Origin of the sequence: Paenibacillus sp. EKM10P (assembly GCF_011800655.1) — a bacterium.
Lineage (GTDB): Bacteria > Bacillota > Bacilli > Paenibacillales > Paenibacillaceae > Paenibacillus > Paenibacillus polymyxa.
In genome coordinates this window covers 396,620-627,305 of record NZ_JAALET010000002.1, presented here as the reverse complement: position 1 = coordinate 627,305, position 230,686 = coordinate 396,620, and the positions used below count along the sequence as shown (strand labels likewise).

Annotated in this window: 218 protein-coding genes and 1 pseudogene (1 of these 219 only partly in view); 142 read left to right on the top strand and 77 right to left on the bottom strand. The window is 43.7% G+C overall.

The features are described from left to right. The 18 genes from ypeB to HFE01_RS08200 form a co-directional block, all read left to right on the top strand. Positions 1-1,002, top strand: partial view of a germination protein YpeB gene (ypeB, locus tag HFE01_RS08280; RefSeq protein ID WP_107733419.1) — the 3' portion only. 384 nt of this gene lie to the left of the window's left edge; only the last 1,002 of its 1,386 coding nucleotides appear in the window; its start codon lies off the left edge, out of view; its stop codon occupies positions 1,000-1,002. 164 nt (positions 1,003-1,166) lie between these two features. Next, positions 1,167-1,826 (top strand): flagellar brake protein, encoded by a 660-nt coding sequence (locus tag HFE01_RS08275; protein ID WP_016822226.1) that lies wholly within the window; start codon positions 1,167-1,169, stop codon positions 1,824-1,826. A gap of 129 nt (positions 1,827-1,955) precedes the next feature. Continuing rightward, positions 1,956-2,663 (top strand): (d)CMP kinase, encoded by a 708-nt coding sequence (gene cmk, locus HFE01_RS08270; RefSeq protein ID WP_017427536.1) that lies wholly within the window; start codon positions 1,956-1,958, stop codon positions 2,661-2,663. After that, positions 2,660-3,253: a lysophospholipid acyltransferase family protein gene (locus tag HFE01_RS08265; protein WP_107733420.1), complete on the top strand. Its 594-nt coding sequence runs from the start codon at positions 2,660-2,662 to the stop codon at positions 3,251-3,253. Before cmk ends, HFE01_RS08265 begins: the two co-directional genes overlap by 4 nt. Before the next feature lie 119 nt (positions 3,254-3,372). Further along, complete coding sequence (gene rpsA, locus HFE01_RS08260) at positions 3,373-4,599, top strand: 30S ribosomal protein S1 (protein WP_013371699.1); 1,227 nt, start codon at positions 3,373-3,375, stop codon at positions 4,597-4,599. Between the two features lie 147 nt (positions 4,600-4,746). Further along, positions 4,747-6,069, top strand: a complete 1,323-nt coding sequence (der, locus tag HFE01_RS08255) for a ribosome biogenesis GTPase Der (RefSeq protein WP_013371698.1) — start codon at positions 4,747-4,749, stop codon at positions 6,067-6,069. Positions 6,070-6,080: 11 nt separating this feature from the next. Beyond that, entirely contained in the window at positions 6,081-6,689 is a 609-nt protein-coding gene (gene plsY / locus HFE01_RS08250; RefSeq protein ID WP_016822223.1) for a glycerol-3-phosphate 1-O-acyltransferase PlsY, read from the top strand. After that, a complete protein-coding gene (locus HFE01_RS08245) occupies positions 6,682-7,722 on the top strand; it encodes an NAD(P)H-dependent glycerol-3-phosphate dehydrogenase (protein WP_013371696.1) in 1,041 nt (346 codons plus the stop codon). Before plsY ends, HFE01_RS08245 begins: the two co-directional genes overlap by 8 nt. Before the next feature lie 166 nt (positions 7,723-7,888). Then, positions 7,889-8,164, top strand: coding sequence for a stage VI sporulation protein F (locus HFE01_RS08240; RefSeq protein WP_016822222.1), 276 nt, complete (start codon positions 7,889-7,891; stop codon positions 8,162-8,164). Between the two features lie 178 nt (positions 8,165-8,342). Next, positions 8,343-8,993 carry a hypothetical protein gene (locus HFE01_RS08235; protein WP_151255666.1) on the top strand — a complete coding sequence of 217 codons (651 nt, stop codon included), beginning with the start codon at positions 8,343-8,345 and terminating at the stop codon, positions 8,991-8,993. 42 nt (positions 8,994-9,035) lie between these two features. Continuing rightward, positions 9,036-9,386 carry a 2Fe-2S iron-sulfur cluster-binding protein gene (locus tag HFE01_RS08230; protein ID WP_107733421.1) on the top strand — a complete coding sequence of 117 codons (351 nt, stop codon included), beginning with the start codon at positions 9,036-9,038 and terminating at the stop codon, positions 9,384-9,386. 248 nt (positions 9,387-9,634) lie between these two features. Beyond that, a complete protein-coding gene (locus tag HFE01_RS08225; protein ID WP_013371690.1) occupies positions 9,635-9,772 on the top strand; it encodes a hypothetical protein in 138 nt (45 codons plus the stop codon). A gap of 38 nt (positions 9,773-9,810) precedes the next feature. Continuing rightward, positions 9,811-11,289 carry a stage IV sporulation protein A gene (spoIVA, locus tag HFE01_RS08220; protein WP_017427540.1) on the top strand — a complete coding sequence of 493 codons (1,479 nt, stop codon included), beginning with the start codon at positions 9,811-9,813 and terminating at the stop codon, positions 11,287-11,289. Positions 11,290-11,455: 166 nt separating this feature from the next. After that, positions 11,456-12,571, top strand: a complete 1,116-nt coding sequence (locus HFE01_RS08215) for a sugar ABC transporter substrate-binding protein (protein ID WP_019687870.1) — start codon at positions 11,456-11,458, stop codon at positions 12,569-12,571. 73 nt (positions 12,572-12,644) lie between these two features. Further along, positions 12,645-14,162 carry a sugar ABC transporter ATP-binding protein gene (locus HFE01_RS08210; RefSeq protein ID WP_107733422.1) on the top strand — a complete coding sequence of 506 codons (1,518 nt, stop codon included), beginning with the start codon at positions 12,645-12,647 and terminating at the stop codon, positions 14,160-14,162. After that, entirely contained in the window at positions 14,159-15,145 is a 987-nt protein-coding gene (locus tag HFE01_RS08205) for an ABC transporter permease (protein ID WP_016822216.1), read from the top strand. Before HFE01_RS08210 ends, HFE01_RS08205 begins: the two co-directional genes overlap by 4 nt. A 76-nt stretch (positions 15,146-15,221) precedes the next feature. Next, positions 15,222-15,353, top strand: a complete 132-nt coding sequence (locus HFE01_RS27580; protein WP_258013985.1) for a hypothetical protein — start codon at positions 15,222-15,224, stop codon at positions 15,351-15,353. Between the two features lie 40 nt (positions 15,354-15,393). Then, positions 15,394-15,666: an HU family DNA-binding protein gene (locus tag HFE01_RS08200; protein ID WP_014599981.1), complete on the top strand. Its 273-nt coding sequence runs from the start codon at positions 15,394-15,396 to the stop codon at positions 15,664-15,666. Positions 15,667-15,737: 71 nt separating this feature from the next. Here HFE01_RS08200 and HFE01_RS08195 read toward each other — a convergent pair whose 3' ends face one another. Beyond that, on the bottom strand, positions 15,738-16,013 hold the full coding sequence (locus HFE01_RS08195; RefSeq protein ID WP_107733423.1) for a hypothetical protein: 276 nt from the start codon (positions 16,011-16,013) through the stop codon (positions 15,738-15,740). A gap of 53 nt (positions 16,014-16,066) precedes the next feature. Between HFE01_RS08195 and mtrB the strand changes: the two genes are divergently transcribed. The 30 genes from mtrB to HFE01_RS08040 all read left to right on the top strand — a co-directional run bounded on the left by mtrB (position 16,067) and on the right by HFE01_RS08040 (position 42,192). Further along, complete coding sequence (gene mtrB, locus HFE01_RS08190; RefSeq protein WP_025365133.1) at positions 16,067-16,297, top strand: trp RNA-binding attenuation protein MtrB; 231 nt, start codon at positions 16,067-16,069, stop codon at positions 16,295-16,297. Between the two features lie 98 nt (positions 16,298-16,395). Beyond that, the gene (locus tag HFE01_RS08185; RefSeq protein WP_017427544.1) at positions 16,396-16,947 is read left to right on the top strand and encodes a hypothetical protein; all 552 of its coding nucleotides are present in this window, start codon (positions 16,396-16,398) and stop codon (positions 16,945-16,947) included. Positions 16,948-17,063: 116 nt separating this feature from the next. Continuing rightward, entirely contained in the window at positions 17,064-17,933 is an 870-nt protein-coding gene (locus HFE01_RS08180; RefSeq protein WP_025365132.1) for a heptaprenyl diphosphate synthase component 1, read from the top strand. Between the two features lie 9 nt (positions 17,934-17,942). Further along, complete coding sequence (locus tag HFE01_RS08175) at positions 17,943-18,671, top strand: demethylmenaquinone methyltransferase (protein ID WP_017427546.1); 729 nt, start codon at positions 17,943-17,945, stop codon at positions 18,669-18,671. Next, positions 18,664-19,536: a UbiA-like polyprenyltransferase gene (locus tag HFE01_RS08170; protein WP_016822211.1), complete on the top strand. Its 873-nt coding sequence runs from the start codon at positions 18,664-18,666 to the stop codon at positions 19,534-19,536. Before HFE01_RS08175 ends, HFE01_RS08170 begins: the two co-directional genes overlap by 8 nt. Continuing rightward, entirely contained in the window at positions 19,536-20,195 is a 660-nt protein-coding gene (locus HFE01_RS08165) for a UbiX family flavin prenyltransferase (protein ID WP_016822210.1), read from the top strand. The genes HFE01_RS08170 and HFE01_RS08165 overlap by 1 nt, the downstream gene beginning before the upstream one ends. Then, entirely contained in the window at positions 20,152-21,018 is an 867-nt protein-coding gene (locus HFE01_RS08160) for a menaquinone biosynthetic enzyme MqnA/MqnD family protein (RefSeq protein ID WP_025365131.1), read from the top strand. The genes HFE01_RS08165 and HFE01_RS08160 overlap by 44 nt, the downstream gene beginning before the upstream one ends. After that, positions 21,015-21,989: a polyprenyl synthetase family protein gene (locus tag HFE01_RS08155; RefSeq protein ID WP_016822208.1), complete on the top strand. Its 975-nt coding sequence runs from the start codon at positions 21,015-21,017 to the stop codon at positions 21,987-21,989. Before HFE01_RS08160 ends, HFE01_RS08155 begins: the two co-directional genes overlap by 4 nt. Before the next feature lie 110 nt (positions 21,990-22,099). Next, a complete protein-coding gene (gene ndk / locus HFE01_RS08150; protein ID WP_013371674.1) occupies positions 22,100-22,543 on the top strand; it encodes a nucleoside-diphosphate kinase in 444 nt (147 codons plus the stop codon). A 30-nt stretch (positions 22,544-22,573) separates the two neighbouring features. Next, entirely contained in the window at positions 22,574-23,374 is an 801-nt protein-coding gene (locus tag HFE01_RS08145; protein ID WP_013371673.1) for a CheR family methyltransferase, read from the top strand. 232 nt (positions 23,375-23,606) lie between these two features. Beyond that, complete coding sequence (gene aroC, locus HFE01_RS08140; RefSeq protein ID WP_017427548.1) at positions 23,607-24,776, top strand: chorismate synthase; 1,170 nt, start codon at positions 23,607-23,609, stop codon at positions 24,774-24,776. A 1-nt stretch (position 24,777) separates the two neighbouring features. Next, on the top strand, positions 24,778-25,872 hold the full coding sequence (aroB, locus tag HFE01_RS08135) for a 3-dehydroquinate synthase (protein ID WP_019687863.1): 1,095 nt from the start codon (positions 24,778-24,780) through the stop codon (positions 25,870-25,872). Positions 25,873-25,874: 2 nt separating this feature from the next. Next, on the top strand, positions 25,875-26,249 hold the full coding sequence (gene aroH / locus HFE01_RS08130; RefSeq protein WP_016822205.1) for a chorismate mutase: 375 nt from the start codon (positions 25,875-25,877) through the stop codon (positions 26,247-26,249). Positions 26,250-26,632: 383 nt separating this feature from the next. Next, a complete protein-coding gene (gene trpE / locus HFE01_RS08125) occupies positions 26,633-28,183 on the top strand; it encodes an anthranilate synthase component I (RefSeq protein WP_016822204.1) in 1,551 nt (516 codons plus the stop codon). 34 nt (positions 28,184-28,217) lie between these two features. Then, the gene (gene trpD, locus HFE01_RS08120; RefSeq protein WP_019687862.1) at positions 28,218-29,264 is read left to right on the top strand and encodes an anthranilate phosphoribosyltransferase; all 1,047 of its coding nucleotides are present in this window, start codon (positions 28,218-28,220) and stop codon (positions 29,262-29,264) included. Then, complete coding sequence (gene trpC / locus HFE01_RS08115; RefSeq protein WP_019687861.1) at positions 29,254-30,048, top strand: indole-3-glycerol phosphate synthase TrpC; 795 nt, start codon at positions 29,254-29,256, stop codon at positions 30,046-30,048. The genes trpD and trpC overlap by 11 nt, the downstream gene beginning before the upstream one ends. Further along, positions 30,045-30,731, top strand: a complete 687-nt coding sequence (locus HFE01_RS08110; protein ID WP_107733429.1) for a phosphoribosylanthranilate isomerase — start codon at positions 30,045-30,047, stop codon at positions 30,729-30,731. Before trpC ends, HFE01_RS08110 begins: the two co-directional genes overlap by 4 nt. Next, positions 30,728-31,924: a tryptophan synthase subunit beta gene (trpB, locus tag HFE01_RS08105; RefSeq protein WP_107733430.1), complete on the top strand. Its 1,197-nt coding sequence runs from the start codon at positions 30,728-30,730 to the stop codon at positions 31,922-31,924. The genes HFE01_RS08110 and trpB overlap by 4 nt, the downstream gene beginning before the upstream one ends. Further along, a complete protein-coding gene (gene trpA, locus HFE01_RS08100; protein WP_107733431.1) occupies positions 31,921-32,727 on the top strand; it encodes a tryptophan synthase subunit alpha in 807 nt (268 codons plus the stop codon). Before trpB ends, trpA begins: the two co-directional genes overlap by 4 nt. Before the next feature lie 57 nt (positions 32,728-32,784). Beyond that, the gene (gene hisC, locus HFE01_RS08095) at positions 32,785-33,888 is read left to right on the top strand and encodes a histidinol-phosphate transaminase (protein WP_017427553.1); all 1,104 of its coding nucleotides are present in this window, start codon (positions 32,785-32,787) and stop codon (positions 33,886-33,888) included. 26 nt (positions 33,889-33,914) lie between these two features. Further along, positions 33,915-35,003, top strand: coding sequence for a prephenate dehydrogenase (locus HFE01_RS08090; protein ID WP_107733432.1), 1,089 nt, complete (start codon positions 33,915-33,917; stop codon positions 35,001-35,003). A gap of 835 nt (positions 35,004-35,838) precedes the next feature. Then, a complete protein-coding gene (locus tag HFE01_RS08085; protein WP_013310707.1) occupies positions 35,839-36,435 on the top strand; it encodes an RNA polymerase sigma factor in 597 nt (198 codons plus the stop codon). After that, a complete protein-coding gene (locus HFE01_RS08080) occupies positions 36,432-37,058 on the top strand; it encodes a hypothetical protein (protein WP_013371659.1) in 627 nt (208 codons plus the stop codon). Before HFE01_RS08085 ends, HFE01_RS08080 begins: the two co-directional genes overlap by 4 nt. A 67-nt stretch (positions 37,059-37,125) precedes the next feature. Then, entirely contained in the window at positions 37,126-37,710 is a 585-nt protein-coding gene (locus tag HFE01_RS08075) for a histidine phosphatase family protein (RefSeq protein WP_025365124.1), read from the top strand. Positions 37,711-37,893: 183 nt separating this feature from the next. Further along, positions 37,894-39,003: a hypothetical protein gene (locus tag HFE01_RS08070; RefSeq protein WP_107733433.1), complete on the top strand. Its 1,110-nt coding sequence runs from the start codon at positions 37,894-37,896 to the stop codon at positions 39,001-39,003. A gap of 54 nt (positions 39,004-39,057) precedes the next feature. Then, positions 39,058-39,564 (top strand): gamma carbonic anhydrase family protein, encoded by a 507-nt coding sequence (locus tag HFE01_RS08065; RefSeq protein ID WP_016822194.1) that lies wholly within the window; start codon positions 39,058-39,060, stop codon positions 39,562-39,564. A 22-nt stretch (positions 39,565-39,586) separates the two neighbouring features. Next, complete coding sequence (locus tag HFE01_RS08060; RefSeq protein WP_013371655.1) at positions 39,587-39,766, top strand: IDEAL domain-containing protein; 180 nt, start codon at positions 39,587-39,589, stop codon at positions 39,764-39,766. Between the two features lie 173 nt (positions 39,767-39,939). Further along, entirely contained in the window at positions 39,940-40,590 is a 651-nt protein-coding gene (locus HFE01_RS08055; RefSeq protein WP_025365122.1) for a DUF1405 domain-containing protein, read from the top strand. A 123-nt stretch (positions 40,591-40,713) separates the two neighbouring features. Further along, the gene (locus HFE01_RS08045) at positions 40,714-41,268 is read left to right on the top strand and encodes a GNAT family N-acetyltransferase (RefSeq protein WP_243208160.1); all 555 of its coding nucleotides are present in this window, start codon (positions 40,714-40,716) and stop codon (positions 41,266-41,268) included. 78 nt (positions 41,269-41,346) lie between these two features. Then, complete coding sequence (locus tag HFE01_RS08040; protein WP_107733436.1) at positions 41,347-42,192, top strand: sporulation protein YpjB; 846 nt, start codon at positions 41,347-41,349, stop codon at positions 42,190-42,192. 76 nt (positions 42,193-42,268) lie between these two features. On the opposite strand, the gene HFE01_RS08035 is transcribed toward HFE01_RS08040, so the two are convergent. Beyond that, entirely contained in the window at positions 42,269-43,138 is an 870-nt protein-coding gene (locus HFE01_RS08035; protein WP_016822189.1) for a YitT family protein, read from the bottom strand. A gap of 213 nt (positions 43,139-43,351) precedes the next feature. Here HFE01_RS08035 and HFE01_RS08030 point away from each other — a divergent pair, with 213 nt between their 5' ends. The 27 genes from HFE01_RS08030 (at position 43,352) to HFE01_RS07900 (ending at position 69,735) form a co-directional block, all read left to right on the top strand. Further along, positions 43,352-43,681, top strand: coding sequence for a nucleotide pyrophosphohydrolase (locus HFE01_RS08030; RefSeq protein WP_007430805.1), 330 nt, complete (start codon positions 43,352-43,354; stop codon positions 43,679-43,681). Positions 43,682-43,731: 50 nt separating this feature from the next. Next, positions 43,732-44,250, top strand: a complete 519-nt coding sequence (locus HFE01_RS08025) for a tetratricopeptide repeat protein (protein WP_016822188.1) — start codon at positions 43,732-43,734, stop codon at positions 44,248-44,250. A 31-nt stretch (positions 44,251-44,281) separates the two neighbouring features. Continuing rightward, on the top strand, positions 44,282-45,085 hold the full coding sequence (dapB, locus tag HFE01_RS08020) for a 4-hydroxy-tetrahydrodipicolinate reductase (protein ID WP_025365116.1): 804 nt from the start codon (positions 44,282-44,284) through the stop codon (positions 45,083-45,085). Positions 45,086-45,141: 56 nt separating this feature from the next. Next, positions 45,142-45,579 (top strand): methylglyoxal synthase, encoded by a 438-nt coding sequence (mgsA, locus tag HFE01_RS08015; RefSeq protein ID WP_013371648.1) that lies wholly within the window; start codon positions 45,142-45,144, stop codon positions 45,577-45,579. After that, a complete protein-coding gene (gene bshB1 / locus HFE01_RS08010; RefSeq protein WP_044785198.1) occupies positions 45,576-46,268 on the top strand; it encodes a bacillithiol biosynthesis deacetylase BshB1 in 693 nt (230 codons plus the stop codon). The genes mgsA and bshB1 overlap by 4 nt, the downstream gene beginning before the upstream one ends. 85 nt (positions 46,269-46,353) lie before the next feature. Then, positions 46,354-47,517, top strand: a complete 1,164-nt coding sequence (gene bshA / locus HFE01_RS08005) for an N-acetyl-alpha-D-glucosaminyl L-malate synthase BshA (protein ID WP_016822185.1) — start codon at positions 46,354-46,356, stop codon at positions 47,515-47,517. Positions 47,518-47,571: 54 nt separating this feature from the next. Continuing rightward, the gene (locus HFE01_RS08000) at positions 47,572-48,894 is read left to right on the top strand and encodes a CCA tRNA nucleotidyltransferase (RefSeq protein WP_107733437.1); all 1,323 of its coding nucleotides are present in this window, start codon (positions 47,572-47,574) and stop codon (positions 48,892-48,894) included. Continuing rightward, complete coding sequence (locus HFE01_RS07995) at positions 48,887-49,861, top strand: biotin--[acetyl-CoA-carboxylase] ligase (RefSeq protein WP_019687847.1); 975 nt, start codon at positions 48,887-48,889, stop codon at positions 49,859-49,861. Before HFE01_RS08000 ends, HFE01_RS07995 begins: the two co-directional genes overlap by 8 nt. A 345-nt stretch (positions 49,862-50,206) precedes the next feature. Continuing rightward, the gene (gene panB, locus HFE01_RS07990) at positions 50,207-51,115 is read left to right on the top strand and encodes a 3-methyl-2-oxobutanoate hydroxymethyltransferase (RefSeq protein WP_044785196.1); all 909 of its coding nucleotides are present in this window, start codon (positions 50,207-50,209) and stop codon (positions 51,113-51,115) included. After that, positions 51,112-52,050 carry a pantoate--beta-alanine ligase gene (gene panC, locus HFE01_RS07985; protein WP_044785195.1) on the top strand — a complete coding sequence of 313 codons (939 nt, stop codon included), beginning with the start codon at positions 51,112-51,114 and terminating at the stop codon, positions 52,048-52,050. Before panB ends, panC begins: the two co-directional genes overlap by 4 nt. Continuing rightward, positions 52,043-52,426, top strand: a complete 384-nt coding sequence (gene panD, locus HFE01_RS07980) for an aspartate 1-decarboxylase (RefSeq protein WP_013371641.1) — start codon at positions 52,043-52,045, stop codon at positions 52,424-52,426. Before panC ends, panD begins: the two co-directional genes overlap by 8 nt. An 82-nt stretch (positions 52,427-52,508) precedes the next feature. Beyond that, a complete protein-coding gene (locus tag HFE01_RS07975; protein ID WP_016822180.1) occupies positions 52,509-53,141 on the top strand; it encodes a tetratricopeptide repeat protein in 633 nt (210 codons plus the stop codon). A gap of 157 nt (positions 53,142-53,298) precedes the next feature. Beyond that, positions 53,299-56,181 (top strand): ATP-dependent DNA helicase DinG, encoded by a 2,883-nt coding sequence (gene dinG / locus HFE01_RS07970; protein WP_044785193.1) that lies wholly within the window; start codon positions 53,299-53,301, stop codon positions 56,179-56,181. A gap of 27 nt (positions 56,182-56,208) precedes the next feature. After that, positions 56,209-56,862 carry a redox-sensing transcriptional repressor Rex gene (locus HFE01_RS07965; RefSeq protein WP_016822178.1) on the top strand — a complete coding sequence of 218 codons (654 nt, stop codon included), beginning with the start codon at positions 56,209-56,211 and terminating at the stop codon, positions 56,860-56,862. Then, a complete protein-coding gene (locus HFE01_RS07960) occupies positions 56,849-58,150 on the top strand; it encodes an amidohydrolase (RefSeq protein ID WP_016822177.1) in 1,302 nt (433 codons plus the stop codon). Before HFE01_RS07965 ends, HFE01_RS07960 begins: the two co-directional genes overlap by 14 nt. Before the next feature lie 37 nt (positions 58,151-58,187). Further along, entirely contained in the window at positions 58,188-58,712 is a 525-nt protein-coding gene (locus tag HFE01_RS07955; RefSeq protein ID WP_031461655.1) for a cell wall elongation regulator TseB-like domain-containing protein, read from the top strand. Between the two features lie 472 nt (positions 58,713-59,184). After that, the gene (locus tag HFE01_RS07950) at positions 59,185-59,718 is read left to right on the top strand and encodes a hypothetical protein (protein WP_016822175.1); all 534 of its coding nucleotides are present in this window, start codon (positions 59,185-59,187) and stop codon (positions 59,716-59,718) included. Next, positions 59,711-61,213: an AAA family ATPase gene (locus HFE01_RS07945; protein WP_016822174.1), complete on the top strand. Its 1,503-nt coding sequence runs from the start codon at positions 59,711-59,713 to the stop codon at positions 61,211-61,213. The genes HFE01_RS07950 and HFE01_RS07945 overlap by 8 nt, the downstream gene beginning before the upstream one ends. Before the next feature lie 136 nt (positions 61,214-61,349). Further along, a complete protein-coding gene (locus HFE01_RS07940; RefSeq protein WP_013371631.1) occupies positions 61,350-62,222 on the top strand; it encodes a 3-hydroxyacyl-CoA dehydrogenase family protein in 873 nt (290 codons plus the stop codon). Further along, a complete protein-coding gene (locus HFE01_RS07935) occupies positions 62,219-63,415 on the top strand; it encodes an acetate/propionate family kinase (protein WP_013371630.1) in 1,197 nt (398 codons plus the stop codon). Before HFE01_RS07940 ends, HFE01_RS07935 begins: the two co-directional genes overlap by 4 nt. Before the next feature lie 119 nt (positions 63,416-63,534). Then, complete coding sequence (gene asnS / locus HFE01_RS07930) at positions 63,535-64,830, top strand: asparagine--tRNA ligase (RefSeq protein WP_016822173.1); 1,296 nt, start codon at positions 63,535-63,537, stop codon at positions 64,828-64,830. 3 nt (positions 64,831-64,833) lie between these two features. Continuing rightward, positions 64,834-65,562 (top strand): DnaD domain-containing protein, encoded by a 729-nt coding sequence (locus HFE01_RS07925; protein ID WP_107733438.1) that lies wholly within the window; start codon positions 64,834-64,836, stop codon positions 65,560-65,562. Between the two features lie 194 nt (positions 65,563-65,756). Continuing rightward, the gene (locus tag HFE01_RS07920) at positions 65,757-66,362 is read left to right on the top strand and encodes an RNA polymerase sigma factor (protein ID WP_107733439.1); all 606 of its coding nucleotides are present in this window, start codon (positions 65,757-65,759) and stop codon (positions 66,360-66,362) included. Continuing rightward, positions 66,359-66,829, top strand: a complete 471-nt coding sequence (locus HFE01_RS07915) for a hypothetical protein (RefSeq protein WP_031461652.1) — start codon at positions 66,359-66,361, stop codon at positions 66,827-66,829. Before HFE01_RS07920 ends, HFE01_RS07915 begins: the two co-directional genes overlap by 4 nt. Positions 66,830-66,917: 88 nt before the next feature. Next, positions 66,918-68,177: a multi-tm2 domain protein gene (locus HFE01_RS07910; protein WP_107733440.1), complete on the top strand. Its 1,260-nt coding sequence runs from the start codon at positions 66,918-66,920 to the stop codon at positions 68,175-68,177. Position 68,178: 1 nt separating this feature from the next. Beyond that, positions 68,179-68,961 (top strand): hypothetical protein, encoded by a 783-nt coding sequence (locus HFE01_RS07905; RefSeq protein ID WP_107733441.1) that lies wholly within the window; start codon positions 68,179-68,181, stop codon positions 68,959-68,961. A 162-nt stretch (positions 68,962-69,123) separates the two neighbouring features. Next, a complete protein-coding gene (locus HFE01_RS07900) occupies positions 69,124-69,735 on the top strand; it encodes a flavin reductase family protein (RefSeq protein WP_025365106.1) in 612 nt (203 codons plus the stop codon). Positions 69,736-69,752: 17 nt separating this feature from the next. Here the strand turns inward: HFE01_RS07900 and HFE01_RS07895 are convergent, their stop codons facing one another. The 8 genes from HFE01_RS07895 to HFE01_RS07860 all read right to left on the bottom strand — a co-directional run bounded on the left by HFE01_RS07895 (position 69,753) and on the right by HFE01_RS07860 (position 77,681). Then, on the bottom strand, positions 69,753-70,082 hold the full coding sequence (locus tag HFE01_RS07895) for a nuclear transport factor 2 family protein (protein ID WP_107733442.1): 330 nt from the start codon (positions 70,080-70,082) through the stop codon (positions 69,753-69,755). Between the two features lie 222 nt (positions 70,083-70,304). Continuing rightward, positions 70,305-70,961, bottom strand: a complete 657-nt coding sequence (locus HFE01_RS07890) for a methylthioribulose 1-phosphate dehydratase (protein ID WP_016822165.1) — start codon at positions 70,959-70,961, stop codon at positions 70,305-70,307. Then, positions 70,961-71,638 carry a 2-hydroxy-3-keto-5-methylthiopentenyl-1-phosphate phosphatase gene (locus HFE01_RS07885; protein WP_107733443.1) on the bottom strand — a complete coding sequence of 226 codons (678 nt, stop codon included), beginning with the start codon at positions 71,636-71,638 and terminating at the stop codon, positions 70,961-70,963. Before HFE01_RS07885 ends, HFE01_RS07890 begins: the two co-directional genes overlap by 1 nt. Beyond that, positions 71,635-72,846: a 2,3-diketo-5-methylthiopentyl-1-phosphate enolase gene (locus HFE01_RS07880; protein WP_107733444.1), complete on the bottom strand. Its 1,212-nt coding sequence runs from the start codon at positions 72,844-72,846 to the stop codon at positions 71,635-71,637. Before HFE01_RS07880 ends, HFE01_RS07885 begins: the two co-directional genes overlap by 4 nt. After that, positions 72,843-73,709 carry a pyrroline-5-carboxylate reductase gene (gene proC, locus HFE01_RS07875; protein ID WP_107733445.1) on the bottom strand — a complete coding sequence of 289 codons (867 nt, stop codon included), beginning with the start codon at positions 73,707-73,709 and terminating at the stop codon, positions 72,843-72,845. Before proC ends, HFE01_RS07880 begins: the two co-directional genes overlap by 4 nt. A gap of 38 nt (positions 73,710-73,747) precedes the next feature. Next, a complete protein-coding gene (locus tag HFE01_RS07870; protein ID WP_107733446.1) occupies positions 73,748-75,040 on the bottom strand; it encodes a glutamate-5-semialdehyde dehydrogenase in 1,293 nt (430 codons plus the stop codon). Between the two features lie 12 nt (positions 75,041-75,052). Then, complete coding sequence (gene proB, locus HFE01_RS07865) at positions 75,053-76,258, bottom strand: glutamate 5-kinase (protein ID WP_016822160.1); 1,206 nt, start codon at positions 76,256-76,258, stop codon at positions 75,053-75,055. A gap of 241 nt (positions 76,259-76,499) precedes the next feature. Further along, positions 76,500-77,681 (bottom strand): pyridoxal phosphate-dependent aminotransferase, encoded by a 1,182-nt coding sequence (locus tag HFE01_RS07860; RefSeq protein WP_107733447.1) that lies wholly within the window; start codon positions 77,679-77,681, stop codon positions 76,500-76,502. A 176-nt stretch (positions 77,682-77,857) separates the two neighbouring features. Here HFE01_RS07860 and HFE01_RS07855 point away from each other — a divergent pair, with 176 nt between their 5' ends. The 5 genes from HFE01_RS07855 (at position 77,858) to HFE01_RS07835 (ending at position 81,726) form a co-directional block, all read left to right on the top strand. After that, the gene (locus tag HFE01_RS07855) at positions 77,858-78,676 is read left to right on the top strand and encodes a carbon-nitrogen family hydrolase (protein ID WP_016822157.1); all 819 of its coding nucleotides are present in this window, start codon (positions 77,858-77,860) and stop codon (positions 78,674-78,676) included. Between the two features lie 21 nt (positions 78,677-78,697). After that, entirely contained in the window at positions 78,698-79,978 is a 1,281-nt protein-coding gene (locus HFE01_RS07850) for a helix-turn-helix domain-containing protein (protein WP_107733448.1), read from the top strand. Between the two features lie 235 nt (positions 79,979-80,213). Then, positions 80,214-80,633 (top strand): hypothetical protein, encoded by a 420-nt coding sequence (locus HFE01_RS07845; protein WP_016822155.1) that lies wholly within the window; start codon positions 80,214-80,216, stop codon positions 80,631-80,633. A gap of 74 nt (positions 80,634-80,707) precedes the next feature. Further along, on the top strand, positions 80,708-81,505 hold the full coding sequence (locus HFE01_RS07840; RefSeq protein WP_107733449.1) for a hypothetical protein: 798 nt from the start codon (positions 80,708-80,710) through the stop codon (positions 81,503-81,505). A gap of 80 nt (positions 81,506-81,585) precedes the next feature. Then, positions 81,586-81,726, top strand: coding sequence for a hypothetical protein (locus tag HFE01_RS07835; RefSeq protein ID WP_016822153.1), 141 nt, complete (start codon positions 81,586-81,588; stop codon positions 81,724-81,726). Between the two features lie 336 nt (positions 81,727-82,062). On the opposite strand, the gene HFE01_RS07830 is transcribed toward HFE01_RS07835, so the two are convergent. After that, entirely contained in the window at positions 82,063-82,980 is a 918-nt protein-coding gene (locus HFE01_RS07830) for a LysR family transcriptional regulator (protein ID WP_017427573.1), read from the bottom strand. 240 nt (positions 82,981-83,220) lie between these two features. Here HFE01_RS07830 and HFE01_RS07825 point away from each other — a divergent pair, with 240 nt between their 5' ends. The 3 genes from HFE01_RS07825 (at position 83,221) to hydG (ending at position 87,606) form a co-directional block, all read left to right on the top strand. Continuing rightward, positions 83,221-84,837 (top strand): alkaline phosphatase, encoded by a 1,617-nt coding sequence (locus tag HFE01_RS07825; RefSeq protein WP_107733450.1) that lies wholly within the window; start codon positions 83,221-83,223, stop codon positions 84,835-84,837. 254 nt (positions 84,838-85,091) lie between these two features. Then, positions 85,092-86,144, top strand: a complete 1,053-nt coding sequence (hydE, locus tag HFE01_RS07820; protein WP_258196268.1) for a [FeFe] hydrogenase H-cluster radical SAM maturase HydE — start codon at positions 85,092-85,094, stop codon at positions 86,142-86,144. Between the two features lie 49 nt (positions 86,145-86,193). Continuing rightward, the gene (gene hydG, locus HFE01_RS07815; protein ID WP_016822149.1) at positions 86,194-87,606 is read left to right on the top strand and encodes a [FeFe] hydrogenase H-cluster radical SAM maturase HydG; all 1,413 of its coding nucleotides are present in this window, start codon (positions 86,194-86,196) and stop codon (positions 87,604-87,606) included. 99 nt (positions 87,607-87,705) lie between these two features. Here hydG and hydF read toward each other — a convergent pair whose 3' ends face one another. The 7 genes from hydF to HFE01_RS07780 all read right to left on the bottom strand — a co-directional run bounded on the left by hydF (position 87,706) and on the right by HFE01_RS07780 (position 96,000). Further along, on the bottom strand, positions 87,706-88,959 hold the full coding sequence (gene hydF, locus HFE01_RS07810) for a [FeFe] hydrogenase H-cluster maturation GTPase HydF (RefSeq protein ID WP_107733452.1): 1,254 nt from the start codon (positions 88,957-88,959) through the stop codon (positions 87,706-87,708). After that, complete coding sequence (locus HFE01_RS07805; protein ID WP_107733453.1) at positions 88,946-90,394, bottom strand: aspartate ammonia-lyase; 1,449 nt, start codon at positions 90,392-90,394, stop codon at positions 88,946-88,948. Before HFE01_RS07805 ends, hydF begins: the two co-directional genes overlap by 14 nt. 1 nt (position 90,395) lies before the next feature. Further along, positions 90,396-90,986: a 4Fe-4S dicluster domain-containing protein gene (locus tag HFE01_RS07800; RefSeq protein ID WP_167437959.1), complete on the bottom strand. Its 591-nt coding sequence runs from the start codon at positions 90,984-90,986 to the stop codon at positions 90,396-90,398. Positions 90,987-91,055: 69 nt separating this feature from the next. Then, positions 91,056-92,522 carry a [FeFe] hydrogenase, group A gene (locus HFE01_RS07795; protein WP_167438156.1) on the bottom strand — a complete coding sequence of 489 codons (1,467 nt, stop codon included), beginning with the start codon at positions 92,520-92,522 and terminating at the stop codon, positions 91,056-91,058. 68 nt (positions 92,523-92,590) lie between these two features. Continuing rightward, the gene (locus HFE01_RS27575) at positions 92,591-93,178 is read right to left on the bottom strand and encodes a 4Fe-4S dicluster domain-containing protein (RefSeq protein WP_256620844.1); all 588 of its coding nucleotides are present in this window, start codon (positions 93,176-93,178) and stop codon (positions 92,591-92,593) included. A 38-nt stretch (positions 93,179-93,216) separates the two neighbouring features. Beyond that, positions 93,217-95,379, bottom strand: a complete 2,163-nt coding sequence (gene fdhF / locus HFE01_RS07785) for a formate dehydrogenase subunit alpha (protein ID WP_016822143.1) — start codon at positions 95,377-95,379, stop codon at positions 93,217-93,219. Between the two features lie 129 nt (positions 95,380-95,508). Then, positions 95,509-96,000, bottom strand: a complete 492-nt coding sequence (locus tag HFE01_RS07780; RefSeq protein ID WP_235209013.1) for a DUF2294 domain-containing protein — start codon at positions 95,998-96,000, stop codon at positions 95,509-95,511. Between the two features lie 382 nt (positions 96,001-96,382). Here HFE01_RS07780 and HFE01_RS07775 point away from each other — a divergent pair, with 382 nt between their 5' ends. From HFE01_RS07775 to HFE01_RS07660, 24 genes are all read left to right on the top strand, one after another. After that, positions 96,383-99,232, top strand: coding sequence for an alpha-amylase family glycosyl hydrolase (locus HFE01_RS07775; protein ID WP_167437960.1), 2,850 nt, complete (start codon positions 96,383-96,385; stop codon positions 99,230-99,232). A gap of 382 nt (positions 99,233-99,614) precedes the next feature. After that, positions 99,615-101,039 (top strand): 3-isopropylmalate dehydratase large subunit, encoded by a 1,425-nt coding sequence (gene leuC, locus HFE01_RS07770; protein WP_167437961.1) that lies wholly within the window; start codon positions 99,615-99,617, stop codon positions 101,037-101,039. 21 nt (positions 101,040-101,060) lie between these two features. Further along, positions 101,061-101,663, top strand: a complete 603-nt coding sequence (leuD, locus tag HFE01_RS07765) for a 3-isopropylmalate dehydratase small subunit (RefSeq protein WP_016822140.1) — start codon at positions 101,061-101,063, stop codon at positions 101,661-101,663. A gap of 231 nt (positions 101,664-101,894) precedes the next feature. Beyond that, entirely contained in the window at positions 101,895-103,469 is a 1,575-nt protein-coding gene (locus HFE01_RS07760) for an N-acetylmuramoyl-L-alanine amidase family protein (RefSeq protein ID WP_016822139.1), read from the top strand. A gap of 294 nt (positions 103,470-103,763) precedes the next feature. Further along, positions 103,764-105,263 carry an N-acetylmuramoyl-L-alanine amidase family protein gene (locus HFE01_RS07755; RefSeq protein WP_017427585.1) on the top strand — a complete coding sequence of 500 codons (1,500 nt, stop codon included), beginning with the start codon at positions 103,764-103,766 and terminating at the stop codon, positions 105,261-105,263. Positions 105,264-105,312: 49 nt separating this feature from the next. Next, positions 105,313-105,963 carry a GerMN domain-containing protein gene (locus HFE01_RS07750; RefSeq protein ID WP_025365091.1) on the top strand — a complete coding sequence of 217 codons (651 nt, stop codon included), beginning with the start codon at positions 105,313-105,315 and terminating at the stop codon, positions 105,961-105,963. A gap of 213 nt (positions 105,964-106,176) precedes the next feature. After that, entirely contained in the window at positions 106,177-106,851 is a 675-nt protein-coding gene (nth, locus tag HFE01_RS07745) for an endonuclease III (RefSeq protein WP_025365090.1), read from the top strand. Positions 106,852-106,918: 67 nt separating this feature from the next. Further along, a complete protein-coding gene (locus HFE01_RS07740; protein ID WP_013310628.1) occupies positions 106,919-107,191 on the top strand; it encodes a hypothetical protein in 273 nt (90 codons plus the stop codon). A gap of 177 nt (positions 107,192-107,368) precedes the next feature. Next, a complete protein-coding gene (locus HFE01_RS07735) occupies positions 107,369-107,914 on the top strand; it encodes a glutathione peroxidase (protein ID WP_167437962.1) in 546 nt (181 codons plus the stop codon). A gap of 184 nt (positions 107,915-108,098) precedes the next feature. Continuing rightward, the gene (locus tag HFE01_RS07730; RefSeq protein WP_167437963.1) at positions 108,099-111,767 is read left to right on the top strand and encodes a dynamin family protein; all 3,669 of its coding nucleotides are present in this window, start codon (positions 108,099-108,101) and stop codon (positions 111,765-111,767) included. Positions 111,768-112,026: 259 nt separating this feature from the next. Next, positions 112,027-113,802: an ABC transporter ATP-binding protein gene (locus tag HFE01_RS07725; protein WP_117289612.1), complete on the top strand. Its 1,776-nt coding sequence runs from the start codon at positions 112,027-112,029 to the stop codon at positions 113,800-113,802. After that, positions 113,799-115,637 carry an ABC transporter ATP-binding protein gene (locus HFE01_RS07720; protein WP_019687816.1) on the top strand — a complete coding sequence of 613 codons (1,839 nt, stop codon included), beginning with the start codon at positions 113,799-113,801 and terminating at the stop codon, positions 115,635-115,637. The genes HFE01_RS07725 and HFE01_RS07720 overlap by 4 nt, the downstream gene beginning before the upstream one ends. Positions 115,638-115,766: 129 nt before the next feature. Beyond that, on the top strand, positions 115,767-116,951 hold the full coding sequence (purT, locus tag HFE01_RS07715; protein ID WP_019687815.1) for a formate-dependent phosphoribosylglycinamide formyltransferase: 1,185 nt from the start codon (positions 115,767-115,769) through the stop codon (positions 116,949-116,951). Beyond that, positions 116,944-117,405, top strand: a complete 462-nt coding sequence (locus HFE01_RS07710; RefSeq protein ID WP_016822130.1) for a GNAT family N-acetyltransferase — start codon at positions 116,944-116,946, stop codon at positions 117,403-117,405. Before purT ends, HFE01_RS07710 begins: the two co-directional genes overlap by 8 nt. Before the next feature lie 205 nt (positions 117,406-117,610). Further along, complete coding sequence (locus tag HFE01_RS07705; protein ID WP_167437964.1) at positions 117,611-118,348, top strand: CAP domain-containing protein; 738 nt, start codon at positions 117,611-117,613, stop codon at positions 118,346-118,348. 226 nt (positions 118,349-118,574) lie between these two features. Continuing rightward, positions 118,575-119,255, top strand: coding sequence for a TIGR00266 family protein (locus tag HFE01_RS07700; RefSeq protein ID WP_016822128.1), 681 nt, complete (start codon positions 118,575-118,577; stop codon positions 119,253-119,255). 174 nt (positions 119,256-119,429) lie between these two features. Beyond that, the gene (locus tag HFE01_RS07695) at positions 119,430-120,377 is read left to right on the top strand and encodes a GDSL-type esterase/lipase family protein (RefSeq protein ID WP_167437965.1); all 948 of its coding nucleotides are present in this window, start codon (positions 119,430-119,432) and stop codon (positions 120,375-120,377) included. After that, positions 120,377-121,453, top strand: a complete 1,077-nt coding sequence (locus tag HFE01_RS07690; protein WP_016822126.1) for an ABC transporter ATP-binding protein — start codon at positions 120,377-120,379, stop codon at positions 121,451-121,453. Before HFE01_RS07695 ends, HFE01_RS07690 begins: the two co-directional genes overlap by 1 nt. Continuing rightward, on the top strand, positions 121,446-122,435 hold the full coding sequence (locus HFE01_RS07685) for an ABC transporter permease (RefSeq protein ID WP_107733462.1): 990 nt from the start codon (positions 121,446-121,448) through the stop codon (positions 122,433-122,435). The genes HFE01_RS07690 and HFE01_RS07685 overlap by 8 nt, the downstream gene beginning before the upstream one ends. 98 nt (positions 122,436-122,533) lie before the next feature. Then, on the top strand, positions 122,534-124,513 hold the full coding sequence (gene parE / locus HFE01_RS07680; RefSeq protein ID WP_013371580.1) for a DNA topoisomerase IV subunit B: 1,980 nt from the start codon (positions 122,534-122,536) through the stop codon (positions 124,511-124,513). A gap of 22 nt (positions 124,514-124,535) precedes the next feature. After that, complete coding sequence (gyrA, locus tag HFE01_RS07675) at positions 124,536-126,998, top strand: DNA gyrase subunit A (protein WP_017427593.1); 2,463 nt, start codon at positions 124,536-124,538, stop codon at positions 126,996-126,998. 275 nt (positions 126,999-127,273) lie between these two features. Then, on the top strand, positions 127,274-127,744 hold the full coding sequence (locus HFE01_RS07670) for a MarR family winged helix-turn-helix transcriptional regulator (protein ID WP_016822123.1): 471 nt from the start codon (positions 127,274-127,276) through the stop codon (positions 127,742-127,744). A 260-nt stretch (positions 127,745-128,004) separates the two neighbouring features. Beyond that, on the top strand, positions 128,005-128,490 hold the full coding sequence (locus tag HFE01_RS07665) for a MarR family winged helix-turn-helix transcriptional regulator (protein WP_016822122.1): 486 nt from the start codon (positions 128,005-128,007) through the stop codon (positions 128,488-128,490). Further along, the gene (locus tag HFE01_RS07660; protein ID WP_107733463.1) at positions 128,474-129,976 is read left to right on the top strand and encodes a DHA2 family efflux MFS transporter permease subunit; all 1,503 of its coding nucleotides are present in this window, start codon (positions 128,474-128,476) and stop codon (positions 129,974-129,976) included. Before HFE01_RS07665 ends, HFE01_RS07660 begins: the two co-directional genes overlap by 17 nt. 94 nt (positions 129,977-130,070) lie before the next feature. On the opposite strand, the gene HFE01_RS07655 is transcribed toward HFE01_RS07660, so the two are convergent. Then, positions 130,071-130,817, bottom strand: coding sequence for an RluA family pseudouridine synthase (locus HFE01_RS07655; protein WP_107733464.1), 747 nt, complete (start codon positions 130,815-130,817; stop codon positions 130,071-130,073). 8 nt (positions 130,818-130,825) lie between these two features. Beyond that, complete coding sequence (locus tag HFE01_RS07650; RefSeq protein WP_013371574.1) at positions 130,826-131,689, bottom strand: class I SAM-dependent methyltransferase; 864 nt, start codon at positions 131,687-131,689, stop codon at positions 130,826-130,828. A gap of 449 nt (positions 131,690-132,138) precedes the next feature. Between HFE01_RS07650 and HFE01_RS07645 the strand changes: the two genes are divergently transcribed. The 10 genes from HFE01_RS07645 to HFE01_RS07600 all read left to right on the top strand — a co-directional run bounded on the left by HFE01_RS07645 (position 132,139) and on the right by HFE01_RS07600 (position 143,126). After that, on the top strand, positions 132,139-132,597 hold the full coding sequence (locus HFE01_RS07645; protein ID WP_016822119.1) for a flavodoxin: 459 nt from the start codon (positions 132,139-132,141) through the stop codon (positions 132,595-132,597). A 20-nt stretch (positions 132,598-132,617) separates the two neighbouring features. Continuing rightward, positions 132,618-133,430, top strand: a complete 813-nt coding sequence (locus HFE01_RS07640; RefSeq protein WP_107733465.1) for a hypothetical protein — start codon at positions 132,618-132,620, stop codon at positions 133,428-133,430. A gap of 358 nt (positions 133,431-133,788) precedes the next feature. After that, a complete protein-coding gene (locus HFE01_RS07635; protein WP_107733466.1) occupies positions 133,789-134,442 on the top strand; it encodes an HlyD family secretion protein in 654 nt (217 codons plus the stop codon). A 15-nt stretch (positions 134,443-134,457) separates the two neighbouring features. After that, positions 134,458-135,975, top strand: a complete 1,518-nt coding sequence (locus tag HFE01_RS07630; protein ID WP_016822117.1) for a DHA2 family efflux MFS transporter permease subunit — start codon at positions 134,458-134,460, stop codon at positions 135,973-135,975. A 71-nt stretch (positions 135,976-136,046) separates the two neighbouring features. Continuing rightward, entirely contained in the window at positions 136,047-137,513 is a 1,467-nt protein-coding gene (locus HFE01_RS07625; protein WP_107733467.1) for an efflux RND transporter periplasmic adaptor subunit, read from the top strand. A 223-nt stretch (positions 137,514-137,736) separates the two neighbouring features. Continuing rightward, the gene (locus HFE01_RS07620) at positions 137,737-138,579 is read left to right on the top strand and encodes an STM4015 family protein (protein ID WP_107733468.1); all 843 of its coding nucleotides are present in this window, start codon (positions 137,737-137,739) and stop codon (positions 138,577-138,579) included. A gap of 67 nt (positions 138,580-138,646) precedes the next feature. Then, complete coding sequence (locus tag HFE01_RS07615) at positions 138,647-139,981, top strand: STM4014 family protein (RefSeq protein ID WP_107733469.1); 1,335 nt, start codon at positions 138,647-138,649, stop codon at positions 139,979-139,981. Continuing rightward, positions 139,981-140,763 (top strand): STM4013/SEN3800 family hydrolase, encoded by a 783-nt coding sequence (locus tag HFE01_RS07610; RefSeq protein ID WP_017427603.1) that lies wholly within the window; start codon positions 139,981-139,983, stop codon positions 140,761-140,763. Before HFE01_RS07615 ends, HFE01_RS07610 begins: the two co-directional genes overlap by 1 nt. Positions 140,764-140,832: 69 nt before the next feature. Next, positions 140,833-142,260, top strand: a complete 1,428-nt coding sequence (locus HFE01_RS07605) for an STM4012 family radical SAM protein (RefSeq protein WP_107733470.1) — start codon at positions 140,833-140,835, stop codon at positions 142,258-142,260. Continuing rightward, complete coding sequence (locus tag HFE01_RS07600; protein ID WP_107733471.1) at positions 142,257-143,126, top strand: STM4011 family radical SAM protein; 870 nt, start codon at positions 142,257-142,259, stop codon at positions 143,124-143,126. The genes HFE01_RS07605 and HFE01_RS07600 overlap by 4 nt, the downstream gene beginning before the upstream one ends. A gap of 95 nt (positions 143,127-143,221) precedes the next feature. Here the strand turns inward: HFE01_RS07600 and HFE01_RS07595 are convergent, their stop codons facing one another. The 4 genes from HFE01_RS07595 to HFE01_RS07580 all read right to left on the bottom strand — a co-directional run bounded on the left by HFE01_RS07595 (position 143,222) and on the right by HFE01_RS07580 (position 145,492). Continuing rightward, positions 143,222-143,500 (bottom strand): YxcD family protein, encoded by a 279-nt coding sequence (locus HFE01_RS07595; RefSeq protein WP_017427605.1) that lies wholly within the window; start codon positions 143,498-143,500, stop codon positions 143,222-143,224. Between the two features lie 3 nt (positions 143,501-143,503). Beyond that, positions 143,504-143,959 carry a hypothetical protein gene (locus HFE01_RS07590; protein ID WP_107733472.1) on the bottom strand — a complete coding sequence of 152 codons (456 nt, stop codon included), beginning with the start codon at positions 143,957-143,959 and terminating at the stop codon, positions 143,504-143,506. A 160-nt stretch (positions 143,960-144,119) separates the two neighbouring features. Further along, on the bottom strand, positions 144,120-144,686 hold the full coding sequence (locus HFE01_RS07585) for a PadR family transcriptional regulator (RefSeq protein ID WP_167437966.1): 567 nt from the start codon (positions 144,684-144,686) through the stop codon (positions 144,120-144,122). Positions 144,687-144,928: 242 nt separating this feature from the next. Continuing rightward, positions 144,929-145,492, bottom strand: coding sequence for a beta-class carbonic anhydrase (locus tag HFE01_RS07580; protein WP_016822107.1), 564 nt, complete (start codon positions 145,490-145,492; stop codon positions 144,929-144,931). A 173-nt stretch (positions 145,493-145,665) separates the two neighbouring features. On the opposite strand from HFE01_RS07580, the gene HFE01_RS07575 reads away from it, so the two are divergent. From HFE01_RS07575 to HFE01_RS07555, 5 genes are all read left to right on the top strand, one after another. After that, on the top strand, positions 145,666-147,183 hold the full coding sequence (locus HFE01_RS07575; protein ID WP_107733473.1) for a carboxypeptidase M32: 1,518 nt from the start codon (positions 145,666-145,668) through the stop codon (positions 147,181-147,183). Positions 147,184-147,326: 143 nt separating this feature from the next. After that, a complete protein-coding gene (locus HFE01_RS07570) occupies positions 147,327-148,412 on the top strand; it encodes an ABC transporter substrate-binding protein (protein ID WP_107733474.1) in 1,086 nt (361 codons plus the stop codon). Beyond that, positions 148,409-149,221: an ABC transporter ATP-binding protein gene (locus HFE01_RS07565; RefSeq protein WP_016822104.1), complete on the top strand. Its 813-nt coding sequence runs from the start codon at positions 148,409-148,411 to the stop codon at positions 149,219-149,221. Before HFE01_RS07570 ends, HFE01_RS07565 begins: the two co-directional genes overlap by 4 nt. Before the next feature lie 8 nt (positions 149,222-149,229). Continuing rightward, positions 149,230-150,063, top strand: a complete 834-nt coding sequence (locus HFE01_RS07560; protein WP_016822103.1) for an ABC transporter permease — start codon at positions 149,230-149,232, stop codon at positions 150,061-150,063. Positions 150,064-150,180: 117 nt separating this feature from the next. Next, positions 150,181-151,137 carry an aromatic acid exporter family protein gene (locus HFE01_RS07555; RefSeq protein ID WP_013371555.1) on the top strand — a complete coding sequence of 319 codons (957 nt, stop codon included), beginning with the start codon at positions 150,181-150,183 and terminating at the stop codon, positions 151,135-151,137. Positions 151,138-151,157: 20 nt separating this feature from the next. On the opposite strand, the gene HFE01_RS07550 is transcribed toward HFE01_RS07555, so the two are convergent. Further along, entirely contained in the window at positions 151,158-152,474 is a 1,317-nt protein-coding gene (locus HFE01_RS07550) for an amino acid permease (RefSeq protein ID WP_025365076.1), read from the bottom strand. 115 nt (positions 152,475-152,589) lie between these two features. Between HFE01_RS07550 and HFE01_RS07545 the strand changes: the two genes are divergently transcribed. The 13 genes and pseudogenes from HFE01_RS07545 (at position 152,590) to HFE01_RS07485 (ending at position 168,891) form a co-directional block, all read left to right on the top strand. Next, a complete protein-coding gene (locus HFE01_RS07545; protein ID WP_025365075.1) occupies positions 152,590-153,486 on the top strand; it encodes a LysR family transcriptional regulator in 897 nt (298 codons plus the stop codon). A 126-nt stretch (positions 153,487-153,612) separates the two neighbouring features. After that, on the top strand, positions 153,613-154,170 hold the full coding sequence (locus HFE01_RS07540) for an outer spore coat protein CotE (protein ID WP_013371552.1): 558 nt from the start codon (positions 153,613-153,615) through the stop codon (positions 154,168-154,170). Between the two features lie 123 nt (positions 154,171-154,293). Next, positions 154,294-155,529 carry a putative amidoligase domain-containing protein gene (locus HFE01_RS07535; RefSeq protein WP_107733475.1) on the top strand — a complete coding sequence of 412 codons (1,236 nt, stop codon included), beginning with the start codon at positions 154,294-154,296 and terminating at the stop codon, positions 155,527-155,529. A 109-nt stretch (positions 155,530-155,638) separates the two neighbouring features. Then, positions 155,639-158,458, top strand: coding sequence for a DNA mismatch repair protein MutS (mutS, locus tag HFE01_RS07530; RefSeq protein ID WP_167437967.1), 2,820 nt, complete (start codon positions 155,639-155,641; stop codon positions 158,456-158,458). Positions 158,459-158,528: 70 nt separating this feature from the next. Beyond that, positions 158,529-160,697 carry a DNA mismatch repair endonuclease MutL gene (gene mutL / locus HFE01_RS07525; protein ID WP_167437968.1) on the top strand — a complete coding sequence of 723 codons (2,169 nt, stop codon included), beginning with the start codon at positions 158,529-158,531 and terminating at the stop codon, positions 160,695-160,697. A 12-nt stretch (positions 160,698-160,709) separates the two neighbouring features. Continuing rightward, positions 160,710-161,561 (top strand): class I SAM-dependent methyltransferase, encoded by an 852-nt coding sequence (locus HFE01_RS07520; RefSeq protein WP_019687796.1) that lies wholly within the window; start codon positions 160,710-160,712, stop codon positions 161,559-161,561. Then, complete coding sequence (gene miaA / locus HFE01_RS07515) at positions 161,545-162,525, top strand: tRNA (adenosine(37)-N6)-dimethylallyltransferase MiaA (RefSeq protein ID WP_016822097.1); 981 nt, start codon at positions 161,545-161,547, stop codon at positions 162,523-162,525. Before HFE01_RS07520 ends, miaA begins: the two co-directional genes overlap by 17 nt. A gap of 20 nt (positions 162,526-162,545) precedes the next feature. Then, complete coding sequence (gene hfq / locus HFE01_RS07510) at positions 162,546-162,788, top strand: RNA chaperone Hfq (protein WP_013371546.1); 243 nt, start codon at positions 162,546-162,548, stop codon at positions 162,786-162,788. 190 nt (positions 162,789-162,978) lie between these two features. Then, positions 162,979-165,639 carry a PBP1A family penicillin-binding protein gene (locus HFE01_RS07505; RefSeq protein ID WP_019687795.1) on the top strand — a complete coding sequence of 887 codons (2,661 nt, stop codon included), beginning with the start codon at positions 162,979-162,981 and terminating at the stop codon, positions 165,637-165,639. Between the two features lie 165 nt (positions 165,640-165,804). After that, a complete protein-coding gene (locus HFE01_RS07500; RefSeq protein WP_013371544.1) occupies positions 165,805-166,362 on the top strand; it encodes a ribonuclease FAU-1 family protein in 558 nt (185 codons plus the stop codon). Then, the gene (locus HFE01_RS07495) at positions 166,359-167,054 is read left to right on the top strand and encodes a YdcF family protein (protein WP_019687794.1); all 696 of its coding nucleotides are present in this window, start codon (positions 166,359-166,361) and stop codon (positions 167,052-167,054) included. Before HFE01_RS07500 ends, HFE01_RS07495 begins: the two co-directional genes overlap by 4 nt. 114 nt (positions 167,055-167,168) lie before the next feature. After that, positions 167,169-167,750: pseudogene (locus HFE01_RS07490) on the top strand (AAA family ATPase); the annotation flags it as partial. A gap of 727 nt (positions 167,751-168,477) precedes the next feature. After that, positions 168,478-168,891, top strand: a complete 414-nt coding sequence (locus tag HFE01_RS07485; protein WP_167437969.1) for a hypothetical protein — start codon at positions 168,478-168,480, stop codon at positions 168,889-168,891. A 16-nt stretch (positions 168,892-168,907) separates the two neighbouring features. On the opposite strand, the gene HFE01_RS07480 is transcribed toward HFE01_RS07485, so the two are convergent. Beyond that, entirely contained in the window at positions 168,908-169,279 is a 372-nt protein-coding gene (locus tag HFE01_RS07480; RefSeq protein ID WP_167437970.1) for a helix-turn-helix domain-containing protein, read from the bottom strand. Positions 169,280-169,749: 470 nt separating this feature from the next. Here HFE01_RS07480 and HFE01_RS07475 point away from each other — a divergent pair, with 470 nt between their 5' ends. From HFE01_RS07475 to HFE01_RS07460, 4 genes are all read left to right on the top strand, one after another. Continuing rightward, complete coding sequence (locus tag HFE01_RS07475) at positions 169,750-170,217, top strand: hypothetical protein (protein ID WP_243208156.1); 468 nt, start codon at positions 169,750-169,752, stop codon at positions 170,215-170,217. Positions 170,218-170,598: 381 nt separating this feature from the next. Continuing rightward, entirely contained in the window at positions 170,599-171,150 is a 552-nt protein-coding gene (locus HFE01_RS07470; RefSeq protein ID WP_167437971.1) for a hypothetical protein, read from the top strand. A gap of 18 nt (positions 171,151-171,168) precedes the next feature. Beyond that, a complete protein-coding gene (locus HFE01_RS07465; RefSeq protein ID WP_243208155.1) occupies positions 171,169-171,510 on the top strand; it encodes a hypothetical protein in 342 nt (113 codons plus the stop codon). A 348-nt stretch (positions 171,511-171,858) separates the two neighbouring features. Next, a complete protein-coding gene (locus HFE01_RS07460) occupies positions 171,859-173,274 on the top strand; it encodes a helix-turn-helix transcriptional regulator (protein ID WP_167437972.1) in 1,416 nt (471 codons plus the stop codon). Positions 173,275-173,646: 372 nt separating this feature from the next. Here HFE01_RS07460 and HFE01_RS07455 read toward each other — a convergent pair whose 3' ends face one another. The 21 genes from HFE01_RS07455 to HFE01_RS07360 all read right to left on the bottom strand — a co-directional run bounded on the left by HFE01_RS07455 (position 173,647) and on the right by HFE01_RS07360 (position 191,667). Then, the gene (locus HFE01_RS07455; protein WP_167437973.1) at positions 173,647-174,060 is read right to left on the bottom strand and encodes a hypothetical protein; all 414 of its coding nucleotides are present in this window, start codon (positions 174,058-174,060) and stop codon (positions 173,647-173,649) included. Positions 174,061-174,092: 32 nt separating this feature from the next. Further along, positions 174,093-174,962, bottom strand: coding sequence for a peptidoglycan recognition protein family protein (locus tag HFE01_RS07450; protein ID WP_167437974.1), 870 nt, complete (start codon positions 174,960-174,962; stop codon positions 174,093-174,095). Positions 174,963-174,968: 6 nt separating this feature from the next. Next, complete coding sequence (locus tag HFE01_RS07445; RefSeq protein WP_167438158.1) at positions 174,969-175,382, bottom strand: phage holin family protein; 414 nt, start codon at positions 175,380-175,382, stop codon at positions 174,969-174,971. 92 nt (positions 175,383-175,474) lie between these two features. Further along, positions 175,475-177,292 (bottom strand): DNRLRE domain-containing protein, encoded by a 1,818-nt coding sequence (locus HFE01_RS07440; RefSeq protein WP_167437975.1) that lies wholly within the window; start codon positions 177,290-177,292, stop codon positions 175,475-175,477. 33 nt (positions 177,293-177,325) lie between these two features. Further along, positions 177,326-179,377 (bottom strand): discoidin domain-containing protein, encoded by a 2,052-nt coding sequence (locus tag HFE01_RS07435; protein WP_167437976.1) that lies wholly within the window; start codon positions 179,375-179,377, stop codon positions 177,326-177,328. A 28-nt stretch (positions 179,378-179,405) separates the two neighbouring features. Next, complete coding sequence (locus tag HFE01_RS07430) at positions 179,406-180,581, bottom strand: hypothetical protein (protein WP_167437977.1); 1,176 nt, start codon at positions 180,579-180,581, stop codon at positions 179,406-179,408. A gap of 15 nt (positions 180,582-180,596) precedes the next feature. After that, the gene (locus tag HFE01_RS07425) at positions 180,597-182,045 is read right to left on the bottom strand and encodes a DUF1565 domain-containing protein (protein ID WP_167437978.1); all 1,449 of its coding nucleotides are present in this window, start codon (positions 182,043-182,045) and stop codon (positions 180,597-180,599) included. A 29-nt stretch (positions 182,046-182,074) separates the two neighbouring features. Continuing rightward, entirely contained in the window at positions 182,075-182,332 is a 258-nt protein-coding gene (locus HFE01_RS07420; protein ID WP_167437979.1) for a hypothetical protein, read from the bottom strand. A gap of 14 nt (positions 182,333-182,346) precedes the next feature. After that, a complete protein-coding gene (locus tag HFE01_RS07415) occupies positions 182,347-182,925 on the bottom strand; it encodes a hypothetical protein (RefSeq protein ID WP_167437980.1) in 579 nt (192 codons plus the stop codon). Continuing rightward, positions 182,926-183,540, bottom strand: a complete 615-nt coding sequence (locus tag HFE01_RS07410; protein WP_167437981.1) for a hypothetical protein — start codon at positions 183,538-183,540, stop codon at positions 182,926-182,928. Between the two features lie 404 nt (positions 183,541-183,944). Beyond that, a complete protein-coding gene (locus tag HFE01_RS07405) occupies positions 183,945-184,493 on the bottom strand; it encodes a hypothetical protein (RefSeq protein ID WP_167437982.1) in 549 nt (182 codons plus the stop codon). A 12-nt stretch (positions 184,494-184,505) separates the two neighbouring features. Continuing rightward, complete coding sequence (locus HFE01_RS07400; RefSeq protein WP_167437983.1) at positions 184,506-185,657, bottom strand: hypothetical protein; 1,152 nt, start codon at positions 185,655-185,657, stop codon at positions 184,506-184,508. Between the two features lie 11 nt (positions 185,658-185,668). Continuing rightward, positions 185,669-186,121: a PAAR domain-containing protein gene (locus HFE01_RS07395; protein WP_167437984.1), complete on the bottom strand. Its 453-nt coding sequence runs from the start codon at positions 186,119-186,121 to the stop codon at positions 185,669-185,671. A gap of 11 nt (positions 186,122-186,132) precedes the next feature. After that, complete coding sequence (locus tag HFE01_RS07390; RefSeq protein ID WP_167437985.1) at positions 186,133-186,771, bottom strand: phage tail family protein; 639 nt, start codon at positions 186,769-186,771, stop codon at positions 186,133-186,135. A gap of 2 nt (positions 186,772-186,773) precedes the next feature. Beyond that, positions 186,774-187,412, bottom strand: a complete 639-nt coding sequence (locus HFE01_RS07385; protein ID WP_167437986.1) for a hypothetical protein — start codon at positions 187,410-187,412, stop codon at positions 186,774-186,776. Between the two features lie 19 nt (positions 187,413-187,431). Beyond that, the gene (locus HFE01_RS07380; RefSeq protein WP_243208154.1) at positions 187,432-188,037 is read right to left on the bottom strand and encodes a distal tail protein Dit; all 606 of its coding nucleotides are present in this window, start codon (positions 188,035-188,037) and stop codon (positions 187,432-187,434) included. Positions 188,038-188,179: 142 nt separating this feature from the next. Then, a complete protein-coding gene (locus tag HFE01_RS07375) occupies positions 188,180-188,449 on the bottom strand; it encodes a hypothetical protein (protein ID WP_181955924.1) in 270 nt (89 codons plus the stop codon). 235 nt (positions 188,450-188,684) lie between these two features. Then, a complete protein-coding gene (locus HFE01_RS27755) occupies positions 188,685-188,774 on the bottom strand; it encodes a putative holin-like toxin (RefSeq protein ID WP_221414862.1) in 90 nt (29 codons plus the stop codon). Positions 188,775-188,883: 109 nt separating this feature from the next. After that, on the bottom strand, positions 188,884-189,576 hold the full coding sequence (locus HFE01_RS07370) for a zinc ribbon domain-containing protein (RefSeq protein ID WP_167437988.1): 693 nt from the start codon (positions 189,574-189,576) through the stop codon (positions 188,884-188,886). A 90-nt stretch (positions 189,577-189,666) separates the two neighbouring features. After that, entirely contained in the window at positions 189,667-190,101 is a 435-nt protein-coding gene (locus HFE01_RS07365) for a hypothetical protein (protein WP_167437989.1), read from the bottom strand. A 24-nt stretch (positions 190,102-190,125) separates the two neighbouring features. Beyond that, positions 190,126-191,667, bottom strand: coding sequence for a DUF2726 domain-containing protein (locus tag HFE01_RS07360; RefSeq protein WP_167437990.1), 1,542 nt, complete (start codon positions 191,665-191,667; stop codon positions 190,126-190,128). 143 nt (positions 191,668-191,810) lie between these two features. On the opposite strand from HFE01_RS07360, the gene HFE01_RS07355 reads away from it, so the two are divergent. Beyond that, the gene (locus tag HFE01_RS07355; protein ID WP_167437991.1) at positions 191,811-192,035 is read left to right on the top strand and encodes a helix-turn-helix domain-containing protein; all 225 of its coding nucleotides are present in this window, start codon (positions 191,811-191,813) and stop codon (positions 192,033-192,035) included. Between the two features lie 119 nt (positions 192,036-192,154). Here the strand turns inward: HFE01_RS07355 and HFE01_RS07350 are convergent, their stop codons facing one another. From HFE01_RS07350 to HFE01_RS07205, 30 genes are all read right to left on the bottom strand, one after another. Next, positions 192,155-192,889, bottom strand: coding sequence for a stalk domain-containing protein (locus tag HFE01_RS07350; protein WP_167437992.1), 735 nt, complete (start codon positions 192,887-192,889; stop codon positions 192,155-192,157). A 308-nt stretch (positions 192,890-193,197) separates the two neighbouring features. Next, the gene (locus HFE01_RS07345; protein ID WP_243208164.1) at positions 193,198-194,055 is read right to left on the bottom strand and encodes an NYN domain-containing protein; all 858 of its coding nucleotides are present in this window, start codon (positions 194,053-194,055) and stop codon (positions 193,198-193,200) included. 130 nt (positions 194,056-194,185) lie between these two features. Next, positions 194,186-197,641 carry a phage tail spike protein gene (locus HFE01_RS07340; protein ID WP_167437994.1) on the bottom strand — a complete coding sequence of 1,152 codons (3,456 nt, stop codon included), beginning with the start codon at positions 197,639-197,641 and terminating at the stop codon, positions 194,186-194,188. A 48-nt stretch (positions 197,642-197,689) separates the two neighbouring features. Then, on the bottom strand, positions 197,690-204,778 hold the full coding sequence (locus tag HFE01_RS07335; protein WP_167437995.1) for an NlpC/P60 family protein: 7,089 nt from the start codon (positions 204,776-204,778) through the stop codon (positions 197,690-197,692). Between the two features lie 67 nt (positions 204,779-204,845). Continuing rightward, the gene (locus tag HFE01_RS07330; protein ID WP_167437996.1) at positions 204,846-205,268 is read right to left on the bottom strand and encodes a DUF1617 family protein; all 423 of its coding nucleotides are present in this window, start codon (positions 205,266-205,268) and stop codon (positions 204,846-204,848) included. 65 nt (positions 205,269-205,333) lie between these two features. Further along, positions 205,334-206,335 carry a tyrosine-type recombinase/integrase gene (locus tag HFE01_RS07325; protein WP_167437997.1) on the bottom strand — a complete coding sequence of 334 codons (1,002 nt, stop codon included), beginning with the start codon at positions 206,333-206,335 and terminating at the stop codon, positions 205,334-205,336. Positions 206,336-206,471: 136 nt separating this feature from the next. Continuing rightward, positions 206,472-206,906 carry a hypothetical protein gene (locus tag HFE01_RS07320; RefSeq protein WP_167437998.1) on the bottom strand — a complete coding sequence of 145 codons (435 nt, stop codon included), beginning with the start codon at positions 206,904-206,906 and terminating at the stop codon, positions 206,472-206,474. Beyond that, positions 206,890-207,369 carry a hypothetical protein gene (locus HFE01_RS07315; protein WP_167437999.1) on the bottom strand — a complete coding sequence of 160 codons (480 nt, stop codon included), beginning with the start codon at positions 207,367-207,369 and terminating at the stop codon, positions 206,890-206,892. Before HFE01_RS07315 ends, HFE01_RS07320 begins: the two co-directional genes overlap by 17 nt. Before the next feature lie 15 nt (positions 207,370-207,384). Beyond that, entirely contained in the window at positions 207,385-208,479 is a 1,095-nt protein-coding gene (locus HFE01_RS07310) for a glycosyltransferase family 4 protein (protein WP_167438000.1), read from the bottom strand. Then, positions 208,442-209,476, bottom strand: coding sequence for a glycosyltransferase (locus tag HFE01_RS07305; protein ID WP_167438001.1), 1,035 nt, complete (start codon positions 209,474-209,476; stop codon positions 208,442-208,444). The genes HFE01_RS07310 and HFE01_RS07305 overlap by 38 nt, the downstream gene beginning before the upstream one ends. Before the next feature lie 10 nt (positions 209,477-209,486). Continuing rightward, entirely contained in the window at positions 209,487-210,233 is a 747-nt protein-coding gene (locus HFE01_RS07300; RefSeq protein WP_167438002.1) for a glycosyltransferase family 2 protein, read from the bottom strand. 60 nt (positions 210,234-210,293) lie between these two features. Beyond that, a complete protein-coding gene (locus tag HFE01_RS07295) occupies positions 210,294-211,070 on the bottom strand; it encodes a hypothetical protein (protein ID WP_167438003.1) in 777 nt (258 codons plus the stop codon). A gap of 25 nt (positions 211,071-211,095) precedes the next feature. Then, complete coding sequence (locus HFE01_RS07290) at positions 211,096-211,821, bottom strand: hypothetical protein (RefSeq protein ID WP_167438004.1); 726 nt, start codon at positions 211,819-211,821, stop codon at positions 211,096-211,098. A gap of 9 nt (positions 211,822-211,830) precedes the next feature. Beyond that, the gene (locus HFE01_RS07285) at positions 211,831-212,304 is read right to left on the bottom strand and encodes a hypothetical protein (RefSeq protein ID WP_167438005.1); all 474 of its coding nucleotides are present in this window, start codon (positions 212,302-212,304) and stop codon (positions 211,831-211,833) included. Between the two features lies 1 nt (position 212,305). Next, positions 212,306-212,815, bottom strand: coding sequence for a hypothetical protein (locus HFE01_RS07280; protein WP_167438006.1), 510 nt, complete (start codon positions 212,813-212,815; stop codon positions 212,306-212,308). Between the two features lie 11 nt (positions 212,816-212,826). After that, on the bottom strand, positions 212,827-213,939 hold the full coding sequence (locus HFE01_RS07275) for an Ig-like domain-containing protein (RefSeq protein WP_167438007.1): 1,113 nt from the start codon (positions 213,937-213,939) through the stop codon (positions 212,827-212,829). Between the two features lie 85 nt (positions 213,940-214,024). Next, positions 214,025-214,450, bottom strand: coding sequence for a hypothetical protein (locus HFE01_RS07270; RefSeq protein WP_167438008.1), 426 nt, complete (start codon positions 214,448-214,450; stop codon positions 214,025-214,027). A 14-nt stretch (positions 214,451-214,464) separates the two neighbouring features. After that, positions 214,465-215,163 carry a hypothetical protein gene (locus tag HFE01_RS07265; protein WP_167438009.1) on the bottom strand — a complete coding sequence of 233 codons (699 nt, stop codon included), beginning with the start codon at positions 215,161-215,163 and terminating at the stop codon, positions 214,465-214,467. Between the two features lie 68 nt (positions 215,164-215,231). Continuing rightward, positions 215,232-216,341, bottom strand: a complete 1,110-nt coding sequence (locus tag HFE01_RS07260) for a hypothetical protein (protein WP_165081103.1) — start codon at positions 216,339-216,341, stop codon at positions 215,232-215,234. A 29-nt stretch (positions 216,342-216,370) separates the two neighbouring features. Beyond that, complete coding sequence (locus HFE01_RS07255) at positions 216,371-216,877, bottom strand: hypothetical protein (RefSeq protein ID WP_063213332.1); 507 nt, start codon at positions 216,875-216,877, stop codon at positions 216,371-216,373. An 18-nt stretch (positions 216,878-216,895) separates the two neighbouring features. Further along, positions 216,896-218,416 carry a coiled-coil domain-containing protein gene (locus tag HFE01_RS07250; protein WP_167438010.1) on the bottom strand — a complete coding sequence of 507 codons (1,521 nt, stop codon included), beginning with the start codon at positions 218,414-218,416 and terminating at the stop codon, positions 216,896-216,898. A gap of 14 nt (positions 218,417-218,430) precedes the next feature. Beyond that, positions 218,431-219,978 (bottom strand): hypothetical protein, encoded by a 1,548-nt coding sequence (locus HFE01_RS07245; protein WP_063213330.1) that lies wholly within the window; start codon positions 219,976-219,978, stop codon positions 218,431-218,433. A 24-nt stretch (positions 219,979-220,002) separates the two neighbouring features. Continuing rightward, on the bottom strand, positions 220,003-221,760 hold the full coding sequence (locus HFE01_RS27060; protein WP_207714768.1) for a hypothetical protein: 1,758 nt from the start codon (positions 221,758-221,760) through the stop codon (positions 220,003-220,005). Beyond that, the gene (locus HFE01_RS07235) at positions 221,753-222,673 is read right to left on the bottom strand and encodes a hypothetical protein (protein ID WP_167438011.1); all 921 of its coding nucleotides are present in this window, start codon (positions 222,671-222,673) and stop codon (positions 221,753-221,755) included. The genes HFE01_RS27060 and HFE01_RS07235 overlap by 8 nt, the downstream gene beginning before the upstream one ends. Before the next feature lie 173 nt (positions 222,674-222,846). After that, positions 222,847-223,104 carry a hypothetical protein gene (locus HFE01_RS07230; RefSeq protein WP_167438012.1) on the bottom strand — a complete coding sequence of 86 codons (258 nt, stop codon included), beginning with the start codon at positions 223,102-223,104 and terminating at the stop codon, positions 222,847-222,849. Between the two features lie 32 nt (positions 223,105-223,136). Further along, positions 223,137-224,243 carry a hypothetical protein gene (locus HFE01_RS07225; RefSeq protein WP_156497390.1) on the bottom strand — a complete coding sequence of 369 codons (1,107 nt, stop codon included), beginning with the start codon at positions 224,241-224,243 and terminating at the stop codon, positions 223,137-223,139. 92 nt (positions 224,244-224,335) lie between these two features. Then, positions 224,336-224,530 (bottom strand): YonK family protein, encoded by a 195-nt coding sequence (locus tag HFE01_RS07220; protein ID WP_063213327.1) that lies wholly within the window; start codon positions 224,528-224,530, stop codon positions 224,336-224,338. 432 nt (positions 224,531-224,962) lie between these two features. Next, positions 224,963-225,286 (bottom strand): HU family DNA-binding protein, encoded by a 324-nt coding sequence (locus HFE01_RS07215; RefSeq protein ID WP_167438013.1) that lies wholly within the window; start codon positions 225,284-225,286, stop codon positions 224,963-224,965. Between the two features lie 196 nt (positions 225,287-225,482). After that, on the bottom strand, positions 225,483-228,044 hold the full coding sequence (locus tag HFE01_RS07210) for a hypothetical protein (protein WP_167438014.1): 2,562 nt from the start codon (positions 228,042-228,044) through the stop codon (positions 225,483-225,485). A gap of 50 nt (positions 228,045-228,094) precedes the next feature. Continuing rightward, on the bottom strand, positions 228,095-228,337 hold the full coding sequence (locus HFE01_RS07205) for a hypothetical protein (protein WP_167438015.1): 243 nt from the start codon (positions 228,335-228,337) through the stop codon (positions 228,095-228,097). A 172-nt stretch (positions 228,338-228,509) separates the two neighbouring features. Here HFE01_RS07205 and HFE01_RS07200 point away from each other — a divergent pair, with 172 nt between their 5' ends. Both HFE01_RS07200 and HFE01_RS07195 read left to right on the top strand, forming a co-directional pair. After that, positions 228,510-229,559 (top strand): tyrosine-type recombinase/integrase, encoded by a 1,050-nt coding sequence (locus HFE01_RS07200; protein WP_167438016.1) that lies wholly within the window; start codon positions 228,510-228,512, stop codon positions 229,557-229,559. Positions 229,560-229,568: 9 nt separating this feature from the next. Continuing rightward, the gene (locus HFE01_RS07195; RefSeq protein WP_167442856.1) at positions 229,569-230,270 is read left to right on the top strand and encodes a hypothetical protein; all 702 of its coding nucleotides are present in this window, start codon (positions 229,569-229,571) and stop codon (positions 230,268-230,270) included. The last annotated feature ends 416 nt before the right edge of the window (positions 230,271-230,686 follow it).

Sequence of the window (230,686 nt, the reverse complement as noted above, 5' to 3'; positions counted from 1 at the left end):
CGTGATCTGGATCACGAGCCTTTAAACGAGAAAGAAATTTCGAATCTAAAAACGTTATATAACAATTCCAAGGAAATTTCGAAAAACATGCATGAGGTGCAGCAAAAGGTCATTAGCAAAAACTTGCGCTGGATGGATGTTGATATGGCGGCCGGTTCTCAAACTGGACCGAAGGACAACACCATTATTGATGGCTTCAAAACCGTGGACAAAAAAGTAGAGAACTACAAAGAACTGGATTGGGGACCGTCTGTTGCGAGCATTTATGATAAGCGCTCAGTGAAAAAGTTGAGTCTCCCGGCGGTGGATGCTGGACAAATTAAGCGTAACGCCGCTGAATTTACAGGAAAACCAGAAAGTCAGATTCGTGTGAACGAAAATGGCAAAGGAACAGAATGGGCGTCTTATACGGCTACGCTGTTAAATAAGCAACAGCCTGTAGCCACGATGGATTTTACGAAAAAGGGCGGCAAACTCATTTCTTATCATGACATGAGAACAGTAGGTCCTAAAAAAGCAACTCGTAATGAAGCGGTTCGCTATGCAAGTGAGTATCTTGAACAAAAGGGCTACAAAGGAATGAAGCCCGTAGCATATGATGAAAGCGGGAATTTAGCCAACATTACATTTGCAAGCCAACAAGGGGATGTGATTATCTATCCAGAAAAAATCACAGTCAGATCAGGCTTGGATAACGGACAAGTGATTGGTTTCCAATGCAGCGATTATGTCTATGAGCACAGTCACCTCCGTCGCATTCCTCAGGCAAAACTGAATTTGAATGAAGCACGAACGAAGTTGAATCCTGAGTTTCGCGAAACTTACCACCGCAAAGCACTAATTGAAAATGAACTGTCAAATGAAGTTCTGTGCTATGAATTTGGCGGTAAAATCAACGGTTCCATTTATCGAATTTACATTAACGCGAACACGGGAATGGAAGAAACGATTGAACAGGTAAAAGATTCAGATGAACCACAAGTTACGGCAAGTAATGCCTAGTTGATTACACTAAAATGAATCTATAGTCACTCTAAACCTCCTTTATTAAGGAGGTTTTTGTGCTTTAGTCATGGTTCTAGCAAATATAATGCTTAATATAGGCACAAAGTCGTGGTATTATATACCTTAATTATAGTTTTGAATGGACAAGGATGGTGAATCGTTTGTTTCCGAAAATTAACGATGTGTTATACATACAAGTTGCCGGTACCGATCAGAAGGAGGAATCTTTTGAATATAAGTCACGTATTGCGGAAGAGGACCCACAGAACTTTCTAATCGAAATTCCCATGTCACAAACAAGCGGGCATTTGAAAAAGCTGTTTCTTGGGGAAGAACTGTCTATATTTTTTATGAGCGAGGGTGGGATTAAAAACTATTTTAATACCCACGTTACAGGCTTTAAAGAAGACGTCCTCCGGATGATTCGCATTCACAAGCCTGCTCCCGACAGCATCAGCAAAATTCAGCGTCGAAACTTTCTCAGGGTAAAGGCCAACTTGGAAATTGCGGTTAAACATGGTGCAAACGAATCTAGATTTGTAGCAGAGACGCATGATGTAGGAGGTGGAGGCGTATCTTTTCAGACTCAGGGTTCACATCATCTTGAAGAAGGAGAATCATTGTCTTGCTGGATTTTGGTTCCATATAAAAACGGCACTCAAGAACATGTTCCGTTCCAATCCGAAATTGTACGCATTCAGCAGATGGAAAATGGCCGCAAACTCATTATGTTGAAATATGAGAAAATCGCTGACCAGGAGCGCCAAAAACTGATTAAATATTGTTTTGAAAGACAGTTGGAGTTCCGGGGGAAATCGTAATCATCCGAAGCTTTTCTTTTTTAGTAAACCTGTCGCTTATTTTGCATCGCCTATAAATGTGTGGTATAATTTTCACGTCGCAGGCAATGCCTGCTTTTTTCTTGAGGTTAGGTTAGGAGGAATTCCCTGTTGGCAAGGCAACATGCATCTTCAATTAACAAAATAAATGTAGCCATTGATGGACCTGCTGGCGCAGGGAAAAGTACAGTGGCCCGCTTGGTGGCGAAAGCACTTTCCTATGTATATGTAGATACCGGAGCCATGTATCGAGCAGCAACATGGTACATGATGTGCAAAGAAATTCCTGCAGAAAATGTACAAAAAGTGCTTCAGCATGTACCTGAGCTGGTGATTGAATTAGTACCGGACCCCACAGGCCAAAAGGTTTATTGTAACGGGGAAGATGTAACCACTGTGATTCGTTCGATGGAAGTGACTAGCAATGTGTCACAGTATTCGAGTATTGCTGGTTTACGTACACGCTTGACCGAATACCAGCGTGAAATGGCTGCGCGTAAAGGTGTCGTCATGGACGGACGCGATATTGGAACAACTGTGCTTCCCGATGCGGAAGTCAAAGTGTTCATGACCGCAAGTGTTCAGGAACGTGCCTCACGTCGTTTTAAAGAACTGAGCGAAACTGATGATATCACTCTGGAACAGCTTGAACGTGACATTGCGGCACGTGATAAGTTTGATGAGGAGAGGGAGGTATCCCCGCTTCGTTGCAGTGAGGACGCCATCGTGCTTGATACGACTCATATGGGCATCCAGGATGTCGTAGATACGATCGTATCTTATTGCTTAACGGAGAAGGATGGAGAGATCAGCCAATGATATATACTGTATGCGCCAGTATTTTGCGTCTCATTTACCGCGTTCTGTTCAGGCTTGAGGCGGTAGGCAGGGAAAATGTTCCTGCTGAGGGTGGAGTGCTGTTGTGTTCTAATCATATTAGTAATCTTGACCCTCCTACAGTTGGCATTTTGCTGAAGCGCAAGGTTCACTTTATGGCCAAAGCAGAGCTGTTTAATGTTCCTGTACTGGGACCACTGATCGACAAACTGGGAGCTTTTCCAGTCAAACGTGGTGGTGTGAGTAAGGAATCCATTAAGCTGGCATTGAACATTTTGCGTGAAGGTAAGGTTATGGGGATTTTTCCCGAAGGCTCCAGAGGAGCTGGGGGAATTGGTAAAAAGGGTGCTGCCAGTTTTGCACTGCGTAGTGGAGCGGCTGCCGTTCCGGTCGCCATTATTGGTGATTACAAGCTTTTCCGTAAAACGAAAGTGATATACGGTAAACCTGTTAATTTGGACGCTTACCAAAAGGGTACCGATGTCGAAGGAGATCCTCTTGAACTGGCAACAGAAGCTATTATGTCACGTATTTGCACAATGAAGGAAACGGGTAAGCCTACCAATGATTGAACGGCTTGCATGAATTGTGTCTAAGCTTGGAAAACTAGAACAAAAATGTATTTTGTTTTGAACTCTGCTATGCGCAGGTTTAAATAAATGGTTTTTTTTGAATTGAGGAGGGTATTGACATGTCGGAAGAAATTAAAAATCAAGAAGCTGCTGAAGCGGCAAATCAAGACGAGCTCGATCAAATCGTTTCCCTGAAAAAAGGTGACACCGTTAAGGGTACAATTGTGAAATTGGAAGATAACCAAGCGGTAGTAAGCATTGGATATAAATACGATGGAGTTATTCCAATTCGCGAATTGTCTTCTGGTCTGGACAATGCAGAAGAAGCAGTACAAGTAGGCCAAGAAGTTGAAGCTAGAATCATCAGCATCGATGACGGCAAGGAAAAACTTGTTCTGTCCAAACGTGCAATCGACAGTGAAAATGCTTGGGAAAAGTTGGAGCAACTGTTCGAAAGCAAAGAAGTATTTGAAGTTGTTGTGAATGATGTTGTTAAAGGCGGCATCGTAGTAGACGTGGGTCTGCGCGGATTCATCCCTGCATCCATGGTAGAACGCCATTTTGTTGAAGATTTCAGTGATTACAAAGGCCGCACATTGCGTGTTGTTGTAAAAGAACTGGATCGTGAAAACAACAAAGTGATCCTTTCCCAAAAAGACGTTCTGGAAGCAGAATTTGAAGCTAACAAGCTTAAAGTAATGGCTGAGCTGAAAGAAGGACAAGAAATCGTTGGTACGGTTCAACGTCTTACTCAGTTTGGTGCTTTCGTAGATGTTGGCGGAGTAGATGGTCTGGTTCACGTATCTGAAATTGCTTGGACTCATGTTGATAAGCCCTCTGATGCTGTTTCCGAAGGAGATCAAGTGAAAGTGAAAGTCTTGAAAGTAGATCCTGAAAAAGGAAAAATCAGCCTGAGCATGAAAGCTGCACAGCCTGGTCCTTGGGAATCGGCTGCTGGACAATTCAATAACAATGACATCGTAACTGGTGTTGTTAAACGTCTGGTTAACTTCGGCGCATTCGTTGAAATCGCTCCTGGTGTGGAAGGTTTGGTTCATATTTCTCAAATTTCCCACAAACACATTGGAACTCCACAAGAAGTTCTGGAAGAAGGACAAGAAGTTAAAGTTAAAATTCTTGAAATGAATCCTTCCGAAAAACGTGTTAGTCTGAGCATTAAAGAAACTGAGGAAGCTCCGGAAGCTGCTCCAAAAGCAGAAAGAGCACCACGTGCATCTCGCGCACCTCGTGAGGAACTGAATAATCCTAACGTTTCCCTCAACAACTCCGGACTGAGCATTACGCTTGGCGAGCGTTTTGGTGATAAGCTGAACAAATTTAAATGAGTTTAAATCAATACATTTTATAATAAGCATAACGTACACCATCGGCGGACCCAGAGGGTTCGCCGATTGTTGTTACGTCACTATATCGCCAATAGGTATGTTTTTTGCTATGATGATAGCGGAAGAATTGACAGGAGGAGTGAATTTATGGCAAGACCCGTTGTGGCTATCGTTGGTCGTCCGAATGTGGGTAAGTCCACGATTTTTAATCGGATTATCGGGGATCGTCTGTCCATCGTGGAAGATAAACCGGGAATCACTCGTGACCGTATTTACGGTATATCGGAGTGGAATGGTAAATCCTTCAGTATTATTGACACCGGCGGCATTGAGATTGATGGTGAGGATGTTATTTTGAAGTCCATCCGTATGCAGGCCGAACTTGCAATAGAAGAAGCAGATGTTATTGTATTCATGAGCGATGCAAAAGCAGGAATAACGCAAGCGGATGAAGAGGTAGCTCAAATGCTGTATCGTTCGGGTAAACCGATCATCGTAGCAGTAAACAAGGTGGACAACCTCAGTCGCGCTGATCTGATCTATGAGTTTTATTCTTATGGATTTGGTGATCCAATTGCTGTTTCTGGTAGTCATGGTACAGGGATCGGTGATCTGTTGGATGCAATTACGTCCAATTTACCTGAACTAGAAGAAGATCATTATGATGAAGACGTTATACGTGTCGCTTTGATCGGACGTCCGAATGTAGGTAAATCTTCACTCGTTAATGCCATTCTAGGAGAAGAACGGGTTATCGTTAGTGACATTGCTGGTACAACGCGTGATGCAATTGACACGCCTTTTGAAAAAGACGGTCAAAAGTATGTACTGATTGATACGGCAGGTATGCGTAAACGTGGTAAAGTATACGAAACGACAGAAAAATATAGTGTAATGCGTGCGATGCGTGCGATTGAGCGTGCAGATGTTGTACTGGTCGTTATTAACGGCGAGGAAGGCATTATTGAGCAGGATAAACACATTGCTGGCTATGCTTATGAAGCGGGTAAAGCCTCGTTGTTTGTCGTTAATAAATGGGATGTCGTAGATAAAGACGATAAGACGATGCATCAGTTTGAGACTAAAATCCGTGACCACTTTCTGTTCATGACCTATGCTCCGATTGTGTTCTTGTCTGCAAAGACAAAGCAACGTCTGCAAAAGTTGCTTCCAGTTGTACAGCATGTGGCACAGCAGCATGTCATGCGTATTCAGACACATCTGCTGAACGATGTCATTTCCGATGCGGTTGCCATCAATCCACCGCCAACAGACAAGGGCCGTCGTCTGCGTATTAACTATGTGACTCAGGTTGCTGTTAAACCGCCTACGATGGTTGTATTCGTAAATGATCCAGAGATAATGCACTTCTCTTATGAGCGTTATCTGGAGAACAAAATTCGCGCCGCCTTTAATTTTGAAGGAACTCCAATTCGAATATTTACACGGCGCAAGTCTGACGAAAGTTAGGAGCGAATAGGTTGATTTTACAGATCGTTGCCATCGTACTCAGTTACTTGCTTGGCTCTGTCAGCTTTAGTTTGCTGTATGGAAAATTAAAAGGAATCGACATTCGCCAGCATGGAAGCGGCAATGCCGGTGCGACGAATACGCTGCGCGTGCTTGGAAAAGGCCCAGCTATTCTGGTACTGCTGCTGGACGTACTCAAAGGGGTTATTGCGGTGCTGATAGGGCACTGGTTGGGTGGAGAATCATCCTGGTTACCGGGTTTGTGTGGCATTGCGGCGATTGCGGGCCATAACTGGCCGGTATATTTTCACTTTCGCGGAGGCAAAGGGATTGCGACTGCCATTGGTGTATTGGCATCTCTTGCCTTGCTGCCGGCATTATATGCCGGAATCATTGCGATACTTGCCATCGTAATAACGCGTTATGTATCCCTGGGATCACTAATTTTTGTCATTTTGACCCCTTGGATATTACTTGTACTTGGTTTTGCTTGGCCGTTATTTTGGACGGCTCTAATCATTTGCCTGTTCGCTGTGTGGAGACACCGTACTAACATAGTCAAGTTGGCACGGGGAAATGAGAATAAGCTTGGCTCCAAAGGAGGAGATCGTCTTGTCTGAGAAAATAGCTGTGCTGGTGGCAGGGAGTTGGGGAACAGCCTTAGCTTCCGTACTTGCGACCAATAACAACGATGTCTCTGTCTGGACGAGAAGCGAACAACAAGCTGCTGAGATCAATGAGAAGCATACGAATGAGCATTATTTACCAGGCTCTATTTTGTCTGATCGCATTTCAGCTACAACGGATATGCAGACTGCGGTATCTGGAGCTAAAGCGGTGATCATCGTATCTCCTTCGTCTGCCGCTCGGCAGGTTGCACGTAGTCTGAAGGCTCATTTCACCAAGGATATGCTGGTAGTACATGCCATTAAGGGTTTTGAAACAGAGACACTCAAGCGTATGTCCACGGTGATCTCGGAAGAACTGGAAATCGCGGAGGATGATATTGCCGTGCTGTCAGGCCCGAGTCATGCGGAGGAAGTGGTGAAGAAATGTCCTACAACGGTTGTTGTAGCTTCTTCCAATGAGAAGGCTGCTCAGGCTGCCCAGGGGCTGTTCATGAACTCTTATTTCCGCGTCTATACAAACCGTGATTTACTCGGTGTAGAACTGTCCGGTGCTTTAAAAAATATTATTGCACTGGGCGCGGGAATGTCGGATGGACTTGGCTTCGGTGATAATGCCAAAGCGGCTTTGTTGACCCGTGGATTGGCTGAGATTACCCGTGCCGGAGTTGAGATGGGGGCTAATCCATTAACCTTTGCCGGACTCGCTGGTATAGGCGATTTAGTTGTGACTGCAACGAGTCGTCACAGCCGCAACTGGCGTGCAGGTTCATTATTGGGACAGGGCCAACAGCTTGATGCCGTACTGGAATCTATGGGAATGGTCGTAGAGGGGATTCGTACGACAAAAGCAGCATACGCTATCTCACAAAAATTGGGTGTGCAAATGCCTATTACAGAGGTGTTGTATGGAGTGCTGTTTGAAGGACGTGACGTCCGCAAAGCCGTTGAGGCATTAATGGGTCGCGATCCGAAAACCGAGATGGAAGTCATGCCGCTTCAAACTTGGGAGCAATGGCATTCATAAGAGTACAGAGGAGCTTCTAAAGTATAAAGGTTGTCTCATGAGTAGATCTTTCTACGATGAGATAGCCTTTTTTAGTTAGGCGTTTGGCATGTCTTTTGTATGCTTAATCACCTTTTGTCTCCGTCACTCATAGACTGAGTTGAGCAATGGCGGAGGAGGGGAGATTGTGAGTAAAAACTTTCCGAAAGATGCATTGAAGGCCATTAACAAAAAAGGCGGCAAAAACATATCCGAAAATGCAGTGAAAAAGCTGGCAGGCACGGTAAAGCCGGACACGCTTCAAAGTGAAGCGCAGTTGCGTCAGCTTATAAAACAGGTGTCTGCGATGGCTAACATTCCGGTATCGGAAGATACAGTCAGGGATATTGTCGGAGCCGTCAAAAAGAGTGGAATGAATCCTTCCAATATGGAAGCGTTAATGAAAATGATGATGAAAAAATAAAACACTGGCCGTACGATGGTTCGTTTTATTCACCGTGAACCGGGAAGGTTCGCGGTTTTTTTTATATTTTGAGGCAGTAAAGTGCTTTTTCAGTACACAAAATGTCGAACTGCCATGTCGAACATGTTATAATGATGCCCATCAGGAAACGGGAGGAAAGATAGCAAAGGAGGAAACGATGTTGAAGGAGGCAATATCATCAGTGTTAGTGGACAGGCTTCCTCACGATCTGGCAGTTGCGCTGGGTAGCTTGACTGAGAGCTGGTCAGCGGTGTCGGTTCCGTGGATGCTGGGGGGGAGCTGTGCACTACTTGTGCAAGAAGTTGAACTGGATCGTCTGCCTCGGGACATTGATATTTATGCGGATATTCATGCAGCAAAGCTGTTACACGCGCGCTCGCCGGGTGTAAGTATAGACCCACAGCAGGTTGACCGTAGCGGATCTTACGTTTCTTTGCTAAGCCACTATGAACTGGAGGGATTTCCAGTCGAATTGGTGGGAGGATTTGAGGTTTTATGTGATGGAGCTTTATATCGCTTAGAGGTCGAGCGGCTACTCTGGTCGGCTGGGATTCAGCTTGATCTGGAAAATACCTCATTGCGTTTGATGCCTCTCAGTCACGAGTTGCTATTCAATCTGTTGCGAAATCGTCCTGACCGCTATCAAGCGATTGCAGATGTCATGAAGCGAGACCCACAACAACACATAGGGATACTAACACAGCTATTGGTCCGTAACATTTGGAATAAGGAGCAGTTGGGCAAGCTTATAGAGCTTCTCCCTTGGCCAGAACTTCACTCCATAATCGGGATGAGTAATGAAATATAGGTTGCGTGCGTATTAAGAGGAAAGGTGAATGGAGGACCGTTCATGAATGTGCAGATTACGTTCAAGCCGTCAGGCAAGCGCGTACAAGTCGGTCAGGGCACGTCATTGCTCCAGGCTGCCCGTAAAGCAGGTGTGTACATTCCCACACGTTGTGATGGAAAAGCAGCCTGTCTGATGTGTAAAGTGCAGATAGCACCGGAACGGGCTGAGCTCGCAGGTCACCCTAATGATGCAGAACAGCGTAAGCTGGGACCTTTACTGAATGAAGGAATACGTTTATCCTGTCAGGCCCGCGCTCAAGGTGATGTAGAGGTAACCATACCGGAGGATAGACTTAAGGCAGCTATTAGGCGGCAACTGGAGCGTCAGGCACTGGATGACGAACTGTGGTAATATCAATTTTAATAATTAGAACAAAAAACAAAGGATATTTCTCAACGGCTAGAACCGGTCAGAGACATATCCTTTTTTTATTTAAGTCTAGCAACAAAGTCATGGGGAAATCTTGCTGTGCATATATTAGGTGAGTGGACCCAAACGTAAAATATCGTTCCTGCAATGATCACGGTGACGTAATCTATTTTTAAAAAACTAAACATATTTTACGGAGGGGATACATATGATGGTATCAGTCCAAATGCATGTACGAGTTTACGCCGTTTCGCCGATTCCATCAGTCTCCTGAATCTCGGCGGCGGACGACTTCCGGGCATTTTAAAGGCTGTTCTGCCGCATCTGGGATCAAGCAGTTGGTTGAACACGAAGCGGATGCTCTTTAAGCATTTTTCCTTCGGAGACTTTTGAGGAGGGGATTTCATTGGAGAAAGTGGACATTTTTAAAGACATTGCCGAACGCACCGGAGGAGACATCTATCTTGGGGTCGTCGGCGCAGTCCGAACAGGAAAATCAACATTTATCAAGCGGTTTATGGAAACGATTGTACTGCCCAACATTACGAGTGAGGCGGACCGTGCCCGCGCCGTAGACGAGTTGCCGCAAAGTGCGGCAGGGAAGACGATCATGACGACGGAACCTAAATTCGTACCGAATAATGCCGTCCAGATCAAAGTAACGGAAGGACTGGACGTGAATGTACGTCTGGTTGACTGTGTGGGATATGCAGTAGAAGGTGCAAAAGGCTACGAGGATGAAAATGGTCCAAGGATGATCTCTACACCATGGTTTGAAGAACCCATTCCTTTTCAGGAAGCGGCAGAAATCGGTACACGTAAGGTTATTCAAGAACATTCGACACTCGGTGTGGTAGTCACCACAGACGGCACCATTGCTGAAATCCCGCGTAGCTCTTATGTAGAGTCGGAGGAACGCGTCATTGAAGAGTTGAAGGAAGTTGGCAAGCCATTTGTTCTGGTTATCAACTCCACGCATCCACGCAGTGATGAAACACTCCAACTTCGCAGTGAACTGGCTGCCAAGTATGATATTCCAGTCATGACACTCAGCGCGGCGACCATGACGGAAGATGATGTTACGGGTGTACTTCGTGAAGTATTGTATGAATTCCCGGTGCATGAGGTGAATGTGAACCTGCCGAGCTGGGTTATGGTATTGAACGAAAATCACTGGCTGCGTAGCAACTATGAAAATTCCGTTCGTGATACGGTTAAAGATATTCGACGCCTGCGTGATGTAGATCGGGTGGTCAGCCAGTTTATGGAGTATGAGTTCATCGATAGAGCCGGATTAAGCGGTATGAATATGGGGCAGGGCGTAGCGGAAATTGATTTGTATGCGCCTGATGAGCTGTATGACCAGATTTTGGTTGAAGTCGTTGGGGTAGAGATTCGTGGCAAGGATCATTTGCTACAAATGATGCAGGATTTTGCCCACGCTAAACGTGAATATGACCGCTTTGCCGAGGCTCTGGAAATGGTCAAGACAACAGGTTATGGTATTGCAGCTCCGTCACTGGCCGAGATGGCACTGGACGAACCGCAGTTGATTCGACAAGGTACAAGATTTGGCGTGAGGCTTAAAGCGACAGCCCCTTCCATTCACATGATTCGTGTCGATGTGGAATCGGAATTTGCTCCGATTATCGGAACAGAGAAGCAAAGTGAGGAGCTCGTACGCTACCTGATGCAAGATTTTGAGAATGATCCAATCAAAATCTGGGAATCTGACATTTTCGGACGTTCGCTGCATTCTATTGTGCGTGAAGGTATTCAAGGCAAGATTGCCATGATGCCGGACAATGCACGCTACAAGCTTCAAGAAACGCTGGGTCGCATTATTAACGAAGGTTCTGGTGGTCTTATTGCTATCATTCTTTAAGGCTAAGCCATAACCAAAATATGTAAGGGGAATACCGTAGAGAGCTGACTGCTCTTTGCGGTATTTTTTATATTTAATAAAACCTATTTACATACTTGGTTTAACGCGATATATTAAGTATCAAATTTGAAACATATTAGTGGATCGAACGAGGGGGAAACAAATCATGTATATCCAAAAAGGGCTCCAAAAAAACAAGAAGCTAGGGCTCGGAGCCATCATGCTACTGGTGCTGATTATACTGGTCACAGCATGTGGCGCGCCGAAAACAGAGAACGGCGCTCAAGGGACAAGCACTGCAGGAACGAGTACAGGAGACGGAAAAACAGATAGTTCGAATCTAAAGGGTAAACGGGTTGCTTTGATCATGGAGTTTAATACAGGTACGTTTTCGCAGCAGTATGTTCAAGGTGTGGAAGATGAGGTTAAGAAATTTGGCGGTACGCTGACCAAGTTTGTTGCAAATAACGATAAGGCTAAAATGGCTTCTTTGCTAGATAGTGCGATTAACCAGCAGTTTGATGTTATTTTGACTGACCACGGTGACGCATTGCTGGAGCCAGGACTTAAAAAAGCAATTTCCCGCAATATTCCGGTTATCGTGTTCGATGCCGCGGTCAATGTTCCGGGTGCGGTAGTGCTCTCACAGGATGACCAAAGCATGGCGGAGCTGACGCTTGAGCAAATGAAAAAGGACATCGGTGGCAAAGGAAACATTGTGAAGGTATGGGTTGCTGGGTTTGCGCCAATGGAGCGCCGCCAGGTTGCTTATGACGCATTTTTGAAAGCCAATCCAGATATTAAAGAGATTGCAACTTTTGGTTCGGCTCAGAATCCTGCTTTGGATACGCAAGCCAAAATGGAAGCAGTGCTAAAGCAATATCCTAAGGGTGAAATTACAGCAGTGTGGGCGGCTTGGGATGAATTTGCCAAAGGTGCAGCTCGTGCGATACAACAAGCTGGGCGTACGGAAATTAAAGTTTATGGGATTGATATGAGTGATGAAGATTTGCAAATGATTCAGGACCCGAAAAACCCGTGGGTGGCTTCAGCAGCCGTAGATCCAACAGATATCGGGCGCGTACAAGTGCGCTATGCATACCAGAAGTTGCATGGGGATAACCCTGAGGAGAAAGTTGTGCTGAAGGCAGTATATGTACAGCGTGAAGAGTTGCCAGATAAGCAAATTTCCACATCCGAGTTGTCTCAATTTGTGAAAGGATGGGGCAAGAGTGAGCAGGGCTACAAGGATTGGATGAAGGAATATGAAACGTCCAAATAAAATGGATGCATAACGCAAATGCAAAGGCGCGCTTCGGCGCGCTTTTATCATAAGCGGGAGTGAGGGGACATTCATGAGTACACAAGTATATACATTGGAGATGAAGAAGATCAGCAAACGGTTTGCTGGTGTAGATGCGCTGAGAGCCGTGGATTTTACGGTGCAGGGTGGCGAAATTCACGCTCTGCTAGGTGCCAACGGGGCAGGGAAGAGCACATTAATGAAAATCTTGTCAGGTGCGTATCGTTTCGATCAGGGAGCGATCGTTGTGGATGGCAAGGAGCTGATTATTCGTTCACCGTGGGAAGCCAAAAGAGCCGGAATTCACTGCGTGTATCAAGAAGTCGATTCGGCACTTGTGCCTCAGTTAACCGTCGCTGAAAATATTGTAATGGACGATTTGTCTGCACCTGATGGTCGATGGTGGGCTGCACCAGCGTCCATGCGTAGGCGAGCACGTGAGGCATTAGTGCGTCTGGAGGTTGATATAGATGTACGACGATACGTGTCAGAATTGACGTTGGCAGAAAAGCAACTTGTACTCATCGCACGGATTTTGACACAGCGGGCGAATACTATCATTTTTGACGAGCCAACGGCACCGCTGAGCGAGGAAGAAACGAGGCGTTTGTTCCGCACCATTCATACCCTCAAGGATGAGGGAGTAGCATGTATTCTCATCACGCACCGATTGCCGGAGGTCATCGCGCACAGTGACCGTATTACGGTGATGCGTGATGGTGAGCGCGTGTTCTCGGGACCTGCTTCTGATTTAAATGTAGGCGACATTATCACGTATATGCTTGGGAAAACATTTGATGAGGAATTTCCGAAAACAGAGGTACCTATTGGTGAAACGGTATTGGAAGCAAGAGGACTCCGTAAAGGATTGCGAGTTCACGGCGTTGATTTGTACGTCAGACGCGGTGAAATTCTGTCTATTGTGGGTTTGGTCGGTGCGGGCAAGACGGAGTTGTCACGACTACTTACAGGGGCAGACAAGCCCGATGAGGGGGAGCTGACCTTCAAGGGGCGCTTCATTCGTATGCGTGAGCCAGCGGACGCGGTAGCTCAAGGAATTGTGTCCATACCCGAGGAGCGGCGTAAGCAGGGGGTCTTGATTGAGGAGAGCGTGGAACGAAACCTTAGTCTTCCGCTCTTGGGCAAGCTGAGTGTCCTGGGTTTCATCAGTCGGCATAAAGAACGTAATAACGGTAATGGGGTTGTCGCCTCTCTTGGTATTAAGACGCCTTCACTGCGCCAGAATGTTAAGTATTTGAGCGGTGGGAATCAGCAAAAGGTTGCGATAGGAAAATGGCTTCATTCCGGTGCGGATGTATTCGTTTTTGACGAGCCAACCAAGGGTGTGGATATAGGGGCAAAAAGCGATATTTTCCGTATCATCGGAGAATTGGCTGCACAAGGAAAAGCAATCATTTATCTTACCTGTGAATTCGCGGAAGGTATAGGCATTGGTGATCGGATAGCAGTCATGTATGACGGTAAAATAATAAGGGAATTTGCGCGAGGCGAAGTCGAACAGGAACAGCTTCTGTTGTACGCCAGCGGTGGTGAAGAGGTGCATTCATGAAGGAAAAATGGTTAAATGTCTCGTTTCGTTACGGTGCTGTAGTTGTCATTATAGGTGTGTTGGCGTTTTTCTCAGCCACATTACCTTATTTCTGGACGTATGATAATTTGATGGATATTCTTGGCTCCATTGCGATTGTAACTTTCGTGGCCATTGGTGTGACTTTATCACTTATTGTAGACGGTTTTGACCTGTCGGTTGGTGCAACGGTATCCTTGACGACGGTCGTCTCAGCCTCGTTGATGGTCTGGTATGAACAGCCTGTTGCAGTGGTTATTATTGTATCTCTGATTGTTGGAGCTTTGGTTGGGCTGTTGAATTCACTTTTGATTATTAAACTGCGTATCCCCGATTTGCTCGCAACTCTAGCCATTATGTATATCGTTAGCGGGATTCACCAAACATACGCACAAGGCTATACCATCTACAATCATATGCAGTTTCCTGATGGCAGCAAGGCGCCAGGCGAGATATCTCCAGCATTTCTTTTACTGGGGCAGGGTAAATGGTTGGGTATCCCGATTTCGGTTATTTTACTGTTGCTAGCTGTGGCAGCGGTGCATGTTTTCTTGACCTACACAAAGCACGGGCGTCAAATGTATGTAACTGGCGGGAATGAGGAGGCTGCTCGTCTGTCAGGTATACGGGTAAAAAAGGTCCGTACACTGGCCTATATCGCTTCAGGCGTATTTGCGGCAATTGCCGGTATTCTATATGCCTCGCGTGTAGGCTCGGGTCAAATTGACGCTGGCTCTCCCTTACTTATGGAGGCAGTAGCTGCAGTATTCGTCGGTTTTTCAGTGTTTGGTGCGGGTAAACCCAATGTTATTGGTACATTTATTGGTGCAGTGTTAATCGGCGTATTAGTTAATGGGCTGACCATGATGAATGTGCAATATTTTGCCCATGACATTGTCAAAGGAGTAGTGCTGGTGCTTGCGCTGGCTGTTACTTTTTACGTACTGAACCGTCGTCGTACTTGAAATTGTCTGTCGACTGTATTACTATAAACCTTGTTCCACGCAAGAAGGGTGCCATAAAACGCCAGTTTCGGCCTATATGGCGGTGGTTAGGTATATTCTATGTATATTTAACGACGAAACGGAAACAGATGATAACATTATGGAAGGCAGTATGCCGCCCGGGTTATTTTATACAGGCGACTTCATTATCGGTGGAGCACACCGATAACCTTAATGCTGGACTACACTTGAATTGGGAGGTGAATATGTTGAATAAAACGGATTTGATCAATCAGGTTTCTGAGAGCACTGAATTGTCCAAAAAGGACGTAACCAAAGCAATCGATGCAGTATTTGAAGCGATCGCTGGAGCACTGCAAAACGGAGACAAGGTACAACTGGTAGGTTTCGGGAACTTTGAGGTTCGTGAACGTTCCGCACGTAAAGGACGTAACCCGCAAACAGGAGAAGAAATCGAAATCCCTGCGAGCAAAATTCCGGCATTCAAACCGGGTAAAGCGCTCAAAGACGGAATTAAATAAGATTTCTTACATATTCCCAATGCGCTGAAAGGACCGTGAATTTGATTCACGGCCTTTTCTTTTTGTCCTATTTACTTTGTGGTAGAGGTGCTATGGACTGAAGAAGAGGAAGGTGTCTTGCCGTTTCGCGAGGCATAAGCAATCAGCACCAGGGGTTCACCTGTCAGCTCGGCAAATTCATGTTCCAGCCGTTGAAGCTGCTCTATCTGAGCAGGACTGAGATTGGCGGGACGATAGTTTTCCATCCGATCCGTTCCTTTCGTAAATAGATGGGACTGCACAGATAGTATGGCACAGGAAGCACTAATTGTTGCAGGCGCGAGGAAAGCATGTAGTTGACAAAACAATCTTAAATCTCCATCATAAAAATATAGCTTCGGCTCTCAGGGAGGAAAAGGACATGGAAGATAACGTGACGGGCAGCAGTGAGTACGTCGTAATTAAAGCAAAAAGCAACGGATGTCAGGTTTTTGGTCTGACCAGAGGTCAGGATACACGCCTGCATCATTCAGAAAAATTGGACAAGGGTGAGATACTGATCGTCCAATTTACGGATCATACTTCTGCCATCAAAATTCGCGGCAAGGCCGTGGTGATGACCAAGCACGGTGTTGTAGATACGGAGGAGTAAAATGCAGGCATAGCCTGCTTTTTTTTGTTGTACAATGAGAGTGAGGACCTTTACCGTAGCAAACCCACATTATGGGGTAGGGGTCAGGGGAGGCTCTGATGAAACCTTGGATTGTACTCGGTGGTTCCATTCTCATAACCACCGCAGCAGCAATATTGCTGCCGTCCTTACAGATGCTGGACTCGGGTACCGCAGCAGTTCGTGAAACACAGGCAACAATCTCGCCCCAGCAACGAGTGTTGCTGACGGATGACAATCTGGTAGATACACTGAACGAGCTTCCATTGACCACACCGATTGCAAGTGCAAGCTGGGAACATTCTGTCCTGACCCTGGATGTTAAGCTGTCCAAGGAAGAAACCACACCTCTGGAGATTTATCAGAACATGGCGGAGCTTGCCGCCTTTAGCTTTTACGGAACGACGAATGTACGGCAATTGCTGTTGCGGGTGGTGACGCAGGACGAATGGTCAGGAGAACGCCATTTGCTGCTGGCATCCGATATACGCCGGAACGAGTGGACGAACGAGGCATTGGAACAACTTAGAAATCGGGAAGGCGCTGAACTGCCAGAAGATTTGAAATCTCGTTTCCGCATTACAGTAACGCCCATGTGGCAAAACAGGTTTAGCGGTGTATATACAAACTAGATGTTTCTACCGCTGGACCTACAGTACTTTAGTCGCGAATCATTTTAAATTGTGATATAATATAAGGCATTGCAATTATTTGAGTATACCAGAAAGTCATGGCTCGGAGGCTTAGGATGAAACCGTATCGCGTACCTCAATTAGCAAGGAAATATGTGGAATACGACATGATTCAACAACATACGGAAATGCCGGCTTTTCCTGACAGCCGTACCCGTTTGCTGTTTGAGTTTTTGAACCGGAATGCGCAAGGGCTGCATGCCAGTGAGGATGAACTGTACGCTTTGGTTACATCACTTGTGCAGATGGGACTGGATACGCATGATATGATTGATACTTTATCCGGTATACGAAGTCCGGAAGAGATGCGTTCCAGACAGCTAAAAGTGTTAGCCGGTGACTACTTCAGCAGCCGTTTTTATCAGCTACTCGCAATGGCAGGCCGAATCGAGGCCATTTCGAAGCTGAGTGATGCTGTATGTGAAGTGAACGCAGGGAAAATGAGCTTGTACTGGGAGATGAAGCATTTTCGATTGAATGCCGCTCAGTATTTATCTCAGATGGTTTGCTTCAAACAGGAGCTTTTTTTATCATTGACTTCCCTTATTGCAGAACAGGATCAGGAAGTCTGGAAGCAGCTTCTTAATGAATTCGCTGTCTGTGACACGCTGGTGGAGGAATGGGAGAAGCGGACAGAACCGGACAAGTCCCGTTTCGGATATATGTTCTGGCATATTTACGGTAACGGAGACCAGCATGAGCAGGCACTGCTTTCAGAGAGTGGTACTGAAACAGCAGTTTGGCGTAAGCTTGTGCTGAAATACAAAGCCGAGGATGCGATACTGGACAAGCTTCGCACGGCTGTTACACACATCCGGCAGACCCTGTCAGATGAACAAAACACGGGGATTGAGGAATTTGAATGCATGCTTGAGCCTTTCCTGAAGCTGCTAAACAGTTCGCACCCGGTTGTGAGGGAAGGTTAGGTGAACGTCATGGGATCAAGCGACACCAAGCCGAAAGAGCAATTCGTTCATGGCGTGTTTGAAAGTATAGCCGGTAAATACGATCTGATGAACGATATACTGAGCTTTCGTAGACATAAGGCTTGGCGGAAATTTACAATGAAAAAAATGAACATGCATCACGGCGATACGGCAATCGACCTTTGTTGTGGGACATGTGACTGGACGCTTGCGATGGCGCGTGCAAGTGAAAGTGGTCACATCGTAGGATTGGATTTTAGCCAGAACATGCTAAATGTTGGCGAGCGCAAGATTACATCAGAATCCCGCGAAAAGCAAATCAAGCTTGTACGAGGCAACGCGATGGATCTACCTTTTGAAGACAATTCATTTGATTATGCGACGATTGGTTTCGGTCTACGCAATGTACCTGATCTGCGCCGCGTGTTGCAGGAAATGCAACGAGTCGTCAAACCTGGTGGGCAGGTTGTATGTCTAGAGTTGTCCAAACCTACTTGGCAGCCGTTCAAGGGAATTTACTACGCATATTTTCAGCACATCTTGCCCATGCTCGGCAAATTGTTCGCCAAACGTTATGAGCAGTACAAATGGCTCCCTGATTCGTTGGCGCTTTTTCCAGGAAGGGATGAACTGGCTGACATCTTTCGTGAAGTCGGATTGAAGGATGTTCAGGCTCATTCTCTCACCGGAGGCATTGCGGCATTGCATATTGGAATCAAGGAGAGTCAGCATGTTTAAGAAAATTGCTATTTTTTTGGAAATGATTAAAATTGAACATACTTTATTTGCGCTCCCATTTGCATTTATGGGGGCTGTATTGGGGTCAGTTGTCGTGACGGACAACCTTCCCTCATGGCCGCAGATCGGTTGGATCTTGCTGGCTATGGTTGGCGCACGTAGCGCAGCCTTCGGCTTCAATCGTATGATTGACCGTGTGATTGACGGGAAAAATCCGCGTACAGCAGGACGCGCTATTCCGGCAGGGCTGCTCAAATCGAGCGAAGTGGTGATTTTCATCATCGTTAGCTTGTTGTTGTTATTTTGGGCCTCATTCAAGTTAAGTCCGCTGGCGTTCAAGCTGTTCCCGCTGGCCTTTTTTATGCTTGTTTTTTACTCTTACACCAAGCGTTTTACTTGGCTGTGCCACTTTGTACTTGGTTTGACCATTGGTTTGGCGCCGCTAGGCGCGTGGGTTGCAGTGACGGGACAAATGGATTTAACTGCTATCGTACTTTATCTCACGATTGCATTTTGGACCGCTGGATTTGATGTTATTTATGCTTGTCAGGATATTGATTTTGACCAGAGCGAAGGGGTTTATTCTATTCCTGCCCGTTTTGGTGTAGCAGGTGCTCTGAACATCGCCCGTGTGTTCCATGTCATTACGGCGATCGGATTTATTGTGCTGTTCTTTATCGCAGATTTAAGCTGGTGGTATCTGGCGGGCATGATTATTTCATACATTATTTTATTTTATGAGCACTATATCGTATCTCCAAAAGATTTGAGTCGTTTGCAGACAGCATTCTTTACTATGAACGGTGTACTTAGCATTGTCGTATTTGCTTTTACACTGATTGATTTGGTGGTGCGTCAATACTAATGAATAATCAGGTGAGCAACCATCAAGGCAAACGAATCGTTATTGGCATTACAGGTGCGAGCGGAAGCATTTATGGTGTACGACTAGTAGAGACACTGCTGGACTTGCAGTATACAGTTCACCTGATTGTTTCTAATGCTGGCTGGCGGGTATTGAAAGAGGAGCTGGGCTGGAATGTGACCGACCGGGAAGGAGCTTTGAATGAACAATTCGGAGGCCGTCCCGGTTCTCTTGTATACCATCCGTTCACAGATATTGGAGCTTCAATAGCGAGTGGCTCTTATTTAGTAGATGCCATGATTATCATGCCCTGCTCGATGGGGACGTTGTCAGCGGTAGCGCACGGTTCGTCTGATAATCTCATGGCACGTGCAGCAGATGTGATGATGAAGGAAGGTCGTCCGCTAATCCTTGTGCCTCGTGAGACACCGCTACATGCTATTCATTTGGAAAATATGCTTAAGCTTGCGAGACTCGGCGTCAAAATGATTCCGGCCATGCCAGCTTTTTATTTTCATCCAAAGACGCTGGATGATATTGTACTGTTCCTCGTAGGCAAAGTATTAGACAGCTTGCGTATAGAACATCAACTGTTTACGAGATGGGGGGATTCCGATGCCGATACCGGACACCAAGACAATCACAATCGGAAAAATTAAATATACAAACGCTTGGCCTATTTTTCATTACTTTAATCCTTCAAAGCTTCTCCATTCGGCGGAGATGGTCTCCAAAGTTCCGGCTGAATTGAATCGAGGCATGCTGAATGGGAGTTTGGATATGAGTGCGATGTCCTCCTTTGCGTATGCATCAGGTGCTGAGGAAATGCTGCTGTTGCCCGATTTATCCGTTAGTGCAGACGGTCCAGTCCAATCCATTTTACTATTTTCACGCAAGCCGCTAAATGAAATCATTAACGGCACCATTGCACTGACGAATACTTCAGCCACATCGGTGAACTTGTTGAAAATTTTGATGCAAAAGGCATGGGAAGGTCAGCCTACTTACTTTGATTGTGAACCGGATCTTGATTTGATGCTGAAACAGGCAGATGCAGGGCTGCTGATTGGAGATCACGCGATCAAGGCTTCCTGGCGAAGTGAGGGCCTGTACGTAACCGACCTCGGGGAAGAGTGGAAACGCTGGACGGGCTATAGTATGACCTTTGCTGTATGGGCAGTTCGACGTGCTGTTGCTGCTCAGAATCCCGCTGCGGTGGCTGAAATTGCGAATGCGTTCCGCGTAAGCAAGCAGCGTAGTCTGTCTGACCTGACACCTGTTATTTCTGAAGCTTGCAAGGAAATTGGAGGTTCAGAAGATTATTGGGAGCGCTACTTTACGAATCTGTGTTATGATTTTGGAGAGAAGCAACAACAAGGTTTAGAGCTTTATTTTAAGTATGCATATGAACTGGGGCTGCTTGACCGACGAGTGAAGCCGCTTCTCTGGAGTGACAATACGCTGACACGGGTGAAAGAATGAAACGATTGGATTTGTTCGGTTTATTAAAAAAGGATATGAACTTCATAGAAGAAGAGCTGTACCGTAGCATTGACAGTAGGGAGCCGTTGATTAATGATACGTCGCTTCATCTACTTAAAGCAGGGGGCAAGCGTTTGCGTCCCGTATTTGTATTGCTGGGAGGCAAGTTTGGAGAATATGATCTGGACAAGCTCAAGCGCATAGCGGTACCTCTGGAACTGATTCATTCTGCCTCTCTCGTTCATGACGATGTGATTGACGATGCGGAAATGAGACGCGGCCAACCCACCGTGAAGTCCAAATGGGACAATCGGGTGGCTATGTACACCGGAGACTACATATATGCACGCGCACTATCTATTGCTGCTGGGCTGCCGAATCCCGATATTCACCGAGTGCTGTCTAAGGCGTTGGTGCAGATGTCGATTGGTGAAATGGAACAAATACGTGATTTTTTTAATGTGGATCAGAGTGTACGCAATTACTTGCTTCGCATACGGCGCAAAACAGCATTGTTGATTGCGGTCAGCTGCCAGTTGGGAGCTATGGCTGCAGGAGCACGGGAAAGAGTCAACTCACTGTTGTACAGCTATGGCTATAACGTAGGTATGGCTTTTCAAATTCAGGATGATTTGCTTGATCTGTGTGGAACAGAAAAAAAGATCGGCAAGCCGCCAGGCAGTGATATGAGACAGGGCAATATTACACTTCCGGTCATTTATGCGCTTGAACAACCCGAACTGCGGGATGATCTACTGGCTGAAATTCGGCGAATTCAGGATGGGGACGGGCAAGGAGACGCCCGTAAAGCGGTGGATATGATCAAAAAAAGTGAAGGAATCGCTAAAGCTGAAATTCTCGCTGACCGATATATTAATAAAGCGCTGAACGCGCTGGACTTACTACCAGATGTCAAAACAAAAAAGACGCTGCGCGATATTGCTCATTTTGTAACACGCCGCTCCTACTAAAGTTGTATTTTAGGTTTGCTGTGACAAAATACTTTAACCGTTTCCAATCTTTCTGTTACAATACAGATTAGTACTGTATAAATACATTAGATTGGATTGGGAGTGAGCCGATGGATCGTACGTTTTTGATGGTTAAACCGGATGGTGTACAACGCGGACTGATTGGACGTATTGTCAGTCGTTTGGAAGACAAGGGCTTCAAAATGGCGGCTGGCAAGCTTGTGCAGGTATCTAGAGAACAAGCAGAGCGGCATTATGCGGAGCATGTGGGCAAGCCTTTTTTTGAAGAGCTTGTAGGCTTTATCACATCAGGACCTGTATTTGCCATGGTTTGGGAAGGGGATAACATTGTTACGCTTTCCCGCTTGCTGATTGGTAAAACACAAGTAACAGAGGCTCTTCCGGGCACCATTCGTGGAGACTTTGCTGCACATACACCGTTTAACCTCATTCATGGTTCAGATTCACCGGAGAGCGCAGAGCGCGAGATTGCAAATTTTTTCACACCGGAAGAATTGGTTAGGTATGAAAAAACTGTAGCGACCTGGGTGTAAGTTTAATTACGTATGAAGAAGGATGGTAGCATGACAGATCTGGAACTGGGTCAGACGGACCCCGATTACACAGCGTTTATCCGCAAAATCAAGGACAGCACAGGTATTGATCTTGCACAATACAAAGAAGCACAGATGAAAAGGCGGTTAACGACGCTTCGCAACAAAAACGGGTTTCCCAGTTTTGTTTCTTTTTATGATGCCATGATGAAGGAAAAACCTCTATTCTATGAATTTCTGGATCGTATGACGATCAATGTTTCCGAATTTTGGCGAAATCCCAATCGATGGGAAGTGCTACGGGATATCATTTTGCCACAGCTGCTTGTAGGAAAGCAGAAGCTTAAGCTGTGGAGTGCAGCCTGCTCGACTGGTGAAGAGCCCTATAGCCTGGCTATGGTTCTCGACGGTAAAGGAATTTTAGGAAATTGCTCTATTACAGCTTCCGACATTGATGATGGTGCATTGGCTAAAGCCAAGGAAGGTAAATATTTGGAGCGTTCGCTCAAGGATGTGCCTGAGCAGGTAGCTAGCAAATATTTTAAACCAGATGGTGCCATGTATCGGATTGATGACCGTCTAAAACAGGCTGTGAAATTTCAAAAGCAAAACTTGCTGCTGGATCGGTTTGAGGATGGGTATGATCTCATTATCTGTCGAAATGTTATGATTTATTTTACAGAAGAGGCCAAACATGCGTTGTATCAAAAGTTTGCTGCCAGCCTTCGTCCCGGCGGTGTTTTATTTGTCGGCAGTACCGAGCAAATCTTTTCTCCTAACCAATATGGGCTGGAATCGACTGAAACCTTTTTTTATCGCAAAAAAGCATAAGCCTGTACATATCATCCATCGTTTCGTAGGAACTTATTTCTATTCTTAAGTAATGGATGGTTGGCTTATCAACAGTGCACGTCCTTTAGCTCTTCTGGCTGAGGGACGTGTTTTTTTGTTTATCTGCCTCAGACGTGGCTTTTCTTGTCAAAGAAAGGTGCGTATACTATAATGAAGCACAGTTAAAGATTTTAGCGATGCACAGTTTAACAGTTTAAAGGGGGAACGCGTCATGAGTTTACGTTATTTAACCGCGGGGGAAACGCATGGTCCCCAGCTAACTGCCATTGTAGAGGGTATGCCGAGTAATTTGAAATTGGATTTTGAGGAATTGAATTTTCAGTTGCACCGTCGTCAGAAAGGATATGGACGGGGGCGGCGTATGCAGATTGAAAAAGATACGGCGAAGATTGCTGGTGGCGTACGTCACGGATATACCACAGGTGCACCAATTGCTCTAGTTGTGGAAAATAACGATTGGAAGCACTGGCAGAATATTATGAATATTGAGCCTATTGAAGGCAGTGATGAAGAAAAGCGTCGGGTTCATCGGCCGCGTCCGGGTCATGCGGATTTGAATGGCGGAATGAAATACAACCTGAAGGATCTTCGTAACGTGTTGGAACGCTCCAGTGCACGTGAAACAGCAATTCGTGTGGCATGTGGCGGTTTGGCTCGTCAATTACTGGCTGAGTTCGGGATCAAGGTGGCAGGTCAGGTCATCCGCATTGGTGAAATCGAAGCTCCTTATCGCGATTTGCCGATTGATGAACTGATTGCCGTAACAGAAGCTTCTTCGGTAAGAGTAACCGATCCAGAAACGGAGAAGAAGATGGAAGCGTATATTGACCTGATCAAGCAAGAAGGTGACTCCGTCGGTGGGGTAGTGGAATGTATCGTGGAAGGTGTTCCGATTGGTCTGGGCAGTCATGTACAGTATGATCGGAAGTTGGATGCACGTATCGCACAAGGCGTCATGTCGATCAATGCATTTAAAGGTGTGGAAATCGGCATCGGGTTTGAAGCAGGAGAGTTGCGTGGTTCACAGGTGCATGACGAGATTTTATATGATGAGGAACGTGGATATCACCGTCGTACAAATCGATTGGGTGGTTTTGAGGGTGGCATGACCAACGGAATGCCAGTGGTGGTTCGTGGCGTTATGAAGCCAATTCCCACACTTTATAAGCCGCTGCAAAGCGTCGACATTGATACGAAAGAAGCGTTCACTGCACAGGTTGAGCGTTCGGATGCATGTGCGGTACCAGCGGCAAGCGTAGTCATGGAGCATGTGGTAGCTTGGGAGATAGCCAAAGCTTTACTAGAGAAATTCGGCGGGGATTCAATTGAAGAAATCCGCGCGAATATTGCATCCTATGAACAACAACTGGAGCGATACTAAGATGAGCACGCTGACGGTACAGCTTGGCGAACGTTCTTATCCTATTCTTATCGGACGTGGGTTGTTGCATCAAGCCGGAGAGTCGTTGAAGGAACGAGGAATTGCACAAAAAAGCCCATTATTGATTGTTTCAGACGAAAATGTAGCGGGATTCTACTTGGCAACAGTGGAAAGCAATCTTCAAGAGGCGGGATACAGAACGGTATCATTTGTCGTTAAGCCAGGTGAAACATCCAAGTCGCTTGCTGTATTTGAGCAGGTCATAACAGCAGCCATTGAGGGCGGTTTGGATCGCAATTCAGCTGTTATCGCTCTTGGTGGTGGTGTGGTGGGTGATTTGGCTGGATTTGTGGCGGCATCTTATATGAGAGGCATCAAGTTCGTACAGGTTCCAACTACTATCCTTGCCCATGACAGCAGCGTGGGTGGTAAGGTCGGCATCAATCATCCTTTGGCGAAAAATATGATAGGAGCCTTTCACCAACCGGAACTCGTACTGTATGACGTAGATACGTTGTCAACATTACCTTCTCGCGAGGTATCTGCGGGGCTTGCTGAAATGATCAAGCATGGCTTGATCTGGGATGCTGATTTTGCTCAGTGGTGCCGTGAACATTCGACGGATTTGCTCGGACTGGATGCGACGGCACTGGAGTACGGGCTGGAGAAGGGATGCTCCATTAAAGCCGAAGTTGTATCACGCGATGAACGAGAAAATGATTTGCGCGCTATTTTAAACTTAGGCCATACGATTGGGCATGCGATTGAAGCGATTGCGGGGTATGGTGAGTTTTTACACGGGGAAGCCATTTCTATTGGTATGGTTGGCTCGGCACTACTGGGTGTGAAGCTGGGGGCAGATCCTTCTTTGGTAAACGAAACGAAGGAAATGCTGTCATCGCTGCGCTTACCGACTTCTCTTCCGTCACATCTCGATACAGATCGATTGCTCGAAGCGATGATGCATGACAAAAAATTCAAAGAAGGCAGCATTACTTTCGTTGTCCCACGCAGTATTGGGCGTGTGGAGGTTGTGAAGGATATTTCCGTCTCTTACATCCGGGAAGTCATTGAACAGTTAAAAGAGGAGGCGTAACGATGTACAATCGTGGAATTCGTGGCGCGACGACCGTGACGAATAATGAAGCAAACGAAATTTTGGAAGCAACAAGCCAACTACTGGAGGAAATTGTATCCTACAATGAAATTCAGCCAGAGGATATTAGTAATGTATGGATAACGGTGACCCATGACCTGGATGCTGCCTTTCCAGCCATGGCCATCCGTCAGCTTGACGGCTGGGACATGGTTCCGCTCATGTGTGCATTAGAAATTCCTGTGGCTGGTAGCTTGCCCAAGTGCATCCGTTTGATGGTACAGGTGAATACCGATAAATCTCAGCGTGAAATGAAACATGTATATTTGAACGGAGCACAGATGCTAAGACCGGATCTGGCTTCCCAAGGGAAATAATCGTCCATTTTTTAAGTTGATGGTTGCCAAAGTAACATTCCATGAGATATAGTGTGTGTAGCAGAGTTGAGTAGAGTAGAGTTAGCCAGAGCAGAGTTGAGATGAGAAGAGTGTAGTCTAGCCAATTCCATATGAGATTACAGAGACCAGCGGTAGCGGGTAAGCTTTTGTCCATGAAGAGACCTTCTTCTATAGAGAAGCTTATTTGGGGTAACCTGCGCGGTTATGCAAAAGGGATAAGTGTATGCTTTTCTATTTGCTGTGATCATTTTACATATGGAGCATTCTTATAATTTCAATAACTGACAGCCTCTACCTTACGGGTAGAGGCTTTTTTATTCTCTCCATTGGGTTCTGCGCCAATTTGGAAAGGAAGTGATCTCATGTTAACGCCGCATGTGGAGCAAGTGATAGCGATGGCGAATGAATTTAACCTGATTCCTGTGTACAAAAAAGTGCTGGCTGATATGGAGACGCCGATTCGGATTTTCCGTCGGTATGCTGAGCGGGACCGTGCCTTTCTGCTGGAGAGTGTAGAGGGAGGCGAGCAGTGGGCGCGACATTCCTTCATCGGAACAGACCCATTTCTGATGGTCTCAGGTAAAAAAGGTCGATTGATTTTGGAACAACACGGTAAACGGCAAATATTAAGCGACAAGCCGATTGAAGCGCTCAAAGCATTACTTCGTAAATACCGTAGTCCGAAACTGAAAGACATGCCTCCATTTACAGGCGGGGCTATCGGATTTTTTGGATATGACCTGCTTCAATACTACGAAAAGCTGCCAGAGCACTCGGTAGATGATTTGAATATGGATGATATTCGTTTTATGTTTTGCGATCAAGTCATTGTCTTTGATCATGTGAAACAGCAAATTTTGCTGGTTGGCAATGTTCATATAGGTGAAGGGTTCCGCGAGGAGGACATTCGTGCTGCTTATGCAGATGTGGAACGCAAGTTGGAGAACACGGCGCAGTATCTGCGCAAGCAGTCCCCACCGGAGCGATTAGGCTCTGCCTCCATTCCTGATGATGTGGAACTGGGTGAGATCCAATCCAATGTGACAAAGGAACAATTTATATCAAACGTGGAGCAGGCAAAGGAGTATATCCGCTCCGGTGATATTTTTCAGGTTGTACTGTCCCAGCGTTTTCACATCGATACAGAGGCCTCTCCACTACAGGTATACCGCGTGCTGCGCACGATGAACCCGTCGCCATATATGTATTATCTGAAAATGGATGACGAGATCATCGTAGGCACTTCGCCGGAGGCACTCGTCAAGGTGGAAAACGGCCGTGTAGAGACCCGACCGATTGCAGGAACGAGACCGCGTGGCGTAACGGAAACCGAAGATGCGGCGCTTGCTGAAGAATTGTTGAAGGATGAAAAAGAACGTGCAGAGCATCTGATGTTGGTAGATCTGGGAAGAAATGATCTGGGACGTGTATCCCAGTTTGGCACCGTAAAATGCGATACATTCATGGAGATTGAACGCTATTCCCACGTGATGCACATTGTATCGAATGTGTCGGGCGAACTGCGTGAGGACAAAGATTTCTTCGATGCTTTCCTGTCTTGCCTGCCGGCCGGCACCGTATCCGGAGCTCCAAAGCTACGGGCGATGGAGATTATTGCTGAGCTGGAGCGGGAAGCACGCGGAACCTATGCAGGAGCAATTGGATATTTGGGCTTCTCAGGCAATATGGATGCTTGCATTACGATTCGCACAATTGTGTTTAAAAAGAACCGGGCCTATGTCCAGGCAGGGGCTGGAATTGTGTGGGACTCCGTACCGGAAAGCGAGTATCAGGAGACGGTGAACAAAGCAAAGGCACTGCTGAAAGCAATCCGCACGGCGGAAGCGATGTTCCCAGCAACGACACAGCCTTACAACAGCGTCATCAACCAAGATTATTTGTACACTCCGTAACACACAAAAATCTGATTCTGAGGAGGAGACGACAATGGAACGACATGACATGATGCAAGTAGGGTTAAGCCGGATCATTGAGGGACAGCATCTTTCGCGTACGGAGGCCCGTAGCGTGATGGAACAGATTATGAGTGGGAGTGCTACACAGGCGCAAATCGGCGGGCTCCTGACGGCTCTTCGCCTCAAGGGAGAGACGGTAGATGAAATCACCGGTTTTGCCGAAGCAATGCGCAATTACGCTAGTCCAGTGCAAGCTGGAGAAGGGAACAGTCGTCTACTGGATACATGCGGCACCGGGGGTTCGGGTATTCACAAGTTTAATATTTCCACGATATCTGCTATTATCGCGGCTTCGGTTTCCGTACGGGTAGCAAAGCATGGCAACCGGTCTGCAAGTGGCCGTGCCGGAAGCGCTGATGTCCTGGAGGCACTCGGAGTCAACATTCATTTGACAAGTGATCAGGCGCGATCGTGTCTGGACCGCATTGGCATTTGCTTTTTATTCGCACAGCTGTATCATCCGTCTATGAAGCATGCCGCCGCGCCGCGCCGTGAGCTAGGTGTGCGGACAGTATTCAATATGCTCGGTCCATTGACGAATCCGGCTGGTGCGGATCGACAGCTGTTGGGCATTTATGATGCCGGCAAAACGGAAGTGATTGCCGAGGTATTGAACCAGCTCGGCTCCAAACGAGCCATGGTTGTCAGCAGTTTGGATGGACTAGATGAGATTAGTATTTCGGCTGCGACGCGAGTATCTGAGCTCAAGGACGGCAAGGTTCACACGTTCGAGCTTCATCCGTCCGATCTGGGTTTGCAGACACATTCTCTAGATCAGGTGTTAGGCGGCGATGCACAGGTTAACGCAGATATCATACGACGAATTTTGAACGGAGAGCATGGAGCCTATCGTGATGTTGTGTTAGCGAACGCAGGAGCATGTATTTATGTCTCAGGCGCAGCAGCTACCTTGACAGACGGAGTAGCGCGAGCAGCAGAAGCCATCGACTCTGGACTGGCACTTTCCAAGCTGGATCAATTAATACAAGCAACGGGGGAATATCAATATGTATCTTGATAAAATTGTGGTGACGAAGCGACAAGAAGTGGAGCAGCTTAAGCAGCATTTTGAGATTAATAAAGCCGAACGCTTAATTGCAGATTTACCTGTGACGAGAGGATTTGAAAATGCGATCGCCAGCGGACGCAACCGTCCGCTCGGGCTGATTGCTGAAGTAAAGAAGGCTTCTCCGTCCAAAGGGTTGATTCGACCCAATTTCCATCCGGTGGATATTGCGTGTGCATATGAGGGAGCAGGAGCCGATTGCATTTCTGTACTGACAGATGTTACGTATTTTCAGGGGAGTCCTGAATATTTACAGCAAATTCGCGATCAAGTGAAAATTCCGCTGCTGCGAAAAGATTTTATCATTGATGAACGGCAAATCTATGAAGCTCGTCTATTGGGAGCGGATGCGGTACTGTTGATTGCCGCGATATTGGAACCCCATGTTTTAGGGTCATTCTTGCAAATCGCCAAGGATCTTGGGCTGGATGCGTTGGTAGAGGTGCATGACAGTGAGGAACTTAAAGCAGTGCTGGATCTGGGTACAGCGACCTTAGTTGGTGTGAACAATCGCAATCTTCGGACATTTGAGACCCGTCTCCAGACGACAGAGGAGCTGATCTCACTGATCCCAAAAGGGGTTACATTCATCAGCGAAAGCGGCATTGCAGGACCGGAAGATGTTAAGTATCTGCATTCGGTAGGTGCGCACGGCATTCTGGTAGGGGAGCATCTGATGCGTAAGGAAGATGTAGGACAGGCTGTAGTCGAATTGATGGACGGGGTTAAAGCATGAACAAAACGGGCGTAAAAATTTGTGGACTTCAAAGCGTTGAAGTGCTAAAATCTATGGTAAACTTACCGGTCGATTATATAGGTTTTGTGTTTGCTGACAGCAAGCGCCGGATTGACGGCGCACATGCTGGAGAGTTGCTTCGCGTATTGGATGAATGGGCCTCGGGCAGCAGACCGCGCAGCGTGGGCGTATTTGTGAACCCTGACGATGCACTGTTAAACGATGTGATGGAGAAAGCACCATTGGATGTCATTCAGTTGCATGGACAGGAGAGTCCGCAGCGTTGCCGGGAGCTTAAGGAACATTTCGGCATACAGGTATTCAAGGCTTGGTCTGTGCACAATCAAGAGCAGACGGTGAAGGGCCAGGCAGAACGCCGGGCGGACGAACTGGAGGCCTACGTTGGAACAATTGATGCTTTACTGCTGGATACATACGATCCCCTGTATGGCGGCGGTTCTGGAAAAACGTTTGCGTGGGATCGAATTCCCATCTATCAGGCTTGGACTCATCAACACGGAATCCCTCTGTTTGTAGCTGGGGGGCTGACTGCCGATAACGCAGAAAAGCTGATTAGCGAGTATCATCCCGACGGGCTGGATGTTTCCAGCGGTGTAGAGACGAACGGAGTCAAGGACATTGCAAAAATCACAGCATTCGTAGAAAGGGTGAAGCAGGCATGACACAATTACCTGATAACAACGGACGTTTTGGAACATTTGGCGGACGTTTTGTACCGGAAACGTTGATGAACGCACTGATTGAATTGGAGGAATCCTACCGAAAATACGCGGATGATCCTGAATTTAAGGCAGAGTTGAACGGACTCCTGAAAGACTATTCGGGTCGGGAAACGCCGCTTTATCATGCAGAGCGTCTGAGTCAACATCTGGGCGGGGCTAAAATTTACTTGAAGCGCGAGGATTTAAACCATACTGGCGCCCACAAAATTAATAATGCATTGGCTCAGGGATTGCTGGCGAAGCGTATGGGAAAACAGAAGGTCATTGCCGAAACAGGTGCAGGACAGCATGGTGTCGCAACGGCTACCGTAGCTGCATTGCTCGGATTGGAATGCAAAGTGTTTATGGGCGAAGAGGATACGGTTCGCCAGCAGTTGAACGTATTTCGGATGCAGCTTTTGGGTGCGGAAGTGATTCCGGTGACATCGGGTACACGTACACTTAAGGATGCCGGGAATGAAGCTTTACGTTATTGGGTGAGCCATGTTCATGACACGTTCTATATTTTGGGTTCGGCTGTCGGTCCGCATCCGTATCCGATGATGGTGCGGGATTTCCAGCGTGTGATAGGCGATGAAACACGCCGTCAGATCTTGGAGAAGGAAGGCAGACTTCCGGATGTTGTTGTGGCAGCGATCGGTGGCGGAAGCAATGCTATCGGTATGTTTTATCCTTTCATAGAGGATCAAGGTGTTGCTTTGATTGGCGTGGAGGCTGCTGGAAAAGGCGTCGAGACGGAATTCCATGCAGCTACCATGAGCAAGGGGACGCAAGGAGTCTTCCAAGGCTCTATGAGTTATCTGCTTCAGGATGAGTACGGACAAGTACAACCTGCGCATTCCATCTCGGCTGGACTGGATTATCCAGGTGTTGGACCGGAGCATTCATACCTAAAAAATATTGAGCGGGCCCAATATGTCCCGATTACCGATCAGGAAGCGCTAGATGCACTTCAGCTCCTTTGCCGTACCGAAGGAATACTGCCTGCATTAGAGTCGGCACATGCCGTTGCACAGGTCGCCAAGCTGGCACCTACTTTGACTGCAGATGATATTATCGTAATTTGTTTGTCTGGGCGCGGGGATAAAGATGTGGACTCCATTATCAAGTATTTAGGGGGAAATCCGTCATGAATTTAATTGATCAGGCGTTTGAACGCCTTAAACATGAAGGCAAAACGGCATTAATTCCTTTTCTGACGGTAGGCGACCCGGATGTGGATACCACGATAGAGATCATTCGGCAGTTAGAGTCAGCCGGAGCCGATATATTGGAACTAGGCGTACCTTATTCGGACCCGTTGGCTGACGGCCCTGTGATTCAGCGTGCGTCTGAACGTGCACTGAAACGGCAAATTTCAATCCGCACCTGTATGGAGACAGCGTCTCTGGCTAGGGCGGCAGGTTCAAGGCTGCCTTTTATTCTGTTCACATATTATAATCCTGTATTGCAGATGGGGATGGATGCTTTCTTTGCAGGCTTGCAGGAGTACGGTATCAGTGGTCTGATTATTCCGGATCTTCCGCTTGAAGAAGCAGAGGAGCTGGGAGGACGGGCAGCAGAGGTAGGTGTGCATCTGATTCCGCTGGTAGCCCCAACGTCTGAACAACGGATCGAACGAATTGCCCGTCAGGCCCGAGGATTTGTGTACTGTGTATCTTCGCTGGGTGTAACCGGAGAAAGAGCTTCTTTTTTTGAAGGTATAGAGGGCTTTATCGCGCAGGTCAAACGGCATACGGATGTTCCGGTGGCGATAGGCTTTGGTATTTCAAATCGTGAGCAGGTTGTCCGGTTTTCAGACATTTGCGATGGAGTTGTGGTTGGCAGTGCCATTGTGCGACAGGTGGAGGAAGCCATTCCATTGCTGGAGGATTCTGCACGCAGAGAAGAAGGGCTTTTGCAAATTCGCGATTTTGTGGCACAATTAAAGCAGTAATGGGTGTCAAATATAAAATATTTAATTTAGTTCTGATTGGATAGAGGAGGAAGGGGCATGCAACCTAAACCGCATATTGTACATTTGCCAGTATATCAGCCCGGTAAACCGATTGAGGATGTGAAACGTGAGCTGGGACTCGATGAAGTAATCAAGCTCGCCTCAAACGAGAATCCGTATGGCAGCTCTCCCAAAGTGTTGCAGGCCATTCAGCAGGAGTTTGCTAACATCAGTGTATATCCTGACGGAAGTGCAGTTGCTTTGACACAGGCACTAGCTAAACGGACGGGATTAAAAGAAGAACAATTTATCTATGGCTGTGGCTCTGACGAAATTATTGCGTTGATTACGCGTGCATTCCTCCTTCCAGGGGAAGAAAGCATCATGGCTGATCAGACATTTTCCGTCTATAAAAGTAACGTGGAAATTGAGGGAGCAGTTGCAGTTGAGGTGCCTTTGCGTGACGGTGTACATGATTTGGATGCCATGCTGTCTCATATCAATGACCGTACAAAAATTATTTGGATCTGTAATCCAAATAATCCGACGGGAACGATTGTACCCGAAGCTGAGCTGATTGCGTTTCTGAACCAAGTGCCAAAGCATATCATGGTGGTGCTGGATGAAGCCTACGCTGAGTTTGTAATAGATCGTTCGTATCCAGACGGTATTCGCTTGTTGTCAGCTTATGAAAATTTGGTTGTACTGCGTACCTTCTCCAAAATCTATGGTCTGGCTTCGCTACGTATCGGATATGGTATGGGAGCCGAGGCAACCATTCGCTTGATCAATCAGGTTCGTGAGCCGTTTAATACTTCACGTGTAGCACAGGCTGCGGCCATTGCTGCCTTGGAAGATCAGGAATTTGTTCAGGAATGTCGGGATCGTAATGCAGAGGGTAGAGCTTATTTGCAAAATGAGCTGAAGCGTTTGGGGCTGGAGTCTTTCCCGGCACATGGTAATTTTATTATGCTGGACGTACGTCGTCCATCCGGTGAGGTATTTCAGGAGTTGCTTCGTAAAGGTGTGATTATTCGCGCAGGTCATCACAAATATCCGACATATATTAGGGTGTCGGTTGGATCACAGCCGCAAAATGAGTTGTTTATTCGTGCGCTGGAACAGGTCCTGGGGGCGGAAGCGGCGAAAGTACGCCTATAATTTCCGCAGATGGGATTTGATAATAGATGAAGATTGCCATTTTCGGCGTGGGACTGATTGGCGGGTCCCTCGCACTTTGTTTTAGAGGGAAGCCGGATATTACTGTGGTCGGTCATGCTCATCTTCCTGAACTGATAGAACCGATGCTAAGCCGTGGTGTCGTGGACACCGCGACTCTTTCGGTTGAAGAGGCGGTCAAGGAAGCCGATTTTATTTTTTTATGCGTACCGGTTGGTTTACTGGAGCATTATCTTGAACTGTTAAGTAAGTTACCGCTTAAAGTGGGGTGTATTATTACCGACGTAGGCAGCACGAAATCGGCGATTGCCAAAAAGGCATCAGAAATATCTTTGCGCAATGCTTACTTTATCGGAGGTCATCCGATGGCCGGCTCGGAGCGTTCCGGTGTCAAGGCTGCTTCTGCGTTGTTGTTTGAAAATGCATATTATGTGCTTTCCCCTGCAGAGGGTGTGCCTGAGGAAGCTTACAGTTCGCTGGAGCGTTTGTTGAAATATACCGGTGCTCATGTTGTGCGTGTCCAACCTGATATGCATGACGATATTGTTGGTGCGATTAGCCATCTTCCACATATTATTGCAGCAGCGCTGGTGAATCAGGTACGAAAGCACAATGATGAAAATCCGTTGTACCGTACATTGGCTGCTGGTGGGTTTCGTGATATTACACGGATAGCCTCTAGTGATCCGGTTGTGTGGCGGGACATTTTGCTGAGTAATCGTGATGTTTTACTGGGCCTGTTGGAAGAATGGAATGGGCAGATTGAGCGTTTTACTCACTTGCTGAGAACACAAGACGGAGAGGGAATTGCTGACGAATTTTTGACAGCAGGGCATTTCCGCAGTGAACTGCCAGAGCGTCGTAAAGGAGTTATTGTCTCTACGTTTGATCTGTATATTGATGTACCGGATACCCCAGGGATTATCGGAAGAATTGCAATGGAACTAGGAAATCACAGCATTAATCTGAGCAATATGCGAATCATTGAAAGTCGGGAGGATGTTCCTGGCATCATGAGGCTTTCCTTCCGTCAAGAACAGGACTGGGAGCGTGCCAAAACCTTACTGGATTCGATGGGCTATAAAGTGGTTGTATAGAAGGAAAGTATGAGTGTTCAATAAGGAGGTAGACCGCTCCGCGATTCATTTGATCTTACGATCGCTGTTGCCTGCAGATTTTCTGAATATATGTACAAAGGGGAAAATCCGCAGGCAAAGGCGAACGCTGCGCTTCTCCAGATTCAAATGAATCGCTCCGCTACGGACCGCCTTAAAAGCATCATACTTTCTGGAGTGAAGTAGTAAGAAAAGATTTAAAGCGGGCGAAGGTTCTCTTCCCGCTTTTTTGTTATTTGAAGAGCCGATGGAATACTCCTTTACTACTTATTAATAAAGAAAAAAAAGACCACCCGGGTAAAGCCCCAGGTGGTAGCTACTTTCAGTAAAGTAGCTGAGTAGGATAGGAGTGGAGAGAAACCATACTGTACTTTTATTATATGTATACGTTTTCATTTTGTCAATATTTTTTTTAAAGCGTTTTCTTTTTGTTTAATTATCCTTATTGGTGCTCTAAATGAAACACTTTGATTGGATTTGTCATTTATCTTGAATAAACTTAAAATCCATTGAAAAGCGGTTTAAATGAATTAGCTGCCAGCGTTAGGGAGCCTTTGATGGAAATCGTGGGGATTTTGGACTTTTTTACTGGCGGCCATTTTGTGGTACAATGGGTAAGTCCATTTTGGATATTGAATATTGTTGGGGATAGCACCGTTAATGTTGGCACTACATAGGGTAAGAAAATAACAAATGTTCCATGATGCTGTTTCATCCATTTGCGCAGAGGGCGCAACTTTTTTTGGCCTGTTCGGTATATATAGACAGAATCGGACGGGAAAACAGCACATGTATGGGCGAGGAGGGTCTCACTCGGATGATGACAGATTCCCAGATGATTCAGGAAATCAAACAAGGTAATGTTGAGGTTTATTCAGAATTAATGAGGCGGCACCAACGTAAAATTTTAGCTTTTGTTTATCATATGCTGAAAAGCTCGAACCTGGAAATGATTGCTGAGGACTTATGCTCGGAGACGTTTTATAAAGCGTATCGGAGCCTGCATTCTTTTCGCGAGGTAGATGCATCGTTCTCCACTTGGCTATATACAATTGCACGCAATACGGTGCTCAGTGAGCTTCGTAAGCACCGTAGTGGTCAGGTTCCATTGGAAGAGAGCGGTTATGTACCGGTAGCTCCATCGGATGTAATCCCGGAGCAGGCTGTTCTTCGCGGTGAGAAGGTAGAGATGGTTCGTGAAGCAATCAACAGATTGCCTGAGAAGCAGCGATCTGCGCTGATTTTGCGTGAATATGAGCAATTAGATTATCAGGAGATTGCGACTATTCTAGGACAGACGGTCAGTGCGGTGAAGTCATTGCTTTTCCGGGCAAGAACCAGTGTGAAGACGCAGTTGGAGCCTTATTTTTTTGAGCCTCTCTATGAGGAAAACGAAGGGATGAGCAGCCAATGAAATCCAGGGACGCTGAGGATTTGTTCGCTACAGGCAAAAATGTATCGAAACAAGACTCGGAGCGCAGACGGGCCAAAAGCTCGTCTGCCGGGTGGGAGCATGGTTCGGAAGAGAATGATTGGAATTTGTCAAAAGAAAGTCGATCGGCTATTCGTGATATTTCCTTTGAAATAACAGATGATAAGCTAGAGGCAATGAATCGTAGAGTCATGGATCGAATTTATGAAGAATCACCGTGGCTTGTTCCGGGCGAGCATCGACGTGCGCGTGTGAACCCAGCAGCCCGTAAGTATATGTCTGTATGGATCGCCGGCTTCTTGGCCGTATTTTTGTGCAGCTTTTTGTTTTTGAACTGGAATGGAAGCTCCTCTCAGGAAAATCCCCCCCAAGCGGCTCCTGTCATGGACACGGGTATTTTACCGACAGGCCTACTGGAAACTACAAGTACATCTCCACAGTATCAATACCACATTAAAGATGTGAATAGTGGCATTATGGATCCGCTGGTTGCAAGCATTGTTCCTACTTACCCGCAATACTGGATGTTGTTGTCTGTATTGGCACTTGCGCTTGCTTTATTTTCTCTGGGCTGGATCCATCGGACGAGAAGAGTTAGAAATTAGCTGGCAGATGGGCTCCATATAAAATTCATTATATGCCTGAATAACACAACAGCGGAGGACTGACACAATGCTTATTGGCTTGATCAGACATGGATTGACGGATTGGAATGCGGTAGGAAAAATCCAGGGGCACAGTGATATTCCGTTGAATGAGGAAGGGCGTCGGCAGGCACGCTTGCTGGCAGAACGATTGAAGGAAGAGCCTTATCAATGGGACGGGCTTATTACAAGTAGTCTCTCCAGAGCGAAAGAGACGGGGGATATTATTGCCTCTGCCCTGCATTTGCCATTGCTGGAACCTGATGATCGACTAAGAGAACGTGCTTATGGTCAGGTCGAGGGGATGACACAGGCCGAACGTGAAGAGAAGTGGGGAGTTGACTGGCATCTGCTGGATTTAGGGCAGGAAAGCGATGCAGATCTTCAGCTTCGTGCGCTAGCTTTTATGGAGGCTCTTTGGACGGAAAATCGGGACAAGAATCTGTTGATCGTTTCCCACGGGGGTTTCTTGGCTAATTTGTATAAGGCTCTGTATCAGGAAAAATTTACAGAACGAATTGGCAATTTGTCACTAAGTGTACTCCAGCGTGAGGATGCGGACTGGGAACCGCTTTTATATAATTGCACGAAGCATTTGCAAGAGAAAAAGTGACTGCAACTCCAATACTTTGTGAAAGACCACGGCTTCTACTCATCGTAGAGTCGTGGTCTTTTTGTTTTTTAATTATACCTTTGCAAAAAAAGAGGTTTAGAGTCTGAAGATTCCGTCAAAGCTGTGGGTACAACAGGTAAGAATCATTTCCGGATGACAGTCCAGTGACGAGGCGATGGAACAATGAATCTGGCGGATATGCTGACATTTGCGGATATTGTGCATTTGAACAGAATCGCAGTGTATTACGATTGTGACTGCAAACCTAATTCCAAGCATGAGTTGATCCAAGGGATTTTGACAAAGCTCGGCAGTAGTAGTTTTTTTGAGACGCAGGTCAAGGAGCTGAGGTTGTCAGAGGTAAGGTTTTTGAATGCGCTATTGTTCGATGACCGACCTTATTTCAGTATGGAGGAATTGATTGCGATTGCCAAACAGTCTGTCGAGCAGGACGGAGATGCTGGTGAGCGACCACGAGATATTGTGACCCGTCTACGTTCTAGCGGCTGGTTGTTCAATGGTTCAACGCACAATACGAGATATTTGTACCAAATTCCTTCGGATTTGAAGGAGCGCTTTCGGCGTGTTATGGTACATGACTTTCAAAACGGAATGATCCGGGTAAGCGAACCGTCGTCGTATCGGGATGAAGGGCATCTACTGGCGGAGGATTTACGGCTTTTCCTTCAATATATGAGGCAGCATGAGGTTCTGCTTAATCCTGAGGGAGCTTGGTACCGTCGCAATCAGCAGCAGCTAATGGAGCATTTGCACATTGCGGAGCCGTTATTGGGTAAAGGAGGATGGCGTTTTGGCTATGGTTCCTCTTTTAAGTTTTATCCGGATCGAATGGCATTACTGTATGATTACGCCCGGCACTCCAAGTATATTGAGGAGAAGGGAGACCGGGTTGAGCTGACCGCAAAAGGGGAGGCGCAACAGGAACTCGCAATTGAGGATGAAATGATACAGCTATTCAGGTTTTGGTTAAGATTGTATAAAGGAGCCGTACCCAATCTGCTTTCACTAGTCTACTGGATTGGAGAATGTGCCAGGCCATGGACTTCCTCAGAGTCGCTTTTTGTGCATATCGGCCCACTGATCCGACCGTTTTACTATGATACCTCCCGTTCGGTCTTTGATCAGAGGATTATACGAATGATGCTTCACTTGGGTATGCTTCGACAAGGTGAGCATCCGACAGGACCCTCTGTACAAATGACGGCCTGGGGGCAGAAGTTGGCGGGAGAGTGCCGTCTTGGGCGAAACGACTCGGGTATACAGCTCCATTGACAAGCAGTACACATATTGATAGAATTTCACCCAAAATATGAGAGGGTGAAGTTGATGCTAATTCACTACAACGGAAACTTGCCACAACTCCATTCATCTGTCTATGTGGCAGAAGGAGCAAAAATTGTCGGAAAAGTAACGATCGGCCAAGATTCCTCCGTATGGTTTAATGCCGTACTGCGCGGGGATATGGCGCCTATCATTATCGGTGAACGCTGCAATATTCAGGACGGTGTCGTGGGACATGTGAACACGAATCAGCCCCTGTTGCTGGCGGATGATATTTCGGTAGGACATGCTGCCATTATCCACGGTTGTACGATAGGCAAAGGCACTTTAATTGGTATGGGGGCCATTGTACTCAACGGAGCGGAGCTTGGTGAATATGCTTTAATAGGAGCAGGGTCGGTCGTTACGGAAAATACCAAAATACCACCCTATACTCTTTCTATCGGTACACCTGCCAAAGTGGTGCGCGAATTGACAGATGCAGATTTGCAGCGGATGTCACGAACGACACTCAGCTATGTGGCGAAAGGAAAAGAATATAGGATCTCTTAAACTCATGTTGGAGGTGCATCCTATGGATAAAATGAAGGTTACTTATGAGGTAATGTTGGGCCTGTCTGCTGAGATGGTTTTGGACGAGGCATTACGTAAACACCGGAGTGAAAAACTCTACAAGGATATTGATGAGGCGTTAGCCTCCGGAGATGAAGTAGCTTTTCGTCATCTTACGGATGAGCTGAAAGCAATGAGTTAGACCGCTTTTGGTAAGCTTAAGGTGGTCATTTTGACCAAGCGCCAGTTCGAGATTATATCATCAAACCTGACTGTAACGGCGGTCAGGTTTTTTTGATACGCTTGGATATGATATAGTCATTGTAGGATAGTGCCTGTACAAGGCAACTGTCGTATGAACGGAGGATGAAGGACGTGTCGTTATCTTATTTGTGGAGCCGGTCGTTCTTGACGAGCCGGCCCTTTTTGTGGCTGCTGTTCTGGTGTAATTTAGTTGGAACGGTGTATGGGTACATATGGTATGGGGGACAGCTGGAATATACACTGAATTATCACCCGGCGTGGCAGATTGTATTTGTGCCTGATAGTCCGACGGCCAGCCTATTTTTTACAATTTCTATAGCATTTTTGCTCTATCCTCCGCATTTCAAAAGCTTGAAGGTCATTCGCCAGATCATGGAAGCATTGGCTGTCGTTACGAGTGTAAAGTACGGCATTTGGGCTTCGGCTATTATTTTGTGGGGAGTTGCGCAGGGGGGACCTATGGTATGGCAGGATTGGATGCTGATAGCATCTCACACAGCAATGGCGGTCGAAGCGTTACTGTTTGTACGGTTTTTTAGCTGCAAATGGATTGCTTTATGCTTAGCCGCACTTTGGACATTGTTAAATGATACGATGGATTATACCTATGGCATATACCCTTATCTTCCCAGGACGCTAACGGATGATGTGACGCAAGTGCGTACTTTTACCTACATGCTGACCCTTGTTAGTATTGTAGCGGCATGGCTTGCCATGCTAGCACGCAATCGAAAGGTATCGTCTTATCGTGAACTAGCTTGAGTCTTTTGAATGGAGAAATAGAGATGCATATCGTTATAAATCAGAAGGAATATGTATTCCAAAAAGGCATCCGTGATGATCACAAAATAAAAGCAAGCTTTAATTATTTAGCAAAACAGAGTTTTGGTTTTGATTTTGAAGCCTGGTATCAACTGGGGGATTGCAAACTACAGGAATCAAGGTTTGAGTCGGTTTTTAGTAGAGCAAGCGCTGAGAGATTGGCATGGCAATTGTGATGGTATCTATCTGTTTGGAAATGATAGTGTGAAGGATTTTTATCCTAGATTCGGCTTCGCTTCGGCACCTGATTATCAATGTAGTCGGAAGGCACCTACCAGCAACCTAAACATAAAGATTGATCAATTAAATATGGAAGAAATGCCGAATTTGCAGTTGTTGAAAATGAAGAGTGCTGACTTCAATCCGTATTCACTTTTTTCTGCGGAAAACAATGAGTGGTTGGTTTTATTTTATAGTACGTTATTTTTTAAAGACAAGTTTTGGCACATACCTCAATACGATACGATTGTTGTTGCAGGTTTCGAAGGAGATACGATGAACTGTTACGATATTTTTGGAGCGGGCGACATTCCTTATACTACACTGTTTTATATGACTAAGCACCCAAACAGATGTAATGAAAATCCACTTATGTTTCCTATTTTTTCCATATCATAGCCGGTTTCGAATGATTCACCTAAAGCCAGTTCTAGTCCCGTTAACCTTGCCATACAGTAAGGTGAGGAGGGATGTCCCATGATTAGGGGTCGGGGGGTTCGTATTACGTTACGTGTGGTTTCAAGTATTGTGTTATCCATGGTCCTGCTGCTGTCCGTCTGCGTCCCTCCAGGTATGGCAGAAGCGCGCGATCAGTCAAAACCCGAAGGTAATAGCAAGGAAATTGAAGAACTGGATCATGCAGCTGCGACACTGTACCGTGACGTAATGGACGGGAATATTGAAAAAGCGCGCGCGGATGTAGCCGAGGTGAGCAGATGGTTTAGCACTGGACAGATACAGGCTACGCTATCTGTAGAGGCCATTCATGCTCTATCCGGCAGCATCTTGGAAGTGCAGCAAGCTACACAATCGGTTCAAGCATCCCCGGATGAGTGGGTGAAGGCAGCGGCCAATTTACGGCTTGCGACAGATGCGATTGCGCACCCACGCCAGCCCTTATGGCAGCAGTATTATAAGATTTTAAGAGAAGATGTTAGCGGCTTGAATAACCAGTTTGCTAAAGGGAACATGAAGGGATTCAAAGCTGGTACCGAAGTGCTGGAAGACCACTATGAAACGATCCGTACAGCAGCATTGATTCATGGCAGAACAACTGAGGTCGTGCGGACTGATTCCTGGATTTCCTACGTCAAAGGATTGGGGGATCAGCAAAATGCAGATGCCTCAGCGATTAGAGGAGCATTGGACCAGGGCAACCCGACGTTGAATGCCTTGTTTGGACGTGAAAAAGATGCTACCGCACTGGCGCCATTTATCCCGCGTGAGAGTGAGCGCCGGGCTGAATTGGCTATCGGCATGATTGTGCTGTTGGCGCTGGCCTATGCAGGTTATCGTAAATATCGGGCTGGCTTCACTGGGTAATGATGAAAGTTTGAACATTCGCGTCGTTGGTTGTGGAGCCATTCATAGATGTCAGCCCATTGCCCGGATTACCGGGCTATTCCTCTTTGAACCCCTCGCCATGTACATCATGAACATCCTGAATGATGATAAACGCCCGTGGATCAACTGATTTAACAATTTGATGCAGTCGTCTTATTTCCTGACGGGACACGACACAATAGGCAACATGCTTGGCCTGTTTGGAAAATGCACCTACAGCCGGAATAATGGTAACTCCACGATCCATGTCCCTGGTAATAATATCTGCAATGTCCATCGTATGGTCGCTGATAATCATAAAGGCTCTGGCAGAGTAGGCCCCTTCTTGTATAAAATCAATAATCTTGGACGCGATGAACACAGCCACTAATGTATATAGAATTTTTTCTTTTGGTATGTAAAGTAATGAAGCGCCGATAATGACAATATCAATGACCAGCAGAATCCTTCCCATACTCCAGCCAAACTTCCGGTTTAAAATACGAGCGATAATATCCGAGCCTCCAGTAGTGCCGCCAAAGCGAAACACAATACCTAATCCGGCCCCAAGCGTAACCCCTGCATATAATGAAGAAAGTATAAAATCGTGTTCAGTCTGAAAGGTCCCCATCCATCCGAGATGAATCATTTTTTCAAACAACCACAAAAAGAATGTGAGCGACCCGATACCAACCCCCGTGTATATAATCTGCTTGCCCCCAAGCATTTTCCATCCAATTAAAAATAATGGAATGTTCAGTAACAAAGTGGAGAGAGAAGGTGAAATCGAAAAAGCATAATTTAGCAGCAGGGTGATCCCTGTAATACCGCCTTCCATCAGTTTACTGGGTATAATAAAATAAAGCAGACCGAATGCATAGATGGCGGTGCCAAATACGATGGGCAAAATCAATTTAAGCTGTTCCATGGACTTGGATATTTTCATATGATCCCTCACAGTAGCAGTTTAAGGATGGCGACTACATGCAATTTTTGCTAAATCGCAGCCCCTTATGTTTAGTATACCTTTTTGCGACAGCTTTAAAAGACAGATGACTGCAAATTGGGTTCGTTAGTTCACAATTAAAAAAAATTTGTTTTAAAATGTGCTTTACGATAACATATGAATAAACCTGCACATGGGGGGATTGCGTGTTTCATGGAAAAATCGTTAGATGAAATTCAACGTGAGGTAGACCAGTATATCTCTCAATTTAAGGAAGGGTATTTCAGTCCTTTGGCCATGTTGGCCCGGATGTCCGAGGAAGTCGGCGAACTGGCAAGGGAGGTCAATCACTCCTTTGGTGAGAAGCCGAAAAAAACGGATGAGGCGGACAATTCCATTGAGCTGGAACTGGGGGATATTTTGTTCATCACTGTTTGCTTTGCGAACTCACTAGGTATCAATTTGACTGAGGCACATGATAAGGTTATGCATAAATTTAACACGCGTGACGCGAATCGCTGGACCAAAAAGGACACCGATTAGGCGTTTTGTACATATGCTGTACCAAACCGGTTACCCGGAGGTGCAGTGTCATGAAGGCGGAGGAATACGTTCAGAAAGCTTATCAGTGCATTTTGCAGAACGATTTTGAGCAGGCGGTGGAATGGTTTGAAAAAGCGATTTCAGCCCAGCCTGATCATGCGGAGCATTATTTCCGTTGCTCGGTTACCTATGCTCGCAGTGGACGATTGGAGCAGGCCCTGGCATATGCAGAGCATGCGGTCCGTCTCGCTCCACAGCAGGATGAATATGTTCTCCATCTGCATGCGCAGGAAGCCAGGCAGTATACAGAAAAAGCCAGAAAAATGCTGGAGGTCGACAGAGCTACGCCACAGATGCGCCAGGATGCGATTTTGCTGCTCGAACGGGCAATTTCCCTTGATCCGTTATGTGGTGACGCATTTTTACTGCTCGCTTTGATTTATGACGAATTGAATGAATATAAGCTGGCTGTGCAGGCTGCTCGTGAGGCTGCAGCGCTGTTTCCTCATAATGTGCAGCTTGCCAACCTCATGAAGAAATTATGCCAGCAGATGAATGAACAAATCTAGCACAAATGGATGCATAAGGAGTTGTAGGGATATGTCAGAACCAATAAAAGTGGCTGTCGTTGGAGCAGCAGGGCGTATGGGCCGTGAGGTGGTCAAATTGGTTCTTCAGGATGAGGAACTACAGCTTGTAGCCGCAGTGAACAGAACACACGCCGGCAGTGATGCCGGCCTTCTCGTCGGACTACCGGAAGCTGGTATCGCTATTATGGAGGATGTAGAGCAGGCTTTACTGGAGAGTCGAGCCGATGTCATGGTTGACTTTACGGGGCCGCGTTTTGCGTACGCACATACAGCGCTTGCTATTAAGCATGGAGTTCGTCCAGTTATCGGTACGACAGGGTTTACTCCTGAACAAATTGAAGAACTGGACAAGCAGTGTCGTGAGCAACAAATTGGTGGTCTGATTGCGCCCAACTTTTCGATCGGCGTCATTTTGATGATGCGGTTTGCGGCTCAGGCAGCAAAATACTTCCCTCATCTGGAAATCATCGAATATCATGGTGACCAAAAATTGGACGCGCCCTCAGGCACAGCCATTAAGACTGCAGAGCTGATTGCCGAGCAGCGTCAGGAGCTACGACAAGGCAACCCGGAAGAGGAAGAAACGCTAGAAGGATCGCGAGGCGGATACTACCAAGGCTTCCGCATTCACAGTGTCCGTCTTCCCGGTGTGTTCGCACAGCAAGAAGTCATATTTGGAGGATTTGGACAATCTCTGAAAATTCGTCAGGATTCATATGAACGGGCTGGATACATGCCTGGTGTTAAAATCGGTATCCAGAAGGTAATGGAGCAGCCGGGGCTTGTATATGGTTTTGAGCATTACATTGATTAAGAATATACGAATGAATTGATGAATGGAATTATAGAATGAGGCAGGAGGAATTTCGAATGTTAAAGATTGCATTTATAGCGCATGATCGCAAAAAGGATGAAATGGTTAATTTTATTACGGCATATGAGCATGTTTTTACAGATCACCAATTATATTCAACAGGTACAACAGGTCAGCGCATTATGGAGCAAACCAAGCTTCAAATTCACCGCTTCATGTCTGGGCCGCTTGGTGGAGATCAGCAAATCGGGGCTATGGTTGCGCAAAATGACATGGACTTGATTATATTTTTGCGTGATCCACTCATGGCACAGCCGCATGAGCCGGACATTAGCGCATTATTACGTCTGTGTGATGTACAGGGGATTCCTTTGGCAACCAACGTTGCAACTGCTGAAATACTGGTTAAAGCGCTAGATCGTGGCGATTTTGCTTGGCGTGAGCTGGTACATAAATATAAACCGGGCATTGACCAGCAGGGTGATGTAAAATGACGCTGGACATCCTGATTTTCGGAGCCCATGCCGACGATGCAGAAATAGGAATGGGAGGCACGATTGCCAAGCATACAGCCGCTGGGTTAAAGGTGGGGGTGTGCGATTTGACACGGGCTGAAATGTCATCTAATGGTGATGTGGATACTCGTATGGCAGAAGCTGAACACGCTTCAAAAGTGCTCGGGCTGGCTGTGCGGACGAATTTGGGTCTGCCTGATCGTGGGTTATATGTAACTCCTGAACATGTAGCTGCAGTTACAGCAGAAATCAGACGCCATGCACCAAAAATTGTATTTGCTCCTTATTGGGAGGATCGGCATCCGGATCATGTCATGTGCAGCAAGCTAGTAGAGGAAGCTGTGTTTAACGCCAAGTTGAGACGCTTTATGCCCGAAAGTCCTGCAGTACAGGTAGAGCAATTATATTTTTATTTTATTAATGATATCGGCAGAACGGACTTGATCGTGGACATTACCGAGCATTATGAGGCCAAGGAACAGTCGTTGTTGAGTTATGCTTCGCAATTTCAGGCAGCGCCTGGGAAGGATACGGTATCCACACCACTGAATCAGGGGTACGTGGAACGTGTAAAAGCTCGGGACTCGTTGTTGGGTCAACGTAAACTGATTTCATATGCAGAAGGATTTGCGTCCAAAACGCCATATCTGGTTAAGCTATTCACATAAGGATTATATACTTACGCATGTTGTAGAATGCTGAATTACATGGGCATACGAGTGATTATGGATGGACGGAAGGAGGCAGCTTAGCTTGAATGACAAACTGAAAATTGGGATTACCTGTTATCCGTCGCTGGGTGGCTCTGGCGTTGTGGCTACGGAGCTGGGCAAGTTGCTGGCAGAAAAAGGACATGAGGTCCATTTTATTGCCAATAGCATTCCGTTCAGATTAGGCGGGGCGTTCCAGAAGAATATTTTTTATCACGAAGTTGAGGTTAACGATTATTACGTGTTTAGATATCCGCCATATGATTTGTCGCTAGCCACAAAAATGGCCCAGGTGGCTCAAATGAAGAATTTGGATGTACTCCATGTCCATTATGCTGTCCCGCATGCAGTATGCGCTTATTTGGCGAAGGAAATGGTGGGCGATCATTTGAAAGTGGTTACCACCCTGCACGGTACAGATATTACAGTGTTGGCACAGGATGAATCATTAAAGGATCTGATTCGACTGGCTATTAACAAAAGTGACGCTGTGACAGCCGTCTCCAAAGATTTGATTCGGGAGACGATTGATGCGTTGGAAATAACACGACCTATTGATTTGACTTACAACTTTGTAGATAAACGAGTATATTATCCACGAGATGCTGCTGCGCTTAGGAGAGATTTTGCCCAACCGCACGAAAAAATTATGATGCATATTTCCAATTTCCGTCCTGTCAAAAGGGTGGGAGATGTGCTGGATATTTTCGACAGAGTGCAACAAAAGGTACCTGCGAAGCTGCTGTTGGTGGGAGAAGGACCGGATCTTCCGAAAATTCGTTGTAAAATCGAAAGTTTAGGCTTGCAGGACAAAGTCTTCTTTTTAGGTAAGCAGGATCAAATCGCAGAAGTGATTTCTATGGCAGATGTGCTGTTGCTTCCGTCGGAGAAAGAAAGTTTTGGTCTAGTTGCGCTGGAAGCCATGGCTTGTGGAGTACCAACAATCGGTTCTCAGGCAGGAGGAGTACCTGAACTCGTTGTACATGGAAGTACGGGGTATCTGGCTGAAATCGGTAATACAGAGGCGATGGCAGAATATGCTGTAGAACTGTTGTCCGATGAAGCAATGGCGGAACGTTTCCGTGAAGCGTGCCTGACACGCGCACGTACCGTATTCTGTGATAAGCTGATTACTCGTCAATATGAAGAGATTTATTACCGTGTGTTGGGACGCGAGGTGCCGGATCTTAAACCGATCAGCGTTTAAGGGGGCGGACTCGCGTCCGTTTTTTTATTGAATACTTGCAAAGGGGGAAACCCTGTGAATACAAATACTTGGCAACATGCTGACCCAGAGATGGCTCTTCACGGCAGAGAGGTCATACATACACTAACCACAGCAGGCCACGAAGCTTATTGGGTCGGTGGCTGTGTGCGGGATGAGCTATTAGGACGTGCTATTCATGATATGGATCTGACCACCTCGGCTGAGCCTGAAGAGGTCTTAGCACTATTCCTTCATGTTATTCCGACAGGAATCCAGCATGGGACGGTAACGGTCATGCAGGACGGTCATGCGTTCGAGGTGACCACTTTTCGTACGGAAAGCGGTTATACCGATCACCGCCGTCCGACGGAAGTATCCTTTGTGAAGGACATCCGTGAGGATCTGATGCGGCGCGATTTTACGATGAACGCGATCGCGATGGCTGAACATGGGGAGCGAGTGGACCCGTTTGGAGGGGAAGCAGATTTGCGAGCCTCTCTCGTTCGTTGTGTGGGACGAGCTGAGGAACGTTTTGAAGAGGACGGGCTGCGAATGCTGCGCTGCATCCGTTTTGCCTCTGTATTTCGGTTCCGAGTGGCCTACAATACTTGGAAAGGTATGATTCGTCGCAGAGAGGGACTTCAATACATAGCCATGGAACGGGTGCGAGTCGAGTTAGAAAAGGTGCTAGCGGGACCTGACCCATTACGTGGACTGGAGATGCTGGGCCGTAGCGGATTGCTGGGCTGTACGAAGGTTCCGGTTCCTTGGGAACAATGTGACGCACAGGCGCTCCAGGAGATCGTGCAGCTGCCAGCAGAACTGCGGTGGGGTTTGCTTCTTATGTCTTGTAGACTTAGCTCAGAGGCAGCGGACGAGCTTTTAAGAGCTTGGACTTTCTCCAACGCTGTACGTCTACGTTTGGTTCATTTATTGGAATGGGAGACTGAGCTCATCAGTCATGCTGTTGCCATAGCTGGCAACTCAGTTTCGGGGGATTCCGACCGTATCAACGTTGAGGCGCTGCGTCGTAGCTGGATTCGTTTGTTAATTAAGCTGGGAAAGGACACAGCTACAGATTGGCTGGAGCTTTACAAGACACTGCCTTCTTCGTTTCGCGGATTACCGCCATGGGTAGAAAAGCATGTGAAGAAAATTGCCGAACTGGCAAACTCGTGGACACAGCAGGCGGTCGTCGTTCGTATCAAGGATTTAAATATTACTGGAAATGAACTGGTTCAGGCAATGAATCGACCAGGTGGACCTTGGCTGGGACAGATGATGGAACGGCTTTTACAAGCGGTCGCTTGCGGAGATATCCCGAATGAAACAGAAACATTGCTTCAGGAAGTGAAACGGGTGATGAGTAGTGAATAATCATGAAAGATTGTTAGGCATACTGGAGGAAGGTTCATCCGATTACGTATCCGGGGAGGAGATTAGCCGACGACTGTCGGTTAGTCGTACAGCGGTATGGAAGCAGATCAACAAACTGCGTGAGCTGGGTTATAATATCGATGCCTCCTCACGGCGGGGCTATCGGCTGATATCTCAGCCAGACCGGCTGGAAGTTTCCAAATTGGCAGGTATGTTAACCACTCAATCGTTTGGTCAGCGTATCGTTATTCTGGACTCAACGGTATCCACTCAGCAGGATGCAATGCGTTTGGCAGAAGAGGGTGCGCCGGAGGGAACGTTAGTGCTTGCGGAGGAACAAACGGCAGGTCGGGGACGTTTGGGGCGCAAATGGTATTCTCCTCGCGGCAAAGGTATCTGGATGAGCATTGTATTGCGCCCCACCCAGCCCTTGGCCTTTACCCCTCAGCTAACGCTGTTAACAGGCGTGGCGGTGTGTAGGGCTATTCGCCGACTGACGGGTGTAGAGGCAGGCATCAAATGGCCCAACGATCTGCTGATTCATGGTCGCAAGGTATCCGGTATTCTGCTGGAATCTGCAACAGAGGATCAACGGGTTCGCTACTGCATTGCAGGGATTGGCATTGACGTTAATTTGAATGTAGAAGATTACCCGGAAGAGTTATCCCATGTAGGGACATCTTTGAAAATAGAGGCAGGGCTTGAAATTGACCGTACTGCGCTGATTGCTGCTGTTTTGGAAGAAATGGAGCAGCTAAGCAAGCTATATGCCGATCAGGGGTTCCAGCCTATAGCCATGCTTTGGGAGGCGTTATCCGTGACGATGAACCGTAGCGTACGGGCACATACGGGACAAGGGATGGCGGTAGAAGGTACAGCGGTTGGCTTGGACCCTTCAGGAGCACTTGTAATTGAAACGGACCACGGTGAGCGAATCCAGGTCATATCAGGGGATATACATTTGTAGAAGCGACCCTAGCTGAGCATACGACCACAATCTTTCTGTTTCCTGTGTAAAACTTCACGTGAAAAAGCTGATATTTTTTGTTATACTGTGCAGGAGGCGGCATCGGACGGTCCGAGCTGCACTCCAAGGGCACATGCTCTACTTTAGTAAGTTTGTAAGACCATCATAACTTCATTTGAAGGTTACGTTGGATTCTGCTCTGAGCCGAACAGGACCGAGACAGAAGGGACGATCTCAAAATGAGTGTCTTTTTTGGCTGTTCGGACCTTTTGATGACGCATATGTACAGGCGTTCATAAAAGGTTATTTTTTGTGCCAAAAAAAGATGGAAGGGAGCCATTCGCAATGGCAGGAAAACAAGCACTGAATATTGTAAAAATGAAAAAAATGAAGCAAGAGGGCATTCCGCTCAGTATGCTGACCGCCTATGATTATCCATCGGCTAAAATTGCCGAGGAGGCGGGAATTGATATCATTCTCGTGGGTGACTCGCTGGGTAACGTAGTTCTTGGTTACGATTCAACCATTCCTGTGACCTTGGATGATATGGTGTACCATTCCCGGACAGTGGCAAGAGGCGCCGAGCATACGTTCATCGTAGCGGACATGCCTTTTATGACATATCACGGCAGCATATCTGAAAGTCTTCAAGGCATCCGTCGTCTGATGCAGGAAGGACATGCGCATGCTGTTAAATTGGAGGGCGGAGCTGAAATTGCCGATGTCGTAAAAGCGACTGTTCAGGCAGGTGTACCTGTGCTAGGACATATCGGACTTACTCCGCAATCGGTTAATCAGATTGGAGGTTATCGCATTCAAGGTAAGGACGAAGCAGACGCACGCCGTTTAATGGCTGATGCCAAGGCGTTAGAGCAGGCGGGTGCCTTTGGTATTGTACTGGAATTGGTGACTGAGGAAGTGGCAACGGCGATCTCTAAGGAACTTTCCATTCCAACCATTGGAATCGGTGCAGGACGTGGATGTGACGGTCAGGTACTTGTTTATCACGATCTAATTCAATATGCATCGCCATATTTCAGTAAACGTTTTGTTAAAACCTATGCCGATGTAGGCGGCTTGATCCGCAGCAGCATTGAGCAGTATGTGAACGATGTGAAAGGGCGGGCATTCCCGGCCGCAGAGCATGTGTTCAGCGCGGATGATCGCGTTTTGGAGTCCCTGGAGTCCTTGTACGGTCAGGCAAAAGGACAAGCGCAGGAACAAGCTAAGGAAAAGGTGGAATCACAGTCATGATCATCGTAAGAGAAGTGGCTCAACTGCGTAAGATTATTGCCGAGCGTCGGCAGCTTGGGGCCAATAGAGCAAAAATGGTACACGATTCTGCCTCTGTACAACAACATAAAGTCGGCTTTGTACCAACAATGGGATACCTGCACGAAGGACACGCGAGCTTGATGCAAAAGGCGCGTGAAATGGCAGATACGGTCGTGCTTAGTATTTTCGTTAATCCGATTCAATTTGGACCTACCGAGGATTTGGACAGCTATCCTCGCGATGAAGCTCGTGATCTGGAAGTAGCACGGCGCGAAGGCGTGGATATTGTCTTTTTGCCGACTGTAGCAGAAATGTATCCACAGCCAACTCAAACCAAAATTCGCGTATCCGCTTTGACAGACCGCTTGTGCGGCGCTTCCCGTCCTGGCCATTTTGATGGTGTGACTACAGTGGTAGCCAAGCTCTTCAACGTGATAGGTCCTGATTTGGCCTTCTTTGGCATGAAGGATGCGCAACAGGTTGCTGTGCTTCAACAAATGGTGACTGATCTTAATATGAATGTGACCCTCATACCTTGTCCTATCGTTAGAGAGGCCGATGGTTTGGCCCTTAGCTCCCGTAATGTCTATTTAAGTGCGGAACAGCGAGAGCAGGCGTTAGTGCTGTCCCAGTCACTGCTCAAGGTGCAAGAAGTGAGCGAAGATATTGTACAGAACACCATTACGATTGAGCAGTTGCATCAAATGGTGGAGTCGACCATCGCCTCATCTCCTTTGGCAGATATTGACTATATTGAAATATTAACATTTCCTGGCCTGGAGCCCCTTCGCCCTGGGCAGCGCCTATGTGATGTGCAAGAAGATGTCATTGTTGCGCTAGCCGTAAAATTTGGGAATACCCGACTGATTGATAATATAAGAATACAGAAAGTGGAGGTACTTTCCCATGTTTAGAACTATGATGAAATCAAAAATTCACCGCGCGACGGTTACCGAAGCTAACCTGAACTACGTGGGAAGTATCACCATAGATGAGGATTTAATGGAGACATCGGATCTACTGGAGAATGAAAAGGTTCAAATTGTAAACAATAATAATGGAGCTCGACTGGAAACCTATGTGATCCCCGGACCGCGTGGGAGCGGCGTGATTTGTCTCAACGGTGCGGCAGCCCGTCTGGTCCAGCCCGGTGATACAGTCATTATTATTTCCTATGCTTCCATGTCAAATGAAGAGGCCAAAACATACAAACCAACTGTGGTATTTGTGGATGAACATAATAAACCAGCCCAAACGATGAACAAGGAAGTACATGCAACGATCATGTAATGAATGGGAATGCGGATGAAACCCGTCTTTTAAGCGAAAAATGTGAGTGTATTAATCCATCTTTCGTAAGGGCGGGATGCACATGTTCCAGCATGTATTCGCAGAAATGAACAGCATGTTAGATGATATCGTGAAGCATTACCCATCAGCCCAGGGCCCCCGCAGACAGGAGCTGCTACAGCACTGGAGTCTGCTGCGGAGAATGAGTGACGGAATTATGGATGAGTGGCTGGCCTTTGAGGAAAAAATGGTTTACCTGCGTGCAGCAGGATTTTCTGCAGAGGCCGACATGTCTGACGCTGAGCTGCCTGAAAAGGAGCTACCGGCATTTAACCGGGGGCAGGGGTATTATCGCTTACTTATGTACCCGGAGGCAATCCAGCAATTTGAGCAGGTGCTACAGCATTTTCCGAACAGCTGGCAGAGTCACATGTATATGGGAATGGCTCATTTTCAACTGGATGATCCAGCAGAGGCTATAAGCCAGTTTCAAAAGGTGCTGCACCTGACTGAACAGCCAGGGCTAAAAGCGGTCATCTATAATGCGCTGGGTTGTTTGATGGCAAAGCAGGCTGACGTAAAAGAGGCGCAAAAATATTTTGCTCTCGCGCATCAGTTCGATCCAACGTTGCCCGAGCCACTGCACAATATGCAAGCCTGTTTGTCCGGTGTCGAAAAGCTTCGCTACGACAGCTCCATGTTGACCTGGATGTAGTTGTCAGACACCGAGTAAGACGATGCATGCCCACCTCCTTAGGCGGCGTGTGCATCGTCTTTTTTGGCTGTCTTAATTTCCAAACAGGCAATCTTCTGCTATGCTATTATACAGAGTTATTATTATTGTATGTGTCATAAGAAAGGATTAAGCTCGAATGAAATTTGCGGTATTGGATTTTGAAACGACAGGCACCCAGTCCGCGGATGACATCATTCAAGTCGGACTTGCAATTATAGATCATGATAACAGCATTTCCCGTGTTTACGGCTCTTATGTAAACCCTGGCAGATCTATTCCACCTTTTATCACCGGATTGACCGGAATTACAGACGATGACGTCAAGGATGCACCTGCACTCGAAGAAATGATGATGGAGCTCGTGCCTATGCTGGACGATGTCGTACTCGTCGGTCATAACGTGGCGTTTGATTTTAATTTTTTGCAAAGCGCTTTGGACCGGTGTGGATATTTACCCTTTAGCGGTAGAATTTTGGATACGATGGATTTTCTGAAAATTATGTTTCCATCGTTATCTTCTTATCAGCTAGGTTTTGTTTCCTCAGAGTTTGGGCTGGCGCATGACCGCCCTCATCAAGCAGACAGCGACGCGTTGGCTACGGCTGAGGTGTTTTTAAAGTGTCTGGGTGAGCTTCAAGCACTGCCTCTGATAACGATACAGCGGCTTAGCGATTTGTTCGCAGAGGAAGACAGCGACCTGGGTTGGTTTCTTGACGGCATACGAGAAGAGAAAGAGCTAGATCCTATTCAGGATTTGGAGAAACATCAGTTTTTTCGTCAGCTTGCGCTTAAAGTGGAAGATTGGACTGAACTGGCTGCTCCACGCAGAGAAGATGACCCGAATCCACTGTCAGGCGTTTCCTTTGAGCAGTATATGGATGATGTACGGGACAATTTGCGTTCATCCTTGAGCCAATATGAGGAGCGCGAGGCGCAGATACAAATGATTGAGGGTGTAAATCAAGCCCTGAGTCAAGATAAGCATTTGTTGATTGAGGCGGGTACAGGAACAGGGAAGTCCCTGGGCTATTTGCTTCCGTCACTGTATCACAGTGTAAAATATGGGCAGAGGGTCACCGTAAGCACGCATACCATTAATCTGCAGGAGCAATTGCGAGAGCGTGATATTCCGATGCTGACCAAAGTGATTCCGTTCCCGTTCCGGGCTGCCATCTTTAAGGGACGGGGGCATTATTTGTGTCTGCGTAAGTTTGAACATAAAATAAACAGAAGAGACTTCGCGACACCAAAGGAAGACTTGATTACAGCGGCTCAAATGATTGTCTGGCTGACTCTGACAGAAACCGGTGATGATGAGGAACTAAACCTGAGCAATCGTGGAGGGGATTTTTGGGAAACGGTTGCTAGTGATTCCGAGTCCTGTCTTGGTCGTTCTTGTCCATGGTTCCGCAAATGCTACTATCATCGTGCACGTCATGAAGCAGGAACAGCGGATGTGGTTATAACGAATCACTCCAAGCTGTTCACCGACGTCAAAGCAAGTCATCAACTGTTGCCTAGCTATGAACACTTGGTGATTGATGAGGCACATCATCTAGAGGAAGTAGCTGGTAAGCACCTGGGCATGCATATGAAATATTTCACACTCGTGCATACGCTGACTCGATTGTTCAAGGACAGCAAGAATGGGCAATTGCCTTCGTTACGTCAGCAGTTGGCAAAATCGGGGCATGAGAAGTCGACGGAATGGGCCTCGGTCATTGATCAGTTGTACCCACTTGTGTTAGAGGTTAAGGAAACTTGGGACCTACTAAGCGATAAGCTGTTTGGCATGTTGCCGGAGCGAACTGATGCCACACCAGGTGAAACGGGGCAATTTTCTTCGCGTCTCAAACCGTCAGCCAAGCCTGCAAAGTGGGATCAGGCGGCGGCATTGGAAAATCAGCTTTATGTAACATTGAGCGAAATTTTGCGCAAGGGCGACAAGCTGATGCTGGATGTCAAGGAAGAACATGACGATTATGCGGCGGATAGTCTCATTACAGATATCACGGGTCTGCTTAAGGATTTGGCGGGGATTAGGGAAAATTTGCGCTTCTTTATACGACTCGATGATGAAACAACCGTATATTGGCTTGAAGCGAGTGGACAATTCCGTAGTAAATCATTGCAATTTTATGCGGTGCCCGTCGATGTGAGCCGCCAGTTGAAAGAAATGTTTTTTGACAAAAAAAGAAGTATTATTCTGACATCTGCTACTTTATCGGTAGATAAATCGTTTCAGTACATGACCGATCAACTCGGTTTGCAGGAGGCCGCAGATCAAGGACGATTAATGACGTCACAGCTCCCATCACCCTTTAATTATAGGGATCAGGTGTTGCTGGTCATTCCGCGAGATTTTCCGAGTGTGAAGGGCAGTGTAGGAGATGCACATTTTGTAGAGATGCTCGTTAGCTCTCTAGGAGCGACTGCCCAGGCGACGCGGGGGAGAATGCTCGTTCTGTTTACTTCCTATCGGATGCTCCGGCAAGTGTATGAGCCGCTCAAAGAGGCGTTAGCGTCCAGCGATATTACCGTGTTAGGACAAGGTGTGGACAGTGGGAGTCGCAGCAAGCTAACCCGCCGTTTTCAGGAAGCGAAAGCTTCTGTATTGCTGGGAACCAGTAGCTTCTGGGAAGGCGTCGATATTCCAGGGAAAGCTTTGACTTGTCTGGCTATCGTTCGCTTGCCGTTTCAACCGCCCAACCACCCGTTACTGGAGGCTAAAAGCGAGTTGCTCCAGCAGCAGAAGAAGAATCCATTTATGAAGCTGTCTGTACCACAAGCAGTTATTCGCTTCAAACAGGGATTTGGGCGATTGGTACGTACAGCGAGCGACCACGGAGTCGTCATCGTTTACGATACGCGTGTGATCGAATCCTATTATGGAAAGCACTTTTTGTACTCGTTACCGGGACCAAAAATGGAGCATATGCCATCGGAGCAAATGGTGCCCCGCATCGCTGAATGGCTCCAATCCGCCCCGGAGACAGAGGCACAACGGACGGACACTTAAAGTCCGTTACAATTAGGGGGAGCAAGTATGAAATCAGATAAAATTTCAGAGGCTGTCGTACGGAGATTACCCGTATATTTACGTTATCTGAATGCACTGCACAAACGGGAGGTGGCTACGGTCTCTTCTCAAGAGCTGGGACAGAGGTTAGATTTGAATCCGGCCCAAATTCGTAAAGATCTTGCCTATTTTGGCGATTTTGGTCGGAAGGGCATCGGTTACGATGTTTCTTATCTAATCGAGAAAATACGCCATATCCTGAAAATCGACCAGCAAATTAATGTAGTATTGGTCGGAGCAGGTAATCTGGGTCAAGCCCTATCGAACTATAATGCTTATTTAAAAGACAATATGAAGATTGTGGCGGTTTTTGATGCGTTCCCGGATAAGGTTGGGACCAGAATCAATACTTTGGTCGTACAGCCGATGGATGAACTGGAAGCGACTGTGAAAGAAAAAAATATACGAATCGGGATTATTACTGTACCTGATTTTGAGGCACAGCACGTAGCTGATAGGCTGATTGAGAGTGGAATTGGAGCGATTTTGAACTTTGCACCTATCATTCTCAAGGCACCGGCTAACATTCGGATACATGCCACAGACTTTACAACTGATTTGCTTAGCCTCGCTTATTATCTGGAGGACGGAAAGGAAGAAGCACAATATGACAGTGAATAAATGGATGATTAAAAACGGCTCGTTTGCCGTGAATGGACCCGAGGCTGGGGTAATCCATGGTTTTATGATTGTGGAGGATAGCCGTATTACTTACATTGGCGAGACTTTGCCTGCGGGTGAGGAAGAGACAGAAGCAATCGACGGCAAGGGGTTATTGTTTTTACCTGGTCTGATCAATACTCATGGTCATGCGGCGATGTCTCTGCTGCGAGGGTATGGAGATGATTTGGCACTTCAAGTGTGGCTTCAGGAAAAAATGTGGCCTATGGAAGCCAAGTTTACATCTACGGATGTGTACTGGGGAACTTCTTTGTCAGTGCTGGAAATGCTGAAAGGTGGAACCACGACTTTCCTGGATATGTACGATCATATGGATGAGGTGGCTCGTGTAGCTGAAGAGTCGGGCATTCGTGCAAGCTTGATGCGTGGAGCCATTGGACTCTGTTCAGAAGAAGAACAACGGATCAAGCTAGCTGAGGCCGTGACTTTTGCGCGTAACTGGCATGGAAAAGCAGACGGACGTATCACAACAATGATGTCTCCTCATGCCCCATACACATGCCCGCCTGCGTTTATTGAGAAATTTGTTCAAGCAGCACATGATCTCGATTTACCATTGCATACGCACATGTCCGAGACGATCGCCGAAGTTGAACAAAACGTACGCGACTACGGCTTGCGTCCAGTTGCACACTTAGATAAGCTTGGCTTTTTCTCCCGTCCTTCACTTGTTGCCCACGGCGTTCACTTGAACGACGAAGAAATAGCTTTGTTAGCGGAACGAGGTGTGGCGGTATCGCATAATCCAGGCAGCAACTTGAAGCTGGCAAGTGGTGTAGCTAGAGTGCCTGAATTGCTGCGTGCAGGAGTTACTGTTTCACTCGGAACAGATGGTCCTGCCAGCAATAATAACCTGGATATGTTCGAGGAAATGCGTCTGGCGGCACTCATTCACAAGGGAGTATCTGGCGACCCAACGGCAGTTCCTGCAAATGAAGCACTACGTCTGGCAACAGAGTATGGTGCAAAGTCGATTGGTTTAAAAGAGGTAGGAGCGCTGGCAGCAGGCAATAAGGCTGACTTTATCGCGCTAGATCTGGATCAGGCCCATTTCTTGCCGCGTACAGATCTTATTTCTCATGCCGTATACTCTGCAAGTGCCAAAGACGTGGCTCATGTGTGGGTAGACGGCCGTCAGGTTGTGAAAAATGGCGAATGCCTGACGATGGACGAGGAACGTATCAAACATGAGGCACAAGCCGCCTTTGAAGGGCTGCTGTCGCGCTAATTTAGGTGTCACATCCCCTTAGAGAGGAAGCACAGGTTTGAAAAATAAGAAGAAATGGATAGCGGTCGCCATTTTGGCCGTAATACTGATCCTGGTCAGCATTTTCTGGTATTATTCGTATGTTACTCAAGACCAGGTGGCTGAGAAAAATGCCGCTATCATGAAGGCCAAGCAATCAGGTGGTCTGGTTAGCACGACTCAGACATGGAAGTCTGTGTGGGATCAGATATATTGGGTAGTTCAAGGAAAAAACGCACAGAATGAAAATATAATGGTGTGGGTTCCTTTTCAAAAAATGGAGGGGAAACCTAACATACCTGCCGCAGATCCAAGCGGTGTTCATACCGAGCTGATGAAAAACGGAGTCGACGAGCAAAAAATGACAGCGATAATTCAGCAGCAACTTCCAAATGCAAAAATTGTAAGGCTCCAACCGAGTGTGTTCAATGGCGAATATGTATGGCAACTGTTTTACGATGATGAAAGCCATCACCACTATACCTTTTACCGTTTCTCAGATGGAGCATCGACGGGGATAAAATATACTTTGCCTAATTACTAGCGCGATGTTAAGAGTGTGGATCGGTGGCTTGGGAGTACCCAAAAGCGTTAGGAGCGCTGCGTAGTCCATTTGATCTTACGATCGCTTCGCTTCTGCAGATTCAAGTGTTCCACTCCGCTGGCTGACAGCTATGGGGCCACTCCAAATAACTTTTATACTCAGTCTATATAGCTTGGAATGATTGAAAGTATTAGAAAAAGACGCAAATACGATTTAATTCGTATTTGCGTCTTTTTACTTAATGCTCCGCAAAGCTGGACTAAAAGCCAGAAGCATCTTTTTGCCTTATCACAACTCCTCCACACATTGCCTTCGATATTAGATTTACGTTATGATATACTATATTTTATAAGTGATAGACAAAAATGATAGATAAATGAGTTGCTGATCATTATAAGATCATGCAATTTGGTTGTTTGTTGACATTCGTCCCGTTTCTTCTGGGTTTTACATTTTGAGAGGAGGATGTTGTTTGAAATTGCGTGCAGTTCCTATTGTTGTGGCGGCCGTTTTGGCAGCCTTGTTAATGTTTGGAGGATGGTTCATTTACCGTCAGGTTACAATGCAAAGTCCTCTGGAAAAACTGGTATCTCAATATCCAGGCGTGACAAGCGCTCAAATAGATATTAAACAGGATCAGGTGGTATTGAAACTAGATCTCAAACCGCAGGCGGATGTGGCCGGATTAGTCGATGTGGTTAAGCAAAAAGGGCAATCCATCATTGGCAGCCGCACCATTAAGCTGGATATCGCAGATCGTTCCAATTCAGCACTGAATCAATGGTGGTCTGAGGCTATGTTTCCTGTAGCCGAAGCGATGGAAAATAAAAAGTATACTCAAATTTCATCTACAGTTGAGCAGATGAAAAAGAAAAAGACAGGTATCAAGGCTGATACCGATATGGATTCGAACAATGTCTATATCCGACTCAGCGAAGGCAATGCGACGAAGTTTATCGTTTTGCCACGTCAATCTCAGCAAATGGGGGTATGGCCTAATGCCTAGATGGATCAAGGAAATATTAATCGGTATTGTGCCGGTGGCCATTATATTTCTCGTTTTTATTGGGGTAAACATTATCCCTCTTCTTGTTGCGGGCGTGATGCTCAGTGGCTTGTTAATGCTCATGCATGCTCGTGGCGGCTTGGCCGTAGGTGCCGGGCAAGAGCGCAAACGTAAAAAAAATGGTCCGGACAAGCTGACTTTTGAGGAAATTGGTGGACAAGAAAGCGCTAAACAGGAATTGCGTGAAGCCTTGGATTTTTTGAATCGTCATGATGAAATTTCCAAGTTTGGCATTCGTCCATTGAAAGGCGTTTTGCTTACAGGCCCTCCGGGAACAGGGAAAACGCTGATGGCGAAAGCAGCTGCACACTATACCAATTCAGTGTTTGTTGCAGCTTCAGGCAGTGAATTTGTTGAAATGTATGTAGGTGTTGGTGCAGGTCGTGTCCGTGAGTTGTTTAGGGAGGCTCGCACTCGTGCAGCCAAGGAAAAGAAAGAAAATGCAATCATTTTTATTGATGAGATTGATGTTATTGGCGGTAAGCGTGAGGGTGGGCAGCAACGAGAATATGATCAGACTTTGAATCAGTTGCTGACAGAAATGGATGGCATTTATTCGGCAGATACGCCGCGGATATTGCTCATTGCGGCAACAAACCGTAAAGAAATGTTGGACAGCGCCTTAACGCGTCCAGGACGTTTTGACCGTCATATTCAAGTAGACTTACCTGATAAAAAGGGTCGTCTTCATATCCTTAAAATTCATGCCAAAAACAAACCGATCCAGGAAGATGCTAATTTGGACAAAATTGCAGAGGAGTCTTACGGTTTTTCCGGTGCACAGTTGGAGAGCGTCATGAATGAAGCGGCTATCTATGCAATGAGACAGGATCGGCAAATGATTGCGCAAAGTCATCTGTCCATGGCGATTGACAAGGTGATGATGGGCGAAAAAACAGACCGAGAATCGACATTCGAAGAGAAAAAACGTGTAGCGATTCACGAGCTGGGACATGCTATTATGGCTGAAATCGTCCGTCCTGGTAGTGTAAGTCAAGTAGCGCTCAGCCCGCGTGGGAAAGCGCTCGGTTACGTGCGTCACAACCCACAGCAAGAGCATTATTTATATACCAAGCAGTACCTGGAGGAGCAAATTATGATCTCGCTTGCAGGTGCTACAGCAGAAGAAATGTACTACGGCGGTCGAAGTACTGGTTCAAGTAATGATTTTGAGCAGGCACTGAACATCGTTCATACGATGATGACTTCCGGTTTAACTTCTCTTGGGATTATTAACATGGAAATGGTTACAAAAGAGGAACTCATGCGGGAAAATGGCGAGATTATGAATGACCTGCATAACCGCACTTTGGAGTTGTTGGAAAAGCATCGTCCTGTGTTCGACAATTCTCTTGACATCTTGATGAAGGAAGAAACGCTATCCGGAGATCAATTTAGATGTCAATTTAGTGAAAATGCTTTATTACCAGCATAATTTTTTATGCTGGTTATTTTTTTTTACTTTTAGTCCGTGCTAAGATATTATTATCTATTGGGACATAAACATGTATTTTTCGACAAAGAAGGATACAATATATGAGAGTGACCAGGAAAGGGTGGAGTTAAGAACCATGCAATTTAAAAAAATCGGCGTCATTGGCGGCGGCACCATGGGACAAGGTATTTCTGAAATGCTTGCGTCCAAAGGAATCGATGTGCTGCTAGTAGAGCAGACACCAGAGAAACTAGACTACGCTTATAATATGATTGAAACAAGTCTAGATAAGCAACTGGAAAAGTGGGCAATTACCCAAGCAGAGAAAAAACTGATTTTATCTCGTATTGAAAAAGTATCCCATCTGGCGGAGCTCGCTAGCTGTGATATGGTCATTGAAACCATTACAGAGAATCTGGATGAGAAGAAAGTTGTTTTCCAAGAGCTGGATCATGTATGTCCAAGCAACATCATCCTTGCAAGTAATACATCCACGCTGAGCCTGACCGAGCTTGCCAGCTCGACCAAGTATCCAGAGCGTGTTATTGGTATGCACTTTATTTATCCAGTATCCCGTATTGATCTTGTAGAAATTATTCGTGGTTTGAAAACTTCAGATGATACCTTTGAAAACACGAAAATGTTCGTGGAAGAAATCGTGGAGAAAAAAGGAGTCATGATTTATGAATCTCCTGGCTTTGTAACTAGCCGGATTATCTGTCTGCTGATTAACGAAGCAGCTCATGTACTTCAAGAGGGCGTAGCTTCTGCCGAAGATATCGACGATGCTATGCGTATCGGCTACAACTTCCAAAACGGTCCTTTGGAAATGGCTGACCGCTTTGGTCTGGATTCTGTTTTGGCGGCTCTGGAGCGGATGTTCCGTGAATTTGGCGAACTGAAATACCGTCCGTCCATCGTCCTGAAGAAAATGGTACGTGCAGGTAATCTGGGCGTGAAATCGGGCGAAGGCTTCTTTAAGTATGACAAGGATGGTGACCGGATATGAAAATCCTCGTAATCAACGCAGGGAGTTCTTCCCTGAAATACCAATTGTATGATATGACGGACGAGTCCGTTTTGGCAAAAGGATTGGTAGAGCGCATCGGTATGGACTCTTCGATTCTGACGCATAAACCAACCAATAAGGAAGAATACACTGAAGTTAGCGAAATTTTGGAGCATACTACTGCCATCCGTAAAGTACTGAATGCACTCACAGATGCAGAGCATGGTGTTATCTCCAGCATTAGCGAAATTCAGGCTGTGGGCCATCGTGTGGTTCATGGAGGCGAAATTTTCAAACAGTCAGCGCTCGTAACTCCTGAAGCGAAGAGTGAAATCCGTCGCTTGTTCGACCTGGCTCCACTGCATAACCCAGCATCCATGATGGGGATTAAAGCGGCTGAATTGAATATGCCAGAAGTACCGCAAGTTGTGGTATTTGATACTTCGTTCCATCAAACCATGCCAGAAAAAGCTTATATGTACGCCATACCGAGAGTGTTGTACAATAAGTATAAGGTTCGTCGTTACGGTGCACACGGCACTTCCCATGACTTTGTAAGTAAGGAAGCTGCCAAATTTGTCGGCCGTCCTTTGGAAGACTTGAAGATCATCACTTGCCATATCGGTAATGGTGGTAGTGTAACAGCAGTTCAAGGCGGTTTGTCTGTAGATACTTCCATGGGTATGACTCCACTGGAAGGACTTATGATGGGTACTCGTAGTGGTGATTTGGACCCAGCAATCGTGCCTTATGTCATGAACAAAGAAGAATTGACTGTCAATGAAGTCAATTCCATGCTGAACAAGCATAGTGGACTTCTAGCTATTTCTGGTATCAGCAGTGATATGCGTGAAATCACTGAAGGTATGGAAAAAGGCGAAGCTAATTCTACATTGGCATTTGAAATGTATGAATACCGTCTACGCAAGTATATTGGTTCGTATGCTGCCGCAATGAACGGAGTAGACGTAATTGTATTTACAGCAGGCGTAGGCGAGAACTCCATCGTTCTGCGTAAGAGAGTGTTGGAACAACTGACATTCCTCGGTATCGAGCTGGATGAATCATTGAACGCTATTCGTTCTGGCGAGATTCGCCGGATTACAACTGCAAATTCAAAGGTAGAAGTACTGATCATTCCAACAAACGAAGAACTGGTAATTGCCCGTGACACGTTCCGTCTGGTTCAGTAGTTCGGTCCGTAAGTGTAAACTTTATACATGTGGAACTATGGTTTAAGTACCACATGCACCAAACAGCCTAACCCAAGGGGGAGGGCTGTTTGATTTTCGGTTCAAGGAGAGAGACGGTCATGACAAATAAAAGTACGATTGCCCAAGTGGGTCGCCATGTAGGGGAAACGGTTACAATTGGCGCTTGGGTAAACAATAAGCGGTCTAGCGGTAAAATTCAGTTCCTGCAACTACGTGATGGTAGCGGGTATATTCAAGGGGTTATCGTAAAAAGCGAAGTGTCTGAGGATATTTGGAATGACGCCAAATCCCTGACACAAGAGAGCTCCCTTTATGTAACTGGAATCGTGCGAGAGGAGCCGCGCAGTCAATCGGGCTATGAATTAACGGTTACAGGTATTGAAATCATTCATTTGACCGAAAACTACCCGATTACCCCAAAAGAGCACGGTGTAGATTTCCTGATGGATCATCGCCATTTGTGGCTACGTTCCGCCAAGCAACGTGCGGTTCTGATCATACGGGCGGAAATTATCCGTGCTGTACAGGAATTTTTCAACGGCAACGGTTTTACGAAGGTAGACCCGCCTATTTTGACTCCTTCTTCTGCGGAAGGTACAACTGAGTTGTTCCACATCAAATATTTTGACGAGGATGCTTATTTGACACAAAGCGGACAGCTGTACATGGAAGCTGCGGCAATGGCGCTGGGTAAAGTATATTCCTTTGGTCCAACCTTCCGTGCGGAAAAGTCCAAAACACGTCGTCACCTGATTGAGTTCTGGATGATCGAGCCTGAGATGGCTTTTGTGGATCACGAAGAATCCTTGCGCGTTCAGGAGCAGTTTGTAAGCCATATCGTGCAGTCTGTTCTGAAAAATTGTGCGAAGGAGCTTGAAGCTATCGGACGCGATGTTTCGAAGCTGGAGCAAATTCAAGGTGAGTTTCCACGGATTACGTACGATGAGGCGATTGCCTTCCTTCAAGGTGAAGGATTCGACATCCCGTGGGGAGAAGACTTCGGTGCTCCTCATGAAACAGCTATTGCCGAAAGATATAACAAGCCTGTGTTCATTACGCATTGGCCGACTCACATTAAAGCATTCTATATGAAACCTGACCCATCCCGCCCAGAGGTTGTTCTGTGTGCCGATATGATCGCTCCTGAAGGTTATGGCGAAATTATCGGGGGTTCCCAACGAATTGACGATCCAGCATTGATGGAAGAACGTTTTAACGAGCATAACCTGGCACGCGAAGCCTACCAATGGTATATGGATCTGCGCACCTATGGTACCGTTCCGCATTCTGGCTTTGGATTGGGACTGGAGCGTACAGTAGCATGGATTTGTGGACTCGATCATGTACGTGAAACGATTCCGTTCCCACGTATGCTGTATCGTTTGTATCCATAATCAATGACAGGATCATTTGATAAGACATCAGCGGCAGATTGGGCGGAGGGAGTAGCCTATGCTATGGAAACCGGAATGGTTCAAATTCCCTACGCTTTGCTCAAGCATTATCGGACGCTTCGGCTGACGGATGGTGAAATGCTGCTACTGATGCAGTTACTTGCATTTAAACAAGCGGAACGTAATGAATTTCCGACATGGGAGCAATTGCAGGCTCGAATTGGGTGCACTGCAAACGAAATCGCGCTTTATTTCAGTAAGCTCATGAAAGAAGGGTTTTTGCGAATAGATTCCGTGGAAGACCGCAGTTCATCCGTCCAATTTGAACGTTATAACTTGGCGGGTCTGTATCGCAAGCTGGCTGAATGTATGATCGCCGAGCGTTCGGAGCAGCACGATGAAGATGACATTTTGTTTGCCGGGAAGCCGGATTTACTGAATGGAGTATCGGAATCTCCCATTACAGAAGAACGAAATTTATTCACGATTTTTGAGAAAGAATTCGGCCGACCATTATCACCGATGGAATATGAGACGATCAGCAGTTGGGTGGATCAGGATCGATATCCGGAGGAACTGATTTTGCTGGCTCTGAAGGAAGCGGTGTTTGCTGGGAAGGTACATTTCCGGTATATAGATCGCATTCTGCTAGAGTGGAGCCGAAACCGGGTTCGTAATGCACAGGATGCGAAAGAATATGCTCAGCGATTCCGTGGTGGCGGTCGCAATTAAAGTAGCAAATTGAGCCTTGTGGATAGTAATTTGATGCACTATGACTTTCACAGTGAGATGGCGATACATGGACAACCGTGGAGTAACGCCTGTGCACATGAAGGGCAGAAATTAAAGTGAGTAAGCAGACTTTAAGGATAGAGGACACACCTTTCCGATTGGAGGGTGTGTCCTTTTTAAATTTTTTTTTCGAAATGTGCAGGGGGAGAAAAATTCCTGGCGTCTATAGTATTGGGAAGGGGGAGAGCGTCATTGATATAGAGAGAATCATTGAACGAATCCGGTCCGGTGATCGGCAGGCGTTCCGTGAGATCGTAGAGCTGTACAGCAAGCATGTATTTCATGTGGCCTATTCGGTACTGCATGACAGCAAGGAAGCGGAGGATGCCGCGCAGGAGGCGTTCGTTCAAGTGTACAAGTCTCTCCCCCAGTACCGGAACGAAGGGTTTAAAACGTGGCTGAGCCGAATTGCGCTCCATAAAGCGCTGGATATTAAACGCAAACAAGACAGGCGACCCGCAGAGCTTATAGACGTGGCACAATCCCTTGTGCAGCTCCCTTCCCCGGATGAAGATGTATTGGCCCGTCTCATCCGCGAAGAGCAAACGGTAGAACTATTACAAAAAATCGCCCAGTTGCCCCAGCAGCATCGAGATATTATTCAAGCCTACTATATGCAGGGCAAAACCTACGATCAAATAGCAGAAGAGACGCAGGTAGCTTTAAAAACGGTAGAGTCCAGACTCTATCGGGCACGACTATGGATTCGGAATCACTGGAAGGAGGAGGAATGGCAATGACTGACCAACAGGATAGACCGTGGATGGAAGGGCAAACGAATGACTGGCATGCATACATTACAGGAACTTGTTCGATAGAGGAATCTACCCGACTGGAAAAGCTCTTGTTGGAAGATGAACAAGCGCTGATGTTATATCTTGTCGCACTGGAGCAATTAGAGCCGACATTGGAAGAACACTCTGCCTGGATGGATACGGAGCGCTTCACAGATCAGGTAATGGCCGTTCTTCCTAATATAGAAGCTGAACCGAGTCAAATTATGTTCAAAAAACGTCGTTGGTTTGAAAAACCTGTGTTCCACTATGTTATTGCCGCAAGTCTGACGTTGATCTTGCTATCCAGTGGAGCCTTTGACAAAATGATGCCGCAAACAGGCAATAAGCCAGTTCCTTCAAAAGAACGCGTCTCTTACAGTGAAGAAGTCATGCAAGCTACGACAACCTGGCTCGATAAATTAAAGCCCTAAATGACTTAAGGGTAATATGAACAAGTTTAAAATCAACCTTCAGTTGGGAATTTTACCAAGATTCCATAAATAGAAAGGAAGTGTAGCGATGCCTTATACGGAACGAAGCAAGCTATTGGCATTTCTATTGAACATCATTCCGGGTGTAGGACACTATTACTGGACCAGAAAAGCCAATGCGTTTGTCTATACGATTTTGTTTTTCGGATGTCTGGCAGGGGGAATATTTTTGTCAGTGGTAGCAAGTGACGGAGCGTTTTTTTTGGTGGGTATGTTTATTGCTGCCCTTTTATGGGGACTCTGCATGCTGCATATCGTGATTAGCTTATTACGTTATGATCCTCGTGCAGTCGCTGCTCCATACCCCCCTCATGCAGGACCCAATCCATATGGCTTTTACTCGCAAAGTGAACCTTATGGAGAGGCTGGTTTAACAGGAGAGGTGCCGGAGGGAGCAACAGACACAGGCACGAATACCACGGGGGGAGGTATGGGATCTGGTCCCGGGTATTATCAACAAGGATACTATGGTATGGCAGGATCACCTGCTTTTCAAAAAGGATCGGATAATGAACGATTTTTTACGATTTTGCTGTCATTCATTCCGGGTTTGGGGCACCTTCATTTGGGGCTGATGCAGCGTGGCTTGTCTTTTCTGTTATCCTTCTTTGGCTTTGGCGCGATCCTCATCTTTATTACTAGCATAACGAACGAATCCGGATTTTTGGCGTTTGCAGGCGTGTTGCCGATTATTTGGCTGTATTGCATGTTTGATGCGGTGCAGCATGTACATCGTAAACAAGCTGGAGACATTCTTCAGGACCGGACTTTGTTTGAGGAACTGGAGCATGGAAGAGTTGAGGGACGTCGTAGTAAAATGCTGGCTACCATTTTATCGGTATTTCCCGGTGCCGGACATATGTATATTGGGTTGCAAAAACGTGGACTACAGCTCATGCTACTGTTTTTAGGATTTATCTATATACTGGACGTGCTGCATCTTTCACTCTTTTTGTTTCTAATCCCGGTGGTCTGGTTTTACAGCTTTTTTGATGCATTGCAGCAGGTAAGTCGTTATGGACGGGAGCAGCTGATCGACAAGCCTGTGATCGCTATGTTTGCTCAATATCACCGCTGGGTAGGCTTAGGACTGCTTCTGCTGGGTGCATACTACATCCTGATTAACGTACTTGTTCCGACACTGGACCGTCTGTTCCCGGATGGACAAATTTACAATTTAGTTGATATGTATTTAAGAACCATTATTGTCTCTCTTCTATTAATTGGCGGCGGTGTTTGGATGATGATTGGCAATTCCAAATTGAAGCGAGCAAAGGAGAAACGATAGAATGGATACTGAATTTTCAAAGAGTGAGGCTTCCTTTAAGGGAGCCCATCACTCTCAGAGCGACGTGACTGGGGCAATAGGTTTATTGGGTACTTCATCCCATAAGAATGGCACCTCCAAGAGCTCAAACGCTCCAACAGGTGTGTGGAAAGTTGGAAGGCTGTCCATGGGACTTTTTCTTGTACTGCTGGGCGGCGTAACGTTTGCCTCTAAGTTTTGGGGAGCGGGCATACTGGATCAAGCGTTGACGTGGTGGCCTGTCGTGTTTGTTTTGCTGGGACTGGAGATTTTAATGTATACCGCTTGGAAAGGGACACGTGAGCGCATTCGCTATGATCTGTTCAGTATGTTTATTACGGCGATATTGGTTTTTTGTTGTATCGGATTTGCCTTAGTCAGCTCATTGGGCATCACTCCGCAAGTCAGAGAAATGATGAGTTCGGTTCAGGAAACAAGGACTCTCCCAGACTGGCATGAAAAACTTCCTGCCGGAGTGACCAAGGTGATTGTACAGGGAGAAGATCCCTATGCGGTCAAAATTGACGCAACCACCTCACCGGAGGTGCATGTGTTCGGGAATTATATATATACAGGCAATGAGGATGATTTCAAAGGAACGGAGCTGTATCAGACAAAGCAAATTGGAGACACACTATATGTACTTCTCAGCCAGGTTCCCACACGTTTTATGCAGACACATCATCAGCTGGACGTTACCATTGCGGTGCCTGAGGGAATAGCGGTTACTGTGCGTGACAGTCAGGGAAATGTGGTTGAAAAATAGAGAGTGCTTCGTGCTTCAGCTTTACATTTTGCATTATACGCGCGATACTTGTTAGGGAGCCTGGGTTTTCAGCTATGTCAATAGTTCAAGATGTATTGCTTACCAGGCGTAATTTGATGATATGCATTCGAAGAGCGAATGTAACCGGAAAAGAGGAAAAAAATGATTTCATTGAATCCTGACACACTTACAGAGCGTGAAAATTATAAGCTGTTGACCGGGAGTATTATCCCAAGGCCGGTAGCGTTTGTAACGACTTTGAGCAGCGAAGGGGTGCTGAATGGTGCTCCGTTCAGTTATTTTTCCATCGTTGCTGCCGAGCCGCCACTGCTGTCTGTATCCGTACAGCGTGTCGATGGAGTTTCTAAAGATACAGCGCGTAATGCGATGGAGCACAATGCTTTTGTCGTACATATTACAGACGAAGACAATGTGGGGGCAGTGAATGTGACGGCTTCCCGTCTGTCGCCGGAGGAGAGTGAGGTTACACTGGCAGGTCTCACCCCAATAAAGAGTACAAAAATTGCAGTTCCCGGTGTGACTGAAGCGAAAATACGTATGGAATGTATTTTGGAGAAGGTGATACCGCTGGGAGGCAAGGAGGACACACCTGCCTGTGACCTATTAATTGGGCGCGTAGTGCAGTATCATTTATCAGAGGAAGCGTACCAAAATACATATGTGATTGCCAAGGAGTTGCGTCCGGTGAGTCGGTTGGCTGGAAACAACTATGCAAAGCTAGGTGAGCAATTCACGCTGGAGCGTCCCCAATAGGGGACGTTGTTTTTTTACTATATTGAAATTTGCCATCGCCCTTCATTTAATTTCCAAATTGAACTTCTTAATGATTTAATTCCGGTATCATTCGACTCAGTACAGTATGTTGCATGTATAATTTCTGAAGATAACAACCTTATGTTAAAGTCAGTAATTATAAATGGTATATGGTTCAATGGAGACCTACTCTTTAAAAAGGTTAATTGCATTGACTTGTCGTACTTTCTACCCGACGAACCATACTCAATATAGTCATGAGCTAATAGTTTTTCAAAATCCTCTCTTCGAGCATGCATTAACTGCTTTTCTAAACTTAATATTATATCTTTTAATTCTTTACTCAACTTATCACCCCAGTTGCCTTTTAATTTGCAGTTGATACCTTCATCGGATTAAAAAACTCCATTTGAGAAGAACAGATTAGGTTTTTATGTCGCCAGTAGGATAGGTTGCTTTTTTTAAATAAAAAAGAACGTTCCGTGCTTTCGCTAGGTACCGTTCTCAATATTCATTCAATGACCACTTTTACCATTCAATGATACGCATCTTTAATATATATAATTTATTCATTTTGAAGTTTTCAGTAGCAAGGAGCGATAGGTCGTTTCAAACAGAAATTCAAACGCCTCCAGATGCTTTTTAGCTTCAAACACATCACGACCCCATGCATAAATGCCATGATTACGCAATAAAATGCCTGGAACCTGATCATTCAGCACGTCTGGTACTAGCTTGGCAATTGAGGCGATGTCAGCATAATTTGGCAGTACGGGAATCTGAATGGCGGCATTTTCCTCCCAAATGTTAAAAGCCTTAATGAGCTCGATGCCTTGCACAGGTACAAAGCCCTGTTCGCCGTAATATTCGGAAATCAGGTTGTTAAATACGGTATGCACATGAAAAACTGCTCCACAGCCTGTCAGGCGGTAAATTTCGCAATGGATGAGCGTCTCTGCACTTGGCTTGAGGTTTGTGGCTTCTGCCGCTTTTCCGTATTGGTCTACGAACAGAAAATCCTCAGGAGTACGTTTGGTCTTATCCTTGCCGCTAGCGGTGACTGCAAAATAAAATTGTTCTGGGTGAAAATTACCAATTCGGATCGACAGATTACCGCTTGTACCTGGGAACCAGTTGCGAGAGGCGAATAGCTCCTTGACATCAGCGAGTTCTTCCAGTGAACGGCGTTTTTCCTCAAACGAAATGTCTGCCAAGTTAAAACTCATTACAGTACCCCCTGCTCCTGTTTTTGCTTTAAATCCTCGATAATATCGTCAAATGTCTCAAAGGGTACATGCGGTACGCCAAGCTCTTGACACTTTAATGTCAGATGTGAGCGGGAGTACACAAGGTCGGCAATTTTAGCTCCTTCAAAATCTGTCAGGCTGTCGCCAATCAAAATCCGTTCGTATTGCTCGGGAGGGTATTGACGAATGACGGTCGTTTTGCACATGCCACAGTCATTCTTACACGGCTCCTCACACCGATGCGGCCACGTGATCTGGATGTGAGCCCCGGAAAAATCCGCTCCGTTGCAAAAAATGTGATCCTGGGGGATGCCGAACGGTTCTAGCAATGGATCAATAAAAAAATCAATGCCGCCGCTAGTAACGAAAAATTCAATCTGCTGCTCTCGTGCAAAGTCCAAAAAGCGTGCAAAGCCCTGACGTATACCCGCTTGTCCAAGTACATATGAGATAACGTCTTCCTTAAGCTTCGAAGGCATCAAGGCGAACATCGCACCTACGCCTTCACGAATGGACATATGCCTGTTCACGATTTGATGCATGATGGGCTCATAGCCCACAGGCTTAAAATGCTTCATAATAGCGACAATATTATCACTGTTCGTAATGGTCCCGTCAAAATCACAAAAAATGACAGGCTTCTTGGCTGTGCTCATCGTTCGCCTCCCCACGTGTCGAGCGCAGATTGCAACTCAGGATGAGTGCGGGCGTATTGGGCCAGCGGGACATTCTGCTGCACCGCCTCAATCGCCTGCACAAAAGCGCGCCCACCAGCTTCCGTACCCAGTGGATGTCCGTGAATACCGCCCCCGGCGTTAACCACCACATCAGTACCAAAGTCGCGTACAATGAGTGGCACCAGACCTGGGTGTATCCCTGCGGAAGGGACAGGCATGCTGGTCTTCAGCGGTAGAGCAGGGGTGATCAGCTCGTCGCGAATCGCCATGTTCTCCTCACGCGGCATTGTCACTGAGCCGTAGGGGGAAGGGAAGAGAACGAGATCAGCACCAGCTAGCCGCATAAGCTGACCAAGCAGGACGGACGCCGATATACCATAATGAGGCGATGGGTATGCAGCACCTGCTAATGAAGGATGGGCTGCAATCGGTACCGAAACGGCGGGATCGCTGCTAAGCTCATGCAGCACATCATAACCATAGGCCAGCACGTTAAACAGTAACGCGTTCGCGCCTGCGTCAATAGCCTTGAGGGCTTGCGTCTTGAGCTGCGAGGTTGGACCGGTTAAATTAGCGGCATACAGCAGCTTTTTACCAGTTTCACGTTCAGCCGCTTCGGCAGCCCGGATACAGGCTTCGACACGTTTTTCAATCGGCGTCATCCCATTTTCAAACAAGATCTCGTCATCTTTGATCAGATCAACGCCGCCGAGAGCCTGACGGGTAAACTGTTCACGCAGTTCGTCCAAATTGAGCCCAATTACGGATTTGAAAATGCTCATGAGCAGAGGCCGGTCATACACGCCAAGCTGCTCACGCAAGCCGCTGATACCGAATTTCGGACCTGAAAAAGCAGAGAGGAATGCTTCCGAGAAACCCAGCTTCGTCAGCTTAATTCGGCCGTCCATCGAAATTTTGCCGAAGACCGTAACCAACAATGCGGGAATATCACGGCTGAAATTGACATCCGGGTAAGCGATCGTTAAGTCGGCGTACCGCTCACCGGGACCTCCATCGTGAATATCCACAGATTGAACAGAGCCGAGATGCTTTTGCATCGCATCCCGCTTGGCCTGCGGGAGCTCAGTCCAGCTGCCCACCGTCATGCCGATGGCAATAGATTGGGCCTTTTGCTTAAAATCAGCTTTGTCATCGTATATTCGGTAGGTCGCCAGGCAATAGCTCACTCAATTCCCTCCTTAAGTACAGCTCCCATCTCGCGGGATCGTTCAGCGCAGCGCTGCACCGCCGCAATCACCGTTTCGTAGAAGTCACCTTTGTCCAGTGTTTCCAATGCAGCTACCGTGGAGCCATTAGGAGACATGATTTTTTGACGAAGGGCAGAAGGCTCCTCTCCGGTTTGCTGGACCATGCGTGCTGCGCCAAGCGCAGTTTGCACTGTTAGTTCATGCGCTTGTTCAGGAGTCAAGCCACCGCGGATTCCCCCAGCAATCATGGCCTCCATTAAGTAGTAGACATAGGCAGGACCGCTTCCGGAAATGCCGGTCAGTACATCCATTTTCTCTTCCTCTATAACCGTTACTGTACCTACGGATTCGAACATCGTAAGCACGTTTTTACGTTGAGTTTCGCTGATCTCCTTGGAAAAACTGATGCCTGTGGCTCCCAGTCCAATCGAACTGGATGTGTTGGGCATCGTCCGTGCGATTGGCTGTTTGCGACCAAGCAACGTTTGCATGGTACGAATAGACAACCCGGCGATGACCGAAATGATCAGCTGTTCATCTGACAGAAGGGGACCGAGCTGTCCAAGTGCCCCGGCAGCATCTTTAGGCTTCATGGCAAGCACGATCACTGGAGAATGACGCAGCAGTTCCGTTTTGGCTGCATCCTCAGTTTGGAACAATACTCCGTATTGCTGTTGGAGTTCTTCAAGACGAGCCTGATTACTGCGGTTGATGACGGTAATACCGCCACGTTTAACGACAGAACGATTCGTCATCCCACGAATAATAGCCTCAGCCATTGAACCTGCACCGAAAAACGTAATTTGCTCGTTAATTAACACCTTTGTTTGTGATTCACACATGGATTCATACCTCCAAAGATACGGATTGATTTATGATATTATTCCCTGATTTGTCCAGTACCGTACACGCGGTATTTGGTTGAAGTCAAGGCAGGCAATCCCATAGGGCCGCGGGCATGTAATTTTTGTGTGCTGATTCCGATCTCGGCACCAAATCCAAACTCGAAGCCATCCGTGAAGCGGGTGGATGCATTGTGGTACACGGCTGCCGCGTCCACTTCTTGCAGAAAACGCTCAGCATGAGCTTTATTCTCAGTAACAATACACTCTGAATGCATCGTGCCATACCGGGCAATATGCTCCAGTACTTCGTCCAAATTGTTTACGACTTTTACATTCAAAATGTAATCATTGTACTCAGTGCCATAATCCTCTTCCGTCGCAGAGACAGCCCAAGGAGCTAGTTCTCGTGTCCGTGCACATCCGCGCAGCTCAACCCCAGCATCACGAAAACGTTCAGCCAATCCTGTTAAATGTGCTTGAGCATAATCCGAGTGTACGAGCAGTGTTTCCATCGAGTTGCACACGGACGGTCTTTGTACCTTCGCATTGAGTGTAATCGCTTCGGCCATTTCTACATTCGCTGTAGCGTCCAAGAACGTATGGCATACGCCAGCCCCGGTTTCGATGACAGGCACGGTAGCATTTTGCACAACATTTTGAATGAGTGAACGCCCGCCGCGTGGAATAATCACATCCAGCAAGCCGTTCAAGGTGAGCATTTCGTTGACGGAGGCACGGTCTGAATCTTCAATGAGTTGAAGCGCCTCGCGTGGCACGGCTGTTGCGTCTAGCGCCTGCTGTAGCACTTCAATGATCTTGCGGTTGGAGGAGAGAGCAGCCGAACCCCCGCGCAGCACAACCGGATTGCCTGTTTTCAAGCACAGGCCCGCTGCATCCACGGTCACATTTGGACGCGCTTCATATATGATGCCGATGACACCCAGCGGTACACGTATTTTCTCAATCCGCAGACCATTCGGACGTTCAATTTGCTCAAGCGTGTCGCCGACCGGATCAGGTAGCACCGCAATTTGCCGCAATCCTTCAGCAATAGCTCCAATTCGCTCCTCGGTCAGCTTGAGGCGGTCGAGCAGTGATTCGGACGTTCCCAGTTCCCGTCCACGTTTCAGGTCATTATGATTCGCTGCAATCAGCTCTTCTGCATGGTTTACTAGAGCTTCAGCCATAGCAAGCAATGCTTCGTTTTTTTGTGCTGTAGTCAGTCGGTTCATAACCCCGGCACTTTTTTTCGCGAGACTTGCTTTGGTTCGTACTTCGCTGAACTGGTTATCCTCTGTTATTGCTGTGTTTGTCGTTAAATCACTCATATTATGGCCTCCCTACATACATAATGTAATCCATTCATCCCTGTGGATCACCTCAAGCCGATGGATGGGACCAATTTTGCCCACAACCTCACCGCTAGGTAAACCTTGTACCATTTTAAGCTGTTCATCATCATAATTGACGATGCCGCGTCCTAATACCTTATTTTCCGGTCCCAGTACCTCAACGACATCTCCAGCATGAAAGCTGCCTTCGACACGTCGTACGCCAACCGGAAGCAGACTATGTCCTCCGTGTACTAACGCTTCTTCGGCCCCTTGGTCTACATGCACCGAGCCCAAAGGGGTGGACATAAATCCAAGCCATTGTTTTTTCATCGGCAGTGAGGAGAGGTGAGTATCAAAATAAGTGCCTGGTCCGTGTCCTTCGACGGCTGCGTCTAGATCACCATTTTCGCTTACCCGTCCCACATATACAGGCACACCGCCGCGTGTAGCCACTTTGGCAGCCTCGATTTTGGATCGCATGCCGCCAGTTCCTACTGCTGATCCAGAACCTCCGGCTAATGCATAAATCTCCTCTGTAATTTCCTCGATACGTTCAAAACGTACAGCGTTTGGATGCTTGCGCGGGTCAGCCGTATATACGCCATCGGTATCCGTAATGATAATCAAATGCTGGGCTTTGACCAGATTGGCAACTAGTGCAGACAGCATATCATTATCGCCGAATTTCAATTCGTCAATCGATACGGTGTCATTTTCGTTAAAAATCGGGATAACCTGCTGGCGCAGCAATTCTTCTACAGTCATTCCGGCATTGTTCATCCGTTTGCGGCTCAGAAAGTCACTACGGGTCAGCAGAACCTGCGCGATTACGAGGTCAAAATTTTTAAAAGCCTGCTCATAGGCTTGCATGAGAAGAGCTTGGCCGACGGCAGCTGCTGCTTGCTTTTCATGCAGCAGTTTGGGCCGAAAGGGATACCCAATCTCCCGAAATCCGGCAGCTACAGCACCTGATGTAACCAGCAACACTTCATGGCCTTTTGCACGAAGCAAGCTGATTTCCCTAGCAAAATAAGCGATGGCTTCCCGATTCAGGCCACCTTCCACTCCAGTCAGGGAGCTACTACCGATTTTAATGACGATACGTGTTGACAAGACGTCCACTTCCTTAATTTTACTCTTTTTAATGCAAAAAAACTTCCATCCTTTGTATGCAAAGGACGAAAGTTTGTGCTTCCGCGGTACCACCTTCATTGATGATTCATGATCATCCCACTTAAAACCTGTTAACGGCAGGGACCGCCTGATTGCGCAGGGCGCTCGGGGATAGGAGTTGGGAGAGAGTCCAGGTAAATTCTTGCAGCCTATCGGAATTTACTCTCTGAACAGGACCGAGCCTCTCTTAATAGTCCCTTCAACGCGCTAAATGATATTGGATACAGAATACCACGAAAAGACTAGGTTTGGCAAAGAAGTTGTAGCTGGAAAATACGGCTTAACCAAACAGGTTTAGCTTGCCAATTCGATCAGCCGCCTCGGCCAGTCGAGCTTCTGAGCTCAGAAGCCCTGCTCGCACATATCCTTCGCCGCCGCTACCGAACCCAATCCCTGGAGCGACAGCTACCTTGACTTCACGCAGTAGCAGATCAGCAAAAGAAGCCGAAGTATAGCCCTGCGGCACAGGCAACCAGCTGAAGAAGGAGCCGCTTGGACGCGTCCCCTTCCAGCCTATTTGACCAAGGGCATCATAAAAAGCATTGCGGCGTGATTCATAGCGAGCAACCAGCTCGGTTACGCATTCCTGTGAGGACGTCAGAGCTGTCGCCGCTGCTGCCTGAATACCTCCAAACAGGCTTACATAAATATGGTCCTGTAGCAAATTAATCAGCGAGATGATCTTGGCATTACCGAACGCGAAACCAACACGCCAGCCGGCCATGTTGTATGTTTTGGACAAGGTATAGAACTCAATCCCCACATCCTTAGCCCCCTCGGCCTGTAGGAAGCTTACAGGCCGCTTGCCATCGAATCCAATAGCGCCATAGGCAAAATCACTGGCAACCACAATACCGTTACGTAGCGCAAATTCAACCGTATCCTCGTAAAAGGAGAGTGGGGCAGTTGCCGCAGTGGGATTATTCGGATAATTAAGGAACATTAATTTGGCGCGGCGGCGATCTTCTTCGGAAATGGCTTCATAATCAGGCAGAAAATGGTTCTCTTCCTTTAAGGGGAGAAATGACATTTCCGCTTTAGCCAAGGCTACGCCAGACCAGTAATCCGGGTAGCCGGGATCAGGGACGAGACACACATCGCCGGGATTGAGCAAAACTTGCGGTAGCTGAACCAAGCCTGTTTTTCCGCCAAACAGGATGGCGACCTCGCTTTCCGGGTCAAGCGTTACACCGTAATCCTCCTGATAGCGCTGGACGATGGCTTCTTTGAGAAAGCTGTAGCCGCGGAAAGGAGAATATTTATGATACAGCGGGTTATCCGCTGATTCCTGTAAAGCTTTTACAATATGAGATGGAGTAGGAGTGTCCGGGTTTCCCTGTCCGAGATTAATGACATCATGCCCTGCTGCAATTTCACGGTTTACATTTTGTACAAGTGTGGCAAAAAATTGAGTGGGTAACTGTTTCATGACGTCAGCCGAGGGAATAGAAAAATGAGTCATCAATGTACACGACCTTTTGGAATAGTTTAAGAAACAATCTATCACGATTTTACCGAGTTGTATAGGGGGAATTGAGCTTGTATGGTTGCGTAATCCAGACTAATCGGGCTATGATGGGAGAAAATACCGGACAATGGGACACGGGAAGTTCCGGCTCATAGAGAGGATGAAGAACTTTGACGTATCAGGAAGCTCAGCCATTCGGTGTGGCACTTATACAAGCTCATATAGAGATAGGAAATCCTCCCGAAAACCACAATCATATCCGTTCTTTAATGGAACAAGCGGTAAAGGCCGAACAAAAGCCAGATCTGATTGTTCTACCGGAAATGTGGAATACAGGTTATGCCTTGGATCGCATTCATGAGCTGGCGGACGAAGAGGGGACGGAGACTCGGGCATGGATAGCGGCATTTGCCGCCACTTATCAAGTGAATGTAGTAGCAGGGTCGATCGCAGAGAAAAAAAGCGACGGTCATGTATACAATACGATGCTCGTTTTTGACCGTACAGGCAAAGAGGTAGCGTCGTATTCTAAAATTCATCTGTTCCGACTTATGGATGAAGAGAAATATTTACAGCCTGGCGAGGAGAAAGTTGTATTCGCACTGGATGGCGGAATACAGGCTGGGGCGTCAATTTGTTACGATATCCGTTTTCCTGAGCTGGCTCGCAGTCTGGCCCTGTCTGGCGCAAATTTGCTGATCGTACCTGCAGAATGGCCTCATCCCCGGCTTCACCACTGGCGTACCCTGCTGACCGCACGGGCTATTGAAAATCAGATGTATGTCATTGCTTGTAACCGGGTAGGTCGTAGTGGAGATACCGATTTCTTCGGGCATTCGCTTATCATAGATCCATGGGGAGAAATGATTGCCGAGGGCGGAGAGCAGGAGGAGATTCTCACAGGCTCAATTGAGTCTGCCTTGGTTCAGGACGTGCGTGGGCGTATTCCAGTGTTTGAAGATCGGCGTCCCCTGCTGTATGACCGATAGTCAGTATAGAAAGGATAATCCATGCTTAAGGAACGCATTGAATTTTTGTGTAAAAAGAAAAACCTATCCCGTAAAGAGTTAGTAGATGGATTAGTTACACCTGCACATTTTGCGAATATATTGGCTGACCGTTACCCGCTGGCTGAGGATTTAGCTGAGCAAATTGCTGAACGTCTAGGTGTACAATCTTCCTACCTATTACGTGCATCGGCAGAGGATGAGGAGACGCTGGCTACAGCGGATACGATTTTCACAGAGCTGTCCAAGCTGGCTAATCCCGCTACGGAAAGCTATGTGGATCAGTTGGAGGATCGCAACGATTCGCTCGTGGTGGAAATGACGACTTATTTGATGAAGGCTGTTTATTACCAGCAGCTAAATGACCCAACAGCCTATGAATATTTGCATCAAACCTATTTGAATTTTTATTTGGAGAGGTTTGGTCGCTCGGATGAGGTGGAGTTGCCCGCACCACTAAAAAAAGCAATTTTATTTTATAAAATTCAATATTTCCGCTCTAAAAATCATTATTATGATGTACTAAATAACGTTACGCAGCTCATCCGCCTGGTGGATGAGGGAACCGAAAACTGGCTGAATGCGCAAAACATTATGATGGAGGCCTGCATTCAGGTCAAGCAATTTGATCAGGCCAAACAGGTGTTTGAGCAAACAATGCGCAGGGTATATGATGATCGGCTCTTTCACCGTCTGACGGGCCTGTACGTGACTTATAGCGGATATTGCTTTGCTATGGGTTCTGTACAGGAAGCACTGTTAACGTTGTCTATGGCGGAGGCGAATTTGGTCTATTTGGAAAATGCGGCAGATATGCTTACGACGATCCTGAACAATCGGATTATTATGCTGACATCGATTGGCGAGCTGGATAAGGCCTTGGAAGAAGTAGTGCGTTTTGAAGCATTGGTGAGTCGGGAGAGAGAGGAAATGCAACAAATGATGCTGCCCGTTACGCTGATATACCGTTGTGAGATTGCATTTGCCCGAAAAAACTGGGGACTGCTCTCACAGCATCTGGATCAGCTACGTAAAACTAATCTGACAACGGATCAGCAAATGGGGCTTGATTTTTATGAAAGCCAGCTTGCGCTTGCCCAGGGAAAACAGGATACTTTTTGGACGCATGCTCTGCAATGTTTGCCTTATTTTGAAACTCTCCAGCATCCAGCGCGGCTTGAGCAACTATATGAAACGCTGGCTGTAGTATCCGAGGACAGTCGTCGCTATAAAGAATCATCAGCGTATTATCGTAAGCTGGTCTATCTTTTGCGTAAAAAATAGGCTGAATGCACTCGTTTTTCACAAAACATTCAGATGATCGTGCAAAAGAATGCTCTGAAGTGCGCAAAATTTTGTGCAAACCGCCCCAAAGCTCAAAACTAAACCGACAAAAAACAGTTTAAAGCTGCTGTTTTTTCGGTTTTTTTGTATGCGTCAAAACGTATTGTGGTGTTGGATACCGTCTTCTATACTGAATTCATAAGGTACAACAATACAAAATATGAGGTGCAACCACATGATGAACTTTTTCGGTAAGAAGAAAAAACAGCAGGATGCGATAGAACATGCAGATCAACTGATGAATAAGGGCTTGTCCGGATTATTTATGAAAGGTCTGGTCCCCAAAGAGCATCGGGAACAGATCAACCAGAGCTTAAACTCGGCAAGACAAGCTCAAACGGCGGCTAACGGAGGCTTGGCGATGGCAGCAACTGCGGTTGTGATTTCGGTAACAGATACCGGGAAGCTCGTGAATTTTGATCCGATTGTGGTGCTTGTACTAGATGTGACGGAAGTTAGCGGCAATCGATACCAAAAAACGCTGGAAACGCTCGTATCTAAGCTGCAAATTCCGCGACCTGGAGATGTGGTGGGTCTGGGTAGCAATCCGGCAAATCCATCAGAGCTGATTTATATGGGGCTGGTGACAGCGTAAATGATTGGCGGGCGTTTCACCATTCTTGCGAGCACATTTTTTTAAATAAATGATTGAAAAAGGGGTTTTGGAGAATGAAAGGATTTTTGAGTTTGATCGGGGTACTTCTGGTGTTTGGGGTAGGATTTTCGCCTTTTCTGGCTGAATATTTATGGGATGATCCATTTTTAATTATGGGAGCCCCGTGGTATCGGCCGTTAATTTATACAGGCTTTGCGCTTATATTTCTACCGGGTATTTTAGGTTTGTTTTTTGGTGGCGGTAAAGTCAAGAAGGGTGTTCCGGGGGTTGGAATCATTACAAGTGTTCAACAAACAGGGACATATGTAAACAATCAGCCGCAGGTAAAGCTCGGGTTGACCGTAACCAAACAGGGTGAAGACAAATATGATACTGCTTTGACGACGATTATTCCTTTGACCTCCATGGCTCAATTTCAGCCAGGCTCGATTATTCCGTTGATCGTATCTGAGAAAGACAAAATGAAGGTAGGTCTTGACCTGAAAGGTCAGGTGTCGCAAATGGATTTGCAAGCGTTAATGAATGAGCAAATGGTCAAGCAGGGCGTATCGCCTGAGCTGATGGAAATTGCCAAAACCGGTGAACAGGCCTATGCAAAGATAATGGATGTCACACCCATGGGTGAAGCGGGGCCCAATAAAATCAAGCTTCAGTTTACACTGACAATAACGAAAAGCAACGGCGAGACATTTAATGTAACCACGCAAAAGGAAGTTTTTTCTTCCCAACTATCCAAACTGCAGCAGGGAAGTATTATAGAGGTGATATATTCGCCTCAAGATCCTTCGAAACTGGTTATTAAAACACAAGTGAGTGAAGCCGACGTGCAGCAAGCATTTGGTTCATCCTGATAAAAAAATCGTTGAATCTGTTTCAGATACAGCCCATAGGTGTATTATAATAGTATCCCGACACCAGGAGGTTGATAACGATGGATAACCAAAGTAGATCCGAACTGGCGAATAGGGATGGCCTGTCACGGCCGAGAGGCTTAAATAGACAGGTTGTCGGAAACAACTTTGAAATGGGCTATGATCAGGATAAAAGTCCACCCCATGTAGGGAGACCCTGATCACAACAAGGCGAGGACAGGCACTTTGGGATCACACAGCACATTGGAACTGAGGTAGGACATTCTTGGATACCAAGACTAGAGACCTTAAGGAAAGAAGTGATGCGGGATGGATAAAGTGGAGTTTCCGAGCAAGTGTAGAGTAATCAGGCGAGGCTGACATGGATTTCAAATGAACATGAAATGTGGTTCGTTGAAGACAGAGGGAAGCAATCGCAACAGTGTAATCGAACCCGTGATCTAAATGCCGTATTGAAAGTATAGGGGCGAAGCCCCAGGACCGTCTTCCTCTCTAGCTTGGGCTGGGGAGGAAGACGGTCCTTTTCACGTTCGATGCTACTTTTGAGAAAGTTGCTTGACCGTTTCTCGGAAGGTATCAATAAAAGCTTCGGCAGCTTTAGACAAATAACGTCCGTTCCGGTAAGCAATCGCCAGGGTACGGCTGGGGGTAGGTTCGGCTAGTGGCAGCAATGCTGGAACAAACTCGCTGCTGGCGGCGCGGGCGATAAAACGGGGAACGAGCGTCACTCCCATACCTGTCGCTACGAGCGATTGGAGTGTCTCCATATTGGTGCTTTCAAACACCACATTAGGTTCAAAGCCTGCCTGATGACACAGATCCATCGTCAGCTTGCGAAAGCCTTGCCCTTTTTTCAGGACGACAAAAGGCTCGTCTTTAAGTTCTTCCATGTGCACTGGTTGCGGCTGATTACCGTTTTTACGCAGGGCTAGGGGATGACCTGGAGGAACAGCGAGATCAATCCACTCTTCACCGATGGGTACATAAGAAAGTGTAGGTTCTACTAGAGGAAGAGAGAGCAGGCTGAGATCGGTATCGCCACTTGCCGTTTTTTTCTCCAGATTCATGGATGAATCTTCGACTAACACGATTTCAATGTCTGGATGAGCCCTCTTGAATACAGGCAGCACATGTGGCAGCAAATGGGAGCCCGTGATAGGCATACTGCCAACGACGACCTTCCCTTTTCTCAACTGAGAGATATCGTCCATTTCCTGTCGGAGCTGTTCCACCGCGTCGACTATTTTTTTTGCCTTTTCCACAAAGCTTGCTCCGGCATGTGTTAGTTCCACCGTGCTGGTGTTGCGTTGAAATAACAGTACACCAAGCTCTTTTTCCAGTTTGGACAATTGCTGGCTCAACGAAGGCTGAGCGATATGCAGTTTTTCTGCTGCGCGTGAGAAGTTTTTTTCCGCTGCAATTTGCAGGGTGTACTGAAGCTGTCTGAATTCCATCGAATTTCATACTCCTTATCTTATAAGCTTTTCCTATTACATCATAGACTGATTATACAATAATAAAATTAAATGCCCAATCCTAACGAATCTCATGTGTCACAAGTTTTATATAAGATGAAGCGTTTTTTCACAAATAGAGTCTTTTAATATAGATAATTAATTCCCTTAACATTCTCCTGATAAAACATAATTAATCTTAGTTCTGGTTGTACAAAAAAAGGTCTGGGAGGAAAATGAATGCTAAAATGTTGGGGGATACATACGAAAAAATCGGTAGCTGCACTCCTAGCGACGATGATGCTAACCGTAAGCGGCGGGACAGCGATGGCAGTCGAGAAGGACACGACAATTAAAAATGTAATTATTCTGATTCCAGACGGCATGGCTAATGACGCTACTGCATTGGCTAGATGGTACAAGGGATCATCCTTAACGTTAGACAGCATGGCAAGCGGGATGGTGCGTACACATTCTGCGGATGCACCGATTGCCGATTCTGCTCCGGCGGGTACAGCTTTTGCCACAGGACATAAGTCACATACTGGGTATGTAGGCGTTCTTCCAGATGAAGCAACGATGCCCGGACAGCAACCGATCGCAGCAGGTGACGCCAAAAAGCCTGTAGCTTCCATTCTGGAGGCTTCCAAGCTAGCAGGGAAATCAACCGGAATTATTGCTACTTCGGAGATTATGCATGCGACACCAGCTGATTTTACCGCACATTATCCTGACCGCAAAAATTATGATGCACTCAGCATGCAACAAGCCTACAATGGAGTTGACGTTGTGTTAGGTGGAGGCGGCAAGTTTTTGGAGCCAGCAGGGCGTAAGGACGGCCAAGATTTAATTGCTCAAATTAAAGACCAGGGCTATGATTTTGTCACAACACCTGAAGGGCTGAAAAATTCGATCTCCAGCAAGCTCTGGGGCAGCTTTTCTCCTGAAGCTCTTGCATATGACCTGGATCGCGATGCATCGAAGGAACCTAGCTTGGCAGAAATGACAACGAAAGCCATTGATGTGTTATCCAAAAATGATAAAGGCTTTTTCTTAATGGTAGAGGGCAGTAAAGTGGATTGGGCTGCACATGCTAATGATCCAACGGGAATTATTAGTGACGTGCTTTCATTTGACGATGCAGTGAAGGTTGCTCTTGATTACGCCAAGCAAAACCAAAATACTGTCGTCGTAGCAGTGACAGACCACGGAAACGGTGGATTGACGATTGGTAGCAGTGATACAACTAGCAATTATGACAAAACGCCTTTAGCTTCTTTTATAGACCCATTGAAAAAAGCGAAGCTGACGGGTGAAGGCTTGGAATCCAAGCTGAATGCAGATCGCAGCAATATTAAAGAGGTGCTTTCCACGTATTTTGGCATCACCGATTTGTCAGACGAAGAAGTAAAAACAATTAAAGATGCCAAAGAAGGCAGCATGAACTATGCCGTCGGACCAATTATTAGCAAACGCGCCAATATTGGCTGGACTACAGGTGGACACACAGGGGGTGATGTCGTGTTGTACACGTACGCGCCGAACGGTGACCGTCCATCCGGTGTCATCGACAATACAGATGTAAATAAGTATATGACACGTGTACTTGGACTGGATTTGGATACAGTCAGCAAGCAACTGTTTGTTCCTGCAAAAGCCGCTTTTGAAGCTAAAGGAGCCAAGTTTACTGCGGACACGAAAGTCATTACGGTGACCAAAGGCAGTAACAAGCTGGAGCTTCCAGTATACAAAAATATTGCTACACTGAATGGTAAAAATTCTACGCTCAACGGTGTAGTCGTATTTAACGGCGTTGATTATTTTGTACCCCAGCAGGCGATTGATTTGATTCAGTGATAAATAGACCTATCGAGAGAAGCTGTTTCTTCTATAACGGAGGAACAGCTTTTTTTGTGTGTAGAGATGAATATGTAGTTTTTAAGGTGAGAATGAAATTGGTTTTCAGAAAATGGGATTTTTTGTGAAACTAGTCACGTTATATTCTCTCTGATGTTGCTAGAATAATACATGTACGATATAAGCCACTGATGATGTATAGTCCGGATGGACGAGGGAAGAAGGGATGAGTCACGGACGAATTATTACTGCGTCTGGCTGATGGCAAGGAATGGACGCATACGGAAATGACGGAGCTGCTGACACGTCTGGATAGTGAGCCGACGCTACGAGCACAACTGCGCCAACTGGCAGCTCGCACCAAATTGGAGCGTTATGGCAAAGGTGTTTTTTTACGAGGATTAATTGAATTCTCAAGTATATGTCGTCAGAATTGCATGTACTGTGGGCTGCGTGCTTCGAATAAACAGGCAGACCGTTACCGTTTGCAGCCGGAAGAAATTCTGGCCTGCTGCGCGGAGGGGTATGAACTGGGTTATCGGACCTTTGTTTTGCAAAGTGGGGAAGATTACTGGTTTACGGCTGCCCGGCTGACGAAACTAATTCGGGAAATTAAAAGCCGTTTTGCAGATGTGGCGGTTACATTGTCCATCGGTGAACGGGATGACGAAACTTATGAGCAACTATACGAGGCGGGCGCGGACCGTTTTTTGCTCCGGCATGAGACAGCTTCACCCAGTTTGTACGCCAAGCTGCATCCGACGATGACGATCGAAAGCAGGCGTAGCCGGCTGCTGGCTTTGCAACGGATCGGCTTTCAGATCGGGGCTGGATGTATGGTGGGATTGCCGGGACAAACGAACAGTGAATTAGCAGATGATTTGGTCTATTTGCATAGCCTGTCGCCAGATATGATCGGGATTGGCCCCTTTTTACCACATAGCAATACGCCGCTTCGTGAGGCCAGCCAGGGGAGCATGGAAAAGGCACTTGATATCATTTCATTATCCCGGTTGGTCGTTCCAGATGCGCTTATTCCGGCATCCACGGCCATGGGGACGATTCATCCCCAGGGAAGGGAGAAGGCGCTTCAGGCGGGAGCGAATGTGGTGATGCCTAATTTGTCGCCACTGGCGGTGAGGCCTAAGTATGCGATTTATGAGAATAAAATATGTTTGGGCGATGAGTCTGCCCAATGTAGACATTGCTTGGAGCTGCGAATCCGTGGAGCGGGATTTGAAGTCGATATGGGGCGCGGCGATAGTTTGAGAGTGCAACGACAGCTTATGAGACAGGGGACCGTGTGAGAACGTGACGGAAACATTGCAGTAACCATAAATAAGGAGATGGGTATACGTGAGTGGAGTACGGGAGAAAGTGTCGGCAGATTTTATTAATGAAGCAGAGATAATGGCCGCAGTGGAGCAGGGGAAACAAGAGGCAACAAATCGACAACGCATTTTGGAAATTTTAGAAAAGGGTAGAGCCTGCCGCGGGCTGAATGCAAGTGAAGCGGCGGCTCTTTTGCATGTAGATGATCCTGAATTATTGGAAGAGATGTTCAAATCTTCGCGGGCCGTCAAAGAGCAGATTTATGGCAACCGGATTGTGCTGTTCGCTCCTTTATATGTAAGCAACCACTGCGTTAATAACTGCGAATATTGTGGGTATAAGCATACCAATGATAGCTTTGCGCGTAGCCGCCTGACCCCGGAGGAATTGGTGGAGGAGGTTAGAGTGCTTCAAGAACTGGGACACAAGCGACTTGTATTAGAAGCGGGGGAAGACCCAGTCCATTGTCCCATTGATTATATCGTCGATTGTCTGCGCCAGATCTATGAGGTCAAGGTAGATAACGGCAGCATTCGGCGGATTAATGTGAATATTGCATCTACAACCGAGGAGGACTATCGGAAGCTGGCAGAGGTGGGTATTGGTACGTATATTTTATTTCAGGAAACGTATCATCGGGAGAGCTATCGCAAATTTCATCTGCAGGGACCCAAACGGGATTATGATTGGCACACCACCGCAATGGACCGGGCTATGCGTGCGGGTATAGATGATGTGGGGATCGGTGTGTTGTATGGCTTGTATGATTTCCGGTATGAAACAGTAGCCATGCTGAAACATGCAGAGCACTTGGAAGAAACCTTTGGTTGTGGGCCTCACACGGTCTCGGTTCCACGATTGCGTCCGGCTGAAAATGTAGATCTGGAGCGATATCCGTACCTGGTCAACGACGATGATTTTATGAAAATTGTATCCGTTCTTCGACTGGCTGTCCCTTATGCTGGGATGATCCTGTCTACGCGCGAGGAGCCGGAATATAGAGACCGTGTCATTGGTTTAGGCGTGTCACAGATTAGTGCTGGATCAGCTACAGGCGTAGGCGCCTATGCAAAACAGGAGACGGAAGATAAGCCTCAATTTGAGGTGGGAGACCATCGCTCTCCATCGGAAATTATTAAAAGTTTGTGCCGTGGCGGATATATGCCAAGCTACTGTACAGCTTGCTACCGTGAGGGACGAACCGGAGATCGCTTCATGGAACTTGCCAAATCCGGACAAATTCACAATGTGTGCCAGCCAAATTCGCTGCTGACCTTCCAAGAATATCTACTGGATTATGGGGATGAGGAAGCACGTGAATTGGGAGCTGCTGCTCTGCGTGAAAATCTGGAGCGTATACCACGTGAATCAACGCGCCGTTTGACGCTTGACAGACTTGAACGATTAGAAGCAGGCGAGCGCGATTTGTATTTTTAGCAATTGATAATAATAGCATTTGAAAATAAAAAGCAGTCGCGTTGGAATCAGCGCGGCTGCTTTTGTATGTCTAGAGAAGAGAATATTAATGACGAGATTTTAAGAATAACTTCCTGCTTCAGCGGCCTGCTCCCAGGCCAGCATAGCAGATGGAAAGCATTCAATAGCCCGGGGGAAGACCCCCTGGACATAAGCGATAAACACACCATAGTTCACAATCGGCACGCCGGCCGCTTTCGTTTCAGACATTCGGTGAAGCATTGTACGCCGATTGAGCATACAGGCACCGCAATGAATAACCAATGCATATTCACTCAAATCATCAGGAAAGCTGGAGCCGGATGCATGCTCAATAATGAGGCGTTTACCTATCGTTTGACGGAGCCAACGTGGAATTTTCACTCGACCAATATCGTCAGATTGGCATTGATGAGTACAGGCTTCGGCAATGAGTACACGGTCTCCGTCCTTGAGACGTTCAATGGCTCTTGCACCTCGCACCAGTTCGTCCAGATCGCCTTTGTGACGGGCAAACAGAATGGAGAAAGAGGTAAGGGGTATATTCTTGGGCGTGTCGGCCGCAACTTTCATAAAGACCTGTGAATCGGTAATGACCAGGCTGGGCTTGCGTCCCAGTCGCTCCAGCGTCAAACGTAGCTCATGCTCTTTGGTCACGACAGCGATGGCATCGCTCTCTAGCGTATCACGGATCGTTTGCTGCTGCGGCAGAATCAATCGTCCCTTTGGTGCCGCTTTATCGATGGGAACCACCAGCACGACCAGATCGCCGGGTGACAACAGGTCACCTACGATACGGAAGCGATCTTCGTTTTGGGGGAGTGTATTTGTGATGGCCTTTTTCAGTTCTGCGTCACCCCGGAGCATAGATGCACTGAAAGGAACCAGTGCGAGATTCAATTCGGTCTCCAGCGTTGCAGCCATTGGATCTGATTCAGCAAGGGTATCTATTTTATTCAGTACACCAATGACAGGAATCTTTTTGGTGCGTAGCTTTTCGAGCAGCTCGTACTCGAATGGTCCGACTCCAACAGTGGCGTCGATGACCAGCAGAGCCAAGTCTGTACTATTAAGTATTTCTAGCGTTTTGTTGCGGCGCAGCTCCCCGATCTCACCCTCATCGTCCAGTCCGGCGGTATCCACCAGAACAATGGGACCCGCAGGAAGTAGCTCCATCGGCTTGAAAACGGGGTCCGTAGTCGTTCCTCCTATAGGTGATACCACAGCGGCGGGCTGGCCGGTCAAGGCGTTCAGAATGCTGGATTTGCCTGCATTTCGGCGACCAAGCAGAACGATATGTGGTCGGTTACTTCTTGGGGTATCATTCATTCCCATGGTGAGTTCCTTCTTCCTGCCCCGGAATTCCGGGCTTGGTTACGGTATAGGGATGGCACAATTGGTCAATCCGCGCACGGGTCAGCTGACCGCGATCCTCTGCAATATCCTCTGGTGTGCGACCCTGTGCAATGGCTGCTGATGCAATGGAAGCAGCTTCATCATAGCCAAGCTCAGCGACCAGCGCGGAGGCCATCACAGCTGAGCTGTGCAGATTAGCAGAGCAGCGTTCCTCCTGTACGATCAGACCGCGCACACACCGTTCCTCGAACAGTTGAACGGCATTGGTGAGAATATGCAGCGATTCGAGCAGCGATTCGGCAATCAACGGCAGGAACGCGTTCAGCTCCAGCTGTCCAGAGGCAGCAGCCATCGTGATAGCCGCATCTTCGGCTATCACACGCATCGCTGTCAATCCGGCCATTTCAGCCATTACCGGATTGACCTTACCAGGCATAATGGAGGAACCAGCTTGGACTGGGGGCAGCAGGTATTCACCGATACCACCGAAAGGACCAGAGGCTAGCAGACGAAAATCGCTAGATATTTTGAGCAGATTTACCGCGGCGGATTTAAGTAGACCTGACACCTCGACGAAGACATCCATATTTTGAATTGGGTCCATGGGGTGGTCGCTACGGCATAGCCCTAATCCAGTCTCATCCGCCAGCTTTTCGACCATCCGGTAGCTGTAAGCCCGAGGCGCATTCATACCTGTGCCAATCGCCGTGCCTCCAATAGGGATTTCTCGTAGCCGCTCTTCGGCTTTATAGAGGCGCCAACGGTCACGCCCTATAGCTTTTGCGTAGGCGCCAAAGCCTTGCCCGGCCATCATAGGCAGGGCATCCATTAGCTGTGTGCGGCCTAGCTTGAGCAGGTCGGCATATTCTATTTCTTTTTGCTGTAAAGCATTTTGTAACGAAGACATCGTGTCACACAAAGGGCGCAGCAGGCGTATCGCTGCAATTCGTAGCGCCGTCGGATATACATCATTCGTAGACTGGCAGCAGTTCACATCATCCAGCGGATGTACAAGCTCATATTGTCCTGGCTGCCCCCCTAGCTGTACAATGGCCAAATTAGCAATGACCTCATTTACGTTCATATGGGTACTGGTGCCTGCGCCGCCTTGCATGGCATCCACGGTAAACATATCTTGATGCCGTCCGGCGAGTAATTCATCGCAGGCATTTACAATGGCAGAGACCCGGTGGGCAGACAACCGGGTCTGCTCACCATTCACTTGAGCGGCGGTTTTTTTTACCAACACAAGAGCGTGAATCAGATTTCTGTTCACTGGCCTGCCGCTGACTGCAAAATTGTTCATCGCACGTGCGGTATGAATACCGTACAAGGCATCCATAGGAATTTCCATGTCTCCTAGTGCATCCCGTTCGGTCCGCATAACTTTGACCAGAGGAGAAGACGGAGTCATGTTATAGACCCGTCGCCGGAATGCGTGTCATATGCAGCAGCTGACGTGCACTTGCAGCTCGTTTTTCCTCAACCCGGGCATGAATCAGATCTGGCTCGACCAGCTTGAGGGCTTGAGTTGGACATTTTCCAATACAGGCCGGTCCGCCGTCCACACCTTCGCACAAATCACATTTGCTGGCAATCATGCGTTCTTTAGGTTGCAAACGACCCGACACATTGGTGTACAGTCCGTCTTGCACGACCGGCTGTCCATCTCTGTATTGAGGCACCATGGTAATTGCACCGTAAGGGCAGGCGATCATACAGGTTTTACAGCCAATGCAGCTTTCGCTATTAATAAGAATGCAGCCGTCTGCGTTCGTAATGGAGCCGTTTGGACAGGCATTAGCACATGGAGCATCCTCACAGTGACGACACTGAACAGGTGCAGTGACTCCGAATGATTTGATCACCTGTAGGCGAGGGTGAAAATGAAACTCGTCATCTGGCGAGATAAAAGGGTTCTCCGGCGAATGTGCGATAACACAGGCGATTTCACAGGTGCGACAGCCGATACACTGATCGGGATCAGCTAAAACAAAGCGATTCATACAACTCGACTCCTCTCTAACTAACAGCAAAATATAATTTCTAATGATCATACTTATGTGTTGAGCGTACTAATGAATGGAATAATCGTTATGCCCTTTGACGGGCATATCATTGCTACGGCTCTGCTTGCCGGGTCCACGCTTTTGGAAGGTCGTGTGCAGCAGATGGTGCGATACATGACCTAGCGGCTCACCCAGAAATTCATCGTACAGCTTGATGATAAAAGGATTCTCATGCGATTTGCGCACCTGAGATGCAGCATCATGTCCGTAGATGGACGATTTACGCGCACGATAAGCCTCGATTTTTTGTTTTTCCAACATGAGCTTGGGTTGCCCTCCTCCGCTGATACAGCCGGCTGGACAGCCCATAACCTCAATAAAATGATAATCACATTCACCCGCCTGCACACGATCCAGGAGTTGGTAGGCATGCTGGAGTCCAGCGACGACCGCCACCTTGAGCTGCAGCTCGCCTACCTGTACCTCTGCTACTCGAATGCCTTCCTCGCCACGGACAAAATCCAGCTGGAGCTTGGGCAGCTTCTCATTCGTCAGCAGTTCATAGCCTGTGCGGATGGCAGCTTCCATAACTCCCCCAGTTACCCCAAAAATAGTACCTGCTCCTGAATATTGACCTAGCGGTGCATCAAATTCTTCATCAGGCAGGTTCATAAAATCAATGCCGCGCTGCTTGATCCAGTATGCCAGCTCACGCGTGGTCAGCACCTCATCCACATCACGATAACCGTCGGATTCCATTTCGGGACGATCGCATTCAAATTGTTTACAGGTACATGGCATGATCGCGACACTATAAATATTCGCAGGTTCCACTTCATCCAGCTGTGCACCATAGGTCTTGATCAGCGCTCCTACCATTTGCATTGGCGATTTGCAACTGGATAGATGGTCTAGCAGATCGGGGTATTCAATCTCGGCAAAACGGACCCAAGCTGGACAGCAGGATGTGAACATCGGTAACGGTCCACCCTCGGTTACGCGGCGAATCAGCTCAGTGCCTTCTTCCATGATGGTTACGTCAGCTCCGAAATTCGTATCATATACTCGATCGAAGCCGAGACGACGAAGGGCAGCGGCCATTTTGCCGGGCGTCAGGGTACCAAACGGCATACCAAATTCCTCCGCGAGTGACACGCGAATGGCTGGGGCGCACTGCACGATTCGAAGCTGTCCTGGCTTCTTCATCATGTCAGCTACCTTAATCAGGTTATAGCTATAATAGGCAGCAAATAGCGGTTCGCCGATGTCGGCAGGCATATCGCGTTCACGTATACGTTCCTGTCGTCTGATGGCGGCTGCCTGTGGAGATGAATCTGCCCAATCTGAGGCGTACACGCTGCATATTTGCACACATTGACCGCAAATAACACAGCGGTCTGCGTTCACGGTTTGAGGTTCTCCAGGCAGTCCCTCTATGGCATCTACCGGACAAACACCCGCACAGCGTCTGCATCCAGTGCAGAGCGTTGGGTCAATATGAATGACGGGGTCTGTAGAATCAGACGTCCTCATACAAGGAGGCGAAGAGATCTTGTCTGTTGTTGACATGTTTTTCTACCTTTCTGCGGCTGATTTTGACCTTACAGGCGTGGGAAAAAGACTTCCCGCCGAGGCTCTGGAGGCGAGTCGGATATACCATTGGCCAGCCGTAGCACATGATTTGGACAGGCTTCTACACAAGCAGGCTGTCCGTTCTCTGTTTCCGCGCACAAATCGCATTTGCTTGCCGCAGTGCGGGGAAGCGCGGTTCGATTTGCACGGTGAGTCAGGCCGGACTGCGTGATAACGTGCCCGGCTCGATAGACCGGAGACACCTCGATTGCCCCGAAGGGGCAGGCCAAAACACAGGAGGTGCAGCCGATGCATCGTTCCTCATCAATCATGACTACGCCGTCCTCCTGACGAATGGCCTGCACCGGGCAGGCATGTGCACAGGGGGCATTCTCACAATGCCGGCATTGCACTGGCACGTACGTATCCCCAGCTCGCACCACATACACCTTGGGCACCACAGGCACGCTGACGGTTCCGATCGAAGCGCCTATGCCACTCGCCTGACCGTGAACGGCAAAGCACGCCAGTTCGCAGGCTTTGCAGCCAATACATTGCCCGCCATCCGCAACGACGAAAGAGGAGGCAACAGCACTTGTTCTATTGGCTGAACCCATTCTGCTCGTCGAATGGTTTAACGTGTTTCGTACGCCGCTCATCTTGTCACCTTGTCAGCTAGAACGGCTTCCTGGACGTTCATCTGTCTGCGAATCTTTTGGTACGATTCATGTACATCACGTTCAGCCTGCGCTTGGTCGGCAATCCGTTCCAACCGGATGGCGCAGTATTTCAATTCTGGGGTTTTGGATACCGGATCGAGAAAATCGGCGGTTAACTCGTTACATGCTCCGACCCACCAGTGATAGGTCATGTAGGTCGCACCTTGTTGCACACGGTCGCTAATTTGTGCCCGCGCCATGATGCGTCCCCGACGGGAGGAGATGGCAACAATTTCGCCATCCAGAATATTCAGATCTGCTCCGTCTTCTGGGCTAATCTGAATAAATCCAGGCTCATCAGACAACTGGCGTAATGCACGGCAATTCCCAGTCATCGTACGCACCGAATAATGGCCTACCTCACGGACTGTAGATAAGACAAGCGGGAATTTTGCATCCGGCTGTTCTTGCGGCGGACGCCATTCGCAGGCGAATAATCGTCCTTTACCACTAGGTGTGGAAAATTGATTGCCTTTGTACAAATACGGTGTACCTGGATGATCCTCTGTAGGGCAGGGCCATTGCACGCCGCCTTGTTCCTCCATTTTCTGGTAGCTGGCACCAGCGAATAAAGGACTGAGGCTTCGCATTTCATCCCAAATTTCCTCTGTGTTCGCATAGGACATAGGGTAGCCCATGGCGGTAGCAACCTCACTAATGATGGCCCAGTCAGGCTTTACATCACCTTGCGGCTCGACGGCCTTACGGATACGCTGAAAGCCCCGATCTGCCGAAGAATACACCCCGTCATGCTCGCCCCAAGAGGTAGAAGGGAGGATGACATCCGCATGCAGCGCCGTTTTGTTCATGAAAATATCCTGCACTACGACAAATTCCAATTGTTCTAGCGCTTCACGCAGCTCGGCAGCGTTCGGATCGCTTTGTACAGGGTCTTCGCCGAAAATATAATAAGCCTTCAGCTTGTTCTCTTTCAGAATGAGATGCGGTACTTCTGTAAGTGAATATCCTTTTTTACGCGGTAGCTCAACACCCCATGCTTTTTCAAACTTTTTGCGAACTGCGGTGTCAATGACATCCTGGTAACCAGGATACACATTAGGTAATGCACCCATGTCGCAGGAGCCCTGAACATTGTTTTGTCCACGTACAGGTCCAATACCTACATTTGGCTTGCCCAGATTTCCGGTCAGTAGGGCAAGGGAAGCAAGCCCTTTTACCACATCAACAGCCTGTGAAAATTGACATACACCCATTCCGTACAGAATTGTAGCGGTAGGAGCCTTGGCATATTCCCTCATAGCCGCCCGAATGTCAGCCGCCTTGACACCTGTGATGCCTTCTGCATATTCGGGCGTATATTTTTTAATGCTATCTACGTATTCGGCAAAGCCTTCTGTGTTTGCTTCCACATATCTTTTGTCATAAAGCCCTTCATGCACTAGCACATGACCAAAAGCGTTCACCAAAGCCATGTTCGAGCCGCCTTTTAGAGGCAGCCACATATCTGAAATGCGGCCCGTTTCAGTCATGCGTGGATCACATACAATAATTTTGGCACCTCGTTGCTTGGCTGCTACGATGCGTCTTGCGACGATTGGATGCGTTTCGGGCGCGTTGTATCCAAATACGAATATGAGATCAGAGTGTTCAATTTCAGGAATAGAGTTGGACATAGCCCCGTCCCCGAGCGAGTAAGTCAAACCTGCTACAGAAGGGCCGTGGCATACACGAGCGCAATGATCAATATTGTTGGTGCCAATGACTGCCCGCATGAATTTTTGCATAACATAATTGGCTTCATTTCCCGGACCGCGTGCGGAGCCCGTCCCCATGATAGAGTCAGGACCATACTTTTCCTTAATGGCTGACAGTCGTTCGGCAGTATACTGAATGGCTTCATTCCACTCCACTTCCTCCATGACTCCATTTTTGCGAATCATGGGCTTGCGCAAGCGTGCAGTCAGAATCTGTGGATCATTCAGAAAATCCCACCCATAATGTCCTTTCAAACACAATGTTCCTTCATTTGTACGACCATTAGCCGGCTCTGCGCCAATTACCTGTCCTTTGTCCACTAGCAAATGAAGCTGACAACCGCTTCCGCAGTAGGGACATACTGTTAATACCTTGTCTGCCATGAGTGCAGCACCTCTTTTTATATGAAATAGATGAAACTCGTAACATGAAAAAAAGCCAATACAAAAATGCCGCTTCACGCTGCATCCTGTACTGGCTTATCCGCGAGCGAGGAGATAATCTCCTTCCCGCTAATCCAACCGGGGTATGTGTTGTAGTTCAAGAGTAATGATAATATGTCCGTCTCCATGGACGGAGGGGCAGACCTCCCAAGTGTAAGTGAAGGGACTGCCAAGTGTTTTTTCGGCTTCCCTCATAAACTCCTTTTCCAGATAAGGACGAAGGACGTTCCAGTAATCACTGACCTTTTCCACAGCGCCTTCATGAACGAGAATTTCGGACAGATTAGACAAAGTACCCTGGATCTCTACTGTAACTCGGAGTGGTGAGTTGAGAGAAACCTTAACGTTGTCCGGTCCTTTTCCTCGGTAATGCTTGACAATACATACGGCCAGCTTCCTGATGCGCTCACGGTATTCCAATTCGGTATTCAACATCTGGACACTCCGCTTCGAATCAAAATAAAGGCGTACTTGCCGCACATGCCAGACAGCCTCTGTAGCTAATTTAGAAAAGGAAGTAGACGTCCCAACCAAAATGGTCTGCCCAGCACGGCGTATCACTCTTCTATGGTAGAACAGGTTGACCCGGAAAGATGTGAAATTCATTACACCTAACCAAAATTTTACATAGTTTAGATTGGAGATAGGTGTGCTGGGAATTTAGCGAGCGAGGAAATCTACACACTAGCAAATACATTGACCGAGGAAAAGTATGGATGATATAATCAAAAAAGGAAAAATCATTGGTATTATTGAGCCGTATTTAAATGGGCTTTTCTAAGTGCTAGTTTTGTAAGCGCGTACAATGATTATTTTCCCTACATAACACGGAGGAGGCGATCAATAGATTCATTTTATCCAAATAAGTGTCTTTCTTTTTTTTTTGTTTTTATGCAACCGGTTGCACGATCTACCCACTAAATTTTATCAGGAGGGTGTTAACTTGCTAAGAAAAAAAACAGGGAGTTTTATTTCTTGGTTGATTATATTGTCGCTTTGCTTGAACTTCTTCGGTTTACCTAGTGGTGCTTCGGCCAGTAATACCGATTATTCAGCAACCTATACGAATTCCACAGTGAATGCTCTTCCATTGCCAACCGCATCGGCTACTTCTACCGTTACTGCAACATATGCACCTATGGCAACACCTACAGCAACTCAAAACGGATTAACGGTTCACTTTAAGAAGCCTTCAAACTGGAATTCAACAATTCGAATCCATTACTGGAATTTGAATCCGTCAACCGTTCCGATTAGTGGGGCGTGGCCAGGAATTCTGATGAAGTCGGACGGAAACGACTGGTATAGCTATACCATTGCCGAGGCGACAGGCTCAAGTCTCATTTTTAATGACAGTAGTGGCAAACAGACGGCCGACTTGTCTCGCAGTGTGAAAGAGGGTTGGTATTACACGGATAACGTATGGTATGATGCCAACCCGGAAACTCCAAAAATTCCGGCGGTTTCCATCTCTCCTGTGCCGAAAACATACGATTCGGCTCAAACGGTAACGCTTTCCAGCACCAACAGTAGCGATAAGATTTATTATACGGTAGACGGTTCGACACCTACGACCTCCTCGACCTTGTATACCACTCCAATTCAGGTTGCTTCCTCTTTGACTATCAAGGCCATCGCCGTTAATTCAATCGGTCAAACCGGAAATGCATCCTCTTTCGATTATGTAATTGACCTGAATGCCGATCTGCAAGCTCCGACAATCACAGCGAATTTGCCTGCCGGGCATTCCGGTTCCTCTGTGACTGTATCCTTCAACCTGAAAGATAACAAGGCGGCAACGACCAAGGCATACTACACGGAGGATGGTACGGAACCGACCACAAGCTCAAAAGTCTACATCCTCGGTAACGCATTGGCCGGATTGACCGGACCATCCATCCTTATCTCCAAGACCACGACATTAAAATTTCTTGTTATAGACGGTGCTGGAAATCAAACCAAACAGAGCTTTGTTTATAATATTGGAGACAAAGGTGATTTTCGGGAAGACACTATTTACTTCGTGATTACTTCCCGGTTCTATGACGGTGATCCAAGCAACAATGTGCACGCATGGGATGATGCCAAGGCGCGTAATCCAGATTCAGACCCTGCTTGGAGAGGAGATTTTAAGGGGCTGATTCAGAAACTCGATTATATCAAAGCCCTCGGATTTAGTGCCATCTGGATTACACCTGTTGTGCAGAATGCCAGCGGTTATGATTATCATGGTTACCATGCTATAAATTTTGCCAAAGTAGACCCAAGGTATGAATCGGCGGGAGCTTCTTATCAGGATTTGATCAATGCGGCCCATGCCAAAGGGCTGAAGGTCATTCAGGACATCGTCGTCAATCATACCGGCAATTTTGGTGAAGAGAATCTGTACCCCATGTTTAAGAAAGATCCGGCTAAACCGGATACCGGTAACAACTTGGTGAAAACTACGGATAAGCTGCCGCCAAACTATGATTCCATGACACCCGATCAGCAGTATCAGGCAAGACTCGCTCTAATGAAGAATACGGAAACGAACAATAACATTTACCATACAGAGAAAAGTCTTTCCTGGGAATCCTATACTGTTCAGACTGGTCAGATAGCGGGAGATTGCGTGGATTTGAATACAGAAAACCCTGCAGTTAACAAATATTTAATTGATACTTACAATCACTATATAGACATGGGTGTGGACGCTTTCCGTGTCGATACCGTGAAGCATGTGAGCCGGTATATTTTCAATAAATACTATATTCCTGCCTGGAAGACAAGAGGAGGCTCGGATTTCTATGTTTTTGGAGAAGTAGCCACCCGGTACAGAGATGTTTGGAACAGCGGAATTCCAGCGATCTCAACACCATTCTATACTTGGAAGGCTTCAAAATCGTATCCGGGCGATGGGAAAAATGACTATGCCTCTAATAAAATGTCGGTTGAACAAGAGTGGGCGGATAACTCTACTACAGCAGGACAGCCAACCTCGAACAATGCTTTCTTAATCGGCAATACCTATCATACACCTGACTATTCGAGGAAATCGGGCATGGATGTGATTGATTTCCCGATGCATTGGGCATTCAAGACCGCGCATGAAGCCTTTAATATGAGAAGTGGCGACCAATACTATAATGATGCTACGTGGAATGTAACCTATGTCGACTCGCATGACTATGCGCCTGATCAGGCTCCGGAAAATCAAAGATTTGCGGGCACACAAGATACTTGGGCCGAGAATCTTGACCTGATGTTCACCTTCCGCGGAATACCCGCCATTTTCTATGGCTCCGAAATCGAATTTCAAAAGGGGGCAGTCATTGATCCGGGTCCAAACGCACCGTTAAGCAAAACGGGACGGGCCTATTACGGGGATCACATAGAAGGCAGTGTTATGGTACAAGATTATGGCAAATACACAAACGCTACTGGCACGCTTGCGGAATCACTCAACCATCCTCTGGCGAAACATATCAGACAGCTAAATTTAATTAGAAGAGCTGTTCCTGCCTTGCAAAAAGGCCAGTATTCTACAGAGAATGTAACGGGCAATCTTGCGTTTAAGAGAAGATATACCGACAGCGCCAAAGGCATTGACAGTTTTGCGTTGGTCACGATTTCAGGAAATGCAACATTTTCCGGGATTCCGAACGGAACCTATGTGGATGCAGTGACCGGTGATTCCAAAACCGTTACGGATGGCAAAATCACCTTGACTTGCTCCGGTAAAGGAAATGCAAGGGTATATGTATTGAATGGCAGTGGTGGAATTGGAGAAACGGGAACCTATTTGAAGTAAACTGTCAGCGGAGGTTGACGCTGTACGATATGGAGAAACACTGAATCTCAAGGTTTAACAGAAAACTATAATGATATAAAAATAGAGTCATACCAAAGGTCGAAAGGAAAAATAACCTTCGGCCTTTGGTGTGTTAATCTTCCAAGATACATAGCTCTCGGGGCAAATGTTGGTTAGAAAACTAGAGGGATATATTTTTCTATCCTACCAACTTCACTCCCTGCCTCAATATTTTCTCTAGCACGCTTATAGGTCAAGACTATCACTTCTATAGATATCATATCTTAGACCAATCAGACACGTCGTGGTATATTGTTGACATCCAAGAGAGAGCCGTACAGCTTCTCTCCACTAGGTTCGAAAAACACAGGGGTGAATATTGATGAGTAAAAAGACCATGTTCGAGAAAATTTGGGATAACCATGTCATCTATCAGGAAGCGGGCAAGCCGAGTATTTTGTACATTGATCTTCACCTCGTACATGAGGTAACTTCGCCGCAGGCGTTTGAAGGACTACGTCTTAGCGGGCGCAAGGTGCGTCGTCCAGAGCTCACGTTTGCCACAATGGATCATAATGTACCGACAAAAGATCGTTACAACATTACGGACCCGATTTCCAAGCAGCAGATTGATACATTAACTCAAAATTGCCGCGATTTCGGTGTCACACTATATGATCTGGATACGGTGGATCAAGGTGTCGTTCACGTTATGGGGCCTGAACTGGGTCTGACTCATCCGGGAAAAACGATTGTTTGTGGTGATAGCCATACCTCCACACACGGGGCGTTCGGAGCGCTCGCTTTTGGTATCGGAACCAGTGAGGTAGAGCACGTATTAGCAACGCAATGTCTCCAGCAAGCAAAAGCAAAAACGATGGAAGTTCGTTTCGTAGGGCGTCGCAAACCTGGTGTGACGGCAAAGGACATGATTTTGGGTGTCATCGCCAAATACGGTACAGATTTCGCTACAGGCTATGTTATTGAGTACACAGGTGAGTCCATCCACGAGTTGAGCATGGAAGAGCGCATGACAGTGTGCAACATGTCCATTGAAGGCGGAGCCAGAGCAGGTATGATTGCACCGGACGAAACGACCTTCAACTACTTGCGTGGACGCGAGCATGTGCCGCAAGGAGCTGCTTTTGAGCAAGCAGTTGCTGAATGGAAAGCACTTGTCACCGATGAAGGCGCCGAGTTTGATGTCGTACTGGAGTTTGACGTCGATGCTTTGATACCACAAGTAACCTGGGGCACCAGTCCGGGTATGGGGACAGATATTTCCTCAACCGTACCGACTCCGGCAGAATTGCCGACAGAAAACGAACGTAAAGCAGCTGAAAAAGCGCTTGAATATATGGATTTGAAGCCAGGCACACCGATCACGGATATTGCGATTGACTACGTGTTTATCGGCTCCTGTACCAACGGTCGGATTGAAGATTTGCGCGCTGCGGCCGAGGTAGCTAAAGGCTACAAGGTTTCTGACAAAGTCACGGCAATCGTCGTACCAGGTTCGGGTCGTGTGAAGATTCAGGCTGAAGAAGAAGGACTGGACGTCATTTTTCAAGAAGCAGGATTTGAATGGCGCGAAGCGGGTTGCAGCATGTGTCTTGCGATGAATCCAGATGTGCTTCAACCGGGACAGCGTTGTGCGTCAACTTCTAATCGCAACTTTGAAGGTCGTCAGGGACGCGGAGGACGTACTCACCTTGTATCTCCAGCAATGGCAGCCGCTGCGGCGATTCATGGACATTTTGTCGATGTACGGGATTGGAAATTCAAGCAGGAAGAAGTTGTCCGCTAGGATACGGAGGAGGAATTAACGATGGAAGCTTTCACAACTTTAAAAGGAATTGTAGCGCCTGTGGATCGGGTGAACGTGGATACGGATGCTATTATTCCTAAGCAATTTTTGAAACGAATCGAGCGCACAGGCTTTGGGCAGTTTTTGTTCTACGAGTGGCGGTTTGATGAAGCGGGCAATATTAATCCTGAGTTTGAACCGAACAAGCCTCGTTATGCAGGGGCATCTGTTCTGATCTCTCGCGCCAACTTTGGTTGCGGCTCCTCCCGTGAGCATGCGCCGTGGGCAATCATGGACTATGGGTTCCGTTGTGTAATCGCACCGTCTTTTGCGGATATCTTCTATAATAACTGTTTTAAAAACGGTATTTTGCCGATCAAGCTGTCTGAAGAGCAAGTAGAGGAATTGTTCCAGCGCACGGCGAAGCATGATAATTACCAATTAAACGTAGACCTGAATGAAAAAACGATCACTGACGATTACGGCCTTCGTATTGAATTTGATCTGGATGAACATCGCCGTCAATTCCTGCTGCAAGGCTTGGATGATATTGGCTTGACCCTCCAGCATGAGTCTGAAATTCTGGCTTATGAGCAAAAACGTGCTGCGAAACAAGGCGCATAATGTTCATCTCCAATCCAGCTTCATTATGAAGAAATATAGTTGATTTATTTGATAGACAAACAGCCCGTACTGGCAACTCTTTTGCCTGCGGGCTTTTATCATGTTTAGAAAATAAATTGGTAAATAAGGGGTTGACGGTTCGACTCATCATGGTATTGTAAATGTAAAATGGTTGAAGGACTATGTCTGTAAGTAGCACAAAAAATACATATATAAGTTAGGGGAATGAGGATGAAGAAATATGGTTGGGTGATATTAGCGGCTATTTTGATTTGGTTGTGGCCGTCCTCCCCTCATGTGAATGCGGCTGGAGCAGAATTGTTTTTGGATGGCAAAAGGGTGGAAGCGCCTGCAGATGCCAAGCCTGAAATGGTCAATGGTAAAGTCATGGTACCGCTCAGGGTGGTTGGGGAGCAGCTTGGATATCAGTTTAAGTGGGAACCTCAAGCCTATAAAATTTCAATACAAAAAAACAGTACCGATATGTCTATGTATGTAGGCCGTACATCGGCTGATGTGAACGGAAAAACAGTTAGTTTGGATGCACCACCTGTGCTGCGAGGCAGCTCGACCATGGTTCCATTGCGTTTTGTTGGGGAGCAAATGGGGTTAAAGGTGGATTGGAATAATGAAAATAAATCCGTAAATCTCAGTCAGAAGACTGCAACTCAACAAGCTAATAAACAGGCTCAATCCCAACAACCGTCGCAAACGTCAACACAGAGTCCAAAAAGCACAAATAAAACGTCTACAGCCACAGCGACGACAATAAATCCAGTTGAAGCAGACAAGCATACGGAAGTCGTACCATCAACATCCAAGGAGCAAAATGTAGAACAGACCACTGCAAATGCGGTGCTTGTACAAAACATTTCTTTTGATAGTGAAACGCTAAAGATTTCTCTGAACAAAGATCTAACTCCTAAAGTATCCAAAATGACGGGACCTGACCGTATAGTTGTAGATTTACCGGAGGCTTCACTGTCGGCAGGCCTTCTCCAGTCGTTCCCGGTTCGCAAGGATGGCACGCGGGCGTTGACAATTAGTGACAGTGAGGATGTACAGGAAATCAGATTTGCTCCTGCAGATGGAACAAAAGGAGGAGCACGTATTGTCATTGCTTTGAATCAGACACGTGATTACGATCTTTCGACTAATGGCGTAGGCGATATCACCCTTCAGTTGCGTGAACGTAGTGTAAATCCAGAGATGGTAGCACCAACGAATGTCGAAGGACGGCGAATCGTCGTAATAGATCCAGGACATGGTGGTAAGGACCCTGGAGCAGGCAGCGTGACTGGACGACATGAGAAGGAATTTACATTGGCTGTAGCGTTAAAGGTCCAGCAGCTTGCTCAAAATGATCCTGACATTCAAATTGTATTGACTCGCAATGGAGATACGTATCCTACACTGGATGAGCGCCCACAGCTCGCTAATAATCAACAGGCCAGCGTGTTTGTTTCCATTCATGGTAACAGTATGCCGACCTCCAATAACGGAAAAGCTAATGGGTCTGAAACCTATTATGCACGTCAGGAAAGTTTAAGCCTGGCCACGATCATGCATAAGCATCTTGTAGCAGCAACTGAGTTTAAGGATAATGGCATTAAGGTGGCAAACCATGTGGTGACAAGAAAATCACAAATGCCTGCTGTACTGTTGGAATGTGGCTACCTTAGTAATCCGTCTAATGAAGCGGCCATGTTCACAGAAGAAACACAGCAGAAGATTGCCGAAGGTATTGTCGATGGCCTGAAGGAGTACCTTGGAACAGGCACAGGAATAACTGAAACACTCAACTAAAGAAGGCTTGTGATATAAGCTATTTTTACCTTTTGATGGAAATTCATAAGGGTGAAAAGTAGCTTTTTTCATTTTTCGGACTGTGACTTTTGACGGGAAGCGAATGGTCCATATTTTTAGTCAAAATTCGACAAAAATAGTTCTTTGGCACGTATATTTCTGTTATGATGGAATATATTCGCAACTTTTGGTGTGAGATAACGTCTATAAGGTTGTCTGATATTACATAAGCGCGTATATCAGGTCGCCGCACCGGAGCATGTGGCAAAAAAATTATGAATGGAAGGGTGACGAATGAAGAAATTTGGTTTTTTGTTGTTATTATTTGTCTTCATGTGGGCGGTTCCGGGTTATGGACATGCGGCTTCGAGTGGAACACAAATCTATCTCGACGATCAACAGTTAAGTGTCCCTAGTGGTGCTAAGGCACAAGTAATTGGCGGAAGTACGATGGTTCCGCTGCGCGTAATTTCTGAAAATTTGGGATATGACGTGACATGGAAGCAGCAGGCGCGAACCATAACGATTGAGAAGGACAGTACCTCGATCCGAATGATAATCGGAAGTAAGACGGCGACTGTCAATGGAAGCGACATTAGTCTGGATGCTTCGCCTCTGCTGCGTTCCAATTATGCCCTTGTACCGCTTCGTTTTATCGGCGAGCAAATGGGACTGGACGTAAAATGGGACAGCAGCTCCAAGTCCGTAAAATTATATACCCGCAGTAGTGGGTCTGGAAACGGGGAATTTACACCTCCCAAGTCCGGAAATAACAGTACAGGTACAGGAAGTGTAACTGCGCCAACCAATAATGCGAGTTCAGGTGTGACACAGGTGCAGGGAGTCAGTTTCAGCCAAAACCGCTTAACGATCACAACAGCGAGTGCCGTCAAGCCGAAAGCGTTTACGATGACAGGCCCTGATCGGGTAGTGGTAGATTTGCCAGCGACTGCGTTTGCAGACAATTTCGGAGATCAGCAGAAGCTGGATAGCAACTTAAATGGTTCGTTGGACATTGAGAATGAAGCGGATGTGTCCGGTATCCGATATGCTTTATTCCAAAAGGAACCATCAACGGTGCGCGTTGTTATTGATTTGAAACATGCCATGAATTATACCGCATATAATGATGGATCGAATCGTGTTATCGTCGATCTGGCTTCCAAGGATTCAGTGAATACAACGCCAGATGCAACGTTACCGGATGGGTCACAGCCTGATGACACACAGACATCCCCGGTTAACAGCAATGGTAAAAAGGTCGTTGTTATTGATGCTGGACATGGAGCAAAAGATTCCGGGGCAGTTGGTATTTCGAGAAAAAATTATGAAAAGACCTTCAACCTGGCGATGGCCCTGAAAGTAGAAAGCATATTAAAACAAAACCCCAAACTTGAGGTTGTGTTAACACGTAGCGATGATACATTTTTGGAGCTTAAACAGCGCGTAAAAGTGGCTGAAAATCTTAAAGCCAACGTGTTTGTGTCCATTCATGCTAACAGTAGCGGTAGCTCAGCTTCCAACGGCACAGAGACGTATTACCAGCGTAGTGCAAGCAAAGCGTTCGCCAACGTTATGCATAAGTACTTTGCTCCTGCGACGGGTCTGACAGACCGAGGCATTCGTTATGGGAATTTCCATGTAATTCGGGAAACGACGATGCCAGCTGTTTTGCTTGAAGTAGGATATCTGAGTAATGCAAAAGAGGAAGCAACACTGTTTGATGAAGATTTTCAAAACCGGGTAGCTCAAGGGATTGCAGATGGAATCACAGAGTATCTCGACGTAAAATAAATCTTCAACAAATCGCTTGCCAACGTCAAGTAAGGAGGGGGACAGACATATGAACAAAAAAATCGTAATTGCAGGTCTGCTGGCACTGTTTGCCATTGCAGGTGCAGGGTGTGCCTCTAAGCAAACATCGGCTCCTGCGACTCCATCTCAGGAAACACAAACTTCAGCTGCACAAAATAGTACACCCGAACAGACGACCCCTGATCCATCAGCTCAGTCTGCTGAAAATAATGGAGCGAGTCAAACACCTGCATCTCCGTCGACGGAGCCTACAAAGACCAAGACAGACACGGAAAAGTCAGGAGATCGTCAAACACAGCAGATCACGGTGTACTACACGGATACACAAGAGAACGGCTTAAAAGAACAGAAAAAGGAAATTACCTATCCAAGCGAGCTGGAAAAATTCCAAAAAGCGTTTGAAGCTCTACAAAAGAGCGGTGATTCTGCTCTGGTTCCATTGTGGTCCGAGAAAATTACCGTGCATAAGATCAAATTGGATAACGGTGCATTGACCTTTGATATTTCCCTGCCGGATGAGGCTCGATTGGGAGCTGGCGGTGAGGAATTGGCTATCGATGCCTTGAAGCAAACGATGTTCCAATTCAAGGAAGTCAAAACGCTGGATTTGCTCGTAGATGGTCAATCTCTAGAGTCCTTAATGGGACATGTAGATTTGGAGCATCCTATGAGCCGTTAATCAATTAGACTGTATGAAAATTTCTTGGGAATTTACACACTTTTCACGTGCAATCTGTGACAGATAATGATAATATAGGAGTGTATTTCTCGCCTATGCAGGCAGTCATGCACAAATAGTATTCGTTTCTTTCCGGATGATTATTTAGAGTGACCGTCTTGATGCGGGCTATCCCGTATCAAGACGTTTTTTTTGCTAGGAGGTAGGATTTCCGTGAATGCAGCAACCGCACGTCATATATTGGACACCATCGGTACGATGTTTCCGGATGCCCATTGTGAGCTGAACCATGACAATGCTTTTGAATTAACGATTGCCGTGTTATTGTCTGCTCAATGCTCCGATCAGATGGTCAATAAAGTAACGGCAGACCTGTTTCAAAAATACAAGTCACCTGAGGATTATTTGGCAGTTCCTCTTGAGGAACTGGAGCAGGATATTCGTAGAATCGGCTTGTACCGAAACAAGGCCAAGCATATTCATAACCTCTGCCGAATTTTAATAGACCAGTACGGGGGAGAGATACCTTCGGAGCATGATCAGCTGGTCAAGCTACCTGGTGTTGGCCGCAAGACGGCTAATGTCGTAGTATCTACTGCCTTTGATGTACCAGCTATTGCGGTAGATACGCATGTAGAGCGCGTTTCCAAACGGCTCGGCTTTGCAGGGTGGGATGATTCAGTGCTTGAGGTGGAAAAAAAGCTGATGAAAAGGGTACCTAGGGATGAATGGTCTGTGACCCATCACCGACTCATTTTTTTTGGACGCTACCATTGCAAAGCTCAAAACCCTCAATGTCAGGTATGTCCATTGCTTGATGTGTGCAGGGAAGGCAAGAAACGTATGAAAACGTCTCTTATCAGAAAAGATAAGAAACGTAGAGCTTAAAGACCCGAATGACCTATAAAGGTAATAGAGGGTTTAACCATTTATGTGTAGAAAAGGATGAAGAGTAATGAAGTGCATTTCGGTATATACAGACAATTTTGAGGCGTTCTCCGATATTTTTGAGCAAATTGTAACAACAGAGTTTGCTGAAAACGAAGAGCGCGAGCTAGAGGGAATCACAGTTAGTCATTCTGGTGATGTACCCGAGCATTACTTGGAGCGTATGTCACAAAAGCCAGAAGTGGTTGTAATGAAGGATAAATCCCGTGGGATTACGATTTTACAGCATGGTCAAGTATTTGAAATTTTGCTGCCAGTGCTTGAGACTGCAGCTAATTAAGTGCAATTTGCGGACGACATGCGTTGCATGTTCCGGTGTAGGCGGCTCGGCTGGTCTAACCAGCCTGTAGGCGCATATTAACACAAACCTTGAAGAACGTCATAAAACGCTGGATATGGACGATTTCACATGTTTATATATGAAATCTTCAATTACATTTTCAGAGGAGTTTCTTAAATGAGCATTTATGATTATTCAGCCATTGCGATGAACGGTAAGGAAATTGTCCTTAGTGATTATAAAGATAAAGTAGTGTTGATTGTAAATACGGCCAGCCAGTGCGGATTTACATTTCAATATCAGGATTTGCAGCGTCTATATGATCAATTTAAGGATAGAGACTTGGTGATTCTCGGTTTTCCATGCAATCAATTTGCCGATCAAGAGCCGGATTCCAATGAAAGTGTGCAAACATTTTGTACTCTGAATTATGGTGTCGCGTTCCCTATGTTTCAAAAGGTGAATGTACGTGATGAGCAGGCTCACCCGTTGTTTACATATCTTGCTTCGTCGTTGCCCTTTGAGGGCTTTGATGAAACGCATTCGGTTGCCAAAATACTTATTCCTTTAATTCATGAGCGTCATCCTGAGTACTTACCAGGAGATTCGATCAAATGGAATTTCACGAAATTCCTGATTGATCGGAACGGGAAAGTGATCAAACGATTTGAAGCAACGACTGACCCTCTGGATATGGAAGAATATATTGAAGCATTACTGTAATGATCTGTTTTGGATATTATTAATAAACTTATGGTTTCCATTTACAAGAACAGCGTTCCCGAAAGCCAGGTACAGGCAGGGAGCGCTTTTTTAGTTTTTTTAATGTGATGATTCTCACAGTGGCTTAGGAATGCTACAATATAGCTATTTGGTGCAGATAAGACAAGGAGTGAAACCGTAGCTTATGATGCAAACGATTACAGGAGATGCGGAAAAGTGGTTGAGTACGATAGAACAAATACAGGATACCTTGCGTAAAGCGGGGGATGAAACGGGAGCGAAGGCAGTAGGGGATTTGCTGGAAAAAGCGCATGCACAAGAGCTGACCATTGCCTTTTGCGGACACTTTTCAGCAGGTAAATCGAGCTTGATTAACAGCCTGTGCGGTAAAACCGTGCTGCCATCTGGACCGGTACCTACGAGTGCTAATGTAGTGTCCATCCGTCATGGACGTTCGAGAGCGCTTATTCATCCAGCCCGATCGGCAGAAAACCCGGAGCCGGAAATCGTGGAAGCTTCCCTATCTGAGCTTGCTGAGTATTGTAAAAATGGTGGGGCCTATGAATCCGTTGAAGTATGGGAGGATATCCCGATATTATCTGGCGGAGGAGTGCTGCTGGATACCCCCGGCGTAGATTCCACAGACCACGGACACGCGATGGCGACGCATTCAGCTTTACATTGGGCTGATATTGTTTTTTATGTGATGGACTACAATCATGTCCAATCTGAAAATAATTTGTCCTTTGCCAAAAGTTTGTCGGATTGGGGCAAGCCGTTATATTTGATCATCAATCAAATCGATAAGCACCGAGAGCGGGAGCTATCATTTTCACGTTATCGTAATGAGGTGGAAAGCAGCTTTCATGCCTGGCAGGTACATTACACGGACATCCTGTTTACTTCTTTGAAGGAGCAAAATCACCCCTGGAACCAGTGGGAACAGTTGACGTGCTTAATTCCGAAACTGCTGGAGCGCAAAGCTGAGTTTTTGGCTTATAGTTTAGTGTCCTCTATGCACCATTTGGTAGATCAGCATGTGGAGACAGTGCAGGCTGCTGAAGAAGAGGAACTGAACGTACTGCTCAAAGAAGCAGGTGGAGAAGAAGCCATTTTGCGCCTGGACATAGAGCAGAAAACCTTGCAGCAAGAAGATGAACACTGGATGATGCTTCCAGAACAGGAGCATAAACGGCTGCGTCAAGAGCTGGATCATCTATTAGAACACGCTCACCTCACGCCTGCGGAGCTACGTGAAGCGGCTGGCGAATATTTAGAGAGCCGTAAGCCGGGCTTTAAAACAGGGTTATGGTTTGCCGGAGGCAAGACAGAGCGAGAAAAGGAGCGCCGTTTGGATCGGCTGGCAGAGATGCTGGCTGATCAGGTGGAGGGACAGCTGTTGCCTCATGTGCGTGAGTTACTGAGGTCATGGGGAGAAGGCCAAGGTTTGTGGACCGCTGCGATGGAGCAGGAGCTGGATGACATCCGCCCTGTAATGGATCGGCAACTGGTAGAGCAGACAGTAAAGGAAAATGCTTTGTCTCCTGAGTACACGTTGAACTATTGCAAGGACCTACGCGCTGCGGTGACCGCTGATTGCCGCCGTAAGGCGTTGGCGCTGGTAGACCGCCTGCTGGCCCAGCTTGCGGCTCGGGTCAACTCCCACCGCGAGGCTCTCGCGGATGCGCGCACAGCGTTGCTGGCGCAGGCGGACGCGGCGAGCCGCTACAGCACTCGCGTGCAAGCCTCAGCTTCGCACGCCGACCTGCTGCGTAGCTTGCTGCCGCAGGCTTCCGCGCCTGGCGGGTTGCCCCGGGTGGGCACGCCTGCTCCTGCGGCTGAGACCGCCGCTGCTGCCCCGACAGATACGGCATCAACAGGTGCCGTGCGTCCAGACATTGCTGGCTCGCGCAACGGATCGGTGCGGTCACAAGCAAGCACGACGACAGCGCGGTCTGCCGCCGGGGGCCGCCGTACGCGACTGGATGCAGCAGCGACACGATTGAAGGCCGCCGCTGCATTAATAAGCCCGTACCCTGCCATGCAGGCGGCTGTTCGGGATTTACATGCGCGAGCTGCTGCACTGGAGGGCGGGCGCTTTACATTGGCGCTATTCGGAGCGTTCAGCGCCGGGAAGTCCAGCTTTGCCAACGCTTTGTTGGGCGAAGCGGTGTTGCCCGTATCGCCGCATCCGACGACAGCGGCGATTAACCGCATTATGGCGCCTACAAGTCATGAGCGCCATGCCACGGCTGACGTCCACATGAAATCAGTGGACGCATTACGGGAAGATCTTAAATACTCTTTTCGGTTATTAGGATTGGGAGAGCCAGCGTCCGTGGGCTGGCAAGAAGCCGTAAATGCGTTATCACCGGAAGGCATTCATCCTGCGGGAAGGCCTCATTACAGCTTTTTGAAGGCTGCTGCGGCTGGATGGAAAGAAGCTGAAAGCTGGCTAGGGCAACAGCTTCAGGTGAATTTAGAACAGTATCGGGATTTTGTCGCATCCGAGCGTAAATCATGCTTCGTAGAGCATATAGACCTTTACTATGATTGCGCTTTGACTCGTCAAGGCATCGTGCTAGTAGATACGCCAGGTGCCGATTCTGTGAATGCGCGGCACACGGGCGTAACTTTCAATTATATGAAGCATGCAGATGCCCTTGTATTTGTGACATATTATAATCATGCGTTTACACAAGGGGACCGACAGTTCTTGAATCAATTGGGCCGAGTCAAAGAGACATTGGCGCTGGATCAGACATTTTTTATTGTCAACGCATCTGATTTGGCTTCTTCTGAAGAAGAATTACATTCTGTGACTCAGCATGTACAGGAACAACTTCAAGCGAACGGAATCCGCAAGCCGCGTATTTATCCGCTTTCCAGCATGCTGGCGTTGGAAGCAGCCGAGCGGGGAGAGGTTTCGCTGCGTTCAGTTTCACGGTTTGATGCGTTTGAAGATGATTTTTCGGCATTTGCAGCCGAAGAGCTGGCAGGTTTGTCCATTGCAGCTGCTATGCAGGAGCTGGGACGGCTGCGGAACCGAATAGAACAACATGCTGCTGATGCTCGGTACAGCGCTGAAGAGCGAGAGATCCGAATAGAGCAATTAAATCGAATCCGTAGGGAGCTGGAGGAAGTGCTCCTTGGTTCGACTGGTAGCAATGGTGGATCTGTGTTGTCGGACGAAACCGATGAACTGCTGTATCATGTACGTCAAAGGTTAGCCTACCGAACGGGTGAATTTATGGCAGAAGCGTTTCATCCATCTGTTCTGCGTGAAGGAGTAGGTGATCTTCGTTCGGCTTTTGCATCTTGTGGTCGTGAACTGATGCGATTGATCGAACTGGAGCTGTCTCAGGAATTGCTAGCAACCACACTCAGACTGGAAAAAACCGGGCAAGCTTTAGTGCGTAAGGCTATCCAACAGTGCGTAGATCACATGAACCATCAGTTGAATGGATTAGATTGTACAGTTCCTGAATTCAGAGAATGGGCTGTTCCCGAACTGATGGATATTTCCTTGCAGGAGTCCATTCAGTGGAAGGATTATTGGAATAGCTTTAAAAATCCAAAGCTATTTTTTGAAGGGACGGGGCGTGCGAATTTACAAACTAGACTGGAGCCCATATTACGCCAGCTAATCGGGGAAGCTGTGGATCTGCAGCGAGAACGATTGTCTTCTTTTTACGTTGCTATGATGCAAGAGGAACAAACGTGGCAGAAAGCACAGCTACGAGAGCAAATGCTGGAGACTACTCGTGGCATGGAGCATGCACTTAAGGGCGGTGAGGAGCCACAAGTTTGGGAAGAGCTTGCTGGTCAGCTCGCGAATTTAGAGTCCATATAAATATATGTTCACGATTGCTTTAAGGTCAGGACACCGGGTTGTGGGACAATCCGGTGTTTTAAGCATACTTCAAAAAAGAAAGGAAAACTGAGGAAATAGCCATATTCAATGATAAGAAAGCGATTTAATTTGTCTAATCACCTACCAATTGGGAACCTGCCTGAAAACGGCCCGTTATCCTCTTTGCCGCCTTGGAACACGGATGGTAAACTTCACTAAGCCATATAACAACGTCGTGCAACTAATGGAGGGACTTGACATGGAAGTGCTCAGGCAACTGCAAGTTTTTTTTCGAGAGAGGAGACATTATCTATTTCTTTCCATTCTATGCCTTGCGATAGCGACGGCCTTGGGACTGGTGTATCCGAACCTGCTCCAACGGCTCATTGATAACGCTATCATTCCCGGTGAGTTTGAGAAAGTTCCAGTTCTGGCTCTGACTGTACTGGGAGTCGTGATCATCAAAGGGTTTATGCAATTTTTACATGGTTTTTTTGGTGGACGGCTAGGTAACTACTTGGCGTATCGACTTCGCAATGCCTGTTACGAAAAGCTGCAATTTCTATCCTTCAGATATTATGACACTGCCAAAACGGGGGATCTTATGTCCCGTCTGACGGGGGATTTGGAGGCGATCCGCAACTTTATCGGGTTTGGTTTTGCCCAGCTCCTCAATGTGCTACTGATGGTCGTATTCGGCTCTATCATGATGCTGTATATTAATTGGCAGCTCACCCTCTTTACGATGATCAGCATGCCATTGCTACTCTTCGTCACATTCAAATTTGAATCACGGATTCATCCCACCTTTCAGGAAATGCGAATTGCTCTCAGCGCCCTGACAACAGCGGTACAAGAAAATATTACAGGTGTGCGAACCGTTAAATCTTTTGCTCGCGAATCCTATGAAGTTGAAAAATTCTCCGTACGTAATGAGCAGTACAAGAGCAACCAGATTCAGGCTGCTTCCTTATGGAGTCGATTTTTCCCCGCGATGGAACTGATTGCCTCGGTCAGTGTGGTTCTTCTCCTGGGGATGGGTGGATATCTAGTTATACAGAAGTCAATGACCTTGGGGCAACTCGTCGCCTTCTTTAGCTTAATTTGGTATATTATCGGTCCCATCTGGAGCATTGGCTTTCATATCAATAACTATACGCAGTCCAAAGCTTCCGGTGAAAGGGTTTTGGAGTTGCTAAACCAGTCTGTAGATGTAACTGATGAAGCTAATGCACTTACACTCAACGCCGATCAGGTGAAGGGACATGTGACGTTTGAACATGTTACCTTTGCTTACGGAAATAAGCTACCTGCTGTTGTTGACATCAATCTGGATGCGCCACCGGGATCGGTCATTGGGATTTTAGGAGGAACAGGGTCCGGGAAGTCGACCATAATTCAACTACTCATGCGAGCCTATAATGTGAATGCAGGCAGCATCAAACTGGATGGTACGGATATACGTCATTTGAAAATTCGTGATTTACGTGCTCAAATTTCTTCCGTGTTTCAGGAGACGTTTCTGTTCTCGTCCTCCATACGCAACAATATTGCATATGGATTAAGTCATGTCAGTATGGATGACATCATACGCGTTTCCAAGCTGGCTCAGGCGCATGAATTCATCACTGAATTACCGCTGGGCTACGACACTGTCGTCGGTGAACGTGGATTGGGACTGTCCGGAGGGCAGAAACAACGGATTGCCATCGCACGCGCACTACTCAAAAATCCAAAAATTCTGGTTCTGGATGATGCTACCAGTGCGGTCGACATGGAGACGGAGCATGAAATTCAGTCCGGTTTTCAAGAGGTTATGCGTGGACGCACAACATTTATTATAGCTCATCGAATCTCCTCGCTTCGTCATGCCAATGAAATTGTGGTGCTTGAGGAAGGACGAATCGTCCAACGTGGAACACATGAACAGCTCATTGCTACTCCAGGTCCATACCAAGATGTGTATCATATTCAATACGCCGATTACATAGCGGAGGCTCCAGACGGTGTATCCGAAGGGCAGGTGAGACCATGAATATTCCAGTAGAAAAAGCCAAACCGTTAAAGAAGCCGACCAATGAGCGCTTTGTCTATCAAGATGATGAGGTTATTGATAAACCGTTTAACTGGGCGGAATTCAAACGTTTGCTAGCATACATGAAACCTTATGCCCGTCAGATTCTACCGATTCTTCTGGTCATGATGATTCTAGGCACGATTACTAAGCTGACGGTTCCATATTTGATCAGTCTGGCTATTGACAAGGCCATTGCTCCTGCATCGCCTGCACTACCTAGCGTAAAGTTATTGTTGCTCATCACGGGTGCCGTGCTCTTGTTATATTTAATCCAATGGGCAGCCAGCACGTACCGTATTAAATTCACCAATATTATTGGTCAGCGGGTTATTTACGATTTGCGTGAAGATTTGTTCAAGCATATTCAGAAGCTTTCCTTCAACTTTTTTGATAAAAGACCAGCAGGTTCTGTATTAGTACGTGTAACGAATGACATTAACTCGCTACAGGATTTATTTACGAATGGTGCAGTGAACGTCCTGATTGACTGCGTACAGCTTTTCGGAATTATTGTCATTTTGCTGCTTATTAACTGGAAGCTCGGTTTGGCAGTGATTGTGACTGTTCCGATCATGTTTTTGATTTCGACCAAGCTGCGAGTACGCATCCGTCGCGCCTGGCAAGAAGTACGTATGAAGAACTCGCGTATCAATTCTCATTTGAATGAATCTATTCAGGGAATTCGTGTGACACAAGCGTATACGCAGGAGCAGGAAAACATGGCTTATTTCGACGATATGAACAGCTCCAGTAAAAAATCGTGGGATAAGGCTTCTGCCATGAATCAGGTCTTTGGCCCACTTATTGATATTACCGGAGGATTAGGTACGCTTGTGCTGTTCTGGTTTGGAGCGCATTTAATTCAGACAGATCAGCTGACGGTGGGATTGCTGGTTGCATTTGCTAACTATGTAGGGAACTTTTGGGAGCCGATTAATCGGCTAGGTCAAATGTATAATCAGCTACTGGTTGCGATGGCTTCGTCAGAAAGAATTTTTGAATTCATGGATGAACAGCCGAATATTGCAAACAAACCAGGAGCAAAAGCCTTGCCGCCTATTCGGGGTGATATTCAATTTGATAAAGTTATTTTTGAATATGAAAAGGGACGTCAGGCGCTTAAAGGTATTAATCTTTCTGTCAAGGCAGGTCAATCTATAGCGCTTGTAGGTCATACTGGATCAGGTAAAAGTACAATTATTAATTTGCTCAGCCGTTTTTATGACATTACGTCAGGGCGACTTACTATTGACGGTTATGATGTGCGAGATGTCACAGTGGAGAGCTTACGCAGCCAGATTAGCATCGTGCTTCAGGATACATTTATTTTTTCGGGAACGATACGCGATAATATCCGATTTGGCCGTTTGGATGCAACGGATGAGGAGATTGAAGCGGCTGCGAAGGCGGTCAATGCTCATGAATTTATTGTTCATTTGCCAGCTGGCTATGAAACAGAGGTAGAGGAGCGTGGGGGGATGCTGTCCATGGGTCAGCGCCAGCTTTTATCCTTTGCCCGTGCCTTACTGGCTAATCCGCGAATTCTTATTCTGGATGAGGCCACAGCCAGCATTGATACGGAAACGGAGTTGAAAATTCAGGAGGCCCTTCAGGTTCTATTGGAAGGCAGAACTTCTTTTATGGTCGCTCACCGTTTGTCCACCATCCGGAATGCTGATCATATCGTTGTACTGGACCATGGGGAGATCCAAGAAAGTGGTAATCATGAACAATTGATGAAAAAACATGGAATATATCGGGGGCTGGTGGAAGCACAGTTCAGATTTTTGTAAAAAAAAGATCAAAAAATCGCGTTTTTTGTAAATTAAAATGCCGAGCACTATTGCATTCTTGGAGCTAAACCCTGAAAATAAAGATGAAAAGAGATCAGAGCAATATCGTCAGAGGGGGAAGAGTTCAAGATGTGGGGTGCTCCTTTTTCTGCCAAGGCTAAGAAGATGCTACTGCTGGGTAGCGGCGAATTGGGAAAAGAAGTCATTATTGAAGCTCAGCGGCTTGGCGTGGAATGTATTGCTGTAGATCGCTATGAGCTGGCTCCAGCAATGCAGGTGGCCCATCGCTCTCACTGTCTGGATATGCAGGATGCTGAGGCGTTGAAGGCACTAATTCGCAAGGAACAGCCCGACATAATTGTACCTGAAATCGAAGCTATTGCTACGGGTGCTTTGGAAGAATTAGAGCAAGAGGGATTTCACGTAGTACCAACGGCACGGGCCGCTCGTCTTACGATGGACCGTGAGGGTATCCGCAGGTTGGCTGCCGAGAAATTACAGCTTCCGACTGCTGCCTACCGTTTTGCAGATCATTTTGAGCAGTTACGGTCGGCGGTTCAAGAGCTGGGCACGCCATGCGTGGTCAAACCCTTAATGAGTTCGTCGGGTAAAGGGCAGTCTGTATGCCGGACACTCGAAGACGCAGAATCCTGCTGGAATACGGCGCTGGAAGGCGCACGTGCCAAAACGACACGTGTCATTGTTGAAGCTTTTGTCCCGTTTGAGAGCGAAATCACCTTATTGACCGTCAGATCGGAATCAGGCACGACTTTTTGCCCACCGATTGGCCACATTCAAAAAGATGGGGATTATGTCGAATCCTGGCAGCCTCATGGCATGACGGACAAGCAGCTTTCGGAGGCGCAGGACATTGCCCGTACGATTACGGATGAACTGGGTGGTTACGGATTGTTTGGCGTAGAGCTGTTTTTAACGGCTGATAGCGTCATATTCAGTGAAGTATCCCCGCGTCCGCATGATACAGGTATGGTGACCATGATTACGCAGGATTTGTCTGAATTTGCGCTTCATGTACGGGCAATTCTCGGATTCCCGGTGCCATCCGTCACGCTGCTTACACCAGGAGCTTCAGCTACCTTAAAGGCAGAAGTGGCTACGCGCGATTTCGCAATAAGCGGTCTGCATGATGCACTATTGCTACCCCGGACACAGGTGCGAGTGTTCGGGAAGCCTGAAACCAAGCCGGGACGCCGGATGGCTGTAGCGCTTAGCGCTGCAGAAGATGTGGAAACAGCACGGAAGACAGCCAAAGAAGCTGCCAATATGCTGAAAGTGGAGGTAAATCATGTCTAACAGTGTGATGATTCCAGTACTGACAATTCGTTCCGTAGAGCTTGGCGATTGTGAAGCCGTAACTGGACTACTCAGAGAAGTCGGATACCCGATGACTTGTGGTGTTATGAAAGAAGTTATGGGAACAGCGCAGGAGGACAGTCAAGCGAATATGATGGTTGCAGAAATGGATGGTCGTGTAGTCGGAGTAATCGGCATGCATACGGCTCAAAGCCTGGCCTATCCTGATCCTGCTGTACAAATCACCATGCTGGTCGTGAGCGGGGAGTATCGCGGCGAAGGCATTGGCAAGCGGTTGGTTGCTTGTGGTGAGGAGTGGGGGCGTGCGCAAGGATGCTATCATTTATTCATTACTGGAGCGAATAACCGCATCAAACAAGTAGAGGCCCGTGCTTTCTACAACCGAATCGGCTTTGAGAAGCAAGGCTACCGTTTCAGCAAAAAGCTTAGATAATCAGCTTGCAACAAACAATCTAATACTTAAAGCCTCACTATTTTTAACTTCGTCCTGTTCGCCATTGCCGAGCAGGACTATTTTTTTTCCAACTTTTATACCATTGATGATGCTATAAAACATGATATACTGCTAGAGTAAAGATTACAAAGTTGTAACCTGAGACGTTCACACCAAGGCACTTATACAACAAGGAGATGACGAAATGAAGAATATGTTGAAAAAAACACTAGTGATGGGAAGCCTAAGCGCCATTTTATCCGCAGGATTCATCGTTCCGGCATCAGCTTCACCAGCTGACGATTTATCTGCTCAATTACAACAGTGGTTTCAAAATAACGGATACACAGTCAATATGTCCAACGGGACGACGACAATAACAAAGACGGTCATTAAGGATTATTCTGAAAAGGACAAGGCTAAAACAAAAACAGCAAATCCTTCTTCTGACAAGCAAACGACGAATCAGGGTAACCAAAAGGCTTCAAAGTCTGTTAACAAGCAACAGACCCAAACACAAAACACCAACTCAGGTGCAGGTCAGTCTACAGATTCTAATGCACAACTCAGCAAGTCTCAATTTGCAGCTGAGGTTGTAAAGCTTGTAAACAATGAGCGCAGTCAAAAAGGTCTGAAGCCCCTCACATCTAATGCGAAGCTTACAGAAGTAGCCTTAGCGAAGGCGAAGGACATGAGCACGAACAATTACTTTTCCCATACATCTCCGACTTACGGTTCACCCTTTGATATGATGAAAAAATTCGGTGTAACTTATACGTATGCGGGTGAGAATATTGCAATGGGACAAAAAACACCACAAGAAGTGATGAAGGCCTGGATGAACAGCCAGGGACATCGTGAAAATATTTTGAAGGCAGAATATACACAAATCGGTGTGGCTTACTACAATGGATATTGGGTACAAGAGTTCACACGTAACTAAGTTGATAGAGAAAACGTTCTAAACGTCATTTCTGTTTATAAAAAGATAGTGACGTACGTAATTTAGAGACCCGCTGACAACGTTCAGCGGGTCTTTTTATGTCGCTCATGTCATTTCAGGCATAAACCATTGCTCTATACCAGAAAAGACATAAGGGACGTGCTTATAGTATGATGACAGTAAGCTGAATGGATAACAGACTACTTTTGGAAAGCTAGGTGAACAAATGAGCTACGAAATCGTGCATGAAGGTGCTTTTGCTATGCTTAAGGTGCAGTTGAACCCCGGAGAAACCATTAAAGCAGAAATGGGAGCGATGGTTTCCATGTCTTCCAGTGTAGATATAAAGGGGACGGTAGACGGTGGGCTGTTACGTGGTTTAGGCAGAATGCTGAGCGGAGAAAAATTCTTTTTTCAAGAGCTGAGAGCAGCCCGGGGACCCGCTGAAGTACTGCTAGCCCCCGCAAGCATAGGTGATGTACAAGCAGTGGAACTGGATGGCACGTACAGGCTGTTGGTCCAGAAGGACGGTTTTTTGGCCTGTACGGAAGGGATTGAGGTTAGTACCAAAATGCAAAACCTGATGAAAGGTTTATTCTCCGGTGAAGGTTTTTTTATTGTAGAAATCAGTGGCCGCGGCACAGTATTCCTATCCTCGTATGGAGCCATTCACCCCATTTATATCGCGCCAGGAGAGGAGCGTATAATTGATAATGCTCATCTAGTGGCATGGCCGGATTATATGGATTATAGAATTGAAAAGGCATCTAAAGGCTGGTTGTCCAGCGTAACGAGTGGGGAAGCTCTTGTATGTCGTTTTCGCGGTGAAGGAACGGTACTGATTCAAAGCCGAAATCCGGGTAGTTTTGGACAATGGATTAGAAGTTTCATCCCTGATAGCAAATAGTTTCTTTCGTCTGACTGCTGATGATAAGAAGGGTTATTCGCACAAAAAGTATGATAAAAGGATGGGAGTTTTCCATCCTTTTTTAGTATGTTTATGGAAATTTATAAGGGATACTAAACCTCGATTTTCACCTGAACCAGAACGGTTTATTTGCAAAATGACAGGAGAAGCTTTATGTTTATTTCACTAAGCTATCAGGAGGGAACACGAGTGAATTCATCAAAATGGATTTGGCGGTCTGTCGGTTCCGTTTCCATTGCCGCCACACTGCTATTATTGTACGGATTTATTGCAGCAGTACGAAGTATCACGGCTCCAGAGCCATTGGTAAGTACTCAACCTGTACAATCCGGTTCATCGCAGACACAAACTGCACCATCGGCTACTGCTCAAACGGGAGAGTTGCGCGTAGCTGCCATTGGCGATTCGCTAGCCAAAGGAACGGGGGATGACTCCGGAAGTGGTTTTGTGCGCCGGTCGGTGACTTTGTTAAATAATCAGGAAGGACATAAAGCTCAGCTCATAAATAATCTGGGGATTAATGGACTGACGACTCAAGGACTATTAACCAAGCTGGATGAGCCTGGTGTGTCTTATGTACTGAAGAAGGCTAATGTGATTATAGTTTCGATTGGCGGTAATGATTTATTTCAGGGCGTGCAGGCGGCTCAAACCGGCAAAGAGCCACCTACACTCAGTGGTTTGCGCAAAGCTCTGCCTGATGCAGCCAAACGTTTGCAAAAGGTGCTGACAAAGGTAGGAAAAATCAATCCTAATGCTAAAATTGTCTATGTTGGATTGTATAATCCATTCAGTGATCTGCAGGAAATGAAAATTCCCGGTAATCTTGTGGTAACCGAATGGAATATGGCGGCCATGGCAATTACCAACCAAAACAGTAACATGACGCTGGTTCCAACTTTCGATTTATTCGAGCAAAATTTGCCCGTCTATTTATCATCCGATCATTTTCATCCCAACGGACAGGGCTATCAGGCCATCGCTGAACGTATCGCACAAGGGTTTGCTGTTACCGCGACGAAGGATACCGATCATGTAAATCCTAAACAACAGTCTACAAATAGCCAACCTGCAGAAGCGAAAAAGGGAGGGAACAAGTAATGAGCATCCAATCTGCCGACAAGACCGAGGCTGGCGTGACCCAAGATTCGACATCCACAGATGCAGTGTCCAGTCTTCACTCCTCCAATCAGGTTGGTAGCGCAGACAGAGACAGCAGCAATAATGAAATCGTGCTCTCTGTTCAGCATGTTAAGAAACGTATTAAACGCAAAATGATCATTCATGATGTAACATTCGACGTTCGCGCAGGTGAAATTTTCGGATTTCTCGGCCCCAATGGAGCTGGAAAAACGACGACTATTCGTATGCTGGTCGATTTAATTAAGCCTACTGAAGGGACAATAACCGTATGCGGTCATAATGTAAATCGTGACCCTGAGCAGGCTTTACGGCATGTTGGTTCTATTGTGGAAAATCCAGAAGTGTACAGCTACCTGACAGGATGGGAAAATTTAGAGCATTTTGCCCGGATGCAGCCTGGTGTAGATGAACAGCGCATTCGCGAGGTGGTTGAGTTGGTTCGGCTCGATCGTCGCATCCATGATAAGGTAAGTACATATTCACTGGGGATGCGTCAGCGTCTTGGTATAGCTCAAGCCTTGCTCGGCAGACCGAAGCTACTCATTTTGGATGAGCCGACGAACGGACTAGACCCCAAGGGAATCAAAGAGATGAGAGCTTTTATCCGTTTGTTAGCGGCCGAAGGCATGGCTGTATTTGTTTCCAGCCATTTGCTTAGCGAGATCCAGCTGCTATGTGATCGTGTGGCAATTATAAGTCGGGGCAAGGTGCTAGCTGTTGGTGGGGTACGGGAACTGGTTGAGACTCACTCGCACATGGCTGTCTGGCAGCTGGAGCCCCGCGATCAGGGCCTTGCCCTATTGCAAAATTCTCCGTATGTGCAAATCATTACGAACGCCGATGAATTAATTGATGACAGCATTGTTGCAGGTAGCGGAGTCGATGCTATTTTTACAGAAATGGACGAAGAGCATATTGCGGAGCTGGTCGCACACATGACAGCTTCCGGTATTTCCGTTAAAGGTGTAACCAAAATCAATCCTACACTCGAGCAACTATTCCTGAAAATGACGGAAGGTGAGATACTTGAATAATATTTTACCGCTCGTACAAAATGAAACCCTGAAAATTATCAAGAAGAAACGATTTTATGTCATTTTACTTGTTTTGCTTGTGCTTGTGCCGATTTTTACGTACGCTCAGATGAAAGTGGCAGAAAACAATCGCGAAAAATTCGGTAACGATTGGCGTCTGGAACTGCGTCAGGCCATTACTGATAACCAAAACTCGCTCGGCAGCGATAGGGTTCCCGAGGAATGGAAGACCTACCGCCGGGTCTTTGTGCAACAGATGCAATATTATCTGGAAAATGACGTGAATCCTAATGAGCCGAGTGGCGTCACTTTTACCAGAGAGTTTATGGATAATTCCATAAATCTGTTCGTTCCGTTGTTGATCATGGCTATTGCTTCGGACCTGGTTTCAGGAGAACGGACAACAGGCACGATAAAAATGTTGCTAACTCGGCCGGTCAGGCGGTGGAAAATACTGCTGAGCAAGCTGCTGACACTGTATATGTTCGTTTCGCTCATCATTTTGGCCGTATTTGTCATAAGTTATCTCATATCAGGCTTGTTTTTTGGTTTTCGTGGTTTTAATGTCCCGGTATTTACCGGCTTTCAAATTGTTGGATCGACGGTGGATTTGTCTGCTGTACATGCCATTCCACAATGGCATTACCTGATGCTGCAAGCCGGATTGATTTGGTTTGTCAGTCTTGTGGTTGCTTCATTAGCCTTTATGGTATCTGTTCTGGTACGTAGTACAGCAGCAAGTATTGTGGTCATGATGGCTGCGCTTATTTCGGGCACTATACTGACCAACATGGCTTCATCATGGCAAAGCGCCAAATATTTATTTATGGTTAACCTCGGATTAACCGATTATTTATCTGGAAGCCCTGCCCCGATTGAGGGAATGACCCTGCCATTTTCTTTAGTTGTACTGGGCATTTGGGGGGCTGTGGCGTTGATTGTTTCATTCGCCGTCTTTACGAAACGGGATATATTGAATTAAAATGGACAAGGTAAAAGAAAACATCTGTTTGCATTTTTGGTGAAAACCATCAAGAATAAGGCAAAACACGGTTATGATTAGACAAAGGGGGAGCATGAATGGTCGACAAAATCGACTTGTCTGCGGGAGCTTCCGGTACACAGAACGGAGCTTCAGAATATGGCGCGGACGACATTCAAGTGCTCGAAGGGCTTGTGGCAGTTCGCAAACGGCCGGGCATGTACATCGGGAGCACCAGTTCTTCGGGACTGCATCATTTGGTATGGGAAATTGTAGACAACGCGGTGGATGAACATCTTGCCAAGTTTTGCTCTCGCATTGATATCACAATGCATAAGGACGGTTCTGTAACAGTATCAGACAACGGGCGCGGTATTCCTACGGGAATGCACAAAATGGGAATCCCTACGCCTCAAGTTGTATTCACCATTTTGCACGCCGGAGGTAAGTTTGGCGGTTCGGGATATAAAAAGTCCGGGGGTCTGCATGGGGTAGGTGCGTCTGTAACGAACGCTCTTTCGGAATGGCTTGAAGTGGAAATCTACCGGGACGGCAAGATTCACCGTCAGCGGTTTGAATATTGGCAGGACAAGAAGGGCGTGGAGCATGTCGGTGAACCGACCACAGGCCTTGAAGTGCTGGGCAATACTAACAAGACGGGTTCGAAAATTACATTTAAACCGGATATTCGCGTTTTTCAGTCAGGAATTCATTTTAACTATGATACGCTGGCTGAGCGTCTTCAGGAAATTGCTTTTCTGAATTCCGGCCTTCGTATTCAGCTTAAAGACGAACGCAGCGGAAAGTCAGATGAATATTTTTATGAGGGTGGAGCAAGTCAGTTTGTTTCTTTTTTGAATGAGGGCAAGGATGTACTGCATGATGTCATTCATTTTAATGCCGAGAAAGAAGACATTGAAGTGGAGATTGCCATCCAATACAATGCCGGCTACACAGAGACGATTGCTTCGTTCGTTAACTCCATTCCGACACGTGGCGGGGGTACGCATGAAACAGGCTTCAAAACCGCTTACACTCGTATCATGAACGACTATGCACGCAAAACAGCGATGTTGAAGGAAAAGGATAAAAACCTGGAGGGCAACGATCTACGTGAAGGTATGATGGCTGTAATCAGTGTCAAGATGGCCGAGGTTGAATTTGTCGGTCAGACAAAAGATCAGCTGGGTAGTGCTTCGGCGCGGAGTACAGTGGATGCCATCGTGTCTGAACAAATGCAGCGCTTTTTGGAGGAAAATCCACAGATAGCGCAAACCTTGATCAGAAAGGCAGTTCAAGCATCCAAAGCGCGTGAAGCTGCACGTAAGGCTCGGGACGAAATGCGTTCTGGCAAGAAACGTAGTGAAAGTTCTAATTTGAATGGCAAACTGTCGCCTGCGCAGTCTAAAGATTTTACACGTAATGAGTTATTTATCGTGGAAGGCGATTCGGCTGGAGGATCGGCCAAACAGGGACGGGATTCCAAAATTCAGGCGATTTTGCCACTAAAGGGCAAGCCGATGAATCCGGAAAAATCAAAGTTGGCGGATATTATGAAAAATGATGAGTACCGTGCTATTACGGCAGCGATTGGCGCGGGGGTAGGAACAGAGTTCACGCTGGAAGACAGCAATTATTCCAAAATCATCATTATGACCGATGCAGATACGGATGGCGCGCACATTCAAGTACTGTTGTTGACGTTCTTTTATCGGTATATGAAAGAACTCATTGATGCAGGACGCATATTTATTGCTCAGCCGCCATTGTATAAAATAACCCGCAAGTCGGGTAAGCTCGAAACGGTTCGTTATGCCTGGACTGACGAGCAGCTTGATAATTACTTAAAAGAGTTTGGACGGAATTTCGAGCTTCAACGTTATAAAGGACTCGGGGAGATGAACCCTGATCAGTTATGGGAAACGACAATGAATCCCGAGTCACGCACCCTGTTGCGCGTTCAGATTGAGGATGCTGCCAAAGCTGAACGCCGTGTGTCCACATTGATGGGTGATAAGGTGGATCCGCGTAAGCGCTGGATCGTGGAAAACGTGGATTTCACGGAATACGTAGAGTAGTGCTATTAAATGAGGTGTAGACATGAGCTTATCGGAGCAATTTTTGCCAGCTTATCTGGAGGAAATGGTCGGTGACCGCTTTGGCCGATATTCCAAATATATAATTCAGGATCGGGCGATACCTGATGTACGGGATGGATTAAAGCCCGTACAACGCCGGATTCTGTACGCGATGTACGATTCGGGTAATACCCCGGAAAAAGCGTATCGCAAATCCGCCAAAACCGTTGGGGACGTTATGGGTAATTACCATCCTCACGGTGATTCATCTATTTACGATGGGATGGTACGGATGGCGCAGCCTTGGAAAATGAGCCACGTACTGGTGGATGGCCACGGCAACTGGGGTTCTCAGGACGACGATCCTGCGGCAGCTATGCGTTACACGGAGGCACGTTTGTCTCCGATTGCAATGGAAATGCTACGTGATATCGAAAAACGTACGGTTTTGTTCAAGGATAACTTTGATAACTCGGCAAAGGAACCCGTCGTGCTGCCCTCCCGTTATCCTAATCTGTTGGTAAACGGATCTAGCGGGATTTCAGCGGGGTTTGCAACGGAAATTCCAACTCATAGCTTGCGTGAGGTGATTGACGCCACCATCGCAGTGATGGAAAAGCCGCAGATCGAACTGGAAGAGATTATGACCTTTATAAAAGGCCCAGATTTTCCGACTGGCGGACTCATTATGGGTGGCGAAGGCATCAAGGATGCATACAGAACAGGCAAAGGACGCATTTATATCCGTTCCAAAACGGAAATTCAGTCTTTGCGTGGAGGCAAGCAGCAACTGGTTATTACAGAGATTCCATACCAGGTTGTTAAATCCAGGCTCGTAACCGCTATGGAGAACATCCGTCTGGAGAAAAAGGTAGAAGGGATTGCCGAAGTTCGTGACGAGAGTGGACGAAATGGCCTGCGTATTGTTGTCGAGCTGAAGAAGGAAGCAGATGCGGAAGGTATTTTGGCATATCTGCTGAAAAAAACCGATCTCCAGGTGGCTTATAACTTCAATATGGTAGCCATCGTAAACAAAGCGCCTCATCAGCTTGGACTAAAATCCATTTTAGAAGCGTATATTGCTCACCAGCGTGAAGTTGTCACAAATCGCATTAAGTTTGAGCTGGAAAAGGCGGAGGACCGAGCACATGTACTGGAAGGTTTGGTCAAGGCGCTGAACATTCTGGATGAAGTCATTGCGGCTATTAAAGCTTCCAAAAATCGTCAGGATGCACAAAATAATTTGCAATGGATGTTTGGCTTTAGTGAACGGCAGGCGGATTCCATTTTGACTCTGCAATTGTACCGTCTTACGAATCTTGAAATTACCACCCTCGAAAAAGAACTTGCTGACATTCAGAAGAAAATTACTCAATACCGTTCTATTCTGGAAAGTGACCGCAAGCTGATCAGTCTGATCCGCAAAGAGTTGCTGGAAATTCGTGAAAAGTACGGCATTGACCGTCGTTCGGAAATACAGGGTGAAGTAGAAGAGATTAAGGTAAATCTGGAGGTCATGGTTGCGGCAGAGGATGTATTGCTAACTCTCTCGAAAGATGGCTATGTGAAACGTACGAGTATGCTGTCGTTCACTCGTTCTGGCGGGGATCGTTCAAATTCCGGAGTTAAAGAAGGGGACTACATTACTCAGTTCCTTGACGTGAATACACTCGATGTGCTGCTCGTCTTCACCCAGCGTGGACAATACTTTTTGCTGCCTGTGCATCAGATACCGGAGTATAAGTGGAAAGAGCCGGGCACTCCAATCGTCAATGTCATTTCGCTATCGAAGGAAGATCGAATCGTAAGTGTTATTCCGATCAAAAATATAGAGGAAATCGGCAAAAGCCTGGTGTTTGTAACAAAGAAAGGGCAAGTCAAACGAACGGAACTTACAGAATATGCCACAAAGCGTTCCAGTGCTGTAGCAGCCTGCAAGGTGGCTGGCGACGATGAGATATTATCAGTAACATTAAGCGACAATAGCAAAGATATTATGTTGATTACCCGTGCGGGGATGAGCATACGCTTCAAGGAGCAAGAGGTTAATGCCATGGGCCGCGTTTCAGCGGGGGTCAAAGGTATACAACTGGCGGAAGGCGATGAAATTGTCGCAGCACTATGGGTAGAAGAAGACGAAGGAGAGGTGCTGGTACTAACCGAATCCGGTTATGGTAAGCGTACGCTTCTGCTGGATTATCCTTCTCAGGGAAGAGGCGGTAAAGGAATCAGCACCTTCGAATTCAAGGAAGGCAAGCGGGTGCGTTCGAACGGAACTCGAATTGTGGCTGCCTTCTACTGTCGTGAAGCTGTTCAATTATTTGTCATCACATCAGAGGGACAGACGATGTCCTTCCTTTCGGAAAAAGCTCCTTTAACCGATCGCAAGGATACAGGCAAACTGCTGGCTCCGGTGGAGAAGAAGGACGAAATTGTAAATGTGCTGCCGCGTAGTGAGCCTCAGAGTTCGCAGACAGTAGAATAATTGTAAAGTCAAGCGTTTTTTAGCTCGAAAAAGAGGGGTCCTCACGTGCCATTCCAGCACGAATGAGGACCTTTTTGCCGTCATGCTGTCGAACCTTGACCTGTCTCCAAATCCGAAGTGAGACTTCCTTCCCCTTTTCATTTGATGCTCCAAAAACGGCAGGAAACTGAGGGGAAATGGCGAAAATTTAATGTGATGAAATACAATCCGGACGGTGGCCCATATGGTAACTTTGATGCTTTTACTGACCCTGTTATTCAAAGGAGTGAGGCAAAATGCAAACGACCGAATTTGCAAAAATCTGGTCCAGAATGGCTAAGGATTACAAGGTTCATATGGAGCAGCAACTAGCTCCATCACTAACGGAGGCTCAACTCACGGTGCTGGAGGTTCTGAACGAATACGGACGTATGAAGCCGTCTCAACTAATCCCATATCTCGCCACCACACCTGCGGCAGTTACGATGCTATTGGACCGGATGGAGCGGAATCGACTGGTCACCCGGTTCAGAGACGTAAAGGACCGTAGAATTGTATGGATTGTTATTTCAGATCAAGGCAGAGAAGAAGTGGAGCGCGGTTTGCAAATTCGCGACGATTTTCTGGGTTCTGCGCTTAACCGAATATCTCAGCACAATCAGAATTTGCTGGTTTATTTGTTGGGTAAAATTACAACGAAGACGAAAGCGGCTGTATCAGCCAGTGAAGATGAGGGAATAAAGGAACAAATAGAGCGAGCAGAATAGCTAATTAGTGGATACATGGAATGTAGCTGTACACAGCAGATTAGCTTTCTAAGGGAATAGAAATGCGCGGATAGATGCCGATCCTGGTATCATTTCCGCGCTTTTTTGTGTCCCAAGTATAGGTAGTGTTTGGGGGAATGTTGACATTTACATAAGAGATGATAAAATAATAGTTATAAATAAATAACAATTCGTATACAAATAGTTACTAGTTTATGTATATGGGTAATGAATATGTATGGGGAAGAAGGATGGTTCTAGTGAGCGACAGAGAGGAAGACAGACTAGAGGTGTATCGGATTATTCAATCGGTAAGGGAGGTTAACAAGACGATATTTTATGCTTTCTGGAACGAGGAGCAGCATTTGGATCTAACGGCCATTCAGCACATGGCTTTGGCCATTCTGAATAAACGCCCCAATATTGGGTTATCCGAGCTGGCAGAGATAGCTCATGTGGGAAGCAGCTCTATGAGCGGGGTGGTTGACCGCTTGACCAAGGCGGGATATATCGCTCGCGGACGGCATGAGCATGATCGCAGATCTTTAGTACTGACGCTTACGCCAGAAGGAAAAGATATAATGCAAAAGGTAGACTCCATGTGGATGGAGCGCGTCTTGCCAATTCTGGATATCCCGAAGGAGCAGCTAGAGTTGCTCTTGGATGTTCATAAACAAATGATCATGAAATTAACACCGAAGGGAATGAATCAACTTGAGCAGTCCTCAAATGACACCACCAGGTAATGTCCGCAGAGCACCCATTGTGGCCGCTCTGTTGATTGGCGCAATTGTTGCAATTTTAAACCAGACATTGATAAGTGTGGCTTTACCGAAAATGATGAGTGATCTGAATGTAGATGCCAATATAGCTCAGTGGCTTAGCACAGGCTTTATGCTCGTGAACGGGGTATTGATCCCGGTGACAGCATTCCTGATTGCCCGTTTCTCTACTCGTAAATTGTTTATTAGTGCAATGACTATTTTTTCAATCGGCACGCTGTTATGTGCAATAGCGCCGAGTTTTAGTATATTGCTGATCGGTCGGCTTATTCAGGCTGCGGGTGCAGGGATTATGATGCCATTAATGATGGTCGTTATCTTGAACATCTACCCAATAGAGCGTCGTGGCCGTGCAATGGGAACACTGGGGCTTGCGATGGGGTTTGCTCCAGCCATTGGACCAACCTTATCTGGTTATATAGTCCAGCATTATGACTGGCGAGTATTGTTCTGGATCATCCTGCCGATTTCCGTGATTTCGATTGTGATCGGATTTATTTTTCTGAAAAATGTAACCGAGCAGTCCAAGCCTAAGCTGGACATTCTCAGTGTTATTTTGTCTACACTCGGTTTCGGCGGGCTGTTATACGGCTTTAGTGATGCTGGAACATCGGGTTGGGGGAGTATTCCAGTCCTGTCTACACTCATCGTCGGGACGATTGCGCTTATTTTATTTATTGTCCGACAACTGAAGGTAGATGAGCCTATGCTGGAGTTTCGTATCTTTAAATACGATGTGTACAGCTTGACGACAATCATTAATGTTATTGTGACGATGGCTCTGTACGCCGGTATGATATTGCTTCCAATTTATTTGCAAAATATTCGCGGATTTACACCGCTCCAGTCTGGTATGCTAATGTTACCAGGAGCGATTCTGATGGGGGTCATGTCTCCTGTGACGGGGGCTATTTTTGACCGAATTGGAGCGCGCTGGCTGTCTGTAATTGGGTTGTTGATCATGACTGTAACGACTTGGGAATTTACACGTTTAACCGAATCAACCACCTATATGACACTGTTAATCAATTATACGGCACGAATGTTTGGGATGTCATTGCTGATGATGCCGATCCAAACGGCCGGACTGAATCAGCTTCCGCAACGATTAAATGCTCATGGTACGGCGATGGGCAATACGCTGCGTATGATTTCGGGCTCGATTGGGACAGCAATTCTAGTGACGGTGATGTCTACTCAAACCAGCAATCGTTTGACCACGATGGTTGCATCCGAAGGACTAAGCGTTACGGACAAAGCGGGAATGCTGGCTGCTAGCAATCAAGCTACGATCTACGGTATTAACTCGGCATTTATCATTGCAACACTATTGAGCGTGACAGCTTTGGTATTGGCGTTTTTTATCAAAAATACGAATGCACAAAACGCTCGTGCCCGTCAACAGCTGGTGAACAGCGAGAAGGGGAAGACCATGGCTTCCTCATCATAAGCATGGATACATTTTCATTTGATTTCTGTGCAAAAAGAGAACCCGCATTGCATGTTTGTTTACATGCAGTGCGGGTTCTTTGTGGTAAGTCTACTCAATTATCCGAAGTAATCATTTTATCATAAAGCGACAAGGGCCACTCACTCCAAGGAAATTGGACAGGAGGCAGTGAATGGAAGCTCATTGCTTCCTTGCTGACCGGATGCGGTGCTCCAGCGAGCAAGGACCAGAGGGCCAGTTGTTGACCGGGGCGGCTCAGATTACCGCCATATTTTTGGTCCCCATAGAGGGGACAGCCGATTGCCTGCATCTGTACACGAATTTGGTGCGAGCGTCCGGTGTGCAGCTTAATTTTCACAAGACTGAGTCCAGCAGCTTGTCCGACAACCTGGTATTCCAAAATGGCTTCCTTGGCACCAGCCGTGCCGGGTCGAACCGTTTTGACCGTGTTGGTACGGCTGTCCTTAAGCAGGTAATGGGTTAGACGGCCTTGGAGGGCCTCAGGAACGCCATTCAGAACGGCTGTATACAGCTTGTGAAAATGACGGCTTCGAACCGATTCTGACAAACGAGAAGCTGCTTTGGACGTTTTAGCAAAAATCATGGCTCCACCTACAGGTCGATCCAGCCTGTGCACTAAACCCAAAAAGACGTTACCAGGCTTATTGTGTCTGATTTTCAGATCTTCCTTGAGTAAAGACAGCAGATCAGGATCGCCGCTGGCATCCTCCTGTGTCGGAACATTGACAGGCTTTACAACTGCCAGGACATGATTGTCCTCATATAGGACGGGAATATTCGGCTGTGCATGCTCTTGCCGATTAAGTTCATCTTGATTCATAAGAGGAATTAAGCCTCCCAGCGTCCGAGAATACCACAAGGCAAATTCAATCCAGAGCGTGTGATTGGCAATCCTATTTCACCGGCGCTAATTTGTCCGCCATACTTTTGTTGCATCGTCATGCTCAGCATGTTACGCAATACAGTAGGTGAAATACCTGTCGTGTAGGAGTTGATCAGCATGAACAAGGGTTGGTCCGAAATGATGCTCATGCAGGATTCGAGAAACGGATACAAGCTTTCTTCCAGCTTCCAGGTTTCTCCGTTAGGTCCACGTCCATAAGAAGGAGGGTCCATAATAATGGCATCATAACGGTTGCCCCGACGTTGTTCCCGTTGCACAAACTTGAACACGTCGTCTGTAATGAAGCGTACCGGTCGGTCAGCCAGACCGGACAATTGAACGTTTTCCTTTGCCCACTGCACCATACCTTTGGCTGCATCCACGTGAACTACACTGGCTCCGGCATACGCTGCGGCAGTAGTGGCTCCTCCCGTGTATGCAAACAGATTCAATACGGAAATAGGTCTACCTGCGCCTTTAATTTTATCCATCATCCAGCTCCAGTTGGCGGCTTGCTCTGGGAAAAGACCAGTATGCTTAAAGCTGGTCGGTTTAATGTGGAATTTAAGCGGTCCATAGCTAATCGTCCAACGCTCGGGGATAGGCTTTTTCATATCCCATTGGCCGCCCCCGGAAGAGCTGCGGTGATAATGCCCATGAACATTACGCCATTCGGCTGTTTCCTGGGTCAAAGGCCATATGATTTGCGGATCGGGACGACGCAGGACAATATTACCCCAACGTTCCAGCTTTTCACCACCGCCTGTATCCATTACTTCATAGTCTTTCCACTCTTGTGCTACATACATGTACAATCCATCCTTCAGCAGTCAATTCGGGATTTAGACAGCAAGCTGCGCAAAATCCCCACATGGAGTCTATTGTACAACAAACCTTAGCAACAATCGAATGGTTCCATGAATAAGTAAGTAGTGAAATGGAACGAAAATATTTTTTTCGGATATACTTGTAATTAGAGCGCTTCCATATTAAAATGAAATCAATCCCACTTGTACGTACAACTATTCGATTTTCATTCTATTTATGAAAAGGAGATTTGGTTGTACGTACATAATATTTTTACAACAATCCATAGTTTTTAATAGTGAACAGTCGCATATAATGCGACTTTTTTGCGTATATGTTTACCAAAATACACTTCATGCTTAAAATTTTTATTTGACAATGAGAATCATTATCAAATATTATTTGATTAATAGGGAGTGAAAGCATCCCATATTTCAAATAAAGGTGAGGGATGAACTTGGGTAAAATCATGATTGCTTATGCTAGCATGACCGGTAATACAGAGGAAATCGCGGAATTGATCGCCGAGGGTGTTCGTCAGGCAGGGCATGAGGCAGAGTTGAAGGCTTCGTATGATTGCAGCGCGCAAGAATTGCTCGCATATGACGGATTTCTGTTGGGTGTATATACATGGGGAGATGGTGAGCTTCCTGATGAATTTTTAGATTTTTACGAGGAACTAGACGAGCTTGATCTGTCTGGTAAAAAGACTGCTGTATTTGGCAGTGGAGATACATCTTATACACAATTCTGTGGCGCAGTGGACTTGGTAGAGGAAAAAGTCAAAGAACGCGGCGCATCAGTCATTCAGGAGAGTTTGAAGATTGAATTCAATCCACTCGATGATGAGAAAGAGAATTGTCGAGCTTACGGAAGACAATTTGCGCAGGCTGGCATTGGAGTGTCCTGAGAAGAGAGTGAGGGATAGGTATGCGCAATAGCGATAGCTTAAGCGGCTTTCCTCTTCTGCACGACTATCAGCTTGAAGAGATGTGGAGAACTCCGCAGTCAATCCATCAATCACAGAGAAAACGAGGGCGTGAGGGTTGGAATTGGCGGCAAAGGGTTCAATATGCGATAGGGCATGCGCTGAACGAATACTTTGGAATGGAAGTAGAGGTACGGCGAGAAGTCCCTGTTCAGTATGTGCTGGAGAAGTGGTGGCCTAAGCAGTCGAACAGTTTTGAATCTTTGTTCCATTACTGGGATGTCAAAAATAAAGTGTCAGGCGAGTTGTCAAAAATATGTGCCTTAAATAATGACTTATTGGTGCCTGTGATGTTGTATGAACAATTTTGTACAGCGGTACCTGAGTTGGAGGTCGATATTTCGCTGATTATTCAGGCAGCCTGGCAACAATCAGAACAAGCGGATTCATTGCTGATTCAAAAGTATATGGTGGACTACAACCCTAACGTTATTAGTACATTTCATCATTTAACAAATGTATTTTGTTATTATGCATTTGGAGCTCTTCCTCAGCTTATCGAAGTATACTGTCTGCTAGAAGGGAAGAAGGTTCGTTTTCTTCCTGGTTTGGCTTCTTTACAGCAATCTTTGGATTACGTACGACTACTAAAAGACTCCAGAGAGGATATGCATGGTACGGCAGAACGCTGTCGTTGCAGGGGATGTATGGGGCAGCAAGCTTCTCAGCAGAACAGAGCGAATAAGGACAAGAAGGAAGAGCGGGAGGCGAAAAACTGTAGGGATCGGTCAGTTGGACCTACGCTTTTCTCTTAGGATTATTGTGTGAACCTTTAAATGTAAACTATCCCTTTTCATGAAAGAGCCTTGGAAACAAGGTTCTTTTTTGTGAAAAAAAATTCTGAAAAAACTGAAAATTTATATTGCCTGAATAGATAAATATATCTATAATATTTCAATGTACAATAGTTATATGAAAATATTTAAATATAATGAAGACGGTTTGTGGACTATGGATCAGCTTGTCTTACGTACATAAACAAGTCCTGTCTTGTGCATGGCTCGCTGCCATGTGTTTATTTATGCTTTACATTTGGTTTAATGGCCTAATATTTCAATTTTAAAATATTAGCGTTGAATAATAAAAATTTTTTGGACAACAGGGGTGGAACAAGTGAGTAAGAAAACTGTATTGCCGATTCTCATCGTGCTGCTCATTCTGAGTGGTGGAGCTATTGGCTACTATTATTGGTATCAGGCAACACACTTTGTTAAAAGTGACGATGCGCGCATTCAAGCCGATCAGTATAAGGTAATGCCGCAAATCTCCGGTGAGATTAGCCAAATTGATGTTGAAGAAGGAGATGTGCTGCAACGCAATGAACCGATTGCCGAGCAAGATGTATCAGGACTGGATGCAAGCATGATCAGCAAGTCTGTACTGCGTGCGCCGATTAACGGAACTGTTATTAAGATTTATTCGAAAGAGCATGAAATTGGAACACCGGGTAGTGCTGTAGCGACTATGGTTGATATGAACAACCTGTATGTATCCACGAATATTGAAGAAACCGATATTAACCGTATTAAACCAGGACAGCTTGTTGACATTACGCTTGATGCAGCAGGCGATCAGGTCATTCAGGGTAAGGTTCGTAAAGTGGGCGAAGCTTCCAATGCAGTGTTTTCGCTCGTTCCTGCTGTGAACACAAGTGGTAACTTTAATAAGGTGACTCAACGTGTACCTGTAGAAATTGCTGTGAACAAGCCGAAGGACATGAAGCTTATCCCTGGGACGAACGTGGAAGTAAAAATTCATACATCTTAAAAAGGAGGGGTCCATGTGGCTGCCAATGAAACTGCTGCTGCTCCTTCGACAGATTCTTCCAAAGAACGCTGGCTTGCCTTTTTTGCTATCGTTTTAGGCGCCTTTGTCGCCATTCTGAACAACAGTCTGATCAACGTCGCCATTCCACGATTGACGACGGATTTAGGGTCAACGACGACACGTATTCAGTGGGTTATTACAGGTTACACGCTTGCATCCGGCGTAATCGTCCCGATTACCGGATATATGGAGCAGCGTATCGGGTACAAAAAGTTTTTGATTCTTGCGCTCAGCGTGTTCTCACTGGGAACAGGAATATGTATTTTTGCATGGAGTGATTCTTCCCTGATTGCAGCGCGTGTACTGGCTGGTCTGGGCGGCGGTGTCATTATGCCGCTGAGTATGACGATTATTTACAAAATCATGCCGCGTGAACAAATCGGGATGTCCCTTGGTATATGGGGGATCGCCGCAATGGCCGCACCAGCTGTAGGGCCTACGCTGAGTGGCTACTTAATTGAATGGTTTAACTGGCGTTTCTTGTTTATTGTCAGTCTGCCGGTTGCTTTATTTGCCATTTTAATGGTCATCCTTCTCATCAAGGAGCCGCCTAAGGTTACGCCGAAACCGTTTGATCTGCCAGGATTTTTACTAGCGGCAACCTGTGCAGGAACACTCTTGTACGCACTGACAAACGGCCAGCGTGATGGCTGGACTTCTTTTGGGATTGTATCTCTGCTGTTTATTTCTTTCTGGGCACTTGTCTTTCTCATCTATGTAGAAAGCGGCAAGGATAATGCTGTAATTGAAATTTCATTATTCAAAAATTCAAAATATACGATTAGTGTTATCGCCTCCAGTCTGGTCATGATGGGGATGTATGGAGGAACGTTCCTTACACCGTTGTTTTTGCAAAATATTCAGCGCGTGTCACCGATTGATACTGGTATTATCCTCATTCCACAGGCCATTGCCATGGCGGCCATGATGCCTATCGCCGGGAAGCTGTTTGATAAGTTCGGCATTGTGCCTTTGGGACTTGTAGGCCTGACACTAACCAGCTTTATGACCTATCATCTTCATCAGCTTACGCCAGATACTTCGCATGCCTGGTTGGAAACCGTAATGGCATTACGAGGTCTGGGAATTGGTATTTGCATGATGCCATTGTCCACGGTCGGCATGAATGCTGTTCATCCGAGCAAGGTAGCCAATGCGTCTACAGCGTCCAATCTTGTACGTACTGTGGCTGCATCTATGGCGATTGCGGTACTGACCGCCATTATGCAAAGCCGTTCAGCTGCTCATGCCCAGCAAATTTCGGAGTCCATTACACAGGACTCAGCTCATACGCTACAGGCGACATTGGGTAGCTCATGGATGTCATCCATAAGTAGTTTAATCACACTGGATGCTACATCGAGAGGAATTGGGGATACGTTCCTCATTTCATCTATACCGCTGTTTTGCACGATTCCACTCATCTTTTTGTTTATTCAGAGGAAGAAAGCAAAGACACAGCCGGAAGCTTAATAAAGAGAAATACAAAAATATCGACTGGATGGCTTACATTATTTCCACGGACAGAAAGAAAGGGAATTATCATGAAAATATTGAGAGTAGAAAGTACATTAGCGGCTTTAGTCCTCGGCGGCGCAGTGCTGGCAGGCTGCTCCAGTAATAGCGGAGCGGCTCAGGACATGGTCGTTCCAGTTAAAATTAGTCAAGCACAGCAGGGGATTATCGGACAGGGAAATATTTATACAGGTACGGTAACACCTTCGGAAACCGTCAATATTGTGCCTAAAGTAGGCGGTAAAGTGGTTGAGCTGCCTGTGGATATTGGTTCTGAGGTTAAAAAGGGCCAAGTCCTCTTCAAGCTTGATGATAAGGATATGCGTAACAATGTTGCAAAAGCTCGCGCCGCAGCAGCAGCCGCAGCAGCTGGCGTAAGTACTGCTCAAGCATCCCATGAATCAACGATGGTTCAAGCAACTTCGGGCTTAGTGCAGTCCAAGAGCGGTGTGATTCAATCCCAAAGCGCAATCAATCAGGCTCAGGGGGCTATTAATCAAGCAACTACAGCCGTAGAACAAGCGACACATGGTGTTTCCTCGGCAGCCAATACGGTGAAACAAACACAGCAAGCTTTGGCAGATGCACAAAAGAATGTAACACGTACACAAAGTCTGTTTGATGCTGGTGCGAGCACCCAAGCACAATTAGAACAAGCAAAAACCGCAGTTGTGAATGCGGAAGCGGCTTATAATAATGCACAAAATGCGCAGGCTAATGCAAAAGACCAATTGATAGCTGCTCAAAAGGCTCTAACTACAGCCCGTAACAGCTATGATACAGCAAAAAATAGCTACAGTAATGCTAACAGCGGCTACAGCAATGCGCAGAATCAGCTTAAAGTATCTCAAAATACGGCTGGCATCCAGTCTAGCCAACAATCTCTTAAGCAGGCACAACTGAATGTAAACATTGCTCAGGATGCATTGGATGACACCGTTGTTACATCACCGATCAACGGTATTGTGGGTACGAAAAATGCAGAAGTGGGCGAAATGGTATCCGCTCAGTCTCCTGCGCTAGTCATTGCTAACCTGAGTACGGTCAATACATTGATTTATGTCCCTGCGGAACAGATCAACAATGTAAAAGCAGGTGACAAGGTACAGGTTCGTGTTGCAGCTTCCAACATTGTAACAACAGGTACAGTAAAAAATGTAAGCCCGTTGGATGCAAGCGGAAAAGGTTATCCTGTAAAAATCTCAGTAGCCAATCCAGACATGAAACTGAAATCCGGCATGTTGGCTGATATCAGCTTTGTCGCTGCCAATGCGCAAGAAGGCATTGTTGTTCCTACTGCGGCAGTTCAAAAGGATCAAGGTAAAGAATATGTATATGTAGTAAGCGGCGACCATGCGAAACGCAAGGAAGTGAAAACTGTTCAAACGACAGGCTCACAAACACTCATTACCAGTGGCTTGAGCAAGGAAGAGAATGTGATCGTGAATAATCTGGCATTGCTGTCCGATAACTCACCGATTACAATTACCCAATAACTTGGTTCTAAACTTGCGTTCTTTACAATAGTAGAAATTTATTATGGATACATTCCAAGGCAGCCCGCAATTGGGCTGTCTTGTTTTTATTTCATTTGCACATTTTACATAGGGTTAATGTCGATCTGGGACTTTTTTTGACGAACATTGGTAGAATAGGATAGACTAAATTGGAAATAGATAGTTTACGAGATCTCAGACAAGCGATCGGAGGAATTGTGAGATGGAAGTGAAATTGGTTGTAGATTATGAAGCTTATGAGAATGGCCAAACGATGGCTAAATCTATTGAGGAACTGGCAGCCAAGCCGGAGAGTGCCCAAGTTACGGATCTGATCATTGGAGATTGGGGCGGCGCCTATGAAAATTCACCAGATGATTTTATACCCGTGTTAGTGAGGCTAAAAGATCAATTTCCTAAGGTGCGCAAGCTGTTTATTGGTGATATGGAATATGATGAGTGTGAGGTATCATGGATTAACCAAACGAATCTGTCCCCGCTGTTAGAAGCGTTTCCAAAGCTTGAATCCTTACATATTAAAGGAAGCCAGGATCTGAGCTTGGAACCCCTTCGCCATAATCATCTTCAAGAATTGGTTATTATTTGTGGCGGTCTACCTGTGAGCGTCCTTCAGCAAATCCGTAATGCCGAACTGCCTGAACTGCGCAAGCTGGAGCTGTATTTGGGTGTCGAGGATTATGGTTTTGACGGTAAACTGGAAGATATTTTACCGTTTTTGGACAGCAATCCTTTTCCAAAACTTACATACTTGGGACTCAAAGACAGTGAGATACAGGATGAAATTGCCATTGCTGCTGCTAATGCCCCTGTGATTGGACAACTGGAAGTGCTGGATCTCTCACAAGGTACTTTGTCTGATCAAGGAGCAGAAGCGTTGCTGGGTAGTGAAAGTATAAAAGGACTGAAACATCTGGATTTGAGCTATCATTATATGTCTAGTGAAATGATGGGGCGCTGGAAAAACTCAGGTTTATCTGTGAACGTAGAAGATCAACAAGAAGCAGATGAAGAAGATGATTGGCGCTATCCATCACTGACAGAGTAATTTGCTCCAATGGATTTCTAAAACGGATTGACTTTAAAATTAAAAAGAATAAAAGTGAGGCGGCTCTATGATGAAGATGTGGGATAGTAATGTCAACGAGCCGTTTATCTTGTTCGGTAATTCGGGGAATCGTCGAACTACGGGGCTGCAGGAAGCACGAAGCAGATTAATGCTTCCGTCAGCTCTGGAGGTCTCCTATACAGATGTGTTGGGGGCCATTCGAGAGAAGCAAAGTCTGAGCGAACTGATGGTCAGGATAGCTGCACAAGCTGCGCAAGATAGCGTGAATGGCAGTGTCCAATTGCAAGAGAGCATTGATCAATTATTGAAAGGTCGGGTGGACAGAGGCCCGCTGCTACGTCTGGATGCACCGGGCGAAAACTATGAGGTAGAGCGGGAGTTGATTGCTCTGGGCGCCCCGGATGCCGAGGGAGATGATTCTCTGTTGCCATGGCCGGAATGGGCACATGGCACAGGTATACTAGCGGCAGAAGCGCGCCGTTTGCAGGAACAGCGTGGTCGCATTTGGCACCCGGCACAATGGTTCCGGGGCTATTGCCGACTGCTGGCTTGGCTGCGGCATGAAGTAGATCGGCTCTGGCCTTCGTCGCGCTGGATGAACGATCCTGCGGAAGTAGCCGTCATGTTTGACAAACGGCGTTGTAGCGCCGTATTAGACCAGGCAGACATCAGGGTCCCGCCTGTGCTTACAGCTTCAGGCGGTGCTTTTCGTGATGCTGTTGATCTGCATGCAGCTATGAAAGAGAGTGGGTTTCACCGCGTATTTGTGAAAATATTTTGCGGGTCAGGCGCTTCTGGTGTCATGGCTTATCAGGTACATCCCAAAACGCATGCAGAGCTGGCGGTGACTACGATTGGAACAGAGATCATACACGGACAGCGAGTGTACTATAATGCCGGACGATTGCGTCGTTATACAGACAAGCAGGATATTCATGCCATCCTTAACTGGCTATGTTCGGAAGGGGTACATGTGGAACGCTGGATTCCCAAAGCGACCTTGAACGGACGTGTTTATGATGTGCGTCAACTCGTGTGTGAATCAGAGGCTTGTCATGCGGTTTTACGTTTGAGCCACAGCCCTATTACAAATCTACATTTGCGTAATGAGCGACTCTTGCTGGAGGAAGCCGAACTACCACAAAGTACGGTGGAATCGGTTCAGCATACTGCAAAAGCCGCCATGAGGGTCTTTCCGGCGTCCATGGTTGCTGGACTGGATGTGCTTGTTCCGGCTCACGGTGGTCGTCCCTACGTATTGGATGTTAATCCGTTCGGTGATTTACTGTACCGGGTTGAACATCAGGGTTGGAATCCATATGAATGGGAAATGTTGCACCTTGCTAATAGGAGCGTAGTTTTGGAAAGGAAAGACAGATAATGACTGATATGAATCAAATTGTTGGCTCTCATGATATTGTCATGATTACGCTGGATACCCTGCGTTATGATGTAGCCAAGCTGGAGGAAGAAAACTGTCCGAATTTATGCGGCTCCGGGTCGTGGGAAAAGCGCCATACACCAGGGAGCTTTACATATGCTGCACACCATGCTTTTTTTGGCGGATTTTTACCGACCCCGGCCAATACGGATAAGGCTTCACATGTCAGGCTGTTTCACACAAAAGATACGGGACTGCGTACGCATCCACATACCTGGCTGTTCGATGCTCCGGACATTGTGTCCGGGCTGGAGAACGAGGGCTATCGGACCATCTGTATCGGCGGCGTTATATTTTTTACGAAGAAGAACAAGCTGGCCAAGGTGCTGCCCGGATATTTTCAAGAGAGCTACTGGCGCATGAACTTTGGCGTTACCAACCCTCGTTCAACAGAGCATCAGGTGAATCATGCCTTGAAGCTGTTGGAAAAGGCAGACCCTGCACAGCGTTTGTTTTTGTTTATGAATGTATCAGCCATCCATGGGCCTAATCATTATTTTGTAAAGGGTTCTTCAAAAGATTCAGTAGAGTCTCAACGAGCAGCTTTGCGGTATGTGGATGGTGAACTTGGACGCTTGTTTGATGCTTTGCGGAAGCGTGGCAAGACGTTTTGCATGGCTTTTTCCGATCATGGTACAGCTTATGGGGAAGACGGCTACGAAGGGCATCGCCTGGCGCATGAGGTAGTGTGGAATGTGCCTTACCGCGAATTTATACTGTAGGACAAAAAGAAACGTAGTTTGCACTGGTAAATGATCAACAATCCAATCCAGCGCGAGGAAGGAGCAGAAATGAAAGCCATGAATCTGAATCACCTGCATCCAATGGGCCCAGCAACCCAGACTTCTCCGGGAATGGACACTAATTTAGTAACGTCTAGATTTCAGTGGCCGGATACTCCTGTAGAATGGGCACGTGCGATCCGAGAAGCTCCCTATCGCTCCTATCTGTATTCTTACCCGCATAAAACGGCCTATCGTTCGTTCGATACACCGCTCCCATTGCAGAAATTGTGGGAGAAAGAAGAGTTAGAAAGCTATTTTTTGTATATGCATATACCGTTTTGCGCAGCTCGCTGTGGATTTTGTAACCTGTTCACTTTGCCGGACAAGCGTCAGGATGTGCATAAGGAGTATGTGGATGCGCTAGAAAGACAAGCTCGGCAATGGGCTCCAATTATGGGGGGTCGGCCTTTTTCGCGTTTTGCGATTGGCGGTGGTACACCGACCTTATTGGAGGCTCCTTTGGTGGAGCGTTTATTTGACATTGCGGAAAATATTATGGGATTGGACCCCAAGCGAGCTTCTATTTCAGTTGAAACCTCTCCAGACACTGTAACTGAGGATAGGCTGGAAGTGCTCAAGCGCCGCGGTACAGATCGTGTCAGCATGGGAATCCAGAGCTTTGTGGAATCAGAAAGTGCCGCCATATACCGACCTCAGAAGCCAAAGCTTGTTAGAGAGGCGCTTGAACGGCTGGTAGAATACAATTTTCCTTTGCTCAACGTGGATCTGATCTATGGCCTGCCTGGTCAAACGGTGGAAACCTGGCTGTATTCTCTGGAGGAAGCTCTGTCTTATTCGCCAGGAGAGATTTTTCTTTACCCGTTATACATTCGTGAAAATACGATTTTAAAGCCTGGCTATACCGGGCTGGATCATGATATTCGCCTTAGCTTGTATGAAGTAGCGCGTGAACGGCTCAAACAGGCAGGATATGTACAATATTCCATGCGCCGTTTTGCTAAAAATGAGGGTACATCCAGCAAAGAGCTTTTGCCCTACAGTTGCCAGGAGGAGGGCATGGCTGGATTGGGGTGCGGAGCACGCTCTTATACACGCGATGTACACTATGCCAGCCGGTATGGTGTCAGTACAGCAGCCACACGTAGTATTATCGCGGATTATGTGGCGGCGGAGCGTCATGATCTGGCTGACTACGGCTTTATTTTAAATGCGGATGAGCGTAAGCGGCGCTTTATCCTGAAGGCACTTCTTCATCGGGAAGGTTTGGAGCTATGTGCCTATGCAGAGCGCTTTGGTGTATCCCTGGAAGACGATTTTACAGGAATGTCGCTGCTGCTGGAATCGGGTATGGCTGTGGTCGAGGAGGGCACGCTTCGACTTACGGAGGAAGGAATGGCCTATTCCGATGCGATTGGAGACTGGATGATCTCCACATCAGTACGCGAGCGTATGGAAGGATATGTAGGCGCATGAGAGCGACCTTATATTATCGTGGTTCGTTGACCTCGTGCAACTATGCTTGCCCTTACTGCCCATTCAGTAAAAACGTCGATAGTCGGGAAACGTTGAACAAGGATCGGGCGCAGTTGGAGCGTTTTGCTGATTGGGTACGGGAGCAGGGGGCTTTAGGGCACCAGCTCTCCATTTTTTTTAATCCGTACGGAGAAGCCTTGATTCATTCCTGGTATCGTAAGGCTATGATTGAGTTTTCTCACATGGCGCATGTGGAAAAAGTGGCCGTACAGACGAACCTTTCGGCTAAGCTGGATTGGACAAAAGAACTAAATCCAGAGACGGCTGCGCTGTGGGCTACATATCATCCTGGAGAAACCAAAGAGCAAGCTTTTATATCGCAGGCTATGAAGCTATATGAACTTGGCATTTCCTATAGTATCGGTACAGTTGGATTGAGACAGGCGTTCCCGGCTATTCGTTCTTTGCGGGCGCAACTTCCAAAAGAAGTGTATATGTGGGTCAACGCCTACAAGGACCGACCCCATTATTATACGGATGCCGAGGTTGCCGAATTAACTGCGATAGATCCCTATTTCCAATGTAATTTAAAGGATTATAGTAGCCAGGGGCGAGCATGTCGCGCGGGAGCAGATGTATTCTACGTCCAAGGTGACGGGCGAGTAAAACACTGCTATCAGGATCGACGTGTGATTGGGCACCTGTACAGAGACGATCTGGAGGGGCTGAGCGCCCAGCGTCCGTGCCGGATGAAAGAATGTGGCTGTTATATCGGTTATATCCATATGGAAGAGCATCCATTTCGAGAAATGTATGGTAGTGGTTTGCTTGAAAGGGTGCCGCGTACAACCATGATGATCCATTAGACAAAAAAGAGAAAAAAAGAGCCGCCCTTGCCATCAGGCAAAGAGCGGTTCTTCTGTTTGGAAATAAGTTTGTACGATTGTCCTATGCAATTTAATTAAGTTTGGACAATAGCAGTAATTTCTTCATCCAGATCCAATCTGACCTGCTCGCGATAGGCACGAATATTGTATTCGGAATGAAGATATCTCAGAATAGCTTCTATCATATTAGCTTCCACCAGATATTGACTGCGTCCCTGGACATGAACTTCGGCTGTATAGCCTGTATCTTCATCCCAGCTTAGCTCCACAACCACATCGGTTGGTTGTACGCCCTTGCGTTCAGCCATATGCAGGCAAATGGCATTGACAATCTCATCCATGCTTAAAATCATAACTTAGTAACGTCCTCCACGAGAATCATCTGGTCTACGGCGATTTTTGATAGCTCGGTAGATACCTACACCAACCATAATCAGAACATAAATAGCTAGAACGTTAACGACCAGACCAAGCAAGCTACCCAATGCACCCATGTTGCCGAACAATCCGCCAAAGAGCATACCAGCCAAGCCGCCCAGCATCATACCTTTGAGGAACCCGCCACCGCCACCAAGGACCCCACCGGTTTTGCTTGTGTTGCCCGTAGTAGCACTAGATTTAGTTCCACTATCAGACTTATTGATGCCGCTGCTGTCATTCGCTTTGCTTGGTGTAGATTGGTATGATTTTGGTCCGGATTTAAATCCGCCACCACGCCTTGCATCAGCTGTAGATGGTGCGATCATAGCAATGAGTAGGGTGAAAGCCATCATCAGCATCATCATATTTTTCAAAGTGAATGTCTTTTTCATGTAAATATAATCCCCCTTAGTAATTTGTGTTATAGGTCAAACAACCGCTTACCCGTAATACGATATAGCATGGAAAAGGGTTTCAAAGAATTTTAAATTTTAAAAAATTAAACGATAACGTACATAAATCCCATACACGGATTGATAAAAACGTTCAGCTTTAGGGTTTAAGTAAAAACGGATTCGTGTCTGCTCTGACATCACCGGCAAGCAGCATGCGCAGCACCATTTGGCACCATTCCAGGCCTGCTCTAGCATTTAAAAGCCCTTTTTGCACTAAAATATAGTCACCGAAATTCTTACTGCCAAAGTGTAAATTTTCTGCGGGAATGTCGTTCAGTATATCCTCTAGATGCTGGATTTTCTGAATAAAATAACGTTTACGTTCTTCCAGCATACGATTGGCGCTCGTTTTGTCCGTCAACCAGAGACAGAATAATCGAAGGCTTAATTCGTCCCGTGTAACCGGAGCAGCTAACGTTTCCAGAGACCATTGCTGAAGCATATGGATTCCCTTGTCGGTAATGGTATACATTTTTTTATCAGGCTTGTCGGATTGCTGAATCCATCGGGAGGCTAGCAGTTCCTTGCTCTCCATACGGGCCAGTAGCGGATAGATCTGACTGTGCTTGGCCTGCCAAAAAGGCTGTATACGCAGCATCAGATCATAGCCGGAGGATTCCTCTCTGGCGAGTAGCCCCAACAGACCATACGATAGTAAATTCATATATCTTATCTCCTTCATCCATCTTAGTGACGGTTGTAACAGCTCTGCGGCAGATCATCTGCGGCTTCATAAAAAGTGTACACTGAAACTGTATGGTTTGACAACTTTCACACTGGTCGTTCACAGGTTAGCCAAAATTAGCTGGGGGCATTCTGTATGTATATGTGCTTTTTTTCATAGAAACAGGGTAGTTTAAGCACGTATGTACGCGCCTGAACTACCCCGGTAACTAGATATAGTGTTTACTGGTTATTCCCATCAACAACAAGTGTTAACGCTCCTGTATCTGGATGTATTACCATGCCATGAACGGGCGTATTCGGAGGGAGAAGGGGATGGTTTTTAATAAGCTTCACTGTAGTCTGTACCCCTTCTTCAATGTTGTCAAAACCTTTTAACCATTTATTCAGCTTAATACCTGAATTCTCCAATGTACTCAGCACTTCCTGCGAAATTCCGCGATCAAGCATTTCATTAACCATGTGATCAGCGTTTAATGCAGCCATACCGCATTCATAATGACCTACAACGAGCACTTCGTCTGCTCCCAGCTCGTATAGAGCGACTAGCACACTGCGCATTACGCTTCCAAAAGGCTGTGAAATAATTGCACCCGCATTTTTGATGATTTTGACATCACCGTTACGCAGGTTCATGGCTTTGGGGAGCAACTCCGTTAGCCGCGTATCCATACAGGTTATGATAACCATTTTTTTATTAGGGAACTTGCCTGTTCTATAGGCCTCGTATTCTTTGTTTTCTACGAAAACACGATTGTACTCTAAAATTTCTTGGATGTGATCCACGATTGTTCCCTCCAGATTCTAATAAAGTTTAATATGTACCGCCCAACGTTTGATCCAGGTATTAGGAGCTGGTCGTACATGTTGTGTGTTGATTATACTTTTTAATATAATTATCATCAAGTATAGGTATCTAAAAATTTTAACCATTTTAAGTTAAAGAGGTGTCTCTAATTATGGAGCAACAAACGTTGGATCAATGGACGGCTTTAAAGGAAATTGCACACAAAATCAGTGGTTACGGCGAAGCAGTCGGCTTGCTGCACTGGGATTTACGGACAGGCGCTCCACGCAAGGGCGTTGACATCCGGTCGGAGACGTTGGGCATGCTGTCCACGGAAATGTTCAAGCTGATGATCTCGGATGAAATGGGGCAGTTGCTACAATTTTTTGCCGCAAAAGACAAGCTGGAGCAACTGGAAGACAATGATCGCAGACTGGTAGAGGAATGTCGCAAAAATTATGACCTGAATCGTTCGGTTCCGGCAGACCGCTACCGGGAGTATAGCATTTTAGCGGCTCAGGCGGAAAGCAAGTGGGAGGAAGCAAAGGAACATAGCGACTTTGCCGGATTCGAACCGTACTTGTCTAAAATCGTAGACATGAAGCGCGAGTTTATCGGTTACTGGGGGGTTAAGGATACAGAGTACGACACACTTTTGGATCAATATGAGCCAGGGATGACGGTTGAAAAGCTGGATGCGGTCTTTGATCGTCTCAAAAAGCGCCTTGTACCCCTATTGTCTAAAATTCAGGCTTCACCCAATCAGCCGGATAAAAGCTTTTTAGACGGTGTATTTGATGTAAAGCAGCAGGAAAAGTTCAGTCTGTTCATTTTAGGTCAGATGGGTTATGACTTTGACGCAGGTCGTTTGGATGAGAGTGTGCATCCCTTTGCGACAGGCTTAAATCCAGGTGATGTGCGTATAACAACACATTATTTGCAAGATGATGTAACCAGTGCTATTTTCAGCTCGCTGCATGAAGGAGGCCATGCACTGTACGAACAAAATATTGCTCCTGAGCTAGCAGGATCACTACTGTCCGGAGGAACCTCTATGGGGATACATGAATCCCAGTCCCGCTTGTGGGAAAATAAAATCGGACGCAGTCGTGCTTTCTGGGATCGGTATTACGATGATCTGCAAAAGCATTTTCCTGATCGTTTGGCGAAGGTCACGGCTGAGCAATTTTACCGGGCAGTCAACCGCGTGGAAAATTCATTGATTCGTATTGAAGCGGATGAGCTGACATATAATTTACATATTATTGTCCGCTATGAAATTGAGAAAATGCTGTTTAATGAAAAGCTGGATGTAAAGCGTCTCCCTGAGGTGTGGAATGCAAAATATAAAGAATACCTGGGACTTCTTCCCTCGAGCGATGGGCTGGGCGTACTTCAAGACGTTCACTGGTCCGGTGGTGACTTTGGCTATTTTGCTTCGTACTCGCTTGGCAATATGTATGCAGCGCAAATTTTGGCGACTCTGCGCAAAGAGCTGCCGAACCTAGATGAGCTGATTGCTGCTGGTGAGCTGGAGCCGATTAAGCAATGGTTGACAGAACGGATTTACCGTTACGGCAAGAGTCGGACGCCGTCTGAGTTGATTGTAGCCATTACAGGTGAGGATCTGAATCCCGATTATCTCGCCGACTATCTGGAAGAGAAATATACATCCATATACAAGCTGTGATTTAGAAGTTGTTATATAATCACACACAAAAACCCCGCGTTCTTAGGCAAATGCGGGGTTTTTGTGTGCGATTAACCATTATATCGACAGCCGCATAACAATATATGAAGTCAACGATGCAAAAAGGTGGGGAGGGAACAAGGATGAAAAACGGCACTCGTTTCAAAGCAGTGGTGGCTGCGGCACTACTCGGATTACTGTTGCTCAGTGGGTGTGCCCCCAAAGGGGAGCAAACGATTGAGATCAGACTTGGCGAGGTAGCCCGTACGGTCTTTTATGCGCCGCAGTATGTAGCCTTGAGCCAGGGGATGTTTGCTCAGGAGGGACTGGATGTTCAGCTGGCTACGATCCCTGGGGGAGACAAGGCGATGACGGCGTTGTTGTCCAATCAGGCGGATATCGCGCTGATCGGCGCAGAAACATCTATTTATGTGTATCAGCAAGGAGCAGAGGACCCTATCATTAATTTCGCCCAGCTGACACAGAAGGACGGAACCTTTTTGTTTGCTCGGCAAACGCAGGATAGCTTTGACTGGGAAAAGCTGAAACAACAAAATTTTCTGGGACAACGCAAGGGCGGAATGCCACAAATGTCACTTGAATTTACGCTTCGCAAACACGGCATTGATCCTCATAAGGATCTGAAGCTGATTCAAAATATTGATTTTGCCAATGTCGCCTCTGCTTTTGGCTCAGGTACAGGGGATTACGTACAGCTGTTTGAGCCACAGGCATCTATTTTTGAAAAGGAAGGTCGGGGGAGGGTGGTTGCCTCCATCGGCGTAGAGAGTGGCGAGTTGCCATATACGGTATATATGGCGAAGCAAAGCTATCTAAGCACCAATAGCGAGGCCGCTCAGAAATTTACAAATGCCATATATCGGGCACAACAGTGGATTGCTGCGCATTCACCTGAACAGATCGCCGAAGCAATTACGCCTTATTTTAAAGATACAGAATTAGCTGTTTTGACGAGTAGCATCAAGCGCTACAAGGAACAGAGTACCTATGCTATGAACCCGATGATTGAGGAAAAGGAATGGAAGAATTTACAGGATGTCATGGCCTCGGCAGGTGAGCTGAAAAGCCCTGTTGCACTAGATAAGCTGGTCAACTCAAGCTTTGCAAAACAGGCGATCTCCTCCAACTCTATCGGGAATACTGAGACAGATGTGAAAAAGAGCGCAACTGCTACGGATACAGCTGTCGATGCTGGAGGTTCACCATGATGGAGGAACAGAGTGGTCTCACTGCGGATGTGACGATCCCGATGGTGAGAATGGAGCAAGTGACCCATGTGTATGTAACAGATCGGGAAGCTTCACTTGCGGTTGAGAATATCGATTTTTCCGTAAATACAGGGGAGTTTGTCAGTTTAGTCGGTCCAAGCGGCTGTGGCAAAACGACGATTCTGTCTATGATCGCCGGGCTGCTGCGTCCAGCGGCAGGTCAAGTTATGCTGCAAGGTCAGCCGGTAAGTGGCCCGAGCCCTGAGGTCGGTTACATGTTGCAGCAGGATTATCTCTTCCCGTGGCGGACGATCATGGATAACGCATTGTTAGGTCTGGAACTAAGCAACAGAGTAGATGAAGCTGCGCGTGAGCGTACACGGTTATTGCTGGAAGGCATGGGTCTGGGAGGAAAGGAGCATTTGCATCCATCCCAGTTGTCTGGAGGAATGCGCCAGCGTGTGGCGCTGGTACGGACGCTGGCGACTAATCCGGGACTGCTGCTGCTGGATGAACCGTTCTCCGCGCTGGATTATCAAACCAAGCTACAGCTGGAGGACCTTGTTGTGCAAACCTTGCGGGAGCGAGAGAAAACGGCGATTTTAGTCACGCACGATTTGGCCGAGGCGATTGCAGTCAGCGACCGGGTTATAGTGATGGGGCGAAATCCTGGTCATATTCGGCGTACCTTTGAAATTCCGGATTCCATCCGGGAAGCCCAGCCTTTTTATGCACGCGAGCAGCCGGGCTTTAATGAGCTTTTTCATGAAATATGGGGGGAACTGGAGGCTTCGGGAGCAAAGGAGTGAGTTAACGTATGAAGAACGAAGCTGATCAGCTTGAGCAACGATGGATTCAAGGACTGCATCAGACGTATTTGCGTAACAGGCGTTTGCAAAAGTGGTTAGTAACAGGTGTGCAGACAGCTATTTTGCTGCTTTTATTTGTATTGTGGGAAATTGCAGGTCGTTTGAAGTGGATTGATGTACTGTTGTTTAGCTACCCTAGCAAAATTCTCACACAGATTGGCAAGGATGCGGTCAGCGGTGAATTATGGGGGCATGTAGGTGTCACTGTTGGAGAAACAATGGCAGGTTTTTTGCTTGGCACACTGCTCGGTACACTGCTGGCGGTACTTATTTGGTGGTCGCCGTTTTTGTCGAGGGTGCTTGACCCGTATATGGTCGTGTTTAACAGTATGCCCAAGGTAGCGCTGGGCCCGATTTTTATCGTCATGTTTGGGGCAGGTTTTACCGCGATTCTGATGACGACCCTCTCCATTACGGTTATCATTACGACACTAGTGGTGTACAACAGCTTTCAGGAAGTCGATTCGAATTTGATCAAAGTGGTTCGCACGTTTGGAGGTTCACGCCGTGATACGTTTCAAAAGGTAATTTTGCCCGCATCCTTTCCCGCAATTGTCTCTACGCTAAAAGTGAATGTCGGCATGGCGTGGGTTGGCGTGATTGTGGGTGAATTTTTGGTGGCTAAAAACGGCTTAGGCTATTTGATTATTTATGGTTTTCAGGTATTCAATTTCACGCTGGTCATGTCCAGTTTGTTGATCATTGCTGTCGTAGCTACACTGATGTATCAGGCAGTCGTGTATGTGGAGCACCGCCTGCTTTCGGGCCGCCCTCATCGGTAATTATTAAATTTCTGAATATTTGTGTAAAACGTGAAAATAAAGTACCATGAAAATGAAATACTTAATATTTATGAAAATGAGAAAACAGATTTCATCTAGAGGGGACAGAATTTTTTCATGGGCTTTCGTACGATTAAAACGGCTATTGCCGCATTAATGGCCGTACTTATTGCGGAGGGAGTAGGCATTCACGGAGCCACCTCGGCAGGGCTTTTAGCAATTTTGGGGGTGGATGTCACACGCAAGAGAAGTCTCCGTACCATTTCGGCTAGATTTTTTGCATCCGTCGTGGGACTTCTTTTTGCTTGTGTTTTGTTTGTGGTATTCGGATTCCATGATTGGGTACTTGCATTATATATTTTAACGGCGTTTCCGGTCATTGTACGGGTAGGCTTTAAGGAAGGCATTGTCACGGGTTCAGTCGTAGTTTTCCGAGTATTCAGCGGCGGTGTGATTGATATGGAGGTGCTGCTGACCCAGCTGGCTCTGCTGGTGATTGGACTGGGTTCTGCGATGGTTGTCAATTTAGCTTATATGCCGCGTTCTGATAATACAATGCAACAAATCCGGCAGGAGGTAGATCGGACATTTTCTGTTATTTTCAGAAATATGGCCAACACGCTGCGTAGTCCGGCATACATATGGGATGGCAAGGAAGTTATTGAAGCGGACAGCGTGATCACCAAAGGGGTCACTGAGGCAGGTCGTTCATTGGAAAATCAAATGCTTCGTCCCCAAGAGGGCTGGAATGTGTATTTTTATATGCGCAAAGAACAGCTGGATTCGATTCAAAACATGATGCAGTTGATCGCACAAATGTATCAGCATATGCCGCAGGCCAAGCTTTTGGCCGAGCTGTTCGACCAGCTTAGCAACGACGTTTTGGCTGGACATTATACGGGGCAGACTGAGAAGCTGTTAGAGCAGGTTCGTGAAGAATTTAAAGCGATGGAGCTTCCTGCCACACGGGAGGAATTCGAGATCCGTTCGGCATTATTGCAGCTTACACATGAGCTTCATCAGTATTTGAAAATCGCTAAAAAGGACAAGGCCCCTACTCCAGTGAAAAATTAGAGTAAGGACCTGAGCGGCTACTATCCATGACGGACAGTAGCCTTTTCTTGATCGGTAATGGCAGAACCTGGGTGAGTGAAAGTTCGTTTATGCCGAATTCGATCTGTGATCCATAAGACAGCGGTGATCAGGCAAGGGTAAAGCATAGCCCACCCAACAAAGGGGAAAACAACTGCCGTGGAGATGAAGGAAATCCAACTAATGGAAACTCCCCAACGACTTCCGCGTAGAAGCTTTATTCCTGCTGCACAACCCCCTAGATAGGTCAGAATGAAGGTAGCGTTCGGGAATTGGATCAGGTTGGTGAGTGAAACAGCACCACTACCGTACAACACCATAATGATCACGAAGCAGGCACTAAGAAAAGCAATGCCTCCGATGGGGGTATGAAAACGTTGGGATAACATGCCCATCCAGCGAAAGGCCTGTCCTTGCCGGGATAAAGCATAAGCGACTCGTGAAGCGGCACCCACGTAAGCAATAATAGTAGCGGTACAAATAAAGATACCCGTCAAGCCCGCAATGATCGCACCCCATGGACCGATAGCCCGACTAATCACCCATACGAGCGAAGCATCCGAATCCCCTGCAAGGTAACTTTGTGTGCCCACTGTAGCAAGCGCAGTAAGGAAATAAAGCAAACCAACAATGACAGCTGCAATGGTCACACCTTTAACGGCAGACCGCTCGGGATTGGTAAATTCCTCTGACATATGAGACACGGCCTCCCAGCCGATAAAGCACCAGAACAGAATCGCAGCTGCTTGGCCGACAGAAAGCCAGCCATGTGGAACAAACGGCGTAAAGTGAACAGTTTTCATCTGAGGGAGTGCTGCGGCAATAGCGAATATCAGGACGGCAACGATGGCTATAACGACGGCAATCTGAATACGTCCGGCAACCTTCATACCGATCCAGTTGATAGTCAGGCCCACCGCCAGCATAGCAGCGGCCAACAGTATGCGACTTTCCTCTCCCCAGCCCATAGCTGTGGTCATATAGCCGGCTCCGGTAAGTGCGGCAACAGGCGCCCCAATTGGAACCGACATGAGAAAAAACCACCCGATATAAGCACCGGCACGTGGGGAAAAGGCCAACGTCACAAAATGCGATACCCCTCCCGCATTTGGAAATTTCGCAGATAGAAGCCCCATGGAAAGCGCCATTGGCAGAATGAGCAGGGTCATGAATCCCCATGCCAGCAACGATGCTGGACCCGCCATTTGGGCGGCAAGGCCAGGCACAATCAATACCCCCGAACCCAGCACAGCTCCGATATAGAGCGCAATGGCCTGTGGAAGACCAATAGTGGATTGAAGTTTATTTTCATTCGTCATGCAGAAAAGCCTTCTTTCTCTTGTTATTTTCTCCAGCTTATCAGATAATCAATCTATCGGAAAAACGGAATATTACGATTGCTTGCATCGGAAAAATCGATTGAAGGAGCGGATTATGGAATCGCGGCATTTGTTTACCTTTTTAAATGTGGTGGAGGCAGGCAGTTTTACGCGAGCAGCGCGTATACTGGATTATGCGCAGTCAAGTATTACTGCTCAAATTCAAACACTGGAGACGGAATTGGGTACGCCGCTGTTTGATCGCATTGGCAAGAAAATCATGCTGACCGATGCCGGGCGACGCCTGCTGCCCTATGCGCAGGAAATTTCCAAGATGCATGCTATGGCTAAGGATGCGCTTCGTTCAGAAACAGAATTAACAGGGACGCTAAAAATAGGAGCACCAGAGTCTCTGGCTGCTTTTCGTTTGCCGAGTTTGATCCGTGAGTACAGAGAGCGGTACCCAAAGGTCAAAATTGTACTTAAGCCCGGCGAATGCTGGGAATTACGTGATTTGATCCGTTCCGGTGAACTGGATTTGGCTTTTTTGCTTCAACCTGAGACGGAGGATAGAGAACTGAATATCACCACGCTTATTCATGAGCCGATGGCGCTGGTTGCGCCACTGAAGCATTCACTGGTTGCCTGTACACAGGTAGAGCCTGCCGACTTGAAGGACGAAACCATTTTGCATACGGAGGCTGGATGTACGTACCGAATCCTTTTTGAGCAGTATTTGAACAAACACGGTATTTTTGCAGACCCTAGTCTGGAATTTTGGAGCATTGAAGCCATCAAGCAATGTGTCATGGCTGGACTGGGTATTGCGTTGCTTCCACTAGTTACGGTACAAAATGAGTTGCGAGAAGGGAAAATGGCACGTCTAGCCTGGGATGACAGTGAACAGCAGGTGGCTACTCAGGTCGCTTATCACACGAAAAAGTGGAAATCGCCAGCTCTGAGCGAATTTTTACAGATCGTTGAGCAGCATGTAACACATTGGCGTGCATGAGTTCAAGCCATGGCGGCATATGCTTATACAAATAATATTTTTTCCTTTTCGCCTATTCACTCAACATTCGCCCACAACCTGCATACATATGTATGGAATGATTGATTGTATGGAGGAGGTTCAAGAATGGCATTAAGTCATAAAAATCGTAGAGAGATTATTACCAAAGCGATCTGTGGTAAAGGTCGCAGATTCTCTACCGTAACCCATACCGTAACTCCGCCGAATAATCCGACCAGTATTTTGGGAGCATGGATTATCAACCACCAGTATGAAGCTGTGGCGGCTGGAGACGGCATTGAGGTCATCGGGACGTATGATATCAATATTTGGTACTCATACGATAAAAACTCGCAGACCGATGTGGCTAAGGAAACGGTATCGTACGTAGAAAATGTGCCGCTCTCGTATCTTGATCCGAAGCACCGGGCGTCTACAGTGGAAGTATCCGCCGAAGCTACACAGGAGCCAAGTTGCGTTGAGGCCAGTGTGTCTTCTGGAGGTGGCAGCGTAATGATCCGGGTCGAGCGGGAATTTGCGGTGGAGCTGGTGGCGGAAACGAAGATTGTTGTAGAAGTATTCCCGTATGGCAGCAGTGACGATTTTGACAAGGACTTTGATTTTGGAGCGGAAGAGGGGGACTATGAGGAGCTCGACCCCGACCTCATTGACGACGAGCTCTGACAGGAGTGACCAAAAAGAGGGCCACTTTACTCTTTGCGCCGGCTGATATTGCGCAGGGGGCAAAGGCCCTCCTTTTTTGTCGTTTTGGATCGTTGAAGTCCGTACGTAGAACGAAGGGGGAGTATGATGCGGCAACCGGGACAGGCGCTCAAACGCTTCAGAGAGATGACGGATGATGAAAAAATGCGCAGACTGGAGCGTTCAGGTATATCGGTTCGTTGGCTGGATGAGAGTACAGCAGATTTTACGATCGGCTACGCGGTGCAAATCCATCAACTGCGGGGACTGGAAATCCGTAGACGTGCCCTCGAAGGTTCTACCAAAGTTAGCACATGTGATTTGTCTGAACTAGATTCTCGATCCCCGCTCTATGTCCGGATGGAGCGGCTGGCTGTACGTGCGTTGTATACACTCGGTTTGGACAGTGGTGAGGTAGTGCTGACGCCGCTGGGAGAGCGCAATTGTCAGGTTCGCCAAGTCTTGGCACAGCCCTGGCTGAACGATAGACGTTTGGCCACGCTATACGAAGTTGCTGCTCGTGAAGAGGATGCTCCGGGAGAGGAATTTTCAGCGAAACGGGGGAGCGCGCGACTATTAATCGGAATGGACCCCGAATTTGTGCTGGTTCGTATGCCAGAGGGGAGGGTTGTTCCGGCTTCTAGATTTTTGGGTCGACTAGGCATAGCTGGCTGCGATGCCGTTACCCGCCGAGGGCGAACGCTGTATCCGGTCGCTGAGCTTCGTCCTGCCCCGAGCGAAGATCCGGCTCGTCTGCTGAGGCATCTGCGCCAAGCTTTTGCAACAGCAGCTCGGCGTATTGACGACCGCACGCTTATCTGGCAGGCGGGCGGAATGCCGCAGCCAGGTTTTCCCTTGGGCGGACACCTGCATTTCAGCGGTGTTCCGCTAAATGGTGCCCTACTTAGGGCACTAGATAACTATTTGGCGTTGCCTCTGGCGCTGCTAGAAGATAAGCGCTCAGCTCGGCGCAGACCGCATTATGGCATTTTGGGCGATTTTCGCCGTCAGTCTTACGGAGGCTTTGAATATCGTACACTGCCTAGTTTTCTAATCTCGCCACAGCTGGCGAAAGGTGTGATTGGGATGGCGTTTCTGATCGCTTCCCAATATTCACGTTTGCAGCGTAGGCCTTTGGGAGAAGAAGAGGCTCACAGAGCTTTTTATGAAGGAAACCAGGTTGTACTTAGAGAGTATATGGAGCCAGTTATTTTAGATATGGTTTCACTAGAGATCTATTCTCAATATGAAACTTATATAGCGCCGCTGCTGGATAGCCTTCGCCAAGGAAAACAATGGGATGAAACACGGGATTTGCGCCCGTACTGGAAGCTTTCGTAAAATCAGGTGTCAACACCCGAGAGGGTTTCATGTTATCGACTGTCATTTTTGATATAATGAAAGATAATTATAAGATTAACGGAACAAAGTGTGGGGGTTAGGTAACGGTATGTCTAAATATACACCGATGATCGAGCAATATTTATCTATAAAAGAGCAGGCTAAAGATGCATTTTTGTTTTTCCGCCTAGGGGATTTTTACGAGATGTTTTTTGATGATGCGATTCTTGCATCCAAGGAGCTGGAAATTACACTGACTGGTCGTGAGGGTGGCGTCGCGGAGAAAATTCCAATGTGCGGCGTGCCTTATCATTCAGCAGAAAATTACATACAACGCCTTATTGAGAAGGGTTATAAGGTGGCTATCTGTGAGCAAATGGAGGAAGCCTCAGCTACGAAGGGAATGGTGCGGCGGGATATCGTCCGTGTTGTGACCCCGGGTACGGTCATGGAGGGCAAAGTGCTGGGTGATAAATCCAACAACTACATGGTATGTGTCACAGAGACGGACGGGATGCTGGCGCTGGCGGCATGCGACTTGTCGACAGGTGAACTCTATGTGACTTCCGTACCTGATTCGAAAGAATGGCTATTAGATGAAATTAACATTTATGAGCCGTCCGAAATGTTGGGGGATGGTCATTTGCTCGATTTCGTGACCTCTCGTATGTCCCCTGTTGGACGGCGTGTTGTGTATACGGCCTGGGACAAATCCAAAGATGATCTGGTACGGGATCAATTCGGTGAAGCCACATGGGCAAGGCTTACGGAGGAACGCAGACGTTGCGTATCGCGCCTGATTGCCTACTTAAATGAAACGCAAAAAAGATCGTTAGGTCAACTGACCCAAATCTCGGTTTATGAGCCCAATCATTTTATGATTCTGGATCCATTTACCCGCCGGAATCTGGAACTGGTGGAGACGGTGCGTGAACGCTCCAAGAAAGGCTCGCTGCTGTGGCTGTTGGATCGAACAGAGACATCCATGGGCGCACGTTTGTTGCGTCGCTGGATCGACAAGCCGTTATTGAGCAGCAATTTAATTGAGGAACGGTTAGAAGCGGTAGACAAGCTATATCACCAGTTTATTTTCCGCGAGGATGTACGTGCTCAGCTTAAAGAGATTTACGACCTGGAGCGTTTGGTAGGACGGATCGCTTTTGGTAGTGCTAATGCACGAGATTTGATCGCTCTCAAGCTGTCTCTGGCTCAAATTCCGTCTTTACGCGAGCTGTGCTCTGAATCTCCATCGAATACGCTGAGACGGATTGCACAAACATTGGACAGCTGTACAGACCTGTGTACGCTAATTGAGGAAGCAGTTGCCGATGAACCCCCGATTTCCGTAAGAGATGGAGGGCTTATAAAGGAAGGTTACCATCAGCGTCTGGACGAACTGCGTGAAGCGAGTGTGAACGGTAAGCGTTGGATCGCTGAGCTGGAAGCCAAGGAACGTGTAGCAACCGGCATTCGGTCGCTCAAAATCGGATACAACAAAGTGTTTGGTTATTACATCGAGGTGACCAAATCCAATTTGGCTTCATTACCGGAAGGTCGATATGAACGCAAACAGACGTTGGCGAATGCAGAACGGTATATCACACCGGAATTGAAGGAAAAGGAATCGCTGATTCTGGAAGCTGAGGATAAAATGGTGGATCTGGAGTACACGCTTTTCTCCGAGCTTCGCGGTAAACTGAACGCTGAAATTCCCCGTTTGCAAAAGCTGGCAGAGCAAGTTGCTGAAATCGACGTGTATCAGTCGCTGGCAACGGTTAGCGCGGAACGTGGATTCGTGAAACCTGAGCTGACAACAGGATATGATTTTGTAGTGGAACAGGGACGGCACCCGGTTGTGGAGGCCGTAATGAAAGATGGTGGCTTTATCGCCAACAACACAGTGTTGGAAGAAGCCGATGCGCATATTCTACTCATCACCGGTCCGAATATGGCTGGGAAAAGTACGTATATGCGTCAGGTTGCCCTCATTGCGATTATGGCTCAAATTGGCTGCTTTGTCCCGGCTGCACGTGCTAAAGTGCCGATGCTGGATCGCATTTTCACACGGATCGGTGCTGCGGATGATCTCATCGGCGGGCAGAGTACGTTTATGGTCGAAATGGCGGATATTCAAGTCATGACGGACAAGGCAACTCCGCGAAGCTTGATTATTATTGATGAACTGGGACGAGGGACGTCCACCAGCGAAGGGATGGCAATTGCACAAGCGGTCATCGAATTTGTGCATGATACGATTGGTTGTAAGGCGCTGGTATCTACGCATTTCCATGAGCTGGCCCATTTGGAGCAAGGTCTGTCTTCGCTGCGAAATTACTCCATGGCTGTGCAGGAAAGCGGCGATAAGGTGAATTTCCTGCGCAAGCTCATACCAGGCGCGGCGAGTAGTAGCTATGGTATTTATTGTGCCCGGCTTGCAGGTTTGCCTAATAACATTATTGAGCGAGCGAATGGTCTGCTATATGGTTTTGAACAGGCGGCAGCTCAAGTAACGGCGGGCACGGAGGCAGTAGGGGGAGCGAAGGAAGGGACTGATCTTCGTACAGCGTCAGGGACAGAAGAGATTTCTCCAATGTCCGCAAAATATGTAGGCCAGACATTGTCAGCGAACGGAGATACAGCACCACAAGTCCAGTCTGGATCACAGCAAGCCACCCTGGTAAAAGAAGATACATTACAGATTGTGGAAGATTCAGGTGAGTTGGAGCGATCAGCTTCTGACGTGGTACAGCTGTCCATTTTCGGAGAGCAGGATCTTGCTCCCTCCAAGCCACACCCAGAGACGGTAGAAGCTAATCCGATCGTGCGCCAAATTTTGCGGAAAGTGAAAAATGCTGATGTCATGAACATGACACCCTTACAGGCAATGCAATTGTTAAATGAATTAAAAAATAAAGCCAATGGTCTGTAATTAAAAATATTAGGCATTATTATTTTGCTTATTTTTCATCACACTTTGAAGTCAGGAGGAGGTTAAAAGGATGTCTAAAATTCGAGTGCTAGATGAGCATATTGCGAACCAGATTGCTGCCGGTGAGGTCGTGGAACGTCCAGCCTCCGTCGTGAAGGAACTGGTGGAAAATGCGATTGATGCGGGCGGTACACGAGTAGACGTATGGGTAGAAGAGGGCGGCCTGCAAAGTATTCGGGTGACGGATAATGGCAGTGGGATAGAGCCTGAAGACGTGGAAACGGCATTTTATCGGCACGCGACAAGCAAAATCGGACATGGCCGCGACCTATTCCAAATCACAAGCCTCGGCTTCCGGGGAGAGGCATTGCCCAGTATAGCGGCTGTATCGAAAGTAGAGCTGCTCACAGCAGCAGGAGATGACGGCCGTGCCCGTAAACTGGTGATTGAGGGCGGTAAACTGGTACTTCACGAGGATGCTGCTGGTAGGCAGGGGACGGATTTTACCGTACGCGATCTGTTTTATAATACACCTGCACGGCTAAAATATATGAAAACAATCCAGACGGAGTTGGGGCACATTTCGGATGTATTGTACCGAATGGCGCTTTCGCACCCGGAAGTGGCCTTCACATTGCGGCATAATGGCAATACATTGCTGCAAACGCTGGGAAATGGCGATTTGCTCCAAGTGATAGCTGCTATTTACGGAACTTCTGCGGCAAAATCAATGCTGATGGTGGAAGGAGAGAGCCTTGATTACCGAATTAGCGGCTATGTTAGTCGCCCGGAGTGGACCAGATCGAATCGAAATGCAATTTCGACAGTAGTGAATGGACGATTTGTGCGAAGCTATGGGCTCAATCAGGCACTGCTCAAGGCGTATCATACTTTGTTGCCGATCAATCGTTATCCGCTGGCTGTGATCCAACTGGACATGCATCCTTCTTTGGTGGATGTTAACGTCCATCCAGCCAAGCTGGAGGTGAGGTTCAGTAAAGAAGCTGAACTGTTTCAGTTGGTTGAAGATTCGGTAAAAGCTGTTTTAGGGCAGCAAGTGCTGATTCCGAAGGCAGTTAAACGCGAAATTGGCGGTAAGGATAGTGGCTCGTTTGTGCAGGAGCAGTTTCATTTCTCGAAAGGAAATGGTGCAGAAGTAGATGCTTCTTCGGATAATGGTCATAATCGAACGCTACCTCTTTCTATGGCTTCGCCGCAGGTCCAGGAATCGACACAATCCAATCACATGACCAGTAATGAAGAGAAGAAGAAGATTAGCCAGGAGCGTGAGCAACATCCGAGTAGGGAGAGGAGCCATTTAGTCAATGGACAGGCAAACACTCTCGCTCGTCAACGTATCAGTGACGACGAACTGGATGCAGATTTTGTGGAAGAAAACAACGGGAGTGATGATAGAGGAGGCGTGTCGCTTTCTGATGGGACGACTACACGGATATCCACAGGAGATCATGCCGAAACAGATGTCTCTTCCTCGTACAGCGAAGGGATACAGGAAACGGCTGCTTCTGCTGCTTACCGTTCTTCTGTTTCACCCCTTGCAGACAACACTACTAAATCCACGGATCAGAAGCCGCACCAGGAACGTCTGAATACAGATCAATTAGCAGCGTTGTCGGGGGCAGCTCCTGAGGTGCCTACTTTTCCTGAGCTGAATTTAATCGGTCAGCACCATGGAACCTATCTGATTGCACAGAACGACCAGGGCTTGTATTTAATTGATCAGCATGCCGCCCATGAACGGGTCAATTACGAATTTTATTACGAAAAATTTGGCAATCCTGAATCAGTATCACAGGAGTTGTTACTGCCAATTACATTGGAATTTACACCTTCCGAAACGGAAAAATTGAAAACAAGGTTGCATTGGTTTGAACAGGCGGGGGTGTATTTGGAACATTTTGGCGGGCAAACCTTCCGTGTCAGCTCATATCCGTACTGGCTCCCCAAAGGAGAAGAAGCGGATGTCATTGAGGAAATGGCTGGATGGGTGCTGGAGGAAAAAGCCATTGATCTAGCTAAACTGCGGGAGGCAGCCTCAATCATGTGCTCCTGCCGGGCTTCGATTAAAGCAAATCAGAAGCTGACTGACCGACAGGCTGTCGTGCTGTTAGAGCGTTTGGCAGCCTGCAAACAACCCTATACCTGCCCCCATGGGCGCCCCATCGTTGTTTCCTTTTCCACATATGATTTGGAGAAGCTGTTTAAAAGAGTAATGTAAGGGAGTATAAATATGTTGCAGGATTGGGAAAAACGTGAAGAAGAAAAGCAGATGATGCTTCGTGAGAAACAAGCTGAATTACTGGTCACGACAGGAGATTCTCCCTCGGACGAGGTTGTGGAGCGCGCGAAGCTGCTTGCAGCCGAGCTTGGGGTGCTGTACGCCCCACGTCGTGGCATATCCGTAGCTAAGCTAATCGCTGCTCACAGAGTCCGTCAGGCTCTGGTGCTGGTGCAGGGCGGGGTGAGGCTGATTAGTCCGGAACAACCACCGATGGTTTTTCATCCAAGCATGGGATTCATTCGAGCCAAAAGGGTATTAAAGGGCGAGGCTGATCCGATGTTGACGGCTGCCCGACTTACCCCGGGTGATACCGTGCTGGATTGCACGGCCGGGCTAGGTACGGATTCACTTTTATTTTCCATTGGAACGGGAAGTTCTGGACAAGTCACAGCTGTGGAGAGTTCCTTCCCTGTCTATGCATTAATCAAGGATGGGATGAGACATTACCGTTCCGGTAATGCTGCAGTAGATAGAGCCTTTTCCGACATTGACGTTCGTTTTGGTCATCATCTGGACTATTTGCGTAGCTTGCCGAACCGCAGTGTAGATATTATTTATTTTGACCCGATGTTCCGTGATCCGTTGCTTGATTCCAGTGCAATCGGTCCACTGAGAGGATTGGCCAATCCAGATGCATTGAATGAAGAAAGTATTGCTCATGCGAAAAGGGTTGCACGAAAAACAATTGTATTGAAAGAAAAAAGGGGTAGCGGAGAGTTTGCCCGCCTCGGCTTCCGTGTGGAGCAACGGGGCACAACGAAAACAGTGTACGGAGTGATTGATATTGACAGTGGCATCTAAGCCTAAACTACTTGTTCTTGTTGGCCCGACTGCGGTTGGCAAGACGAAACTAAGCATCGAAATGGCTCGACAATTTGACGCGGAAATTATTTCCGGGGATTCCATGCAGGTATACCGTCATATGGACATTGGAACTGCCAAAATTTCCGAACAGGAAATGAAAGGAATCAAGCACCATTTAATCGATATTCATGAGCCTGAATACCCATATTCAGTAGCCCAATTTCAGGAAGACTGTCGTCGTCTCATACCTGATATTCAATCTAGAGGAAAGCTACCTTTCATCGTAGGCGGAACGGGTTTGTATGTAGAATCGGTTTGCTATGAATACCAGTTTTCTGAGGTAGGGGCAGATGAAGCTTTTCGTCAGGAACAGCTTGACTATGCCGATCAGTATGGAGCCGACGCGCTTCATGCGCGACTACAGGCAGTTGATCCCGAAAGCGCACTTCGTCTGCACCCAAATGATCGTCGTCGAGTCGTGAGAGCGCTGGAAATTTACCATGTTAGCGGAACAACACTTAGCTCTCAACTTGCCAGTCAAAAAAAGGAATCTCCCTATCAACTCTGCATCGTAGGTTTGACAATGGATAGGCAAATGCTATATAAACGTATTGAAGACCGAATTGACGGGATGCTCGATCAAGGGCTTGTTGCTGAGGTAACCTCCTTAATGGAACGGGGAGTGCGAAGCGATGCCATCTCCATGCAAGGTCTAGGCTATAAAGAGATATCCTCCTACCTGCGGGGAGAGGTGTCTTTGGAGGAGGCGGTGACTTGGCTAAAACGGGATACGCGTCATTTTGCGAAGCGACAGCTCTCGTGGTTTCGCCATATGAAGGATATCCAGTGGGTAGATGTCACTGATTTCGAAAATTTTTCTGCTCATGCAGCCCGAATACACGAAATTATAGCAGGAAAGTTCCGGACAGACCTTGAATATACTTCAAAACAATCCAAATGATTATTGGGGGTACGGCTAAAATGAACAAGTCTATTAATATCCAAGATACGTTTCTGAACCAATTGCGCAAGGATTCTATACCTGTGACGGTATACCTCATCAATGGATTTCAGGTGCGAGGAACGATTAAAGCATTTGACAATTTTACAATCGTTATTGATTCGGATGGAAAGCAACAGCTGATCTACAAGCATGCCATCTCCACCTTTACACCGCAACGCAACGTATCGCTTGTACAACAAGATAACGCCAGCGATAACTGATTACGGCAGGACGGCCGCCCGGGTGATGAAACTTTTCAGGCGTCCGTCTCGTCTAACTGTATAGGAATGTGACCGGGAGCAACCTGATCAGGGTTGTTCTTTTCATTCCGTTTACTTTCATGCTGCCGACAGCTAGCTTTAAGCTTACGCTCGGCGACATTATGATTATTCGCGAAAGGGAGTCAGGGGAATGCCAAACGATTCATTGTCCAGATCCGGCAATCGCAATAGAAACACATCTAAAGAGAAGCCGAAGGGCAAGAAAAAGAAAATAACAGGTAAGCGAGTTGGGTGGACGCTGTTTATTACAGCAGCATTAGCCATATTTTGTGCACTTGGTGGTTATTTATTTGTCATGGTTAATGGCGAAAAAATCTACAAAGCCAACAAGGACAAAATTACTGTGAACGAGACATCAAAGGTTTATGACCGCAACGGTGTGCTTATGGGTGAGCTGTCTGTGCAAAAAAGTGATCCTGTGAAAAGTGAAGAAATTCCACCGTTGCTCAAAAAAGCTTTTATTGCAACCGAGGATAAGCGTTTTATGGAGCATCAAGGAGTTGATATTTGGTCTATCGGTCGGGCGGCAGTGAAGGATATCGTTGCTCGTTCTGCGGTGGAGGGCGGTAGTACGCTGACTCAGCAGTTGGCCAAAAACTTGTTTTTGACACGTGACAAAACCTTTTTCCGTAAAGCGACAGAGGTATCCATCGCAATGGCGCTGGAGCGGAATTTGACTAAAGATGAAATTATTACGCTATATCTGAATCGGATTTGGTTTGGACGCTCATATTCTGGAATAAAGGCAGCGTCGGAAGGCTATTTTGGAGTGTCAAACCTAAACGAATTAAAGTTGTGGCAAGTCGCTACACTGGCGGCTATTCCGAAAGGGCCATCCAAGTATAACCCGATCAGTAACCCTGAAAACTCAAAGGCCCGGCGTGCTGTGGTTCTCCAGCTGATGTTTGAGCAGGGAATGATTGGAAAGCAGGAAATGGAAGAAGCCAAAGCTATAAATTACGATTACAAACAACCGGAAAAAGTACAAAAGTATCAAAATTTTATGGAATATGTCATGGATGAGGCAGAGGATGCCTTGCCAGGAGTCAGCGGTAATGATCTGATTATTGGCGGTTATAAAATTCATACGACAATGGATGCTCAGGCTCAAAATGCGCTGGATCAAGCGATGGCGGATGATGATATGTTCGAAAAAAGTCCCGACGATCAGCCTGTCCAAGCCTCAATGGTTATTATCAATAACCAGACAGGTGGTATTGCCGCGATGGCACCCGGACGGGATTACAAAAAGGGAACCTTTAATCGTGCGACGCAGAGCCGCAGACAGCCAGGGTCGGCCTTTAAGCCGATTGTAGCCTATGCGCCAGCTCTTGAATCCGGTAAATTTACGATAGATACTCCTTTGAGTAACGAACGGCAAAGTTTTAACGGATACAGTCCGAAAAACTTGCATGGTTACTCTTCCACCATCAGCATGATGGATGCCATTACGAAGTCTGAAAATATACCACCTGTATGGTTGTTGAACCAAATCGGTGTGGAAAAAGGGGTTCAATTCGCCGAGAGCGTAGGCATACCGATGGACAAAAATGATCACTCGCTTGCTATCGCATTGGGAGGATTAAGCAAAGGAACAAATACCCTTGAAATGGCGCAGGCTTACAGCGCTTTTGCCAATAAAGGACAATTCCAAAAAGCTTACTCCATTAAGCAAATTAACAATAGTGATGATCAAGTGGTTTATACTCATAATGAGGAATCCAAATCTGTTATGAGTGAGAAAACGGCTTATGAAATGACAAAAATGATGCAAAATGTGGTCAATAGCGGTACAGGTCGCAAAGCACGTATCGACTGGCCTGTAGCTGGTAAAACGGGTACGACCCAAAGTGGAATCAGTGGTAACAGTGGTAACCGGGACATTTGGTTTGTCGGTTATACGCCGGAATATACCGGAGCGGTATGGATGGGGTATGACAAGCCAGATAGCAGGCATATGTTGAGAAACTACAGCGGCCAGTCAGCGGCCTTCTTCGGAAGGGTTATGGGTGAAGCACTCAAGGGACACCCAGTGACGCAATTTAGCGAGCCGAAGGGATATGAACCACCCGTTGAGGAGAAGCCAGAAGAGCCAGTTCAGGCCACCGCTCCAAGCGGACTGAGCGGGTCGTATAGTCAGGATACCCAAATTGTATCGTTGTCTTGGAATGCGGCTGAGGGAGATAATGTGCAATACCGTGTGTATCGTAAAGAATCTTCCGAAGGAAGTTTCCGGACGATTATGGAGGCGATGAGAGGCACGAGTGGTGAAGATACGTCTCCTGTAGCTGGAAAGACGTATCAATACTATGTCGTAGCTTATGGAGCGGATGGTAAAGAATCCGCAGCTTCCAACACGATTAGCGTAGAAATTCCAGCAGAAACTACTCCGATAGATCAGCAGCCAGGAAACGATCCTAATCAGGATGGAACCGTACCGGATAATGGCGAGAATATAGACGGTCAGAATGGCACGGACCAGGGGAATACACTTCCTGGAGGAACCGATAACGGTACTGGTTCTGAACAAGCTCCAACGTCTCCTGGAGGTAACAATGGAAATGGTACTGGAGGCACAGGAAACAGTAATGACAATTTTGGTAACGGAAACGATACAAATCAGGGGAATGGTCAGACGACTACACCGGATTCAGGTATAACTGATGAAAATACTATGACCAATCCAGAAAATACAGATGCATCTACCACAGGTGCTATAATGGATGGAAGTCAGGAAGGCAAATCCAACGGTCATTCCAACTCCAATCGGGGACGTCACAACCGGGATTAGCAAATATGTTTTAAATAAGATGATATTGGCTTTAAATCAAAGGTATTTTCGGACTGTTTTGACAGTCTGGAAATACCTTTTTTGCTGTAATACAGGGGTTATTTTTGAGTGTATAGTTTAAATATGGTAAGCTGGTTTTACCAATGTTGGAGAGGAACATCATTTATGAAGCGCAAATTCGGAGACCGGGCCAACTGGCGAAGAATCACCAATCGCAAGTTTGCTTGCCGGTATGTAGAAAGTGATGCGTTTACAGGATATGTGACCCTGTATACTATTTTGAGTCTCAAGGAGCCATTATGGAAAAGTTATGGTGGTCATACGTTTTGCATAGCCGATAAAGGTTATTCCTGGTTGCAATATTATCCAAAAGGTAAGCATTATGTGGTGACTGCTATGTTTGACAATCGAGAGCAAATCGTCGAATGGTACATTGATACCTGCCGAAATCAAGGAGTAACCGATCAAGGAGTTCCTTGGTTTGATGATTTGTATTTGGATGTGGTCGTGCTTAAAAACGGTGAAATCTTTCTGGTGGATGAGGATGAACTGGAGGAGGCGCTACAACGGGGGCATATTTCTACGCAAGAAGCAGAATTGGCTAACCGAACAGCGGCTGACCTGTTACATCAGATCGATGCTCACATGTTCCCCTATTTTAAAATGTCGCTGAAACACCGGGCAGAATGGTTTCATAACGGTGATTTCAAGAGAGAACGGTGAAATTTTTGCAGTGGATTAAAAGTACTGGGACCCAACGCCATGAGCCAAAAAACAGGCAAAGTCGCAATGGGAAAATATTTATGGTATCGAAGCGTCTCATACTTGGTTTGATGATTTTCATTTTGGTCGGATTGGTATGGGCAGGTATCCGAGTATGGAATATGAATACAGCTGCCTCTACCACTCCGCTTCAGCATGCACAAATTGGTATCGTACTAGGTGCCTCTATGTGGGGAGCTGAGCCCAGTCCTGGTTTAAAAGAAAGATTAGAAGAAGCCTTGCGGTTATATCGTAACGGGATGGTGCAGCGACTAATTGTAAGTGGAGGACTGGATCAACCTGATTTTCCGTATACGGAGGCCGAGGGGATGCAACGCTACTTGGTAGATAGAGGAGTCCCTGTACAGCATATTGTGTTAGAAAACCAGGCAACCAGTACTTACGAAAATTTGCTCTACAGCCAGCGTATCATGAAGGAATATGGCTGGAACTCCACCGTAATCATCACACATAGCTATCACGGTCCTCGCGCGTTGGAGATTGCTCAATTTTTGAATTTCGATCATCCCCAGCTGGCTCTGACCGAATCCAAAGTGCTGAATATGCCAATTCACCAATCAAGAGAAGTATTGGCTTACGCTAAATGGACGCTACAACGGTGGTGGATCAGTGCTCAAATTTGGATTGCCTGAATTGAGGGAAGGCTTTGTACGCGTTCTCGTTGCTTTTATGCTAATAAGGACATGCTGGACCGAATACATTAATAGGGTAAGCTGTGCCTGAAGAAATGTTGAGGTGATGGATGCATGAACGGACGGGGAATCGCCGCGGGCAAGCGGTCGGAGGAGAGACCTTCCAGACAAATCAATGTCGTGCTGCGTAGCCCGGAGCCGATCGCTTCGGTGACTGTGGACGAGACGGAAGCAGTGGCTTCGACCAAGTCGCAGGCGCTACCGCAGTATCTCAGTCTTTATCAGGAAATTCAGAAAGAACTCGATCATCTCGTCGGCTTGGATAACATCAAAGAACTGGTATTTGAGGTATATGCCTTTTTGCAAATTGCTCATATGCGCACTGATGCGGGTCTGTTGAGCAACGCACACGTATATCACATGATTTTTAAAGGAAATCCAGGTACGGGGAAAACGACAGTAGCCCGCATTATCGCTAAAATGTTGCAAAAAATGGGGGTACTGAGCAAGGGCCATCTGATTGAGGTGGAGAGAGCTGATCTGGTAGGTGAGTATATCGGCCACACCGCACAAAAAACGCGGGACCTGGTAAAGAAATCTCTTGGCGGCGTGTTGTTCATTGATGAGGCTTACAGTTTAGCACGCGGAGGGGAAAAGGATTTCGGAAAAGAAGCGATTGATACCCTGGTAAAAACGAAAGTCTAGTAATCTATGCATATGAATCAATAGATTTAGATAAACCGAAATGGGGAGGTGAAGACAGAAAGAATAAATGGGAAGAATACGAAAGTCAGCTAGATGAGCTACTGAAGCTATATCAAGTTGATCTATTAAGTTTTGAACAAATTGCCGAAAAGGCTGGAATAGACTGGTGGACGATCAAATCTCTTTTTAAAGCCAAAGGAATAAAATTGATAAGCCATAAAGAGAGAGCACAAATCAAGCGAGCCAAAGACTATCCATTACTATATGACTTACACTACAATCAAGGACTAACACTAAATCAAATCTATGCTAAATATAAGTATAGTCCTCCATATATAAGACAAGTACTTAGAGAAGGTCATACGTTACGATAGGGGACGGTACAACAGTGTATCTGCAAGCGCTGAGAGCGGCTAAATTACGCATAGTTCATTATGGGGAAGCATTATCCTATAATTAAGCATTTGGAGGCTTAAAATAAACGATAGACACTAAGAAAAAAAGACAAATAGATACATGTCTACTTAAGAGAGTAAATCTCATTATGTGAAGAGCATGTAATATTTATTTTTAATTAACGATACCGAAAACAAAAAAATAGATTTTTAAAAAGAGGATTGTCTGTTATTTAGCAATTCTCTTTTTGTGATAATTGATATAGTTACATAGAACTATATTCATGGTATAATTTTCCCATTACTTGATAGGAGGTATTTATGTGGCAAGAAGGATAGGAGTATTTAGCACAGGGGATTTACCGTTCATTTTAGTATCTGGTGTAGAAGAAATGAAATGCGCTCATAGTGCCGTTCCATACGAAACACACTATGGTTTAATGACGTATCATGAAGAACAATTCATTATTATTACTGTAACAGTCAAATATGACAACGAAAAAGAAGAAAGAATATTTACTGTGAACTTCAATGCACACGCCAACAGACAAGCATTAAAGAATTTTGCTAAAGGTGCGCCAATTTGGTTTACAGCAGCAGACGCTGGTTTCATTAAAGATGATATGTTAGGAGCAGAAATACAACTTGAACTGATGAAACATGGATGCGTACATATTACCCCACCAGATCCATTGGTTGCTTTGAGTATAAATACTTTTTTAGAGCAACATCAATAAGACCCTGATGGGTCTTTTATTTTCCATACTTCAGTTTATTTATAGTTTGCTCAAGTTCCTGTATAACTTCCTCTTTAGTTGTGTCATAGAAAAGTTGTAATTCTTCTTCGCTTTGACTTCTCATTTTAACACCTTCGTATTCTTTTCCTTTTAAAATCCAATCAGTTGAAACTTCAAAATAATTTGAGAGAGCTATAATTAAATCTACATTAGGCTTGTTTCGATCGTTTTCAAGGTTTCCAATTGTACCTTTTGTTACTTTTTTAAATCCAATATGATTGTTTTTTTCATCATACATTGGAATCTTTAGATCCTCAATTAACATTTCGACAGTGAGCCCTTTTCTAATTCTAAGAAATCTAGTCCTACTTCCGATCGATTCTAACATGTATTTCTCTCCCCAATAACCATTCATCTCAATATGTACAATATTATTATAACGATATTCTGATATTTGTATACGATTTACATACAAAGTTTTGTATTTTATTATGTTGACAATACAATAAATTGGTCGTATGCTAAACACGAGATACAAAACTTTGTACTTTCAATCTGAGAGAATACAAAAGATTTAATCAGTCAAAGGAGGCTTAAACCAAATTCAGAATTCACCTCTACAAATTCCGCAATACATCAAAAAAGCGTTCTACAATTTAAATTTAGGATGACTTTGATACTGAAAGTCGTTTAAAAAAAGAGGAGAAATTACGCAATACTTCATCTAATCTTCATTATAGTCCCAAATATTTGAAACCACGTAGGTGTTTCGTCGTATATCCATATATAACCTTTGACGCATGGGTACCACATGCAAACCAAATATATACTTCGCAGATGCGAAAAGGAGATAGAGAGATGACAATTGCATTGCAGAAATTCAAACGAACTCAACAGATGAATGTATCTAATACATACAAACTGAGCGATCCATCATACAATCGTAATATTACATTAGAACAGTTGTACCTTGAATTTGAAATTAAACCAACGGCTATTATCATAATTGAACTAATGGAATTTTATCTTAGAACTGTTGAACGTATGAATGAATTTGCTATTCGTATGCCAGAAGAACAGTTTCCATTAACCCTACTAAGAAAAATGCGTAACGAAGATATAGACAAATATGGTTATCGTAATAAGCATTCATTTGTTCACGATTACTATAAAGACAAACGTTTGGCACTTGAACAGTTATTTCAAGAGCCAGTGCATCAATGGACTATGAACACTTTTAAAACAAGTGACCCTGAACGCATTTTTGATGTTTATCTTGAACAAGGTAAGTATTCAAATATAAGAAAAGTCTCGATGCTTGCATAGCTAAAAAAAGCCCTTCCACAGAATGATTTCTTGGGAGGGCAGTTTGTATGAATTCTTATAAAATTATCATTTTATTAGAGAGGGGGATGACTATTCTCCACACCTACATTACACAATAGCAAAAAAAAGGATGATCAATTTGACTTTTGTAGAATTCATACATATAATTTGAATATATTGGTTAGGAAATTTTATCTAATAATATGAAATCAAAACCATATTTAATTAAAAAGAGAGATTTTAGTTACATATAATCAATTAAAATCCATTTTAACCCTACATATTATTTTCATAAGCTTAAAATCTTCGTTAGTTACTTTTTTTGTCAACAACTAGCGCAAAAAAAGTTTCTATAAATAATACTATTGGAGGTACTTATTAATGAAAAGACAAATTGCTACTCTCTTAATGTCGACTTCTTTGGTGTTATCTTTAGCTTCCGTAGCTTCTGCTGACAGTTCCTCGATTGACAACACATCCTCTGCTGCCTCATCTGAAGTACAAGTTATTAACTTGGGCACAACAGGCAACGATGCTTATTTACCATCCACACCACAAACAATTACAGATAATTCTAATTCTGTAGTTACTCCGATGTCTACAGATGGTCAAAATATGAGCTATAGCTTCCGTGGTGTAGATGATCATATATGGTCTTCAAGCCCTCTACCAATTCACAGATACGGGAAGATTTCTCTTACCTTAGTTCAGGAATCGATTAGAAGTGAACCAGCTATAGTTAATTATCAATTCATGACTAAGGACTATAAAAATAAGTCCGAGGTAATTCAGGTAAATGGTAACATTAACGGTGGTGATGAAAGAACAATCACATTTAATAATGTTCCTAAAGGCACAGCAGACAACCCGGTATATTTATACATTGGAAATCACACTGGATACCCAATTTCAGGAAATGGATATACGAAATAAAAAGGGATGTGAGGCACAGTGAAAGTTAAACCAAAAACTTGGGGACTGACTATTCTGGCGGTAGGTGCTATTGCACTAACTGGAGTTATTACAAATAACGTTTATGCGAATAGTGATATTCCTAGTAAATTAGAAAGTGTTACTAACGAGACGGTTCCCCCTGACATATTAGAAGGATTTAATCATCCGGATAAGATATCAACTAAGGATGGAATGTTTGAAAAAGATACTAAATCAATCCAGGCTGCTGGGGATTTCAGCAAAGATGAAGTAGTCTACGATGCTTCAAAGACTACAGATAAAACAAAAGCGATCATTCAGTATGATGCTACTTATATCAAACAGGAAAATGCGGAATAGTGAATCTAAAGCATAATGAGTTATTGTTGAACACTTTTTTCAAATGAACATAGGACGACCTCGGTCGTCCTTTTTATTGTACTTATATTGTTCACACTAATGAAGTTACAAAAAAATAATTGTTCATTCTTAGTAACTTTTGCCTTAATATGCGATAAATAATGCACTTATAATAAAATAGAGCCTTTCAAAAGGAATAATGAAATGAAAATATGAAAAGTATATGATTTTGTACCAAAAGATGGTACAATCAAGATCATTAGAGTATTTTACTACTTGATTCACAACTACATAATAAATTTAACTATGCATCGTATTGTTAGTCTACGTTGAAAGGGTGATTTATCGATGAAAATTACACCCACGATTAGAGCAGAATTAGAACAATTTCTACAACAAGAAGGCTTAACATTATCGCAATTTGGACAAATCGCAGGGATGAATAGGGGAATAATAAGTAGTATTGTAACAGGTAATAAATCTATGTCTATTAATCAGCTTGATCGAATTACTGAAGCTATGGGTTTACCAGAAGGCCACTTTTACGACTTGTTTATAGAAAACTACATCATAGACACTCCCCCGAATATGAGACGGATCGAGCCATTTTTGTTTCGCTGTGCAGAGTTGGACAAGTTGGATTCGATCCGTCGAGTAGTGGGAGCCATCATGGATAATCTACTGTATTCACCCAAGCTATTTGAAATTGCAGAAGGGTTGTTGGCGCAGGGACGACTAGAAGCGGCATTGATACTCTATGAGGGGGTAGCTGAAGCGGAGAGATATCAACATTCGGAACGTTTGGCGGTCTGTCAATATCGCATATTCACGATTCAAATCGGAGACGATCAAAGCCGTAATATCAGGGCAGCAGCAGTGTTTGAGGCTTTTGTTGAGCGCCTTGATGAAATAGATCAACTTGACGCATTGAAGGATTTAGCCAACGTGTATAGATCTTTGCGTAAATGGGACAAGGTTGATGAAACGGCGAAAAAAATGAAGCAGAAAGCAAAAACTCAATATTTGTTAAAACATCAACATAAGAATCGAGAGTGTGACGAGTATAAGAAGTTGAGTCGCCCTTTGTTTGTATACATTTCCTATGCTGACCTGCTGTGTGCAGGTGTCTACGAAGCCCAAGGCGATTACAACCAAGCTCTACAATATACATACGCCTATGCTGATTTAGATTGGGTTAAAGAGACAGACGAAGATACCCAACACTGGATCAGCTTGTTTCAGCATTGGGCGCAAGCTAACGTTATTGTGAACAAGCTTTTATCGGGGGATATGAAGGTCTTAAATGATTATGTAGAATATATTGCTGCATCGTCAGATACAACTGACCAAGATAGGGTTACCCAACTGCTGAACATTATGATGACGGCAAACCGATACCAGATAGACGTAGATGATATACTTCAGCGTTTTGAAACGGATGTTAATTCACTTTTGCAATTGCCTCAATTTAATGATGTATATACTCAACATGTGATTCCAGAACAATTCGCACGTTTGGGATACGAATTGGCTTATTATTATTTACATCAAGGTACATACGACGATGGCTTTAAATACTTGATGTATTCACTGGTAAGTTATCATAGACTAAACAATGAGACTTATTTCATAAAATGTTTGGTGTTGTTTGAGCGTTATCGAGTTTATGCAGTATCCGAAACCAAGGCAGCATATTTAGAATTTATTGAAAGGGTGTGGATAGCTGATGTTAAGAAAAATGGCGCTATTGATCGTCGCAACTAGTTTTCTGTTTATCGTGACGTTACCTGTTCAGACTGATGGTCAACACCAGAATATCGTGCTTTATGATCAACATGGGGGAGCTTAATAAAACTTATTGAATAGGTGTGGTTAGACAATGTTGAAAAAAGTGGTAATGCTGATCGTTGCGAGTAGTTTTTTGTTTACCTTAGCTGTACCTATTTATCTGGACAGTCATAATGGAGGATTTCAAGTCTTTGCAACACATGGAGGAGCATAGCAATATAGTTGGAACATTTAGGTTTATTGCTAACTATTTGATTAGTGTTAAATTAATTACACTTAATCACGTTGTAGAGGTTTAGTGATAAAAAAAGGGGAACCCTCATTAATCTTGAGAGTTCCCCTTTGATTTTACTGTTTTACTGGTGTTGCTGCTACTGATGTATCCAATAATCGGATACCTTTATGGACTAGAATTTCGATTAACTTCAATTCTTTATCGGTTGGTGTAACTTCCAGCCTATTCAACAATCCATCAACTGTTTCAACGACTACCTTTTCCTTTTGTTCAAATGTCAAAGTATCATTGGAATAATTATGTACATATTCAATTACTTCACTTGCCACATCTAAAACAAAATTAGCTTTGCCTTTATGCTGTTCAGCAATTGGAAGAACCTCTAAAATCAAATTGCCTACATCGACACTCCCAAGAATACTATCCGTATCACTCAGATTAACACCTCTTTTTTTAAACCAAGCAATAACCAATACACCAATTAGTACAAACAACACTGTTCCACCAATTACATATATATCATTCATTAAATTTCACCCTTTTTAATTATATTTAAGTATTATTTAAAGAAGCCTTTGCGGTACAGCACAGTAATTAAACGGTAAAAATCATAGCTACCGCCTGAAGTTGTATCTACAGCACCAGCATTCTTTGCTGCTACACATGCTTCCATTGCCCAATCTGGAATCTTATCCATAGACAACTTGGAGGTCAATTGTTTCACTTGTTCTTGCAATGCTTGAAAATCTGCTTGTTCTTGGATTGTCATAGGTTGATCTCCCTTGCTAATATTTTTATTTTGAACTTTCAATCTATTCAGTTCTTCCTGTATCTGAGGTAGAAAGTTCTTTTTAGCTGTTGCTACTGTATTCCCATCTCCCCAGAAATTCGTACCCGGACATGCCTTACTTGATTTGCCGGGAGTGAAATCACTAAGGCGTATACCAGTCCTAGTAAACCAACTATGATAGACAATATGATCTGTATTAATAGGAAGGTTAAATCTCTCAGCTAAACAGGCGTAGAGGTGAATAATGGTCTTCTTTTGTTCATCTGTGATTTTGTCTCCACCAGAATCAAAGTTGCCCACATTCTCGACACAGATACATTTATTATTAAAACCTCTAATCCCAGCAGGAATTCTATTTAGAGGTCTATCAAGACTAATTGCAATTTGTCCGTTTTCTAGAGTCGTAATATTCTGTCCAGTAGCAGCCCAACCTTGGGATAGGTGATAGTTCCTCATTCCCTCTAAACATTTAAATGTATCTTGTTGGGCAATTCCATTTACCATTTTTCTTGTGGAGTAATTAGGTGAAGCAGTGTGATGAACTTGTAAAAATTGAATAGTGCGAGTAACGACTTGTTTGCTTAGCCATTCACGGAACTCATTTCGCTCCATAAGTAAGAAGTTGCCTTGTTGAATCACTTTAAATCACTCTCCTTTATTGTCAGCGTTATTTTTCGATTGTCTATTCTTCAATACTGCAATGATTTGTTTGATTTGAGGAGGAACAAGGAAGCCGATTCGTCCTGCATTTTCAGTAATACTAATCAGCTCATTGCTTATGTAAAACCAAATGGTACCCATCATAAATATTGACATGTCTAAAACAATGTCTGCTCTATGAGCAATAACAATGATGATTAACATAAAAGCTTTTTTTGCAAGTCCTATAAATCCTCTTTTGCTGCTAAGTCCAGCATTGGGAAGCCCTTTTTTAGCTTCAACGATACTTGCTATAAGTCCAGTAACATAATCAGCCAAGATCAGTAACGTCAAAAATTCCAGCCAAGCGTTCCATCCACCAAAAAAATAACCAAACGCGCTACCCAAGAAGGCAAACATTAAACTCAATAATTTATCATACACACATCTTTCCTCAATTCTTGTAATATAAAAGACTCTCCATTGAGAAGAGTCTTCGTAAAATGTCTCTTTTATAAAATGTACCAATACACACCAGATGAACGCCCCTTAACAATAATGAAGCTGCTTAAGTCGCTTACATCTCTTTTTCTAATCTGAGCAACAGCATTTAAATCAATTTCACTCGCTAATCTTGGATATAGGAAGCCGCCTAAGTCTGGTCTACTAATCATTACTTTAGACTCAACATTGTAAACATTTTTGATATCTACTATGGAATCCAAATCACTCTTCTGGCGAATATCGATTGTTGCATCTAAATATTCGCGGTTCTTTACATACAGAGAACCCTCAACATCGTAGAAATTCTTAACCTCAATCCATGATCCTAAGTCTGGACGTGAAACAATTACATTGGCATCTCGATAATCAAAAAAAGGTACTTGAACAAATGAATCTAAGTCATTATCTCCAACAGCTCTAATTACAACGCTACTATTCAAATCAGGCTTGTTTACAACTAAGCTGCTATCTATATCTGAAAATCTCACGCCTTGAATCATTACAGTGGATTCAACATCACTATTTATACGCTTATACTTAGATACAGTTAAGCTTGCAATCGTTTCTGGTCGTGATACAGTAATGAAGCTATCAATTGTAGATTCTCGCCTGTTTGCTACTGTTAGCTCACTTTCAAGGCTCATCTTAGGATCTACCGTTACCCTTGCTCCCAAATCAGGTCTGGATATCATTACTGATGAGTCGGGTGCAGATGTTCCAAAGTTAGCAACACTAATAGATGCAGGTATGTCGCTATTCTTGCGATACACAACTTTTAATGTACTGTTTATGTCTGGTCTGGAGATTGCTAATGTTGAGTCGGTATCATGCTGCATAAAATCTTTGTACTTGTGGACATATAAAGAAGCAGGAAGATAACTAAATCCAAAATTACTTTTAATCGTAAGACTACCTGTTACTTCTTTTCTACCAGCACCATAAACGAATAGAGTAGAATTTAGATCTCCTCGTCCAAAACTATAGTTCTGTGACGTAATATATTTAAGCTGAAGAACAGGGGCCTTAAGCGATTCTCTTGTATTAAAATAAGTTGGGTGTGAACTTTTCGATTTAATAATAAGTCCATAATTGATTAGCGATTCATCCTGCCAACGTTTAACCAAGTCAAACACATCGAATTCAATGTACTTATTCGTTCTATTGATGGTGTAAGAGTCTAATAATAGCTCAGTTCCATAAGGCTTATTGGCATATGTAATACCATACTCACGCCAAAGCGTATTCGGCTGATACACTTTAATATCCGTGTCATCCGTAAAACTTCCACTATAATATAATCGTAACTTTGCATCTTCGAGTTTATTTAGATCTGGTACAACAACTTTCAAATCACCAAAGTTTACAAATGACTCGAACTGTTCTGTGTCCGACTGTCCGATCATCATGGATTGCGTGTCGCCATAGTTGACCGTTTGCAAGTCTAAACGACTACGTGTTGTAGCATCCTCGATTGGCTTTAAGTCCTTGGTGACTCTAGGAGCTTCCATTAATTCAAACTTGCCCAATAATCGATTATGAGGTCTAACCTCTAATGTACCAGACAAATAGTTGACAGAGGTTGATTCTAATACTGAATTGATTTCAGCATTACTTCTATATTTGATATCTAATTGACTGCTAACGTCTGCTGATCTCTGAACACGTATAGTAATCGTTGTATCTACAGTTGTTTCTCTACGATAAGCAACCAACATTTCAGAATTTACTTCATTTATTTCTTGTCGATAGAGTACAAATTTACCCTCCATACGATTGGAGGGCGATTTTATAAATATTTCACCGCCTAAATCATTATATGTATCCAAATAGTCACTTCCTAACACCGCATTGTATTGCGATTATACTACCACTTTGTTTGAGTTAATCTTAAGTTCGAATATACCATTTGGTACTGGCTTGGCTTCTATATCCGCTACAATCCTCACATAGAATTCCTGTGTTTCTAAAGGTTTGGTAAGCCCATATGTAATATAATCTGTTGCTAAAAATGGAGACTGAGTACGTGATAATTCTATTGTTACACCTTCAGGCAATTTCTCTTTATTTACCTCAAGCAACAAATTATCAATAGGGTATCCAAGTTGATTCTTGATTACAACTTTTTGATCCAATGTAGTTTGACCTGCAAAGATCATACCAAAATCCAAATACTTTAGGATTCCTCCAAATGTATCGGATAGATACTCTCCAGACTCATCCATAAACATTAACCCTGTGTATGTTCCTGCAAAGGTTGTTTGCCAGTAATCTGTATTGCCCCAATAATCCTTAAATTCCACACGTAATTTATTGTCTTTATCAAAGAACATATCTCGTTCGGATATGTTGAGATTGATATCAACTGGAGATGGAGCAAGGCGAGTAAATGAACCATCATTCGGGAAGTAGGGGAGATCGTTCAGTAATACACGATACTGTACTTTACCTTTATCTTCGTCATTAACTTGTCCAAGAATCTTACCGCTGTTAAACGAAATTTGGATAGTAGCTTCAGTATTGAGAACATAAAAAGATAAATTCTGAAATTTGGTGTCGTCAACATTTGCTTTGATAGCCAGTTGAGTGGCATCAATTTTTGTTGGGTTTAGGGACTCTTGGAGTTTGTCTTCTATGTAATATCCAAATCTAACTTTGTCACCCTGATTCTTAAAATCACTTTCAACTAGCTTTGAGATTTCTTTATACGACATTGCTTGCTTTTTAATTATGTTCAAATCATCAACAATTACTTCTATCCACTTACCATAACGATACGCCTTCCATGTCAAACCAGAATCAAATGACAGCAAAAACTTTGCATTATCACTAGCACTCTTGAGTATCGTAATCGCCTGAAGGGAACCGGGTAGAGTGAAGTCGTTAGATTGTTTGATGAACTGACCGACAGGTAAAGCACCCAGCGAGAGATTAAATGGATTATTTGATTCATCTGTCCAAGTGACAACTTCAAAGTTGTTATGGATATCGTCTACTGGGGAATAATTAGCATTATACTCTAAAGAGGCTGTTGTCTTAGTTAATTCATCGGTGTAATAGAGAACATCTACATTGTCGCCAAGCTCGTCATAAAGAATGAAAGGTTCAGTTTCTAGCGAGATGGACGATTCAGTCTGTTGTGGGTTATCCGTGTATTCAATAATATTGATCTCTTTATCTTGCCATTCCTCAGCAAGAGTAAATGGGGTAGTCTCAATAGTGAATTGAGCTTCTAGCTTATAAGGATCATCTGTGTAATAGCACAATTCAACATCGTCTTGAAGTTGTTGCCAAGCTGATTCAGGAATACCTGAAATATCGTTCATACCTGAATTGAGAAACTCTTCTTCTGTTGGCTTTTGCCCTGCTATATTAGCGTCAACAAAATTACTACCATCAAAGACCTTGTATTTATTATTATTATAAATCAAATACTTTTTTTCATATTCTGGTGCCAACATCTCAATTTCGTAAATGTATAAATAATAATACATGCCGTTGTTTTGAGTAATATTCAACCTATAGTTACTATACCAATTATCATTTTGAAAATTGTATTCCCTTTTTTGTGTAGTACCCCACACTCCACCTGCCCAATTGGTTTGATCTGTCTGAGTATCTAATACAGTCCAATTTCCCCCGTCATTCGAACCTTCGAACGTCCAATTCTTTGGAGCGCAAGTTCCATCTTCACCACCAGCTACTATAGTATACTTTTTTATATTCTGAGCTTTGGCGAAAGTGTATTGAATTACTGCTTTGTTAATCCCTCTGCCAGTTTTCCAAATAGTATCTGTATTCCCATCAAACGCCATCCATGCGTCAGTGAATGTACTATCAACAGAAGTCGCACTTACTACTCCACTTGGAGCAGTATTAGATGTCATAGATGGTATTACATTTTTTAAGTACACTTATTTACCTCCTTTCGATTTTATACCCTTATGTAATGGTCGCACCCTTAATTAGTGTTTTAGTTGTGTCCACAGAATGTCGAAACACTTTACCAGAGCCTACAATAGTTGAGTTCTTACTTACATATCCTTTGTGTTTTACAGTGTCAGATAAATCAATTTGAGCAGATTTATCTAGCCCATGTCTAATAAAATCATCTTCCTGAATTAAAGATAAAGATTTAACTGTTGAATAAGAAATAACTCCATACATTTCAATTTCATCAATTTCCAAATAGCTTATATCGCCATTTATCTGCTCTGTATTTAGTCTGTACTTTTTATAGTTCCCCGATTTAGAGATAGTGAAAATTTTCTTCGTTCCGCTAACCCAGTCCGTTACACTTTCTCTTTGATCTAGAAGCACCCATTGACTGCCTGTATGTCCCTCAATAGTCCATTTCTTGGGTGCGCGAGACACACTGGCAGGCTTAATTGCATAGCTTTTGATTTCAGTTAAACTTGAAAATTCATAACTTATCCATGCAGGCAGGGAGGCATATGAAGTCAACCATGTTCCATTTCCACCGCTAACACCATCAAACACTCTATATGGATAATTAGTCCCCCACGTACTACTAGCTTCAACTATACCACTAGGAGTATTATTGCTTGTCATTTTAGGTATTAAAGTTGTATCACTTATTACCATAGGTGCATAAGCAATATATTGATTATCAATAGATAATAGAAATTTATCATCATATATGTACTCGTACATCTCCCAACCCGTCATGGTAATCCTAGCATGGTTTCCGCTAATACCATTTATGTTAAGTCTGTAACACTGATAAGACTGTTTATTGTCAGTCACATACTTTTTCGTTTGACTTGCTGTCCAACCTGTTTGGTTAGATTGTGTGTCAAGAACAGTCCAATTCGTATCATCATTGGAACCTTCAAACGTCCAGTTTTTTGGAGAACCCTGATACTCTGTAGAATGTGATGTTATATTGTAATTTTGTACAACAATCGGGCTGGAGAATTTATACTTAATCCATCCTGCAATTGTGTTATTAGTTGCCCAGTAACTACCTGTTCTATCAAATGCCCTCCAAGCATCATTTGTGCTAGGATTGTATGTTGAACTAGCACTAGCCACACCTGAAGGCGTTGCTGCTGAAGTCATGGCTGGTACTGCATTGGTGCTTGAAAGATGCCCCATAAAATCGCTCCTTCGTTATTTAAGCGTTATACTATTTACTCTGTACCGATTCATGTCAATGACATGTGTAAATGTTTTGCCAGCACCAAAACTAACGTTTGATGACCGTACATCAATAAGTTTATTTAAACGGTTGCTTAAGTTTAGTGCACTGTCAAAGTTCATTCCGTATTTTTGAAATGACGATTCATTGCTATCTGGAATTTCAATTAAGCTGGAGATGTTCAATAGTTCAAACATCTTTAGTTCCCCAATACTTGTGTAGTCTGTAGCTCCATTGTTTGCTGTCCAGTTGATTCTATAAGACATAAACGCCTTAATATTATCAATTTCAAATACCTTATCAGTTGTGGGAGTACTCCAAATTTGTTTAGATTGTCTGTCTAATACTTCCCACTTCCCATCAAATCCATTTGTGCTATCATTGGAACCTTCAAATGTCCAGTCTCTAGGTAAACGCTTATAGTAGCTACTCAGTGTTCCATTTCGAACTGCATATTGGCTTATAATTTTAGGAGACGTAAATTTATATCCTAAGAATCCAACACCGCCCGAACTACTTGTAGAACAGTAGCCTTCATTTTCGTCAATTTGGTTGAAGGCTAAATAAGCTTCATTGACCCCCATCGCACCTTTTGAAAAAGCCAATCCAGACGGTGCAGCATTGTTTGTCATTTTGGATATGATTGTTGAGTCTGAAATTTTTTTTGGGATAGTCGAAATGATCTTATTATTTGTTTTGAGTATTACTTTAATATACTTAAGACTTCCCCATGCATAATCGCCGTTGTATACGCCATTCGTAGTTGTTTGAGTAGTTGGATTATAATCATCATCAAAAGTTGTGACTATGTTTCCATCATCAGACGTAAAATTAATGGCTATTACACAATTAATAAAATCCCTAACAGCAGTATCTTTACTAGAAAAAGTAGGTAGAAAAGAACAATTAATATATTCCAATTTTTTTACTGTTGCACCAGCAGAATTACCAGCAAAAATAGGGTACGTCGTAGGAGAGTGAGGCTTGTTATCCCATACGCAATTTCTGAACGAGAGATTAATGACTGAACCATCAAAGAAATACTCATATGTTCTGCCATCATTACCCGGTGAAGGTCTCTGTATGATAAGCCCGATAAATGTGTTAGTCTTATTCATAATGAACCCACCAGCAGTGACATTTGTCAAACTGAGGATGACGCGTTTAGCCTTATCTCTAAGTGTAATTGTCGCTATAGTGATCTCGTAATTAGCATTAAGCACTGATGTAAGTCTTGGCTCTGTATATGTTCCTTCTTTAACAATATAGATTAACGTTTTATCAGCAGTAACAGAAGCGACTGCTTTACTTATTGTCTTAAATGGAGAAGTAGCAGATCCAGTATTTGTATCCAAACCTGTTATTCCATCTACATATAAAACTTTAGTAAATGAATCAATAAATCCACCAAAACTAGGCATTTTTTATCACCACTTTCTGTATAAAATCGTTATTTTATAATGATGCTTGTAATGTCGAAATACTTCTTCAGGTCAATTGTAGATTTAAATACCTTACCTGATACGAGTGTTCCATTGTCGCTCATAGGTTGAGAAATTGTTTTAACAGTCCGATTTAAGATACTTAGATCATCCATACCCTTTGTCATAAAATTATCTTTAGTAGGGGAGGATGTAGTAACTGTTTGCCATGCTCCATTTAAATAGGTTTTATATGTTCCGTTGTCATTAATTAAATGTTTTTGCATTACGTAAAGTCCTCCTAACTTTGGACACTTGACAGAGAGTCGACTTTCTTCCATGTAGATTTATCAATTGTTGTTCTATATAGTTGTCCATCTTCAGTCCAAGCCGAGTCCTTGACATAATCTAGCGTGTAATTACGTTTCATCTCTAAGTAATCATTGGATGTATTTAGATAATCATTGGTATAGCGATCATCGTTAAACTCATCGACGGTGAAGTTAAGATTCTCAGTAGGAGAACTGAACAGCTCAATCTTGATACGTGCATATGTATTTGTAGGTGATTGGATAGAACCATCGGTACCAACTTCTGCATAAGGAGACCATTCGATACCATCAATTGAAGATTGCGTATAAATTTTAAATGTTGAAGTTGTACCATTAATAATTGTATTTTTTACAATCTTTTCAAAGGCTTTGATCTTATCGGCAATGTAAATCATATCTGATTGCCAAGAACCACTTGAAGCATAAACTATCTTACCTGTGTTACTTTTCTGTAGTTCTACTAGTTGAAGCTTGCCGTCTTTATAAACAGTGTTTTCATATTTACCTTTGGATAAATCTATTGGGATTCCAATCTCACTTATAGTCATTTATCTCAGCTCCCAATGGATATTGCCACTCATGTTAGCTTTAAGTGGAGCACGTATCTCTTCAGAAACAATCCCATTGCAACGAATGATTAGTTTGCCATCAAGATCTTTATTGGAAGTAATCTTGATTTGGAAATACGTTATACCTCTTAATGGCATAGAGCAAATGCATTGGAAATTAATATTTGCATCTAACAACAACATTTCTTTTTTGTATCCAATGTTATATTGTTCAATTCTACTATCGAATTTCCCATGTTCTTCTCTGGTTAATAGGCTGGCATTGGATGAAGCATCTTTGTATTGAATGATGTCGTTATACAGGAAGGTTCGTCCTGTTAACTGATATTCATTTTCTTCTGTTGCGTATGAAATCATAAAACGATCACTATTAACGTTGAATATGCCGTTAGCAACATCAAAATATACTTGTGACCCTTCACCAATATATCCAAAGGCAAGTAGCTTTTCTTTATTTATAGAGTAAAAATTATTGTATTGATTAATCTGTGTGTCATATTCAGATAAAAAAGTATTATCCCAATAATCCGCTACCCAAATATAACTCTGATGAGGGAGAGGAGAGTATCTATATTGCATGTTACCTAAAATCATCTTGTACCTCCTAGAAAATAAAATGACAGGGGTTATCCCCTGTCATAAACATCAAAATTTGCTTATACGTAACGATAAGAACCTGAATACCGTCTCTTTCGAGATACTTTAACACTCAATTAAGAGTCGGAGTAGACTATACCATTATCCCATTAGGACACCCTTATTATAGTCGTTGAAGGTCTTCCTTTATAAGGAATTTCCCTGCTTGATTATTCATTGAATTCAACCCTTAGCACCGATATTCCGGCTTTTATTTCAGCATAGGTCATCTTCTTATTTTTTTCTGTCTTTCGACCACATTCACGTTTGTCGTTACCAACTGCGTTGTAGTATAAGAAGCTTTAGAATTTTCCAGCAATTTAAAGGGTTTTCACCACATCATTACTGATATAGGGGGCTACTTAATTAACCCGTAACTTAAAGTTTTGTTTACCGCTTGAAGCATCTAATGGTACCGCGCATTGCAATGTCACTGTAGCATAATTACCTGCTGCATCTAACGGTGTACCGTTATTGGCTACACCAAGAATCTCTTTTGCTCCCGGTTTAAATGGTGTATCATAAACGGAACCATCCCAATTTTTTGTTGTGCTACCCGTTGTTCCAATGGGCTTAGATGCTATTTTACCAATCTTTGAACTATCTTGGTCAAGATCGGTTTCATTTAGAGAGTCCACTTGAGCGTGGAACCAATTGTTTTTGACTACTTCTACTACATTTCCTACGGTATCGCCTGTGCCACCTGTCATGTCTCTAGTGGTAATTGTGCAATCTTCCATTTTAGCTACATCTGTTTTGCCCGTTCCTTTTGCTGCATCGTATCGATTATTCCAAATATTAACGGTGATGGGTGAGGATTTTGTATCTGCATCTATTACACCAAAATCTTGAGTTACAATTTCGGTTGCATGTGTAGAGTTAAACCACGTAATCACGGGTTGTTGAGCCATTATGTATCACTCCTAAGTTCTAACTGTTATTGTTACTGTTAAATTTTGAATATTAATTCCATTCTTAATTGTGTTAACTCTAAAAAGATCTCCTGCGTTAACGGTCTTTGTTTTGATTTCTACTGATTTATCATCGAAATGCTTTAGTGCTTCAAAGTGAATCTTTTTATTCAAGATACTAGTCCAAGTATTTAAATCTCGTGTTTTTTCTATGTCTAGTTCTGTTTCTGTATCTCCATATGTACCTAAGTAAGCCTTGATTTCTACGATCTCACCGTTGAAAGGAAAGGCTGCTAATCCAAATGGTTCTACAAATACATAAGAATCCTTGCATAACACAATAACTCGATCTTGTACTTCTAATGGAATATCATTTACTTTTTCAAGCAACGCTACCGTCATTAACCCATCTTTATCCTTACTAACTGGCTGAAGGTTGTCTCCAAACAGGTCAATTGGAATCCAGCGATTACCATCATAGCGATATCGGATGCCATCTTTTGTAGTTTGAACTGTCCAACCAAGTTCGGGGTGAGGGTAGGTAGCAGTCAGTTCCTGCATATCTCTAACATAAGGTTTGAAAGCAAGTTTTGTTGTTTTATATGCATCTATCGCATTGTTAGCTGCATTGTTAGCTAAATCTGCTGCCTGATTGGCATTGTCTGCTGCTTTTTCTGCTGTAGTTGTAGCAACATGAGATTGTCTAATAATTTCTTCGAGTCTTCCAATTGCCAATTGAGTGTCGTTTAGCCGTTGATATGCTTCATCTACTATATCTTGCAGGGTTTTTACGATGTCGGGATGACGTTGTACCATTGCATAGATACGTGATGCAGGTTGCATGACTAAGCCTTTACCCATATAGCGACAAAGTTTAGTTGTACCTTCTAGGGAGGGATGGACTTGGATAGCTCCAGTTTGATATTGGACAAGAAACTCATTTTCGTTTAGATAGGGTCGATTTTCAAATACTTGTTGACTAATTTCAGTCATACCTGCAATTGATACACCGTGAGCAGAAGAAGGGAGTTCAAGCAAAGTTATTAAACCATTCAATACTACAAGTGAATCAGCACGAGATTTATACGGATCTTCGGGTGTCCCTTTGCGTGTAATCATTATTACGGGGTCATTTAACTCTAAATATGTATGTAGTTCTGGCAATATTTCACCTCCTAACTTGATATATTTATCTTTTCATTTCCAGTTTCGATAGTGGTATCTGTGTCCAGCATAGTTTTCACAGGTGAACCAATCATTGCAACAGCTTTACCATTATAGAAAACCTTAGCGCTACCTCCTGAAACTTCACCTTCACCAGAGCCGCTTTTACCGGGAGAAACTGATTTAATGCTACCTCTGGGAGCTGATGGAGTAGGGTTGGCAACCCAATGTTCAGATGTTTTATCACCAACAGTAGCTATGGGTACATTATTTATAAAAATTTTATTGTCAGAGGAAACTACGCCTTCGACATCTGCATCGGTTGAACCATGACCTGTATACCACCTTGTTTCTTTACCGCCATCACCATCGCTGTGTCTTTCACTCCATTCATAGGAGAATTTTACATAATCATTTTTGGTAGATAATTTTGTTGTTGAACCATTCAATGCTACTCCAGCCATATATCACACTCCTAAATGCGTTTATATTGATATCTCCATTTAATATCTGCGTCTCCATCGACTTTGAATACATTTTTCCCAACAGGCAGGTTTAAATAGTTGTCGTTGAAATCTTTGTATCTATACGTAACAGCAAGTGTGGTTTCAATATCTTGGCGTTCATTGTTTACATACACTGTTTCCCCATCGACAAGCCCAGTAAACTTGAACTGTTCGTTATGATGAGATGTATTAGTCATGGTAAAATCACCGCTACCAACTTTTGTGATCCATATTTCAGGTTGGCAGGGGAGGTCACCTTTGTTGTGAAACACAAGTACTGGTTGAAAATGTAGGGTTATATTAGGATCAAAGAAGGGGTGAATACTGTAATCTGTCGTTTGAATGATTGCACGAATACTTAATTTGGTATTGTAGAGAGGAGTGTCTTCATTTATTTCTGGTATTTCTCCACCGTTAACGCAGTTACGCCATTCAGACCAATTGTATCCATCATCTGATTTGCGAGACTGAACAACAATAGTTGATCCTTCAGGCTGTGTCTGATTCCACGATATTTTGCTTAATGCACCGTCTGTAACAATTGGAATAGTGACGGTAGGATATGTATAAATGCCATTTTTATTTGTGAGCGAATTCCAAGTAGCCATAGTTATTCAATCTTCCCATAGGGTCTAAAGTTAGATGCCACTCCAGCTTCTTTCCACTTCAGCATCTTATAACTAACCCATGAAGCATTCTTGTCATAGATTGTTTGACCATCTGCTAATCCCCATGTAGGCTCAACGTCACCTGATTCACCAGCTTGGAGACATACATAAAATCGACCATTGTCAATGACAGGAAGAACGATATCATCTTTTTTATATTGAGTAGTTGCTTGCCAAGTATTACTGCCTCGAACATCGCCAAATTCTATTTCTACTGACACTGGAAAGACTGGTTCAGTTAAGCCTGAATATCCTGTTTGAATACATTTATAAATATGTCCGTTATCTACAGTAGGAACAATTAAATCGCCATTGGTATATTGTTTGAGTTTTTGCCATGTTGGAGCACTTGTCCCTGAACGGGTGTTTACCCATCCGATATAGTCGCCAGATTTAGGCGTTTTCTTGTAGAATCGCTTTGCAATTGGATATGCCCCAGATAAAGGAAGGGAATCAACATAATCATCGCTATCATCATCTAATTTTTGAAAGTTGTCAGCTAATTCGTTTAAAGTATTCTCGATATCATCTGTTGCAAAGTTGGGCTTTTTAAGACCTAGTTTTGTTGTCGTTGTTGACATAGACACTCTCCTTTCTTAATTAGTTTGAAATTTCATACCACTTCTTCCCACGAAATTCAGTCCACATTGTCTTATTAGGATTCAAGGTGAGCTTACCGTTTTCGATTATTACTTTATTTTTCTCGCCAGTAGTATCGTTCACCTGTACATCAAAAGGTTGATAGCGCCAATTGTAAACTGGTGGATTATAAATAGAAGAGTAAGCGTAGGGAGCATCGCATCTAAAAGTAAGAGTGACATATCCTTGTCGCACACAATTATGAACCAGATTTATATCGTCCACACAAAGAGCATAATATATTTTTTCTGGATCATCTGAGAAGAAGAGAGGTTGATAATAAGATTGTTCAGTTAGCCACTTAGCAACTCCTCTAATTTTTACATCATCCCAAGTATCCTCAAAAGCGAACGACACATTAAACTTAAGTGGTTCTTTTTTTGTTTGTTGGAAATAGGGTTTATCTCTACCCTTGATAGATACTTCATTTATGGATCGTGAAGCAGCGAATATTTCTTCTTGCATCCCAGACGACATATTCACGTTTACGATTCCATAGAAATCAGATTGGATGCCAGCATAAGAAAAGTAGAGAGATTCGCGTATTGTAATATTGATCACCTCCATATTTAAATTGGGCATAATAAAAAAGCCTTTGTGTATAAGGCTTTTAATAGGGGAGAAACACTATAAAATTGGGATTTTACGGACTATTCTCGTCTAAAAATGATGAGTTATTGAGGGATATTTCAAGTTGAAATAAGCCTATCTAATTCACACTCAATTCATCTAAAGTTTTTCGATATTTTTGTTGACCTTTTTTTAGAGATTTTAATACATTGTAAATAGAGAACTTTTTACTGGCATCATTAGGCTCAATTATAGCGTATCCATTTCCGACATATTTAATAGTGTGATTGTTACGCAAATCAATAGATACATTCTTCTTTAACCTGTCTAGCATTTGTGAATCAGCATATGGATTTGCTAATTGATGTCTACTTAGAGGTTGCTCATTACATCGAACATTACTCCTCACCTACACACCTCATTTCTTTGGATCATACAGCACGAAAAATGTGTAACTTTTGCTCAGTACTTTCTTTGGCATTGGCAACTCAATTTTCGTGTGATAAAATATAGTCAAGAAGCATATACTAAAAAAGAGTAGAGATGCGACATCATCTCCACTCTAAAACAACAGCCGCTTATAAGGGCGGTGGCTGTGTTAACAAAGGCGTAGAAATAGACCGTTTACCTTTGCTTAGGGCGGTCTATTTCTTATTGTGGAAAGAAAGTATTAGCACAACCAAAGTCGCAAATGAAATCATAAGCGTCAATGTTTGATATACCTCCACAAGCATCACCTCCTTTGCAGGAGACTAGCCGACCGCCCATCTAAGCCTTTCCGTTGTTAGAGATAGTATAATATATCTTTACGATACGATAGAACTAACAATTAACTGCATGTCATTACTTGTCAAAATAATAAGAAATCTTATATTCACCAGAGAAATTATCCACATCAAATGTGACTTTTTTATAGACAGGAGTACCCAACCCATTTGTTACTTGCATGTCATATAGAAAGCTAAAAGATCTCCCAAGCCGGTCATCTCTTACTACTATTTTACTGCTATCGTTCTCAAGAACAGTAAAGTGTTTGTTATCAAGGTGAATCTCTTTCTCTTGCTCTAGAAATTCATCAAAAGTAGGGTATACTTCCTTCAAATACTTGTCATAATATTCTCTGTCATATGTTGTGACTTCATTTCCTTCATACTCATAACTATCCTGTGTATTAACATACTTAAAATCTATTACATTTATATAGTCATCAAAACTCTCGCTTTTAAATCCACCCACATACTCTCCATGTTGTAAAGCTTTCAGATAATTATCTACTGTTGCTTTAGCTTTTTGTTCAGGAGTATTGAAATAAACTGTTATCACTGAGATTGCCAAGAAAAGTATCAAAGCAACTCCATATAATATTGTTCTTGGAGTTAACAATTTACTTTTTGGCGAATCAGATTGAATCAACTCATTTATCACATTCTCACTAGTATCTTCAGAAGCGCCACTTGATTCTTGTTTGGCTCCACATTTGTTACAATATAAACTTTCATCCTCTAGCGAACTATTGCAATTAACGCATAATTTCATTTAAAATAGTCCCACCTCTCAAATTATACCAATAGTTTACCATGTCTTGGGTAATGGGTCTATAGTATTATGAGAGAGATGGGGATAGGACTAAATAAACAAAGCAACCTCTAGAGAAGTCGAATATTTTCCCCTTGATACATATGTGTCATAAATAAGTTCTGGATCATCCGTCTTGAAACGGTTGAGTTTGAAAGACTCCATAGGCTCTTGAAACAATTTCTCCAATGCTGCTAGTTTGTCTCGATAATAGTCATAAGTAAATGTTGCTCTGTCGGTGTAGCTATAAGCGTCAATACGTTCTTTCCTCATTAAAGTGAGAAGGGACAGTTCACTTATATTGAGCGTTTTACGTTCAAGAAACTCGTTGAGTCGTTCGACTGTGTTAAGCATAAATTTCATTTTGTCGATGATGATAGTTGCTTTAGGTGAGATATCGAGAAAGTAACAGAGCTGCTCTAGTGTTAAGTTAGGATGATAGGGAACTTTCCGAGTTTGTACAGCAACAACATTTACGATAGACATATGTATCTTCTCCTTCAATTTGGATTAAGATAGAGCAGGGGAGACAGGGACAGGTAAGATATTTAGTTGGGTGAGCTTTTCGTTTAGTATTGATTCGATGTTGTCAAATTCGGTATACTTGATTCGTATCAATGGGATGTTATGTGACTCGCAATAGTTGTCTTTGATCTTGTCTTTCTTTTGTTGGAGCTTGAACGTTTTTATGCCACCAAAATATTCAATGGGTTCGTAGTGTTGCTTACCGTCGAATTCTATTAGACAAATAGGTTCATTGTAACCGTCAAATATGGCAAAATCAAAGCGAAGAGCAATTTTGTGCTTACAATTAGGATTTGAATATTGCCTAATGAAATTAAGTGTACTAGAAGAAAGATAGTCTACTATTCTTGCTTCTCCTTTTTTTTCATTGATACATGGACATCTACTATCGCCTCTAATTAAGTTAGAAGGAGTAGGTCTATAAGTTCTTCCGCATGGAATATGAAGTACATCGATTTTAGTATTTGCACCGAGATATTCCCCTATAACTTGATAGTCATCCCCAACAGTATTCAATAACTCTTCTCTAAATTCTTCTGTGGTTTTCTTTTCATTCTTGAAACAATTAGGACATCGGCTCCCATTTCTATTTTTAGTGCCAAGGAAGCTAGCAGGAGATACTAAATATTCATGTAAGCAAGTGTTATGTCTCATTTTTATTTTAATATTATTATTTAGGTATTCTCCTAGTACGGAATACTCATTTTCAACTAATGCAAATACTTCTTTTTTAAATTCATCGGTAGTCTTTTTTATTTTACCAAAGCAATGAGGACAACGTTTCCCTGCTATAAAATTCTGAGGTTCTGTAACGTACTCCTTATGGCATTCATTATGGATAAACTTTATATTTGTTCTAGCATTTTTGTAGTCCCCCAGAACATCATATTCACCGTGAGTCTTATCTCTGACATACTTTTTAAATGTGTCTGTTGTGTGATATTTAACACCACCATGGCAGTGACTACACCGTGTTCCAGAGTTAAACACCGTAGGTGCCATATGGATTATGTTTCCACATGTGTTATGTTTGATTTTGACTTTCGTTTGACTATTAATAATATCATCCATTAATTCATATTCATTTCCCACTTTATCGAATATCTGCTCTTTAAAAGTGTCTGTAGTAAGAGGTATATTTTTAGCGCACTTAGGGCATCTCTTACCAGACAAAAAGTTTGCTGGTTTCACTTCATAAATGTGACCACAATCCATATGTTTTACTTTTAATTTATGTTCATTCGTCACATACTTTTCAAGAAAGACATAGTGTCTTCCTGTTAGTTCATACACTTCCTTTTTGAAAGTTTCATTTGTTTTTCTGTTCGATTTTTTACATATAGGGCAACGTCTACCGTCAATAAAATGCCCTAACCTTACCTGTTGAACATTTCCACACTTATGATGTAAAACAGAAATTTTATCAAAAGCTCCGGTGTATTCACTAACTAAACTGTATTCGGAATTTGTTATGTCTTTTATTCTTTGTGCTACAGTATCAGCACTTAATTTTTTAGCAATTTTCAACGCCTCCATCCGAACTTCAATAATATCGAATAATGATATTATATTACGCCTAGTGTAATTTGTAAACCGCACTAAAGCAATTTTCTATCTTGCTGACTAAACTCTGTGTTAATATGGAACTAGAAACCTGAGGAGGATATTTAATGATCAAGATTAAAATTTCAGAACAATTAGGAAAACATAAAATGACTCGTAAAGAGTTGGCTAAATTAACTGGTATTCGTGAAGGAACCGTTGGAATGTTATACAATGAAACGATAAAACGAATAGATGTCGAATGGTTAGATAAGTTATGTAAAGTATTTAATTGCACGTTGACGGACATTATAGAATATGTTCCAGACAGCGAAGATCCGCAGAACGAATAGACTAAGTTAGAGTACATATAATTATTAGCTTCATATTTACAGACAAAAACAATTTAGAATATAAATAAATAACAAAAGAGCCTCTAATAGGCTCTTTTTTGTCTACTTATTTATTTTAATTACATCATATAGGCTTCAAGTACAATATAATTTGAGCTTTTTTTGTCTAATAGATCAATTGGTCTTTGCCCGTCCTTATTTTTGATTTTAGCATTTGCTTTGTAAGTGATTCCAGTCAGTTCCCCTAAATAAAAGTTGTTTTTATTTAGGATTGCTTCGTGAAGCGGGGAATTCCCCATATTATTCAAAATGTTCACGTTCAACGCATTCTTCTTAATCACAAGGTATGTCGCATAATCATTCTTACGAATTACCCAGTGCAAAATTGAATCTCCATTTTCATCCTGACTGTTAATCGTCAGCTCACCAGAAGCAATCGCTGCTGCAATCTTCTCGCTATCCAGTTTATCTCCTTTTGTGTATTGATCCACGCTAAAGGTTTTACCTCCTTGCTTAACCGCTGTTGTTGCTGGCTCAATTTTTGTGCTTGTTGTAGCTGATGGGGCAGAGGAGGGAGCAGGTGTTGTTCCATTGCTTTTCACTAGCTCAATTTTACCGCCACTAGCACTTGCTACATTATAGCCCATTGCTGAAGCTGTATCTCTAAGAGGAAGATAAGCTTTACCGTTCACATTGATTGGGCTGTCGCTCAATTTCGCTTGTTCTCCATCAACTATGATCTTTGTAGGTGTCAATGTTGCTTTTAAATATGTACTTGCTCCTGCTACGCCACTAACTGCTACTGCAACACCAAATATTGCACCAGCAAGGAACGTTGGAATTCGCTTTTTCATTGTATATCCTCCAATTATTCGATTAGCATATGATTTTACACATACTTACAATATATATCGGATAGGAGGGAGTGGAAGTTTATAGGAAACAGCCTTACTAGTTAAGAGATAATTCGTGATTAAACTGATTGCTCAGCTAATCCAAAATATCTTTTGATTAAACACAAAAGAACTCACAATATTGTGAGTTCCCTTGATTAGTCTTTGGGTAAAGCATAGTATTGGATAAAACATAGTCTTTTTAAAAATTAGTTTTAGGTAAAGCATAGTCTTATTTATAACAATTATATTCCTTGGATCAGTATTTGTCAAATATTTCTGATGTATTTTTTATAAACATTTTTTATAAATTCATCGTTAATGCAATTACTTATTCGATTAATGGGATTGTTGGAATTAAACAAGTATAAATATTCATCAGTAATTATTCCTTCAAATTCTTTTCCATATTCAACGCCTTCATTATTTTTTAGGCGATATTTATGAATTATTATCTTTCCTTCTAATTCAAGTTTATTTAGAAGGCGCACAAATTCGTATTCAAAGATGTTGTACCACGACAAGCTGTTTTCCGTGAATCTCTGTAAAGACAATAGTGGAGGTGTTTTCTGTTTATCTACATACTCTTTTTTTATATGGGCATTAAGATTGTGATATATATTTTCAGTAAGATGAGAGTCATTTTTCGCTTCTATTTCGTACAAATCCTCAAAAAATGAATGAGATGTTGGTGTATGTAGTATTAAATCACTACTATTCTGAGAAGTAATAAGATGAACAAACCCCTTTTGCTTTTTGATCGCTTTTATTAAAGGAGTCATATCTTTATCGTCTGATATTAAGACTACGCCATCAATTAGATTGTTTTGAAAAATCATTTCCATTGTATCAACTGCTATTTGAATATCTGCACAATTTTTTCCAGTGTTAGATGTGTGCCTTGTTTCAATACCAAACTCATGTAGTTTTGATTGATGGCGTGAGTTATACATATCAGGCAAATCGAAATTACAATATGCTATAATGTCAATTACATTCATAGATTTACCTTGTAAATACTTTCTTAAACGATTAAAAAAATCCTTCTCAAAAACATTGGTGTAGTCATTTCTTAAATTGTAGTGTACATTTTCATAATCAATCATAACACAGACGTTTCTAATCATTTCATTCACTCTGTTCATCACTCTCCTATAATTCTACTATACGACATATGGGAACATATTCCTATAGAACAAATGTTTTATATAGTCGTATAGTAGGAGAGAGGAGAGAGAAAGATAGTAGTCTTAAGGTTTACATGAAGTCGTAGCGAGTACCGTTGAAGGTGATTTTGCCATCAGCAGAGAGAACGATGGAGGCTTTACCGTTGGAGATTTTTATTTCATTTTGGTTGCTTATTATTGATACCTGATTTGCTTTTGCGATAAAATTCCCGCCATCACTGTTTATAACAATACCTAAATCTTGTAAACTTACACTTCTTTCTTTTCCGGTGTTGCTTGCTCCATACAAAAAATCAAAAGAACCATTAGGTTTATTTATAAAACCTTTGCCGCTTTTCTCAGTTGCTCCATCACCAATACCCATTTGGATATATGGAGTTGCAGCATCGCCAGAACCATCAAATGAAAACTTAGCTTTTACTTTTTCTTCCATACTATATTCCAAGACGGGCCATTCAGTTTCATCTACAGTCATTTCTCCAGATTGAGTTGAGTTTTTCCAATACAAAGCTCTGCCATCAGCCAATTTCTTTTGTGTGCCAGCACCATTGACTTTCCCAGTGATCCATTTTGCTTCGTTACTTTCTATTCGAATGTAGTTCGACCAATCAGTAAGAGCAGCATTTGTTAAAGTCGATAGTTTACCCGCTACAAGCGAGCTTACAAAGCCCTCTGTGGCTGTAACTATATTAGCTGCCAGTAATTGAGTATCAATCATCCCAGCTCCAATCAAATCCCACCCATTGAGGTCGAATTTGCCGTTTCCAGTGTCGGCAAGAAATCTACCATCAGGCTTGGTGAGCAACACATTCTTGAATCTGGCACGACCGTCCATGTAGATCGCCGCTGGCGCACTGTCTTGCTGGAGACCGCCTACCCGAAATCCCGATGAATCCAATACGATTACTCTGTTTCCTCCACCAACTATTACCTGACCATCTTGGAATACTCCACCTTTTGCATACATTACACCGTCTGGCGACACTCGGAACGGGGAATCCGAGAACTGCTCTGATCCCAAGTAGATACCCTGCATATCGGCAGAAAATACATAATTACCTTTACCTATACGAATTGATCCATCAGCAATAATACTATCACTAATTCTCAAATTTTGAGCATTTAACAATCCATCCAAACTAGTCCACAATGTTTTTTTATATGTTGTTCCACTTTTCTGGTCAATAAAGAAACCTGAATCACTATCAATTCCTACATGATTAATTACACTAGTATTGCCACAATCAGTAGAAGCGTAATGATTAAATCGTAACCCAAACTTATCTGGATTTTCTTCCAATAGCCCAAGCTTAACGACTTCACGTTTACATCTATCCTGAATGGTTAGTTTAGAGCCTTCGATAGTGAATACACCAGTTGTATCACCAATTACTACACGTTCACCAAGGATAATTTTTCCAAGCACTTGTTCTGCAATCAATCCATCGGCGCTGAGGGCTGTCTCGAATTTTTGCCCTCCTGAGCGTGTAAGACCAATCGCCCCCGACGTCATTTTAAGGTATCTCATGGGATTTTTTTCATCATAAACAGTGATGCCAGTGTGATCCAGTGTAACTGTTTCATTAATCGCCATCTCTAAACGCTCTTTTTCTCTATTCCAGACATTTTCAAACAGCTTATTCATTTCACTTGAATCAAACACTGCTTTATCATATTTGAACTTATTTAGATCCAACGTAACTCCATGAGTCCGTACATCTTGAAACAACTTATCAAATTCATTGCCCATTCTACTTACATCTTTTACATTAGATATCGTCAGACTAATATTCGACTGTTCATAATCATATTCAATCTTAATTATTCTTGCCGTAACATCTACGCCAGTTGGCTCATATTTGATGTTAACGAAATCACCAAGATTCATCTTCTTCCAATCATATTGTGCTTCAATTATCTCTAAGAAGTTAACAATATCGATCTCCATGCTAAGTTGTGGACGTAGCAATTCTTTGAACTTCTTCATTGTTTCATCGTACAAATCTTGCTCATCTATGTATTTACTGTCTGAGTAGTCCTGCGTAATAATATATGAGTCGCTTAACTCCATCATTTGCTCATGTGTAAAGTTCTTATCATATGCAAATGTACTTCTCAGGTTGCTTATCTTGTTGGAAACAGTAGTCAAATTAGCTTTAACAGCATCAATTTCAGCTTGTTTCTGTTTAATCTGCATTTCCTTATTATCTAAACTGTATCGCTCAATAATCTTTGAATCAGTGCCAGAATCATACTCATCTATGCTAATGTTACATACCTGAATGTATACACCCGTATTGCCACCGCTAATAGAGACATTGACATGATCCTGATATCGAACCTTACCCAGAAGTCTCCATTGATTAGAAGAAACGGCTTTATTCGATCTATCTAAACTAACTGTAACACCAGTTGTGTCATCAACCTTAATCATAACCGCATAACCAAAATCAGAAGACAATTTGAAGCTACGTGAACTGCTACCAGAATGCTCATACTTCTCAAAAAACATCTTCAAATCAAATTGTTGAGATATTTTCGTATCTGCAACTACAACTTCATTTTTTACTAGCTTATCCATATCAACTTCAAGAAGAGCTAGTTGCTTTTCATAGCCTTGTTGTTCCTTGAGGTATGCATTAAACTCTGTTTTCTTTGATTCAATTAATGCTTCAAAGTCGAGTAGGGCATGACACAACGAATCACTCATGTAATCACTGTGTCTAATGACATTCCGATTAGCATCCCGTTCAAATGGATACATGAAATATTGAAAGCTTTCTACATAGTTTTGCCCAGTAGGATTTACTTTTTCAAATGTCATGTCATCCTGACCAAACCCCTTTAACCTTGTGACTATAGGTTCAGAGGTTGAATGTCTAGTCATCGATTTTAAATACTTATTCCAACTAAAGGTCAATCCTTTATTTGTACCAGTCAGTTCAGGTTTTTGTAATGAAATGGTGTTTTTATCAGTATTGAAAATCGTTATAGCATTGTATGTTTCACCAACTGTCAAAATCGCATCTAATACATTTGTACTTGAGAAGTCAAATGCCCTATAAGTTAATTTGAAATCAGCATCAATGTAGTCGATTTTCCAAGTTGTTGGTGCAAGAATTTCATTCAATATTTGTTCGGCATGATACGATTCTACAGTCAATCCCCGTATTGCAAAACCAACTAGAAGACCAGCGGTAGAAATACAATTCAACGTACGAATATCGGATTCATCTGAACTAGAATCTTCAATGCTTTTAATATAGTACCAATCAACATTATTCCCATTTACGACTTTAATTAGATATCTTTCTCGAATTAGACCGATGTTTTTATTCGGTACTAAGCGATGATTGACATCGATGTAAAAGGGGATTGATAACTCTAATTCATTAATATCGTGCCATGTGGTAGAAATTTCATCATTAAACGCCTCACTTATTTTGCTTATGATTGTCCTATCTGGTCTACATAAGAAATATTGAGGTTGAATAGGTTTTAAATTGTAATCAATTTCTCCCAGCAATGTATCACCTCTTTAAAATAGTGATGGGGGAGAGGTAATCCCCACCGATTATAGATTAAAGCCATAATTATTTCCTAGAACGCCTCTCTTTGATTGTGTTTTAGCGGCATCAATTAATTTGGTTAAGATGTTCGATCCTGACTCCTTATCATTTGCATGAATTTCAACCTTTTCAAAATGAAAACTGTTAACATTTGAAGCAGTAGACGTATTATTATTTCTAACAAAGTTGGGGGTAAAGGTACTTTTAACTGAATCAACAATGCCACGGGTTACATCAATGATTTTCAACAAATTCCCCGTATCACTCTTATTAAGAACTAATTCCTTTTCATGAGCCAACAGAAATTTACCGCCAGAGAAAGTAGGGGTCATACCTCCTGTATCAGCACTAAACACTTTCTGTTTAACCAGATAGTCGTAGCTTCCATCTGGAAACCCCCATTTTGAGCGCATTGCATCATTTTCAGATTTAAGGGACTGAAATTGTGCTTGAAGACTTTTAATTTTATTGTTATCTGGTTTCTTTTCACGTTGTAACTGAACGACTTGTTTAGAAATACTTTCAGCCTTTTGCTTGTTGGAAAGGTATTTCTGCCAATCTCCCTTTTCTTTTTCCTTATTGCTGCCATTACCTGAACCATTTCCGTTTCCATCGCCAGTTCCAATGCCCGTGTTATTGCCGATTCCACTATCTAAATTCAAGAAGTCGTTAAGTTTGCCTTGATCCATCGAAAGACTGTCCAGCATATTTTGCATTTGCTTACTTGTTTCCAATGATTGCTCTTGAAGGAAGGTGAAGAACTTAGAATACTCGCCTTTTAGTTCATCAATCACAGATTTTACCTTAGTCTTGTCATTGGACATGAGGTCTTGCTTCATTCTATAGAATCGTTGTTCGTCTTCAAGAATGTCATCATACTTCTGCTCAGTAAGTTCTTTTTCTCTATCGATGTTATCTGTAATTGCGTCATGAGTTCGATCTTCAGCATCTTTGGTTTTATCAAGGTACTTTTTGCGGTCTTCTAACTGGTCATTCAAGCCTTCTTTACGTAATTCACGCTCACGGTCAAGTTTAAACTTATCGATCTCTTCATTCTTTGCATCTAGTTGATCGGTTAAATCTTTCCTTTTAGCCTTAGCTTCATAGGAATTATTAAGAGCAAGCTCATTAATTTTATCCTGTATCTTTTGGCGCTCATCTAGTTTCTTTTTGAGTTCCTTGTCATAGTCATCAGATTCGCTTGTTCGATCTAACTCCTGAAGCTGGCGTTTAATAATCTCTTCAAATCGATCAGACTCTTCTTCGAGATTTTTTAATCGAGCTTCATGTCTCTTATCTTCAGCTTCTTTTTGTTTATCGATAGCCTTTAAAGCTAAATCCTTCTGTTTCTCAATCTGTTTTTTGTATGCTTCAATAATCTTATCAGCAGCCGCAGATTTGATAGAGTAGATAGCATTGTTATACTCAAGGTTCTTCAGCGTTAGATCTTGAAGACGTTTAGACAATTCCTCTTTATTCTGTAAATTCAACTTTTCATTTTTCAATTGTCTCTCTACAGCTAAAATCTCTTTCTCTGTAGCTACACGTTGCTCATTTATCAACCCGATCTGAGTAATAAGCTCTTGTTGATATGCCTTCGAGTTTTCGTCCAACGATTCCATACGAGCCTTGGACAGAGCTATCTTATCAGCAGCAGCATTAATCTTTTTCTCATATTCATCAAGATTAGAGACAATGACAGCATAGTATTTTTCTTGTTTCTGTTGTTCTAGTTCCCACCACTTTGTACTATTCGAAGCTTTCTGCTTATCAAACTCACCAGATGTAATCTTATTTTGCTTAACTAGATTATCAAGATTGATATTCTGAGAGACTAATTCCTTTTGTTGCGCTGTCAGTGACTTAATTTGAGAAGATTCTTCTTTTCGCCAGTTTGCTGATACTTGATCATACTTAGCCTGTCTACCTTGAGATTTAGCAATGTCAGCGTCCAAAGCATCCAGCTTGTTCTGACTCATAGTTACGTAGTTCTCAATATAATCAACACGAGCTTTATAAATGTTATCGTATGTAGTTGTTCTATTTTTCCGTGCATCTTCTTGTGCTTTTGCTAAATCCGAGGCTGAAGGAAGGGTGTATTTGTTTTTAGATTTACCACCTGAAACAGAGGAGGTATCACCATCGTAGTATCTCAATACGTTGCCAACATAATTTACATCACCATAAACCTTACTACCAGTTTTCTGCTTTTGTTTAGCAGAGAACTTCTTCATGTTCTCTACACTGTAGCCACCATTTTTATTGAAATAATCCAATATTCCTGGCCCCATATTATACATAGCCAAAGCGATTTCAACGTTGCCCGTTTGATTGAGATATTTTGCAAACATTGAGGTGCCAGTTTTAATACTGCTTTCAACATTAGTGTTTTTACCAAGGCTGCTAACCTGCATTACATTTTTAATACCATTAGCGCCGTTACCTGACTCTTGTTGAATGATTGCCTTAATTAACGCAGGATCAACGCCATTCGTTGAAGCGTATTTGTTTATCAGATCAGCATTTTTACCTGTAACTTTACTACTAGATGCAACAGAAGTTGAAGTAGGGAGGGCAGAAGCACCGGGAATGCGTGTAGCTCCATCATAACGAGTTGCCCAATATTTGTCGTTTAGATTGCCTTGCTTTAATCCCGAATTGCCCATTTGCATAAAGTTTCCATCGCCCATATAAACACCTACATGGGAATGTGCTTTGCCATTGGTATTGAAGAATACCAAATCGCCTTTCTGCAATTCCTTTTTACTTGTTACAGCAGTACCTTGTTTGGCTTGTTCAGCGGCAGTGCGAGGCAGCTTAATATTAAGGAACTCCTTAAACATTTCCTGCACAAACTGAGAGCAATCCGATGTTGCTCTTTGTACAAACTCATCGTATGTACCTTTGTATTCGCCGTTTATTTGTTTATATTTAAATGCACCAGAAGAGGAGAGGGATAAAGCTTCTTCTATCATCGAGTCTAAGCCAGTTCCACCTTTTGTAGTAGTGGTGACTTTTGTAGACACTAGCTTAGATGGATCTTTAATGCCTTCTGTGTACAATTCAGCTTGCTTTTCAAGAAGTTTTATCTGTTCCTTCAGGGCTTTTCCGTATTCCTCTGTTCCTTTTTTTAATCGACTCATTCGGCTAGTCTGCGCATCTTGAGCAGCAGCAATCGCTTTAAGTTTCTTCTGAGTTTCGGTTAAAATTTCATTAGTTTCTGACAAAGAGTCGTTGTATTGATCGTTTTTCTTGGTGGCTTCTTTGCTAATTCCAAAATTAGGATCAGAATAAATACCCAGTAATTCTTTTCCCTTAGATGCCTTTTCTTCTAACTCCTGAACGCTTTTAGAAATCTCATCATACTGCTCTTTAAGTGCATCGTTTCTGGCTTTTCTGGCTTCTTCAAACATGGGGTTATAATATACTGTCTTACCCAAGTTGAAATCAAACTTCTCTTCATAGCCCAAACCCTTACGCATTTCAGGAGACAGTGCTGCGATCTTTGCGTTTGCTATTTCATCCTCAATAGCCGCCAAAGCTTTTTTAGCATCTGCTAAATCTTTTACACTCTTTAACTCAAGACCGTATCCGTTTATAGTGCTAATGGAAGCATTAATCGCATTTAAGCTCCGTTGCTTATCTCCTTCAATTGACTGCTTAATCATTTTCAACTGAGCTTCTCTTAGATCGTTGACTGCCTCAGTTTCTAATATGTATCCATCTTTGACTTTTTTCACACTAGCGGCTAATTGAGGATTTTTTTTGATTAATTCTGCAACTGTTTCTGCACTCAAATAGCCATTTTTTTGTTGATCATACAATGCTTGATTTAAGGTTTTGAGTTCGGAAGAGCTGTCGTCAAGAGCTTTGTTTAATTTTTCAAAAGCATCAGAAGCGTCATCTGTTGCATTAGCCATTTTACTATCAGCACCAGCTAATTGATCGGTTGCTTCAATGTTAGTCATGTACTTCTGATTAGCATCGTCCAACTCTTTAGATAAAGTTTGTTGCTTGCCAGTAAATTCATCAACTTTACTTTGAGCCATAGCAATCATTTGATAGTAACCTTGAATCGTTTCTGGGGATTTTGCAAAAGCACCTGCAATTGAATTGTCATTCATTATTGTATCTAGATCATTTTTATACTTCTTTAAATCTTCTTTTGCTTTTTTTAGTGCTTCTTCATTATTTTCGTATTCATTCTTCTTTTTATCATAGGCTCCACGAGCTGCTTCGGTATTCGCTTCAGCAGCAGCTTGTTTTTTTTGTTTTAATAGTTCGATTTCATACTTGACTGCATCTTCACTGAAATGTGCAGCTTTTAATCTTTTCAATCCTTCTTCTGTTGCGGTTATACCAACAGCTTTATACATTTCTTCTAATTGTTTTTGAGCGGTTGCTTGTTGTTGGGCAGAAAGTGTACCGCCGTCCATAGCTTTCTTGTATTTGTTGATAGCGTCTGCAACTTTAGGCAAGAAATCGATTTGTCGCTTATATTGATTGATTTGCCGTTCTCGCGCCTCTATACTGTCATTTATCTGTTGAGTTTCGTCACGCTGCGCTTTTTCTGCTGTACCCAAGCCCACAGCCAATGAAGCTAACAATCCAATGACAACAGATATTCCCATTGTTGCTATACTTGTTGTAACAGCAGCTCTAGCAGATGCAGCAGTCTGCGCATTTATCGCAACAGTTGTTGCCTCAGTTGCTACTGTTCTCCCAACCTCAGCAGTCGAAGCGGTTCTTGAGGTTACAGCATGGGCGGCATTAGCAACAGAACTTGCAGTAACAGCGGCAGTCTCTTCGTTTGTTACGACTATCATGCCTTGTCTCATAGCTTTTACAACAATCATTGAATCAATAGCCGTTTTGATAGGAGATTTAAGTGCAACAAATGCCGCCCCTAGTGCAACTATAGCTGTACTCACACCAAAGATTGATGAAGGTATTTTTGACATACCAATAAATAATTGATCAGTAATATCAAGTATGGTCTTTATCATACTACGTAATCCATCATTACCAGCTGTGTTGAAGATATCAATGAATGACGTTTTTACCTGTGAGGCTTTACGGGAAATGGTATCCATTTGAGTAGTTAAGTATTCTAATGTGCTTCCAGTAGATCCAATAGAGTATGCTGTACCCAATAAGATATCACCGGGTTGGAGGGATGCTGCCAACTTCGCATACTGATAGACACCGCGAGAAATGGCTGCATAAGATTGAGTTAAATCATAATTCTTATCGATTACCGCAATAGACAAATCCAGCAAGATATCTTCTGCCTTACGCCATTCTTCAACACCATTTACAACTTTCTTAGTCTCAACACCAAGACTCTCAATTTCATTAACAGCCTTACTGGTTCGGATAGTACCCAATACGGTTTTCCACATGTTACCTAAGTTTTCACCAGATAATGCGGTATTACGCATACCCGATGAAATCAGACCGTTCATGAAATCAAAACTAACGCCTGTTTCTTGGGCAATTTTACCTGTGCGCTCAAATGCTGCACCTAAGTCTCTAGCAGGAGCCATAGTTTCGTGTGCTACCTTACTCCAAGAATCAAGGATTCGACCACCATACAGTTGTGCATCATTTGTATTCTTAAGTTGCACACCATATTGAGCTAGCACCGATTCCATTGATTTTGTGGCATCTTCAAGACTCACCAAGTCAACTGTGGAAAGCATAGTAGATTGACGTACTAGGGTCTGAACAACACCGACATCTTTATACATACGACCCCAGAGACGTGCAGACTCAATTACATCAGTGATGGCGGCGGCTTGGTCGTGCGCTGTTTGAATGAACTGCCTTGACTCGTTATTAACCTTTTGCATATCCAAAGAGCCTTTTTGTAGACCTTGAAAGTAGTGCTCATTTGTTTGAATATATCCAGCCATGTGACTCTCAATGTCAATCATGCCTTTAAATCCGGCAGTAATACTAGAAAATACAGTGCCGTATAATGCACCAGCAATCATATGTGCACCAATAGACTTAATTGCATGGCTAACTTTTTCACCAAAACTTGCAACCTGTGTACTGGCTGATTTAGCTGAAGACTCCACATCTCTAAACCCTTGCTGGATTTGCTTCATTTTTTGTTTCAGGTTTGCATCATTAATGTCTAATTTTGAAGCAGAAGAGAGAAGAGAAGAGAGGTCAGTCTGATTAACACTTGAGCCATACTTAGTATTCAATCTTTGTGCGTTGGTTTCTGCTTGTTGCTTAAACTCTTTTAGATTCTGGATTTTTTTCTGATTTGCTTGACGTTCAGCGACTTCTTGCTGACCAAGTGAACGAACCCACCAGTCCTGATATTCCTTACGAGTCGCCTGAATTGCATCCTGATTCTTTTTATCGGCTGCACGTTGTCTATCTGCATTTTCCTGAATGGCTTTTTGCTGGTTTGTGGCTAATTGACGTTCAGCCGTGTTTACTCTTTCCATGGACTTAATACGTCCATCGTACATCTGATTAACAAGAGACTCTTGATCTTTCAGTGTTTTAGCATGGTTGATTATCTCGTCGTACTTTTTTACAATGCCATTTTGATCAATATTAGCTGTAACTTTTTGTCCAGTTTCTTTGTTTTCATATGTATTTTTATAACCAACTACTTGACCTTTACCATTCTTAATAGCTTTCTCATTGGCTAATGCATAGCCTTTTAACTCAGATTCCAACTGCTGAATTGACTTTCGTTGTTTGTCATAAGCTTCAGTCTCTTGCTGTAATTTTAATCTATGCTCATCAACAGTTTTGTTGGTCTTAGTGATAACAGAATTATCGGCTAACCGTTGCTGTGTTACTTTTTCTATGCTTCCATCTAATCTTTTATATGTTGTAGTGGTTTCACTAACAATCTTATTTTGTTGCTCCATTGCTAAATTTAACTTATTAGCAGCGGATACAAAACTATTCATACTTGCTACAAAGCTCTTATCAATATTGATCTTAATATTCAAACTTTGAAGGGATGGGTGTTTACTTAAAGCCTTCAATTTTTCATTAATGTTACCTATACTAGCTCCAATATTTAGGTCAGCTTGTACTAAAATCTTAAGCATATCTGCCATTACGTTTAAGTCACTTCCTTTTTTTACTTTAGAAAAATAGAAAAAAGAAGAGACTTAATATCTCTTCTTACTGTTCATCCTTATATTTAATTTGTTCTACAATTTCACAGAAACGAACATACCAATCTCCTTCGATACCAGTAAATTCGGTTGGGCCACGATTGATCACCGATTCTTTAACAGAAAGGAGCATAGCTTTTCGTTCTTCTGTTTCATCAATTACAATTTCTTCATTATAAAGCTTGTTTAACTCAGAAAGCCGTTCATTATCATTCTCGAAGGTATATTTTCCGTTTTCAATAATGGGATTGCCATCTTTATCTTTAGTCACATAATCAAGGTTGATATCATCTGCATCATTTAAAAGTTCTGTGTAATGTTCAGTAAGCAACCCTTTGAATTTAACTCTATGTCGAGTATCAGTTCGGTCTGTTTTTAGTTTATCTAGATAAGCTATAAAATTTTCAAGTTCAAATTTGTATAGTTTCATATTAGCTCCCTTAACATTAAGATATCTAATTGTGATAAAAGGATAGTTTTACTAGGTACAGTTAATCAAAAAATCTGATTCTTCTCATCTTCGAAATCACGTAAATCATAAATAGATGTGGTGGAGATATCATTGTGATGTGCAACGAACTTCGAAACTATTTTAATATCCTTACCACTTTCTAAAAGATAGGTGATACATGAATTTTTAAAAATATGTACGTTAACTCTACGCTCTAAAATATCAGAGAGAGTGTTTGAACAAAAATCATCTGCCCAAGCAGGAGACATAGCCTTTATCTCATTACCGTATTTAGTGGTAAAGATATATTCACTTTCATAGCCACGAAAATCTACCCATTTTTTCAAATGAGGAACAACGTCTAAGGGGATCATATATTGAATCGGCTTCCCATCTATCGATTTGCCTTTTCCTCTTACGTTATGAGTCATAATATAATTCTTGTCTTGTTGAACTTCATAATCCAATATTTCAGTCTTGAACTGAATAATTTCCGAACGTCTCGCACCAACTCGAAAAGCTGTGGCTAACCAAGCCATACCTAGCCAATTTTCATCTTCTTCTAAAACGCTCATCATCATATCGTACTCATCTTTTGTGACTTTTACTTTTTCATAAACACGATTTTTTGAAATTGGAGGGAGACCACGTGTAAAATTTCTAAAGTTTTTGTAGTTTTCATCTTCTTCTGCAATAATATTTTCGATGTGATTACAGAAACTTGAGATAACAGACTTCCTAAAGCTGATTGCGGATGAGGACATTTTCCTATTGTCTCGTATAAAACTCAGATAACGAAGAAAGTCTCTCTTTGTAATTTTGTAGAATGGTTTGTTGTTCATTGAAGCAACCATGTACCAACCAAACTGTCTAATTACACTTGTGTACTGCTTGCGAGATTGAGGGGAGAGGTCTTGTACAGAAACAAACTCTTCAGCATTAAATCTATAGTCTTCATTGACTTGCTGCCACATTTCGTCTGTTACTTCTGGTTGTTTTTTCGCAGGTTCGCGTAATGTATTCTTTTTAATTTCTTTCCTTGCCATTCACATCATTCCTTACGTATGTTTATAAGGACACTTTTGAATAGATGCCCAATCCTAATTCCCGTTTGGCTTGTTTTTCTCATAGCCACCAATATATTCATTAAAAACACTCCCTAAGTTTTAATAAATAGCTTTTTTACTTAACTTCCACATCAAGTCCTTGACGTGATAATCCCCTATGAAGTGCCGCAACATGAGCATTAGTATCATGCAGCTTCTCGACAGTCTTCTCAACGAATGGGCGAGGACGACCAGAATAAGCGAATTCGAAATCGTAACCCTGACCAGTTTCTACGACTAAACCAACATTCTTACTTCCATCCATACGATGACTTTCAATGGATACAATATCCTGTCCAATCATATCAACAATCATATTGCGCTCATCTGTTAGCCCCCCTTGATCACGCTGTCTTTCGTAGACTGTGGGAGTATATACATCATAAACATTTTCCTGTATTGATTGTTCCATATTAACTTTTACTGTATTAGCGACATCAACTTGCAAAGTTGAGGCGATTTTTTGCTTCAACAATCTTTCCAATTCAGCAAAACTATTCGCTATTGGCACTAGAGTTAGCTCCGTTACTATTCATTTCTTCATTTGCTTTTCTTTCAATCTCAGCAAAATTATCTGCTATTTCCTTAAAACGCTTCTCTAATTTTTTGACCTCAATCTCAGGCAATTTATTTGCTACTTCTACGAAAATGTTTGTGTTCAATAAATTCTCATATACCTTAATCAAAGTCTGAAAGTCATTCTTGTTGGGAATGGGGAGGTCTGTAAATTCGCGTAGCATCAAAGTAGATCCAATTTGTGACGCAATTTGGCTGAAAGTTAATTCAGTAAGTTGTGATTTTTCAATCCCTTGTACAACTTCTATTAGTCCTGTAAAGATGTTGTTAATTGAACTTTCCTTAAAGTTTTGCTTGATGGCTACTTCAAATTGACCATTCAGAATGGGATATGTTTGCGTCTGTTCTAGTTCTTTGCTGAGTTTATTCAATTCTGAAACTGTTAATTTTTTAGTCAATAATCACACTCTCCTTTAATGTGGAAATGTTTCATCCAGTACTTTAGACCATTTTTCTTCCCATCTTTTACTATCAAACGCCATTGAAACTTCTCGTGCATTCTTACCAAATGTTTCAGCTTTATCTCTATTGTGATATAAATATTCAATTGAATTACATAGATTATCTACAGTAGGCTTAATCAGTAGTCCATTGTATCCATCAATAATTAGATCACTTAATCCACCTACGCAACTAGCTATAACTGGTTTTCCAAATGCCTGTGCTTCAATGCAGCTCAAACTTGTACCTTCTGCACCGAGAGTGGGGATTAAAACTATATCTGCTTGTTCGTAAGCACGATACATTTTATTCATATCAAAATGTTCCCATCGAACTCGATCTTGAGTATTTACCCATCGCTTAAATTGTTGTTCGCCTTCAATTGTTCCTCTACCTACAAAATAAAATTCCATATCTTCGTACTTGGGGAGAAGTTTCTTAGATGCTTCAGCCGCCAACAAATATCCTCTTAATTCATGAAGTCTACGAGGAATAAGCACTGTGAACTTACCTTTTCCTTTTTTCTCTCTAGGTTTAAAGGTGTCGGTATTAACATAGTTCGGTATGTATTCAAATTTATCATATAGTTTTGGATATAAAGCTTTAGTCCAACCAATAGTGTTTGTATCTACAGAAACAATTTTTCCTACACGGCGGTAGCAGTCTCTAATGTATTCGTTGTATCCTTTAGCGTGATACCAGCTTTGAATTTCATTATCCCACCAAATACCATGTGAAATAGCAATAGAGTTCTTACGTGCTTCGGGAAAAGCCAGAGTGGCTACAAAATAGATAGTATAATCATAATTTTCCGTCCGTTTATGAAACTCAATTGTTAGATCTGGAAAAGATTCTTTGTCACCAATGGGGCAGGGGATACCAGTTATTTTTACATCCTTGAAGTTCTTTACCCAAGGTGTAGTAGATGCTTGAAAAACGTCTACAATATAATTCTTTTTTCTTAATAGACGTACTAGATCAATTAAATACCTTTCGCCGCCACCCATTTGAGTATATGTTCCAGTTAAATCAAAGAATTGCGTTGTTAAAAGTGCTACCTTTTTCATCCTTTTCTCCTTTGAAAAATTCCTTAATAGCGCTGTTAATGATTTCAAATCTATCATCCCATGAATTGTTTTTAGCCATTTTTTTAGCTTTATTTTTGTATTCGATACACTTAGATACTTTAATTGCTTTATGAATATTTTTTATGAATTCTTTATGGTTTCTGCTTACAAATACAACATCTTCATAATCATCCATTTCAGGAATATCGGTTGCTACCACTGGAGTACCATGAGCAAGTGACTCATAAACTTTTAAAGGATTGCTGAAGTCACTGATTTGACAGCGTTGGAAGGGGAGAAGGGTAACATCAGCGTGACGATAATAGGCTTGAAGTTCTAGGTATCCCTTTGAACCCAAATAATGAACCCCTTTAGGCATTTCTTTAATACCCCAAGGAAGTCCAACAACAAAAACTTGATATTTCTTCGCAACTTTCTCCAAAAGTAATAGATCGCACCAATTGGACGTGAGCGCGCCTGAAAACAATACAATAGGCTTATTCTTTTTAGTGTATGGAATCAAGTCTTCAGGAATAGGAAAGTCGAGATCTCCTAATTTTTTAAAACAGGCATTTCGAACCAAGTGTACATTTTTATGTTGTTTACTTCTTAGTTCTAGCAGAGGTTTGGAGGCAGCCAATAAAATATCTGCCTTACTTACCATGTTGTCTTCCTCATGTTCATTTTCTGGGAAATTGTCCAGTGAATCATAAACAACCAAGTCGGCTTTAATACTTTCTAAATCTGTATGTCGCATAGCCCAAGATGAAAAGTAAATATCAACTTTAGGGTGTCTTTTTAAAAAAACTTCCCAATTATGATACACCTCAAGTGTGTCAGAGATGCGATCACGCACTTTATCGGTTCGTTGAGTGTAGTTAACCCAATAGACCATATACCCATTCTCAGAGAAATACTTCATTAAATGGTGTGGTCGTTGCTGCAATGGCTGGTCGTAATCAATTGTATTAGCATAAACAATCGTTTTTTGTTTCATTTATTTCTCCCTAAGATATTTTTTCTAAACATTCTGGACTCATAATATGGTGCGAGAATGTACCTAAATCACAAAAAAGCTCAAAACCTTTCTCTTGAGCCATTTTACAGAAGTATGCGTCTTCTCCTTGCGGGTGAAACCCATATTTTATAGATTTAAATACTTTACGGCTTAACATTATAACTGCCCCTGTAAGATCAACTCTTATAAGAGATGAAGAGTGGAGAGAGGGTGCATTTTTTACTTGATTGGTTACAACATGTTCATAATAACCCTTACTATTGATCTTCATGATGTTGGGGAACAGATATGGCTTCTCAGGGCGAACAATGTGCCCATTCCAAATCAATCCTGATATGATATCCTTGTCCGATTTGAGTAGATTATTAATGATATCAGGTTGCACGAGGATATCTGTGTCTATAAACATCAGATAATCAGTTTTGGTTTTTGACATGATATAATTCCGTAATTTACTCAAATGAGTATATATGAAGTTGTTTCTAATGTTTAAGTCTCTTTTATCTACAGGAGCATTTCGATTGTATACCTCAACTCTAATATTTTTATATATGTGCCTGTATTGCTTTTTAAAGTTGTACAATAAATTTAAAGAATTATCAGTTGAATCATTGATTACAAATATGAATTCAATTAAGTTAGTAGGATAATTCAATTCCAATAAGCTTTTTAGATATTTATCTAAAATCCACTCCCGGTTACGAACAGGCGTTGCAATTGTAACAGTTTGGTTCATATAATCTCCCTTGTAAAAACAAAGAGCCGAAGGGCAACCTACGGCTCATAAGTTCTTTACTTATTTTTCATAAATAATTTCTTCTTTCATTACTTCAACCCCATTCACGGTTACAGGGAACAAATCAAACGTCAAACTGAGAGAACTTGGATCTCCAGAAGGGGAATAGTTGACCGCGTAGTTTGGCTGAAGTTTAGCCTTGCGGAAAATTTGTTGAGAGCCGACCATCTTACCAGCTTTCTCATCAGCATACAAAGTGTCTCCAGCAATAAATACGTATCCCGGAAATCCTTTGGTTGTATATGAGAGTTTTGCTGCATTTGGAGTATTGTATTGATAGTAAACCTCAACATCACTGCCAACTTCGATAGTTGCAGTAGTGTCTAATGTTACTACATTATCAGTAATGTCTTTAATGGGTTGTGCGTCAGCCATAATCCCGTTTATGTATGCAAACACCTTAACATTAGTTTTATCACCAATTGGTGTTTTGTCTAATGTGATCTGTTTTGCTCCAGAAGTACCCTTCATAACAGTCAGAATTTGAGACTTATAAAGATCTTGTGCGCCCTTTTCAATAGGTTCTCCAGCCAGCATAGCAAGATGTTGCAAAGTGAAGATTTGAGTCTCTACTTTAAGTGTAGAGTCCTTTTCACCCGACCAAGCAATACGCTTTGGATTCCCATCGCCACCTCTTGCAAACACTGTCTCTGATGTCCATTCGTTACTGGTAGTCGTAGCGTAATCAAAAGTCATAAGAGGTGTACTTGTTACAAAATCGAAAATTTGAAGATTGAGATTGTTTCTAGAGCCGTATCGTCCTAGTTGTATTGCCATAAAGGATAGTTCCTCCTAATTTATACTATAATTTTGTTTTCTCCATCCACTCAGGGATAGAGTTGTCTTCAGGTAAGGTTTTTTCATTAGACCATACTGGTAAGAGTCTATTGTAATTTTCTTTCTTGTTCACTCTTTCAAAATGCTCATAAACTTGATACACCGTAAGTGAGCCAACATTAAATATATTGATCCCATTTCCTTCGAAATTGCAGAGGATAGATAAAATATCTTTGAATTCTAGCTGATTTTCCGTGTTATTGTTGTTTATTTGCGACTCATACATTTGCATTCTTCTATAAAACTCTTCTGCTGTACTATTTGCTGCCTCTATTTTTTCTTGAGAGTCAGATGATACATTTAGTTCTTTTATAACTAAATCAAATTCTCTAAAATTGCTTTTGTTTATAAAATCTTTTCCATCCAACAAAAAACAGGATGTTTCAATATTGAAACTAACATGACCTTTAACGAAAAAGGAGAAGGCCTTACATATTTCATTTCTAATAGACGGAACTTCGATTAGCACATCATAGTCAGACTCATTCTTTATTTTTGAAAAACTGTCTTTGTCCAATCCAAATAACCCTACTAAAATTTTCTCTTTATCAAACCCCACTAAAGCTAGATTAACTAAATAATTTAAATATCCAATTTCACCGATCTCATTAACTGTAGGAGAGAACACGGATATTCCCTCTTTTGTTGTATAAGGTAAACCAAGAAATGCTTGTAGGCGATCGATAATCAAATAATCACCTCAATTAAAATCCCAAAGTTTGTACTGTATGTAATAACCTAAATAATTTTCATTCACAAACATTTCGTCCATTCGATAAAATTGCAAATTACCAATGCCGAGATTTCTGTTCTCGTTAAACAGCTCGTCTATATAGGCTAAAATATGATCATATCTTAATACCTCATACTCAGTAAGAATTAAATCCTTATGCACTAAAACTTGAAAATGCAGCAACCCCGACTTGAACTGAGAACCAACAGGTTTGTAATCTCTAAAAGAAAATGTCACATAAGAGGAAGCTTTATCAGCCAATTTGGGAACGTGATTAAAAGGAAAAATATTGTTATTGATCAACTCTGAGGTATCTTCGATATCGGGTTGATCTAAATAATTACTTTGTTCATACCAAACTGACTTGCAAAGTTTATGAGAACTCAATAAATGGTTCAGTACGATCATGCGATTTTTGCCTAACTCCTCAAATCGAGACATGTTAGTTCACAATAAAATCTCTGGTCAGTACATATTCCAGAAAACCACTAGTGTTCATATCCCTTGTGTCATCAAATGTAGCGACGACCTTATCTACCTGATCTAGAGTAAGTGGAGTAGTTCGGTGAATTTCCTCGCCAAGACTATTACGAACTTTGACCTTGTAGTAATTACCGTTAGGTTGTAGATTGCCAAGTTCATATGTAAGGGCAATGCATTTTAGTGCTTCAAGTGCTGATCCTTTGTCGGCGTGTGTCTCTTTGGAAAATGCCAATTTAAGCTTATTATCTGTAGCAATTGAATAAGCATATTTAAACTGTGGATTAATAGCCACGTCTAGGTCAGCATCAATGATTTCAATTGTGGGTGTAGCACTAATGATTACAGAGTTATCAATCCCAGATGAGTGCTGCATTGAGTAGGGGAGGGGAGAAAAAATAAGCCAATTATTTGTAGCTCCTTGAATAAATTGCTCAAGCTTAAGTTCTCCAAAACGGATGATGGCTTGCATGGATACACTCCTTATAGTAATGATTTTATTTCTATTTCTTTTGTTGCATAAGCTAATCTGGTAGAGTTTTCGACATGCAAAATAACTCTGCCTTTCTTGTTGTTGGCTTTAATTTTACAGGCTTGTCCATCTTGTTCGATTATACTGGCTAAAGTGGTGGGTGCTAAACCATCAGACTCGGTTAACCAAAAACAAGCTTTGTCTTGTCGAGCAATCCCATTATCCTTAAATGAACAAGTATATGATTTGGTCATATTGTATTTAATGAATTCGTCGCCTGTAATGTGGGCAGTATAATTATTTGTAGTACAGGACGTAACATTAACTCGAATAGTTTGAGAAATATTTCTGAATGAAATGGTTATTTTACATGTTCCTTTTTTCAAAGGAGCCACTAGGCCAGTAGGAGAGACTGATAAGATACTTTCATCATCCACAGAATATGTAATTTGATCATCAACTTCTATTACCTTTGAATTATTGGTTAATTCAATATTCAACTGAAGAGTTTGATTTTCTTCTATAGCCACAATATCCTTAACATTCAAAACCTTTAGTTGGTAGTTAGCGATGTTACCATTGTAATCAGCAATCCCAAGCTCTAAATTATCGGCAGGGATTAAATCTTGCTCTTCTAGTGTCAAATTTATCAACCCGTCAATTAAACGATTAATCCCCACAGTCTTCCAAGCGCGTCCATCAATAATAAACCGTCTATTTTTCTTTATTCTTTCGGTCTCATTGTTTTTTTGAACTGTTATTTGTCGTCTTTCATTAGGCATCATCAGAATTCTTCCTTCTTGGATGCCAAAATTAGACGATGTATCCGATTTGAAAGAAAATGGAGTTTCTTGAATTTCTCCTTGATCGTCTAACCACTTGAGAGCTGAATAACAAACTAAAATCACACCACGATGATATATTTCCATATCATCAACATGATTACATAGCCAAGTTTTATCTTTCCATGTAACCAAATCACCCATTTTTAACGGATAATTCAATGCGGCAATATTCTTCTGTTCTCGTATATCTCCGTCATCAGTTATCCAAACTTCCTGGTTGATATCTCCGTTGATACTCACTTGATAATAGCTAGGAGAATGTGAAAAAGTTGAATTCATAACGTGCTTAGTCTGGACAATGTTTCTGTCTCTAGCAGTTGTTTTACAGTTAGAAAGATATGACTTGTACGCCTTGTAACTCATACTAATTCACGCTCATATTTTTCAAATAGTATTGCATCATTAACGAATCAGCACGTTCAACAGCTTTATCACGTAATACAGCTTTTTCTTTAAAGTTCTGAGATTCGCTATACCTTTTCCAATCAGTTGAAGAAATCGCCAATCTCATGTCAAGAATATTGTTTACCTCTTTTTCAAACCATTCACTAAGCATTAACTGTGACAGTATTTCTTGTTCTAACTCCGTTAAATCAGCAGTAAAGTTTCTGTTTTCCTCATCTCTGTCAGAGAGATCATTTTTACAGTAGCTGAACTTAACCAAGCCTGATTTAAGAAATCCCGTAAGATAATTTTCATAATCTTCAATCGAGTTTAGGAACATTTCATCAATTGTATAGTCCTGAATTTTTCCTTGAAATCTCTCGAAGATTTTTGAATATGGGGTCATAAAAACCAATCCCCTTAAACGTTATTTTTAACTTTTGCTAACTCATACAAGTCCTGATTTACTAGCTTACCAATCGCATCAATTTTATATCTGTCCTGAAACTTTCTATCATTGCTTGCAATGCCTACTACAATTCGCTCAACTATGTTCTCACGTAGAGTAGGGGAAACAGAGTTTAAAGTATCTGTGATTTCGTTGATGTCCAAGGAGATAATATTCTCGATTGCTTCACGACTAATAAAATTTTGATATACATCTTCTAGGTACAGAGCTTTTACTGCTTTCTCGCTTTGGATCAGAAATGCTCCTTCATGAGCAAACTTAGTATGGTTGTCTACAATTGCTCGTACATCTTCGAAGGTAATCAGCTTCGATGTTCCAAAATCATTAAATCTAATAGTAGAATTAGTAGCCGTTAGATTCAGTCCACCATTAGTTAAAGAAATCACCCTGATGTATTCGCGGGGATCAATATCTAACTTATCTTCAACAGACTCAAACAGTGAATTTACCTTTCTGGTTTCTGTTTTAATCTCCTCATGAGAGGTTTCGAGTTCTTTATTTTTCTCTAGCAAACCATTAACTAGGGCTGTGAGTTCAGCAACTTGATCTTCTAACGCTTTTTCTTTTACAGTTTTTTGAACAGGTTCGTTACTAGGAATATCTATTGTATCTGTATTATTAGCTGACTCCATTTTTCGTGTTGCCGCCATTCTCTATGCCTCCCTATTATTTGAATTGAAAGAAGGTCAGTAAGCTTAACACTTACCGACCAGTAATATTATGCAAATTTATACAAACCGTAAGCTGCTGCTGTAATTAATTGAACATCGTAGTGTTGTGAAACAGAATAGCCTGTAGTTTGATCTGCATTATCTTCTGGTTTCGTTTGTGTAATCACTGTGTTTCCTTCGAATCCAATCTTGACCAACTTATCAGAACCAGAAGAAAGTACAATAGCGAAATCACCATCAATAGCAAAATCATCACTATTTGGTTTCAAACGTTGCCCAATTTCAAAAAGCTCTGTGCCTTGGAAATTACCCAAATGTCCATTTTTATTAAACTCTTGTCCAAGACCAAATTGAAGGTATTGGTTCTCAGGTAGAATACGGGCAAGGGCAGTCTTAGTGCCAAACACTACACTCTTATCCGTATTATTTGCTGCGGAAACACGTTGGACTAGATTATTAAAGGCAGTTGAAGTAAATGCTGCGTTTTCTTTGAAATTTGCGCCCAAAGTATTAAAAGAATCGTAAATAGCAGAGTAAATTCGAGTAGTAATATCTGTTTCGATTGCTTGTGCTACACGAGCAACCCATGCGCCCCAATTTGTTTTACCTGCAAGTACACGATATAACTCTTCATAAATTTCTACAGTACGGCGTTGAGCGGTGAGGGTCACGTCTTTTCCGAACAAACGTTGCCGTTGATTACCTCGTTGACCATTAGCTTTAGTACTAACGACAAACAAGTCTGGACTATCTACGTGAAACACCAGTTGATCGCCCCAGTTTACATTTTTAACTTCTGCGAACTGGTAAAAACTATCCAAAACTGTTTCAGGGATTACGATATCCAAAGTTTGAGCTACCAGAGCAAATGTTGCCCACTGGATATTAGGGTTAGAAGCCATCATACCTTCAGTAAAATTGGTATCAGACGGAATGCCTGCTAGACGGTAAGCTTCTTTTTTCAAGCCTTTGGTGAACAGTTCTTGTTTTGCATCAAGGGTTACGCCATCATTCGCATATTGAGCATACTTATTAAAACGACCATCTTTGTTGCGGTTTTGATAACAATAGTGGTACCAAGCTTCTACACCAGCTTGTACAACATCTTTTTCATTTTGCGACATATTAAAAAACTTAAGGCTACCATAGTTTTTCATACTAAATTAGTTCCTCCGATTATTATGTATTAGGCTTCTTTAATTACTTGCAGTTTAGTTGCTGGAACACGAGAGCGCCCAACGGAAATAGTTGTTTTTTCAAGAACCAACAGCGCTACTTTAGTTGTTCCAAGGGTTGCGCTAGCAATGCCTTTATATTTACCATCCTGTGGAATAACGTATTGATCCACAACTGTTGAGCCATCGATGCCGTCATCCGTGATAGTGAATGTGTCACCATTTTTAAGGCGAAATGCACGAGCAGGAGTATTAGCTTTATTGGTGAATAGAGCAGGGTCACTTACGTCAATTCGGAAGCCATTGACCTCTGGAATCTCTGGGCTTGCAACCAACAGCACTTCTTGAGCAGCTACATCAGTTGGAGTTGCAGCAATACGAACTTCTGGGTTTCCTGCCAGCACTCCTTTTAGAACTACAAAGCTACCGTTATCAACCGCCTCAGGCAATTGAACAGACTGAATAAAGCTGTCTACTTTAGTACCAGCCATCAGATTAAGATTTACAATTGTACTCATTAAATATATTTCCTCCTATTAATTGTTTTGTTGAGAAAGTCTATCCCAAACTGTTTTAGGTGTTTCTTTATTTTGCTCGCCATCATCTGGAAGTCCCATTGAAATAAAGTTAAAGTTCTTCGATTTGGTGGTTTCGATAATACGATCACATACGTAAGATTTAACTTCCTTTTCAAATTCAGAAAAAGTAGCAAATGAAGAACGCTTTTCTGTAAACTTAGCTTTTTCATCTTCGGTGAGAAGAGTAGGGTAAGAATTAAATAGCTCATCAATTCTTTCTACATCTTCAGCTTCTTTAAATTTTAAAATTTCTTTCTGAAGCTCGGTGATTTTCTCGTCTTTATTTGTAATTTGAGACTCTACTTCAGTAAATTTTTCTTGAATTTCTGTCAATGTTTGATTCAATGAAAGAATGGCCTCATCTTTACTCTCGATTTTTTCAGTAAACTCAGCGACCAGCGTTTCTTTCTCGTTTTTTTCCTTGTTTAAGACTTCTGTTGCTTCGCTGCTAATTAAATCGATAGTGGACTTAAAGGTGTTGATCGCATCATCGGCTTCATCTCCATCTACCCAATCTACAGGAGAATATTTAATTCTTGTCAGAGTGTTGAAATCAATTACAACATTATCTCCTTGCATACTGTAAGATGCTTTCTTATACTTGTATCCATCTTGAACATCGCAAAGATAGATATAATTTTCATCAAAGTCACTAAGATAATAAGAGCATCTTTCTACTGACTCTCCATACCAATTAGTACCTATGTATTTCTGTTTACTAAGGGCGTTATCAATCTCTTCGTATAATTGATTAGTAGTCAATTTGAAAAGGGCTGCAATTTCTTTTTTGTTTTTTTGCAATTGGACATTATCCTCCTTACTTTTATCTGTTTGTGTATTAGCATCATTAAAATGATGTAGAAATGAATTTAACTCTTTCATTTTTTTGGTAAAGTCATCATCCAAAGAAAAATGCTCAATTTTTGCGTGAGCGTTAATCATACCAGTGCCGTATTTATTGCCCAATAAAGTAACGCCAGTATACCTAAATGATCTAATATTCAATATTTTTGTCTCTTTGTTGTACTCAGATTCATCAATTACAATTTCGATTGACAGCTTAGTTTCTTCTTGGTTGTTGATGATATCCATCTCATCTTGTGCGTAGACATTCCATATGTATCCATCTACAACTGCATAATTTCTCCCATCAATTTCTTCATAATGATAGTTGTTATTAACGGCAGAAATTACTCCGATGGGCTTTTCGATATATGTAATTTTATCTTCGTCTTCATCATATTCCATTTCATGCTCACCAAAATCATCGCCTTCTATATGGGCCAAAATAGGAATATTAACGACAGATGATTCAGCATTTTTAAGAACATCGAAATCGATGTTACTTTTATTGTTGTTTACACCATCATGAGATATCCACATTCTAAGTCTTGAAAATCTAGAATCGTTAAGAGGTTCGATTTCATAATTCTCGACGAAAAGAGTAGCTTTTTTATCCTTATTTTTTATAATTATCACCTCCTCAAAAGGATCTAACGATTATTCAAATCTAAGTCTCTTGTCTTTGCACCATCATCACTAAGATCGTTATCAGATACTTTTGGGCGACCGCTATCCTTATTACCGTTCTGCACGTGGGAACTGGAAAGGGGAACGAGATATTTTTCAACAAGGTTAATACTGTTTTCATAAGCCAACAGACTTTGCATATCTTCAGGGTTGATACCCATAGCCAAAGAGACCAATGTTTTAGAAAATCCAAACTGTCCAGCTTTAAGGTACTTTTCGAACTTTTCATCTCTGTTGAACACTGTTATATCAGGAAAGACTACTTTATGACGATATTTTCCCGTTTTGCTTTTTAGATAACTGTTGATAAAACGCTCAAACTGGCGATACATATGAATTACATAACTTTCATCGACCTTGATTGATGCTTGAAGACCGGAAGCATTAACAGTCCCCGAACCAAATAATATAGGAGTAGAGCCAGCAGCTTGATAAAAATTATCCTGACTAAAACCAACTATGTTATTTTGAGTTTGTGATTGATTAAAATCCACCGTTTTTAACTCAAACGGGGTAGTGGCAACTTTTACTCCATTCGGAACGCCAGCTTGGAGGATAGCAGTATATTGACCTGCAACATTTGGATCAATAGCAAAGTTATTAGCTACCGATGCCCCCTTGGTGTCACTCTTCATTGGAATTTGTCCAACAATTATCTTCCAAGTTTCAAGCTCGGTTTTTGTTTTCAGTAAACCTTTGTAATGTTCTATTTCGGCACTATCTAAAAATAACCCCATTAAAGGAGGAGTAAGCCCAGCTCTTGTTTCGTCGAATTTAAACACTGGAGCTTTTATAGGATCAAGAGGTTGCCAATAAAAATAACGATCTTTTCTGCTCCCAGCATTGGCGAAGTCACTGTAATATTCACTAAATTCAGGAGCAAAATCGTTTATATTCACACCTGATTGTAAAAAATAATACATATTAAAAGCATATTGATATCCATATTCAGTTTTATTGATGATTTTGCAGTATTTTGCTGGCATTTCTTGCAAAGCAACAGAATCACCGAACTCACGAACATAGTAAAATTTAGCGTCTTCTAAGATTACACCTTTTAAAATGTTTGGAAAGGTAGACTTGGGCGATATTTTTTCTACGATATCAACGGCTTTACGTCTAGATTTTTTAAAAGCAGTAGATTTCATATCCTCTTCATCTGCATTAGTTGCAACTATAAATGAGTCGAAGGTAGGTATAGTAGAATAGTAGTTAACTAATCGATTAAACTGCATTACTACATTAAAAAGATACTGACTTAAATCCTTTAAGGCATCTTCGTTTGCTTTTGGATTTTTAATCATTTCTTCAATCTTTTTTCGATCAAATGTAGTAGGAGACATATTTAGGGATTTCAGCAATTCATTTTGCCATAGTGGACTAAATAGCGAACCACTTTGATAACTACTGGAGAGAGCTTTTGCAAATTGCAATGCATAATCTTCACTATTTTCTATTTTGGGTGGAGCTATGTTTACATTAGGCGTATCCTTGTTGTTTTTTCTTGTCATCGTTCACATCCTTTCTGTATAGATTTATTGCGATATGTATAGGTAATCTAATACATTAAAGCTATCTTCTTCGCGTTTGAAATCTTCAAAATTCTTCAAATAATATAGGACATAAGCTAGAGCAGCCCAAATATCTTTCTCTGTTTTCTTTACAACTTGTTCTACACCTAATTTTCCACCTTGTTTTTGAACCAATTTCAGATTTGCTACTTGATCAATAAGTTGATCACTTTGAAAATGAGCTGCTTTAATCTGATTGATTTCTAAATCTTTATCTTTTGAGTTTTTTGGTTTATTGGTTAATTCAAGCATTTTCTCTGGAATTAACAGCTTTAATCTACCGCTTTCAACAAAATCAATAAAATTAGTAATGATATCTGTTTGGATTCCTTGTGCTTTTAAACTATATATTTTTTGAGGTGCTATACTATTTTGAGGTGATTCATCGGTATTGATGGTATCCCAGCTATCGTAAGGGTCATTCATAAGAGGGTCTAGGGTTTCCTTCATTAACTCTTCGACGACACCTTGACCTATACCGTTGGCATCGACTACAGTAACATTGCCTCCATAATGCCTATCTAATCTTTTAATAAACATGGCTTGTTCGTTGAAATTAGTTCCGTTTGGTGGAACGAAAATATTACATACTGTTGCAGTTTTAATGGTGCCATTTAAATTTCTTTCAACTTCCATCACTACGAATGCAGATTTATTGTTGTTGTTTGACTGTGAACGTGCAATATCAGCTCCGATAAAGTATTCCCTATTTCTCTTTGGATTGATAGTCGCTTGTTTAATTGTGCGTAGCTCCATAAGTTTGTTAATATTCACAATAGCTCCATCACTTACTCCGCACCATCTAGACTCGTAGTTTTGAGCAAATGATATTGCGCTAGTAGTGGGGTCATCCTTTTTAGCTAATATCTGCGCGCGCGTCTCACCCCTGCCGTAATGACAAGGTAATTCCCAACTTGCACCCAGTACTATTTTACCTTTAAGATTAGCCATTTCATCGATCATGTTGTTTAGTCGAATGAATTCATCACTGCCGCGGTAGCCGCTAGTAGTTAAATAATTGATCATACCATTTAATTCATAGGGATTAATTGTAGATTGTTTACCAATGGTTCTTCTCGGTACATTTACTACAGGTTCCAAAGCGTCTTTAAACAAAGCATTGTTCAATAGTGCTGATTCCTCAACATTCAGTCTTCTTCTGCGCTGACCTTTCGAGTGTTGCGAATTCGCAAGGACACTATAAATTGCACCAGACGAAAAGACTACTTCTACTTGGTCTTTTGAGAAACTAGACTTTACAATTTCATTATTCATAAGTGGGAACCATTTAATTATTTCATTATGTTTCTCTTCGCTTATTGAAGAGGCATTTTCTCTTGTTTGAGCACTCATAGCGATTGTGATGTCTGGGAAGTGAATGCAGGTGTGGTAAATACTCATCAGCTCAAGCATTGTTTTACCAAATCCACGGGGAAAAACACCATAGGTGCTAAGAAACCTACTCATTGAACGTAAAAAAACTCTTTGGTCAAGATCTAATCTCATACCACCTTTTTCCGGTGATATTAAGTCATAAAAAAGATCGGGGAACCACTTACTCCATTGGATAAAAGTAATCCATTTTTCTAGATTCTTATCGAAGCTACTTTCTTTTTTTTCGTCTAGTTTTACACTGCTATTAAAATCGGGATTGTTATTTGTTCTAGAACTCATTCTAGTATGCTTGAAATTATCGCTTTGAAAATTCTTATGGCTAGCCATTCACATCATCTTTTTCTAGGGTATTGTCACTCATTTGACTTTCGTAATCTTCCGCTTTCTTACTATAAAAATCATAAATTTCTTTGTATTCACAGGAAGGGAGACCTCGTAGATCCCGAACATAATTAATAAAGCACCATAACGTAACATCTACTTTGTCCTTAGGCTGCTCAATAAATTGCGGAAGGAGAGGCATTATTTCATAATTTTCTTCAACCATTCGTGCTAACTGTCCAAAAGTATCTAAACCTCCAGATAAGTCTGCTTTACTCATTTGTGATGGCTTAAGCTTTCCTGCTTCAGCGACATCCTTTACCATTGCAGCCCATTCTTTAGCTTCTTTGAAATTGCCTTTTGCTTTAGCAAGAGTTTCTTTTACTTTGTTAACACAAAATTCTCTAAAATATTCCTCATGCATCGTAGTCAAGAGTTGAAAACTAGTCTTTAACTGCTGATACTTATTTTCAAATAATGTATACTCTTCATCTGGATAGCCATAACCATACTTATCTTTTAGTTGATCTAGATTGTAATGTTCTTTATTAATTTGTTCATAATTAGTTTCATCTTTTTTTTCTTGTATTTTTGGGATGTCTTGTTCATCACTATCTTTCCAAGTTAGCTCTCTATACTTTGGCAATCCAAGGGTTTTCATGTAAATACCAAAATGATCATGGTTTTTTATTTTAGCTTCTTCCTCAGAAGAGATCCATAAGCTATGTATGAATGGTCTGTTTATTTGCATTAGTATGTCTTTTGTGGTATCTAGATCTTCATAATTAATAGAATTTTTTAAACAGTTTTTACAAACACTCAACCGACCATCGCTATCGAATTTATTATAGGATTTATAAAAATATGAAAGAGCCAAGCTCTTATTGCAAGAAATGCATAGCTTTTTTGTATCAGCCATTATTTCACCTTCTTTACATAGAAGAACATAATAAAATTCCCATTTGATTGTGAAAAAGCATGGGGTAGGAGGGAGCAGCCTGTTTAAAGACGGAAAGTCTCCCCATGAGAAACAAATAATAAAAAGCCTGATAAGACTCAGGCATTTGATTTATGTATTCCTCAGACTCTTGATTATTTCAATTTATTCACAATCTTCGTAATTTCTTCAGGAGTGACAATTTGTTTTGCTCTTTTGTCAGTTCGATTGCCATAAATAAATGCTGCTCCATCTTCAGCATAAAAAACTACTGCTTGCTTATTAATAACTGGGTATCCGTGTTCTTCTTCAATATCTACTTCTACAGTCTTTTTGTTTAGAGCGTACTGTTCAGCCAAGTCTTTTTCACTTACAACATGCAAAATTTGATATTTATCTAAATATGCGTACATTATTTCCTCCAATAATATGTATGAATTTTATTTTATTTTACTTCTTGTAAATTGATATCTATTTTGTATTCAATTCGTCCGTCCACATCAAAAATATGCATCTTTTGCATTGCATCCGAATACATACGTTTACTGACGGCATAAGAATCTACGCCGCAAAGACTGCCATTAGAAACTACCGTTGTTCTACCGAAATCTTTAACAGTATCATGATGAATATGGCCTTGGAAGATGTATTGAGGTATTACGCCAAGGAATTGAGGTAATTGTCGGGCTGAGGTCGTTACATGGTCTAAATCGCCATGCACATATATGTGAGGCTTTTCAAATGATTCATCGATAAAATAACCATCTTCACCTTTTAATAGTTCAATATTCTCTAATTCTCTAAGGCGAGTTTCCATATACCAAGGAATGATGTTTTCAAAGTTTTCTTTTAATATAGCTTCATTTTTACTTTGAAAAGTCCGACTATGATTGCCAATTAGGTTTATGACTCTTACTTTTGGTACAAACTTAGCAATCTCTGCAACGGCTTCAGACAATCGCTCTGATATGTATTGAGTTTGAGAGATGACATCTTCACTCTGTTCAATTCTTGAAGTAAGATGTATAAACCCTGCAATTTGATCTCCAATAGAAGCTATTGTTAATTCGTCAACATTGTGTTTCTGACAATAATAAATCGTTTTGGATACAAGATGATTAAATCTTTTATCAAACACACGTGGATTGTATTTGTTTAAAGAGTTATCCGATTCTTGTCCATAGTGAAAGTCTGAAAAAAGTACGTTTGCGCGAATATAAGAGGGGCTTTCCTTGACAGGAGAGTAGGGGAGAGGCTTAACTTGTTCAAGTCGCTTAATGCCAGATGAAATTTCATCTTTTAAGTGTTCAAACTTAGCAATCATTTTGATTTTATTGTTGAATTCGCGTTTTTGGTCTTGAAATTGATATTTTTGCTTTTGTAATTCAATTGTTTTGTCTTCTATTTCGCGTCTATACTCATCAGTTGACGACTTTTTCACGCCAATTGAGATGCCACGAGTAAGTAAGTGGAACTCTTTGCGATATTTAGACTCTGTGAAATCCTCATTGAGATATTCATTCATAAGAGTCGCGATTTTACCCCAAGACAAGCTCAACTCGTCCTTACAGGAGCCAATTCGTATAAGGTATTCTTCGTATGTCTCGTTATCTAGTGATTTGAGAGGAGTCATCAATACACTCCTTATTCTTCAATTACATGGCTTGGTTCAAAGTCGGAAGCAAGCGTCAGAGAGAGTGTGGTTCCATCAAATTCCTGTAGCAGTGATTTAACACCAAAAACTTGAACTCCATTTTTATCTTCATGTGTAATAGTCATGTCATCCATGTTAAACAAGCCAGTACGGTTAACTGTTTTGCTATCTTTATTTTTTGCCATATGTATAGTTGCTCCCTTGGTAATTTTAATTTACGTAGCAATTACTTTTCTCTCTTGCAGAGAATATCATTATTCATAAAAGAGAAGAGGAGGTGATCAATCTCCTCAAACTTGGCATCTGGCTGCCTGTAATCGACAGCTGTGTTTCTGGTGAAATAATAAATCAATTCAGGTCGGCGTATCCTGATCTCTGGTAACTTGCAGTTAAGCAAGCGCGTGGGGAGCCTTGACTCATATCTGGCTTGCGCCAACTTTACCACTCACTCTTATATGGTGGTGAAACACCAATCTAAGACTATAACCTTATAGTGATTAATGGACAACTCAAAGCCTAATGTAAACACGGAATTGTGATTCCGCCGGAAGGGAGCGCCACGTTGCCCTATGGCGCGAACCAAATGGCTCTATATATGTATGTGAAACTTTATAAAATTACTGTTTTACTTGGTCTTTTAGTGCTTTTGCTGCTTTGAATGCTGGCTTTTTAGATGCAGAGATAGCGATTGTGGCCTGTGCTTTGGCTGTTTCGGGATCAACGCCTTGTTCCTTGAGTTCGCCCAGCAATTTAGGATTAATGCCATTACGGGCTGCTGTCTCGCGCACTTCGAAAGTACCAAAACCTGCAATTTTGACTTCTTCGCCTGTAGCCAATGTATTTGTAATTGTTGTAAGCAATGTGTCAACCGTTGTCTCTACGTCTTTTTTTGTAAATCCTGTTGCTTCTGCAATCGATTTTACCAATTCTGTTTTATTCATAATATAATTATCTCCCTTAGATTTGTTTTGGTATATTTTAAAAAAGATAGAGTCGTCCGCTTATACTTAGCCTATAGCCTTTTTAAGAGCAACAATAATTTGGTTAACCTTTGCCATTCGGAAGTCTCTATCATATAGCAATAATTAATGAGCTCAAAAAAGCCAGTGTTTATATGTATTTTTTGACGATATTTAATTAAAAGTGTGGAGTTTTTTTAAAAGCCATTAAGAATTTATCTTTTTGGGCTTTATAGATAATGTTCAACATTCTTGATGAAATTTTATCCTTCTTGTGTTTAGATATTTTCAATAGTAGGGAGTACATAGTATCTTGACTTACTTTTAGTTTATCGATGTAAAACTTATAATACTTTAATATTTCATCAATGTTTTCGTCGCGTTCTTCGTCGGATAGTGAATTATTATATACACCAGCAACCTTCATACACATGTCATCTATGTACTTAATAATTTTAGCTTGTTGCTTTCGATCTCCAGCTTTGAGGTTATGTTTGACTAGCATATCTTTAAAATCTACACTCTTTCTGTGACTTGCTTTATCAACCTCGTCCATTTCGTTAAAAAGGAAATCCATTGGGCATAGATACTCCGAAGTACTAATAGCCTTATTCTGGCTTACGTATTTCCAGAATAGAGGCTTCTCCTTTTTCAACTCTTTCGTCTTTGCAACAAAATCAATTTCTTTCTTTATGTCTATCTCAAACATTTTTTTTGCCAAATCAATACATATACCTGAGAGAACAGTGACAACATCAATTTTTTTCATTAATTCTGATAGTTCAGATTCACTATGCCCATTATTTAGTCTATCCCAATAAGTAGACATACATAGCTGACCAACATTAACTGTACGTCCTATGTATTTTTGACTTTTCGAAAGTTCTTTGTCAATCAACGACATATCGTAATTACAAACACGGTATTCCTTTTTGCTACTTTCAACTTTATTTATGCATACTCTGTAATTACCAAATAACTTTTTACTGATTTTTAACAGATTATCGTCATCAATTAAAAGGACTGTATCGCTATCGTAATCGCATCCTGAGAGTATATCTTGTATAGGGAACCCAATAGCATTCACACAGACGATATTATCAGTTAAATTAAAATATTTATCGATGTCGTTTACAAATATGTTTTTGGCAACTAAAACGTTACTTGGACTGGTATGCGGATTCCTGAATCCTGTAACCTCTTTTAGTCCGAACATGGTAGTATGTATCTCATTTTCCTTCAGAGATGGATTGTTTAAATCCAACTGACCTATAGCATGTGCAAGAAACTCCATTGGGTTACCCAACATAACTAGGTAGTCACCATGCATCCTAATCTTACCCCTCTTGATATGGTTTACATGTGCGTTTATTGTTTCAGTTCTAAACTTACGAAACATCTTTGTACCGACTATATCTCTATTTCGATAATATAAATCTACAAACATGTCATTGCTGTTGATTTCGTTTGCTGATTCTTTAATAAATTCAATGAAATAGTTATCGTCATTTTTTAGTTTTTCTATGATTTGCTTATCGAAATCGGAAAAATTCTTGATGTCATCCCTAGTTATCGGTAAAGAATTGAGCATTTGATAGCTCGTTTGTTGAAGTATGTTCCCAAAATCATCGAAGCCACGCTTGGATTTTTTTTCGTGCTTACAAACACCGAAGGAATAATTGTTGTCTGTGACAATTTGTTTCCAGTGTTCCCACATAGCCAATTCCGAACCTAGTAGACTACTAAACTTCAAAGCTTTTAGGCTGGTAGGTGTAATAATCAAATGAACATCTTTTGCTGGAATATTTAATCCAAACATATTAGTCAGTGTCCAGGCACTATAATCGATATTATCTGGGCATCGAGATTTTAAGTATTCTTGAATATTACAATTGAATGCGGCGCTCTTAAACATATGATTCCTTAGAAGCATCATACCTTTATTATTCTTAAAGTATCGGCTATCCAGTAAAGACTCACCGTCGAATAGACTATTTTTAATTACCGACTCGTCGGTGAAGCTATTCAAATAGCCATTAGTATCTGTACGAACAACATTGCAAGTTTTAGCGAATTTACTTTCAACATCAGTAATGATCAGGATGTTTTTAGGGTTAATTGTAATTATATCTTCAAGAGAAGAACCAACTAAACTTTCATATGCTAAGAGAGAAGGATAATCCACAGAAACAGAGGTTTCTGTAAAGTTTAAATTCATGCGGCTCCAAGAAATCATCGGAATGTATAGATCTTCTTTGATAAACAGACACTGCCCAATCCTGCTTTTAGCGCTTGATCTTTTATATACAACATATTTTACATCGTTGTAAATAAAGCCTTCAGTGTAAAGTTTTGTTCGTAAGTTTTCATTTGATAGATCTTGCCATTTTTCAGAATTAATTTCGGATTTTATATTATGTATAAAGTCATTTAACTTCTGCTTGTAATCTAGTTTGTCATTCTCCATGGAAATTAGCTTTGAATTCAATCCCTTGATTATTTCTTTGCCTGATTTGACCTTTTGCTTAAATTTAACATTAATAATATCTAAAGATAACAGCTTGTCATTTGTTTTCTTCTTTGATGTTCTTAAACCTATACTAATGAGTCTATTTAATTCTAAACTGCTTGGAATCATGCCTACGTAGTTTAAATCTAGGTTACGACCCCTAAACATATAATTGTATATATCGCTTCCTTCGACAGAAGGAATATATACTGGTTTGTGTAATTCATTCAAACAATTAATCCTCCAATACGAAAAACATACTAATTTATATGTATTCTTATTTAATTTTGATTTATCTTGCTGGAACCAATGATTTCTATGGGTTTGTGGGGCTGTCTGTAATATTTTTTATGGGCTTCGTTTTTTAACCAAATTACTTCATCATCAATATATGTATAATCTACTTCTTCAATTTCTGTATTCAGTGAAACATCCCTGTCATCAAAGTAATCTAGTTCAAAACCATCATAATATCTATCCTCCCAAGTGATAATTGAATGATTCCCTTTATTCATTTTTGGCATTATGTACTTATTTCCCCTTGTTTATTTATTTTGTTTTTCCAGAGATAGTTGGTCTCTGCATTAACAATATATCATCTTCTATCATTACCGTCAACAATACATATTATTTAATTATATTTACTTATTGAAAAGAGAATAGTATAATAGAAACAAGAGAAAGGAGCTGCATAATATGAGTGCATCGCTAAATAATAATTTGGTTGGATTACATACAAAAAGTGTAAATGAAGACATTGAAACTCATTTGAATAGTTTCGAAAGTAGATTTACTTCAAACACTTATAGAAATAGATTGGTTAAATTCTTTATGTGGTACAGAGGTAAAAATCTAGCTTCATTAAAAGAAGATGACTTGCAGATTAGAAATGCTGATATTCTAAGATATCGTAACTTTTTAAAAGAATTAATAGACGAAGAAGGAAAGAGATTCTATACAAACACTACAATCAATAATTTCATTGCAGCGATACAAAGCCTATATACATTTCTCGAAAAAAATGACTACAATGTAAAAGCAATTGTGACTCAAATAAAGCCATTATCTGATGATTCCGAACAATGCGGTAGACTCTATACTCATGAAGCTGAACAGATGGCTGTGATTGCCGAAGGGACAGTAAAAGGTGTCGAAAAATCAGCATTGATTCGCATGGCATACACAACGAGTTTTCGTAAAGGATCACTATTAAATCTTCAATGGGCAGATATAATCAAAACTGAATCTCATGATTACTATGAGGTAAATATTATAGGGAAAGGTGGGAAGAAACATGTAATGCCAATCTCTTCAGATCTATATGATTATCTACTAAAAATAAAGGAACAACCATACTATAAAAGATACAATGATAATAAAATATTTCATTTAGGCACAAAAACAATTCAAAATATGATGGATTATCTAAAAAACGAACTGAAAATACCAAAAGAAAGAAACGTTGTGTTCCATAGTTTTCGGAATGTTGCTAGTATGTATGGAACACTAGAAGAAGCAAAAGAACACTACAATCATTCTAGTTACAATGTTACGGAACGTTACAGACATAAAGACAATGATTTAAGTAATAGCCTCAGTTTACGTATCGGCAATCAAATCGACGATTCAATATTTGATGAATTGACAAAAGAAGAATTGATTGAGATTATTCTAAATCAGCACGAAGGAGCAGTATTCCAAATGAAGAGGGAAGCCAAAAAAATAAAAGAAGGGAAGACAGAGTAAAGTCTGTGGATGAATAAATCAAATATGGACGAAAATAAAAACATAAAACAAAAGCGGAACAAACAATCTATTCATTTACCAACTAGTACTGTTAGAGACCCAAACATAAATGCGAATGACTTTTGTTTGATTCTTTATCTTAAGTACTTAACGTGGAGGAGCGGAAACAGATACGAGTTTGATGTTTCTTTGTCTGAGTTGAAACAATTTTTGAATATTCAGGACAATAAAACACTCAAGTCTTCTTTTAATAATATTTTTAGAGAAGACTATATAACAAGAGAGATAAAAAAGATTCTACCCAATAACCCAATAAGGTTCTTTCTAAACCAGAAGAAGTTTGATACCGACAGCAATTTAGACGAAAAGTTTTTTACATATCTTCCAATCAACATTTTATACGGAATGAAAAATCGGAAATTGGATAGAAAAGAAGTACGAATCCTTTATTATATTAAAAGCTATATTAATTACTCTGATCCTAAGAAGGAGTATTGCTTCACTGGTATAGAGAAGACAATGGTTACAGAATTAAATATGGGCAAAAATACGATTCCAAAGTACACTGACATGTTAGTAAAAAAGAATTTGATTCGCATTGAAAAAAACAAACTTGAAACAAGCTATCAATATGATGAGGAAGGAAATTTGATATTCACAAGATACAACAACCATTATTATCTGGATTTTAATAACATTGATAAACTATAGAAATTTACCTAGTCCCAATTTATCCAAGTATCACTCCCAAAACATCCAAAATCTACTCCCAATTTATCCAACATCCACTCCCTATTCCTCCGGGAGAAATAGGGGACTAGTAATTAAGTTAATATATAATAGATAATAGATAAGTATATACAGTATTTAGAGATGGTTTCGCTACGCTTACCCAGCTCTTGGATTCTGATTTTTTTGGTGGTTGGGGGATAATGATATTTCTTGTTGATATATTAGGTTGATTAGCAATTAAAAATTGGTGGAAGTAAAAGTTTGAGGTTAATCTGTATAAGGGGATGGTTGTGTTTTTAACTTAGACGTTTCAAGACCCAAGTTTAATCTACCTTTAAATATTTGTTAGGGAATACATATTATATAGGATATAAGACATTCTGAGATGGATGTCT

Coding starts and splice junctions, on each gene's coding strand:
- HFE01_RS08265 (WP_107733420.1), top strand. CDS start 2,660: ATGATATATACTGTATGCGCCAGTATTTTGCGTCTCATTTACCGCGTT.
- rpsA (WP_013371699.1), top strand. CDS start 3,373: ATGTCGGAAGAAATTAAAAATCAAGAAGCTGCTGAAGCGGCAAATCAA.
- der (WP_013371698.1), top strand. CDS start 4,747: ATGGCAAGACCCGTTGTGGCTATCGTTGGTCGTCCGAATGTGGGTAAG.
- HFE01_RS08235 (WP_151255666.1), top strand. CDS start 8,343: ATGTTGAAGGAGGCAATATCATCAGTGTTAGTGGACAGGCTTCCTCAC.
- HFE01_RS08230 (WP_107733421.1), top strand. CDS start 9,036: ATGAATGTGCAGATTACGTTCAAGCCGTCAGGCAAGCGCGTACAAGTC.
- HFE01_RS08225 (WP_013371690.1), top strand. CDS start 9,635: ATGTACGAGTTTACGCCGTTTCGCCGATTCCATCAGTCTCCTGAATCT.
- HFE01_RS08215 (WP_019687870.1), top strand. CDS start 11,456: ATGTATATCCAAAAAGGGCTCCAAAAAAACAAGAAGCTAGGGCTCGGA.
- HFE01_RS08210 (WP_107733422.1), top strand. CDS start 12,645: ATGAGTACACAAGTATATACATTGGAGATGAAGAAGATCAGCAAACGG.
- HFE01_RS08205 (WP_016822216.1), top strand. CDS start 14,159: ATGAAGGAAAAATGGTTAAATGTCTCGTTTCGTTACGGTGCTGTAGTT.
- HFE01_RS27580 (WP_258013985.1), top strand. CDS start 15,222: ATGGCGGTGGTTAGGTATATTCTATGTATATTTAACGACGAAACGGAA.
- mtrB (WP_025365133.1), top strand. CDS start 16,067: ATGGAAGATAACGTGACGGGCAGCAGTGAGTACGTCGTAATTAAAGCA.
- HFE01_RS08185 (WP_017427544.1), top strand. CDS start 16,396: ATGAAACCTTGGATTGTACTCGGTGGTTCCATTCTCATAACCACCGCA.
- HFE01_RS08180 (WP_025365132.1), top strand. CDS start 17,064: ATGAAACCGTATCGCGTACCTCAATTAGCAAGGAAATATGTGGAATAC.
- HFE01_RS08175 (WP_017427546.1), top strand. CDS start 17,943: ATGGGATCAAGCGACACCAAGCCGAAAGAGCAATTCGTTCATGGCGTG.
- HFE01_RS08170 (WP_016822211.1), top strand. CDS start 18,664: ATGTTTAAGAAAATTGCTATTTTTTTGGAAATGATTAAAATTGAACAT.
- HFE01_RS08165 (WP_016822210.1), top strand. CDS start 19,536: ATGAATAATCAGGTGAGCAACCATCAAGGCAAACGAATCGTTATTGGC.
- HFE01_RS08160 (WP_025365131.1), top strand. CDS start 20,152: ATGCCGATACCGGACACCAAGACAATCACAATCGGAAAAATTAAATAT.
- HFE01_RS08155 (WP_016822208.1), top strand. CDS start 21,015: ATGAAACGATTGGATTTGTTCGGTTTATTAAAAAAGGATATGAACTTC.
- ndk (WP_013371674.1), top strand. CDS start 22,100: ATGGATCGTACGTTTTTGATGGTTAAACCGGATGGTGTACAACGCGGA.
- HFE01_RS08145 (WP_013371673.1), top strand. CDS start 22,574: ATGACAGATCTGGAACTGGGTCAGACGGACCCCGATTACACAGCGTTT.
- aroC (WP_017427548.1), top strand. CDS start 23,607: ATGAGTTTACGTTATTTAACCGCGGGGGAAACGCATGGTCCCCAGCTA.
- aroB (WP_019687863.1), top strand. CDS start 24,778: ATGAGCACGCTGACGGTACAGCTTGGCGAACGTTCTTATCCTATTCTT.
- aroH (WP_016822205.1), top strand. CDS start 25,875: ATGTACAATCGTGGAATTCGTGGCGCGACGACCGTGACGAATAATGAA.
- trpE (WP_016822204.1), top strand. CDS start 26,633: ATGTTAACGCCGCATGTGGAGCAAGTGATAGCGATGGCGAATGAATTT.
- trpD (WP_019687862.1), top strand. CDS start 28,218: ATGGAACGACATGACATGATGCAAGTAGGGTTAAGCCGGATCATTGAG.
- trpC (WP_019687861.1), top strand. CDS start 29,254: ATGTATCTTGATAAAATTGTGGTGACGAAGCGACAAGAAGTGGAGCAG.
- HFE01_RS08110 (WP_107733429.1), top strand. CDS start 30,045: ATGAACAAAACGGGCGTAAAAATTTGTGGACTTCAAAGCGTTGAAGTG.
- trpB (WP_107733430.1), top strand. CDS start 30,728: ATGACACAATTACCTGATAACAACGGACGTTTTGGAACATTTGGCGGA.
- trpA (WP_107733431.1), top strand. CDS start 31,921: ATGAATTTAATTGATCAGGCGTTTGAACGCCTTAAACATGAAGGCAAA.
- hisC (WP_017427553.1), top strand. CDS start 32,785: ATGCAACCTAAACCGCATATTGTACATTTGCCAGTATATCAGCCCGGT.
- HFE01_RS08090 (WP_107733432.1), top strand. CDS start 33,915: ATGAAGATTGCCATTTTCGGCGTGGGACTGATTGGCGGGTCCCTCGCA.
- HFE01_RS08085 (WP_013310707.1), top strand. CDS start 35,839: ATGATGACAGATTCCCAGATGATTCAGGAAATCAAACAAGGTAATGTT.
- HFE01_RS08080 (WP_013371659.1), top strand. CDS start 36,432: ATGAAATCCAGGGACGCTGAGGATTTGTTCGCTACAGGCAAAAATGTA.
- HFE01_RS08075 (WP_025365124.1), top strand. CDS start 37,126: ATGCTTATTGGCTTGATCAGACATGGATTGACGGATTGGAATGCGGTA.
- HFE01_RS08070 (WP_107733433.1), top strand. CDS start 37,894: ATGAATCTGGCGGATATGCTGACATTTGCGGATATTGTGCATTTGAAC.
- HFE01_RS08065 (WP_016822194.1), top strand. CDS start 39,058: ATGCTAATTCACTACAACGGAAACTTGCCACAACTCCATTCATCTGTC.
- HFE01_RS08060 (WP_013371655.1), top strand. CDS start 39,587: ATGGATAAAATGAAGGTTACTTATGAGGTAATGTTGGGCCTGTCTGCT.
- HFE01_RS08040 (WP_107733436.1), top strand. CDS start 41,347: ATGATTAGGGGTCGGGGGGTTCGTATTACGTTACGTGTGGTTTCAAGT.
- HFE01_RS08035 (WP_016822189.1), bottom strand. CDS start 43,138: ATGAAAATATCCAAGTCCATGGAACAGCTTAAATTGATTTTGCCCATC.
- HFE01_RS08030 (WP_007430805.1), top strand. CDS start 43,352: ATGGAAAAATCGTTAGATGAAATTCAACGTGAGGTAGACCAGTATATC.
- HFE01_RS08025 (WP_016822188.1), top strand. CDS start 43,732: ATGAAGGCGGAGGAATACGTTCAGAAAGCTTATCAGTGCATTTTGCAG.
- dapB (WP_025365116.1), top strand. CDS start 44,282: ATGTCAGAACCAATAAAAGTGGCTGTCGTTGGAGCAGCAGGGCGTATG.
- mgsA (WP_013371648.1), top strand. CDS start 45,142: ATGTTAAAGATTGCATTTATAGCGCATGATCGCAAAAAGGATGAAATG.
- bshB1 (WP_044785198.1), top strand. CDS start 45,576: ATGACGCTGGACATCCTGATTTTCGGAGCCCATGCCGACGATGCAGAA.
- panB (WP_044785196.1), top strand. CDS start 50,207: ATGGCAGGAAAACAAGCACTGAATATTGTAAAAATGAAAAAAATGAAG.
- panC (WP_044785195.1), top strand. CDS start 51,112: ATGATCATCGTAAGAGAAGTGGCTCAACTGCGTAAGATTATTGCCGAG.
- panD (WP_013371641.1), top strand. CDS start 52,043: ATGTTTAGAACTATGATGAAATCAAAAATTCACCGCGCGACGGTTACC.
- HFE01_RS07975 (WP_016822180.1), top strand. CDS start 52,509: ATGTTCCAGCATGTATTCGCAGAAATGAACAGCATGTTAGATGATATC.
- dinG (WP_044785193.1), top strand. CDS start 53,299: ATGAAATTTGCGGTATTGGATTTTGAAACGACAGGCACCCAGTCCGCG.
- HFE01_RS07965 (WP_016822178.1), top strand. CDS start 56,209: ATGAAATCAGATAAAATTTCAGAGGCTGTCGTACGGAGATTACCCGTA.
- HFE01_RS07960 (WP_016822177.1), top strand. CDS start 56,849: ATGACAGTGAATAAATGGATGATTAAAAACGGCTCGTTTGCCGTGAAT.
- HFE01_RS07945 (WP_016822174.1), top strand. CDS start 59,711: ATGCCTAGATGGATCAAGGAAATATTAATCGGTATTGTGCCGGTGGCC.
- HFE01_RS07940 (WP_013371631.1), top strand. CDS start 61,350: ATGCAATTTAAAAAAATCGGCGTCATTGGCGGCGGCACCATGGGACAA.
- HFE01_RS07935 (WP_013371630.1), top strand. CDS start 62,219: ATGAAAATCCTCGTAATCAACGCAGGGAGTTCTTCCCTGAAATACCAA.
- asnS (WP_016822173.1), top strand. CDS start 63,535: ATGACAAATAAAAGTACGATTGCCCAAGTGGGTCGCCATGTAGGGGAA.
- HFE01_RS07925 (WP_107733438.1), top strand. CDS start 64,834: ATGACAGGATCATTTGATAAGACATCAGCGGCAGATTGGGCGGAGGGA.
- HFE01_RS07920 (WP_107733439.1), top strand. CDS start 65,757: ATGTGCAGGGGGAGAAAAATTCCTGGCGTCTATAGTATTGGGAAGGGG.
- HFE01_RS07915 (WP_031461652.1), top strand. CDS start 66,359: ATGACTGACCAACAGGATAGACCGTGGATGGAAGGGCAAACGAATGAC.
- HFE01_RS07910 (WP_107733440.1), top strand. CDS start 66,918: ATGCCTTATACGGAACGAAGCAAGCTATTGGCATTTCTATTGAACATC.
- HFE01_RS07905 (WP_107733441.1), top strand. CDS start 68,179: ATGGATACTGAATTTTCAAAGAGTGAGGCTTCCTTTAAGGGAGCCCAT.
- HFE01_RS07900 (WP_025365106.1), top strand. CDS start 69,124: ATGATTTCATTGAATCCTGACACACTTACAGAGCGTGAAAATTATAAG.
- HFE01_RS07890 (WP_016822165.1), bottom strand. CDS start 70,961: ATGAGTTTTAACTTGGCAGACATTTCGTTTGAGGAAAAACGCCGTTCA.
- HFE01_RS07885 (WP_107733443.1), bottom strand. CDS start 71,638: ATGAGCACAGCCAAGAAGCCTGTCATTTTTTGTGATTTTGACGGGACC.
- proC (WP_107733445.1), bottom strand. CDS start 73,709: ATGTGTGAATCACAAACAAAGGTGTTAATTAACGAGCAAATTACGTTT.
- HFE01_RS07870 (WP_107733446.1), bottom strand. CDS start 75,040: ATGAGTGATTTAACGACAAACACAGCAATAACAGAGGATAACCAGTTC.
- proB (WP_016822160.1), bottom strand. CDS start 76,258: ATGAAGGTGGTACCGCGGAAGCACAAACTTTCGTCCTTTGCATACAAA.
- HFE01_RS07860 (WP_107733447.1), bottom strand. CDS start 77,681: ATGACTCATTTTTCTATTCCCTCGGCTGACGTCATGAAACAGTTACCC.
- HFE01_RS07850 (WP_107733448.1), top strand. CDS start 78,698: ATGCTTAAGGAACGCATTGAATTTTTGTGTAAAAAGAAAAACCTATCC.
- HFE01_RS07845 (WP_016822155.1), top strand. CDS start 80,214: ATGATGAACTTTTTCGGTAAGAAGAAAAAACAGCAGGATGCGATAGAA.
- HFE01_RS07840 (WP_107733449.1), top strand. CDS start 80,708: ATGAAAGGATTTTTGAGTTTGATCGGGGTACTTCTGGTGTTTGGGGTA.
- HFE01_RS07835 (WP_016822153.1), top strand. CDS start 81,586: ATGGATAACCAAAGTAGATCCGAACTGGCGAATAGGGATGGCCTGTCA.
- HFE01_RS07830 (WP_017427573.1), bottom strand. CDS start 82,980: ATGGAATTCAGACAGCTTCAGTACACCCTGCAAATTGCAGCGGAAAAA.
- HFE01_RS07825 (WP_107733450.1), top strand. CDS start 83,221: ATGCTAAAATGTTGGGGGATACATACGAAAAAATCGGTAGCTGCACTC.
- hydF (WP_107733452.1), bottom strand. CDS start 88,959: ATGGGAATGAATGATACCCCAAGAAGTAACCGACCACATATCGTTCTG.
- HFE01_RS07805 (WP_107733453.1), bottom strand. CDS start 90,394: ATGACTCCGTCTTCTCCTCTGGTCAAAGTTATGCGGACCGAACGGGAT.
- HFE01_RS07800 (WP_167437959.1), bottom strand. CDS start 90,986: ATGAATCGCTTTGTTTTAGCTGATCCCGATCAGTGTATCGGCTGTCGC.
- HFE01_RS07795 (WP_167438156.1), bottom strand. CDS start 92,522: ATGAGGACGTCTGATTCTACAGACCCCGTCATTCATATTGACCCAACG.
- HFE01_RS27575 (WP_256620844.1), bottom strand. CDS start 93,178: ATGGGTTCAGCCAATAGAACAAGTGCTGTTGCCTCCTCTTTCGTCGTT.
- fdhF (WP_016822143.1), bottom strand. CDS start 95,379: ATGGCAGACAAGGTATTAACAGTATGTCCCTACTGCGGAAGCGGTTGT.
- leuC (WP_167437961.1), top strand. CDS start 99,615: ATGAGTAAAAAGACCATGTTCGAGAAAATTTGGGATAACCATGTCATC.
- leuD (WP_016822140.1), top strand. CDS start 101,061: ATGGAAGCTTTCACAACTTTAAAAGGAATTGTAGCGCCTGTGGATCGG.
- HFE01_RS07760 (WP_016822139.1), top strand. CDS start 101,895: ATGAAGAAATATGGTTGGGTGATATTAGCGGCTATTTTGATTTGGTTG.
- HFE01_RS07755 (WP_017427585.1), top strand. CDS start 103,764: ATGAAGAAATTTGGTTTTTTGTTGTTATTATTTGTCTTCATGTGGGCG.
- HFE01_RS07750 (WP_025365091.1), top strand. CDS start 105,313: ATGAACAAAAAAATCGTAATTGCAGGTCTGCTGGCACTGTTTGCCATT.
- HFE01_RS07740 (WP_013310628.1), top strand. CDS start 106,919: ATGAAGTGCATTTCGGTATATACAGACAATTTTGAGGCGTTCTCCGAT.
- HFE01_RS07735 (WP_167437962.1), top strand. CDS start 107,369: ATGAGCATTTATGATTATTCAGCCATTGCGATGAACGGTAAGGAAATT.
- HFE01_RS07730 (WP_167437963.1), top strand. CDS start 108,099: ATGATGCAAACGATTACAGGAGATGCGGAAAAGTGGTTGAGTACGATA.
- HFE01_RS07725 (WP_117289612.1), top strand. CDS start 112,027: ATGGAAGTGCTCAGGCAACTGCAAGTTTTTTTTCGAGAGAGGAGACAT.
- HFE01_RS07720 (WP_019687816.1), top strand. CDS start 113,799: ATGAATATTCCAGTAGAAAAAGCCAAACCGTTAAAGAAGCCGACCAAT.
- purT (WP_019687815.1), top strand. CDS start 115,767: ATGTGGGGTGCTCCTTTTTCTGCCAAGGCTAAGAAGATGCTACTGCTG.
- HFE01_RS07710 (WP_016822130.1), top strand. CDS start 116,944: ATGTCTAACAGTGTGATGATTCCAGTACTGACAATTCGTTCCGTAGAG.
- HFE01_RS07705 (WP_167437964.1), top strand. CDS start 117,611: ATGAAGAATATGTTGAAAAAAACACTAGTGATGGGAAGCCTAAGCGCC.
- HFE01_RS07700 (WP_016822128.1), top strand. CDS start 118,575: ATGAGCTACGAAATCGTGCATGAAGGTGCTTTTGCTATGCTTAAGGTG.
- HFE01_RS07695 (WP_167437965.1), top strand. CDS start 119,430: ATGTTTATTTCACTAAGCTATCAGGAGGGAACACGAGTGAATTCATCA.
- HFE01_RS07690 (WP_016822126.1), top strand. CDS start 120,377: ATGAGCATCCAATCTGCCGACAAGACCGAGGCTGGCGTGACCCAAGAT.
- parE (WP_013371580.1), top strand. CDS start 122,534: ATGGTCGACAAAATCGACTTGTCTGCGGGAGCTTCCGGTACACAGAAC.
- gyrA (WP_017427593.1), top strand. CDS start 124,536: ATGAGCTTATCGGAGCAATTTTTGCCAGCTTATCTGGAGGAAATGGTC.
- HFE01_RS07670 (WP_016822123.1), top strand. CDS start 127,274: ATGCAAACGACCGAATTTGCAAAAATCTGGTCCAGAATGGCTAAGGAT.
- HFE01_RS07660 (WP_107733463.1), top strand. CDS start 128,474: ATGACACCACCAGGTAATGTCCGCAGAGCACCCATTGTGGCCGCTCTG.
- HFE01_RS07655 (WP_107733464.1), bottom strand. CDS start 130,817: ATGAATCAAGATGAACTTAATCGGCAAGAGCATGCACAGCCGAATATT.
- HFE01_RS07650 (WP_013371574.1), bottom strand. CDS start 131,689: ATGTATGTAGCACAAGAGTGGAAAGACTATGAAGTAATGGATACAGGC.
- HFE01_RS07645 (WP_016822119.1), top strand. CDS start 132,139: ATGAACTTGGGTAAAATCATGATTGCTTATGCTAGCATGACCGGTAAT.
- HFE01_RS07640 (WP_107733465.1), top strand. CDS start 132,618: ATGCGCAATAGCGATAGCTTAAGCGGCTTTCCTCTTCTGCACGACTAT.
- HFE01_RS07625 (WP_107733467.1), top strand. CDS start 136,047: ATGAAAATATTGAGAGTAGAAAGTACATTAGCGGCTTTAGTCCTCGGC.
- HFE01_RS07620 (WP_107733468.1), top strand. CDS start 137,737: ATGGAAGTGAAATTGGTTGTAGATTATGAAGCTTATGAGAATGGCCAA.
- HFE01_RS07615 (WP_107733469.1), top strand. CDS start 138,647: ATGATGAAGATGTGGGATAGTAATGTCAACGAGCCGTTTATCTTGTTC.
- HFE01_RS07610 (WP_017427603.1), top strand. CDS start 139,981: ATGACTGATATGAATCAAATTGTTGGCTCTCATGATATTGTCATGATT.
- HFE01_RS07605 (WP_107733470.1), top strand. CDS start 140,833: ATGAAAGCCATGAATCTGAATCACCTGCATCCAATGGGCCCAGCAACC.
- HFE01_RS07600 (WP_107733471.1), top strand. CDS start 142,257: ATGAGAGCGACCTTATATTATCGTGGTTCGTTGACCTCGTGCAACTAT.
- HFE01_RS07595 (WP_017427605.1), bottom strand. CDS start 143,500: ATGATTTTAAGCATGGATGAGATTGTCAATGCCATTTGCCTGCATATG.
- HFE01_RS07590 (WP_107733472.1), bottom strand. CDS start 143,959: ATGAAAAAGACATTCACTTTGAAAAATATGATGATGCTGATGATGGCT.
- HFE01_RS07585 (WP_167437966.1), bottom strand. CDS start 144,686: ATGAATTTACTATCGTATGGTCTGTTGGGGCTACTCGCCAGAGAGGAA.
- HFE01_RS07575 (WP_107733473.1), top strand. CDS start 145,666: ATGGAGCAACAAACGTTGGATCAATGGACGGCTTTAAAGGAAATTGCA.
- HFE01_RS07570 (WP_107733474.1), top strand. CDS start 147,327: ATGAAAAACGGCACTCGTTTCAAAGCAGTGGTGGCTGCGGCACTACTC.
- HFE01_RS07565 (WP_016822104.1), top strand. CDS start 148,409: ATGATGGAGGAACAGAGTGGTCTCACTGCGGATGTGACGATCCCGATG.
- HFE01_RS07560 (WP_016822103.1), top strand. CDS start 149,230: ATGAAGAACGAAGCTGATCAGCTTGAGCAACGATGGATTCAAGGACTG.
- HFE01_RS07555 (WP_013371555.1), top strand. CDS start 150,181: ATGGGCTTTCGTACGATTAAAACGGCTATTGCCGCATTAATGGCCGTA.
- HFE01_RS07550 (WP_025365076.1), bottom strand. CDS start 152,474: ATGACGAATGAAAATAAACTTCAATCCACTATTGGTCTTCCACAGGCC.
- HFE01_RS07545 (WP_025365075.1), top strand. CDS start 152,590: ATGGAATCGCGGCATTTGTTTACCTTTTTAAATGTGGTGGAGGCAGGC.
- HFE01_RS07540 (WP_013371552.1), top strand. CDS start 153,613: ATGGCATTAAGTCATAAAAATCGTAGAGAGATTATTACCAAAGCGATC.
- HFE01_RS07535 (WP_107733475.1), top strand. CDS start 154,294: ATGATGCGGCAACCGGGACAGGCGCTCAAACGCTTCAGAGAGATGACG.
- mutS (WP_167437967.1), top strand. CDS start 155,639: ATGTCTAAATATACACCGATGATCGAGCAATATTTATCTATAAAAGAG.
- mutL (WP_167437968.1), top strand. CDS start 158,529: ATGTCTAAAATTCGAGTGCTAGATGAGCATATTGCGAACCAGATTGCT.
- HFE01_RS07520 (WP_019687796.1), top strand. CDS start 160,710: ATGTTGCAGGATTGGGAAAAACGTGAAGAAGAAAAGCAGATGATGCTT.
- hfq (WP_013371546.1), top strand. CDS start 162,546: ATGAACAAGTCTATTAATATCCAAGATACGTTTCTGAACCAATTGCGC.
- HFE01_RS07505 (WP_019687795.1), top strand. CDS start 162,979: ATGCCAAACGATTCATTGTCCAGATCCGGCAATCGCAATAGAAACACA.
- HFE01_RS07500 (WP_013371544.1), top strand. CDS start 165,805: ATGAAGCGCAAATTCGGAGACCGGGCCAACTGGCGAAGAATCACCAAT.
- HFE01_RS07480 (WP_167437970.1), bottom strand. CDS start 169,279: ATGTTAGAATCGATCGGAAGTAGGACTAGATTTCTTAGAATTAGAAAA.
- HFE01_RS07475 (WP_243208156.1), top strand. CDS start 169,750: ATGACAATTGCATTGCAGAAATTCAAACGAACTCAACAGATGAATGTA.
- HFE01_RS07470 (WP_167437971.1), top strand. CDS start 170,599: ATGAAAAGACAAATTGCTACTCTCTTAATGTCGACTTCTTTGGTGTTA.
- HFE01_RS07460 (WP_167437972.1), top strand. CDS start 171,859: ATGAAAATTACACCCACGATTAGAGCAGAATTAGAACAATTTCTACAA.
- HFE01_RS07455 (WP_167437973.1), bottom strand. CDS start 174,060: ATGAATGATATATATGTAATTGGTGGAACAGTGTTGTTTGTACTAATT.
- HFE01_RS07445 (WP_167438158.1), bottom strand. CDS start 175,382: ATGTTTGCCTTCTTGGGTAGCGCGTTTGGTTATTTTTTTGGTGGATGG.
- HFE01_RS07430 (WP_167437977.1), bottom strand. CDS start 180,581: ATGGGGCATCTTTCAAGCACCAATGCAGTACCAGCCATGACTTCAGCA.
- HFE01_RS07425 (WP_167437978.1), bottom strand. CDS start 182,045: ATGCCTAGTTTTGGTGGATTTATTGATTCATTTACTAAAGTTTTATAT.
- HFE01_RS07420 (WP_167437979.1), bottom strand. CDS start 182,332: ATGCAAAAACATTTAATTAATGACAACGGAACATATAAAACCTATTTA.
- HFE01_RS07415 (WP_167437980.1), bottom strand. CDS start 182,925: ATGACTATAAGTGAGATTGGAATCCCAATAGATTTATCCAAAGGTAAA.
- HFE01_RS07410 (WP_167437981.1), bottom strand. CDS start 183,540: ATGATTTTAGGTAACATGCAATATAGATACTCTCCTCTCCCTCATCAG.
- HFE01_RS07405 (WP_167437982.1), bottom strand. CDS start 184,493: ATGGCTCAACAACCCGTGATTACGTGGTTTAACTCTACACATGCAACC.
- HFE01_RS07395 (WP_167437984.1), bottom strand. CDS start 186,121: ATGGCTGGAGTAGCATTGAATGGTTCAACAACAAAATTATCTACCAAA.
- HFE01_RS07390 (WP_167437985.1), bottom strand. CDS start 186,771: ATGGCTACTTGGAATTCGCTCACAAATAAAAATGGCATTTATACATAT.
- HFE01_RS07385 (WP_167437986.1), bottom strand. CDS start 187,412: ATGTCAACAACGACAACAAAACTAGGTCTTAAAAAGCCCAACTTTGCA.
- HFE01_RS07380 (WP_243208154.1), bottom strand. CDS start 188,037: ATGGAGGTGATCAATATTACAATACGCGAATCTCTCTACTTTTCTTAT.
- HFE01_RS27755 (WP_221414862.1), bottom strand. CDS start 188,774: ATGCTTGTGGAGGTATATCAAACATTGACGCTTATGATTTCATTTGCG.
- HFE01_RS07370 (WP_167437988.1), bottom strand. CDS start 189,576: ATGAAATTATGCGTTAATTGCAATAGTTCGCTAGAGGATGAAAGTTTA.
- HFE01_RS07365 (WP_167437989.1), bottom strand. CDS start 190,101: ATGTCTATCGTAAATGTTGTTGCTGTACAAACTCGGAAAGTTCCCTAT.
- HFE01_RS07355 (WP_167437991.1), top strand. CDS start 191,811: ATGATCAAGATTAAAATTTCAGAACAATTAGGAAAACATAAAATGACT.
- HFE01_RS07350 (WP_167437992.1), bottom strand. CDS start 192,889: ATGAAAAAGCGAATTCCAACGTTCCTTGCTGGTGCAATATTTGGTGTT.
- HFE01_RS07345 (WP_243208164.1), bottom strand. CDS start 194,055: ATGATTAGAAACGTCTGTGTTATGATTGATTATGAAAATGTACACTAC.
- HFE01_RS07335 (WP_167437995.1), bottom strand. CDS start 204,778: ATGGCAGATATGCTTAAGATTTTAGTACAAGCTGACCTAAATATTGGA.
- HFE01_RS07330 (WP_167437996.1), bottom strand. CDS start 205,268: ATGAAACTATACAAATTTGAACTTGAAAATTTTATAGCTTATCTAGAT.
- HFE01_RS07325 (WP_167437997.1), bottom strand. CDS start 206,335: ATGGCAAGGAAAGAAATTAAAAAGAATACATTACGCGAACCTGCGAAA.
- HFE01_RS07310 (WP_167438000.1), bottom strand. CDS start 208,479: ATGAAAAAGGTAGCACTTTTAACAACGCAATTCTTTGATTTAACTGGA.
- HFE01_RS07305 (WP_167438001.1), bottom strand. CDS start 209,476: ATGAAACAAAAAACGATTGTTTATGCTAATACAATTGATTACGACCAG.
- HFE01_RS07300 (WP_167438002.1), bottom strand. CDS start 210,233: ATGAACCAAACTGTTACAATTGCAACGCCTGTTCGTAACCGGGAGTGG.
- HFE01_RS07295 (WP_167438003.1), bottom strand. CDS start 211,070: ATGGCAATACAACTAGGACGATACGGCTCTAGAAACAATCTCAATCTT.
- HFE01_RS07285 (WP_167438005.1), bottom strand. CDS start 212,304: ATGTCTCGATTTGAGGAGTTAGGCAAAAATCGCATGATCGTACTGAAC.
- HFE01_RS07280 (WP_167438006.1), bottom strand. CDS start 212,815: ATGCAAGCCATCATCCGTTTTGGAGAACTTAAGCTTGAGCAATTTATT.
- HFE01_RS07275 (WP_167438007.1), bottom strand. CDS start 213,939: ATGAATTCAACTTTTTCACATTCTCCTAGCTATTATCAAGTGAGTATC.
- HFE01_RS07270 (WP_167438008.1), bottom strand. CDS start 214,450: ATGACCCCATATTCAAAAATCTTCGAGAGATTTCAAGGAAAAATTCAG.
- HFE01_RS07265 (WP_167438009.1), bottom strand. CDS start 215,163: ATGGCGGCAACACGAAAAATGGAGTCAGCTAATAATACAGATACAATA.
- HFE01_RS07260 (WP_165081103.1), bottom strand. CDS start 216,341: ATGAAAAACTATGGTAGCCTTAAGTTTTTTAATATGTCGCAAAATGAA.
- HFE01_RS07255 (WP_063213332.1), bottom strand. CDS start 216,877: ATGAGTACAATTGTAAATCTTAATCTGATGGCTGGTACTAAAGTAGAC.
- HFE01_RS07245 (WP_063213330.1), bottom strand. CDS start 219,978: ATGACAAGAAAAAACAACAAGGATACGCCTAATGTAAACATAGCTCCA.
- HFE01_RS27060 (WP_207714768.1), bottom strand. CDS start 221,760: ATGGCTAGCCATAAGAATTTTCAAAGCGATAATTTCAAGCATACTAGA.
- HFE01_RS07235 (WP_167438011.1), bottom strand. CDS start 222,673: ATGGCTGATACAAAAAAGCTATGCATTTCTTGCAATAAGAGCTTGGCT.
- HFE01_RS07230 (WP_167438012.1), bottom strand. CDS start 223,104: ATGTACGCATATTTAGATAAATATCAAATTTTGCATGTTGTAAGTGAA.
- HFE01_RS07220 (WP_063213327.1), bottom strand. CDS start 224,530: ATGGCAAAAAATAAAGATAGCAAAACAGTTAACCGTACTGGCTTGTTT.
- HFE01_RS07215 (WP_167438013.1), bottom strand. CDS start 225,286: ATGAATAAAACAGAATTGGTAAAATCGATTGCAGAAGCAACAGGATTT.
- HFE01_RS07205 (WP_167438015.1), bottom strand. CDS start 228,337: ATGCCAAAAATGAATAAAGGGAATCATTCAATTATCACTTGGGAGGAT.
- HFE01_RS07200 (WP_167438016.1), top strand. CDS start 228,510: ATGAGTGCATCGCTAAATAATAATTTGGTTGGATTACATACAAAAAGT.
- HFE01_RS07195 (WP_167442856.1), top strand. CDS start 229,569: ATGAATAAATCAAATATGGACGAAAATAAAAACATAAAACAAAAGCGG.